The organism is Actinophytocola oryzae, assembly GCF_004364325.1.
GTDB lineage: Bacteria > Actinomycetota > Actinomycetes > Mycobacteriales > Pseudonocardiaceae > Actinophytocola > Actinophytocola oryzae.
Window position 1 is genome coordinate 1 of sequence record NZ_SOCP01000021.1, and the last position, 210,024, is coordinate 210,024.

General features: G+C 71.0%; 183 protein-coding genes. 102 read left to right on the forward strand and 81 right to left on the reverse strand.

Going from position 1 to position 210,024, the window contains the following annotated elements; genetic code table 11:
- Positions 1–111: 111 nt before the first annotated feature.
- The 3 genes from CLV71_RS38595 to ligD are packed head-to-tail and all read left to right on the forward strand — an operon-like array spanning position 112 to position 2,677.
- The gene (locus CLV71_RS38595) at positions 112–1,149 is read left to right on the forward strand and encodes a 5-methyltetrahydropteroyltriglutamate--homocysteine methyltransferase (protein ID WP_133907885.1); all 1,038 of its coding nucleotides are present in this window, start codon (positions 112–114) and stop codon (positions 1,147–1,149) included.
- Positions 1,150–1,202: 53 nt separating this feature from the next.
- Entirely contained in the window at positions 1,203–1,640 is a 438-nt protein-coding gene (locus tag CLV71_RS38600) for a carbohydrate-binding protein (RefSeq protein WP_166664429.1), read from the forward strand.
- Positions 1,641–1,684: 44 nt separating this feature from the next.
- Entirely contained in the window at positions 1,685–2,677 is a 993-nt protein-coding gene (ligD, locus tag CLV71_RS38605) for a non-homologous end-joining DNA ligase (RefSeq protein ID WP_133907887.1), read from the forward strand.
- A gap of 37 nt (positions 2,678–2,714) precedes the next feature.
- On the opposite strand, the gene CLV71_RS38610 is transcribed toward ligD, so the two are convergent.
- Positions 2,715–3,293 carry a dihydrofolate reductase family protein gene (locus CLV71_RS38610; protein WP_133907888.1) on the reverse strand — a complete coding sequence of 193 codons (579 nt, stop codon included), beginning with the start codon at positions 3,291–3,293 and terminating at the stop codon, positions 2,715–2,717.
- 242 nt (positions 3,294–3,535) lie between these two features.
- Here CLV71_RS38610 and CLV71_RS38615 point away from each other — a divergent pair, with 242 nt between their 5' ends.
- Positions 3,536–3,748 carry a hypothetical protein gene (locus CLV71_RS38615; protein ID WP_133907889.1) on the forward strand — a complete coding sequence of 71 codons (213 nt, stop codon included), beginning with the start codon at positions 3,536–3,538 and terminating at the stop codon, positions 3,746–3,748.
- A gap of 57 nt (positions 3,749–3,805) precedes the next feature.
- Here CLV71_RS38615 and CLV71_RS38620 read toward each other — a convergent pair whose 3' ends face one another.
- Positions 3,806–4,669 (reverse strand): glycoside hydrolase family 16 protein, encoded by an 864-nt coding sequence (locus tag CLV71_RS38620; protein WP_133907890.1) that lies wholly within the window; start codon positions 4,667–4,669, stop codon positions 3,806–3,808.
- Positions 4,670–4,906: 237 nt separating this feature from the next.
- Here CLV71_RS38620 and CLV71_RS38625 point away from each other — a divergent pair, with 237 nt between their 5' ends.
- Positions 4,907–5,884: a DUF4436 family protein gene (locus CLV71_RS38625; RefSeq protein WP_166664430.1), complete on the forward strand. Its 978-nt coding sequence runs from the start codon at positions 4,907–4,909 to the stop codon at positions 5,882–5,884.
- Positions 5,885–5,896: 12 nt separating this feature from the next.
- Here the strand turns inward: CLV71_RS38625 and CLV71_RS38630 are convergent, their stop codons facing one another.
- The gene (locus CLV71_RS38630) at positions 5,897–7,252 is read right to left on the reverse strand and encodes a serine/threonine-protein kinase (protein ID WP_133907892.1); all 1,356 of its coding nucleotides are present in this window, start codon (positions 7,250–7,252) and stop codon (positions 5,897–5,899) included.
- 97 nt (positions 7,253–7,349) lie between these two features.
- Here CLV71_RS38630 and CLV71_RS38635 point away from each other — a divergent pair, with 97 nt between their 5' ends.
- Positions 7,350–7,841, forward strand: coding sequence for an SRPBCC family protein (locus CLV71_RS38635; RefSeq protein ID WP_166664431.1), 492 nt, complete (start codon positions 7,350–7,352; stop codon positions 7,839–7,841).
- A 49-nt stretch (positions 7,842–7,890) separates the two neighbouring features.
- Here the strand turns inward: CLV71_RS38635 and CLV71_RS38640 are convergent, their stop codons facing one another.
- The 3 genes from CLV71_RS38640 to CLV71_RS38650 all read right to left on the reverse strand — a co-directional run bounded on the left by CLV71_RS38640 (position 7,891) and on the right by CLV71_RS38650 (position 11,460).
- The gene (locus tag CLV71_RS38640; RefSeq protein WP_133907893.1) at positions 7,891–8,439 is read right to left on the reverse strand and encodes a carboxymuconolactone decarboxylase family protein; all 549 of its coding nucleotides are present in this window, start codon (positions 8,437–8,439) and stop codon (positions 7,891–7,893) included.
- Between the two features lie 74 nt (positions 8,440–8,513).
- Complete coding sequence (gene ligA / locus CLV71_RS38645; protein ID WP_133907894.1) at positions 8,514–10,505, reverse strand: NAD-dependent DNA ligase LigA; 1,992 nt, start codon at positions 10,503–10,505, stop codon at positions 8,514–8,516.
- Between the two features lie 55 nt (positions 10,506–10,560).
- Entirely contained in the window at positions 10,561–11,460 is a 900-nt protein-coding gene (locus CLV71_RS38650) for a proteasome assembly chaperone family protein (protein ID WP_133907895.1), read from the reverse strand.
- A 151-nt stretch (positions 11,461–11,611) separates the two neighbouring features.
- On the opposite strand from CLV71_RS38650, the gene CLV71_RS38655 reads away from it, so the two are divergent.
- Positions 11,612–12,838, forward strand: coding sequence for a cytochrome P450 family protein (locus CLV71_RS38655; RefSeq protein ID WP_133907896.1), 1,227 nt, complete (start codon positions 11,612–11,614; stop codon positions 12,836–12,838).
- Here CLV71_RS38655 and CLV71_RS38660 read toward each other — a convergent pair.
- A complete protein-coding gene (locus CLV71_RS38660; RefSeq protein ID WP_133907897.1) occupies positions 12,746–13,405 on the reverse strand; it encodes a rhomboid family intramembrane serine protease in 660 nt (219 codons plus the stop codon). The two genes, CLV71_RS38655 and CLV71_RS38660, sit on opposite strands and share 93 nt — an antisense overlap.
- On the reverse strand, positions 13,402–13,755 hold the full coding sequence (locus CLV71_RS38665; RefSeq protein WP_133907898.1) for a DUF4406 domain-containing protein: 354 nt from the start codon (positions 13,753–13,755) through the stop codon (positions 13,402–13,404). Before CLV71_RS38665 ends, CLV71_RS38660 begins: the two co-directional genes overlap by 4 nt.
- Before the next feature lie 48 nt (positions 13,756–13,803).
- On the opposite strand from CLV71_RS38665, the gene CLV71_RS38670 reads away from it, so the two are divergent.
- The gene (locus tag CLV71_RS38670; RefSeq protein WP_133907899.1) at positions 13,804–14,553 is read left to right on the forward strand and encodes a DeoR/GlpR family DNA-binding transcription regulator; all 750 of its coding nucleotides are present in this window, start codon (positions 13,804–13,806) and stop codon (positions 14,551–14,553) included.
- Between the two features lie 8 nt (positions 14,554–14,561).
- Entirely contained in the window at positions 14,562–15,050 is a 489-nt protein-coding gene (locus tag CLV71_RS38675) for a cupin domain-containing protein (RefSeq protein ID WP_133907900.1), read from the forward strand.
- Here the strand turns inward: CLV71_RS38675 and CLV71_RS38680 are convergent.
- A complete protein-coding gene (locus CLV71_RS38680; RefSeq protein ID WP_133907901.1) occupies positions 15,037–16,044 on the reverse strand; it encodes an acetamidase/formamidase family protein in 1,008 nt (335 codons plus the stop codon). The two genes, CLV71_RS38675 and CLV71_RS38680, sit on opposite strands and share 14 nt — an antisense overlap.
- Entirely contained in the window at positions 16,041–17,438 is a 1,398-nt protein-coding gene (locus CLV71_RS38685; RefSeq protein WP_133907902.1) for an APC family permease, read from the reverse strand. Before CLV71_RS38685 ends, CLV71_RS38680 begins: the two co-directional genes overlap by 4 nt.
- Before the next feature lie 255 nt (positions 17,439–17,693).
- On the opposite strand from CLV71_RS38685, the gene CLV71_RS38690 reads away from it, so the two are divergent.
- From CLV71_RS38690 to CLV71_RS38725, 8 genes are all read left to right on the forward strand, one after another.
- A complete protein-coding gene (locus CLV71_RS38690) occupies positions 17,694–17,969 on the forward strand; it encodes a hypothetical protein (protein WP_133907903.1) in 276 nt (91 codons plus the stop codon).
- A gap of 367 nt (positions 17,970–18,336) precedes the next feature.
- Positions 18,337–19,608 carry an ATP-grasp domain-containing protein gene (locus CLV71_RS38695; RefSeq protein WP_133907904.1) on the forward strand — a complete coding sequence of 424 codons (1,272 nt, stop codon included), beginning with the start codon at positions 18,337–18,339 and terminating at the stop codon, positions 19,606–19,608.
- Positions 19,609–19,654: 46 nt separating this feature from the next.
- Entirely contained in the window at positions 19,655–20,893 is a 1,239-nt protein-coding gene (locus tag CLV71_RS38700) for an MFS transporter (protein ID WP_133907905.1), read from the forward strand.
- 52 nt (positions 20,894–20,945) lie between these two features.
- Positions 20,946–22,202, forward strand: a complete 1,257-nt coding sequence (locus CLV71_RS38705) for an ATP-grasp domain-containing protein (RefSeq protein ID WP_133907906.1) — start codon at positions 20,946–20,948, stop codon at positions 22,200–22,202.
- On the forward strand, positions 22,199–23,362 hold the full coding sequence (locus tag CLV71_RS38710; protein WP_133907907.1) for an MFS transporter: 1,164 nt from the start codon (positions 22,199–22,201) through the stop codon (positions 23,360–23,362). Before CLV71_RS38705 ends, CLV71_RS38710 begins: the two co-directional genes overlap by 4 nt.
- A gap of 167 nt (positions 23,363–23,529) precedes the next feature.
- The gene (locus tag CLV71_RS38715; protein WP_133907908.1) at positions 23,530–24,357 is read left to right on the forward strand and encodes a transketolase; all 828 of its coding nucleotides are present in this window, start codon (positions 23,530–23,532) and stop codon (positions 24,355–24,357) included.
- On the forward strand, positions 24,357–25,352 hold the full coding sequence (locus CLV71_RS38720) for a transketolase family protein (protein ID WP_133907909.1): 996 nt from the start codon (positions 24,357–24,359) through the stop codon (positions 25,350–25,352). The genes CLV71_RS38715 and CLV71_RS38720 overlap by 1 nt, the downstream gene beginning before the upstream one ends.
- A 36-nt stretch (positions 25,353–25,388) precedes the next feature.
- Complete coding sequence (locus CLV71_RS38725) at positions 25,389–26,705, forward strand: aspartate kinase (RefSeq protein ID WP_208297963.1); 1,317 nt, start codon at positions 25,389–25,391, stop codon at positions 26,703–26,705.
- Between the two features lie 34 nt (positions 26,706–26,739).
- On the opposite strand, the gene CLV71_RS38730 is transcribed toward CLV71_RS38725, so the two are convergent.
- Positions 26,740–27,510 carry an NAD(P)-binding domain-containing protein gene (locus tag CLV71_RS38730; RefSeq protein WP_133907910.1) on the reverse strand — a complete coding sequence of 257 codons (771 nt, stop codon included), beginning with the start codon at positions 27,508–27,510 and terminating at the stop codon, positions 26,740–26,742.
- A 181-nt stretch (positions 27,511–27,691) separates the two neighbouring features.
- On the opposite strand from CLV71_RS38730, the gene CLV71_RS38735 reads away from it, so the two are divergent.
- Genes CLV71_RS38735 through CLV71_RS38745 form a run of 3 tightly spaced genes read left to right on the forward strand, consistent with a single transcriptional unit; the run spans position 27,692 to position 29,279 of the window.
- Entirely contained in the window at positions 27,692–28,432 is a 741-nt protein-coding gene (locus tag CLV71_RS38735; RefSeq protein ID WP_133907911.1) for a dienelactone hydrolase family protein, read from the forward strand.
- Between the two features lie 9 nt (positions 28,433–28,441).
- Entirely contained in the window at positions 28,442–28,714 is a 273-nt protein-coding gene (locus CLV71_RS38740) for a DUF6295 family protein (protein ID WP_133907912.1), read from the forward strand.
- A gap of 7 nt (positions 28,715–28,721) precedes the next feature.
- Positions 28,722–29,279 (forward strand): DUF6817 domain-containing protein, encoded by a 558-nt coding sequence (locus CLV71_RS38745; protein WP_133907913.1) that lies wholly within the window; start codon positions 28,722–28,724, stop codon positions 29,277–29,279.
- 433 nt (positions 29,280–29,712) lie between these two features.
- Here CLV71_RS38745 and CLV71_RS38750 read toward each other — a convergent pair whose 3' ends face one another.
- A complete protein-coding gene (locus CLV71_RS38750) occupies positions 29,713–31,101 on the reverse strand; it encodes an alpha/beta hydrolase (RefSeq protein ID WP_133907914.1) in 1,389 nt (462 codons plus the stop codon).
- 177 nt (positions 31,102–31,278) lie between these two features.
- On the opposite strand from CLV71_RS38750, the gene CLV71_RS38755 reads away from it, so the two are divergent.
- From CLV71_RS38755 to CLV71_RS38810, 13 genes are all read left to right on the forward strand, one after another.
- A complete protein-coding gene (locus tag CLV71_RS38755) occupies positions 31,279–34,029 on the forward strand; it encodes an ATP-binding protein (RefSeq protein WP_166664433.1) in 2,751 nt (916 codons plus the stop codon).
- Positions 34,030–34,138: 109 nt separating this feature from the next.
- Positions 34,139–34,300 (forward strand): hypothetical protein, encoded by a 162-nt coding sequence (locus CLV71_RS48150; protein ID WP_166664434.1) that lies wholly within the window; start codon positions 34,139–34,141, stop codon positions 34,298–34,300.
- A 111-nt stretch (positions 34,301–34,411) separates the two neighbouring features.
- Entirely contained in the window at positions 34,412–37,648 is a 3,237-nt protein-coding gene (locus tag CLV71_RS38760; protein ID WP_133907916.1) for a CHAT domain-containing protein, read from the forward strand.
- A gap of 1 nt (position 37,649) precedes the next feature.
- Positions 37,650–38,876: an alpha/beta hydrolase gene (locus tag CLV71_RS38765; RefSeq protein WP_133907917.1), complete on the forward strand. Its 1,227-nt coding sequence runs from the start codon at positions 37,650–37,652 to the stop codon at positions 38,874–38,876.
- Positions 38,873–39,499 (forward strand): 4Fe-4S single cluster domain-containing protein, encoded by a 627-nt coding sequence (locus CLV71_RS38770; RefSeq protein ID WP_133907918.1) that lies wholly within the window; start codon positions 38,873–38,875, stop codon positions 39,497–39,499. Before CLV71_RS38765 ends, CLV71_RS38770 begins: the two co-directional genes overlap by 4 nt.
- Entirely contained in the window at positions 39,496–40,647 is a 1,152-nt protein-coding gene (locus CLV71_RS38775; protein ID WP_133907919.1) for a hypothetical protein, read from the forward strand. Before CLV71_RS38770 ends, CLV71_RS38775 begins: the two co-directional genes overlap by 4 nt.
- Entirely contained in the window at positions 40,644–42,338 is a 1,695-nt protein-coding gene (locus CLV71_RS38780) for an AAA family ATPase (RefSeq protein WP_133907920.1), read from the forward strand. The genes CLV71_RS38775 and CLV71_RS38780 overlap by 4 nt, the downstream gene beginning before the upstream one ends.
- Positions 42,328–44,157 (forward strand): hypothetical protein, encoded by a 1,830-nt coding sequence (locus tag CLV71_RS38785; protein ID WP_133907921.1) that lies wholly within the window; start codon positions 42,328–42,330, stop codon positions 44,155–44,157. The genes CLV71_RS38780 and CLV71_RS38785 overlap by 11 nt, the downstream gene beginning before the upstream one ends.
- Complete coding sequence (locus tag CLV71_RS38790; protein ID WP_133907922.1) at positions 44,154–45,122, forward strand: TRAFAC clade GTPase domain-containing protein; 969 nt, start codon at positions 44,154–44,156, stop codon at positions 45,120–45,122. Before CLV71_RS38785 ends, CLV71_RS38790 begins: the two co-directional genes overlap by 4 nt.
- Positions 45,115–47,280, forward strand: coding sequence for a hypothetical protein (locus CLV71_RS38795; protein ID WP_133907923.1), 2,166 nt, complete (start codon positions 45,115–45,117; stop codon positions 47,278–47,280). The genes CLV71_RS38790 and CLV71_RS38795 overlap by 8 nt, the downstream gene beginning before the upstream one ends.
- Positions 47,273–48,601 carry a hypothetical protein gene (locus CLV71_RS38800; protein ID WP_133907924.1) on the forward strand — a complete coding sequence of 443 codons (1,329 nt, stop codon included), beginning with the start codon at positions 47,273–47,275 and terminating at the stop codon, positions 48,599–48,601. Before CLV71_RS38795 ends, CLV71_RS38800 begins: the two co-directional genes overlap by 8 nt.
- Position 48,602: 1 nt before the next feature.
- Complete coding sequence (locus CLV71_RS38805; RefSeq protein ID WP_133907925.1) at positions 48,603–49,592, forward strand: hypothetical protein; 990 nt, start codon at positions 48,603–48,605, stop codon at positions 49,590–49,592.
- A 112-nt stretch (positions 49,593–49,704) separates the two neighbouring features.
- On the forward strand, positions 49,705–51,195 hold the full coding sequence (locus tag CLV71_RS38810) for a VWA domain-containing protein (protein WP_133907926.1): 1,491 nt from the start codon (positions 49,705–49,707) through the stop codon (positions 51,193–51,195).
- A gap of 254 nt (positions 51,196–51,449) precedes the next feature.
- Here CLV71_RS38810 and CLV71_RS38815 read toward each other — a convergent pair whose 3' ends face one another.
- Positions 51,450–52,493: a Kelch repeat-containing protein gene (locus CLV71_RS38815; RefSeq protein ID WP_166664435.1), complete on the reverse strand. Its 1,044-nt coding sequence runs from the start codon at positions 52,491–52,493 to the stop codon at positions 51,450–51,452.
- Positions 52,494–52,610: 117 nt separating this feature from the next.
- Between CLV71_RS38815 and CLV71_RS38820 the strand changes: the two genes are divergently transcribed.
- On the forward strand, positions 52,611–55,355 hold the full coding sequence (locus tag CLV71_RS38820; RefSeq protein WP_243867186.1) for an AfsR/SARP family transcriptional regulator: 2,745 nt from the start codon (positions 52,611–52,613) through the stop codon (positions 55,353–55,355).
- 63 nt (positions 55,356–55,418) lie between these two features.
- Here the strand turns inward: CLV71_RS38820 and CLV71_RS38825 are convergent, their stop codons facing one another.
- The 4 genes from CLV71_RS38825 to CLV71_RS38840 are packed head-to-tail and all read right to left on the reverse strand — an operon-like array spanning position 55,419 to position 62,432.
- Entirely contained in the window at positions 55,419–56,390 is a 972-nt protein-coding gene (locus CLV71_RS38825) for a Gfo/Idh/MocA family protein (protein ID WP_208297964.1), read from the reverse strand.
- 18 nt (positions 56,391–56,408) lie between these two features.
- Positions 56,409–57,767 carry a hypothetical protein gene (locus CLV71_RS38830; protein ID WP_133907929.1) on the reverse strand — a complete coding sequence of 453 codons (1,359 nt, stop codon included), beginning with the start codon at positions 57,765–57,767 and terminating at the stop codon, positions 56,409–56,411.
- Complete coding sequence (locus CLV71_RS38835; protein ID WP_133907930.1) at positions 57,767–58,309, reverse strand: hypothetical protein; 543 nt, start codon at positions 58,307–58,309, stop codon at positions 57,767–57,769. Before CLV71_RS38835 ends, CLV71_RS38830 begins: the two co-directional genes overlap by 1 nt.
- Before the next feature lie 4 nt (positions 58,310–58,313).
- A complete protein-coding gene (locus CLV71_RS38840) occupies positions 58,314–62,432 on the reverse strand; it encodes a CHAT domain-containing protein (RefSeq protein WP_133907931.1) in 4,119 nt (1,372 codons plus the stop codon).
- A 376-nt stretch (positions 62,433–62,808) separates the two neighbouring features.
- Between CLV71_RS38840 and CLV71_RS38845 the strand changes: the two genes are divergently transcribed.
- Together CLV71_RS38845 and CLV71_RS49815 are read left to right on the forward strand one after the other, a co-directional pair.
- Entirely contained in the window at positions 62,809–64,149 is a 1,341-nt protein-coding gene (locus tag CLV71_RS38845; protein ID WP_133907932.1) for a beta-1,3-glucanase family protein, read from the forward strand.
- Between the two features lie 23 nt (positions 64,150–64,172).
- Complete coding sequence (locus CLV71_RS49815; protein ID WP_166664436.1) at positions 64,173–67,622, forward strand: discoidin domain-containing protein; 3,450 nt, start codon at positions 64,173–64,175, stop codon at positions 67,620–67,622.
- Here the strand turns inward: CLV71_RS49815 and CLV71_RS38860 are convergent.
- Both CLV71_RS38860 and CLV71_RS38865 read right to left on the reverse strand, forming a co-directional pair.
- On the reverse strand, positions 67,595–68,269 hold the full coding sequence (locus CLV71_RS38860) for a permease prefix domain 1-containing protein (RefSeq protein ID WP_133907933.1): 675 nt from the start codon (positions 68,267–68,269) through the stop codon (positions 67,595–67,597). The genes CLV71_RS49815 and CLV71_RS38860 overlap by 28 nt on opposite strands.
- Positions 68,269–68,601: a PadR family transcriptional regulator gene (locus CLV71_RS38865; protein ID WP_133907934.1), complete on the reverse strand. Its 333-nt coding sequence runs from the start codon at positions 68,599–68,601 to the stop codon at positions 68,269–68,271. Before CLV71_RS38865 ends, CLV71_RS38860 begins: the two co-directional genes overlap by 1 nt.
- A gap of 88 nt (positions 68,602–68,689) precedes the next feature.
- Between CLV71_RS38865 and CLV71_RS38870 the strand changes: the two genes are divergently transcribed.
- Both CLV71_RS38870 and CLV71_RS38875 read left to right on the forward strand, forming a co-directional pair.
- Complete coding sequence (locus CLV71_RS38870) at positions 68,690–69,121, forward strand: hypothetical protein (protein WP_133907935.1); 432 nt, start codon at positions 68,690–68,692, stop codon at positions 69,119–69,121.
- Positions 69,118–70,623 carry a multicopper oxidase family protein gene (locus CLV71_RS38875; RefSeq protein ID WP_133907936.1) on the forward strand — a complete coding sequence of 502 codons (1,506 nt, stop codon included), beginning with the start codon at positions 69,118–69,120 and terminating at the stop codon, positions 70,621–70,623. The genes CLV71_RS38870 and CLV71_RS38875 overlap by 4 nt, the downstream gene beginning before the upstream one ends.
- A 190-nt stretch (positions 70,624–70,813) precedes the next feature.
- Here the strand turns inward: CLV71_RS38875 and CLV71_RS38880 are convergent, their stop codons facing one another.
- The 5 genes from CLV71_RS38880 to CLV71_RS38900 form a co-directional block, all read right to left on the reverse strand.
- Positions 70,814–71,188, reverse strand: a complete 375-nt coding sequence (locus CLV71_RS38880; RefSeq protein ID WP_133907937.1) for a hypothetical protein — start codon at positions 71,186–71,188, stop codon at positions 70,814–70,816.
- A complete protein-coding gene (locus tag CLV71_RS38885) occupies positions 71,181–71,366 on the reverse strand; it encodes a hypothetical protein (RefSeq protein ID WP_133907938.1) in 186 nt (61 codons plus the stop codon). Before CLV71_RS38885 ends, CLV71_RS38880 begins: the two co-directional genes overlap by 8 nt.
- A 141-nt stretch (positions 71,367–71,507) precedes the next feature.
- Entirely contained in the window at positions 71,508–73,097 is a 1,590-nt protein-coding gene (locus CLV71_RS38890; protein ID WP_133907939.1) for a flavin-containing monooxygenase, read from the reverse strand.
- 2 nt (positions 73,098–73,099) lie between these two features.
- Positions 73,100–73,564 (reverse strand): cupin domain-containing protein, encoded by a 465-nt coding sequence (locus tag CLV71_RS38895; RefSeq protein ID WP_133907940.1) that lies wholly within the window; start codon positions 73,562–73,564, stop codon positions 73,100–73,102.
- Positions 73,565–73,683: 119 nt separating this feature from the next.
- Complete coding sequence (locus CLV71_RS38900; protein ID WP_133907941.1) at positions 73,684–74,442, reverse strand: IclR family transcriptional regulator; 759 nt, start codon at positions 74,440–74,442, stop codon at positions 73,684–73,686.
- A 37-nt stretch (positions 74,443–74,479) separates the two neighbouring features.
- Here CLV71_RS38900 and CLV71_RS38905 point away from each other — a divergent pair, with 37 nt between their 5' ends.
- Genes CLV71_RS38905 through CLV71_RS38920 form a run of 4 tightly spaced genes read left to right on the forward strand, consistent with a single transcriptional unit; the run spans position 74,480 to position 77,541 of the window.
- Positions 74,480–75,208 carry an SDR family oxidoreductase gene (locus tag CLV71_RS38905; RefSeq protein ID WP_133907942.1) on the forward strand — a complete coding sequence of 243 codons (729 nt, stop codon included), beginning with the start codon at positions 74,480–74,482 and terminating at the stop codon, positions 75,206–75,208.
- Positions 75,208–75,711, forward strand: a complete 504-nt coding sequence (locus CLV71_RS38910; protein WP_133907943.1) for a cupin domain-containing protein — start codon at positions 75,208–75,210, stop codon at positions 75,709–75,711. The genes CLV71_RS38905 and CLV71_RS38910 overlap by 1 nt, the downstream gene beginning before the upstream one ends.
- On the forward strand, positions 75,708–76,559 hold the full coding sequence (locus tag CLV71_RS38915; protein WP_133907944.1) for an alpha/beta fold hydrolase: 852 nt from the start codon (positions 75,708–75,710) through the stop codon (positions 76,557–76,559). The genes CLV71_RS38910 and CLV71_RS38915 overlap by 4 nt, the downstream gene beginning before the upstream one ends.
- A gap of 49 nt (positions 76,560–76,608) precedes the next feature.
- Positions 76,609–77,541: a DODA-type extradiol aromatic ring-opening family dioxygenase gene (locus tag CLV71_RS38920; protein WP_133907945.1), complete on the forward strand. Its 933-nt coding sequence runs from the start codon at positions 76,609–76,611 to the stop codon at positions 77,539–77,541.
- Between the two features lie 4 nt (positions 77,542–77,545).
- On the opposite strand, the gene CLV71_RS38925 is transcribed toward CLV71_RS38920, so the two are convergent.
- Genes CLV71_RS38925 through CLV71_RS38935 form a run of 3 tightly spaced genes read right to left on the reverse strand, consistent with a single transcriptional unit; the run spans position 77,546 to position 80,465 of the window.
- Positions 77,546–78,706, reverse strand: coding sequence for a sugar ABC transporter permease (locus tag CLV71_RS38925; protein WP_133907946.1), 1,161 nt, complete (start codon positions 78,704–78,706; stop codon positions 77,546–77,548).
- Entirely contained in the window at positions 78,703–79,425 is a 723-nt protein-coding gene (locus tag CLV71_RS38930) for an ATP-binding cassette domain-containing protein (protein ID WP_133907947.1), read from the reverse strand. The genes CLV71_RS38925 and CLV71_RS38930 overlap by 4 nt, the downstream gene beginning before the upstream one ends.
- Positions 79,422–80,465 carry a sugar ABC transporter substrate-binding protein gene (locus tag CLV71_RS38935; RefSeq protein WP_133907948.1) on the reverse strand — a complete coding sequence of 348 codons (1,044 nt, stop codon included), beginning with the start codon at positions 80,463–80,465 and terminating at the stop codon, positions 79,422–79,424. The genes CLV71_RS38930 and CLV71_RS38935 overlap by 4 nt, the downstream gene beginning before the upstream one ends.
- 98 nt (positions 80,466–80,563) lie before the next feature.
- On the opposite strand from CLV71_RS38935, the gene CLV71_RS38940 reads away from it, so the two are divergent.
- On the forward strand, positions 80,564–81,736 hold the full coding sequence (locus tag CLV71_RS38940) for an ROK family transcriptional regulator (protein WP_133907949.1): 1,173 nt from the start codon (positions 80,564–80,566) through the stop codon (positions 81,734–81,736).
- 45 nt (positions 81,737–81,781) lie between these two features.
- Here CLV71_RS38940 and CLV71_RS38945 read toward each other — a convergent pair whose 3' ends face one another.
- On the reverse strand, positions 81,782–82,330 hold the full coding sequence (locus CLV71_RS38945) for an AMIN-like domain-containing (lipo)protein (RefSeq protein ID WP_166664437.1): 549 nt from the start codon (positions 82,328–82,330) through the stop codon (positions 81,782–81,784).
- 133 nt (positions 82,331–82,463) lie between these two features.
- On the opposite strand from CLV71_RS38945, the gene CLV71_RS38950 reads away from it, so the two are divergent.
- Complete coding sequence (locus tag CLV71_RS38950) at positions 82,464–84,689, forward strand: DUF6351 family protein (RefSeq protein WP_133907950.1); 2,226 nt, start codon at positions 82,464–82,466, stop codon at positions 84,687–84,689.
- A gap of 193 nt (positions 84,690–84,882) precedes the next feature.
- Here CLV71_RS38950 and CLV71_RS38955 read toward each other — a convergent pair whose 3' ends face one another.
- Positions 84,883–85,779: a TIGR03619 family F420-dependent LLM class oxidoreductase gene (locus CLV71_RS38955; RefSeq protein WP_133907951.1), complete on the reverse strand. Its 897-nt coding sequence runs from the start codon at positions 85,777–85,779 to the stop codon at positions 84,883–84,885.
- An 81-nt stretch (positions 85,780–85,860) separates the two neighbouring features.
- On the opposite strand from CLV71_RS38955, the gene CLV71_RS38960 reads away from it, so the two are divergent.
- The gene (locus CLV71_RS38960) at positions 85,861–86,184 is read left to right on the forward strand and encodes a winged helix-turn-helix transcriptional regulator (RefSeq protein WP_133907952.1); all 324 of its coding nucleotides are present in this window, start codon (positions 85,861–85,863) and stop codon (positions 86,182–86,184) included.
- Here CLV71_RS38960 and CLV71_RS38965 read toward each other — a convergent pair.
- The 6 genes from CLV71_RS38965 to CLV71_RS38990 form a co-directional block, all read right to left on the reverse strand.
- Positions 86,173–87,027, reverse strand: coding sequence for an EamA family transporter (locus CLV71_RS38965; protein ID WP_243867188.1), 855 nt, complete (start codon positions 87,025–87,027; stop codon positions 86,173–86,175). The genes CLV71_RS38960 and CLV71_RS38965 overlap by 12 nt on opposite strands.
- A gap of 203 nt (positions 87,028–87,230) precedes the next feature.
- The gene (locus tag CLV71_RS38970; RefSeq protein ID WP_133907954.1) at positions 87,231–88,733 is read right to left on the reverse strand and encodes a flavin-containing monooxygenase; all 1,503 of its coding nucleotides are present in this window, start codon (positions 88,731–88,733) and stop codon (positions 87,231–87,233) included.
- An 80-nt stretch (positions 88,734–88,813) separates the two neighbouring features.
- Entirely contained in the window at positions 88,814–89,782 is a 969-nt protein-coding gene (locus tag CLV71_RS38975; protein WP_133907955.1) for a glycine betaine ABC transporter substrate-binding protein, read from the reverse strand.
- Positions 89,779–90,555 (reverse strand): ABC transporter permease, encoded by a 777-nt coding sequence (locus tag CLV71_RS38980; protein ID WP_133907956.1) that lies wholly within the window; start codon positions 90,553–90,555, stop codon positions 89,779–89,781. The genes CLV71_RS38975 and CLV71_RS38980 overlap by 4 nt, the downstream gene beginning before the upstream one ends.
- Positions 90,552–91,682, reverse strand: coding sequence for an ABC transporter ATP-binding protein (locus CLV71_RS38985; RefSeq protein WP_243867190.1), 1,131 nt, complete (start codon positions 91,680–91,682; stop codon positions 90,552–90,554). The genes CLV71_RS38980 and CLV71_RS38985 overlap by 4 nt, the downstream gene beginning before the upstream one ends.
- Positions 91,675–92,322 carry an ABC transporter permease gene (locus tag CLV71_RS38990; RefSeq protein WP_133907957.1) on the reverse strand — a complete coding sequence of 216 codons (648 nt, stop codon included), beginning with the start codon at positions 92,320–92,322 and terminating at the stop codon, positions 91,675–91,677. The genes CLV71_RS38985 and CLV71_RS38990 overlap by 8 nt, the downstream gene beginning before the upstream one ends.
- Before the next feature lie 226 nt (positions 92,323–92,548).
- Between CLV71_RS38990 and CLV71_RS38995 the strand changes: the two genes are divergently transcribed.
- The 3 genes from CLV71_RS38995 to CLV71_RS39005 all read left to right on the forward strand — a co-directional run bounded on the left by CLV71_RS38995 (position 92,549) and on the right by CLV71_RS39005 (position 96,126).
- A complete protein-coding gene (locus CLV71_RS38995; RefSeq protein ID WP_133907958.1) occupies positions 92,549–93,736 on the forward strand; it encodes an acyl-CoA dehydrogenase family protein in 1,188 nt (395 codons plus the stop codon).
- 51 nt (positions 93,737–93,787) lie between these two features.
- Positions 93,788–95,095, forward strand: a complete 1,308-nt coding sequence (locus CLV71_RS39000) for an NAD(P)/FAD-dependent oxidoreductase (RefSeq protein ID WP_133907959.1) — start codon at positions 93,788–93,790, stop codon at positions 95,093–95,095.
- A 119-nt stretch (positions 95,096–95,214) separates the two neighbouring features.
- Positions 95,215–96,126, forward strand: a complete 912-nt coding sequence (locus CLV71_RS39005) for a hypothetical protein (RefSeq protein ID WP_243867192.1) — start codon at positions 95,215–95,217, stop codon at positions 96,124–96,126.
- 1 nt (position 96,127) lies between these two features.
- On the opposite strand, the gene CLV71_RS39010 is transcribed toward CLV71_RS39005, so the two are convergent.
- From CLV71_RS39010 to CLV71_RS39025, 4 genes are read right to left on the reverse strand one after another with little or no spacing between them, the layout of a single operon-like run.
- Complete coding sequence (locus CLV71_RS39010; protein WP_133907960.1) at positions 96,128–96,739, reverse strand: LysE family translocator; 612 nt, start codon at positions 96,737–96,739, stop codon at positions 96,128–96,130.
- Between the two features lie 3 nt (positions 96,740–96,742).
- Complete coding sequence (locus CLV71_RS39015; RefSeq protein WP_133907961.1) at positions 96,743–97,501, reverse strand: thioesterase II family protein; 759 nt, start codon at positions 97,499–97,501, stop codon at positions 96,743–96,745.
- Positions 97,498–97,743, reverse strand: coding sequence for an acyl carrier protein (locus CLV71_RS39020; protein WP_133907962.1), 246 nt, complete (start codon positions 97,741–97,743; stop codon positions 97,498–97,500). The genes CLV71_RS39015 and CLV71_RS39020 overlap by 4 nt, the downstream gene beginning before the upstream one ends.
- Complete coding sequence (locus CLV71_RS39025; RefSeq protein WP_133907963.1) at positions 97,740–102,083, reverse strand: non-ribosomal peptide synthetase; 4,344 nt, start codon at positions 102,081–102,083, stop codon at positions 97,740–97,742. The genes CLV71_RS39020 and CLV71_RS39025 overlap by 4 nt, the downstream gene beginning before the upstream one ends.
- A 183-nt stretch (positions 102,084–102,266) precedes the next feature.
- Between CLV71_RS39025 and CLV71_RS39030 the strand changes: the two genes are divergently transcribed.
- From CLV71_RS39030 to CLV71_RS39045, 4 genes are read left to right on the forward strand one after another with little or no spacing between them, the layout of a single operon-like run.
- Positions 102,267–103,475, forward strand: coding sequence for a MalY/PatB family protein (locus tag CLV71_RS39030; RefSeq protein WP_133907964.1), 1,209 nt, complete (start codon positions 102,267–102,269; stop codon positions 103,473–103,475).
- Between the two features lie 4 nt (positions 103,476–103,479).
- Positions 103,480–104,151 carry a winged helix-turn-helix transcriptional regulator gene (locus CLV71_RS39035; RefSeq protein WP_133907965.1) on the forward strand — a complete coding sequence of 224 codons (672 nt, stop codon included), beginning with the start codon at positions 103,480–103,482 and terminating at the stop codon, positions 104,149–104,151.
- A complete protein-coding gene (locus tag CLV71_RS39040) occupies positions 104,148–105,137 on the forward strand; it encodes a pyridoxal-phosphate dependent enzyme (RefSeq protein WP_133907966.1) in 990 nt (329 codons plus the stop codon). The genes CLV71_RS39035 and CLV71_RS39040 overlap by 4 nt, the downstream gene beginning before the upstream one ends.
- A gap of 23 nt (positions 105,138–105,160) precedes the next feature.
- Positions 105,161–106,264, forward strand: a complete 1,104-nt coding sequence (locus tag CLV71_RS39045) for an acyl-CoA dehydrogenase family protein (RefSeq protein ID WP_166664438.1) — start codon at positions 105,161–105,163, stop codon at positions 106,262–106,264.
- A 50-nt stretch (positions 106,265–106,314) separates the two neighbouring features.
- On the opposite strand, the gene CLV71_RS39050 is transcribed toward CLV71_RS39045, so the two are convergent.
- Both CLV71_RS39050 and CLV71_RS39055 read right to left on the reverse strand, forming a co-directional pair.
- Positions 106,315–106,782 (reverse strand): acyl-CoA thioesterase, encoded by a 468-nt coding sequence (locus tag CLV71_RS39050; RefSeq protein WP_133907968.1) that lies wholly within the window; start codon positions 106,780–106,782, stop codon positions 106,315–106,317.
- A complete protein-coding gene (locus CLV71_RS39055; RefSeq protein ID WP_133907969.1) occupies positions 106,779–112,622 on the reverse strand; it encodes a type I polyketide synthase in 5,844 nt (1,947 codons plus the stop codon). The genes CLV71_RS39050 and CLV71_RS39055 overlap by 4 nt, the downstream gene beginning before the upstream one ends.
- A gap of 289 nt (positions 112,623–112,911) precedes the next feature.
- Here CLV71_RS39055 and CLV71_RS39060 point away from each other — a divergent pair, with 289 nt between their 5' ends.
- The 8 genes from CLV71_RS39060 (at position 112,912) to CLV71_RS39095 (ending at position 122,946) form a co-directional block, all read left to right on the forward strand.
- Positions 112,912–113,922: a DUF1702 family protein gene (locus tag CLV71_RS39060; RefSeq protein WP_133907970.1), complete on the forward strand. Its 1,011-nt coding sequence runs from the start codon at positions 112,912–112,914 to the stop codon at positions 113,920–113,922.
- Between the two features lie 103 nt (positions 113,923–114,025).
- Positions 114,026–115,012, forward strand: coding sequence for a DUF1702 family protein (locus CLV71_RS39065; protein ID WP_133907971.1), 987 nt, complete (start codon positions 114,026–114,028; stop codon positions 115,010–115,012).
- Positions 115,009–116,979 (forward strand): CRTAC1 family protein, encoded by a 1,971-nt coding sequence (locus CLV71_RS39070; protein WP_166664439.1) that lies wholly within the window; start codon positions 115,009–115,011, stop codon positions 116,977–116,979. The genes CLV71_RS39065 and CLV71_RS39070 overlap by 4 nt, the downstream gene beginning before the upstream one ends.
- A gap of 8 nt (positions 116,980–116,987) precedes the next feature.
- Entirely contained in the window at positions 116,988–118,004 is a 1,017-nt protein-coding gene (locus tag CLV71_RS39075) for an enediyne biosynthesis protein (RefSeq protein WP_133907972.1), read from the forward strand.
- Positions 118,001–119,383 carry a cytochrome P450 gene (locus tag CLV71_RS39080; RefSeq protein WP_133907973.1) on the forward strand — a complete coding sequence of 461 codons (1,383 nt, stop codon included), beginning with the start codon at positions 118,001–118,003 and terminating at the stop codon, positions 119,381–119,383. The genes CLV71_RS39075 and CLV71_RS39080 overlap by 4 nt, the downstream gene beginning before the upstream one ends.
- A gap of 16 nt (positions 119,384–119,399) precedes the next feature.
- Positions 119,400–120,581 carry a class I SAM-dependent methyltransferase gene (locus CLV71_RS39085; protein ID WP_133907974.1) on the forward strand — a complete coding sequence of 394 codons (1,182 nt, stop codon included), beginning with the start codon at positions 119,400–119,402 and terminating at the stop codon, positions 120,579–120,581.
- Positions 120,582–120,594: 13 nt separating this feature from the next.
- Positions 120,595–121,617 (forward strand): carboxymuconolactone decarboxylase family protein, encoded by a 1,023-nt coding sequence (locus CLV71_RS39090; RefSeq protein ID WP_133907975.1) that lies wholly within the window; start codon positions 120,595–120,597, stop codon positions 121,615–121,617.
- 117 nt (positions 121,618–121,734) lie between these two features.
- Positions 121,735–122,946, forward strand: coding sequence for an FAD-dependent monooxygenase (locus CLV71_RS39095; RefSeq protein ID WP_208297971.1), 1,212 nt, complete (start codon positions 121,735–121,737; stop codon positions 122,944–122,946).
- Positions 122,947–123,094: 148 nt separating this feature from the next.
- Here the strand turns inward: CLV71_RS39095 and aroF are convergent, their stop codons facing one another.
- The 6 genes from aroF to CLV71_RS39125 all read right to left on the reverse strand — a co-directional run bounded on the left by aroF (position 123,095) and on the right by CLV71_RS39125 (position 130,489).
- Positions 123,095–124,135: a 3-deoxy-7-phosphoheptulonate synthase gene (gene aroF, locus CLV71_RS39100; RefSeq protein WP_133907976.1), complete on the reverse strand. Its 1,041-nt coding sequence runs from the start codon at positions 124,133–124,135 to the stop codon at positions 123,095–123,097.
- 16 nt (positions 124,136–124,151) lie between these two features.
- Positions 124,152–124,499: a chorismate mutase gene (gene aroH / locus CLV71_RS39105; RefSeq protein WP_243867194.1), complete on the reverse strand. Its 348-nt coding sequence runs from the start codon at positions 124,497–124,499 to the stop codon at positions 124,152–124,154.
- Positions 124,500–124,525: 26 nt separating this feature from the next.
- The gene (locus tag CLV71_RS39110) at positions 124,526–125,317 is read right to left on the reverse strand and encodes a TIGR03084 family metal-binding protein (RefSeq protein ID WP_133907978.1); all 792 of its coding nucleotides are present in this window, start codon (positions 125,315–125,317) and stop codon (positions 124,526–124,528) included.
- Positions 125,318–125,473: 156 nt separating this feature from the next.
- Entirely contained in the window at positions 125,474–125,662 is a 189-nt protein-coding gene (locus CLV71_RS39115; RefSeq protein ID WP_133907979.1) for a DUF6222 family protein, read from the reverse strand.
- A 60-nt stretch (positions 125,663–125,722) separates the two neighbouring features.
- The gene (gene cmdF, locus CLV71_RS39120; RefSeq protein WP_133907980.1) at positions 125,723–127,327 is read right to left on the reverse strand and encodes a tyrosine 2,3-aminomutase; all 1,605 of its coding nucleotides are present in this window, start codon (positions 127,325–127,327) and stop codon (positions 125,723–125,725) included.
- A gap of 6 nt (positions 127,328–127,333) precedes the next feature.
- Positions 127,334–130,489, reverse strand: a complete 3,156-nt coding sequence (locus CLV71_RS39125; RefSeq protein ID WP_208297965.1) for a non-ribosomal peptide synthetase — start codon at positions 130,487–130,489, stop codon at positions 127,334–127,336.
- A 312-nt stretch (positions 130,490–130,801) separates the two neighbouring features.
- On the opposite strand from CLV71_RS39125, the gene CLV71_RS39130 reads away from it, so the two are divergent.
- Entirely contained in the window at positions 130,802–132,175 is a 1,374-nt protein-coding gene (locus tag CLV71_RS39130) for an extracellular solute-binding protein (protein ID WP_166664440.1), read from the forward strand.
- A 62-nt stretch (positions 132,176–132,237) separates the two neighbouring features.
- On the opposite strand, the gene CLV71_RS39135 is transcribed toward CLV71_RS39130, so the two are convergent.
- Positions 132,238–132,951, reverse strand: a complete 714-nt coding sequence (locus CLV71_RS39135; RefSeq protein WP_133907983.1) for a DUF2306 domain-containing protein — start codon at positions 132,949–132,951, stop codon at positions 132,238–132,240.
- A gap of 261 nt (positions 132,952–133,212) precedes the next feature.
- Between CLV71_RS39135 and CLV71_RS39140 the strand changes: the two genes are divergently transcribed.
- Positions 133,213–134,436, forward strand: a complete 1,224-nt coding sequence (locus tag CLV71_RS39140) for a multicopper oxidase family protein (protein WP_166664441.1) — start codon at positions 133,213–133,215, stop codon at positions 134,434–134,436.
- Here the strand turns inward: CLV71_RS39140 and CLV71_RS39145 are convergent.
- The 8 genes from CLV71_RS39145 to CLV71_RS39180 form a co-directional block, all read right to left on the reverse strand.
- Complete coding sequence (locus tag CLV71_RS39145; RefSeq protein WP_133907985.1) at positions 134,433–135,125, reverse strand: hypothetical protein; 693 nt, start codon at positions 135,123–135,125, stop codon at positions 134,433–134,435. The genes CLV71_RS39140 and CLV71_RS39145 overlap by 4 nt on opposite strands.
- Positions 135,126–135,305: 180 nt before the next feature.
- Positions 135,306–136,136 (reverse strand): methyltransferase domain-containing protein, encoded by an 831-nt coding sequence (locus CLV71_RS39150; protein ID WP_133907986.1) that lies wholly within the window; start codon positions 136,134–136,136, stop codon positions 135,306–135,308.
- A 10-nt stretch (positions 136,137–136,146) separates the two neighbouring features.
- The gene (locus tag CLV71_RS39155; protein ID WP_133907987.1) at positions 136,147–137,478 is read right to left on the reverse strand and encodes a condensation domain-containing protein; all 1,332 of its coding nucleotides are present in this window, start codon (positions 137,476–137,478) and stop codon (positions 136,147–136,149) included.
- A 34-nt stretch (positions 137,479–137,512) separates the two neighbouring features.
- Positions 137,513–139,687 carry a molybdopterin-dependent oxidoreductase gene (locus CLV71_RS39160; RefSeq protein ID WP_133907988.1) on the reverse strand — a complete coding sequence of 725 codons (2,175 nt, stop codon included), beginning with the start codon at positions 139,685–139,687 and terminating at the stop codon, positions 137,513–137,515.
- Between the two features lie 92 nt (positions 139,688–139,779).
- The gene (locus CLV71_RS39165) at positions 139,780–140,616 is read right to left on the reverse strand and encodes an SAM-dependent methyltransferase (RefSeq protein WP_133907989.1); all 837 of its coding nucleotides are present in this window, start codon (positions 140,614–140,616) and stop codon (positions 139,780–139,782) included.
- A gap of 41 nt (positions 140,617–140,657) precedes the next feature.
- A complete protein-coding gene (locus tag CLV71_RS39170) occupies positions 140,658–142,085 on the reverse strand; it encodes an NAD(P)/FAD-dependent oxidoreductase (protein ID WP_166664442.1) in 1,428 nt (475 codons plus the stop codon).
- A 47-nt stretch (positions 142,086–142,132) separates the two neighbouring features.
- Positions 142,133–142,885 carry an SDR family NAD(P)-dependent oxidoreductase gene (locus tag CLV71_RS39175; protein ID WP_133907991.1) on the reverse strand — a complete coding sequence of 251 codons (753 nt, stop codon included), beginning with the start codon at positions 142,883–142,885 and terminating at the stop codon, positions 142,133–142,135.
- Positions 142,886–143,243: 358 nt separating this feature from the next.
- Positions 143,244–143,825, reverse strand: a complete 582-nt coding sequence (locus tag CLV71_RS39180) for a dihydrofolate reductase family protein (RefSeq protein WP_133907992.1) — start codon at positions 143,823–143,825, stop codon at positions 143,244–143,246.
- Between the two features lie 214 nt (positions 143,826–144,039).
- On the opposite strand from CLV71_RS39180, the gene CLV71_RS39185 reads away from it, so the two are divergent.
- The 3 genes from CLV71_RS39185 to CLV71_RS39195 all read left to right on the forward strand — a co-directional run bounded on the left by CLV71_RS39185 (position 144,040) and on the right by CLV71_RS39195 (position 148,635).
- Positions 144,040–145,617 (forward strand): 4-hydroxyphenylacetate 3-hydroxylase family protein, encoded by a 1,578-nt coding sequence (locus CLV71_RS39185; RefSeq protein ID WP_133907993.1) that lies wholly within the window; start codon positions 144,040–144,042, stop codon positions 145,615–145,617.
- A gap of 153 nt (positions 145,618–145,770) precedes the next feature.
- Positions 145,771–147,003, forward strand: coding sequence for an acyltransferase family protein (locus CLV71_RS39190; RefSeq protein WP_133907994.1), 1,233 nt, complete (start codon positions 145,771–145,773; stop codon positions 147,001–147,003).
- 147 nt (positions 147,004–147,150) lie between these two features.
- A complete protein-coding gene (locus CLV71_RS39195; RefSeq protein ID WP_133907995.1) occupies positions 147,151–148,635 on the forward strand; it encodes a multicopper oxidase family protein in 1,485 nt (494 codons plus the stop codon).
- A 116-nt stretch (positions 148,636–148,751) separates the two neighbouring features.
- Here CLV71_RS39195 and CLV71_RS39200 read toward each other — a convergent pair whose 3' ends face one another.
- A complete protein-coding gene (locus CLV71_RS39200; RefSeq protein ID WP_133907996.1) occupies positions 148,752–150,296 on the reverse strand; it encodes an MFS transporter in 1,545 nt (514 codons plus the stop codon).
- A 346-nt stretch (positions 150,297–150,642) separates the two neighbouring features.
- Here CLV71_RS39200 and CLV71_RS39205 point away from each other — a divergent pair, with 346 nt between their 5' ends.
- Positions 150,643–153,213 carry a class I SAM-dependent methyltransferase gene (locus CLV71_RS39205; RefSeq protein ID WP_133907997.1) on the forward strand — a complete coding sequence of 857 codons (2,571 nt, stop codon included), beginning with the start codon at positions 150,643–150,645 and terminating at the stop codon, positions 153,211–153,213.
- Positions 153,214–153,308: 95 nt separating this feature from the next.
- On the opposite strand, the gene CLV71_RS39210 is transcribed toward CLV71_RS39205, so the two are convergent.
- Both CLV71_RS39210 and CLV71_RS39215 read right to left on the reverse strand, forming a co-directional pair.
- Complete coding sequence (locus CLV71_RS39210; RefSeq protein WP_133907998.1) at positions 153,309–154,172, reverse strand: phytanoyl-CoA dioxygenase family protein; 864 nt, start codon at positions 154,170–154,172, stop codon at positions 153,309–153,311.
- Between the two features lie 20 nt (positions 154,173–154,192).
- Positions 154,193–154,441 (reverse strand): phosphopantetheine-binding protein, encoded by a 249-nt coding sequence (locus tag CLV71_RS39215; RefSeq protein ID WP_133907999.1) that lies wholly within the window; start codon positions 154,439–154,441, stop codon positions 154,193–154,195.
- A 148-nt stretch (positions 154,442–154,589) separates the two neighbouring features.
- Here CLV71_RS39215 and CLV71_RS39220 point away from each other — a divergent pair, with 148 nt between their 5' ends.
- The 11 genes from CLV71_RS39220 to CLV71_RS39270 all read left to right on the forward strand — a co-directional run bounded on the left by CLV71_RS39220 (position 154,590) and on the right by CLV71_RS39270 (position 165,504).
- Positions 154,590–155,354, forward strand: a complete 765-nt coding sequence (locus CLV71_RS39220) for a TylF/MycF family methyltransferase (protein ID WP_133908000.1) — start codon at positions 154,590–154,592, stop codon at positions 155,352–155,354.
- 184 nt (positions 155,355–155,538) lie between these two features.
- On the forward strand, positions 155,539–157,023 hold the full coding sequence (locus CLV71_RS39225) for an MFS transporter (RefSeq protein ID WP_133908001.1): 1,485 nt from the start codon (positions 155,539–155,541) through the stop codon (positions 157,021–157,023).
- 97 nt (positions 157,024–157,120) lie between these two features.
- Positions 157,121–158,362: a cytochrome P450 family protein gene (locus CLV71_RS39230; protein ID WP_133908002.1), complete on the forward strand. Its 1,242-nt coding sequence runs from the start codon at positions 157,121–157,123 to the stop codon at positions 158,360–158,362.
- A gap of 23 nt (positions 158,363–158,385) precedes the next feature.
- A complete protein-coding gene (locus tag CLV71_RS39235) occupies positions 158,386–159,450 on the forward strand; it encodes a DUF2855 family protein (RefSeq protein WP_133908003.1) in 1,065 nt (354 codons plus the stop codon).
- Between the two features lie 170 nt (positions 159,451–159,620).
- A complete protein-coding gene (locus tag CLV71_RS39240; protein ID WP_133908004.1) occupies positions 159,621–160,868 on the forward strand; it encodes an acyl-CoA dehydrogenase family protein in 1,248 nt (415 codons plus the stop codon).
- Between the two features lie 35 nt (positions 160,869–160,903).
- Positions 160,904–162,082, forward strand: a complete 1,179-nt coding sequence (locus tag CLV71_RS39245) for an acyl-CoA dehydrogenase family protein (RefSeq protein ID WP_424923945.1) — start codon at positions 160,904–160,906, stop codon at positions 162,080–162,082.
- A gap of 31 nt (positions 162,083–162,113) precedes the next feature.
- Positions 162,114–162,545, forward strand: coding sequence for an SgcJ/EcaC family oxidoreductase (locus tag CLV71_RS39250; protein ID WP_133908006.1), 432 nt, complete (start codon positions 162,114–162,116; stop codon positions 162,543–162,545).
- Positions 162,546–162,782: 237 nt separating this feature from the next.
- Entirely contained in the window at positions 162,783–163,250 is a 468-nt protein-coding gene (locus CLV71_RS39255) for an acyl-CoA thioesterase (protein ID WP_133908007.1), read from the forward strand.
- Between the two features lie 58 nt (positions 163,251–163,308).
- On the forward strand, positions 163,309–163,776 hold the full coding sequence (locus CLV71_RS39260; RefSeq protein ID WP_133908054.1) for a flavin reductase family protein: 468 nt from the start codon (positions 163,309–163,311) through the stop codon (positions 163,774–163,776).
- A gap of 13 nt (positions 163,777–163,789) precedes the next feature.
- Positions 163,790–164,815, forward strand: a complete 1,026-nt coding sequence (locus CLV71_RS39265; RefSeq protein WP_133908008.1) for an NAD-dependent epimerase/dehydratase family protein — start codon at positions 163,790–163,792, stop codon at positions 164,813–164,815.
- Positions 164,816–164,832: 17 nt separating this feature from the next.
- Complete coding sequence (locus tag CLV71_RS39270) at positions 164,833–165,504, forward strand: maleylpyruvate isomerase family mycothiol-dependent enzyme (RefSeq protein WP_133908009.1); 672 nt, start codon at positions 164,833–164,835, stop codon at positions 165,502–165,504.
- A 99-nt stretch (positions 165,505–165,603) separates the two neighbouring features.
- On the opposite strand, the gene CLV71_RS39275 is transcribed toward CLV71_RS39270, so the two are convergent.
- Entirely contained in the window at positions 165,604–165,915 is a 312-nt protein-coding gene (locus CLV71_RS39275; RefSeq protein ID WP_133908010.1) for a DUF6235 family protein, read from the reverse strand.
- Positions 165,916–166,013: 98 nt separating this feature from the next.
- On the opposite strand from CLV71_RS39275, the gene CLV71_RS39280 reads away from it, so the two are divergent.
- Positions 166,014–166,667: a TetR/AcrR family transcriptional regulator gene (locus tag CLV71_RS39280; protein ID WP_243867195.1), complete on the forward strand. Its 654-nt coding sequence runs from the start codon at positions 166,014–166,016 to the stop codon at positions 166,665–166,667.
- A gap of 12 nt (positions 166,668–166,679) precedes the next feature.
- On the opposite strand, the gene CLV71_RS39285 is transcribed toward CLV71_RS39280, so the two are convergent.
- The 3 genes from CLV71_RS39285 to CLV71_RS39295 all read right to left on the reverse strand — a co-directional run bounded on the left by CLV71_RS39285 (position 166,680) and on the right by CLV71_RS39295 (position 168,932).
- Positions 166,680–167,510 carry an AfsR/SARP family transcriptional regulator gene (locus CLV71_RS39285; RefSeq protein ID WP_133908011.1) on the reverse strand — a complete coding sequence of 277 codons (831 nt, stop codon included), beginning with the start codon at positions 167,508–167,510 and terminating at the stop codon, positions 166,680–166,682.
- A 126-nt stretch (positions 167,511–167,636) separates the two neighbouring features.
- Complete coding sequence (locus tag CLV71_RS39290; protein WP_133908012.1) at positions 167,637–167,963, reverse strand: DUF6235 family protein; 327 nt, start codon at positions 167,961–167,963, stop codon at positions 167,637–167,639.
- A 177-nt stretch (positions 167,964–168,140) separates the two neighbouring features.
- Positions 168,141–168,932, reverse strand: coding sequence for a helix-turn-helix domain-containing protein (locus CLV71_RS39295; RefSeq protein ID WP_133908013.1), 792 nt, complete (start codon positions 168,930–168,932; stop codon positions 168,141–168,143).
- 328 nt (positions 168,933–169,260) lie between these two features.
- Here CLV71_RS39295 and CLV71_RS39300 point away from each other — a divergent pair, with 328 nt between their 5' ends.
- The 6 genes from CLV71_RS39300 (at position 169,261) to CLV71_RS39325 (ending at position 174,327) form a co-directional block, all read left to right on the forward strand.
- On the forward strand, positions 169,261–169,791 hold the full coding sequence (locus CLV71_RS39300) for a DUF5987 family protein (protein WP_133908055.1): 531 nt from the start codon (positions 169,261–169,263) through the stop codon (positions 169,789–169,791).
- Entirely contained in the window at positions 169,788–171,419 is a 1,632-nt protein-coding gene (locus CLV71_RS39305; protein WP_133908014.1) for an FAD-dependent oxidoreductase, read from the forward strand. Before CLV71_RS39300 ends, CLV71_RS39305 begins: the two co-directional genes overlap by 4 nt.
- Positions 171,420–171,497: 78 nt before the next feature.
- A complete protein-coding gene (locus tag CLV71_RS39310) occupies positions 171,498–172,046 on the forward strand; it encodes a DUF6423 family protein (protein WP_243867197.1) in 549 nt (182 codons plus the stop codon).
- On the forward strand, positions 172,043–173,341 hold the full coding sequence (locus CLV71_RS39315; protein ID WP_133908015.1) for an FAD-dependent oxidoreductase: 1,299 nt from the start codon (positions 172,043–172,045) through the stop codon (positions 173,339–173,341). Before CLV71_RS39310 ends, CLV71_RS39315 begins: the two co-directional genes overlap by 4 nt.
- On the forward strand, positions 173,334–173,807 hold the full coding sequence (locus tag CLV71_RS39320; protein WP_133908016.1) for a DUF6187 family protein: 474 nt from the start codon (positions 173,334–173,336) through the stop codon (positions 173,805–173,807). The genes CLV71_RS39315 and CLV71_RS39320 overlap by 8 nt, the downstream gene beginning before the upstream one ends.
- Entirely contained in the window at positions 173,782–174,327 is a 546-nt protein-coding gene (locus CLV71_RS39325) for a carboxymuconolactone decarboxylase family protein (RefSeq protein ID WP_133908017.1), read from the forward strand. The genes CLV71_RS39320 and CLV71_RS39325 overlap by 26 nt, the downstream gene beginning before the upstream one ends.
- Before the next feature lie 26 nt (positions 174,328–174,353).
- Here the strand turns inward: CLV71_RS39325 and CLV71_RS39330 are convergent, their stop codons facing one another.
- The 4 genes from CLV71_RS39330 to CLV71_RS39345 form a co-directional block, all read right to left on the reverse strand.
- Entirely contained in the window at positions 174,354–175,160 is an 807-nt protein-coding gene (locus CLV71_RS39330) for an AfsR/SARP family transcriptional regulator (RefSeq protein ID WP_133908018.1), read from the reverse strand.
- Between the two features lie 268 nt (positions 175,161–175,428).
- On the reverse strand, positions 175,429–175,626 hold the full coding sequence (locus CLV71_RS39335; RefSeq protein WP_133908019.1) for a transcriptional regulator: 198 nt from the start codon (positions 175,624–175,626) through the stop codon (positions 175,429–175,431).
- Entirely contained in the window at positions 175,623–176,405 is a 783-nt protein-coding gene (locus CLV71_RS39340) for a hypothetical protein (RefSeq protein WP_133908020.1), read from the reverse strand. The genes CLV71_RS39335 and CLV71_RS39340 overlap by 4 nt, the downstream gene beginning before the upstream one ends.
- Positions 176,406–176,421: 16 nt before the next feature.
- The gene (locus CLV71_RS39345) at positions 176,422–177,318 is read right to left on the reverse strand and encodes a Rossmann-fold NAD(P)-binding domain-containing protein (protein ID WP_133908021.1); all 897 of its coding nucleotides are present in this window, start codon (positions 177,316–177,318) and stop codon (positions 176,422–176,424) included.
- A 202-nt stretch (positions 177,319–177,520) separates the two neighbouring features.
- Between CLV71_RS39345 and CLV71_RS48155 the strand changes: the two genes are divergently transcribed.
- The gene (locus tag CLV71_RS48155; protein WP_166664443.1) at positions 177,521–177,667 is read left to right on the forward strand and encodes a hypothetical protein; all 147 of its coding nucleotides are present in this window, start codon (positions 177,521–177,523) and stop codon (positions 177,665–177,667) included.
- 74 nt (positions 177,668–177,741) lie between these two features.
- On the opposite strand, the gene CLV71_RS39350 is transcribed toward CLV71_RS48155, so the two are convergent.
- A complete protein-coding gene (locus CLV71_RS39350) occupies positions 177,742–180,786 on the reverse strand; it encodes an AfsR/SARP family transcriptional regulator (protein WP_166664444.1) in 3,045 nt (1,014 codons plus the stop codon).
- A gap of 361 nt (positions 180,787–181,147) precedes the next feature.
- On the opposite strand from CLV71_RS39350, the gene CLV71_RS39355 reads away from it, so the two are divergent.
- Genes CLV71_RS39355 through CLV71_RS39365 form a run of 3 tightly spaced genes read left to right on the forward strand, consistent with a single transcriptional unit; the run spans position 181,148 to position 183,228 of the window.
- The gene (locus CLV71_RS39355) at positions 181,148–181,921 is read left to right on the forward strand and encodes a winged helix-turn-helix transcriptional regulator (RefSeq protein ID WP_279588791.1); all 774 of its coding nucleotides are present in this window, start codon (positions 181,148–181,150) and stop codon (positions 181,919–181,921) included.
- A 49-nt stretch (positions 181,922–181,970) separates the two neighbouring features.
- On the forward strand, positions 181,971–182,558 hold the full coding sequence (locus tag CLV71_RS39360; RefSeq protein WP_133908024.1) for a hypothetical protein: 588 nt from the start codon (positions 181,971–181,973) through the stop codon (positions 182,556–182,558).
- Between the two features lies 1 nt (position 182,559).
- On the forward strand, positions 182,560–183,228 hold the full coding sequence (locus CLV71_RS39365; protein ID WP_133908025.1) for a DUF6239 family natural product biosynthesis protein: 669 nt from the start codon (positions 182,560–182,562) through the stop codon (positions 183,226–183,228).
- Here CLV71_RS39365 and CLV71_RS39370 read toward each other — a convergent pair.
- The 3 genes from CLV71_RS39370 to CLV71_RS39380 form a co-directional block, all read right to left on the reverse strand.
- The gene (locus CLV71_RS39370) at positions 183,215–183,991 is read right to left on the reverse strand and encodes a PIG-L deacetylase family protein (protein WP_133908026.1); all 777 of its coding nucleotides are present in this window, start codon (positions 183,989–183,991) and stop codon (positions 183,215–183,217) included. The two genes, CLV71_RS39365 and CLV71_RS39370, sit on opposite strands and share 14 nt — an antisense overlap.
- Complete coding sequence (locus CLV71_RS39375; RefSeq protein WP_166664446.1) at positions 183,988–185,253, reverse strand: glycosyltransferase; 1,266 nt, start codon at positions 185,251–185,253, stop codon at positions 183,988–183,990. The genes CLV71_RS39370 and CLV71_RS39375 overlap by 4 nt, the downstream gene beginning before the upstream one ends.
- 136 nt (positions 185,254–185,389) lie before the next feature.
- Entirely contained in the window at positions 185,390–186,703 is a 1,314-nt protein-coding gene (locus tag CLV71_RS39380) for an MFS transporter (protein ID WP_133908028.1), read from the reverse strand.
- A gap of 186 nt (positions 186,704–186,889) precedes the next feature.
- Here CLV71_RS39380 and CLV71_RS39385 point away from each other — a divergent pair, with 186 nt between their 5' ends.
- From CLV71_RS39385 to CLV71_RS39410, 6 genes are all read left to right on the forward strand, one after another.
- Entirely contained in the window at positions 186,890–187,558 is a 669-nt protein-coding gene (locus tag CLV71_RS39385; protein ID WP_166664447.1) for an SRPBCC family protein, read from the forward strand.
- Positions 187,558–188,373 (forward strand): FAD binding domain-containing protein, encoded by an 816-nt coding sequence (locus CLV71_RS39390; protein ID WP_243867199.1) that lies wholly within the window; start codon positions 187,558–187,560, stop codon positions 188,371–188,373. The genes CLV71_RS39385 and CLV71_RS39390 overlap by 1 nt, the downstream gene beginning before the upstream one ends.
- Positions 188,366–190,660: a xanthine dehydrogenase family protein molybdopterin-binding subunit gene (locus CLV71_RS39395; protein WP_133908030.1), complete on the forward strand. Its 2,295-nt coding sequence runs from the start codon at positions 188,366–188,368 to the stop codon at positions 190,658–190,660. Before CLV71_RS39390 ends, CLV71_RS39395 begins: the two co-directional genes overlap by 8 nt.
- Complete coding sequence (locus CLV71_RS39400; RefSeq protein ID WP_133908031.1) at positions 190,657–191,118, forward strand: (2Fe-2S)-binding protein; 462 nt, start codon at positions 190,657–190,659, stop codon at positions 191,116–191,118. Before CLV71_RS39395 ends, CLV71_RS39400 begins: the two co-directional genes overlap by 4 nt.
- On the forward strand, positions 191,115–191,825 hold the full coding sequence (locus CLV71_RS39405) for an alpha/beta fold hydrolase (protein WP_243867201.1): 711 nt from the start codon (positions 191,115–191,117) through the stop codon (positions 191,823–191,825). Before CLV71_RS39400 ends, CLV71_RS39405 begins: the two co-directional genes overlap by 4 nt.
- A 134-nt stretch (positions 191,826–191,959) precedes the next feature.
- Positions 191,960–192,733 carry an IclR family transcriptional regulator gene (locus CLV71_RS39410; RefSeq protein ID WP_133908032.1) on the forward strand — a complete coding sequence of 258 codons (774 nt, stop codon included), beginning with the start codon at positions 191,960–191,962 and terminating at the stop codon, positions 192,731–192,733.
- Positions 192,734–192,739: 6 nt separating this feature from the next.
- Here the strand turns inward: CLV71_RS39410 and CLV71_RS39415 are convergent, their stop codons facing one another.
- Genes CLV71_RS39415 through CLV71_RS39435 form a run of 5 tightly spaced genes read right to left on the reverse strand, consistent with a single transcriptional unit; the run spans position 192,740 to position 197,098 of the window.
- Entirely contained in the window at positions 192,740–193,417 is a 678-nt protein-coding gene (locus CLV71_RS39415; protein WP_208297967.1) for a tryptophan 2,3-dioxygenase family protein, read from the reverse strand.
- A gap of 8 nt (positions 193,418–193,425) precedes the next feature.
- Entirely contained in the window at positions 193,426–194,334 is a 909-nt protein-coding gene (locus tag CLV71_RS39420; protein WP_243867203.1) for a diiron oxygenase, read from the reverse strand.
- On the reverse strand, positions 194,331–195,512 hold the full coding sequence (locus CLV71_RS39425; protein ID WP_133908034.1) for an aminotransferase class I/II-fold pyridoxal phosphate-dependent enzyme: 1,182 nt from the start codon (positions 195,510–195,512) through the stop codon (positions 194,331–194,333). The genes CLV71_RS39420 and CLV71_RS39425 overlap by 4 nt, the downstream gene beginning before the upstream one ends.
- Positions 195,509–196,282: an SDR family NAD(P)-dependent oxidoreductase gene (locus CLV71_RS39430; protein ID WP_133908035.1), complete on the reverse strand. Its 774-nt coding sequence runs from the start codon at positions 196,280–196,282 to the stop codon at positions 195,509–195,511. The genes CLV71_RS39425 and CLV71_RS39430 overlap by 4 nt, the downstream gene beginning before the upstream one ends.
- Positions 196,283–196,291: 9 nt before the next feature.
- Positions 196,292–197,098 (reverse strand): alpha/beta hydrolase, encoded by an 807-nt coding sequence (locus CLV71_RS39435; RefSeq protein ID WP_133908036.1) that lies wholly within the window; start codon positions 197,096–197,098, stop codon positions 196,292–196,294.
- A gap of 123 nt (positions 197,099–197,221) precedes the next feature.
- Here CLV71_RS39435 and CLV71_RS48160 point away from each other — a divergent pair, with 123 nt between their 5' ends.
- Positions 197,222–197,383, forward strand: a complete 162-nt coding sequence (locus CLV71_RS48160) for a hypothetical protein (protein ID WP_166664448.1) — start codon at positions 197,222–197,224, stop codon at positions 197,381–197,383.
- A gap of 84 nt (positions 197,384–197,467) precedes the next feature.
- A complete protein-coding gene (locus tag CLV71_RS39440; RefSeq protein WP_166664449.1) occupies positions 197,468–198,370 on the forward strand; it encodes a GDSL-type esterase/lipase family protein in 903 nt (300 codons plus the stop codon).
- A gap of 70 nt (positions 198,371–198,440) precedes the next feature.
- Here CLV71_RS39440 and CLV71_RS39445 read toward each other — a convergent pair whose 3' ends face one another.
- Positions 198,441–199,349 carry a DUF1996 domain-containing protein gene (locus CLV71_RS39445; protein ID WP_133908038.1) on the reverse strand — a complete coding sequence of 303 codons (909 nt, stop codon included), beginning with the start codon at positions 199,347–199,349 and terminating at the stop codon, positions 198,441–198,443.
- Positions 199,350–199,512: 163 nt separating this feature from the next.
- On the opposite strand from CLV71_RS39445, the gene CLV71_RS39450 reads away from it, so the two are divergent.
- From CLV71_RS39450 to CLV71_RS50290, 4 genes are read left to right on the forward strand one after another with little or no spacing between them, the layout of a single operon-like run.
- Positions 199,513–201,219, forward strand: a complete 1,707-nt coding sequence (locus CLV71_RS39450; protein ID WP_133908039.1) for a discoidin domain-containing protein — start codon at positions 199,513–199,515, stop codon at positions 201,217–201,219.
- Between the two features lie 35 nt (positions 201,220–201,254).
- The gene (locus CLV71_RS39455; protein ID WP_133908040.1) at positions 201,255–202,253 is read left to right on the forward strand and encodes a LacI family DNA-binding transcriptional regulator; all 999 of its coding nucleotides are present in this window, start codon (positions 201,255–201,257) and stop codon (positions 202,251–202,253) included.
- Positions 202,254–202,286: 33 nt separating this feature from the next.
- On the forward strand, positions 202,287–202,556 hold the full coding sequence (locus CLV71_RS39460; protein ID WP_133908041.1) for a hypothetical protein: 270 nt from the start codon (positions 202,287–202,289) through the stop codon (positions 202,554–202,556).
- Positions 202,541–202,672, forward strand: coding sequence for a hypothetical protein (locus CLV71_RS50290; protein WP_279588789.1), 132 nt, complete (start codon positions 202,541–202,543; stop codon positions 202,670–202,672). Before CLV71_RS39460 ends, CLV71_RS50290 begins: the two co-directional genes overlap by 16 nt.
- On the opposite strand, the gene CLV71_RS39465 is transcribed toward CLV71_RS50290, so the two are convergent.
- The 3 genes from CLV71_RS39465 to CLV71_RS39475 are packed head-to-tail and all read right to left on the reverse strand — an operon-like array spanning position 202,636 to position 207,317.
- The gene (locus CLV71_RS39465; protein WP_243867205.1) at positions 202,636–204,261 is read right to left on the reverse strand and encodes an eCIS core domain-containing protein; all 1,626 of its coding nucleotides are present in this window, start codon (positions 204,259–204,261) and stop codon (positions 202,636–202,638) included. The two genes, CLV71_RS50290 and CLV71_RS39465, sit on opposite strands and share 37 nt — an antisense overlap.
- A 47-nt stretch (positions 204,262–204,308) precedes the next feature.
- Positions 204,309–206,708, reverse strand: a complete 2,400-nt coding sequence (locus CLV71_RS39470) for a glycoside hydrolase family 32 protein (RefSeq protein ID WP_133908043.1) — start codon at positions 206,706–206,708, stop codon at positions 204,309–204,311.
- 42 nt (positions 206,709–206,750) lie between these two features.
- Positions 206,751–207,317 carry a TetR/AcrR family transcriptional regulator gene (locus CLV71_RS39475; protein WP_133908044.1) on the reverse strand — a complete coding sequence of 189 codons (567 nt, stop codon included), beginning with the start codon at positions 207,315–207,317 and terminating at the stop codon, positions 206,751–206,753.
- Between the two features lie 89 nt (positions 207,318–207,406).
- Between CLV71_RS39475 and CLV71_RS39480 the strand changes: the two genes are divergently transcribed.
- The gene (locus CLV71_RS39480) at positions 207,407–208,273 is read left to right on the forward strand and encodes an aldo/keto reductase (protein ID WP_279588790.1); all 867 of its coding nucleotides are present in this window, start codon (positions 207,407–207,409) and stop codon (positions 208,271–208,273) included.
- A gap of 49 nt (positions 208,274–208,322) precedes the next feature.
- Here the strand turns inward: CLV71_RS39480 and CLV71_RS39485 are convergent, their stop codons facing one another.
- On the reverse strand, positions 208,323–208,958 hold the full coding sequence (locus CLV71_RS39485; protein ID WP_133908045.1) for a TetR/AcrR family transcriptional regulator: 636 nt from the start codon (positions 208,956–208,958) through the stop codon (positions 208,323–208,325).
- Between the two features lie 95 nt (positions 208,959–209,053).
- Here CLV71_RS39485 and groEL point away from each other — a divergent pair.
- On the forward strand, positions 209,054–210,024 hold a 971-nt coding region (gene groEL / locus CLV71_RS39490), incomplete at its 3' end, for a chaperonin GroEL (RefSeq protein WP_133908046.1).

Below are 210,024 nucleotides of genomic sequence, written 5' to 3' on the forward strand. Positions count from 1 at the left end.
CAGCCGCCCATCCCAGACAGCAGTCACGATCACGCCACCGTCCAGGCCCACACGCCGCAAGCGATCAGCCAAGACGATCTAAATCAGTGGCATTGGGCCTAGGCTGCGGTGGTGACCTCCTTGCCACTGCTGCCCACATCGCTGGTGGGCTCGTACGCGCAGCCGGAATGGCTGATTGACCGGGCGAAACTGGCGGGCAGGTTCCCGCCGAGGGTGCGGGCGAAGGAACTGTGGCGGGTCGCGCCGGAGCTTCTCGCGCAGGCCCAGGACGACGCCACGCTGCTCGCCATCCGTGCGCAGGAGCAGGCCGGGCTGGATATCATCACGGACGGTGAGATCCGCAGGGAGAGTTACTCCAACCATTTCGCGACCGCGCTCGAGGGTGTCGACCTCGACAACCCCGGCTCCGCGCTGGACCGCAGCGGCCACCCCAACCCGGTTCCGCGTATCACCGGCGCCATCCGCCGCCCGGCCGCGGTCGAGGTCGAGGACCTGAAGTTCCTGAAGGCGAACACCGACCACACGGTGAAGATGACCGTGCCGGGGCCATTCACGATGAGCCAGCAGGCCCAGATCGAGCACTACGAGGACCCCGAGGCAGCCGCGATGGACTACGCGGTGGCCGTCAACGCCGAGATCAGGGACCTGCACGCGGCGGGTGCCGACATCGTCCAGATCGACGAGCCGTACATGCAGGCCAGGCCCGACGCCGCCCGCGCGTACGGGCTGGCCGCGCTGAACGCCGCGCTGGACGGCGTCACCGGCACCACGGCCGTGCACATCTGCTTCGGCTACGCGGCGATCATCCACGAGCGCCCGTCCGGCTACTCGTTCCTGCCCGAGCTGGCCGACTGCTCGACCGACCAGATCTCCATCGAGACCGCGCAGTCCGGCCTCGACCTCGGCGTGCTCGCGGACCTGGCGGACAAGACCATCCTGCTCGGCGTGATCAACCTGTCCGACACCTCGGTCGAGCCGGCGGACATCGTGGCCGACCGCGTGCGCCGCGCGTTCCCCTTCAAGGGCCCCGAGTCCCTGGTGATCGCGACCGACTGCGGCATGAAGTACCTGCCCCGCGAGTCCGCCGAGGGCAAGATGCGTGCGATGGCCGAGGCCGCCGCACTCCTGCGCGCGGAGCTGAACGGCTAAGCCCTGTCAGAGGTCGGATCTAAATACCGGAATTCCTACCATCTGTCGTTATCTTGCTGGGCCGGGGCACCGGCTGTGGCTTCACGTTCAACACCGGCGAGATCCACTCGGGACTGGACGCGCGGCAGTTCTACGTCGTCCGCGCGACCTACACCGACCGGGGCGCGACGGGTTCGGTGCCGCTGACGGGGGAGACGTCGCTGACGCTGTGGCCGAAACACTGGCAGGCCGAACACTTCGACCAGCTGAGCGGGCCCCAGGTGATCACCGCGGCAGGTGCCGAGGGCGGCAAACGACTGGGTGGCATCCAGACCGGTGAGTGGGTACGCCACCACGCGGTGTCACTGCAGGGAGTGACCGGTGTGCCGGTCACGGGCGCGGTGGCGACGGCGAGGCCGCTGTACATCGTGTTCACCGGGGCCGCGGGCCAGGCCATCCTGGACCTCGACAGCTACACCTTCACCGGTCCAGGGGTGAACCCGACGGGCTGACCTGCGTTCTCGGAGCTACGCTGCGGTGGAGAGGGGAGTCCACTGTGGATGGTGTGCCCGCGCCGGTGACGCCGATGCTCGCGGTCGAGGGACCGCTGCCGGTCGGCGCCGGGTGGGCCTACGAGACGAAGTGGGACGGCTTCCGCTGCTGCGTGCGGGTCGGCCCGGACGGCACGACGAAGCTGACGAGCAGGTTGGGCAACGAGATCACGGCGTTGTACCCGGACATGCTCGGCACCTTCGGCGACGCGCTGTCGGGCCGCTCCGCGGTGCTCGACGGTGAGCTGGTGGTGCTCGGCCCGTCGGGCAGGCCGGACTTCCACCTCATGCAGTACCGCCACCAGCGTGGCCCGACCGCGGAGCTGCTGCGTACGGCGCCCGTCACGTTCATCGCGTTCGACCTGCTGGCGCTGGGGGAGCGGACCCTGGTGGCCGAGCCCTACACGCGGCGGCGGGACCTGTTGGCCGCGCTGCCGGTCACGAGCCCGCACGTCGCCGTGCCCCGGCATTTCACCGCGGCGGACATCGACCCCGACGAGCTGCTGGGGATCGTGGCGGAGCAGGAGCTGGAGGGGTTGGTGGCCAAGCGGCTCGAGTCGCAGTACCGGCCGGGCCAGCGCAGTCGTGACTGGATCAAGCGCCCGCTGATCAAGACCCAGGACGTGCTGGTGGGTGGCTGGCGGCCCGGCAAGCGTGGTCGCGCCGGTCGGATCGGCGGGTTGCTGCTGGGCGCGCACGACGCGTTGGGCAGGCTGCGTTACATCGGTGACGTGGGTACGGGCTTCACCGAGCGGGTGCTGACGCACCTGATGGAGCTGCTCACCCCGCTGGAACGCCGGGACAGCCCCTTCGACGACGAGGTCCCCACCGACCGGCGCCGCGACGTCCACTGGGTGGAGCCACGGTTGGTGGGGCAGGTCGTGTACCGCCAGTTCACCTCCGACCACCGCCTGCGGCACACGGCGTGGCGCGGCCTCCGCGACGACGTGCCGACCGCCGAGGTAAGAATGCCCACGTCGCGTTCGAAGGAGCCCTGAGGCGAGGCTGCGTGGTCCGGTCCTGGGGCACAGTCGGTCAGCGGCGCACCCGATAGCGCAGGTGAAGCACGCGGTCGCCCTGGACCACGTCGGGATCCTCCAACAGGTGCTGCGCGTCGACCGACCCGAAGAAGCGCTTGCCGGCCCCGAACACCACGGGCACGACGTCCATGCGCACCTCGTCGACCAGGCCCGCGGCGAGCACCTGGCCGCCGACGTCGCCCGCGGCGACCTCGACGACGCGGTCACCCGCGAGCTCCCGCGCCTTGGCCACGGCCGCCTCGACGCCGTCGACGAAGTGGAACGGCGCCTCGGGGTCCCAGCCCTCCGGCCGCGGCCGGTGCGTCACCACGACCACGTGGTCGATCCCGCCAGGGGGCTTCCCGTCCCAGCCGTCGGTCATGTCGAAGACGTGGCGGCCGACGACCGTCGCCCCGATCTGGTCCCAGTACGCCCTGGTGTGGTCGTAGGAGGTCTGCGACACCGTCACCGCGCCGCTCTCGTCCAACGGGACCTCGCCATTGGACAACCAGTCGAACAGCGGTCCCGGCCGGTCGTTCTCGTCCGCGACGAAGCCGTCCACCGACACCGAGCTGTACATGACCACCTTGCCCACGTGACTCTCCTCTGCTTCGGGATGCCCGCAAACTAGCGTGTCGTGAGCGGTCGGTCTTGTCAGGAATCAGTCGGCAGGCAGCGGCCGACGTCCCGCAGGCTTCGCGCGCCGGGATGGTCCGGCCGTCCTGTCGCCCCCGACGCGGTGGTCACGATGGGCGCTGTGGCGTTGCGCCGCCTGGCGGTGCCGCTTTCCCGTGGTGGCAACGACACTGGCACCGAGTTCGTCGAAGGAGGCGCGGTATGCCCACCGCCGTCGAATACGCCGTGGTCAACCACCTGCCTGCCCAGAACGGCGTGGGTGGCGGCCCTCCCGCTCAGCATTCGCTTGTGGCACAACCAGAAGCGCCACCTGCGTTGCCGTCGGGTGACCTCGCCACCCTCGCCTCGCCGCTGCTCGTCGTGGCGGTCCTGGTCGTCGTCGGCCGCCGCGCCCGGCGCCGTCGCTTGACCTGACGACCGTGGCCGACGAGTGTCACCTGCTCGTCGGCCGGGCCTGATGTCGTTGGCGCGTCAGTGTTCCGGGGTGTCCGTCACACGGACGTAGTCGACGACCAGCGTGTTGGGGAACGGGGTGCCGCCGTCCGGGTCGCCCGGCCAGTAGCCGCCGACCGCGAGGTTCAGGATCAGGAAGAACGGCTTGTCGAACACCCACTGGTTGCCGTTCAGGTCGGCCGGGGTGCGGGTCTGGTAGACGTTCCCGTCGACCGACCACACGATCCTGTCGGGGGACCAGTCGACCGCGAACGTGTGGAAGTCGTCGGCGAACGCGCCGCCCACCGAGTAGCCCGCGCCGATACCGCCGCTGCCCGAGTAGCCCGGGCCGTGGATCGTGCCGTGCACCTGCGACGGCTCGAAGCCCACGTTCTCCATGATGTCGATCTCGCCGCACTGCGGCCAGCCCGCGCTGCCGATGTCGTTGCCCAGCATCCAGAACGCCGGCCACATGCCCTGGCCGCGCGACATCCTGAGCCGCGCCTCGTAGTGCCCGTACGTCTGGGTGAACCTGCCGGACGTGTTCAGCCGCGCCGAGGTGTACTCGCAGGTGCCGTACCAGCACTGGTAGTTCGCCGGGTTCTCCCTGCGCGCGGTGATCACCAGGTTGCCCCGGCCGTCGAGCGCCGCGTTGCTCGTCGAGTTCGTGTAGTACTGCCGTTCGTGGTTGGAGACGTTGTCGCCGGTCTCCGTCACCCACTTCGCGCCGTCCACCGCGGCACCAGCCGGGCCGTCGAAGTTGTCCTCGAAGGTCGTGGCCGCCCGCGCGTCGTCCGCCGCGTTCGCTGTCGTGGTCACCGCCAGCGCGGTGAGCACCGTGGCCGACACCGTGCCGAGCACCGCGACGAGGCGGAGCCTTCTCGGGAGTGTGGCCTTGGACATCGTCGTCACCGCCAACCGTGTCGTTCCGGAACCGGTTCCGGAAGGTGTCCACAGTGTGCCGCCGCCGACCGGGTCGCGGAACCATACGAAAGTCGGTCACTCGACGTGACGGACGCGCGGGACAGTTCACGATTCCGGGGTTCGATGTCGGCGCCAACGGCTGATTCCACTGTGGAGCGATGGTCACCGCCGTCCCGGCACGTGATCATGTCAGCCAACACGGACACAGGGAGAAGGATGAACGAGGAGACGTCTGAGGCGACGCCGCCGGTGACCGCGTCGGCGCCCAGGACCGCCACCGGCGCCGTCCCGGCGCAGCGGAGCGCACCGCCGGGCAGTCACGACACGAAGTCGACGAGGAAGGGCACCAGAATCGGGCTGGTTCTCACCCTCCTGATCGCCTTCACCGCCGCGTACCTGGTGGTGCTGTTCACCTTCCTCAGTGGCGACTCCGACCGCAGCCAGCACTTCACCTCCGACGGCGGCACCGACCCCGACCGGGTCACGATCGACGTCACCCTGCTCACCATCAACGCGGACGACAACGCCTACCAGGTCCGGGTCGACGCCCAACCCCAGGGCCGTTACCGCGCCGCCGACGGTGCGTTGACCGCACCCCTGCGCATGACCCTCGACGAGATCGACGGCGACCACACCACCGAACTCGCCGCCGGACAGTGGATGCCGCTGCGCGAGGCCACCCTCACCGCGGACGGCGACACGTCTCTCTACCCCTTCGACGAACACCACATCCCGCTCGAGATCGCGATGAGCGACGCCCGTGGCGAGCCCGTCCCGATCACCCTGGATCTCAACACCGGGCTCCACGACTGGGAAGCCGACGCCGTGATGCGTCCCGACTCCCACACCGGCGACATCCGCCTCGAGATGACCGCGAGCCGCTCGGCCCCGGTCGTCACCTTCGCACTCGGCCTGATGGTCGTGCTCGTGCTGCTCGTCGTGGTCACCGTCGGCATGGTCACCCGCGCGATCAGCACCGGCAAGATCGGGTTCCCCACCCTCGCCTCGCTCGCCGCGCTGCTCTTCGCCATCCCCGGCATCCGCAACTCCATGCCGGACACCCCGCCCGTCGGCACCCTCAGCGACTTCGTGGTGTTCTTCTGGGCCCTCTCGACGGTCGCGATCTGCATGACCATCGCGTCCCTCGCGTGGCTACGCCACGCCCGCCGCACAGCCGACGACCCGGCCGACTGACGTCCCGGGGCGTCATCCGCAGCTGACGCCCTCGCCGGGGGCGGAGGTGTCGTCGAGGCGCCGGAGGTAGGCGTCCTCGCCCATGGCCCCGCGTCTCGCACACGCCTGCGCCCGGTCGGTGAACGGTCCGAAGTAGACGGAGTAGATGTCCACCCCGTCGCGTCGGGCGCGGAGCGACTGGCAGCCGGTCGTCGGCGCGTGGAGGTAGGAGGAGCCGGGGTTCGCGTCGAGGAACGCCTGGACGTCCTGCCCGTACCGGCTCGGGTCGACCGCGGAGCCGACGATGACGATGTACCCGCCGTCACAGGCGGGCGTGGTGAGCGGCACCGACAGCGCCAGGTCCGGGCTTGGCGCGGGTGCCGGGGTGGTCACCGCGGTGGTCGTGGTCGTCTGGCCTGCCGAGGTGTCCTGGCCGTCCTTGTCGCGCAGGGCCGAGAGCCAGATCAGCACCGCCGCCCCGGCCACGGCGACGAACACCAGCGTGGTGACGCCCGCGACCCACCAGCGGTTCGTCGTGCGGGGACGGCCGAGGCGCGGCGCGGGCACGGTCGGCGGCCGGTGGGTCAGGGCGTCGCGGGCGGCGGCGGCCAGCGCGCCCGCGGTGGGGAAGCGGCGCGCGGGGTCCTTGGCCATGCCGGTGGCGACGACGACGTCGAACGCGGGCGGCAGGTCGGGCCGCGACGCCGTCACGCGGGGCGGGTCCTGGTTGACGTGGGCGTGCATGAGGGCGAGCGCGTTGCCGCCCGCGAAGGGGGCGGTGCCGGTCAGGCACTCGAACAGCAGGCAGGCGAGCGAGTAGACGTCCACCCGGTGGTCGGTCGGCTCGGACGTGAAGCGCTCGGGCGCCATGTAGGCGACGGTGCCCACCGGCATGCCGGTGCCGGTGATGTCGGCGTTCGCGGCCGGCGTCCTCGCGATCCCGAAGTCGATGAGGTAGGCGAACCCGCCCGCGTCGAGCAGCACGTTGGACGGCTTGACGTCGCGGTGCACCAGGCCTTCCGCGTGCGCGGCGTCGAGCGCCCCGGCGACCTGGCCGATGATGTCGACGGCGGCGGCCGGGCGTGGGGGACCGCTCCCGGCCAGCCTGTTGCTCAGGTCCTCGCCGTCGACGAGCCGCATGTCGAGGTACAGGTGCCCGTCGATCTCCCCGTACGCGTGGATCGGGATGACGTGCGGCTCCCGCAGCCGTGCAGCGGCGCGTGCCTCCCGCGTGAACCGCCGCCGGAAGTCGTCGTCCTGCGCGAAGTGGTCGGCGAGCAGCTTGACCGCCACGACCCGGTCGTGCTCCTTGTCGTAGGCGCGGTAGACCTCACCCATGCCGCCACGGGCGATCAGCTCGTCAATCCGGTAACGCCCGAACTCCCACATCGCGCGCATCCTAGTCGGCCCGTGCGGCGTTCTCCCGCCGTGCGGGGCTGCGCCACGGGCGTTGTGGGTGCGCATCCGGGGCGGTTACCGTGAGTCGGTGCAGCCGTCGATCTCCCGCAGCGTGCGGATCGCGGCCGATCTCCGGGTGGTGTGGGCGATGGTCACGGACCTGCCGGGGATGGGGTCGCTGAGCCCGGAGAACGTCGGGGGGCGGTGGCTCGACGGGGCCACCGGGCCTGCCGTCGGCGCCCGTTTCCGCGGTGTCAACCGCAACGGCGGTCGTGAGTGGTGGACGAGGGTCCGCGTCGTCGAGTACGAGCCCGACCGCCTGTTCACCTTCGACGTCCGGTCGCCGTTCGGGGTGCGGGTGTCGCGCTGGTCGTACGAGATCACGCGGTCGAGCGACGGCTGCGTCCTGACCGAGCACTGGTTCCGCGTGGGCGGCTACTTCGTGCGCCGCTTCCTCGGGCCGATCGTCACGGGCCGCGCCGACCGCCCCGGCTTCAACGAGACGTCGATCGAGCACACGCTCGCCGCGGTCAAGACCCGCGCCGAGGCCGATGACGGAGCCGGCACCGCCGCGGCATGAGTCGGCCCCGCTGCCGTTCGGGTAGCGGGGCCGGCGTTTCTCGGTGCCGTCAGGGCAGGCTGTAACCCTGTGCCACGATTCGCCTGGCCGAGGCCGTGTAGCTCTCCTGGTCGCTCGGCGCGAAGGTGGCCAGGCCGTCGACGTAGCGGTTGTACATGCAGAACGCCGCGGCGATCAGCACGGTGTCGTGGATCTCCAGGTCGGAGGCACCTTCCTCGCGGGCAGCGGCGATCAGGTCGGGCGTGACCTTGCGGCCCGACTCCTGAACGGCTCCCGCGATGTGCAGCAACGCACGCAGTTTCGGCGTGACCGGCGCGCCGTCGACGTCGCCTCGGACCTGGTCCACCAGCTCCATGCCGGTCGGGAGCTGGGCCGCGGCGAACGCCGAGTGCGACGAGCAGCAGAAGGTGCACTCGTTGAGGCCCGACACGTACGCCGCGATCAGCTCCCGCTCACCCGGGGTCAGCGGGTGCGGTTGCCCACGCAGCAGGACTTCCGCCAGCTCGTTGAGCGGCTTGCCCGTCTCCGGCCGGTACACCATGGGTCCGGTGATGCCGGGGAACTGAGTCTCGTCGACGCCGAGATCGATGTGTGCCATGTCCTCGAACCTAGACGTGCCAACGGTTCCACGACAGCGCGGACCAGCGGGACTCAGCAGCGGGTCAAGGACGCTCAGGCCACGCCCGCCGCGATCAGCTGTCGCCAGATCTCGCCCTGGTCGACCACCTCGACGCCGAGCTTCTCCGCCTTGGTCAGCTTGCTCGCGCCGACCTCCGCGCCCGTGACGAGCATGTCGGTGTTGGCCGAGACCGAGGAAGCCGTTGTGGCGCCTGCCTTCTCGCACAGTCGCTGGAAGGTGGGGCGCGGGACCTTCTCGCCGGAACGCGGGTCGCTGATGGCGCCGGTCACCACGACCGTCTTGCCCGCCAGCGGCGCGTCCGACACGACCTGCGGCGGCAGGTCCTCCTCGCGGACGTCGAGTGAGACCCCGCGTTCCCGCAGGCGCGTCAGCTCGGGGCGCAGGCGGGTCAGGTGCTCGGTCAGGGACGCGGCCACCTTCGGGCCGATGTCCTCGACCGCGACCAGCTTCTCCTCACCGGCGTCCGCGACCTCCTCCAGCGAGCCGAAACCCGCCCGGCACAGCCGGGTCGCGGTCCCCTCGGAGGCCAGCGGGATCGCCAGACCGATCAGGGCCCGGCGCAGGCCCACCTGACGGCTCGAGTCGATCGACTCGATCATGCGGGCGGCCGAGACCTCGCCGATGCGCTCGAACTCCAGCAACTGCTCCTTCGTCAGCGTGTAGAAGTCCGACGGGTGCTCCAGGATGCCCGCCTCCGCGAGCCGCTCGATCCACACGCCGCCGACGGCCTCGATGTCCGCCGCCGCCCGCGACGCCCAGTGGATCAGCCTGCGCACGGTCTGCGCGGGGCAGGCCACGTTGGTGCAGAACAGCTCCCGGCTGTTGCCCTGCTCGGTCAGGTGGTGCGCGCACGACGGGCACGTGCTGGGCGGCACGATCTCGCGCTCCGCGCCCGTGCGCTTGGACTCGTCGAGCACCCCGGCCACGAACGGGATCACGTCACCCGCACGGCGCACCAGTACCGTGTCGCCGATCCTGATGCCCCTGGCGCGGATGACCTCCTGGTTGGCGAGCGTCGCCCTGGTGACGGTCGTGCCGCCGACGAACACCGGCTCCAGGTGCGCGACCGGGGCGATCTTGCCCGTCTTGCCCACGTCCCACACGACGTCCGCGAGCACGGTCGTCTTCTCCTCGGCGGCGAACTTGTACGCGAGCGCACCACGCGGCGACGAGGACCGCGTGCCCGCCGCGGCGTACGCGTCCCGGTTGGCCAGCCGCAGTACCGCGCCGTCGAGGTCGTAGTCGAGGTCGTGGCGTTGTTCCTCGACGGCCGTGATCACGGCCTGTGCGGCGTCGGCGTCGGCGCAGTGCCGCATGTCGGCGACGGTGAAGCCGAGGGTCCGCAGGCCCTCCTCGAGGTCGGTCTCGGCGCCGCCGCTGGAGGTGTCCAGGTCGAACGCGAAGAACCGCAGACGCCGCTCGGCGACCGTGGCCGGGTCCTTCGCCCGCAGGGTGCCCGCCGCGGCGCCACGCGGGTTGATCAGCGGTTTGTCCGGGTGCGCGGCGTTGTAGGCGGCGAACGTCGAGCGCAGCATGACGGCCTCGCCACGCACCTCGACCCGGCCTGGCGCGTCGACCCGCCCCGGTATGCCGTCGGTCAGGGCGCGGACCAGCACGGTCACGTCCTCGCCCGTGGTGCCGTCGCCACGCGTGACCGCACGCGCGAGCCTGCCGTCCTCGTAGACCAGCGCGAGCGAGAGCCCGTCCAGCTTGGGCATGACGACCACGGGCTGGCCGGGGAAACGGCCGAAGAACGCCACGACCTGCTCCGGCCGGTTCGCCTTCTCCAGCGACAGCATCGGCCGCGAGTGCCGCACCGGCGCGTGCAGGACGGCGGGCGCACCCACCTGGTCGAGCGGGTTGGGGTCCGGCGCGAGGTCGGGGTGCTCGGCGACCAGGCCGCGCAGCTCGTCCTCGACGGCGTCGTACTCGGCGTCGGCCACCAGGGGATCACCCCGGTAGTAGGCGTCGCGCAACGCCACGATCCGGTCGGCGAGTTCCTGGATCCGCTCCCGTGTGTTCACAGACACAAAATACCGGTGACCACCGACAGAAACCGTCGAGATCGTGCTGATCAGGTCAGTGGTCGCGCTGCTGTTCGGCGAGGAAACGCTCCAGCTCGGCGCCCAGCTCCTCGGCGCTCGGCACCTCTTCGCCCTCGGAAACCAGCAGGTTCTCCTCGGCGCTGGTGAACGAGTCGTACTGGCGCTCCAGCGCCTCGACGACCTCGGCCACCTCCGCGGACTCCGAGACCTGGCGGCTGATCTCCTCGTTGACCCGCTCGGCCGACCTGCGCAGCTCGGAGGCGTTGACCGCGAGGCCCGTCGACTGCATCAGCGCGTCGAGCAGGTTGAGCGCCGCGGCCGGGTAGGTGCCCTGCGCGAGGTAGTGCGGGACGTAGGCGGCGAAGCCCATGGCGTCCTGGCCTGCCTCACCGAGGCGCAGCTCCAGCAGGGAGGAGAGGTTGCCGGGCACCTGCACGCGGCTGAACGGCGACTTCTCGGTGACCAGTTCTGGCCGGGTGGCGTGGGAGATCACCGACAGCTTGCGGGTGTGGGGGACACCCATCGGGATGCCGTGCAGACCGACGGTGAGCCGGACGCCCCAGCGGTCGATCAGCGACCGCACGGCGGCGACCACGGCCTCCCACCTCCGGTCCGGCTCCGGGCCGGTCAGCAGCAGGAACGGGGTGCCGATCGCGTCGTGCAGCAGGCGCACCACGAGCTCGGGAGCGTCGTAGTTCTCCCACTTGTCCGTGGCGTAGGTCATCATGGGGCGTCGCGCCCGGTAGTCGAGCAGGTCGTCGATGTCGAACCGCGCGACCACCCGGTGTTCGTGCGTCTCCAGCAGGTGCGCCACCAGCGTCGAGCCCGCCGCACCCGCGTCCATGAAGCCCTCGAAGTAGTGCAGCAGCACCGCTCCGCCCAGCTCCGGGACGTCGGAGTCGACCTCGAACAACTCCTCCGGGTCCAACGCCACCTCGTGCCTCCCAAGTGATCACGTGCACTTCTCTGACTCGAACGTTCGACGACCGCCGTGCATTCCCGCCCCGGGAAGGGCCTCGGCTCGTGCGGGACGCGGCACGTGCCAGAGTAAGGGGAGAGTACGCCCCAGGAGAGGGAGACATCCGATGACGAGCACGCACACGCCGATGGTGCTCGACGACGACTTCGTGCAGGATCCGTTCACAGTCTACCGTCTGCTGCGGATCGAGGCCCCGGTGCGCGAGGTGGTCATGCCACGCGGGTTGAAGGTCTGGCTGGTCACCCGCTACGCCGACGCCCGCGACGCGCTGTCCCACCCGGCGGTGCGCAAGGACCTCAGGCCCGTGCGGCACCTGTTCGACAAGCACCACACCGGGACGAGCACGGGCGGCTTCGGCGCGGACCTGAGCGCGCACATGCTCAACAGCGACCCGCCGGACCACACGCGGCTGCGCAGGCTCGTGGCCAGGGCGTTCACCATGCGCCGGGTGGAGCTGCTGCGGCCGCGCGTCGAGGAGATCACCGAGAACCTGCTCGACGGGCTGTCCGGTGAGGTCGACCTCACCGACGCGTTCGCGTTCCCGCTGCCGGTCACGGTGATCTGCGAGCTGCTCGGCGTCCCGCAGGCCGACCAGGACGACTTCCGCGGGTGGACGACGAAGCTCGTGACCGCGCGGTCCGCGCAGTCCGTCGGCGAGGCCGGCCAGGCGATGTCGGTCTACCTGCACGGCCTGATCGACACCAAGCGCGCGAACCCGGCCGACGACCTGCTGAGCGCACTGGTCCAGGCCGAGGAGGACGGCGAGAAGCTCAACGCGGTCGAGCTGGTGTCGATGGCGTTCCTGCTGCTGGTCGCCGGGCACGAGACGACGGTGAACCTCATCTCCAACGGCGTGCTGGCCCTGCTGCGTGCGCCCGACCAGCTCGCCGCACTGCGTGCCGACCCGGCGCTGCTTCCCGGCGCGGTCGAGGAGCTGCTGCGGTTCGGGAGCCCGGTCAACCACACGACCATGCGCTACACGGCGGAGCCGGTCGAGATCGGCGGCACCACCATCCCCGAGGACGAGTTCGTCGTGGTGGCACTGGGCTCCGCCAACCGCGACGACGACCGCTTCGGCGACCCCGACACCCTGGACGTCACCCGCTCGGCGGCAGGCCACCTGTCGTTCGGGCACGGCATCCACTTCTGCCTCGGCGCGCCGCTCGCCAGGCTCGAGGGGCAGATCGCGATCGGGCGGCTGGTCGAGCGGTTCCCCGACCTGGCGCTCGCGTCGGACGACCTACGCTGGCGGAACAGCACTCTGTTGCGGGGCCTGGAAGAGCTGCCGGTACGCCTGGAGGGCCATACCGGACAGCAGGGACACACCGTGTAGGTCGGCCGCGACGGCCAGCGCCAGCGCGCAGCCAACCGCGCAGGCGAGAGCTGCCCGGCGGGCGAACGGCACGACCAGGGCGGCGGCGACGACCGCCACGGCCGCGACCCGGACCCCGCCGAGTCCCCAACCCGTCAGGGCGGCGACGTAACACACGACGACGCCGGTGGCCCACACGTCGGCCGCTGTGTCCGCGCGCTCGGCCAGCAGCCAGACCACCAGTCCGCCCGCGAGCCCGCAGATGGCGATCGAGTCGCCGCCGCCGGGTTCGCGCATGGCGAACGCGGCGAGCTGGCCGCCGACCGTGCCCGCCGCGAACAGGACGGCCCAGCGCACGCCGCCGAGAAGTCGTTCGGTGACGGCGCCGACCAGTGCCAGGGTGACCAGGTTCGTCGCGACCTGGTACCAGCCGAGGGTCTGCACGAACAGCGGCGTGACGAGGCGCCACCACTCGCCGGTCGTGGTGGGATCGCGTTGGAGGGCGGGGATCGCGGCAGGGACGGTGTACTGCACGACCGCGGCGGCGGTGGCGACGGCGACCGCTGTCGCGGTGGTTCGCGTGGTCACCGGGCGGGGATGTCCTCGACGCGGTGGTAGACGGGCAGGCCGCGCTCGCGGGCGATGCGGACGTCCTGGTCGGCGCCGGTGGAGTCGCCCGGCAGGCGCAGGACGGCGTCGCAGTGCTCGAGGAGACGCTCGGCGGTGGGGTACATGATCTGCTCGGCGACCGGGTCGGTCGGGCCGGTGCCGCCCGCGCCGCGCAGGACCGGGAGGGCGACCCACTCGCCGATCATCGGCACGTGCCCGCGCTGGAAGATCGGCCACGCGGCCTCCTCCAGGCGGGCGAGGTTGCCCGCCATCAGCTCCGGGTCGTCGTCGGTGCCCGACCGGTACGGACCGGCGATCAGAATCAGCATGCGCCGACCATACTGTGCAATAATCGGCAAAAACAAGGAGAATCGTGCATGTTAGCTGCGCAACGTCGTGACCTGCTGCTGGAGCGGCTGCGGGTGAGCGGGCGGATCGTCGCGAAGGACCTGGCCGCCGAGCTGGGCATCTCGGAGGACAGCATCCGTCGCGACCTGCGTGATCTCGCGGCGGCGGGGTTGTGCCAGCGCGTGTACGGCGGCGCGCTGCCGGTCTCGCCCGCCGTGGCGGACTACGCGACCAGGCAGGGGGTCGCGCCGGACAGCAAGCAGCGGGTGGCGGCCGCCGCGGTGGCGCTGGTCGAGCCGGACAGCACGGTGATCCTGGACGGCGGCACGACGGCGCTGGCGGTCGTACGGGCGCTGCCGCTCGACCTGCGCGCGACGGTGGTGACCCACAGCCCGACGGTGGCGAGCGCGCTGGTCGACCACGCCGGGGTGGAGGTGTACCTGATCGGCGGAAGGCTGTTCCGCCACTCGATGGTGGCCTGCGGCGCCGCGGCGGTGGAGGCGGTGCGCGGCCTGCACGCGGACGTGTTCCTGCTCGGCGTGACGGGCGTACACCCCGAGGCAGGCCTGACCACCGGCGACGCGGACGAGGCCGCGATGAAGCGCGCCCTCGCCCACCAGGCGGCGGACACCTACGTGCTGGCCAGCGCGGAGAAGATCGGCGCGGCGTCGAGGTTCTCGGTACTGCCCCTGCCCGAGGTGGCCGCGGTGATCACCGACGCACCCGCCGACAACCCGACCGTGCTGGCGCTGGACACCCCCGTGGTCCATGCCCGATGATGTCGATCATGCGCCCGACCGCCGAGGAACTGCGCCAGCTGTGGGGGCTCACGAAGCTGCCGCAGGAGGACGTCCTGTTCACCCAGACCTACGAGTCGGCCGGTCGGAGTCCGGACGGGAAACCGTTGTGCAACGCGATGGTCGCGATGTTCACCGACGAGCCGGGCTCGTTCTCGGACATGCACCGGCTGCCCACCGACGAGCTGTGGCACTTCTACCTCGGCGACCCGATCGAGCTGCTCCTCCTCCACCCCGACGGCAGCGACGAGCTGGTCATCCTCGGCACCGACGTGCTCAACGGCCAGCGCGTCCAGGCCGTCGTCCCGAGTGGCACGTGGATGGGTGCCCGCCTGCGCCCCGGCGGCGAGTACGGCGTCTACGGCAACTCGATGGCGCCCGGTTTCGTCCCCGACGACTTCGAGCCGGCCGACCACGCCCACCTCGTGACCCGCTGGCCGCACCGCCGCGACCTGGTCACCGCCCTCACGCGGACCTGAGCACGGCCGCCTGCTCGCTCAGCTCCGCGTGCTTGCCCCGGTACGCCGGACCGGCAGGCAGGAGCGACTTCGGGATCTTGCTCGTCACCGTGTAGATCGGGTTGCACACCTGGGCAACCGGCGCCAGCGCGGCCTGCGCGACCAGCTGGTACGCGTCCATGCGGTCGATCCCGCACAGCTCCGACAGCCACCCCGTCATGTCCACCTGCGCCACCCGGTAGGCGTTCTCCAACGGGCTCGCCGCGCCGATCGACATCAGGTACGCGTCCGACTCCAGCCGTGGCCACGGGGTCGGCACGCCCTTCACCAGGTCCACGATCAGCACCGTGTTCATCGCCACCTCGACGCCCGTCCCGCACGCCTCGCCCTCGCCCTGGCGGGCATGGCCGTCACCGAGGGAGAACAACGCACCTGCCACGTTGACGCCGAAGTACGCCGTGACGCCCGCGCGCATCTCCGGCGTGTCCAGGTTGCCGCCGTGCGAGTCCGGTACCAGCGACGAACGGGCCTCCAGCGCGGCAGGCGCCACGCCGACCGTGCCGTGCATGGGATCCATCGGCAGCTCGATGGCCAGCTCGGCGCTCTTCGCGCGGTAGGTGACCGTCCGCCTCGCGTTGTCCAGCTCGTACAGCCACACCAGCTCCGGCAACGCCTCCTGCAGCGTCGCCGTGTGGGCGTCGGAGGTCAGCGCGCCGAAGAACGGGACCGTCGTGGCCGCGCCGATGTCGGTGGCCGGCTCGATCGACACGAAGTGCAGGGCCAGCGTGTCGCCCGGCTCCGCACCCTCCACATGGAACGGACCGGTCTGCGGGTTCAGGAAGGGGAACTCGCACACCTGGGAGACGAGGTCCCGCTCCGAGCGGACCTTCCCGGCGAAGCAGTCCTCCGTCCACACCGACAGCGCCTCGCCCGGCCTGACCCTGCGGACGGGGGCGGCACCGCCGAACGTCCACGCGAACTCGTCCGGGGTCGGCCGGTACTCGATGACCTTCACGCGTCCTCCCTCGTCGGCTGCGACAGCCTCGGCGCTCGGCCGGTCAGCAGCAACACTGCCATCACCACCAGCCCGATGCCGAGCCAGACCAGCCCGACCGTCTGCGCGGCCACCTTCGCCTTCACCACCACGTACCCGAGGATCGCTATGCCGCACAACGGGAACACGAGATGCCGCAGGTAGTCGCGGCTGCGCTGCCGGACCAGGTAGTGCACGATCACCGAAACGTGCAACAACAGGAACGCGGTCAGCGCGCCGAAGTTCACCAGCGTCGTGAGCAGTGAGACGCCGTTGTCGTCGCGCAGCGTCAACCCCACGCCGACCGCGACGGAGATGGCCGCGACCAGGAACGTCGCGTTCTCCGGCACCCGGTGGCCGGGGTGGACCTTCGCCAGAACCCGGGGGAGCTGCCGGTCCCGCGCCATCGAGTACAGCAGCCGGGACGTCGCCGCCTGCGCGACGAGCGCGTCCGCGAACCCCCACGCCACGGCCGTGGTCACCGCGGTGACCACGTACAGCCAGTGCCCGCCCGCGTACTCGGCCGCGTCGTAGAACGCGGTGCCCGCCGTGTCGCCCTCGGTCAGGAGCCGCTCCCGGTCCGGGACGAGCAGCGCCGCGACCCACGTCTGCACGATGAACAGCACGGCCACGAGCAGCAGCGACAGCACGGTCGCCCGCGCGATCTGCCCGCCCGCCTCCCGGTTCTCCTCCGACAGCGTGGAGATGGCGTCGAACCCGAGGAAGCTCAACGCCGCCAGCGACACCGCGCTGAAGATGAGCCCCACCGAGAACGTGTCGCCGTCGTACAGCGGGGAAAGCGCGTCGCCGGTCGCCTTCCCGCCTGCGAGCGCCACGATCCCGACCACCAGGAACACCGCCAGCACGACCAGTTCGACGACGAGCATCACGCGGTTCGTGTGTGCGGTCAGCTCGATGCCGAAGTAGTTGACGACCGTGTTCAGGACGATGAACCCGACGACCCACACCACGACGGGAACGCCCGGTACGAACGCGTTCATCGCGATGCCCGAGATGATGTAGAGCAGGGCCGGGACGAGGATGTAGTCCAGCAGGATCTGCCATCCCGCGATGAACCCGAACGGCGGCGCGATCCCGCGCCCCGCGTAGGCGTACACCGAACCGGCCAGCGGGAACGCCTTCGACATCTGCGCGTAGGACAGGGCGGTGAACACCATGCCGACGGCGCCGACCGCGTAGGCGAGCGCCACCATCCCGCCGGAACCGCCGAACACGCTCCCGAAGATGCCGAACGGGGCGATCGGGACCATGAAGATGAGCCCGTAGATCAACAGGTCCCAGAACGACAGCGACCGCTTGAGCTCCTGCTGGTAACCGAACCGCTCGACGTCACGGGAACCGCTCTGCTCGGCCATGATCCGAATTACAGCACTCGGACCGCCGCTGGGAAACCCCTCGACGCCTGCCCGAAACGGGCACTACGGACGCATCATGCTCGCACAAGGCACACCCCACGGACAGTCCAACGCCACGCTAGGACAGCTGTCTGGGAGATGCGGGCGGAGGTGGCGCCGAACAAGAATCGTTCATCGCCTGGGGGTGTGCGTGCCGCACCGCCGACGACGGCGTCGCGCCGGACGCCGGGAGATCGGTCCGAAGGGAGTCGCGCGGTGTGCACGTGCGAGGAGGCCGCGGGGGCCACGGCAGCCGGCTCGGTGATCGAGTCGGCGGGACCCGGTCGGCCATCCGCCGATCGTGACGGCCGGACCGGCCGAGGACCGCTCCCCGGGAAGGCGGAACAGCCACTGTCGGCGCCGCTCGACGAGAGCCGGACGGTCGCGTCCCCGCCGGACGCCCCGGGCCTCGACCGCGAGTGCGCCGGGCACGTCCTCGGCATCGCCGAGCCGGACCACGAACCGCCACCCGTCCTGGTGTGGACGGCGTAGTCGGCGGCCCAGGAACCAGGCGTGGCAACGGATCCCGCTCGCACGCGCGGGCCTAGCGTAGGAGAGACCCCGGTCATGCAGACCCGCACACCACGGCCGCCGCAGGCGGTGCCCAGGTGACCATGTCGACCGATCGCGTGCGGTCCTCCGTGGAACCGTTGCCGGGCCTCCGTTTCGACCATGACCGGCCTCGGTGTCGTCCCCTGTTGCGTCGTCGAACGCGACACCGGTGCCGGCCGGTACTCCGAGCTACGGCAGCAGTGTGCCGCAGGCGCCTATCGCGACGCTATCGCCTCGGTATCGGGGTCGTCGCAGGTGTTGTCCAAACGGGTCGCAGCAGCAGAGAAGCAGGGATTGTGAGGCCTCGATGAGTGATGTGGTGAAGAACGGCGGGCGTCCGGTCGGCGTCCTGGTCGACGCGTACGGAACCGGTAACTACCTGCCACCCGCGTTCGGCCGGCTGGGGATCGACGTGGTCCACGTGCAGAGCTCGGCGGAGCCGATCACGCGCATGCAGCCGTGGGACCGGGCGAGCTACGTCGACGCGCTGGTGTACGACCCGCACGGCGACACCGAGCGGGTCCTCAAGGAGATGGAGCCGCTGTTCGTCATCCCCGGCCAGGAACCGGGCGTGCTGCTCGCGGACAAACTGAGCGAGGCACTCGGCGTGCGCAGCAACGGCACCACGTTCTCCGAGTCGCGCCGCGACAAGTTCCGGATGATCGAGACCGTGTCGGCGGCCGGGCTGCGCACGGCGGCCCAGTTGGTCACGGCCGACGCCGAGGAGGCCCTCGCGTGGGTGCGGGAGGGCGGGTTCTGGCCGTGTGTGGCCAAACCGCTGTCGTCGGCCTCCACCGACGGGGTCTTCGTCTGCCGTGACGCGGAGTCGCTGCGGGCGGCGTTCCCGGCCATCCTCGCGACCGACACGGTCTTCAACGGCGCCAACACCGAGGTGCTGGTACAGAGCTTCCTCGAGGGCACCGAGTACATCGTGGACACCGTCAGCGTGGACGGGCACGTCCACGTGTGCGGGGTGTGGGAGTACGAGAAGTCGCTGCTGGACAACGGCAAGCCCATCTACAACCGGGACATCCTGCTGTCGCCGACCGATCCGGCGGTGGTGTCGCTCATCGACTACACGCGGGACGTGCTCGCCGCACTGCGCATCCACAACGGGCCTGCGCACTCCGAGGTGATCATCACGCCGGAGGGGCCCGCGCTCGTCGAGGTCGGCGCGAGGCTCAACGGCAACATGCACCCCGCGTTCCACGACGCGTGCCTGGGCGCGAACATGGCCGACCTGACCGCGCGCGCCTACACGCGGCCGGAGCGGTTCGTGGCCGAGTACGGCGACACCGTGTACGAGAGGCGGCAGCCCGCGGTCGTGTACAACACGCCGACCACGCTGTCCGGGCGGATCACCGCGGTGAACGAGGCGCTGGTCGAGGAGATCCGCAGCAGGCCCTCGGTCGTGGACATCACGGTCAAGCGCAGGGCGGGCGACGTCATCGTGCCGACCCACGACCTGCTCACCAGCCCGCTGCGGGTCTTCCTGACCGCGCCGGACCAGTCCACAGTGGACGAGGACTACGTGTTCGTCGACGGCGTCCGCGAGTCGGTCTACGAGGTGGAGTCATGAGGAGAGCGTGCGGCGTGAGTCGTCGATATCCGGGCGAGGGGGCGGCATGAAGGCGGGACTACGCGAGAACATCGCGGGGTTGAGGCCGATCCGCGGTTTGCTGACGGCGGTGACCGTGTCGCGCAGCGCCGTCATGCTGTTCCCGTTCTACGGCGTGTACCTCGCAACCGACCGGCACGAGCTGACCGTCGGCACGATCGGCCTGATCGTCGGCATGTTCGGCATCGGCTCCCTGGTCGGGGACTTCGCCAGCGGCGCGCTCGCGGCGCGGATGCCGGAGAAGCGGGTCGCGATCGTGGGTTTCCTCGGGGTGGCGGCCACCGTGCTCGCCATCTCGGTGTCCACCGAGCTGTGGACACTCGTCGCGCTGACCGCGATCTGGGGCTTCTGCTACGAACTGGTCAACCCGATCGCGTACACGATGGTCTCCAGGGCGATGCCGGAAGAACACCGGCGGTTCGCGTTCGCCGCGGTGCGCCTCGCCATCAACGCGGGCATGGGCATCGGGCCGCTGATCGCCGGGATCCTGTTCAAGGTCAACCCCGAGCTGCTGCCGTGGGGTACCGCGATCGGCTACCTGGCCTCGGCGTTCATCCTGGCACGCGCCAGGATCGTGTCGATCTCCCAGCCCGACGACGAGGACACCTCGGCCACCGTCGGCGACGACGGCGCACCGGCGAGGCACGGCCTGCGCTTCTGGACCTTCGCCGCCGCCACGACGCCGATCCACTTCGCCTACGCCCTGCCGACCACCGTGGGCAGCGTGTACGTGATCCACACCCTCGACCAGCCGGCGGGCTGGGTGAGCGCGATCTTCGCCGTCAACTCGTTCATGGTGATCACCGTCGAGATCGCGCTCAACCACGCGATGCTGGGGCTGTCCCGGCGGTCGACACTGCTCATCGGCTACGCCTGCGCCACGGCGGGTTTCGTGTTCATGGGCTTCGCGCCCGCCGCGACCTGGCTGCTGCTCGCCGCGACCGCGGTGTGGACGCTCGGCGAGATGATCATCTACCCGGTGATGCCGGACCACATCAGCGCCATCAGCCCCAACCGGCTCAAGGCCCGCAACATGGGCTTCTACACCGCGCACTACAACCTCGGCGTGGTGTTCGCACCACTGGTCTTCCTGCCACTGCTGGACGAGCTGGGTGCGGTCGCGTCGTGGTCGCTCGTCGGCGGGCTGCTGCTGGCCGGTCTCCTCACGACCGCCGTGATCAGCAACTCGACCAGGACCTGGGGAGTGGACAGGCCCCGGCAGGTCCCCGCGTTGGTCGAGGCGTAGGACCGCGGCGGACTCCGTTGGAAAACAGGCGAACCCATCGACGAGGCGGGCCATGAAGAAGATCATCATCATCGGTGTCAACGCGGTCGGCGCGAGATACCTGCCGAGGTCGCTCCGGGCGCTCGGGTACGAGCCGGTCTTCGTCCTCGACCCGGGACGCTTCGCCGGTGCGGCGCGGGAGGAGCTGCTCGGCTGCGCCTGCTACCCGGCCGACATCAGGAACTGGCCGGAGGTGCTGGCGATGTTCGCCGCGCGTCCCGAGATCACCGAGGGCGTCGAGGCGATCTCCAGCCTCTACGACGAGCAGTTCCCGCTCACCGAGACCATCGCGCGGACCTACGGCCTCCTGCACCCGGAGCCTGCGTTCGCGAGGCTGGCCGAGAAGGCGGAGATCGTCCGGCTGATCCCGGAGTACTGCCCGCCGACACAGCTGTTCGCGGCGGCGGACTGGGCCGGCGCCGACCCCGCGGGCGTGGGGGCCGGGGCCGACGGGGTGATCCTCAAGCCCTCGGTGCAGGCAGGCGCGATGGGGCTGACCAGCCTCACCGCGCACCACACGCCGGCGGACGTGCGCGACGCCATCGCCGCGAGCGGCCTGTGGGACGCGCACGAGCAGACCTGGCTGCTGCAGGCCAGGATCGCGGGCCGGCTGATCAGCCTCGAGGGCTACGCCCGCGACGGCAAGGTCTTCTTCGTCGGCTTCTCGATCCGCGGCCGGATCGGGTCGACCGAGGTGAGCAACCTCTTCCCCGGCGACGGACGGCTCTCCGAGCTGGTCAGGGCGCGCTGCGCCGAGGCGGTGACCGCACTGGTCGACACCTCCGGGATGCGTGACGGCTACTTCCACTGCGAGTTCATCGAGACCGGCGACAGCGCCCACCTCATCGACGGCAACGTCGGCAGGTTCGCGGGTGGCGCGGTGGTCGAGCAGATCGCCCTGGCCCACGGGGTGACGCCGTACGACATCCTCGGCCACGTCATCACGCTGGGCCTCGGCCCGGAGCACGCCGCGCCGGACCCGGCCTACCGCGCGCCGGAGCGCGCCACACCGACCATGAGCTTCTTCTACGGCCTGCGGGGTGGCGGCCTGGTCGAGTCGATCAGCCTGCCGCCCGACACCAACTGCACGCACACGCAGGTCGCGGCGGACGGCACCGAGGTGGTGCCGGTCGGCGTGGACGACCGCGCGTGGGTCGGCATGTTCACCGGCTACCTCGACGAGGCGGTCCGGGACATCGACCGCGTCACCATCCATACCCCGGACGGGCCACGCAAGCCCGCCTACGTCGTGGCCGGTTCGACGGCATGATCTACGTCATCCGGTTCATCAGCTACACGGTGTGGGGCGTGGTGTACCCCTTCCTCGCCGTGTGGCTGATCGGTCTGCGCGTCTTCGACGACGGCGCCGTCGGGCTGGTGGTCGGCGTCGCCGTGATCACCAACCGGGTCGGCTCGCTCGCGTTCGTCCACGTGGTGGAGCGCTACGACAAGCGGCTCGCCATCATCGCCTCACAGGTGATGGCGGTCGTCGCGTCGGTCGCGTTGCACCTGCTCAGTGTCGGGCCGACCGGCTCGGTGCTCGCGTGGGCGTTCGTCGGCGGGCTGTTCGGGCTGGCGAACTCGCTGGCGACGCTGGCACAGGTCACGTTCATCGCGCAGCAGTTCCCGCACGAGGAGCGCAAGCGGGCGTTCGCCTACGAGAACATCTCGCTGAACATCGCGGGTGGCGTCGCACCGCTGCTGTCGTCGTTCGTGATCGTCAGCCTGACCGGCTCCTACGCGCTGGTGCCGATCGCGTTCGCGGTCACCACGACCGTGCTGGCCGTCCGGCTGCCACGCGACGCGCCGGTCGAGGCGCCGGTGGCGGAACCGTCCGGAGTGGACGGATTTCGCGGCGGCGACCGGCTGGCCGTGCTCGGCTTCATCTTCCTGACCATGGTGGCGTACGGGCAGTTCTACGGCGTGTTCCCGGTCTACGCGGTGGCCGACCTCGGCGAGGGCACGGTCGGGCTCCTGTTCGCGGCGAGCAGCGTCATGATCGTCGTGCTGCAGGCGGTCGTGCTCCGGTTGTCCACCAGGTTCGACGACGTGCGGCTGATCGTGGTCGCGAACGTGTTCATGGCGGCAGGCAGCCTGCTGCTGATCTTCACCTCGGGTGGCGTGCGGGTCGTGCTCGTCGCGGTCCTGTGCGTCGCGCTCGCCGAGATGGTGTCCGGGCCGCTGTACCAAACCCTTGCGGTGCAGGCGTTCCACGGCAGGGCGACCCGCGCGATGGGTGCCGTCACGTTCGTCTGGGGCGTCGGCGAGGCCGGCACGATCGTGGTGGGGCTCGCGCTCGTCGACGCGGGACTCGGCGCGGTGTCGTTCCTGGTCGGGGCCGCGGCGGCCCTGGCGGTCGCCGTGCTGGCGACGGCGTTGCGTCGGCGACTCCTCCGACTGGGGCGCGTCGCGGTGCCGAGTGCCGGATAACGGTTCCCGGAGACCGGTGTCCGGGCCGCGTCGTCATTTCACGGTCGATTACAGGTCTACGGGTTCACCAGAAGTGAGCTGGAAACAGTTGAGTGAACCGCTGCCCATGCTTGACAAAGGTCACGCTTGGCTCGTTAATTCGCCTAGCGGTTTCGGAAGGACCAAGAATGCTCAAACAGGCGTCACCGCAGAATGCGACCGGAAAGCTCGCCGTGGAAATTCGGCGGCTGGTCATCGAGATGAGCGGTTCCCCGAACGGGGTGCACATCGGTGGCAGTGTGTCGATCGCGGACCTGCTCGCCGTGCTCTACGGCGAGGTACTTCGGCAGCCGGCCGGTGGGGGAGCACCGGAGGGTCGTGACTACCTGGTGCTCAGCAAGGGACAGGCGTCCGCGGGCCTCTACGCGGCACTCGCGGCGACCGGCGTGATCCCGGAGGAGGAGTGCGCGACCTACGCCGAGGAGGGCAGCAGGCTCGCCGGCCACCCCATGAAGACGTTGCCGGGCGTGGACTTCTCGACTGGCTCGCTGGGCCACGGGCTCGCACTGGGGCTGGGGGTCGCCCTGGCCGGGCGGCGTTTCGGCCACGACAACCGGGCGTTCGTGATCCTCGGCGACGGCGAGCTGGCGGAGGGCTCGAACTGGGAGGCGATGATGGCCGCCGCCCACCACGAGGTCGACAACCTGATCGCGATCGTGGACCGCAACGGCTGGCAGATCAGCGGCAGGACCGAGGACATCATGTCGCTGGAGCCGCTGGCCGACAAGTGGGCCGCGTTCGGCTGGCGCGTGCTCAGGATCGACGGGCACGACCACGACCAGATCAGGGAGGCGCTCGACGGGCCGGTCGAGCCGGACCGGCCGACGGTCGTGCTCGCCAGGACCATCAAGGCACGCAACGTCCCCGGCCTGCACGACACCAAGAAGAGCCACTCGGCGACGCTGTCGGCCGACGCGCGGCGGCTGGCGCTCGAGGCACTGGACGGTGAGGTCTGATGGGCGCCACCGACATCGCGACCGACCGTTCCGTCGCGGACGTCCTCGACCACGTCTGGGAGAACCGCTCGACCATCCAGAGCCGCGACGCCTACGCCATGGTGCTGCTCGCGCTCGGCAGGGAGAACCCGCTTCTGGCGTGCCTGTCCAACGACATGGACTTCGAGGACCACTTCGCCGCCGTGCTGCCGCGCCAGTACGTGGAGCTGGGCATCGCGGAGCAGAACATGATGACCGTCGCCGCGGGCATGACCGTGGCGGCACGGCCGGTGTTCGCCAACGGCATGAGCCCGTTCGCCATCGCCAGGGCGTTCGAGCAGATCAAGATCGACATCGCGGGCGCGAACCTGCCGGTCAAGATCGTCGCCACGCACGGCGGGCTCGCGTCGGGGCACTACGGCCCGACCCACCACTCGCTGGAGGACGTCGGCGCGACCAGGATGCTGCCGAACATGACGGTGGTCGTGCCCGGCGACGCCTTCGAGACCGTCCAGGCCACGGTGGCGCTGGCGGCGACACCCGGTCCCGCGTACCTGCGGCTGGGGCGCCTGGCCACCGACACCCTGTACGAGGAGCGGGCCGAGTTCGTCCTCGGCAGGGCGCGGGTGCTGCGCGAGCCGGGGCGCGTGCTCTACATCGCCACCGGCCCGTACCCGAACCTGGTCGCGGCCGGGGCGGCCAGGGAGCTGGCCGCGCGGGGGATCTCCGCCGGACACCTGAACCTGCACACGGTCAAGCCGCTCGACCGCGAGACCGTCCTCGACGCGATCACCTCCGCCGAGGTGGTGGTGACCATCGAGGACCACCGCGCCCTCGGCGGCATGGGCGGCGCCGTGTGCGAGGTGGTGGCCGAGGTCGGAGGTCCGCCGGTGCGGCGGATCGGGGTGCCCGACGTCCACTACGACCTCGTCGGCGGCGAGGGCTACCTGCTCGACCGTGCCGGGATCAACGTGCCCAACGCGATCGCGCGAGCGCTCGACGTCGTGGCGCGATGACCACCGAACACACCAGCCAGAAGGAGAACCCGCTCGATGATTGTCCCCCTAGGACCCGGCCGCGAGACCGCGGCGGGGATCCGCGTGCTCAAGTTCGGCGGCACGTCGGTCGGCACCACGCCCGCGCGGCTGCGCGAGGTGGCCATGCGGATCGCCGACGCCCACCACGCGGGCTACCCGGTCGTCGTGGTGGTGTCCGCGCGCGGTGCCACGACTGACGACCTCGTGACGGACGCGAACTCGGTGGCGAAGGCACCGGCCGCACGCGAGATGGACCAGCTCCTCGCCACCGGCGAGATCGCCGCGGCGGCGCTGCTGGCGATCACGCTCAACGACGCGCGGACCCCCGCGGTCTCGCTGACCGGCGCGCAGGCGGGCATCGCCGCCTACGGCCACCACGGTGACGGCCGCATCGCCGACATCGACGGCACCCGGCTGCGTGAGGTTCTCGACAGCGGCATGGTCGCGGTCGTCGCGGGCTTCCAGGGCGTCGACGCCGTCGGCGACGTGCTGACCCTGGGGCGCGGCGGCTCCGACACGACGGCCGTCGCGCTCGCCGCCTCGCTCGGCGCGACCACGTGCGAGATCTACACCGATGTGGACGGCGTCTACAGCGCCGATCCCAGGATCGCGGTGGACGCCCAGGTGCTGACCACGATCGGCAGCGGCGTGATGTCCGAGATGGCCTACGCGGGCGCGCGGGTGCTGCACGCGCGGTCGGTCGACCTCGCGGGCCGCTCCGGTGTCAGCATCCACGTCCGCTCCGCGTTCACCAACAAACCAGGCACGACGGTCGTCTCCGATCAGACTGGACATGAGATGCTCGAGAACTCCCAGCCCGTGACGGGAATCGCCCACGACACGGACGTCGCACGCGTCGTGGTCCACCCGGGCGGCCCCGCGGGCCGGGGCGCCGAGGTGTTCGCCGCGCTGGCCGAGGCGGCGGTCGCGATCGACCTGGTGGCGCGCGTCGGTGACCAGGACCTCGGCTACGGCTGGGACTTCACCATCGCGCGCTCGCAGGCGGAGACGGTGAGCAGGGTGCTCAACCGATTCGGCTGCGAGGCCGACATCCACGAGTCGATGGCCAAGGTGTCCCTCGTCGGCACCGGGCTGCTCAGCCACCCTGGCACGACGGGCCGGATGCTCGCCACCCTGGCGACGGCGGGCATCGAGACCTACTCGGTGGCCACGTCACAGGTCCGCGCGTCGGTCACGATGTCCAGGGCGGACTGTGTGCGTGCCGTCGACCTGCTGCACCGCGAGTTCGGGCTCGACCGGCCCGCGGTGACGGGCGACAACGTGATCCCCCTGTCGCGTGACCGCGACCGGGGCCTCGGGCAGGCCGCGTAGACCCCGGCACGGACAGCCGCTCAGCGTCGAGCGGCTATCCACGCAGGCGTGCCAGCACCCGGTCGAGTGCGCCGCGCACGGTGTCGGGCACACCTGCGCCCCGCAGGTCGCCCAGCAGCTGCTCGTTGATCCCGCCGGGGGTCATGTACCTGCCGGTCAGCTCGGCGAGGTCGCCGGTGTGCGTCAGCAGGGACTCGCCGAGCTGGCCGAAGATGTGCGCGGTGTAGGCGGAGGCGGTGTCGCGGTCGACGCCGTGGTCGGCGAGCCAGCCCGCGATGGTCGTGAGGTAGTCGAGGTGCGCGGCGAACGTGGCGGTCGCCGCGCTGAACGAGTCGAGGGCCGCCTCCTCGGCAGGCACGACGACCCCGCCCACCCGCTCGAACAGCTCCCTGGCGACGGCGTGGTCCGGGTACAGGGCGGTGAGGCTCTGCCTGCGCACCGCCTGCGGCAGCGGGATCGACCGGACGACGTGGCCTGCGGGCGCCGTCCACTCACGCAGCCGCGCCAGGTGCACACCGGCGAGCGCGCTCACCACGACGTGCTCCGGGCGGAACGTCAGCTCCGCCAGCACCTCCGCAGCGACCGGCGGCCGCACGGCCAGCACCACGGTGGTCGTGGCGTCGAGCACCTCCTGGTTGCTCCCGCGGACCCGCACGTTCGGGAACCGGTCCGCCAGCTCACGCCCCACCGCGCGGCCTCGCGGCGAGAGGAACACCTCCGGCGGTGCCGCGGCGTCCGCGTTGAGCCCCGTCACCACGGCGGCCGTCAGCTCGCCTGCTCCCACGAACCCGTACGACTGCCGCATGTCCCGCCCTCCGGTCACCCGACCATCTAACCGTCCCGGCCGGTGGCACGACTTCCGGTGGCGTGCTCTCCACCGAGGTGTGATCCATCCCGGGGTGACGGGTGGCGTCGCCCGCCGCCGCCTAGGGTGAGGGCAACCGGCGATCACCAGCCGGAAACCCTCATGGGAGGCGACCTTCGGGATGAGTGACGCGATCAGGGCGGAAACGGTCACGATGACCGGACATGGCGGGGACGAGATCGAGGCCTACCTGGCCCAGCCACTCGACGGCGGCGCGCACGCCGGCGTCGTGGTCATCCACCACATGCCCGGCTACGACGCGGCGACCAAGGAGATGGTCAGGACGTTCGCGGTCAACGGGTACGCCGCGCTCTGCCCGAACCTGTACGCCCGCGAGGCACCCGGCGCGAGCCCGGACGACGCGTCGGCCTTCGTGCGTGCCAACGGCGGCGTGCCGGACGAGCGGCTGGTCGGCGACGTCGACGGCGCCGCGAACCACCTGCGTGCGCTGGACGGCGCGACCGGGAAGATCGGCGTGATCGGCCACTGCTCGGGCGGGCGCCACGCGTACCTCTCGGCGTGCTCCCTGCAGCTGGACGCCGCGGTGGACTGCTACGGGGCGTTCATCGTCGAGGACGCGCCGGAGGGCCTGCCCAAGGCGCTCAAGCCGATCCTGCACCTCGCGCCGCAGCTGTCGTGCCCGCTGCTCGGCCTGTTCGGCAAGGACGACAAGTTCCCCGGCCCCGAGCAGGTCGCGAAGCTGGACGAGGAGCTGACCCGGCTCGGCAAGGCGCACGAGTTCCACAGCTACGACGGCGCGGGCCACGCGTTCTTCGCCGTCGACCGGCCCAGCTACCGGCCGGAGGCCGCGGTCGACGGCTGGGGCAAGATCTGGGACTTCTTCGGCCGCACCCTGAACTGAGGTGGAGACATGTGCACATACCAGACAGAGCGGATCGAGATCGACGGCAGCGGCAAGGGCGCGAACGGGTGGTTCGGCCTCAGTAGTGCCCAGGTGTACGTCGACCACCCGGTGCACGCGCAGTACGCGCACACCCTGAACATCGACTTCACCGACATCGCGGCAGGTCCGGCCGCCCGGGTGGCGGTGGAGCTGACCGAGGAGGCCGCCCGCGCGCTGGCGGCCGCCATCAACGCGGCCCTGGCCTCCGCGCCGGCCGGTCTCGCGTCAGCGAACCAGTAGGCCGGTCGTGGACACCGCGACACGTGCGGCGGTCACACTGCTGAGGCAACGGGGTGCGGCCGAGCTGCCGCACCCCGGTGGGACGCTGCTCGCCCACCTCGAACGGGTGTACGAGACGCTGCGGTCGTGGCAGGTGCCCGACCCGGTGGCGCTGGCCGGCCTCACCCACGCCGCCTACGGCACGGACGGGTTCCCGGAACCGCTGCTCGCGGTGACGGAACGACCGGTCCTGCGCGCGGCGATCGGCGAGGACGCGGAACGCATCGTGTACGCCTACGGCGGTTGCGACCGGGGGACCGTCTACCCGCGACTGTCCGAACAGGACCCGGTGTTCCACGACCGGTTCACCGGCCTCGACCACCGGCTGACCGCCGGGGACCTGCGTGCCTTCGCCGACATCACCGCCGCGAACGAGATCGACGTGGTGACCCACAACCCCGACGTCATGCGCGAGGCGGGCGACGCACTGTGGCGCCTGTTCAACCGCATGCGCGACCACCTCGGCGAACCGGCCTGGCAGGCGTGCGTGACCACCTTCGCCCCGCAGCCCGACCCCCCGCACTGAAGGACGCCTTCGTAACGCTGGGGGTACTGAAGGGAGCCTTCATTGCGTTGGGCCTGGATCCACCGGTTGGCCTGCGGCTGGGTTGGGCGTTGCGGCGGGTGAGGGCCTGGTGGGGGCCGGGCGCTGTGCGTCCGGCGCCACGTGGCAGGCGCTGACCTGCCGGAACATGGTGACGTTGAGGCCGGTCTGCTGTGTCCGGGTGGAGCCGGGCCGGCGTACTGAAGGGGCCCTTCATAACGCTGGGCGTATCGAAGGGAGCCTTCGTAACGCGGCTGTCCCCGCGCACTTCTTCTCCGGTCTGCGGAGGGCCTCGCCTGCCTGTCTACCGGGCACTACCTGCCGGTCCCGCGCCACCACCGACTCACCCTTCGTGGACCCAGCCCGGGCGTACTGAAGGACGCCTTCATAACGTCCGGCGTTACGAAGGCGTCCTTCAGTGCGGTTGGTCGGGGCAGGTGGTGTCGCGGGCCTTCAGGGTGAGCAGGTAGGCGTCGGTCGCGGCGCGGGCGCAGGTGCTGTTGTCGTAGACGCCGTGGCCCGCGCCCTCATAGGTGAGCAGGGCCGTGTTCGGGGCCTGCGCGTGGATGCGGCGGGCCCACGCGTACGGGGTCGACGGGTCGTCCAGGGAGTTGAGCAGCAGGATCTTCGGGGCGTTGTCGACGTCGAGGCGGTGCGGCGGGTTCGCGGGCGGGCCCGTGACGCCCATGCACGCGACGGCCTCGTCGTGGGACAGCGAGGTGCCGCCCATGAGCGGGGCTTTGCGCAGCTCGATGGCACGCAGCCGGGAGTACTGGGCGAAGTCACTGATCCGCAGGGAGAAGTCCTGGCAGACGACGGCGAGGCGGAGCGACGCGTAGTTGTAGTCCAACTGCGTGGTCATCGTCGGCAGACCGGCCGCCGTGGCGGCGATGATCCGGCCGATGTCGTCGTAGTCCGGGCCGCGCAGGTCGGCCAACACCCACTCCCGCAACCAGTTGGGGCCCAGCGGCTGCTGGTCGGCCTTCCGCAGCGCGGTCTGCCACGTCGCGAGGACGTCCTGGCCGTGCAGCGCACAGGTCTCCGTCGTGTCACACCAGTGCACGAACCGCAGGAACGAGTCCTCGACGGAGGTCGCACGGTCGCCGAGGAAGTGGTCGATGTCCACGCTGTGGTCGATGTTGCTGTCCAGCACCATCGCGCGGATGTGGCTGCCGAAACTCTCGGCGTACTGCTGGCCGAGCAGTGTGCCGTAGGAGATCCCGTGGTAGCTGATCTTCCGCTCGCCGAGCGCGCGGCGGACGGCGTCCATGTCCTGCGCGGCCGACGCCGTGTCGGCGTGGTCGAACACCGGGAGGTTCGCCGCGCGGCAGTCCGCGACCGCCTTCCGGTTGTAGCTCAGCAACGCGTTGAACTCGGCCTCGGTGGCCGGGTAGGTGCTCGGCGCGTCGACCTGTTCCGGGCACTTGATGATCTGGCTGCTCTGGGTCCCCCGCTCGTCGAAGCCGACGATGTCGAACCTGGCGAGGATCTCCTGGCTGAAGTAGCCGGAGAACAGCGCGAACTCGGCGGCTGACGTGCCAGGGCCGCCGGGGTTGACCATCAGTACCCCGAGGCGCCGCGCGGGGTCGGTGGCCCGGTGCCGTGCCACCGCGAGGTCCATCGTCGCGCCCGACGGACGGTGCCAGTCCAGTGGCACCGTCACGGTGCCGCACTCGCCGTCCGGGAAGTCCTCCCCGCACGATCCCCACTCGACGGGCGACGGCGACCACGTCGGTGCCGGTGCGGCGGTCGCCGTTCCGCTCAGCAGCAGCACGCTCGTCAGGACAGCAGCGAAGATCCGCACGAGATCCCTCCAGCGACGTCGACGGCGTCCCAGACTAGCGCTCCGGCGAAATCGGCACGAGGCGGCGAAATCTGAAAACCGAAATTGTCCGTCATTCCCGGGCTGAAACGCCGTTGTTCGGTCGGACGAACATGAGGGCGTGCGCTATCGGACGGGATGGGGCTTGTGAAGGACGAAGTGGGCTCCATCTTTGTCGGCCGCGACGGTGAGCTCGCCACGCTTCGCGGGGCGTGGGAGACCGTGCGGGGCGGGGTGGCCCGGGTCGTCGGGATCACGGGCGATCCCGGTATCGGCAAGGCGGCGCTGGTCAGCCGGTTCCTCGCGGACGTCGACGCGACGGTGATCCACGTGACCGCGAGCGACATCGACGCGGCGACGCCCTGGCACGTGTTCCGAGCGGTGGTCGCGCAGACGCCGGGACGCCGCCTCGCCGAGCGGGCGGCCACCATGAGCGCCGACGCCGAACCCGGCCTGATCGGCATCGAGCTGTTGAAGGACCTGCGTTCCACCAAGGGAATGGTGCTCGTCCTCGAGGAAGCGCAGTGGGCCGACGGGCCCTCGCTCATGGCACTGCACTACGCGAGCAGGCGCCTGGGCTACGACCAGGTCATGGTGATCCTCTCCCACAGCCCCCAGGACCCACAGTCCACGGTGCCCTACTTCGGCCGGAGCTGGGCGCTTCTCGAGGGCTGGCAACAACTGTTCGACGGCGAGCACGGCATCCACCTGCCCCTCGACGGCCTCACGCCCGCCGACCTCATCCGCCTCGCCGCACGCAGCGGGCACGCCGAGCTGTCCCCGGACGGCGCCGCCCGACTGCACGAGGCGACCGGCGGCAATCCGTTGTACGTCACGGACGTCCTGCGCCGCACGCCCATCGAGTCGATCATGTCCGGGCAGGGGCCCCTCAAGATCCCCAAGGAGATCGCGCCCGCCATCGCCGCCGGGCTCGCGTCCTGCGAGTGGGACACCAGGGAGCTGGTGGCCGCGGGAGCCGTGCTGGGACAGCGGTTCAGCGTCGCCCAGGTGCGGTTCGTGTCCGGGCTCGAGTCGGTCGCGAAGCCGATCGAGCAGGCGATCGAGGCCGGGCTCCTCGTCGAGGTGCCCGGCACGGACGGCCGTCAGCTGACCTTCGCCAAGAAGCTCGTGCGCGACATCGTCTACCACGACCTCGCGCGGCGGCTGCGTGCCGAGCTGCACCGCCGGTGCGCGGTGACCACCAGCGGCGCGGCGAGCCTCGGGCACCGCGTCGCCGCGATCGAGGGCGGCGTCGACGAGATCCTCGCCGGCGAGCTGGCCACCGCGGCGAAGGAACGCCTCGCCGTCTCCGACGTCGCAGGCGCGGCCTTCTACCTGCGTGGCGCGATGGACTGCACGGCACCGGGACCGGAGCGGCTCGGGCTCGTGCTCACCGCGGTCGAGACCCTCCTGGTGGCCGGGGAGCTGACCGCCGCCCAGGAGTACGAGGGCGAGCTGGAACGGGCACCCGCCGGGCCGTGGCGCGACTACGCCCTCGGCTACCTCAAGCTGCTCTCCGGCCGGGTCGCCGCCGCCAAGGAACTGCAGCACGGCGCCCTGGCGGCACTCGCCCGCGACGGCGCCGAGCTCGCCGACGCACCCGCCGACCTCCGCGCCAGGATCGCCGCACAGCTCGCGATCATCGGCGTGGTCTTCCTCGCCTACGACGAGATGGTCGAGTTCGGCACGGTCGCCGTCGCCGCGGGCTCCCCGGACCCGACGGTCGACGGGTTCGCCTGGTTCGCGAGGACACTCGGCATGGCGTTGAGCGGCCAGTCGAACGAGGCGCTGGAACTCCTTGCCTGGGCAGGGGAACCGGGCGACCGCGCGGCGATGGAGCGGCTCGTGGCGCGCGGCATGATCCGGCTCTGGATCGACGACCTCGACGGCGCGGCCGACGACCTGCACGAGGTGGTCCGCCGCGCCACCGCGGGCGACGCGCTGCGGGTGAGCCAGGGACTGGGTTTCCTCGGCGAGGTCGAGTACCGGCGCGGACGGCTCGGCGAGGCACGCGTGTTCACCCGCCTCGCGGTCGGCAACGCCGTGTTCCACAGCAGGGTGTGGGACTTCCCGATCCTGCACGCGCTCGCGGTCTACCCGCGTGCCGCCGCGGGCGACTGGGAGGCCGCCGAGCGGCACGCCGCCGAGTCCGCACGCATCGCCGACTTCATCGGCACGCACACCGCGCACGCCTACGCCGCGGGCGCGCGGTGCGCGATCGCGCAGGCACGCGGGGACCGCGAGCGCCTGCTGTCGGCAGCGGAGCGGCTCGAGGCGCACTACGACTCGCAGGAGCCCGGCACCCACCTGTTCGGGCCGATCCGTGCGGACGCGTTGTCCCAGCTCGGCAGGCTCGACGAGGCCGAGACCGCGTTGGCGGCCTTCCGCGAGGGGCCCGCGTCCGGCGGTCGCCGCTCGGCGCAGCTGTCCGTGGCACGCGTGTCCGCCCAGATCGCGTTGGGGCGCAAGAAACACGACGTCGCACTGCGGGAGTGCGCGTCGGCGGCCGAGCTTGCCGCCGACCTCGGCCTGCCGCTCGAGGAGGCCCGCATCGGCCTGCTGGTGGCCCGCTGCCACCACGAACAGGGCCACCGCACCGCGGCGGGACGCGCACTGCACACGGCCAGGGCGCAGTTCATCAGGATCGGCGCGGACGCCTACCGGATACTCGTCGAGCGCGAGGCCGAGCGGCTCGGCATCGTCATCGCGACCTCCAGTCCGCTCGAGGCGCTGACCCTGAAGGAACGCGAGGTGGCCAGGCTGATCGCGGAGGGCATGTCCTACCGCGAGGTCGCCGCCCGCCTGCACCGCAGCATCAAGACCGTCGAGACCCACATGTCGAACATCCTGCGCAAGCTCGAGGTCGCCGACCGGCACGAGCTGAGGAAGTTCTTCGACGGCGACGCCTGAGCTTTCGCTGTCATCGGGGTGCCACCCCGAGTTCTCGGGGTGGCGGGGGTCGAAACCCGGGGTCGCGCCCCCGCTGCGCCGTGCCGGTGCCTGCCCCTAACGTCGGCGCATGGTTCTCACTCTTGACCTGGAACAAGACGCGCAGGGGCGGATGCTTGGCACGGTCCGCCAGGAGGAGCGCGGCATAGTGCGAACCTTCGACGGCATCATCGAGCTGGTGGCGATCCTCGAGAGCTGCCTCGCCCACGAGTCCCCGGAAAAGGATTCCTAGGGGTCCGCCCCGAAAGATTCGGGGTCGCGGCACTGAAGTTTCGAACCCCGCCCCGCAACCACACTTGTCCCGGCCGTTCTCGGCATTTCCGCGAACCGAACGGGGGACATCGTGTCAGGCACCGCGAGCAGGGTGATCCGGCGGGAGCTCACGCGCATTCCCGGCATGCGGCAGGTGTCCACGGTCGTGACGCTGCGGCGGCTGTCCCGCACCGAGCTGGACGACCCGGCGGCCAACCTGTGCCGCCTCGAGGCCATCTCAGGGCTGACCGCCGAGGACTACGACGTGCGGCCGCGGCTCGCGGAGAAGCTGCGGTGGACCATGGGCCGGGGCGTTCTCGGCGCGTCGTACGTGATCGCGCTCGCGGGCACCCTGGGCATGCTCCGCAGGAACCTGGCGGCGTTGCGTGTCGTCGAGGTGTTCCTCGGCGTCACCGAGGCCGACTACCGCGACCTGCTCGGCCTCGCGATCAAGCTCCGCATGCGGCTCTCGGCCACCGCCGACACCATCGGCACGACGCTGCTGTTCGCGCTCGTCGGCGCGCTGTCCAACGTCGGCCGCGGCTGGGAGGCCACCTGCCTGCTGCGTGCCGACCTCGGGCTCGCCGCCCCCGACCCGCACACCCCGCCGGAGCGCCGCGCGGCCGAGTTCCGCAGGGCACTGGACGCGCGGCTCACCACGATGGTGCCGGACGCGGGCGTCCTGTACCTGAACGCGGTCATCCTGAGCCTCGACGAACTGGGCGTCGGCACCGAGGGCCTGCCCGCGGTGGCGCGCTGGGTCGGTCTCCAGGACGTGGACCACGGCTCCCGCGGCGCACTCGACGCGGCCCTCGTCCCGTGGCTGTCGCGGTTGTCCAGCCCGGTCACGGGCCTGATGGCGCTCGCGTCCTACGCCGCGGTGCTCGACTCGGCGGGCCACGGCGGCGAGTGTCTCGCCGTCGTCGAGTGGCTCGTCTCGGTCGACGAGGACGGCTACCGGGACGTCGACGCGCTGGCCGAGCGGTGGCACGCGGTCCGCACCGGCCCGGTGCCCGACATCGGCATGACGCTGTGGCGGGTCTGGGCCGACGTCCTCGTCAGCGAGGGCCGCCACGCCGACGCGCTCGCGGTCATCCAGGCGGACAGCGGCCTGCGTGACGGGGACCTCGACGACCCGGCCCGCTTCGGCCCGATCCTGCGCCGCAGGCTCGCCGGTGCCCAGGTGGACACCTCGGCCGCGTACGTCTTCTCGCTGGTGAGCGACCTGGCCGACCTCGGCATGCCCGACCCGGGCGCGCGGGTCGCCGAGTGGTTCCTTCGGTCCCACACCAACCTGTGGTCGGTCCCGGCCGGCGGCGACCCGGCCGTCCGGCACGTCGTCCCGTTGCTGACCCACTGGCTCGACTTCCGTGGCGACGAGTGGGGCGAGCTGGCCTGGCAGCTGTCCGAGCAGGTCGTCGGCTACCTGCGCGTGAGCATGCTCTTCCCGGACACGACCATCGACGACCGCCAGGAGTTCATCGGCTACGTCGAGGGCCTGCGCGTCCACGTCCGCCGCCTCGGGGTCGGCGGCATCGCCGCGGGCCCGCTCACCGGGGCACAGGAACAGCGGGTCCTGCTGGCGCAGCTGTGGGACGCGGAGCTGGGCCAGCGACTGCTGTTCGAGCGGTTCGTGCTGACCAGCGTGCGGCCGGTCGCGCCTGCCGCGCCCGCCGCCGACCGCTGGCCGCTGCGCGTGCCGGAGCCCGTCGGGTTCTTCGGACACCTGCCCGATCCGGAGGCCTGCCGGGACGAGGACATGCTGCGCCTGCTCGGTGCCCGCCACCGCGCCCGCGTCCCCGCCGCGCCGGTCGCCGAGGCGGAACCCTTGCGGGACAGGTGGTTGGCCGAGATCGAGACGGTGTTGCGGGCAGGGGTGACCCCGCACCTGCTCGGCAGCGCGGTGGGGGAGCGGGGCGTGCTGGTGCGTGCCGGGTTCCGGCCGGACGGCGCGTTGTTCTGGGCCGCGGTCCGCGCCGACGGCGGCGAGCTGCGCCTCGTCGCGGCACGCGCGGGTGCGGCGGGGGACCGGCTGCGGCTGCGCTGGGCGTCCTTCCGCCACGACGTCGGGCTGCTGCTCGCCTCGGGAGAGGCGTTGCTCGCGGGCCGCAGCGCCGAGGCCGACCCGGCGATCCGCACGCCTGCCGGGATGTTCGCCGACTCGCTCGGCGGCTGCGTCGACACGCTGCTGGCGATGCTCGACCGGCGCGTGGACGACACCCCGTTGGCCTGGTCCACCGCCGTGGCCCCGGCCGTCGCGGCACTCGCCACCTCCACGGTCGCGGTGGACGAGGCGGTGCCGGAGCGGCTCGACGCCCTGTGCGCGGAGACCGCCGCGACACCGGGGTGGGAGGCGACGCTGCGGACCGAGCTGCGGGCCGTCGCCGAACTCGTGGCGAGCCACCGGAACCCCGGCGGAAGGCCGGTCATGGACCGGATCGACGACGTCACGCGCGCCTATCTCCGTGACGTCGCGGGCATCTGGTCGCTGTCCCCGCTGCTGGGCGGGCTCTGCCGCGACGACGACGTGCTGTTCCAGCTGGAGGACGTGCTGCAGTCCGTGCCGGTCGCGCACCTGCCGGACGAGAACGGCACCCCGCTCTACCGGAGGGTCCGGTCGGCACGGGTGTCGCTGTCGCTGCTGCTGACGATCCTGCAGACCCGCATGGAGGCCGAGTTCGCCACCGACGCGCCCCGGCTGCTCGCCCTGTCCCACTTCGGCGAGGACGGCGACGGCGCGGCGGCAGGCGCGTACGCGACCTGGCTGCACCACGGGCAGCGCTGGCTCGCCGAGCACGGCCCGCTGCCGGGCGCCACCTGCCTCAACGCCGCGGACGACCCGCGTGGCGCGGCGGGCGCGTTGCGTGCCGCGCTGGAGGAGCACGGCGAGTTCCAGACCGTGACCGTGTGCGGGCACGGCAGCGCGGGTGACGCGGGGATGATCCTGTCCGACGGGCTGTGGCGCGGCGACGGCTGCGACTGGCGGTCGGTGAACCTGCTGATCCTGGCCAGCTGCTCGGTCGGCAGGCTGGAGCAGGTCGCCGACCGCGACGTCGAGGGCCTCTGCGTGCGGCTCGCACTCCACCGTGCGCGGTCGGTCCTCGCCTGCCGGTGGCCGGTGATCGCACCACAGGCGATCGCCTTCTCCAACGAGGTCGTCGCCTGCTACCTGCGGCTGCGCGCCGAGCACGGTGGCAACGGGGCAGGGTTGCGGGCCAGGGCGGTCAACGAGGCACGCCACCGGTTCCTCGACGGCGACCGGCCCGTGCCGGGCGGGATCGTGCGGCTCAACACCGTCGCCGCCTTCGACCTGTACGGGCTGGGCTGACATGGCGACCCCACTGACGATGGTGACGTTCGACCGGGACGGCAGGCCGGTCGACGACGCGCCCGACCGGCTCGCCGAGGCCATGGCCGACACCCGAACCCCGGTCACCGACGTGTTCCTGCTCAGCCACGGCTGGCTCAACACCCACACGCGGGCGCTCACGGCCTACGAGGAGTGGGTCCGCGCCATGACCGACTACTTCGCGCTGCGGTACTTCGAGACCGAGGAGCGGCGCCCCGGCTTCCGGTCCCTCGTCGTCGGGGTGCACTGGCCGAGCGCGCCGTGGCAGCCGGCGAGCGCGTCGCGGTCGGTCGAGGCGGAGATAGCCGCCTACGCCGACGTGCTCGGCGAGGACACCGTCGAGGACCTCGCGCCGCTGGTGCGCCGCGCAAGGGAGGGCGCCGACCCCGAACGGCTCACGCCCGCAGACGAGGACCGGTTCGTGCGGCTCGACGAGCGGGCCGGGCTCGACCTCCAGCAGGTGGGCGCGCGCCCCGGCAACGACCGCCTCGACTTCGAGCCCGGCGCCATCCACGCCGACTACCGCGCCACCCGGCCGGGTCCGTGGGCCGCGCTGCTCGCCCCGCTCAAGGTGACGAGCTTCTGGGCGATGAAGCGCCGCGCGCTCCACATCGGCGCGACCGGTGTGCGGACGCTGCTGGAGACACTGCGACAGGCCGACGTCAGTGGCAACGTCCGCTTCCACCTCGTCGGCCACAGCTTCGGCGCGATCGTGTGCTGTGCCGCGCTGCAGAGCGCCGCGCGGCCCGTGCACTCGCTGACCCTGCTGCAGGGCGCGTTGTCGCTGTGGTCGTGTGCCGCCGTCATCCCCGACACGCGGGTCGACGGCTACTTCCGGCCGCTGGTCGACCTGGGGCTGGTGACCGGGTCGGTCGTGACCACCACCTCGGACAAGGACCGGGCGCTGCGCTGGTTCTACCGGATGGCGGCGACGACCTCCCGGGACTACCGGCTGGCGCGGCCGAAACGGCTGCCGCGCTACGGGGCCGTCGGCACGTACGGGCTCGCGGGCCTCGACGCGGGCGTCGCCCGTCACCTCACCGTCGAGCGCGGCCGTCTGCGGTACGGCGTCGAGGGGGGCCGGGTGTACCGGGCCGACGCGAGCGCGGTCGTGACCGGTGGCGGGTTCTCCGTGCAGGGCGGCCATTCCGACCTCGTGCACCCCGAGCTGGCAGGCCTGGTGTGGGAGGCGGCGATGGTGCCGTGACGACACCGGTGCGGGTGGCCGCGACCTGGCCTGCCACCGAGGCGCTCGGCCCGGGGCTGCGTGCCGCGGTGTGGGTGCAGGGCTGTCCGTTCCGCTGCCGGGGCTGTGTGGCGCCGGAGTGGATCCCGAAGCGGGGCGGCAGGCTGGTCGACCCGGAGGAGCTGGCCGAGGAGTTGCTGACGGATCCGGCGGTCACGGGGCTCACGCTGTCCGGCGGCGAGCCCATGGCACAGGCGACCGGGCTCGCGGCCACCGTGCGTGCCGCCCGTGCGCGGCGAGAACTGGACGTCATCTGCTTCACGGGTTTCACCCTCGACCGGCTCCGCGCCGACCCGGCGGCCCACGAACTGCTGGCCGAGCTGGACGTGCTCATCGACGGGCAGTACGTCCGCGACCGCGACGACGGGCTCGGCCTGCGCGGCAGCGACAACCAGGTGGTGCACCACCTCACCGGCCGGCTGGCGGACACCGGCTTCGACTTCGAGACCGGCCCTCGCACGGCCGACCTCGTACTCACCGACCAGCGCCTCACGCTCATCGGCGTCCCGCCGACCGGCGTACTCGACATGGCGCGCGACTTCGTCACGGCACACCGGGACCGCGGCGGGAAGGACGAAATATGAGCAGGCTCGGGGACAAGCGCATCCGGTTGACCTACGACGACTGGTGGGCGAACCAGCGGGAGATCGCCGCGGTGCGTGCCGCGGCGGAGGAGAACGCGCGGCGCATCAAGGAGGTCCGTCGCGAGTTCAAGCGCGAGATCACCGCGGTGCGCGACGAGTTCGCGGCCGAGATCGCCGGGATCCACCGCGAGTACGGGACCCGCGTCGGCGCCCTGGAACAGGCGCGCGACGCGTCGCTGTCGCTGGCACGCAGGTGGGGGAACACCGCGGCCGAGCTGCACGACGAGATCGCCGAGGACGGGCGCCACGAGCGGTTCGCGCCCGGCGAGCTGGCCGCCGTCGGGCGCAGGCTCGTCGAGTTCCGCGACGACGCGGGCGGCAACGCGCCCGACGCGCGTTTCATGATCGCCTGGACCGCCACCAGGGACCTGACCGAGCTGCGGAGCAAGGTCGCCGAGCGGGCGCAGGAGTGGGAGACACTGCGCTCCGCGTGCGTCTCGGGGCTGACCGTCCTGCGGGAGCGGTGGCAGGAGCTGGCCACGTGGGAGCTGGCGCAGGGCGACGAGGTCGCGAAGGTGGACGTCGCCCACTGGTCCGGTGGCGCCCACGCCGAGCTGGGCGCGGAGCTGACCTCGGCGCTGCGTGCGGTGGCCGACCCGAAGACCGCCCCGGACACCGCGAGCCTGACCACGCTGCTCGGCAGCGAGCTGGACCGGCTCGCGGGGCGGCTGGAGCGCGTGTTCCAGAACGCGCTCGCCACCTGCCGCCACGCGCAGCTGCGGGCCGAGGTGTTCACCGACGTCGCGGGGCGGATGGCCGACCGGGGCTGGCACATCGTCGATCGGCAGATGGGCTTCGAGGGCGACGACACCCGCGCCGACCTCGTCGGTGTCATCAGGAACTTCTCCGGCGCGCAGCTGCGGATCCGGCTGCCCGCCCCCGGCGACGACCGCCAGGAGCTGCCGGTCCGGTTCGAACGCATCGCCCGCGAGGACCTGCCGGACAACGTCGTCGACAAGCTCGGCGAGCTGATGCAGGCCGTCGTCGACGACGCCGCGCAGGGCTGGGCCAGGACCGACCGCGTCGAGGAGCTGCCGTCACGCGACGAGGACACCGACGACGTCGAGGCGGAGCGGGAGCACTTGTGACCGCTGTCACCACCTCGCCGGGCAGGATCGCCGACGCACTCGTCCTCGGCGACGACGAGTCGTTGTTCGTGCTGTGCGGGCCGGGGGTGCTCGACCGCTTCGCCGACCCGGCGGGTGTCGTCCGCAACCTCGAGTCGGTGGTGGACCACGCGTTGCGCGGCCACGGGTTCGAGCGGGTGCTGTTCAGCAGGCCGGGGGACCAGATCTACTCCCTGCGCGACGACCTGCTGACCGGCAGCGGCCCGAACGGCGAGCGGGAGCGCAGGCCACTGCTGGTGTCCGGCCCGCTCAGCGACGTCGGCCACAGGCGCGGGCCCGCACCCGCGAGCCTGCCCCGGCACATCCACGACCTCGAGATGGGTGTGGTCATGTCCGGCGCGCTCGGCGACCAGGTGCGGACCGCGCTCGTGGTGCTGATGGCCGAGGACGTGCTGCGCTCCCTGAGCGGCCTGGCCCACGACCACGTGAACGCGCTGATCACGCAGGCGGCGCGGGGCGAGCTGCGGCAGGGCAACCTGATCCTGCTGGTGTTCACCTCGGCGAGCCTCACGGGCGTGCGGGACGCGGTGCGCGAGATGCACCGCTACGCCGGGCTCGAGGCGTTCCTCGAACGGCAGCTGCGGCGCTCGCCCCGGCGCAGTGCCGCGGTGATCGGCATGGCCGGGCGCACCGAGCTGGAGCACCTCGTCGCGGCGTTCGAGCTGGTCCCACCCGGTGTCGCGGCACTCGCGGTCGCCGAGCGGGACCGGGACGCCGCGCTCGGCGCCATGGTCGCCCAACCCGGCCAGACCATCCTCAACTGGAGCGCGGGACTGGGTGCGCTGGCCAGGTCCGGGGCGCCGCTCAGCGAGGCGACACTGCGCGAGGCCGGGCTGGTGGACGGGCCCGCGGGTGGCGAGGACGCGCTGACCACGCTCGCCGCGCGGCACGGCACCAGCGCGCTCGTGGACCGCATCACCGACATCGGCGACCTGCTGGTCGTCGGCAGGGGCCGCAACGTCGAGCCGCCCAGCCTGCACCTGGTGTTCAACGGCAGCCCGGGCACCGGCAAGACGACGGCGGCACACCTGGTCGGACACGCCTACCGGACGATCGGGGCCCTGCGCAGGGGACACACGCACGCGGTCAGCGGTTCGCAGGTCATCGGCCAGTTCGTCGGGCAGACCACCCACCTCGTCGACCAGGCGGTCGGCGCCGCGCTCGACGGCGTGCTGTTCATCGACGAGGCCTACCAGCTCAGCGACGACGAGCGCTTCGGCCGCGAGGCGATCACCACGCTGGTGCGGAACATGGACGAGCTGCGGGACCGGCTCGTGGTCATCGTCGCCGGCTACCAGGAGAACATGGAGCAGCTCCTGGCCAGCAACGCCGGGCTCGCCAGCCGGTTCGGCGACCCGATCGACTTCCCGGACTTCTCCGACGACGAGCTGGCCGACATCCTCGCCGGCTTCCTCGCGGGGTACGGCATCGAGATCGACGACACGACCCGCGCGCTGCTGCTGCGTGTGGTCGCGGGCGTGCCGAGGCCGAAGACGTTCGGCAACGCCCGCACGATGCGCCAGCTCTCCGAACAGCTCGCGGTGCGGTGGATGCGCACCAGGGAGTCCGCACCCGGGCCGTTCCGCGAGGCCCACCTGACACCGGCGGCCCGCCGCTACCTGGACGCGCCGGGGGGTGGCCGTGTCGGCTGAGGTGGCCCGCTGTCCGGTGTGCGCGCTGGTCGCGGTGCGCGACGGCGGGGTGGAGCAGTCCTGCGGTGAGTGCGGGTGGCTCCTGTGGGGCGGCATCGTCGCGGGTGTCCCGGACGCGGACGACGAGGCCGACTTCGCCGCCGCGCTCGACGAGGCGTGCTGGCGACGTGACCAGCTCGCGGTCGAGCACGTCGCCTTCGCCGACGACCGCGTGGGCCCCACCGACCGCGACCGGCTCGACGGGCTGATCCGCGGCCGGGTGCGTGGCGAGGCCGAGCGGGACGCGGTCGTGCGGGAGGCGGGAGAGCAGCGCGCGGCGGCCGGGAGGCCGGTGCCGTGGGTGGTGCTGGGGGAGGCGGTCGCGCGGCTGGTCCGCGGCGAGCTGGCGGCGGTGGGACTGGTGGAGCTGGACGTCGCGGGGGTGCGGACGGTCCGGCTCGACACCGATGACGAGGGGCTCGTGCTGGTCGGCGAGGCGGACGTGCGGGCGTGGCCGCACGTCGTGGCCGGCCTGCCGGGTGGGGCGGAGGCCGGGTTCGTGCTGGCGGGGGGCGTCGGCACGAACCCGGCGTCCGGGTTCGACCCGGACACGGTGCACCACGCGCTCGACGAGCTGCCCGGCTGGCTGTGGGCGCCCGGGGTCCGGGTCGTCACCCTGCGGCGGGTCGCGGGCTGGCGGCTGGTCGACCGTGTGGCGAGGACGGCCGTGGCCCGTGCGGACGGCGGGACGGACGTGTCGCTCGTGGGGTCGGCCGAGGACGTGCCGGCCGTCGCCGCCCGGCTCGCGCGACGGGCGCCGAGCAGGGACGCCTACCACCTGGCGGTCGTCGCGGCCGGTCCGTCGGGTTCGGTCGAGTCGGCGGGGGTGGAGCTGTTCCCGGCCGGGACGGTGGCGGGCGCGGACGTGCGGCGGGTGCTGCGGATCCATCCGCCGCCCTATCCGGTGTCCGAGCTGCTGCTCCCGGTCGTGCGGGAAGACGGGACGCCGGTGATCACCCATGCCGTCCCGGTGCCTGCGGCGTCGGGGGTCGAGGTGACGTTCGAGCTGGCAGCCCCTGGCCGGCCCCGGCTCGTGGACGTGCCTCCGGTCGACGTGGCGTGGTCGTTCCCGGCGGTGTGTGGCGGCGGGCACCTCGACCTGGTGTGCGTCGTCGAGCTGGGTGGCCCCGCCGAGCGGGTGGCGGCACGGCTGGCGAGGACCCGGCGACTCGTCGAGACAGTCGAGCAGGCACACCCGGTGCCCGGCGCGCTGCGGATCGGGCTGGTCGGGTACGCCGACCACGACCCGGCCTGGCGTGCGTTCGACGGGCCGGAGCCGATCGTCACCCACCTGCACCCGCTCGGCCCCGCCGGTGAGGCGTCCGTCGCACTCGCCACCTGGGGTTCGGACGGCGGGTGGGAGGACCCGAGGGTCGCGGCGGTCGAGGACGCGCTGCACGCCGTGGCCGAGGCGGACCTGGGTTGGCGCGCACATGCCCGCCGGGTCGCCGTGGTCACCGCGTGGCGGCCCCCGCACGCCGCACCCGCCGACACCGACGACTCGCTGCCACGCTGCCCGGCCGGGCACGAGTGGCCGCAGGCGGTGGCGGCACTCGCCAAACAGGAGGTCGCCGTGCTCACGCTGCTCGAACCACTCGCCCGCACCGACGCCGCCACAGGCACGCACGCGACCGTGACCTGGCAGTCGATCACGGCCGCCCGCGCCCCGGCAGAGGGCGCCGACCTCGGCGAGGCACCGCTGCGGCTGTTGCACGAGCACGGCCTGGTACTCGGCGTGGGTGAGGGGTATCCGCCGTTGGCCACGGTGAGCCCGAGATGAGCGAGGAGACGCTGCGGCCCCCGCAAGCCCCGCCCACCGACCCGACACTGCCGCCCCTCGTGACGCACGCGTTGTTCGGCGCACCGCAGAGCGGCAAGACCACCCTGCTCGCGGCGCTGGAGACCGCCGCGACCAACAACGGCAGGTCCTTCACCCCGGAACCCGGCCCCAGCACGGACTTCTTCACCAAGCTCCGCACCGCGATGGCCCCGCCGAAGCGGTTCCTGCCCGACCGCACCGAGCTGCCGGACACCCTGCACATCACCTTCGGCCCGCGCAGGGCCGCGCGGCCGAGGCCCGTCGACCTGGCCTTCCGGTTGCGGATCATGGACGTCGCAGGCCGGGTCACCCGTGACGAGGAGGCAGGCGAGGCGCCGTCGGCGGAACGCGAGGCGTTCATCGAGTTCCTGGCCGCCTGCGACGGCATCCTGTTCCTCGTCGACCCCCGCAGGGAGTCCGAGCGCGAACAGCGCGACACCAACCGGCACTTCCGCTCGGCACTCACCAGGCTGGCACAGCGGACGGGCCTGCACGGCATGCCACGCCACGTCGCCCTGTGCGTGACGATGCTCGACCACGACCCCCTGCTTCGGCGGGCGGCCGAGGCGGGCTTCGTGACACAGGACCCCCACCCCCCACACCTGCCCAGGGTCCGCGACCGGCACGCACGGGACTTCTTCGAATGGCTCAGCCACTGGCCGGAGCAGGGCGGCGCCCGTGAGATGCACGAGGCCCTCCTCGCCGCCTTCGGCGAGGACGCGATCTCCTACTTCGTCTGCTCGTCGGTCGGCTTCCGCCTCCACGACGGCCGCGCCGTGGCCATGGACCGGGGCCGCGAGAACTGGCAGAACATCAGCCCGTCCGGCGACCGCCACAAGCTGCTCGGCCCGATGAACCCGGTCAACGTCCTCGAGCCGGTCGAGACGCTCGTCGCGAGAGTGCTGGAGGAACGCGACCATGCCTGAGCTGTTCTGGGCGCACTACAGCAAACACCACCTGGACGCCGGGGACACCCGCGTGCTGGCGACCTCGCCGACACCCGGCCCCGGCGACGCGCTCGGCGACCTGGTGCGGTCCATGTACTCGATGAACCCGCCGACCCGGCGCCCGGTGCCCGCGCCGCTGCCGATCGCCTCGTTCGGGCCGCCCGCGCCGGTGGACGGCCGGCCGTGGCTCGCGATGTGCCTGGTCGAGCCCGCCGAGGGCCAGTACGACGCGTCGAAGCGGCTCTTCCACCGCGCGTCCTTCTACGCGCTCACCCATGAGACGGCCGCCCGGCGCGGCGTCACCTACGCCGGCCTGCTGTCGGTCGCGCTGGACCACCCGCTGCCCGCCCCGACACCGGTGCCCCTGCCCGGCGGGAGCGGCGGCCGGGTGGCGCGGTCCGTCGTCGACCTCGGTGCCGCCTGGTGCCTCGCGACCGCCGCCGCGCTGCTCGACGGGCCGGTCACCGTCCGCCCGCCGGAGTCTTCGGGAGCACTGGCACGGGCCGAGGTGCTCGACGCGGTCATGGCGTTCCTCCCCTACGGCTACCGCACGTCGGTCCTGGCCGCCACACACGCCGAGCCGGGCCCCTACCGGACCCGCCTCTCCTTCGCCGCCGACGGGCTCGACGCGCCCGCACCCCGCTCACCCGAGGCGCTGGCCTACCACGCGGTCCTCGAGAAGCTCGTGCTCGAGCACACCGCGCCGACCGTCGTCGAGTTCCTCGCGGCCGACCCGCGCCCGAGGGACATCGACGACCCGGCGGCGACGGCCGGGCTGGCGGACGAGGTCGCGGCGCTGGGAGCGTCGTGGGCAGAAGCGCAGGCCGGGCGGCTCGCGCCGGAGCAGGCCCGCGCCTGGCTGACCAGCGGCCCTGACCTCCCGGACGGCATCGCGGGCCTGCTGCTCACCGCCGCCCTGCACCCGTGGGACGACGCGGCACGCGCCTGGCTCGCGACGGCGTGGGGCGGGCCGGTGCTCGCGGCCGTCGCGAGTGCGTTGCCGGGGTGGCCGCCGGACCAGGCCGCCGCCGCGGTCGGGCTGGCGCGCGACCGCGGCCGGCTCGGTGACCTGGCCGACGAGCTGGTCAGCTCCGGCACCGCGTTCGGCCTGCTCTACGACACGCCGGACACGCTCGCCTGGTACGAGGTGCTCGCCGCGGGCTCGGACCTGCCGGGCTTCGCCGACGCCTTGCGGCGGGTCCTCGACGCGTCCGACGAGGTCACCGCAGGGTCGCTGAAGCGGGTGAGCAGGCCGGGCGGGGACGGCGGGCAGGACCCCGAGGCGCTGGCCAGGATCCTCGCGGTCGCGGCGGCCAGGGGGCGGCTCGACTCGGTGTCCCAGCGCGGCTGGGAGGTGCTTGCCGTGGTCGCCGGCCACATCGCCGCGCTGGGCAGGCTGGCCGCGGAGGTGGACGGCGGCTGCCCACTCGCCGACGTCCTCAGGTCCGTCGCCCACGAACGCGTCCTGCTCGCGGACGGGCTCACGGCAGGCGCGGCGGGGCGGTACCTGGCGGAGTTCCTCGCCGCGTGCCGCACGCTCGCCGACGCGGGCTGGCCGTCGCCGACCGTTGCCGACGTCGCCGAGGCGGCGGTCGTGCGGTGGCGGGACCGGCCGGACGCGGCGGCCTGGGCGTTGCTGCTCGCCGCCGGTGACCACGACCGCGACACGGTCGCCGCCTGCGTCGTCGAGGCCGTGCGTGACCGCCCCGAGCTGCTGGACGGTGCCGGGCCGTGGGACCAGGTCGAGGACCTCGCGCCCGCCCTGCGCGCACTGCGTGCCGCGAGGGTGCTGGCCGAGATGCTCAGCGTGCCGGACATGCCGCCCGCCCAGGTCGGGGACGCCTGCCGGGCCGCGGTCACCGCCGGGATGCCGGCGACCGACGTCCTGGCCGAGGTGCGCTCGTGGCCGGCCGCCGCCGACCCGCCGAACCTCGACGCCGTGCTGTGGGGCATGGCGTCCGACCTCGCCGACTACTTCGTGTTCGCCCACGCGGTGTGGTCGGCGGCCGGGTGGCCCGCCGGTGCGCGGCACCGGGCCTGGTCGTGTGCCGTCGCGGACCGGCGGCTGGCGGAGGCGGCGACGCACATCGAGTTCGCCAGAGGGGTGCACGGCTGGGAGCGCAGGGACGATGGCTGAGCTGGATCTCGGCGTCGACCTGGGGATGGCGTGCGCCAGGCTCGCGGTGCTGGACCGGAGGGGCGTGCCGGTGGCGCCGCTGCGGGACACGGCCGTGCCCGACGAGGACCTCGGTGTCGTCGACGACAGGGTGTGCCGGTTCGTGTCGGCCGTGCTCCGCGCACCCGCCGACGACCGCGACGGCCGGGCCGGGGTGCCCCGCCGCTCGGTGGTGGCCGTGCCGCACTCCTGGCTGGGCGGCGACCCGTCGCCCGCCGCGTTGCTGGAGGGCAGGCTGTGCGGCGCCGACGACACCGACGGCCGGGTGGTCAGCCAACCGGTCGCGGCGGCGGCCCACCTGTGCCGCCGCGACCCTCGTCTCGTGGACGTTCCGCTGGTGCTGTGCGACCTCGGCGCCACGGCCCTGCGCATCGCCGTCTGCCGGGTCACCTCCACGCGGGTCGCGCTGCTGTCGCACACCGAGGTGACCCGGTCGTTCGACGTGGACACGGCACTCGCCGAGTACGCGATCCGCCGGGGCAGCCGCGTGGCGCCGGCCAGGGTGGACGCGCGGCTGCTGCGTCGCACGATCGCGGCCGCTCGCGCGGGGCTGGTGCCCGAGGAGGAGGCCGAGCTGTGGGCGGGCCGCCGTGAGCTGTTCGGCCGCGAGCCGTACGTGACCGCGGGGGCGTACACGCTGACCTACGACGACGCGGCCGCCGCGACCGAGGCCCTGACCACCGCCGCGGGCGCGCTGGCGCGCGAGGTGCGTGCGACACGGGCGGAGCTGACCGACGGCGGCCCGTGGCGGCTGGCGCTGCTGGGCGGGGGCGCGTTGTTCGTGCCGCTGCGCCGGGCCGTGCTCGCGGGCATGGGCGCCGAGACCGGCGGGCGGGTGCTCGACCTGGACCGGGACACGGTCCTGCGTGCGGCGGCGTGCGGTGCGGCGCTGGTGGCCGGTGGGCTGCTCGACCCCGGTGACCGCTACCCGCACGAGGTGTCGCTCGCCGCTCGCCAGGTGAGCGGGGGCGTGCTGAGGCCGGTCGAGGTGCTGCTGGCCAGGCCGGGTGAGCTGCACGCGGGCGGTCGGAGCCTGCCCGGCCGGGGCGTGCCCGCACCGGTGCACTTCGACGGCCGCGACGTCGAGCTGGTCGTGCGTGACCGGGGCGGCGTGTCACACCGGGTGCGGCGGCCGGTGCCGGAAGAACTGAAGGGCGGCACGTTCGCCGTCGCGTTGCGCCAGCTGGCGACGGGGGAGTGCGTGCTCGTGTGCCGGTCCGGCGACCGGCCGCGACGGGAGTGGGACCTCGGCGTGCTGCCGGTGTCCGGGACGGGAGGGTGACATGCTCCAGGACCGACTCGCGCGGCTGGCGGGCGAGAGCGGCGCGACCGTCGCGCTCGAGGCGGTGGAGACCGCGGCGAACTGGGCCGCTGCCGAGCTGGCGGTGGTGCCCGGCGGCCCGAGGCCCGTGGCGATCGGGGCCGTGAGCGCGCTGGACCGCGCGTTGCGCGCGGTGGCCGGGCTGAGGGACCGGGTCGGCCCACTGGTGACCGCGGCGGGACTGCGGGACGAGCTGCGCGGTGAGCTGGAGGCGGCGGTGCTGGAGGGCGACGCGCTCGGTGCCGAGGTGTCGCGGCTGGCCACCGAGCAGCGGCAGCTCCAGGGCGCGAGGCAGGCGAACGAACGCCGCCGGGCCGAGGCGGTGGAGCTGGCGGAGGCGGTGGCCGAGCTGCGCCGGGTCCGCAGGGCGGCGGAGGGGCTACCGGAGCTGCGGCGGCTGCGGGACGAGCTGGCCGTGCTGACCCGTCCGGTCGCCGGTGACGTCAGCCAGGTCGAGGAGGGGATCGCCATGCGGGCCGCCGCGGTCGTCGAGACAGCGGGGGAGGTGCTGGCGAGCCTGCCGGTCCCGCTGGCGGCCGCGGTGGAGGACGTGCGTGTGCGGACGAAGCAGGTGGATGAGGCCCGTGCCCGGCTCGCGGAACAGCGGGCGAAGGCGGCGCGGCTGGGCGAGGAGGTTGCGGCGGTGCAACGGGAGATCGCGGTGGAGGACGACCGGATCCTGGCCCAGGCCAGGCGGCTCGAGGAGCTGCGGACGGGCCTGTCGCGCAAGGCCCGCCGAGCGGGTGAGGTGGCCGGCGCGCACGAGCCGGAACTGGCCGAACGCGCGAACCGCCTGGAGGTGGAACTGGGTGAACTGGCCGCCCATCTGACCAAACTGGAGACCGAGGCAGGCACACTGCGCGACGCGGCCCAACGCCGATCCGACGGCCTGACCCCGATCCGCCTTGGCGACGCCCTACGCCCGAACCCACCGGCGGGTGGTGCGCCGTGAGACACGTCGCGATCCCGCTGCCTGGGTGTGCTTCCGCCGATCGCGGGGCGGTTGCGGAGGTGCTGGTCGGCGGCGAGGCCCTTCGCCCGGTTCCGTCGGCAGGTGGTGTGTTGTGAGACGTCTCGCCGTTCTCCTGGTGGCGCTGTTGTCGGCGGCTTTCCCTTCGGCTTCCGCCGATCCCGGGGTGACCGCCGACGAACTGCTCGACCTCGTCGGCGGTCAGGTGTCCACGCACGTCGTGATCCTGGTCGACACCTCCGCGTCGATGGCGACCGGCGGGCGGTACGGGTACGTCACCGCCGCGGTCGAGGGGTTCGTCGCCGCGCTTGGACCCGCTGACACTGCGTCGGTCATCCCCTTCGACGAGGCTGCCGGCACGACCTGTCACGCGAGTCCCGGCGACCCGACGCTGGCCGGCTGTGTGCCTCACGGGCCCCCGACCGGCTCCTACACCGACATCGGCCGCGCCATCGCCGCCGCCCTGTCCGACGCCGAGGCACACCCCGGCTCGATCGTCGTCCTCGTGAGCGACGGTGACCACGAACCGACGGACAGCAGCGAGTACCCGGCCCCGCCCTCGGCCACCGCACCCGGCTGGCAGGGCCTCCGCGCCAGAGCCGCGGCCCTGTCCGACGTCACCGCCTACGCGCTCCCCCTCGCCGGCAGCAGCGGTGTCAACGCACTCGACGTCGTCTTCCCCGGCGCACGCACCCTCACCGCCAGCTCACCCGCCGACCTCCAGACCGAGCTGGCGACGGTCACCGAACCCCGCCGCAGAGCCGTGACACAGCAGCGGCTGGCCGCCGACGCACACCCGACGGTGACGGCCACCTGGGTCGGCGCCCCCGTGAACGGCGAGTCCGGTCACGGCACGGCCACCCTCCGCCTGCGCTCCGGCGCGACCCACGTTCCCCTGACCGTGACCCTCACACGCCTCCGCGCGGCGGGCCACCCGATACAGGCCGACCTCCCCGCCCCGGTGACCCTCGCCCCGGGCGCCGCCGCCGACGTGGCGATCCCCCTGACCTGGCGCCCGCCAGCCGAGGAAGGTCTCTGGCGCCGCACGGCAGGCATGTCCTCGACCCTGACCCTGTCGGCGACGGTCGGCACCCCGTGGGCCGGCGCACTGCGTGACCTGCGCATCGACGTCCGCCCCGGCCTCGCCCCACCGGAACCGCTGCGGCTCACGTGGAACCGCGACCTCGGCTGGACCGGCACCGCCCGCACGGTCGGCGTCCTGCTCGCCATCGTGCTGGTGGCCGCTTCGACAACGGCCGGCAGACGATCCTGGCGTCGCCGGTACCCCGCGCCGACCGGGAAGGTGCGGGCACGCCCGCTGTTCGGCACGGAATGGTCCGACCCGCTGCCCGTCGGCAGGCTCGCCGCCATCCGGCGCCGATCGGCCGCCGGCTTCCCCGGCACGGTGGTCATCCGCTACCGAGGCGTCCGTGACACGCCCGGCGGCACCAGGGAACCCGTCTACGTCATCCACTACACGCCCCCACCCACGCGCGACCGGCGGCCTGCCCAGGACTGGAGCCACTGCCGCCCAGGCGCCTCCATCCTGGTCAACGGCACGCTCTTCACCCACGAGAACCCGTGAAGCCGGGTCGTCGGCGGCGACTCACCTGGGCAATGCCGCCGACGACCAGGACGACCCCCGTGCACGGACCGGCCCGCCGTGGGCCGTGGTGCGCGTCGGTCGTGGCGGGGGCTCGTGCCACGTACCGGCTCCGGGGTCGAACCGCTCCGCCGACCGTCGCGCGGTCGTCGTCTCGCGGAGCGGACCACGCGGCCGCCGGTCACGAGGACCGATCCGTCCTGCGGCCGTGTGGCGCTGAGGGTTTCCTTGGTGGGTCACGGGATCAGCACCTCACCGACAGTGGCGGTGCCCCCGGCGACGAGGACGCGGTCGTCCGGCAGCTCGATCATGGCGTGGGCACCGCGACCCTCGACCAGGCGGCCGAGCGTGAACCAGGTGCCCGCGACGAACGCCAGAGCCGTGTGGTGTCGCGGGGTGCCGGTGCCGCCGGTGACCACCACGACGCCCGACCGGAGGGTGATGGCCCGGTGGCCGCCTCGCCCGCCGCCCGGCATTGGCGGCGCGGGTCGCCACGTCCCGATCCACGGGTGGAACAGCTCCGCGGTGGCGAGACCGTGCGGGTCGAACGAGCCGTCCGGTGCGAGGACCGGGTCGCCGCCGGTGACCAGCACGCGGTGGTCGAACAGCAGCACGGCCTGGTGTCCGGCGCGGGGTTGGCGCAGGTCACCCGTCGCGGTCCACGCACCGGTCGCCGGGTCGTAGAGCTCGCAGCCGGTCAGCGCGGCGGCGCTGTCGTCGGTGGGGAGCAGACCGCCGACGACGAGCACCCTGCCGTCGTCGAGCAGTACGGCCCGGTGGTCGGTGCGGGCGTCGGTCATCGAGCCGGTCGCGGTCCATCCCCCGGTGTGCGGGTCGTACAGCTCCGCGGACGTCAGTGCGCCACGACCGCCCGCGACGAGCACCCGCCCGTCACGCAGCCGGGTCGCGGTGTGGCCGTTGCGGACGGTGGTCATGGGCGAGGTGGGTGTCCACCGGCGGGCCACGGGGTCGAACACCTCGGCGGACGCCGTGTCCGCACCGCCCGCGACGAGGACGTGGCCGTGCCACAGGGCGGTGGTCGTGTGGTGCTGCCGGGCCACCCCCAGCTCCGGCCCGGCAGCCCACGAGTCGCCGGTGGGGTCGAACACCGCGGTAGCGGCGCTCGCCGCACCCCCTGTGCCGGTACCGCCGGCGAGCAGTACGGCGCCGCCCGGCAGCGGCACCAGGTCCACAGCGGACACCCGGACGGGCGGAGCGCCCGCGGGCAGCCACGTGCCGGGCACCCGGGTGGACTCCTTCGTCGTCGCTCGGTTGGGCACGGCTGCTCCCATCAGTGATCGCCTGCCGGGTCACCGTTCCACCGGGAGTTTGCGATCCGTCTACAATTCGTCGACATCGCCGGTATCTGGAGCACGTCAACGGGTTCCTCTATTGGCGTGGACGCGTTGGTCCGGGTACTGGGACCGCTCGAGGTGCGGACCGGCGACGACGTGCTCGACCTCGGGGGCACCCGGATCCGCACACTGCTCGCGGTGCTCGTCGCGAACGCGGGCCGGGTCACGACCGTCGCCACGCTCGTCGGCGCGCTGTGGGGCGAGGACGACGCACCACCCGGCGCCCACCGGTCGGTGCGCACCTACGTCTCCCGGCTGCGCCAGGCGCTGTCCGGTCTCCCGGCCGACGAGCTGTCGCTGGTCACGCACCCCGCCGGCTACGTGTTGCGTGCCGGGCCGGACGTCGTGGACGCCGTGCGCTTCGAGCGGCTGGTCGCCTCGGTCAGGACGGCCGAGCCCGCGCAGGCGGTCGAGCGGCTGACGGTCGCACTGGGACTGTGGCGGGGGGACGCCTACGGCGAGTTCGCCGACGTGGCGCCACTGCGGGCGGAGGCGGCGCGGCTGCACGGGATGCGCCTGCGTGCGGTCGAGGACCGGGTCGAGGCGGAGCTCGCGACCGGGGAGGGCGCGGCGCTGGTCGAGGAGCTGAGCGCGCTGACGGAGCGGCACCCCGGCCACGACCGGCTGTGGGGCCACCTGATGGTCGCGCTGTACCGGGCGGGACGGCAGGCCGACGCGCTAGAGGTGTTCGTGCGGGCCAGGGGCGTGCTGGCCGAGCGGTTCGGGCTCGACCCGTCACCCCGGCTCGTCGAGGTGCACCGGCAGGTCCTCGCGAACGACCCGGCGCTCGCGTCGCCCGTCCGGCCGGTTTCCGTGGTGCGCAACGACCTGCCGCGCGACATCGCCGACTTCGCAGGCCGGGGTGCGGACCTCGCGCGGCTGGTGTCGGCCGACGAGCCGCTCGGCACGGCCATGGTCATCGAGGCGCTGGACGGGATGGCGGGGGTCGGCAAGACGACGCTGGCCGTGCACGCCGCGCACCGGCTCGTCGACCGCTACCCGGACGCGCAGCTGTTCGTCGACCTGCACGGCCACACCCCCAGCGCGGCGCCGGTCGCGCCGCTCGCCGCACTGGACATGCTGTTGCGGGCACTGGGGGTGCCCGGCGAGGAGATCCCGAACGACCTCGACGCGCGTGCCGCGCGGTGGCGGGCGGAGCTGGCCGCCCGCCGCGTGCTCGTCCTGCTGGACAACGCCGCCGACGCCGCGCAGGTCCGGCCGCTGCTGCCGGGCACGGCCCGGAGCCTGACGCTGATCACGAGCCGCCGCAGGCTCGTCGACCTGGAGACCGCGCGGACGATCTCGCTGGACGTGCTGCCGGTGGCGGACGCGGTCGCGCTGTTCACGCTGGTGGTCGGCGCGGACCGGGCGGCCCGCGAGCCCGAGGCGGTGCTGGAGGTCGTCGAGCGGTGCGGGTACCTGCCACTGGCGATCCGCATCGCGGGCGCCCGGCTGCGGTCCCGGCCCGCGTGGACCATGCGGCACCTGGCGGACCGGCTGCGGCAGGCCTCGCCGCTCGCGGAGCTGTCGGCGGGGGACCGGAGTGTCGCGGCGGCGTTCGCCCTGTCCTACCAGCACCTCGACGAGGCGAGGCGGCGCATGTTCCGGCTCCTCGGGGTGCATCCCGGGCCGGATGTCGACGCCCCGGCGGCCGCCGCGCTCGCCGACGTCGACGTCGCGGAGGCCGAGCGGCTGCTGGAGCACCTCGTCGACGACCACCTCGTGCAGCAGCGGACGGCGGGCCGGTACCGGCTGCACGACCTCGTCCGCCTGCACGCCCGCGCGGTGGCGGGCGAGGAGGAGGTGTCCGCCGCGCTGCGCCGCGCGGTCGACTTCTACCTGCACACCGCGTACCGGGGCAGCAGGCTGCTCGACCAGCAGCACCCGCCGGTGGACCTCGGCACGCCGAGCTGCGTGCCACTGGCCCTGCCCGACGACGCCGCGGCGATGGCGTGGTTCGACGCCAACCACCCGAACGTGTTGGCCGCCAGGGTGGCGGCGGAGGAGGCGGGCTGGGACGTCGCGGTGTGGCAGCTCGCGTGGACGCTGGACAACTTCCACTACCGGCGCGGGCACATCCACGCCAACATCGCGTCGTGGTCGGCTGGCCTCGCCGCGGCCGAGCGCCTCGGCGACGTCGCCGCGCAGGCCCGCGCCCACCGGCGGCTCGGCCTGGTCTACGCGCCGCTCGGCGAGGCGGAGCAGGAGACGGCACTGCACCACCTCGGCTGGTCGCTGACCCTGTCGGAGAAGATCGGCGACGCCCTCGGGCAGGCGGGCGTCCACTTCGTCCTGGCCCTGGCCATGACCCACCGCGACGACTACCGGCAGGCACTGACCCACATGACCAGTGCCAGGAACCTGTACCGCGACCTCGGCGACTCGAAGTGGGAGGTACGCGCGCTGAGCATGATCGGCGCCTGCCACACCCGTCTCGGCGACCACGAACAGGCCCGCGACTACTGCGAGTCGGCGCTGGAGCTGTGCCGTCGGCAGGAGGACGTCTACGGCCAGGCGGACTCCCTCGACAACCTGGGCGGCATCGCGGCGGCCACCGGACGGCACGCCGACGCGCTGGACCTCTACGACCAGGCGCTGGCCCTGTGGTGCGACCTGGACAACACCTACCGCAGGGCAGGCACGCTGGCGTCGGTCGGCGACGTCCACCGCGACCTCGGCAACCACGACGAGGCCCGGCACGCGTGGCAGCAGGCCGTCGACCTCTACCGGGAGCAGAACCTGGAGACCGCCGCGTCCCGGGTAGCGGACCGCCTCGTGCCGCACTGAAGGACGCCTTTGTAACGCCCAGCGTTACGAAGGCGTCCTTCAGTGCGTGGGGGCCGGCGGTGGCTACGGTCTGAGGGGGAGGCCCGCGGCGGTGTAGATGTCGTCGATCAGGGACATCGTGGCGACAGAGTCGGCCGGTGGGGTGAGGTTCGTGTCCGCGCCGCCGACCGCCGCGGCGAAGGCACGCAGCTGGCGCGTGTAGGTGCCCTCCCCGGCGACCCTCTCGCGGCGCCGGTGGCCGTCCACGGTGACCACGAGACGGCCGAACACCTGTGGTGCCGCGAAGTTCGTGACCGTCATCGTGCCGCGCTCGCCGAGGACCCGGGCCCTGATGCGGAACACGGTTGTCGACCACATCGACGCCCGGACCTGTCCGGTGGCGCCGCCCGGCAGGTCGAACTCGGCCGTCATCGCGCGGTCGACGCGCCGGTCACGCGACAGGGTCCGGGCCGTCGCCGACCTGACGGCCGGTTCGCCGGGGGAGAGCAGGCGCAGGCAGTGCACGGCGTAGCAGCCCGCGTCCATGAGCGAACCGCCCGCGAGGCCGAAGTCGTAGCGGATGTCGGAGAACAGGGGCAGCGGGAAGCACATCGCGGTCTCGACGCGCCTGATCTCGCCCAGCTCTCCACTGTGGACGATCTCGGCCATGCGCGCGGCGACCGGGTGGTACCGGTAGTGGAACGCCTCCATCACGACCCGGTCCCCCGCGGCGGCCGCGACCTCCCGGGCCTGCGCGGCGTTGGCGGTGAAGGGCTTCTCGCACAACACGTGCCTGCCCGCCTCGAGCGCGGCGAGCGTCCACTCCGCGTGCTTCCCGTTGGGCAGCGGGACGTAGACGGCGTCCAGCGACGGGTCGGCCACCAGCTCGGCGTACGACCCGTGCACGGTCGCCACCCCGTGCTTCGCGGCGAACGCCTCCGCCCGCCCGCGGTCCCGCGCCGCGACGGCCGCGACCTCGACCCCGTCGACCACCCTGGCAGGCCGCACCAACGCCGTCGGCGCGATGCGAGCCGCCCCCAGCACACCGATCCGCACCGCAGGACACCTTCCGTCTCAGTCGGGCACCCGCACGGGGTGGTCGTAGTGGAGCCGGTCCGGGGCCACCGTACCGCCGCGGTAGAGGAACTGGGTCACGCTCTGCCACGTCCCGCGTTCCTCCTCCAGCGTCTTCGGGAGGTCGATCCGCAGCTCCTCCAGCACCTTCCAGCGGTACAGGTCGAACGCCGTGCGCAGGCGTTCGGTGTAGGCGAGCATCGCGTGGGTCGCGTTGCGGTACAGGCCGTAGGACACGACCAGCAGACCGAGCGGCCACAGCACGCAGATCGACAGCCGTAACGCCGGTGACCACAGCGACAGCAGCACCACCGCCACCGCCGAGCCCGCCACGATCAGCCGGTCGCGGGTGCGGCGGAACTCACCGCACAGGACCAGGCCGCACAACACGACCGCCAGGTACGTGAGCCACGCCGCCGGGGTGCCCGTCACCGAGGGCAGGTGGAACGCGAGCCACCACGACAGCGGCGCCCCGAACAGCGGCAGGAACACCGCCACCGTCAACAGCAGGTCCACCGACACCCTCGCGTCCTTCAACGCCTCCGCGAAGTCGTTCGGCAGCAGCGGCCGCAGCCGCGTCCACATCACCACCGCGTCCAGGCGGTAGCGCACGGCCGAGTGCTGTTCCGCGGCCAGCACGACGTTGCCCATCGTCGTCGGGGACACCCCGCGTGGCGGCTGCGGGTACAGCACGAACAGCCTGCGCTGCACCGAGGCACGTTCCTCGCGGACCTGCTGCTCGGCCGCCGCCAGCCGGGTGTCGAGGGCGAACCACAGCGTCGTGAACCGTTCGGCGCGGCCGGTTTCCTCGCCGTGCAACGCCTTCGCCAGCTCGGTGAGCCGCACGGACGTGCCTGCCGTCCACTCCGGATCGTCGGTCAGTCCCTCCAGCGCGGCCAGCTCCGCGTCGATCTCGTTGCTCGGCAGGGCATGCGGGGTCACCTCCGCCGGGCGGGGGAACGCGTCCCGCTCGCCCGCCAGCCGCTCCTCGCGGCGGCGCAGCACCTCGTCCTGCTCCACCAGCGTCTGCCGCGCACGCTCCTGGCGGCGCAGCAGCGGCACGCGCACCCGGTCCGCCCACGACGGCCAGTAGCCCTGGCACACGCGGTCCTGCCACTCCCGCAGGTTGCCGACCAGGAACGTCAGGAACGCCGCCAGCACGAGGAACCCCGCGATCAGCACGGTCTGCGCCATGCCGGGCAGCCTGCCCCACCGCGCGACCGCGCCGGACACGCCGGCGACCGTCATCGAGACCACGAGCACCGTGCCGCCCATGAACGCCAGCACGGGGAAGAACGTCGAGACCAGCATCCGCCGGTCGAGGTAGCCGGTGACCTCACGCAGCACCGAGGCGAACATCAGGCGTCGGGCTCCATCTCGCCGTGGAACGCGATCCGCCCGCACGTCGGCGGGCGGCCGTCGGGCGTCGGTGTGCTCAGCCGGAGGTGGTAGGGCGGCGTGCACCTCGTGCAGACGTACCCCAGCGCGGGCACGTCGGGGTCGCCCGACCGCACGTCGGCAGCGAGCAGGTCGAGTGGCAGCGCCGTCGCGATCGTCGCCCTGGAGACCACGCCCGCCGGCCGGCCCTCGTTCACCAGGAGCACGTGGTGGGCGTCGATCCGGCCCACCAGTTCGGCGAGGTCGACCAGCTCGTCGCCGGACAGCTCGTCGGGGTGGTCGGCGAGCACGAGCAGCGGCGGGAACCGTTGCGCCAGCGCGGCGAGCGCGGTGTCCCGCGCGTCGAACGCGGTCAGCTCCGCCTCGTCCAGCACCCCGAGCGTGCTGCCGTCCGCGGTCGTCACGACCACGTGCTCCGCCTGCTCCAGCTTGGCCAGAGCCTCCCTCGGGTCGACGTCGTCACCCACCTCGACCCAGCTCCCGACCAACTCCGTCAGGCGCAAACCCTCACCGCCAATCGCCGACCAGCACGAACGCCGCCCAGTGGTGGGGATGGGCGTACGGCCGCGCCTCGTAGTCCACGACCGTCTCCACCTCCTCCTTGAGCGACAACAGAATTAGCAGGCGCTCGACCCGGGCCCGCAACCGGTCGGCGACGACTCCGCGTGCCCGGTCGAGTGCGATCTGTCGGCATGTCGCGATCGCCTCGGTGACGTCACCCGCGACGGCCTGTGCGCCGGCCCTGGCCAGCAGGACCGCCGCGGTGGTCACGGCGTCGGGGGACCGTTCCAGCGCCGCGTCGCAGTGCGCCACGACGTCCCCCGCGGTCGTGTCGGCGAGCCCGAGCTGGGCCTGCCGCAACGCCTCCGCCGGTGCCACGCCGTCGCGGAGCTGCCGGTAGAAGGCCGTCATCAGCAGCTCGGTGGACAGGTCGTCGACCTCCCACAGGCTCACCACGAGAGCGGGCGCCCCGGCGTGGAGCGCGGCGCGGGTCAGCCCGATCAGCTCGTCGCCCGGCCGGTTCGCGCTCACCCCGCTCTCGCAGGCGCTCAGCGTCACCAGGTTCACGCGCAGATCCAGCCCGAACACGTCCGCGGCGCTCAGCTCGGCGTCCGGGCGCGTGTCCGCGGGCGCCAGCAGCACCGCGGAGTCGGTCGGCCGCCTGCCGTCGAACCGCCCGTGGCACGCCAGGTGCACCACGTCCGGCCGCGCCGCGAGCCCGTCGGCCAGCCGCGCTCGCGACGCGTCGTCGCCGAGGGCCGCCTCCGCGCCGAACACCCCGGCGATGGCCTCCGCCTCGCTCCGCGCGTGCACGAGGTCGCCCCGGGAGTCGCCGAACACCACTGCCGTGCGCCAGCCCCGGTCCTCGGTGTCCTTGCGGCGGTAGCGCAGCAGCGAGGCACTGGGCAGATGGCACACCGGATTGCGGTCCAGGAGCAACGAGTGCAGCGGCACGTGGTGCAGCAACCCGTGTGGCACCAGCACCACCGTGTCGCCACGCGCGCAGCGGTCCGTGATCGGCGCGACGAACGGGTGGAAGTCGTCCTCGAAGGCGTCGCGGTCCATCGCGCGGGCCGTGCCGAGGTGCCTGTCGACGAACTCGGCGATGTCGCGTGCGCCGTGGGGGATCCCGTGCACGACCGGGATCGGGTCGGCGGGCGTCATGAGGAACAGCACCGTCTCGTCCACGCCGACGAAGTACTCGGCCAGCACGGCCCGCTCGTCGAGCTGTGCGTAGATCTCCACCGTGGACAGCGTGGCCGCCGCGACGGAGCTCTTGCCCTTCAACGGTTCCAGCGCGAGCGCGGTCGACAGCCGGTCGACGGCGGCCCGTTCCCGCGCCAGCTCGCCGTCCAGGTCAGCCACGTCCACCGAGCCGACCGGCCGCAGCTCGTTCACCCGGTGGACCAGGTCGACCTCGGCCGAGGGGTCCGGCGCGGCGGCGATCTCGTGCAGCAGCGCGAGCCGCCGCCTGGCGTCCTCGAGGGACTTCCGCGTCTTCTGGAGCCGTTCGCTGGGCTCGGCTGGCCCCAGACCGAGCTGGTCGACGAACGCCCGCGCCTTCGACCGCTCCACGAGGTCCAGCGCGGTCGCGGGCCTGCCGACGGCCAGCGCGGCGGAGACGGCCTCCTCGTACACGTGGACGTGCGTGCCCTGCCAGGTCATCCTGGCCTGCTCGTCGTGCAGCGTGCCGCGCATCCTGTCGATCAGCTCGATCGCGTCGAGGAAGGTCCGCAGCTCCTCGTCGTGGCGCCCGAGCATCCCGAGCGCCCGCGCGACGGTCACCAGGCGCGCGTAGCCGAACCGGGGCGGGACGTCGTCCGGCACGGGATGCTCCCGGTCCAGGTCCAGCACGTCCTCGGCCCGCTCCAGCCCGAGGTAGGCGCCGAGCAGGTTGCTCACGAGCCCCGCCGCGACGGCCGGGTCGTGCTCACGTGCCGCCAGCTCGGTCTCGAGCACCTCGGCGGCCCTGGTGAACTCGTCGCGCCCGATGTGCAGGCTCGCCTCGATGTTCGCGACCTTGACCAGGTCCTCGGGCTCGGCGAGGTCCCTCAGCTCCTTCAACAGGTCCATGGCCTCGTCGACGCGGCCCGCGTCGCGCAGCGCCATCATGCGGAAGTGCGTGATCTCGAACTGGTTGCCGGGGGCGTCGTCCGGCAGCAGCCGCAGTGCCGCCTCCGCGTCGCCGAGGCGGTGGGCCGCCTGCGCGCGGAGCACGTCGAGCCCGGCCAGGAACGTGGCGAGCACCGCGCTGCTCAGCTCGAGGTGGTCGATGTCCTGCAGCGCCGCCCGGCCGCCCGCGTCCCTGGTGCGGGCCAGCATCGCGTCGACGTGCTCCCTGGTCATCCCGGGCAGCATCCCGATCTCGGCGGTCGCGCCCTCCGCCGACGCGATGTGGTCGAACACACGCTGCATGTCGTAGAGCCGCAGGTAGTTGTCGGCCAGCCGGACGTCCAGCAGCGCGGTGAGCACGGCGAGACCGGCCTCCGCCGCGGTCGCCCGTGCTGCGGTCAGCGCGGCCACGGCGTCGCTGAAGCGGCGTGCCGCCTCCGCGCGCGCCGCCTCACGCCAGTTCCCGAACACCCCCGCCAGCTCGGGCAGGACGTCGGTCACCCCGAGGTCGGCGCCGGTCGTGAGCGTGTGGGCGACCGGCTGGAGCACGAGGGCACGCTCGACGAGCCAGCGCAGCCGGGTCCTCGGGTAGTCCTGCGCGGGCGCCAGCCTGGCCGCCGCGACGAGGTGCCCGACGGCGTCGACGACCCGGTCGTGGTCGAACTTCTCGTTCCACTCGGTCTCGGTGCGGCTGGAGGTCACCATGGCCATGCCGAGCCAGGCACGCACCTGCCAGTCCTCGGTGTCCTCGTGCGCCAGCACCTCGACCGCGCGGCCCGGCAGGAAGTCCTCGAGCAGGGCGCGGCCGAGCGCCTTGCGCGCAGGGGGGTGGCGCTCGGCCAGCGGGGTCAGCGCGGTGGCGGCGGCCTCGGCGTCGTGGTGGTCGCCCTGCCCGACCAGCGCGTTTAGGTCGGCGACGGCCTCGTCGAGCCTGCCGAGCGCCACCCGCGACTCGGCCCGCCGCAGCCGTGCGTCGACGGGGTTCATGGCCAGCAGGTCGAGGTGCGCGCCGAAGTGGGTGACGGCCTCCTCGTGGTGGCCGGTCTCCTGGAGGATCTCGCCGAGCAGGAGGTGACCCGCCGCCCGCGTCGCCAGGTCACCGGTGCGTGCCATGTGCCAGGCGTCGTCGGTCGCCTCGGTGAAGCGGCCGTGCTCGCGGAGGATCTGGACGCGGGTGACCCTGGCGTAGTCGGCCAGGTCGTCCGGCTCGGCGGCCTCGGCCACGACGTGGGTGAGGTCGGCGAGCGCCGCCTCGGTGTCGCCTGCCGCCTGGTGGATCTGGGCGCGGATGAACCGGTACTGGACGTCGTCGGGCTTGAGGTCGATCGCCCCGCTGGCGGCGACGGCGGCCTCGTCGGTCCGGCCGAGCGCCGCGAGTGCCCTGCTGGCCGCGATGAGTGGTCCCGGCTGGTCGGGGGCCAGGTCGTTGAGGCGTCCGAAGGCGTCGACCGCCTCCTGGTACCGGTCGAGCCGGTTGAGGGAGTGCGCGAGGTAGAACCAGGGGAGCGGGAGGTCCGGCACCCGTTCGGCGACCTTGGCCGCGACCGTGGCGACGGCCTCGAAGTTCCGGTGGCGGTAGTACAGCCTGTCGAGGACGTCCATGACCGTCGCGTCGGCCGTGCTCAGCTCGGCCCGGTCGAACAGCGGGTCGGCGGGGGCCTTCTCCGCGAGGTCGAGCACGGTCTCGATGTGCCGGGCGGCGAGGTCGTCGTCACTCTCGGCGAGGTACTTCCTGGCCAGCTCGAGGCAGGCGAGGACCTCCATGGCAGGGGACTCGAGGCGTCGTGCGGCCTGTCGGAGGTCCTCCCAGGGCCTGCGCCGCTCGCCTGCGTCGAGCACCTCGGCGCCCAGGCTGTCGGCCAACCCGTCCAGCTCCCTGGCGAGGACGACCATCGAGGGAAGGTCGTCCTCCCGCGCGGCCCGCACGAGCCCGGACCGCGCGACGAGGATCGCGGCGTCGACGTCTCCCGCCTCACGGGCACGCCGCACTCGCGCGGGGCGGTCGTCAACCATCAGTACTCCCGAGATCGGTACGCATCCCAGTTCGCCAGGAGACCATATGCCGTTACCTCCTGGCCAGAACCCGGGCCGGGAGGATCTGCCTGGTGAGACGGCCGTCCGGGCCATCACCACTCGGCCGTCCGGCCACTGTGGAGGAAGTCGATCAACCCCCGAAGCCGGTTTGGGTCGTTTCTTCCGTTGTCGGTACCGGCGCCCGGTTCGGCGGCCGGGTGTCCGTTACCGAACCCACGAGTGGTGGTGGCGTCCGGCTACTGAACCGTTCGAGATGGAGGGTTGACAGACGCGGTGCGGGAGACCAGGCTCACTGGAGAGCGCTCTCCCGGTCCCTGCCCTGTCCGGGAGGCGTTGCTGTCAAAGGAGATGGCCCATGAGCTTCCGCACTCCTGCACGCCTGCGCCGGTTCGGTCTGGCCGCGCTGGGGATCGTCCTGGTCCTCGGTGGTGCGTCGGTCACCACAGCGCCCCACGCCGCCGCGGCATGTGATGGTGGCAACCTCGCCCTGAACCACCCCGCCACCGCGTCCTCCACCGAGAGCGGCGCCTACTCCGCGAGCGCGGCCGTGGACGGCAACACCGGCACCCGCTGGTCCAGCGCCTTCAGCGACCCGCAGTGGCTACGCGTCGACCTCGGTGCCTCCGCTTCCGTCTGCCGGGTCGTCCTCAGCTGGGAGGCGGCCTACGCGACCGCGTTCCAGGTGCAGATCTCCGGGGACGGCAACAGCTGGTCGAACCTCTACACCACCACGTCCGGCACCGGCGGCACCCAGACCCTCGACGTCACCGGGACCGGCCGGTACGTCCGCGTCAACGGCACCGCCCGCGCCACGCCCTACGGCTACTCGCTGTGGGAGCTGGGGGTCTACGGCTCCGGCGGCGGCACCGGCAACCCGCCCGACGACCAGTTCTGGGGCGACACCTCGACGATCCCGCCCGCGCAGAACGTCGTCATGGTCAAGGTGCTCAACCGCACCAACGGGCGCTATCCGGACAGCCAGGTGTACTGGAGCTTCAACGGCCAGACGCACTCCATCGCCGAGCAGCCCTACCTCGACATGCCCGCCAACTCCGCGGGCCGCATGTACTTCTACCTCGGCTCACCCAACAGCCAGTACTTCGACTTCATCGAGTTCACCGTCGGCCCGGACGTGTTCAACGGCAACACCACCCGCGTCGACGCGTTCGGGCTCAAGCTCGCCATGCGGCTGCGTGCCCACGACGGCTACGACGTGCAGGTCGGTGAGGACCGGACCACCTTCGCCGAGGACCGGACCGCCACCTACCAGAAGTTCCGCGACGCGGTGCCCGCCCAGTTCGACGTATTGGCGGACGACCCGACCCGCATCATCGCCCCGGGCAGCCACCCGTCGTTCCGGTCGGGCGGCGTCAACGCCGGCTACTTCACCGCCTACGCGAACTCGGTCGGCGTCGACGAGCCCACCTCGAACATCTTCGGCTGCGCGGGCAGCCTGGCGGGCAACCCGAACATGTGCGCCGCGCTCAACCGGCACACCGCGCACCTGCCGCAGTCGCAGTGGCAGGACCCGGCGCGGTACTACTCGGCGGCACCGGCCAACTACTACGCCAAGTTCTGGCACGACCACGCCATCGACAAGCTCGCGTACGGCTTCCCGTACGACGACGTCGCGGGCCAGTCGTCCTTCGTGTCACACGGCGACCCGCAGTTCCTGCTCGTCGCCGTCGGTTGGTGAGCTGACAAAAGGGAGTTCCACCCATGAGGACACGTCCTCGCGGGCTGCTGCTCGCCGCCGTGCTGGCGCTCAGCACCTGCTTCTCCGTCTCCGCGCCACAGGCCGGCGCGGCACCGACGTTGCTGTCACAGGGGAGGACCGCGACCGCGTCGTCGGCCGAGAACGCCGGCACGCCCGCGTCGGCCGCCGTCGACGGCAACACGGCCACGCGGTGGTCCAGCGTCACCGGGGCCGATCCACAGTGGATCCAGGTCGACCTCGGCGCCACCGCGGCGGTCAGCCAGGTCGTGCTCTCGTGGGAGGCCGCCTACGCGACGGCCTACCAGGTCCAGCTCTCCGCCAACGGGTCGGCGTGGAACACCGCGTACTCGACCACGACCGGTGCCGGTGGCACGCAGACGATCAACCTGACCGGCAGCGCCAGGTACGTCCGCGTCACCGGCACGGCCCGCGCGACCGGCTACGGCTACTCCCTCTGGGAGTTCCAGGTGTTCGGCTCGTTCGACACCGCGGCGGCGTGCGGCACGGCCAACGCGGCGCTCAACCGCCCGGCGACGGCGTCCTCCACCGAGAACGCGGGCACCCCGGCGTCCGCGGCGGTCGACGGCAACGCGGGCACGCGCTGGTCGAGTGCCGCCGCCGATCCACAGTGGATCCGGGTCGACCTCGGCGCGTCGACGTCGGTCTGCCAGGTCGTGCTCACGTGGGAGGCCGCCTACGCGACGGCGTTCCAGGTCCAGGTCTCCGCCGACGGCGGCAGCTGGACGAACGTCTACACGACCACGACGGGAACGGGCGGCACGCAGACGCTCGACGTCACCGGCACCGGCCGGTACGTCCGCGTCAACGGCACCGCCCGCGCGACCCCCTACGGCTACTCGCTGTGGGAGCTGGCCGTCCACACCGGGACGACCGGCGGGGGCGGCGGTGACGCGGTGATCTCGCGGTTCAAGAAGGTGTCGGCGTCCTCGTACGAGGGCGGCAACGCACCGGCCGCCGCGCTCGACGGCCGGACCACCACCCGGTGGAGCAGCCTCGCGAGCGACCCGCAGTGGCTCCAGGTCGACCTCGGCGGCCAGGCCGCGATCACCGGCGTCACCCTCAACTGGGAGGCGGCCTACGGGACCGGCTACCGCATCGAGGTGTCGAACGACGCGTCGACGTGGAACGCCGTCTACACCACCACGACCGGCCGGGGCGGCGTCGAGAACCTGACGGTCAACGGCAGCGGCCGTTACGTCAGGATCTACGGCACCGCACGCGCCACCGGCTACGGCTACTCGCTGTGGGAGTTCGAGGTCCGCGGCACGGTCGACACCTCGTCGACCACGCCGCCCCTGCTGTCCGGGCCGACCCGCGCGCCGGGCACCATCGGCCAGTTCGCGCTGAGTGCCCCGGCGGACAACGCGATGGTCACCACCACCCGCAGGCCAGCGCTGTCGTGGGCGGCCGTGTCGGGTGCGTCCCGCTACCAGGTGTGGATCAACGTCAGCCGCACGGACTACGACTTCACGCAGCCCGGAAACCTGCTCGACCTCTACACGAAGGTGGCCGAGCCGACCGGCACCAGCTACACCCCGACCTGGGACCTGCCGGACCGCTGGACCTACAGGTGGTACGTGACCGCGGTCGGGCCGAACACGACGTCGAACATCCGCACCTTCAGCGTCTACGTGCCGACGCTGGAGAACGTGGCCGACGGCGTGAACGTCGTGAACGGCAGCCGGGACCTGAACAAGAACGGCGTGATCGAGCCGTACGAGGACTGGCGCCAGCCGGTCGAGACCCGCGTGAACGACCTCCTGGGGCGGATGACCGCGCAGGAGAAGGCGTACCAGATGTTCTACAACGCCCAACAGTTCCCGCAGTCCGGCTGGCACTTCGGCCCGTCACAGGCGCCGGACCTGCACGCCACGCTGCTCGCCTCGTCTGGCACGCGCCTGGGCATCCCGTTCGTGTCCGCGGGCGACACCATCCACGGCTACCAGACCACCTACCCGACGCAGAGCGCGCTCGCGGCGGGCCGGGACTACGCGCTGGACTACCAGCTCGGCGACATGCAGCGTCGTGAGCAGCTGGAGGTCGGCACCCGGGGGGTGCTCGGGCCGCTCGCCGAGGTCGGCACGAAGGTTCTCTACCCCCGCATCCAGGAGGGCAACGGCGAGAACGCCGATGTGGCCGCCGCGCAGGTCAGGGCACTCGTGTCCGGGCTGCAGGGCGGCCCGGAGCTGAACCCGGGCTCGGTGCTCGCCACGGTCAAGCACTGGCCTGGTGAGGGCGCCGGCGGCGAGGCCCTGATCACCTACGACGCCGTGACGATCAAGTACCACATGATCCCGTTCCGTGCCGCGATGGAGGCGGGCGCGGTCAACATCATGCCGGGCTACGCGGGCAGCTCGCTGCTCGACCCGGGCGGCCCCGGCGCGGGTGACAGCGCGCCGATCCTCGCCTACCTGCGCCAGAACCTGGGCTTCACCGGCCTGATCACGACGGACTGGCTGCCGTCGGGCTCGTGGATCGGCGCGGCCAAAGCGGGCTCGGACGTGATGGGTGGCGCCGACCCCGGTGCCGCGGGCTTCACGATCGCCGACTTCGTCGCGAACGTGCCCGCCGCGCGGATCGACGACGCGGTCAAGCGGGTGCTGCGGCTGAAGTTCAAGCTGGGCGTGTTCGAGAACCCGTACGGCGACCCGGTGAACGGCCCGTACCGGATGCACCAGCCCGCGTACGCGCAGCTGGCCAACCAGGCGAGCCGCGAGTCGCTGACCGTGCTCAAGAACGACGGCGTGCTCCCGATGCGGCTCAACCGGGGCGACAACATCGTCGTGGCCGGGCCGCGCGCGGCCGACGGCCTCGCGTGCTGCATCTGGACGAGCTACTTCCACCAGGAGTACGGCTCGCAGACGATCCTGGACGCGATCCGCTCCAGGGCGGCGACGGCCGGCGTGAACGTCTACCAGGACACCGGTCCGGCGCCGAAGCTGGCGGTGGTCGCGGTCGGCGAGCCCTCCTACACCCACGCGACGAGCTGGGTGAAGGAACAGCCGTACCTGCCCGCCGACCAGCTCGCGGTGATCCAGAACTTCCGCAACCAGGGCATCCCGGTGGTGGTCCTGCTGGTGCTGCCGCGCCCGTACGTGATCACCGAGTGGAACGGCCTCGCGAACGCGATCGTGGTCACCTACCGGGGTGGCGAGGAGATGGGTCCGGCCGCCGCGGGCCTGCTGTTCGGCGACTACCAGCCGCGCGGCAAGCTCCCGTGGCAGCTGCCGAGGTCGCTGGACCAGGTGCTGCGGCCCGGTGGCACGGACGTGCCCGCGGACCAGGTCGAGCAGTGGGACCTGCCCTACGACCTGGGTGCCACGGCGGCCGAACGCGCCGACATCCGCGCCAGGATCAACGCGGGGCAGAGCCCGCCGACCACCTACGGCAACCCGCTCTACCCCTACGGCGCCGGGTTGACGTCGTGGTGACGCGCGACGCGGAGGGTGCGCAGTGACTGCCAGATGATCAGGACCATCACGACGGCGCTGCCCACGTAGGCGCCGATGCCAGCCGGGTCCGCGGTCGCGTGGTGGACCGCGACCCGGCTGCCCGCCACGTTCATGGCGAGTGCCAGGCCCGCGCACAACACCGCACCGGCCACCCCGGTGAGGCCGACCGCGCGGGTGAGGCGCCGCACGGACACGGCCCGGCGGAAGCTCGCGACCAGCAGTGCCAGCGCGACGGCCCCGACGACCAGCGTCGCGGCGTCCTCGATCCGCGACAGGGCGCTGACCAGCGGGGCAGGCGGGCCGGTGACGGTCCGGGAGTCGGTGACCCACAGGAAGAGGTCCCAGGCGAGCATCATCGCCGGGAACGCGAGCGCGAACAGCAGAGCCGACAGTCGGCCCTGGCGGGCGGTCAGCTCGTCCTGGAAGTCGGGGGCGATCTCGCGGACGTCGCCGAAGTCCCGCACCGCCAGCACCGCCGCCTGCGTGGGGGAGTAGCCGCCCGCGCGGTAGGCGGCGGCGGCGTCACGCAGGCCGTCCCGGGCCTCGGAGACCATGTCCCTGCGGGTGCGGCGGGGACCCCGCAACGAACGCTCCAGCGCGGTCACGTGCGCGGTGATCACGTCCATCAGACCTCACCGCCCGCGGGAAGGAGCACCGAGCCGACCACCGTTGCGAACTCCGTCCACTCGGCACGCTGGCCCGCGAGTGCGTGACGGCCGGCGCGGGTGATCGTGTACGTGCGGCGGTCACGGCCGCCGACGCTGCTCCACGTGCCCGACAGCAGCGCCGCGCGCTCCAGGCGCCGCAGCGCCGGGTACACGGTGCCGGTCGGCAGGTCCAGGGCGCCGCCGCTGCGTGCCAGCAGGGCCTCGATCACGGCGTAACCGTGCAGTGGACCGTCCTCGAGGACGGCGAGGATCAGGGCGTCGAGGTGGCCGCGAACGGCTGCGGGTCGCACAGGTAGGGATTCTACGCAACGACCCCAGGGTGCGAATCAGGGAAAACCCGGATACATGTGTAGGCAGACTACGTATAGTCTCGGGTTCGTGAACACTCTCGTCCAGACAACGGAGACGCCCGCGAAGGTCAGACAGCCCCGGGTCTCGTTGTGGTCGCTGCGGATCGTGGCGACCGTGAACCTCGTGTTGGTGCTGCTCCAGCCCGTGTTCGCGGGGCTCTTCCTGACCGGGGACGTCGACGCGATCGACCTCCACTCCACCACCGCGACCGTGGTGGTGTTCGTCGAGCTGGCGCTCGTCGGCGTCGCCGTGGGCTACCTGGTCGCCCGAGGGCGCCGGTGGGTGCTGCCCGCGACGGTCGTGCTGCTCGCCGCCGCTGTCCTCCAGGCGTTCCTCGGGTACACCCGCACGCTGGCGTTCCACGTGCCACTCGGCGTCGCGATCGTGACCGCGTCGGTGTTCCTCGGCATCTGGGTGTGGATGCCCGCCGCGGCCCGGCCCCGTGACGGTGCGCGGTGAACCGGCGGTCGTTCCTGGGGGTGCTCGGCGGTGCCGCGGCAGGCCTCGCGCTGTCGGGCTGCGGGCTCGACCAGACCGGGGAACAGCTGGTCAGCAAGGCACGCGTGCCGACGCGGTTCCGGGTGCCGCTGCCGGTCCCGCCGGTCGCCCGCGAGGCGTCCCCCGGCGTCTACCAGCTGACCCAGCGCGAGGTTCGCGCCGAGATCCTGCCCGGCCTGCACACGCCGATCCTCGGCTACGACGGGATCTTCCCCGGCCCGACGATCGAGAGCCGCCGCGGCACCCCCGTCACCGTGCGGATCCGCAACGAGCTGTCGGTGCCGACCGTCACGCACCTGCACGGCGGGCACACCCCGCACGAGCACGACGGCTGGCCGCTGGACCTGGTCCTGCCGGTGGGTGACGACCGCGTCTGGACGTCACACCACGGTGTCACGGGCAACACGGCGAAGGGGGAGCGTGACTACCGGTACCCGATGGACCAGCGCGCGGCCACCCTCTGGTACCACGACCACCGCATGGACTTCACCGGCCCTGCGGTCTACCGGGGACTGGCCGGCTTCCACATCGTCCGGGACGACGTCGAGGACGCGCTGCCGCTGCCGCGTGGCGACCGCGAGCTGCCGCTGATGATCTGCGACCGGTCGTTCGACGTGGACGGCGCGTTCGCCTACCCGGCGCTGGACCAGGCGATGCGGTCGGTGCCGGGTGTGCGGGACGAGTGGATGGAGGGCGTGCTCGGCGACGTGGTGCTGGTCAACGGCGCGCCGTGGCCGGTGCACGAGGTCGACGCGGCGAGGTACCGGTTGCGGCTGCTGAACGCGTCGAACGCACGGCGCTACCGCGTGTCGTTGAGCCCGGCCCTGCCGCTGGTGCAGATCGGCTCGGACGGCGGCCTGCTGGCCGCGCCCCTGACCCACGACGAGATCGACATCGCGCCGGGCGAGCGGTTCGACGTGGTGGTGGACTTCTCGCAGGTGCCGGTGGGCACCGAGGTGACGATGGTCAACGGCCTGGGTGCCGGCGGCACGGCGGACATCATGCGGTTCCGCGTGGTCCGCCGCGCGAGCGACGACAGCCGGATCCCCGCGCGACTGGCGGACGTGGAGCCGTTGGTCCCGGCCGAGGGGGCGCGGATGCGGACGTTCCAGTTCCACCGGGGCGACGTGGGCGACCACAAGGGCTGGACGATCAACGACAGGCAGTTCGCGCCTGCGGACGTCCAGGCCGACAGTCCGCTGGGGGAGGTGGAGATCTGGCGTCTGGTCACCGATGTCCACCATCCCGTGCACATCCACCTCGACCAGTTCCAGGTCCTGCGCCGCGACGGCAAGGAGTCGGGTCCGTACGACCAGGGGTGGAAGGACACGGTGGACGTTCGCCCGGCCGAGGTGGTCGATCTCGCGGTGCGCTTCACCGACTACCGGGGCAGCTACGTCATGCACTGCCACAACCTGGAACACGAGGACATGGCGATGATGGCCACGGTCCGGACGGTGTGACCCCTTCGGCAGTGGCTGTGGGCAGCGCCGGTGGGTCAGCGGCGGTGGGCGGGTCGCTTTGGGCGAGCGGCTTCGGGTCAGCGGCGGCGGAAGGTGCCGCGCGGGGCGAAGAGGTCGAAGTGGAACGTGAGGTTGCCCGTGAGTTCCGCGCCGAGCTGGGGGCCGGTGGCGTCGTTGGTGCCGGAGAGGGTCATCGCGCCCTCGATCGAGAAGGAGAAGGTGGGCACCGGACGTTGCGGATCTCCAGCTCGGAGCTGAGGTCGAAGCCACGGTCCTCACCCCAGCGGGCCATGGCGCCGATGCCGGCCTCGGTGACCCAGGGGCCGATGTGCGGCAGCTCGAACTTCACGAGCTGGAGCCCGAGACCACCCTGAAGCCGGCTGACGTTCTGGCCGAACTCGAACCGCAGCTGGGGTAGGTTGCCGAACTCGAGGTCGCCGCTCAGGGTGCGTTCGAGGTCGTCCCAGGACTGGTACTCCAGCTCACCCGTCAGGCGGAAGGGCGTGGTCAGCTGGAACTCGCGGACGAGCCAATGGGGCGTCGTCGGGGCAGTCGGGTCAGACATTGGCCTGCTCCTGACCCTCGAAGTCGGCGATGCCGTAGTCGATCCCGCTGACGTTCTCCGGTATGTCGGCCTCGGCGAGATAGGCCACCCAGTCGGCGCCCAGCTCCAGACACTGCGAACCGCTACCGGCGTCGAGGTCGCGGCACTGGACTTCCTGGTCCTCTTCGTCCTCAGTCATACCCGTCAGGTTCTCCCCGCCACGTCGGCCTGCCAACGCGCGCGGCGACGGCGAGTGGGGCAGTCCACCCCGCCCTTCGGGGAAGCCGCCCACACCGGAGGACGCCACGTCCGCCGGAGCGGGGCGAACCGGACGGCCGGTTCAGGCGGGTACCTCCGCCGAGTCCTCGGCCGAACCGGGGGCCGCGAGTGGAGCCGAACCCGCCTCGGCTGCCGAACCCGCATGGGCTGCCGGACCCGCCTCGGCGACCGGAGCCGGCGCGGAAGCCGCGACCGTGGGCAGCCGCCGCAGAACCGTCGGGGTGATCCTGCGGTACGCCCTGGGGTTCACCGGGTTCAGCCAGTGGGCGGCGCGGGTCCGTGCCGGGATGTTGACCTCGAGGTCACCCAGCACCTCGTCCACGTTGTGCATCGAGAACGGGATGATCTTCGTGTTGTGGCAGTGGTGCCGGTCAGTCGCGGTGTCCATGAACGCCAGCTGCTCCGCGACCGCCGCGCGCATGGCCTCGTCATCCGGCAGCGGAAGCGCCCCCACGACATCCGCCGCGATCCACACGGCCGCCATCTCCGCGTTCAGCGGGCTGAAGAACGACGAGTTGTACCCGTTGAAGTACAACCCCGGCACCCCGACCGGCCGGATCTGCCGGTACAGCAGGAAGTTCCCCCGCTCGTCCAGCAACCGCGACCGCACCTCGGCAGGCAGGAACGGCACCCCCTGCGTGAAACCCGTCGCGCACACCACCAGATCCGCGGGCAACCGCGTCCCGTCCGACAGCTCCGCGTACGTGCGGTCCTCGGCCACCAGCCGGGTGATCGTGCGGTCCCGGTGCACTGTGATGGCCCCCGCGGTCACGCCCTCGAAGAACCCTTCCGTGGCAAGGCCGATCGCGCCGCGGACGATGTCCTCCATGTTCCCCGAGGGCACCAGCTCCAGCGAACGCAACCCGAACTGCCGCACCGACACCGACCCGATCGAGTTGATCATGTTGCGGCGCAACCGGTTCCCCGGTCCGTGCAGGAACTTCTCGAAGCCGCGCAACCGGACGTAGCGGAACAACGCCTCGCCCATCCTGGTCAACAGCAGCATCTTGAAGTTCAGCACCCCGCCGACCTTGCGCGGCACCTTCCACAGCGCCTGCCGCGCGATCACCGACGTGCTCGCCGCCACCCTGCTCACCGGCACCGTCACGTCACACGCCGACTTGCCGTACCCGACCACCAGCACGTGCTTGCCCCGCGCCTCCTCGGCGTCGTGGAACTCCGTGCCCGCGCACAGCCGCCCGCCCGCCGCCGTGAACTCCGCAAGCCCCGGGTACGACGGCACCGCGGGCTCGCAGAACACCCCGTTGGCCACCACCAGCCGGTCGTACAGCTCGGTCGACCCGCCGGACGCGACCGCCCAGAAGCCCTCGGGCGTCCGGTGCGCCGCCGTCACCTCGGTGCCCAGCCGCAGCACGCGGTCCACGCCGAAGGCCGCCGCGTAACCGACCAGGTACTCCTGGACCTGCGCACCCGTCGGCCACTCCGGGAAGTCCTTCGGCATCGGGTGGTCCGACAGCGAGTACTGCGCCTTCGGGCTCTGCGTGGTCAGCCCCGGATAACGCCGCGTCCCGCTCCACACGCCCCCGACGTCCGGCGACTTGTCGTACACCACGACGTCGTGGCCCGCCTGTAACAGCACCTTCGCGGTGGCGAGGCCCGCGACACCCGCTCCGATGATCGCGATCCGCATGGCTACGAGACCTCCGGCGGCAGTCGCAGCTCGATGCCGAAGTCCGCCATGATCGCCTTCATGACGTTGATGTCCTTCGGGCCGGGCGGCATGTCCGCGAGCGCCTGGTAGTAGCCCTCCAGACCCGCAGGCGAGACCACCGAGATGACCCGCGACTCCTCCTTGTAGGAGTTGCGGAACGTGTGCACGATGTCGCGCGGCAGGAACAGGTAGTCGCCGGGCTCCAGCACGAAGTCCTCGCCGCCGAGGTGCACGTCCAGCCGCCCGGCCAGGCAGATGAACGACTCGTCCTCCCGCGTGTGCACGTGTGGGGGCGGGCCGCTGGTCTCCGCCGGGATCGCGTACTCGAACAGCGAGTACGCGTCCTGCGTCGACTTGCCGTCGGTCTTGAGCGTGATGCCAAGCCCGATCGCGGCGATCTGACGACCTTCGCGTGAAGGGAGGAAATAGCCGCCGCCGAGAGTCATCGTCGTCTCCGTTTCGCCACGACACCGGGTCGGTCACAGCGTGGAGCCGGCTCGGATGACCCGCAATTCCGAGTCCCACTGAACGGGACTCAGCTGCCCGGGACTCAGTGGCGCCGAACTCAGCGGCGCTGCGAGTACGCCCTCGACGCCGCGGCTGCCGCGAGCCGCACGGCCGGGCCGATCCGGTCACCCCGCACGATCGCGGACGGGCCGGTCACCGACACGGCCGCGGCGACGTCGCCGAGCGGGCCGAACACGGGCGCGGCCACGCAGCTCACCCCGATGTTGCCCTCCTCGCGCTCTAGTGCGAAGCCCCGGTCCGGGATGGCGGCAAGCTCGCGGCGCACGGCGACCGGGCTGGTCAGCGTGCGTGGCGTGCGCCTGGGCATGTCGGCGTCGAGTACCCGGGTCACGGCCGCGACGTCGGAGAACGCGAGGATCGCCCGGCCGAGCGCCGAGCAGTACGCCGGGATCGTCCCGCCGACCTGCGACAGCATCGGCATCGGCCGGTGCCCGGTGATCTTCTCCACGACCAGGACCTGCGTGCCGTCCAGCACGCCGAGTTGCACGGTCGTCTTGGCCGCGTGGTGCAGGTCCTGCATGAACGGCAGCACCGCCTCACGCAGCTCGTGCCGGATCGGCGCCAGGCCGGACAGCTCGAACAGGCGGTTGCCGATCCGGTACCGGTCCTTCGGCTTGTCCAGCCAGCCGAGACGGATCATCTTGTCGGCCGTGCGGTGGGTGGTCGACCTCGGCAGCCCGCACCTGCTCACCAGGCCGGAAAGCGTCAGCTCACGGTGGGTGGCGTCGAAGGCGCTGAGGATCGCGGACGCGCGGTCGAGCCCGCCAGTCGCCGAGTCCCGATCAGTGGGACTCATCGTTGGTTCCCCGTCTCATGCGAGCCAGGCTAACCCCATGGGCAGCAGGACCGCACTGGTCGGTGGTGGCGCGACGGGCATCGGCCACGCGACGGCCCGCGCGCTGGCGCTGGCAGGCCACCGCGTCGTGATCACCGGGCGCAGGGCCGACGTGCTCGACGCCGCGGCGGCGACACTGCGGGAGGACACCGGCGCGGACGTCACCGCCCTGGTGGGGGACCTGTCCGAACCGGACCTCGGCTCGGTGCCCGACGCCGACGTCCTCGTGCTCAACGCGGGCGGACCGCCGCCGGGCCGGATCCTGGACGTGCCGGACGACGCGTGGCGGGCCGCGGCCGACCTGCTCCTCTTCGGACCGCTGCGGCTGGCCGGGCACGCGCTGCCCAGGATGGCCGAGCAGTGCTTCGGGCGGGTCGTGTTCGTGACGTCCACGGCCGTGCGGCAGCCCCAGCCCGACCTCGCCACGTCCGTCGTGCTGCGCTCGGCCGTCCACGCGGCGGCGAAGCTGCTGTCACTGGAGCACGCCGACCGCGGTGTGACGGTCAACTGTGTCGCGCCTGGCGCCACCGACACCGAGCGCAGGCGCGAGATCCTCGCCCGGCGTGCCGGTGACGCCGAGCAGCGCGACCTCGAAGCGATCCCCGGAGGGCGAGCAGGGCGCCCGGAGGAGATCGGCGCGGCCGTGGCCTTTCTGGCCTCGGCCGCTGCAAGCTATGTGAACGGGACCGTGCTCACGGTCGACGGCGGCAGGACGGAGACGATCTGATGGCACTGTCCGGACCGGACTTCAGCATGGCCGAGTTCCTCGGCGCGATCTCGGACACGGTGCGGCCGAGCACCGCGCGGCCGGTCGTGGTGCGGGCCGCCGACCTGGAGACCCTGCCGGCCGACCAGGTGCACAACCCGACCACGCTGTCCATCGCGGGCAGACTGCCCACGGCGACGTTCGAGATCTTCCGGCAGACGATCCCACCCGGCCAGAGCTCCGACATGCAGCGCCACCACCACGAGACCGTGCACTACGTGATCTCGGGCGATGGCCACAGCGAAGTCGAGGACGAGACCGAGTCGTGGGCGACGGGTGACTTCGTCTACACACCGCCGTGGACGTGGCACCGCCACTACAACGACTCCACCGAGCACCCGGTCGAGTTCCTGACCATCGAGAACTCCCGCCTCCTCGGCGCGCTGGGCGTCGGACGGCGGCAGAGCGCAGGCCTGGTGACGGTCGAGGAGGCGCGGGCGCGCTTCAAGGAGGAGACAGCGTGAGTCACATCAGTATCTGGGGCGAGTTGTCCGATGTGGACCACGAACTGTCCCATGTGGACGTGTCGGGGGTGCGGACCAGGGTGTTGTGGGCTGGCGCGGGACCGGACCTGGTGCTGCTGCACGGCACCGGCGGCCACCTCGAGGCCTACGCCCGCGACATCGCCGGTCTGGCGAGGGACTTCCGCGTGACGGTCTACGACATGGTCGGCCACGGCTGGTCCGACCTGCCCGACAAGCCGTACACCACCGACGTGCTGTCCGACCACCTGATCGGCGTGATGGACGCACTGGGGGTCGAGCACGCGCACCTGTCCGGCGAGTCGCTCGGCGGCTGGGTGGCCGCCTGGACCGCCGCGCACCACCCGGACCGCGTCGACCGGCTCGTGCTGAACACCCCGGGCAACATCGCGAACAAGCCCGAGGTGATGGCGAAGGTGCGGGACAGCACCCTGGCCGCGGTGCTCGACCCGAGCGACGAAAAAGTGCGGCCCCGGGTGGAGTTCCTGTTCCACCACAAGGAGATGGTGACCGACGAGCTGGTGGCCCTGCGCCGCGCGGTGTACTCGCGCCCGGGTTTCGAGCAGGCCATCAGGAACACGCTCGTGCTGCAGGACCCCGAGGTGCGCAAGGACTTCGCGTGGGACCCGTCGTGGGTCGGCAAGATCACCGCGCCGACCCTGTTGCTGTGGACCGAACACGACCCGACCGGCGGCCTCGACGAGGCCGACCTGCTGCTGGAGTGGCTGCCGGACGCGCGTCTGCACGTGATCGCCGACGCCGGTCACTGGCCGCAGTGGGAGAAGGTCGACGAGTTCCTGGCCGCGCACCGGGAGTTCCTGCTGTCATGAGCCGAGCTTGCGGAGCGTTCCGGTGCCGCGGAGCGAACGAGGGGGCGGCATGAGCGAGATCATCGGGTTGGTGGCGATGTCGCACTCGCCGTTCGCGACGCTGTTACCGCCGGACGACGAGTCCGGGCCCGGCGGCCGGTTCCTCGCCGACGCCGACCGGGTGGCCAAGGCCGTGGCCCGGCTGGCGCCGGACGCCGCGGTCGTGATCGGCCCCGACCACTTCCACGCCAACTTCTACGACGTGATGCCGCCGTTCGTGCTCGGGGTCGAGGAGGCCGTCGGCTTCGGTGACTTCGGCAGCCGCGAGGGTCCGCTGCCGGTGGCGACCGACCTCGCGTGGTCCGTCCGGGACGGCCTCGCGGACGCGGGGTTCGACCTGTCGCTGTCGTACTCGCTGACCGTCGACCACGGCGTGGTGCAGAGCTACGAGATGGCCTGCGGCGGGGCCGTGCCGCTCGTGCCGCTGGTCGTCAACACCGCGGCGCCACCCCTGCCCGGCATGGCCCGCTGTGTCCAGCTGGGACAGGCACTCGGCGCGGCGATCAGGGCGGCGAGCTTCCCCGGTCGGGTTCTCGTGGTGGCGAGCGGCGGCCTGTCGCACTGGCTGCCGTCCAACGACCCGCGTGACCCGTCGGTGGTGGGGGAGCGGCGGACGGCGATGATCCACGGCCGCAGGAACGCGAGGGAGTTCGCCGCGGCCAGGGAGCCGAAGGTCCGCGCCATGGCAGGCAACCCGGACGCCCCGGTCAGTACCGAATGGGACGCGTGGTTCCTCCGGCAACTGTCCACACCGGACCTGTCGGCGGTCGTCGCGCTCGGCGACGACGGCCTCGAGGCCAGGGCGGGCAGCGGCGGCCAGGAGATCCGCACGTGGCTGATCGGCCACGCCGCCACCGCCACCCCGCTCCTGTGGACGAGCTACGAACCGGTCCCCGAGTGGATCACCGGCATGGGCATCGGCACGAGCTTCCCGGTCGACTGAGGGGTCAGACCGCGTTCCTCCGCGCGAGCGAGTCGATCGCGACCGACACCGCCAGCACCGCGGCCGTGACCATGAAACGGACCGACGAGTTCACGTTCAGCAGCAGCATCCCGTTGGTGATCGACTGGATCACCAGGATGCCGAGCAGGGCGGCGTGTGCCCGGCCACGACCACCGAACAGGCTGGTGCCGCCGATCACCGCGGCGGCGATGGCCATCAGCAGGATGTCGCTGCCGCCGGAACTCTGGTTCACCGCGGCCAGCCGGGACGCGGCCAGGATTCCCCCGACCCCCGCGAGCACGGACGCGGCCACGAACGCCAGCACCCGCACCGACACCACGTTGATCCCGGCCCGCCGCGCCGCCTCCGCGTTGCCGCCGACCGCGAACATCCGGCGCCCGAACACCGTCCTGCGCAGCACGAGGTCCACGACGATCACCAGGCCGCCGAAGATGACGAGCGTCAGCGGCACGCCCCGGTCGGAGTTCAGCACCGTCACCGCGACCGCCAGCACCACCGCGAGGCCGAGTGAACGCACGACCGTCCACCACAGCGCCGGCGCGGGCAGCTCCACGCCGATCCGCCTGGCACGCACCACGACCCCGGCCGCCAGGTGACCGCCCGCGAGCAACACGACCACCAGCCAGCCGAGCCACGGCGGCAGCCACGTGTCGGACAGCGTCGCGATGCCGTGGTCGAACGGCAGGTTGATCGTGCCCGCCGACCCCAGCAGGTACAGCAGAAGCCCCTGCCAGCCGATGAGCCCGGCGAGGGTCACCACGAACGAGGGCATCGCGAGCGCGGTCCGCATCACGCCGTGCAGTGTGCCGACGAGCGCGGCGGCGACGAGTGCGGCCAGGACCGCGAGCCACGCCGGCCACGACGACCGCACGTACAGCAACGTCATCACGACCGCGGCGAGGCCGCTGACCGAGCCCGCGGACAGGTCGATCTCACCCAGCAGCAGCACCATGATGATGCCGAGCGAGATCGTGCCCGTGGCCGCCAGCTGCAGCGCCAGGTTGGTCAGGTTCTCCGCGGACAGGAAGTGCGAGTTCAGCGACGAGAACACGGTCGCGATCAGCACGAGCCCGACCGCGACCGGCACCGACCCGAGGTCGCCTCGGCGTGCCCGGTCGCGGGCGACCGAGACCAGCTGGTTCATGGCACGGCTCCCGTGATGGCGGCGACGATCTGCTCCTGCGACGCGGTCGCCGTCTCCAGGTCGGCCACGTTCCTCCCCAGCCGCAGCACCACGATCCGGTCGCTCACGGCACGCACGTCGACGAGGTTGTGCGAGATCAGCAGCACCGCGAGCCCGCGTTCACGCAGCCTGCGGACCAGGTCGAGCACCTGCGCGGTCTGCTCGACGCCGAGTGCCGCCGTCGGCTCGTCGAGGATCACCATCTTCGGCTCGCCGAGCAGCGCCCGCGCGATGGCGACCGACTGCCGCTGCCCGCCGGAGAGCATCGCGACCGGCGCGCGCACGTCCGGGATCCGGACGTCCAGCGACGCGAGCAGGTCACGCGCCGTCCGCTCCATCGCCAGCTCGCCCAGCACGCTGAACGACCGCCGCTCGACGCCGAGGAACAGGTTCGCGACGACGTCGAGGTTCTCGCACAGCGCGAGGTCCTGGAACACAGTGGTGATGCCGAGCGCCTGCGCGTCGGACGGCCGGTGCACGCGGACCGGCCGCTCGAGGAAGGTGAGCGTGCCGCCGTCGGGCTGGACGGCGCCGGAGACCACCTTGACCAGCGTGGACTTGCCTGCCCCGTTGTCGCCGACGAGCGCGACCACCTCGCCTGCCGCGACGGTCAGGCTCGCACCGTCCAGTGCCCGCACCGCGCCGTAGGTCTTGGTGATGTCGAAGGCTTCGAGGGTCACTTCAGCCCGGCCTCCGCGCAGGCGGCGGCGACCTCGGCCGTGCAGATCTCGTCGACCGTGTAGAAGCCGTCCTTCACGATCGTGTCCTTGATGGTGTCCCTCCCGACCGCGATCGGGTCGAGCAGGAACGTGGGGACGTCACCGACCTTCGTCGGTGCCTTCGGCTCCTCGCCCCTGGACAGCGCGACCGCCAGCTCGGCCGACTTCTCCGCCTGCGCGCGGATGTCCAGGTAGACGGTCATGGTCTGCTCGCCGGTCAGGATCCGCTGCACGGCGGCGAGTTCGGCGTCCTGGCCGGTGATCGGCGGCAGCACGGGGTAGCCCGCCCGCTTCATCGCCGCGATGGCACCGGAGGCCATGCCGTCGTTCGCCGAGTAGACGCCGACGATCGCGTCCCGGCCGAGCGCGGTGACGGCCTGCTCCATCTCCTGCTGCGCCTTGTCCGGGCTCCAGTCCGGCGTGTCGAACTCGCGCCCGACCTCGATCTTGCCGTCCAGGGCCTGGTGTGCGCCCTTCTTGTAGTCCGCGGAGCTGGGGTCGGTGGGCGAGCCGTTGATCATGACGACCTTGCCCGGCGTGCCCCGCCTGGTCACCTCGTCGAGCAGCGCCTGGCCCTGCACCTCGCCGACCCGCACGTTGTCGAAGGACACGTAGTACTCGTAGGAGATGCCGGAGATCAGCCGATCGTAGGCGATCACCGGCACGTTGCGCTGTTTGGCCTGGTTGACCAGCGGCGCGGCTGCCGCGGCGTCGACCGCGTCGAGCACCAGGACGTCGGCGCCCCGGGTGAGCGCGGACTCGACCTGGCTCTGCTGCTTGGCGGCGTCCTGGTCGGCGTTGGCGTAGAGGACCTCGCAGTTCGAGCAGAGGGCCTTGACCTTCGCCTCGAACAGCGGCCGGTCGAACGCCTCGTACCTCGTGGTCTTGGACTCCGGCAGGAACAACGCGATGGTGGTCTTGTCGTCACCCGCGTCGCCGTTCCCGCATGCCGTCACCGCCAGCAGTAACAGCGCGGCGAAGATGGCCCGTAGTCGAAGCATTCGCGTCACCCCGGTGGCGTCGACGGGTCGCTAAGCAATGATAAGAAAGGTAGTTTACTACCAACGGCATGTCCATAGCCGACGGACGGAGAGCGCGGATGCGGGGCCAGACGGGCACGCCGAGGCTGCTGCGGACCATGAACGAGCGGCTGCTGCTCGACCGTCTGCGTGAGCACGGCCCGGCCTCACGCGGCGACCTCGCCAAGGAGACGGGCCTGTCGAAGCCGACGGTGTCCTCGGCGCTGGCGAGCCTCGAGGAGGCCGGTCTCGTGCTGATGGTCGGCGCGATGGGTGGCCGCCCCGGCCCCACGACCGCGATCTACGACATGAACGCGCAGGCCGGACACGTGGCCGGCGTGGACATCGGCCGCGACTGGATCCGGGTGGCCGTCGCCGACCTGCGTGGTGAGCTGATCGCGCGGCAGGACGCCCGCAACACGGCCCGCTCGGCGGCCGACCTGGTCCGTCGGGTGCGCAGGCTGGCCGACAGGGCGGCGGCCGAGGCGGGCCTGGCGTGGTCGGCGGTGACGTACGCGGTGGTGGGCAGTCCTGGCGTGCTGAACGCGGCCACCGGCAGCCTGGACTTCGCACAGAACCTGCCGGGCTGGGGTCGTCCCGGGCTCGTCGACCGTCTGCGTGCGGCGCTGGAGATCGACCTGGCCATCGAGAACGACGTCAACCTGGCCGCGGTGGGAGAGTTCGCCATGGGCGCGGGCCGGGGGCGCAGGGACTTCGTGTTCGTGTCGGTCGGCACCGGTGTCGGCATGGGCATCGTGTTGGACGGCAAGCTGTACGTGGGTGCCAGGGGTGCGGCGGGCGAGGTGTCGTTCGTGCCGACGCCGGACAGTGTGGTGTCCACTCAGGACAGTCGAGAACGCGGCATGACGGAGGCGGTGACGGGTGCCGCGGGTGTGGCGGCCGCGGCTCGCGAGGCCGGCATGACGGTCGGCTCGGCCAGGGAGGTCTTCGAGGCCGCGGCAGAGGGCGACCCGACGGCGTCGGCGATCGTCGCGGCCGAGGGGCGTCGGATCGGCTCACTGGTCACGGCGGTCACGGCGATCCTCGACCCGGAGGTGGTGGTGCTGGGCGGTGGCGTCGGCCGGAACCTGGACATGCTCGGCGTCGCGATCTCGGGCCGTGTCAAGGAGTTGGGTCCGCTTCGCCCGGAGGTGGTGGCGAGCACCCTCGGTGACAGCGGCGTCCTCCAGGGCGCGATCACCCGCGCCCTGGAGGTGGCCAGGGACCGCCTGTTCAGCCTCCGGACCGGCTGACCGGCCATGAAGGCGTCCTTCATGGCCCCCACGGCTGTGAAGGCGTCACCAGAAGTGCGCGACGTCCACGACGACGCGGTCGCCGAGGGTGAACACGCGGAACGGCAGCCGGGCCCGAACGCCGATACCTACGCTCGTCGTGCCCTCCCACGAACCGGCCCACACGACCTGGCGGAACGTCTGGTATCCGGTCACGTCCACCAGCTCGGCGCGGTTGCCGTAGAAATAGGTCTGTTCACCGGTTTGCTGGTCGTACGCGGAAGCGCCGACGACGACCTGCAGCTTCGCGCCACCCCGCACGGGGATGACGTTCCCGGTCGCGTCCTCGGTCACCTCGTCCACATAGGACATCCAGAAGCCGCTGGCCGGCGCGGGGACGCGGAGGTCGAACACCAGCCGGTCGTAACAGTCGTGCTGCCCCGAACGGATGTCGACGAGCGTCGCGCCGGTCGACATCGGCGCCGACTTCTCGTTCGAGCCCCACGTGATGCCGCAGTACGGCTCGGCCGGTGCCGCGCTCGCCGGCGCGGCGGCGAGCGTCACCGTGGCCACGGCGGCCAGCGCGGCCACCACGGACATCGTCCTACGAAACATGATCGAACCCCCAGGTCGACTTCGGTTGCTGTCCGGTACACGCGTGGCGTACCCCCGGGCGTTGCCCGGTATTGACGATTCGTCCGGCGCCCGCCTAGCGTGACGGGTCGCGCGCGAGAGCCGGGAGGACGCGATGAGGCGTCGTTTTGCCGTTGTGGTGGCGTTACTGGTCTGCCTCGGCGGCACGGAGGCGGCGGCGTCTCCGCCCGACCGGCATGGCGGCCGTGACGGACTGCGGCTGGCGGTGCTCTCCGGTCCCGCCGAGTACGTCAGCGGCGGCGCCGCGCGGATCCGGGTGGACGTGCCGCGGTCGGTGGCGTCCGATCGGGTGAAGGTCACGGTCGACGAGACGGACGTGACCCGCGACCTCGTGCGAGGCCGGCACGCGCTCGAAGGGGTGCTCCACGACCTGCCGCTCGGCGCGAGCACCGTCACCGCGTCGGTGTCACGGCACGGGAAGGTGTCGCAGCGGCTGGTGAACCACCCCGTCACCGGGCCGATGTTCTCCGGACCCCAGCAGCCCGACTTCTTCTGCTCGACGCCGGAACACCTCGCCGGGTTCGACCTTACGGGCCCGTTCCTCGACGCCGACTGCTCGCTCCCGACCAGGGTCGACCACTACTACCTGTCGACGGGCAACGCGTGGCGGCCGTACGACAGGACCGCGCCGCGCCCGGCGGACATGAGCACCACCCCCTCCGGCGTCGACTTCGTGATCCGCTGGGAACGCGGCACCATCAACCGCTTCGTCTACTCGATCGCGGTGCTCGACCCGGAGGCGACCGGGCCGGGAACGCTGCCGCACTGGAACCGCAGGCTGATCTACTACTTCGGCGGCGGCGTGGCGATCGGCCACTACCAGGGCTCGAACAACCAGAGCGAGTCGCGGTACACCTACGGGCTCGGCCAGGGTTACGCGGTCGCGTGGTCGACCGGCACGAAGACCAACACGCACTACAACCTGGTGCTGGGTGGGGAAACCGCGATCATGGTGAAGTCGCGGTTCGTCACCGAGTACGGCGAGCCGGCGTACACGGTGGGGCTCGGCGGTTCGGGTGGCGGCATCCAGCAGTACGTATACGGCCAGAACCACGAGGGCCTGCTCGACGGCGCGATCCCGCAGTACTCGTACCCGGACATGGTCACGCAGACCATCCACGTCGGCGACTGCGAGCTGCTGGAGCGGTGGATGGACCTGCAGGTGCGGCAGGACCCGTCGTCGAAGTGGCGGCAGTGGTCCAACCGCACGCTGCTGGAGGGGCTCGCGTCCTCGGACACCGTGGCCAACCCGTACCAGCCGCTGACGCCGTGGCTCGCGGCGCCGGGCTCGACGGAGTGCGTCGAGGGCTGGCGCGGACTGTCGCCGCTGGCGTTGAACCCGGAGTTCGGCACGGCGCCGGGCATCACGCCGGAGCAGCAGGCCTCGGTCGAGTGGACACACTGGAACGACGCGGTGAACGTCTACGGCCGCGATCCCGCCACCGGCTACGCACGGTCCACCTGGGACAACGTCGGCGTGCAGTACGGCCTGAAGGCGTTGACGGACGGGAACATCACGCCCGTGGAGTTCCTGGACCTGAACGCGTCGGTAGGCGGGTGGAAGCAGTCGCAGGACGCGGTGCAGGAGGGCTGTCCGTTCGTCGCGGCGCTGTGTCCGTCCGATGTGGACGTGTGGAGCGCTCGGAACGTCAACCCGCCGGACGCGAACGGCGTGCGGCCGAGGACCGAGGGCAGCGTCGACGCGATGCGTGCCGCGTACCGCTCGGGCATGGTGTTCGACGGCCGGATCGACATCCCGGTCATCGACTGGCGGCACTACCTGGACGAGGAGCTGGACATGCACAACGCACGCCAGTCCTTCGCGTCCCGCCAGCGGATGCTCGACGGCCAGGGCAGTGCGGCGAACCAGGTGGTGTGGTTCACCGACGCACGGCCGGCCCGCGCGTTCGACCAGACGCCGATGGCGTTGGCGGTCATGGACGAGTGGTTGGGCAACATCGGCGCGCACCCGTCGCGGGGGGTGGTGGGCAACAAGCCGCGGGAGGCGGTGGACAGCTGCTTCGCCACGGACGGCACGCTGTTGTACCGGGGGAGGGACGCGTGGCGCGGCATCCTCGACCGCGGCCCGGCCGGCCCGTGCACCCAGCGGTTCCCGGTCCACGGCACGTCCCGCACGGTCGCGGGCGGTCCGTTCGACGAGCAGCTGTTCAAGTGCGCCCGCCAACCGGTCCGCACGGCGATCGCCAGAGGCGTGTACGGCTCGTGGCGCCCCACGGCCGAGGACGTCACCCGGCTGGAGCAGATCTTCGCGACGGGCGTGTGCGACTTCCGCATGCCGGACGTGGGCAGACCCCACTGACCGCACCCCAACGCGCCGAAAGGCTCCATCAGCACGGCCGCCGCGTTACGAAGGCTCCCTTCGGTACGGCCAGCGTTATGAAGGCGTCCTTCGGTACGGCCAGCGTTGCGAAGGCTCCCTTCGGTGCGGTCGGCGTTACGAAGGCGTCCTTCGTAACGCCCAGGGTTACGAAGGCGTCCTTCAGTGCGTCGGGTCAGCGGGCCTTGGCCAGAGTTGCCTCGATTAGCTTCAGTAGCGTGTCCACGTCGTCCGCCTGGTACATGAGGTCGACCAGCACGTGCCGGACCTCGGTCTCCGCCTCGACCCGTGCGATCATCGCCGCCACGTCGTCGACGACCGTGTCGGTGCGGACGGTCGGGTAGATCCGCAGGATCATGTCCAGCGCCGCCGGGTCGCGGCCGGCCTCCGTCGCCATCGCGCGGATCGCCGCCAGCGGCTGGTTCACGGCCGCGTCCAGGTCCGTGAACTGCGGCAACGCCACCGCCGGCAGCCAGCCGTCGGCGCGGCGAGCCACGCGGCGCATGGCCGCCGGGGCGAAACCGGCCAGGTAGACCGGCGGGCGGCGGGTCGGCTTCAGCGTGGCCCGGGTGGCGGGCAGCCGCCAGTGCCTGCCCTCGTACTCGGCGGGATCCGCCGTCCACAGCTGCTCGAGCACGTCGAGGGTCTCGTCGAGGCGGGCGCCCCGCTCGTTCAGCGGGACGTTCACGGCCTCGAACTCCTCGGGGGACCAGCCCGCGCCCAGACCGGGCACCAGACGGCCGCCGCTCAGGACGTCGAGTGTCGTCAGCGCCCTGGCCAGGACGGCAGGCGGGTACCACGGGGTGTTCAGGATGTTACTGCCGATCGTCACCCGCTCCGTCGCGCTCGCCGCCACGCCCAGCAGCACGAACGGGTCCAGCAGCGCGCTGAACTCCTCCGGGAACGTGTCCCCGCCGTTGTAGCCGACCTTCGGGTCGACGGGGGAGAGCAGCCGGTCGATCACCCACAGGCTGTCCGCCCCGAGCTGCTCGACCTCGCGCGCGTACCGCGCGACCTGCGGCGCCTGCCACGCGACCGCCCCGGTCTGCGGCAGCGTGAATCCGATCTTCATGGAAGCTCCTCCAGTAGATGTGACTAGCTCGATCATAGTCGCTTCGAAAAGAGAAGTAGCTCCGCGAGGTAACATCACCCCATGACCGAGGACGAGTGCGTGCGGGGTGACGCTGCCCTGACGCGTGCCTTCGCCATCCTCGGCACTCGCTGGACCGGCCTCCTGCTCGGTCAGCTCGGCCACGGCCCCGCCGGCTACCGCGAGCTGTCCCGCGCCGTCGGCAGGGTCAGCGACTCCGTCCTCTCCGAGCGGCTCACCACCCTCTGCGAGGCGGGCCTCGTCCGCAGGACGGTCATCGAGGGCCCGCCGGTCGCCGTGTCCTACGAGTTGACCCCGGCAGGCTGCGCACTCATCCCCGTGCTCGGCCAGATCTCCGCCTGGGCGGACGAGCACCTACCCGCCTGAGCCTGCCTTGCCCGGGCGGTGCGCCGCGACCCCGGCGACGACCAGCACCACCCCGACGACCTCCTTCGGCGACGGGATCTGCGTCAGCACCACGATCCCGATCACCGTCGCCGTGGCGGGCAGCAGCGCGACCATCAGCGCGTAGGTCGCCCTCGGCAGCCTGGCCATCGCGAGCTGGTCGGCGACGTACGGGATGACCGACGAGCAGATGCCCACGCCGACCGCCGCGGCCAGCGTGACCAGGCTCGTGAACGCGGGCACCGCCTCCGCGATGCCGATGGGCAGCGCGATCGCGGCGGCCAGCAGCATCGACAGCGCGAGCCCGTCGATCCCCGGCACCGCCGCTCCGCGGGACACCCGGTGGCCCAGCACGATGTAGCCGGCGAACAGCACCGCGTTGACCGCCGCGAACGCGATGCCGAGCGGGTCGGCGACCAGTCGCACGTCGGTCAGCAGGTAGACGCCGGCCACCGCGGCCACGAGCGCCAGGAGGTTGCGTCCTGTGCGGGCGGCAAGCGCGGCCAGGACGATCACCGGCAGGAACTCGATCGCGGCGACGGTGCCCAGTGGCAGCCGTTCGAGCGCGAGGTAGAAGGCGCTGTTCATGACCGCGAGCACCGCCGCCCAGCCGACCAGGAGCAGCCGCATGGGCCGGTCGAGGCACCGCCACTGTCGCCACGGGCGTCGCCACGACGCGAACACCACCGCGGCGGACGCGATGCGCAGCCACGCGACGCCGAGTGCCTCGACGCGGGCGAACAGCAGTACGGCGAACGCGGGCCCGAGGTAGTGGAACACCGCGCTGACCACGAAGTACATGTGCGGCGGCAGTGATCGTGGCATACGCATATCCTGGAAAGCGAACCCGCTTGAGGCCAGACGTGATCGAAGGAGAAGAGTGATCCGCGGCTACCGCGTCGACATCGACCCAACCGCACCTCAGGGGAACGTGACGCAACCCGGCCACGAGCGCGTGACCAGACAGAACCTTCTGTTCCCGGCGTGACCAACACCTTTGATCGCGGGGAGGCGGGTTGGTCAGACGATCAGCTCGATCGTCGTGTCAACCCCGGTGCCGCCCCGTAACCCCGGGCCAGGCGACGGAGCACGGTCGGCGTGATCTCGCGGTAGGCCCTCGGGTCGACGGGGATCAGCCAGTGCGCGGCGCGGGTCCGCGCGGGGATGTTGACGTTCAGGTCGCCGAGCACCTGGTCCACGTTGTGCAGCGACAACGGGATGATCTTCGTGCCCCGGCAGTGCGCGTCACCGGTCGTGTGGTCGAGGAACGACACCTGGTCGATGACGGCCCTGCGCATGGCGGCAGGCTCGGGAAGCCGGAGCGCACCAGCGAGGTCCGCGGCGATCCACACCGCCGCCATCTCGGTGTTGAGCGTGCAGAAGAACGACGACGCGTACCCGTTGAAGTACAGGCCGGGCACGTCCACCGGCCGGATCTGCCGGTACAGCAGGAAGTTCCCGCGCTCGTCGAACAGCTCGGCCCGCACCTTCTCCGGCAGGAACGGCACGTCCTGCGTGTACCCGGTCGCACACACGACGAGATCCGCGGGCAGCACCGTCCCGTCGCTCAGCTCGGCCGACGGCACACTGTCCCGCGCGAGCAGCCGCACGACCGTGCGGTCGCGGTGGACCCTGATCGTGCCAGCGGCCACGCCCTCGAAGAAGCCCTCCGTGGCCAGGCCGCTCGCGCCGCGGACGATGTCCTCCATCTGACCCGGCGGCACGAGCCCGAGCGTGTCGAGCCCGAACTGCCGCACCGACACGTCGCCGATGCCGTTGATCATCCTGCGGCGCAGGCGGTTGGCCGGCCCGTGCAGGAACTTCTCCAGACCGCGCGGGTGCGGCGAGCGGAACAGCGCCTCGCCGAGACGGGTCAGCAGCAGCATCTTGTAGTTGACGAGCCCGCCGACCCAGCGCGGCATCTTCCACACCAGGGTCCGCGCGACCACGCTGGTGCTCGCGGCGACCTCGCTGATCGGCACGGTGATGTCGCAGGCCGACTTGCCGTAGCCGACGACCAGCACGTGCCTGCCGCGTGCTTCCTCGGTGTCGTGGAAGTCGGGGCCCGCGCACAGCCGCCCGCCCGCCGCCTCGAACTCGGCGCGTCCCGGGTAGGCGGGCACGTCCGGCTGCGAGAACACCCCGTTGCAGACCACGAGCTGGTCGAACGACTCGGGCCGGTCCGTCTCGACGGTCCACCCGCCCCCGCTGGGGTAGGCGGCCGTGACCTCGGTGCCGAGCCGCAGCGGGATGCGGAAGGCCTGCGCGTAGGCGGTGAGGTAGGCCTGCACCTGCTCGCCGGACGGCCACTCGGGGAAGTCCTTCGGCATGGGGAAGTCCGAGAAGGCGTACTGGTCACGCGGGTTCTGCGTGACGAGCCCCGGGTAGCGCCGCGTCCTGCTCCACACGCCGCCGATGTCCGGTGCCTTGTCGAACACGACGACCTCGTACCCGGCCTGGCCGAGCACCTTGGCGGTGGCGAGCCCGGCGATCCCGGCTCCGATGATCCCGACCCGGTCCCCAGCTGTCACCGCTACCTCCGTTCACGCCGTCCCTTAGACCTACCGCACATCCATGGCGGCGGGAAAGGCCCCGGTAGGGCGGGAGGCCGCTACTTCCGCGTGACGAAGCCCTCCTTGACCAGCCAGTCCCTGGCGACGACCGCCGGGTCGTCACCGTCGCCGTCGATCTTCACCGACAGGTCCAGGATCGTGTCGTTGTCGAGCTTCGCGGCGACCGGGTTCAGCACGTCCGCGAGTTCGGGGTACTGGTCGAGGAACTCCGTGCGCACGGTCACGGCCGCGTTGTACTGGGGGAACGTCTTCTTGTCGTCCTCGAGCACGGCCAGGTCCAGGGTCAGGATGCGGCCGTCGGTGGTGAAGACCTCGCCGAAGTTGCACGTGCGTCCGCCGGCCAGCGTGGCGTAGATGGCGCCGACGCCGAACGTCTTGAGGCCGGAGCCGGGCAGGTCGAAGCCGTACTTCTTCTGCGCGCCCGCCAGGCCGTCCTGGCGGCTGATGAACTCCGACTCGAGGCAGAAGGTGCCGAGCGAGGGATCCTGTTGGAGTAATGCCACCATGTCCGACATCGTGCGCAGCTTGTGCTGGTCCGCGAACTCCCTGGTCGTGGCGATCGCGTACTTGTCGTTGACGGGGGAGTAGTCCAGCCAGGCGATGCCGAACCGCTCCTCGTCGGCCTTCTTCACCGCGTCGTACTGGGCCTGCTCGTCGGGGATCGGCACGGTCTCCTGCTGGAAGTTGATCCAGCTGGTGCCGGTGTACTCCCAGTACAGGTCAACGTCGCCGACCTCGAGGGCCTGGCGGACGCTGGGGGAGCCCTGGATGTTCGTCAGGTCCTCGACGTCCGCGCCCGCGGCGGCCAGCGCCACCTCGGCGATGTAGCCGAGCAGGATCTGCTCGGTGAAGTTCTTGGAGGCGACCTTGATGGTCACACCCTGCAGCTCGGGCACCGGCCTGATGGAACCGGGGCCGACCTCGAACGGCAGCTTGTAGCCCGCGTCGAGCCCGCAGCCCGCCACGAGCGCCAGGGTGGCCACGAGACCGAACAGGCGGCGCCTCATCGCAGCCCCTTCGGGCCGAGGTAGCGTTCGGCCAGCGCGCCGAGCCAGTCGACGAGCAGCGCCAGCCCCACCGCCAGCGTCGCGCCGGTGAGCAGGACGGTCGTGCGGGCCACCTTGTAGCCGGTGTCGATGACGAAGCCGAGGCCGCCGCCGTTGACGAACAACGCCAGCGTCGCGGTGCCGACGGCCAGCACGAGCGAGGTACGCAGGCCGGCGAGGATGAGCGGCACGGCGAGCGGCAGCTCGACCCGTCGCATGACGGTGAACGACGACATGCCGATCCCGCGTCCCGCGTCCACAAGGGACGGATCAACCTGCTGGATGCCCACCATCGTGTTGCGCAGCACGGGAAGCAGCGACACGAACGCCAGCGGTACCGCCGCCGCCCAGACGCCTTCCTGTTCGGTCCACAGGAAGTACAGGACCACGACGCCGATCGCGGGCGCCGCCTGGCCGACGGTCGCGATGCCGAGGAAGACCGGCACGATCGGTCTCGCCCAGCGGCGGGTGAGCACGATGCCGAGCGGGATCGCCACGACGACCACGAGACAGGTCACGGCGACGGTGATCAGCACGTGTTCCCACGTGGCCCGGAGCAGGGTCGTCGAATTGAGCGTGACCACCTCGATGGCGTCGAGGTCGCTGGAGAACGCCCACACCAGCACCGCGCCGACCAGCACCACCGCGACGATCGGCTGCAGGAGCAGGCGGGCGATCTCCGCCCTCCGGGAACCGGAGCCGGTGGTGAGAACGGGGTCGGTGACGGCGGTCATGAGCTGTGCTCCTCACGCAGCTCGCGGATCTTCGCCACGACCGTGTCCAGCTGCACCAGGCCGACGTACTCGCCGCGCGACCCGGTGACCACCGCGTCGCCGCCCTCGGTGAGGATCGCCTCCAGCGCGTCCTGCAGTGTCGACTGGACACTCACGTGGTCGCCGACCGGGTTTCCCGTCGCCGCCAGCGAACTCGCACCCAGCTGTCGCAGGTGCACCCAGCGGCTTGGCCTGCGCTGACCGTCCAGCACCAGTGCGAACTTCCTGCCGTCGGCCTCGAGCCGTTGGCGCAGCGTCGAAGGCGACTCGTCCTCGGTGGCCGTCACGGCCTGGGCCATCTCGATGTCCCGCACCCGCAACAACGTCAGCTGCTTGAGTGACGCGCCCGCCCCGACGAAGCCGGCGACGGTGTCGTCGGCCGGGTTCGCCAGGATCGCCTCCGGCGTGTCGTACTGCAGGATCCGCGACTGGTCGCCCAGCACCGCGATGCGGTCGCCGAGCTTGACCGCCTCGTCGAAGTCGTGTGTCACGAACACGATCGTCTTGCGCAGCTCCGACTGCAGGCGCATCAGCTCGTCCTGCAGGTTCCCGCGCGTGATCGGGTCGACCGCGCCGAACGGCTCGTCCATCAGCAGTACCGGCGGGTCCGCGGCGAGGGCCCGTGCCACGCCGACGCGCTGCTGCTGGCCGCCGGAGAGCCGACGCGGGAAGCGGTCCCGGAACTGCGCGGGGTCCAGGCCGACGAGGTCGAGCATCTCGTCCACCCGCGCGGCGATCTTCGGCTTGGCCCAGCCGAGCAGGCCCGGCACCACGCCGACGTTCTGCGCGACGGTCAGGTGCGGGAACAGGCCCGCCTGCTGGATCGCGTAGCCGATCCGTCTGCGCAGCGAGTCCGGGTCGATGGACAGCGCGTCCTCGCCGCCGATGGTGATCCGGCCGCTGGTCGGCTCGATCAGGCGGTTGATCATGCGCATCGTGGTCGTCTTGCCGCAGCCGGACGGACCGACGAAGATCGTCGTCTCGCCCGGGTTGATGGTCATGGTGAAGCCGTCCACCGCGGCGTCCCGCTGTCCCGGGTAGCGCTTGGTGACGTCCTCCAGCTCGATGCCGACCGACTGTTCAGCCACGGATCCCCCTCGACGTGGTGAGACGAGCGACGACGAGGTAGACCCCGTCGATGACCAGGGCGATGACCACGATCCCGAGCGTGCCGGCCAGGGCCTGGTTGGTCGCGTTGGCGGCGCCCGCGCGGTTGAGGCCGGAGAAGATCTCGGTGCCGAGGCCGGGTCCCTTGGCGTACGCGGCGATCGCGGCGATGCCCATCAGCATCTGCGTGCTGACGCGCATGCCGGTGAGGATCGCGGGCCACGCGAGCCGAAGCTCCACTGTGGTCAGTACCGACACTCTGCTCATGCCGATGCCCCGCGCCGCGTCGGTGACCGCCGCGTCGACGCCCGCGAGCCCGACGATCGTGTTGCGCACGATCGGCAGCAGCGCGTACAGCACGAGCGCGGTCACCGTCGGCGCGACACCGAGGCCGACGAACGGGATCAGCAACCCGAGCAACGCGAACGACGGGATCGTGAGCACCGCGCTGGCGAGCCCCGTCGCGACGACCGACCCGATCGGGCTGCGGTACACGGCGACGCCGACGAGCACGCCGATCACCGCGGCGACCACCGTGCACTGGATCACCACGCTGACGTGCTGGTATGCCTCGACGGCCAGCCTCGACCACCGGTCCCCGACGAACTCCCAGAGAGTCATCCCTGACCACCTTTTGCCCCGACGACGACCGCTCCGCTGCCGGTGAACGGTCGCCTCTGCCGGTCCACCGTTCCGCACAGTTGACCTTGCTGGCAAGTCGTGCGGTGTCCACTCGGTGGAATTCAACCATCGTGACCAGCGGGAACACCGGAACAAACCCGAGCCGGTGGCCGTCGGTGGCATGGCGAACTAGGCTGGGTCGTGCCTGACACATCTGGGGGAACTGATGAGTCTGTTGCACGTCAGCCAGGAGTTCGACGAACTCACCCGCCGGATCGACGACATCGCGCCCGTTCTCCGTGCCGAGGCCGAGAAGAGCGAGGCGCTGCGCAGGCCGACCGACGAGGTGGTGCGTGCGCTGAAGACGACCGGCGTGCTCAGGATCGGGATCCCCGAGGAGCTCGGCGGGTACGAGTTCTCGCCGACGCAGGTGGTCCGGGCCATCGAGAGGCTGTCCTACCACGACGCGTCCGTCGGGTGGGCGGTGATGGCACTGCAGATGGTCACCGGCTGCACCGCGTCCTACCTCGGCGCCGAGGCCGTCGCCGACCTGTACGAGGACGTGCCCGCCGGGCGGCACGCCGTGCTCGCGGGCCAGGGCACGCGTCTCGGCACGGCGGAACGGGTCGACGGCGGCTACCGGATCAACGGGCACTGGGGCTTCGCGTCGGGAATCCCGCTGGCCACGCACATCCACACCGCCGCGTTCTGCGCCGAGACCGGGCAGGCGCTCGTCTTCAGCTTTCCCAAGGAGAAGGCGCGGCTGATCGACAACTGGGACGTGCTCGGCCTGCGTGCCACCCACAGCATCGACTACGCGTGCGAGGACGTGTACGTCCCGGCGACACACGTCTTCGAGGCCACCACCACGGACAACAGGCACGGCGGCGCGATCTACCGCATGGGCCTGGTGAACCTCGCGGTGATCTGCCACACCGGCTGGGCACTCGGTGTCGGCAGGCGCATGCTCGACGAGCTGAGATCGTTGGTGGCCGGGAAGACCGGCACCCACAACGCGTCGGTGGACACCGGGTACTTCCACGCCGCCTACGCCGAGGCGGAGGCCCGGTACCGGGCGGCACGCGCGTGGGCCATGGAACTGTGGGCGGACAACGAGAAAACGCTCGACAGCGGCGATCTCCTGTCCACGGGACAGGAGACGCTCACCAGGCTGATGCTCAACAACACCACGTGGTCGGTGCAGTCGGTGGGCCAGACGGTGTACCAGTGGGCGGCCACCACGGCGCTGCGCCGGGGCGACCTTCAGCGTTACTACCGCGACCTCAACTCCGGCACCCAGCACATCACCTCCGGCCCCGTTCTCCTGCAGAACTGCGGGAAGGCGCTGGCCGGTCTCGCGCCGGACGCGCACTGGGAGTTCCTGGACCTGGTGTCCCCCAAGGAGAACGCCTGACAGCGCACGCTGGGAGACGTCGGCCCCGCCCCGGGTTGTCAGGCTGTGGGGATGAGCGGACGCGGTCAGGCAGTGGTGCTCGGCGGGAGCATGGCGGGCATACTCGCCGCGCGGGTGCTCGCCGAGACCTACGAGCGGGTGACGGTCGTCGAGCGTGACCGGTTCCACGCGGACGCCGACCACCGGCGTGGCGTGCCGCAGGGACACCACTTCCACACGCTTCTGTTGCGTGGCACCAGGCTCCTCGACACGTTGTTCCCCGGCCTGTCCGACGAGCTGGTCGAGGCCGGTGCCGTGCGGACGAACCTGCTGGGCCAGGCGCGCGTGGTCCTCGCGGGCCACGAGCTGTGCCGGGTGACCACCGGACACACCATCCAGCTGACACGTCCACTGCTGGACCGGCACGTGCGGGCACGGCTCGCCGCCGTCCCGAACGTCAAGCTGCTCGACGGCTGCGAGGTCGGCGGCCTGCGCACCACCGGCGACCGGGTCACCGGCGTGCGGGTCGCGCACCGCACCGGGCGGGTCGTCGCGGAGACGATCACGGCGGATCTGGTCGTCGACGCGATGGGCCGGGCGGGGCGGACCGCGTCCTGGTTACCCGGACTGGGTTTCGACGCGCCGCCGCAGGAACGGATCAAGGCCGACATCGCCTACGTCAGCAGGCTCGTGCGGTTCCCCGAACACGCCCGGCCCGCCGACCAGCTGGTGCTGGTCGGTGCGGTGCCGGGACGGCCACGCGGGTTCATCCTCGGCAGGCAGGAGGACGACCGGTGGATGCTCACGGTCGTGGGCATGGCGGGGGACCACCCGCCGACCGACGACGCGGGCCTGCTCGACTTCGTCGCGACGGCGGCGCCGGCGGACGTCATGGCGTCGATCAGGGCCGCCGAGCCGGTCGAGGAGCCGAGCACACACCGGTTCCCGGCGAGCGTGTGGCGCCACTACGAGCGGCTGCGCCGGTTCCCGGCCGGGTTGCTGGCCTTCGGTGACTCGATCTGCAGCTTCAACCCCGTCTACGGCCAGGGCATGACGGTCGCGGCACTCGAGGCGGACGCGTTGCGCCGGTGCCTCGCCGACGGCGAACAGGACCTGGCCCGCCGCTTCCACCGCGCCGCGGCACGGATCGTCGCGCCCGCGTGGCAGCTGAACGCGGGCGGGGACCTCGCACTGCCCGAGATCGAGGGCCACCGCCCGCTGTCGGTACGCCTGGTCAACCGGTACGTCGCGCGCCTGCAGCGCATCGCCGAGCACGATCCCGTTGTGGCGGCCACATTCCTCCGGGTGGCCGGGCTGCTCGCCCCACCGTCGTCGATGATGGCGCCCCGCATCCTCGCGAGGGCGCTCACCCGCCGTTGACACAGTCCACCGTGGACGACGAGTCGATGCGACTGTTCGGGCCATTGTGACCGAAGGCCCGTGGACCTATGAATGAGAAGACGGGTTTCGTTGCGACTGGGGTGGTGACTCTCCGCGTGGTGGACACATCGACCGACGTGACCGGGACAAGAACGAACAGCACCGGCGTGGCCGTGCTGATCAGCGTGGCGGCCGGCGTACTGCTCGCGATCCTGTGGTCCTTCGAGTTCGTCGACAGCGTGATCGGCGACAACGTGGCCAACACCCTGCTGGGCCGCGCGGCGAAGACCACCCCCATCGACGGCAGCGTCGCGGGGCTGCTGTTCGCGTTCGTCTCCGGGTTCGCGGGCACCTTCACCGCCTGCAACATCGCGATGGCCGCGTCGATCGGGCCGATGAGCGCGGCGGGTGCCGGCGAACGCACGGGCCTGCTGCGTGCGTTGCTCCGCCCGCTCGGCGCGTTCGCCGCCGGCATGGTGACGGTGTCCGCGGTGTACGGCTTCGTCGGCGTGCTGCTCGGCGAGCGCCTTCCCCAGCTGTCGACGGACGTGGTCGGCTCGATGCCGGTGCGACTGCTCCAGTCGTCCGTCGTATTCGGGCTCGTCGGTCTCGCCATGGTGTACCTGGGGTTGGCGTCGCTCGGCGTGGTGCGTGACGTGTTCGCCGGCCGGCCGACGGCACGGGTCGTGGCGCTCGGCGCGCTGGTCGGCGCGTTCCTGATCGGGCGGCCGTATCCCATGTTCGTGAAGCTGTTCCACTGGGCCGCGGACACGGGCAACCCGCTCTACGGCGCCGCGACGTTCGCGCTGCAGTCGCTCGGCAACATCCTGCTGGTGTCGGTGCTGTTCGCGCTCCTGGTCCTCGGCTCGCGCGGCCGGTTCCTCCGCTGGCTGGCCGGGAACCCCCGCAGGACCGCCGTGATCACCGGAACCCTGTTGCTGGGCCTCGGGGTGTTCACGGTCGTCTACTGGGACCTGCGGGTGCCGTCGCTGTTCGGCTTCGGCTGGTTCCCGGCCATGCCCTACAACTGAGTCACACCCCCTGCATCGCGAGGCCCGCGCCGAAACCGAGCAGCAGCACGCCGGTCACGTACTCGATGCCGGCGCGGACCTTGCGACGACGCAGCACCGAACCGAACTTGTCGATGGTGAACACGTAGAGGCTGAACCACGCGATGTACAGCAACGCGAACACTCCGCAGTAGGTCAGCGCCTGCGTCAGCACCGGACCGGACGACGGCAGGAACTGGGGCAGGAACGTCACGAAGAACACGGCCAGCTTCGGGTTCAGCGCGTTGGTCAGGAAACCCTTGCGAATACACCGAAGCGGCCTGCGTTCGGACGGCTCGCCGGTCGGCAGGTCCGCGACGGCACGGCTCGCCATGCGGATGGTCTGCACCCCGATCCACACCAGGTACACGGCCCCGACGATCTTCAGGATGTTGAAGGCGACCGGCGAGGCCACCAACAACGCGCTGAGCCCGAACGCCGCGAGCGACGCGTGGATGGTCAGGCCCATGGCGCCGCCCATGGTCGAGGCGAAGCCGGACATCTTGCCGCGCACCAACGCCTGTCTGGTCATGAGCGCCTGGTCGGGTCCGGGAATGATGATGATGACGAGTGCCGCTCCGATGAACACCAACATGTCTCAGGCCACCGCGTCCCTTCGGGTTCGTGTCGCCGCGCCTGCCAGCGCACGCAGCACGCCGGTCTGCTGCCGGCGGAAGTAGAAGTGCCCACCGGCGAACAGGCGCAGCGTGATCTCCTCGGTGGTGTGCCGCTGCCACGCCTGGAGCGCGTCGGTGGTGATCGAGTCGTCCCGCCCGCCGAACACGGTCAGCGGCACGGGCAACGGGTCGCGCCCGCGCCACTCGTAGGTCTCCAGGATCGCGTAGTCGGCCCGCAGGTACCTCGCCACCAGCCTCCGCAGCTCGGCGTCCGCGAGAAGCTCCTCCGGCAGGCCGCCGTGCCGCCGGCCCACCTCGTCGATCAGCTCCTCGTCCGGCAGCGTGTGCAGTGGCGGCTCGGTGCGTGTCGTCGACGGCGCGGGGAAGCCGGACACCACGAGGTTGTCCGGCAGCCTGCGGCCCGCGCGGTGTAGTGCCGCCGTCACCTCGTAGCCGACGAGCGCGCCGAGGCTGTGCCCGAACACCGAGTACGGCGCGGTCGTCGGGATGACCGCCGTGACCGCCTCGACCAGGTCGTCCATCCGGTCGAGGACCGGCTCGGACAGCCGGGTCCCGCGACCGGGCAGCTGCACGGCGCGGACCTCGACCTCGGGCAGGTGACGGGCCCAGCGGACGAACTCGGCCGCGGACCCACCGCCGTGCGGGAAGCAGAACAACCGCCGCCGGTCGGGGCGTGCGACGCCCTGGACGAACCAACGGCCAACGGTCTGTGCGGTCATGCCGGCACCTCACACGTGCCGAGGTGCTCGACCAGCGTGTCGATCGTCGGGTTCTCGAGCACCTCGATCGGCCGCACCTCGCGGCCGAGCACGGCGGAGAGGTCCGCGACGAGTACCAGCGTGGTCGCCGAGTCGACGCCGAGCGACTCCCACGACGCGGTCGGGTCGACCTCCTCCCGCGCGACGTCGAGGACGCCCGCGACGAACGCCACCAGCCACTCCCGGGTTGCCAACTCACTCATTTCGTCGCCTCCAACGCGTCCGGCAGCAGCTCCGACGGGCCGAGAATCCGTTCCAGGTAGCCGTCGAGCAGCTCGACGGTCGGGTACTCCAGCACGGTCGCGACCGCCACCGTGATGCCGAACGCGGAGGAGATGTTCGCGACCAGCCGGGCCGCGAGCAGTGAGTCGCCGCCCGCCTCGAGGAAGTCGTCGCCGAGGTCGGCCTGGCTCAGGCCGAGCACCGTGCACCAGATCTCGACGAGCTTGCGCTGCCGGTCGGTGCGTGGCGGCTTGGCCGCACGGCCCTTCACGCCGGTCCTGCCGCGTGCCTTGGCGAGCGTGCCGCGGTCGACCTTGCCGGTGCTGGTGAGCGGCAGCTCGTCGATGGCGTGGACCGTGCTGGGCACCATGTGCCTCGGCAGCTGCTGGCCGAGGTGGGTGCGCAGCCGTTCGCCGTCGAACCTGCGGCTCTCGTCCGGGCCGCGTGCCACGATCACGTCGAACCCGACCGAGGCCATGCCGCTGCCCGGCGGGGTCAGCACCGCCGTGTCGGCGAAACCGGCCTGTGCCAGCTCGTCACGCCAGGCGCCCGGGTCGAGCAGCGGGTGTGCCGAGCGCAGGTCGGTGTCCTCGTAGCCGTCGAAACCCTGCTGCAGCCCCATGGTCAGGTCGAACCAGTCGTGGAACGCCGTCTGCTCGACGAGGAGCAGCGTCCCACCGGGCGCGAGGACCGACCGCAGGTTGCGGATCGACCGCCGCAGCTGCTTCGCGTCGTGCAGCATGCTCCCCGCGATGACGATGTCGAACGCCTTGCCGTCGAAGCCCTGGAGGTCGGCGGGCCGGTCGATGTCGAACAGGTCGTAGGACACGAACGGGTAGTCGGCGTACTGCTCGCGGGCCCGCTCGGTGAAGTACGTGGAGATGTCGGTGAAGGTGTACTCCGTCCGCTCGGGCAGCAGCGGCAGGACGTGCCTGGTGAGCGTGCCGTAGCCTGCGCCGACCTCCAGGATCCGCAGCGGCTCGTCGACTGGCCACGCCGCCGCGAGCCGCTGCACCGCCCGCGCCGCGACCCGGTGGACCGGCCCGAACAGGTGCTCGTACACCGCGGGCGTGCGGTCGTTCGCGTACAGCTCGGCCGAGTGCAGGTCCTGGGTGAGGATTCCGGTGAGGTTGGCGGCGATCGTCAGCAGCCAGTCGGTCAGGTCCGCGGGCACGCCGAGCGACTCACCGAGGACCTGGTGCGTGCCGGCCGCCACCGCGGTGGGAATGGTCGCGGGCAGGTCGGTCAGCTCGCCGCGCCTGCGCAGGGCGGCCACGGCACGGTTCAGCCACCGCTCGTACCGCCTTGCCACACCGGAGGACCGCAGGATCGTGGGGACGTCGGTCGCGCCGAACGTGTGCAGGGCGACCGCGACCGCCGAGGCGTACACGTCGTCGAGCTGCCGCCACGCCTGCGCGAGGGTCTCGGCCGACGGTCCCGGTGCGGGCTCCCGGTCGTCACACAGCGCCTCCCACCGCCGGACCGACTCCGCCGGGTCGGCGACGTCCTTCTGGTACAGCGAGTCGGTGTCGTCCTTCGCCGGGACGACGAAGCCGAGCAGTCGGGCGCCGCCACCGTCCTCATCGGACTTGACGGCGACCGCGCGGTCCACCCCGGGGTGCTGGGTCAGCACGGACTCGATCTCGCCAAGCTCGATGCGGTGCCCCCGGATCTTGACCTGACCGTCGCGCCGCCCGAGGAACTGGATGATCCCGCCGGGCAGGTAGCGGCCGTAGTCGCCGGTGCGGTAGAGCCGCACGCCGGTCACCGGGTGCTGCACGAAGCTCGCCGCGGTCTTCGCGGGGTCGCGCCAGTACCCGCGGGCCAGGCCGGAGCCCTCGATGTACAGCTCGCCGGGCACCCAGTCGGGACAGGGACGCATGCTCGCGTCGAGCACCTGGAACCGCTGGTTCCGCAGCGGCACACCGTAGGGGATGCTCGGCGTGCCCGGCGGCACCTCGTCGACGCGGTGGTAGTTCGACCAGATCGACGCCTCGGTCGCGCCACCCATGCTGATCACCACCGCGTCCGGCCACAGCGCGTGGATCCGGTCGGGCAGGTCCACGGGCACCCAGTCGCCGCTCATCATGACCAGCCGCAGCCCGTCCGGGATGTCGCCGACGGCCTCGACGTGGTCGACCAGCATCTGCATCTGGGCAGGCACGGAGTTCCACACGGTCACGCCGTGGCGACGCATCATGTCGGCCCAGTGCGCGGGCTCACCCGCCTGGTCCGGATCGGGCAGCACGATCGCCGCACCGGCCCCGAGCGCGCCGAACAGGTCGTACACCGACAGGTCGAAGCTCAGCTCGGCCAGCCCGAGCACGCGATCGTCACGGGTCACGCCGAACCGCTCGGTGATGTCGTGCACGGTGTTGAGGGCCGACCGGTGCTCGATCATGACGCCCTTGGGCCGCCCGGTCGAGCCGGACGTGAACAGCACGTAGGCCAGGTCGGACGGCTCGGCGGGCACGGCGGCGGGTGCGGCGGCGAGATCGTCGAGCCGGTCGACGGGCACGGGCGTCATGCCCTCCGGCCAGTCGAAGTCCTCGGCCATGGCGGCGGTGGTGACGACGGTGGCCGCCTCGCCGTCGGTCAGGATCGCCGTCCGCCGCGGCCCCGGCAGCCGCGCACCGGCGGGCAGGTAGGCGCCCCCGGCCAGCAGCACCCCGTACGCGGCGGCCACCTGGTCGGCGCTCTTGTCCAGCGTGACGCCGACCAGCCCGTCACGCAGGGGACTCCCGTCGCCCGCCCGCAGGATCGCGTCGGCCACGGCGTTCGCCCGCCCGGCCAGCTCGCCGTAGGTCAGGGTCTCGGCGGGGGTGATGACCGCGGGCCGGTCCGGCTGCTCGGCCACCCGCGCGAGGAACGGCTCGTGGAGCAGGCCGTCCGGCAGGGGACCGGCGGTCCGGTTCACCACGTCGCGCTCGGTCAGCTGGTACGGAGGCGGTGTCACGCGCAGCTCGCCGTCCCACACGGCGCCGTCGGCCGCCAGCTGCTCGACGAGGCCGGTGTACGTGGCGAACATGTCGTCGAGCAGGTTCTCCGGGAACAGCTCCTCGACGACGTCCCACGTCAGGTCGAGCGACCCGGTGATGTCCACGACCTGGTGGTCCAGCCACACCTGGGGCGTCTGGCTGACGCGGTAGGTGATGTCGCCGAAGTAGTCACGCGGCCCGGTGACGTCGGCGACCGTGCCCAGCCCGCTCGTGAACACGACCGGCATCGTGCCGAAGGCGTTGTCCAGCCCGAGCCTGCGCCGCTCCCGCAGCGTGTGCAGCGCGCTGACATACCGGTGCCGGAGGTCCTGCTGGAGCTGGCGCTGGGTGCGCCGCACCCGCTCGTCGAACGTGCCCTCCTCGGTGTCGACCTCCAGCAGGCAGATCGAGGTGAAGTCGCCGACCACGCGCCGCAGGTGCGGGTGCAGGCCCCGGTGGCCGTCGCCGTCCGCGTCGAGCAGCAACGGGAGCCGGTTGAACAGGGTGAGGTTGAGCGTGAACCGCAGCGTGCCGCTCCACGCGGCGAGCACCTCGGAGAACGCGGTGGCGAGCACGGTGGTCGGCGTCAGCCCGCGTTCCTCCGACCGGTCACGCAGGCGCTTCCACGCATCCGGGTCGAGCTGGAACTCGCGGTGGGTGAACCTCGGCCGGTGCACGGCGACCGGCGAGCGGTCCAGCGGCAGGTCCGGCGGCGGCGCCAGCGTGGCGGCGCGGGAGGTCCAGTAGTCGAGGGCCCGCCGCGTGCGCTCGGAGTCGGCGTTGCGTTCGAGGGCGAGCACGTAGTCGCGGAAGGTCACGTCGACGGGCGGCAGCTCGTGCGCGGGGTTCTGGCACAGGGTCTGCCACTCGCTGAACAACACGGCGACACTCGCCAGGTCCACCATCAGCAGGTCGAGGCTGATGTGCAGGCGGTCCCACTCGGCCAGGCGCGTGATGCGGATGTCGAACAGCGGCCACTGCGCGGCGTCGTAGACCCGGTGGGACATCCCGTCCCGGATCTCCCGCAGCCGGCCCGACACCTCGTCGGCAGGCGTGTCGGACAGGTCCGTGACCTCGATGTCGAACCGGGGAACCTCGGGTAACACCCGCTGGTTCCCGTCGGCGCCGACGACGGCGCGGAGCATGCCGTGCCGCGCGATGATCCGGTTCCAGGCCTCGGTGAGCACGTGCTCGTCCAACCGCCGCCCTTCCAGTTCGAAGTAGGCGTGCGGGGCCACGTTCCCGAGCACGAAGTTCGGACCACGGCCGACCCAGTACGCGTACTGGATCTCCGTGAGCGGGAATGTGTCGTCGTCACCAGGTTCGTTCGCGCTATAGATCATTTGGACCGGCCCTCCGCAACTCTGTGCTAGCGATCTCACCTGGTGGCCAGCATGGTGTTCTGGACCACATGGGACACCTTCGAAACTGCTCTCACGGGTGACCACCGCACGACAGGAGAAGACGAACGACGCCTTCTCCTGTTCGGTATGCCGTATGTGCAATTCGTCCGCAGGGGAGGGCTGATGACCGCACAGGTGAGAAACGGCGTCGAACGGCCGAGGTACGTGGTCTTCGACCAGCTCGACGAGCGCGTGCTGCGGTTCCGCCCCGGCGGTAAGTGGGGCTCGTCGGGCCCCGGGGTGCTGCCCGCGTCGATCGCCGACATGGACTATCCCGTGGCGGAGCCCGTGATCGCGTCGCTGCGCAGGTACATCGAACTCGGTGACTTCGGCTACCCCGACTGGTCGGGCGGGAGCCCGCTGCGTGCGGCGTTCGCCTACCGCATGCGACAGCGCCACGGCTGGTGGGCCGACCCCGAGTTCGTCCGCGAGTTCACCGACACCACCAACGCCATGCGTCTCGTGCTGGAGATGTGCACGGACCCCGGGGACGGCGTCGCGATCCACACACCGGTGTTCGGCCCGATCGGACAGCTGATCCAGCTGCTCGGCCGCAGGCTGATCCCGTTACCGCTCAACGACACCGAGCAGGGCTGGGTGTTCGACGCGGACGACTGCGCGCGCCGGATCGCCGAGAGCGGCGCCAGGGCACTGCTGTTGGTCAACCCGCACAACCCGACCGGTCGGGCGTTCACCCGGGGCGAGCTGCGCACGCTCGCCGAGGCCGCCGACCGCCACGACCTCGTGGTGATCTCCGACGAGGTGCACGCCGACCTCACCTACGCGCCCCACCGCCACCTGCCGTTCGCCTCGCTCGACCCGGAGCTGGAGGCGCGCACGGTGACGATGTACGGGGCCAGCAAAGCCTTCAGCCTCGCCGGTCTGCGGTGCTCGGTCGCCCACATCGGCATCCGGTCGCTGCGTGAGCGGCTCGCCGCGCTGCCGCCCGGGCCGAGCGTCAACGTGCTCGGCATGCGTGCGAGCCTCGCCGCGTGGACCGAGGGGGAGAGCTGGCTCGCCACGGTCCTCGACTACCTCGACGGCAACCGGCGCCTGGTCGCACGGGTCGTCGCCGACGAGCTTCCCGAGGTGCGCCACCACATGCCGGACGCCACCTATCTGTCCTGGTTGGACTGTCGGGGGCTCGGTGTCGAGGACCCAGCGGCGTTGTTCCGCGAGCACGGCAGGGTCGAGCTGTCCCCGGGCCACCTCTACAACCCCGGCGGCGACGGCTTCGTGCGGCTCAACTTCGCCACGGCGACGCCGGTGCTGCGCAAGATCCTGGACCGCATGGTCGACTCGGCGCGGGCCGCGACGAAACGGGTGGGGTGAGGACATGGCCGGTCCGTCCTACGGGAACTTCTGCGGCATCGCGCGGGCGTTCGAGATCCTCGGCGCCCGGTGGTCCGCACTCGTCGTCCGTGACCTGTTGCTCGGCCCGAAACCCTTCGCCGAGCTGGCCGAGCTGTTGCCACGCCTGCCGGCAGGCGAGCTGGCGGCCCGGCTCGGCGAGCTGGCGGACGCGGGCGTCGTGCGGCAGAGGGACGACGTCTACGAGCTGACCTCCTACGGCCAGGACCTCGAGCCGGTCCTGCTCGACCTCGGCCGGTGGGGCGCGCGGTCACTCGGCGACCCCAGCCCGGGCGACATGTTCACCGTGGACATGGCGATCCTGGCCATGCGTGCCACGTTCCGCCCCGAGCACGCACGTGGTGTCCACGCGAGCTTCGAGGTCCGCTTCGGCCCGATCGCGATCGGTGTCCGCGTCGACGACGGGCACCTCGCGGTCACCGAGGGCGAGCTGCCGGGCGCCGACCTGATCATCTCCTCGCCGGTGCTCAAGCACCTGATGGCCGGCGAGCTGAGCCCGACCGACGCGCTGTGGCTCGGCCTCGCCGACACCGAGGGCGACCCGGTCATGCTCACCACGTTCGTCACGATCTTCCACATCCCGCCGCCGCCGGAGCTACCGATGTTCGACACCGCCGAGGAGAGAACCGTGTCATGATCCAGAACTGGGACCGGAACGAGCACCCGCTGCACGCCGCCCGCACGATGCTCGCCGACTTCGCCGACCTGCCGGTGCTCGACTGCGGCCCGCTCGCCCACGGGCGGGGCCGCCTGCGTGCGATCTTCGGCATGACGACGACGGAGTCGAGCTTCAAGTCGATCCTCGGCTTCGGGATCCTGTTGCTCGCCTACGAGAAGGGCCTGCTGCGGCGCGGCCAGACGGTGATCGAGTCGACGTCGGGCTCGCTCGGCGTGAGCCTGGCGCTGGCGGGCAGGATCCTCGGCAACCCCGTCGAGCTGGTCACCGACGGGAACATCCCGGCCATCACCCGGCGCAAGATCGAGCTGCTCGGTGCGCGGCTGCACTTCGTGGCGGGCCCGCACCCCACCGGCGGTACCCAGCAGGCCCGCGTGGAGCTGCTGGAGGAGCTGCTGGCCGCGCGGCCGGACCTGCACTGGACCAACCAGAACGACTCCGAGCTGAACCCCGCGACCTACCGCCGTTGGATGGTGCCGAGGGTCGCGCCGAAGCTCGACCTGAGCTGGATCGACGCCGCGATCTTCGTGGTGGGCACCGGTGGTCACTTCGTGGCGCTGTCGGAACTGTTGCGGGCCAACGGGATCCCGTGCTACGTGGCCGACCGGGTCGGCTCGGCCACCTTCGGCGGGAAGCCGGGCCCGAGCGTGCTTCGCGGCATCGGCAACCAGAACACGGTGCCCGCCGTGATCGGCTCGGCCATGCACCTGGTCGAGGACGTCTACTACTCGAACGACGACGAGGCCGCGCAGGGCGTGCGGGAGCTGGCCGCCCGGGGCATCTACGTCGGCGGCACCTCCGGCATCGCCTTCCGGGGTGCGACCACACTCGTCGAGGAGACCACGGCACGCAACGTACTCACGTTCTTCCCCGACCGGGGCGACCTCTACGGGGACCAGTTCCTCGGTGCTTCCCCGGCCGAGGAGGCGGTGCGCCTCGCCGTGTGAGCCGCGCACGCAGGGAGATGTGCGTGTGGCGCCCGGATGCCACGATCGGGCCGAACGGTCGGGGATTCGAGCCCGCGGGGGAGGTCGTCGTGCCGGATGCGGACGGGTCGGCACTGGTCGGTCGCGCCGCCGAGCTGGTCCCGGTGCTGCGCGTCCGGCCGGAGCACACCGTGGAGCTGCTGGCGGAGGCCGGCCTGTTCCGGTTGCGGGTGCCCCGCCGCTACGGCGGTTACGACTGCGACACGAGGACTCTGGTCGGGGTCGCGGCCGAGCTGGGCCGGGCGGGTGGTGCCGCCGCGTGGATGGCATCGGGTTACTGGGGCCCCACCTGGCTCGCGACGATGTTCGGGGCCAGGGCACGTGACGAGGTCTTCGGCACCCCCGGTGTGCTCGTGTGCGGCACCCCGTCGGTCGCGTCGACGGCCGTGTGGGTCGACGGCGGCATCGTGGTGGACGGGCGGTGGGAGTTCGTCGCCGGTGCCGTGCACGCCGAGTGGCAGGTGGCCGTGTCGGTCGTGGTGCCACCCGCGGGTGGTGAGCCGTTCCCTGTCGTCGCCCTGGTTTCCGTGGCGGACCTGACGGTCGAGACGCGGGACCCCGGGACCGTGGCCGAGACGGACGGCGCCACGACGGTAGCGAAGGAGCTTTTCGTGCCCGCGCACCAGGTCGTCGCGCTGTCCGCGGTGGCCGACTGGCGTTCGGTGCCGGTGTCGGCCGTGTGGGCGGCGTCCTCGGTGGGTGCCCTGCTCGGTGCCGCGTTCGACGCCCGCGACTGGTACTTCGAGGACCTGACGACTGATGGCGGCTCCTCACGCGCGATGTCACACGTGCAGACCATGGACGCCCTGACCATGATCACCGACGCCGAGCGCGTCGCGTACCGCCTCGCGACCCTGGTCGACACGGGTGCGGGTGCCTGGTGGTCCGGCGACGACTCGGTCCGCGCACGGGCCGACCTCGTCGAGGTGTGCCGCCTGACCCGGGACGCCGCGTACCTGCTTGCCGCCGTGCACGGCTCGCCGCAGTTGCGCGAGGTGACTCGCGCACTGGAGACCGGTTCCCACCGCACCCTCACCGACTTCGACGCGGGCGCGGCCCTGACAGGCTGGTACCGCGGCCCCAGGTGACACACGGGAAAGGCGCGGCCAGGACTCCTGGCCGCGCCTTTCCCTTTGTCTCAGTTGGCCGTGTGACTGGTCGGCACGGTGACCTGACCCGCGGCGAACGGGGCGAGCGCGGCCAGCAACGACGCAGGCACCCGGGTGGGCACCGTGTCGTTGTTGGGCCCACGCATGCACGCGATGCGTTGCTTGCCGCGTGCTATCAGGCTTTCCCTGCCGTCCGTCAGCTGCACGTAGTCGAAGCTGAACAGCAGCTGGGTCTGCGTCAGCTCGTCCAGCCGCATCCGCACGACCAGCTCGTCGAACGCCGTGATCTCCGAGAAGAACTCGCACTCGGCCTTCAGCGTGAACAGCTTCAGGTCGTCGTGCATGATCTCCGCCAGCACCGCCGGTGCCATCTCCTGCAGGAACTGCTCGCGGCAGTGACCTTGCCAGCGCAGGTAGTTGACGTAGTACACGTTGCCGACGAAGTTCGTCTCCTCGAACCCGACCCGGTGGTGGATCTCGTAGTAACCGGTGGTCATGGCCGGTCACCCTCAGCCGAGCCTGGTGAGAGAACGGCGAACACGACCGGTTCGGCCACCTCGTTCACCGTGGTCACCCACGTGGCGACCTTGGTGTCACCCGCGGAGAGCACGACCCAGCCGTCCTGGTCGACGCGGTCGACCGTGAGAGCCCTGGTCGACGACCCGGTCTTGCGCAGGCACTCCAGCGCCGACCAGATTCGCGTACCTGCCACGTCCGTGTCGTCACCCGCCTCCGCCGCCACGAGGTCGCGGACCGCGATCAGCCCCGCGCCGAGCAGGCCCGTCCAGTCGTCCTCGGTGCGCTGTGCCACCGGCTCGACGTCGCAGCCGATCGGCCCGGACCCGGTCACCACCAGCGACAACCCCGCGCCGTGCGAGGCGGAGATCGAGGCCCCGTCCAGCTCCGGCTTGCCGTCCGGGCGGTACCGCACGGTCACCGGAGCGCCGACGGAACGGCCCGCGGCCAGCTCGGTCTGCGTCCTGCGGTCCGCGGTGCCGTCACCGACCGGGTCCGGCTCGACCACGACCGACCGGCTGCCACCGAGCACCCGCTCCAGCGATCGCTCCACATAGGACCCGAGCACCGCCGGCACCCACGGGCCGGAGCTGTCCTTGTGCCGCACGGCCCGCAACGTCAGGCCCTGCCAGCGTTCGACCACGCGGCCGGACGGCTCCAGCACGTCGATGTCGTAGGTGTAGCTGTCCCCGTCCTGCGAGCGCTCCCGCGCGTCCATGATCACGAACTCGGACGTCTGGTCGGCCCGTGTGGACAGGTACAGCTTCTCGATCCCTTGCGGCAGCAGCGTCGCGTTCGGCACACAGCACTGGATCGAGTGCATCACCGCGTCCCGGGTACCGGGGTCGGCGAGCACCAGGTCCTGCGGCAGGTACGGCGCGAACCACGCCGAGGGCGTCGTGGTCGACAGCTCCGCCACCGCGTGCCGGGCACTGGCCCGGCGGTAGGTGAGCAGCCGCTGGAACCGCTTGCCCTGGAAGAGAACCCCGCCGTACAGGTCGACGATCGGGTCGACCGGTACCGAGGGCAGCTGCGTGGCCTCCCGAGACGGACCCTGATCCGGCAGCACGGGCTGCGGCAGTCGCAGCGTGGCCCGGAAGTGGTCCGCGCCGAACGCCGTGTCCTCCGCCCGGATGGCCACCGACACCCGCTCGTCGTCACGGACGAGTGCCGCGAGCCGCAGCGTCGTCGTGCTGCCCGGACGGACCACGATCGGCCGCAGGAACTCGACCTCCTCGAGCAGCGGCGAGCCCTCGCGGTCGAGCACGGCCGCCGCGACCTGGGTCATCGCCTCCATGCCGATGACCGCCGGGAACAGCAGGTCGCCGTCCAGCAGGTGGTCGGACAGGTAGGGGTCGCTGCCCGCGGACAGCTCGACCTCGGTGATCAGCTCGACGTTCGGGTAGTGCACGACCACGCGGTCGACGAACCGGGTGAGCGGCAGCTCCTGGTCGGTGTCCATCGGCAGCGTCGGCAGGCCGCCCATGCGCCCGCCGATCGTCAGGATCGGGCCTGCGTCCGGGTCGGCGAGCATCTGGCGCAGCACCGAGAGCCCGTCGTCCAGCGTGACCGGCGTGATGCCGTCCCGCATCAGGGCCTCGACCACACCGAGCTTCTCTCCCATGCCGGCACCCGACCAGACCGACCACTCCATCGCCAGCGCCCTGGCCTGCGGGTGCGCCTTCTGGAAGTCGACGGTCAGCTCGGTCATCCAGTCGTTGGCGGTCGAGTAGTGCGCCTCGCCCTTCAGACCGGCCCGGCCGATGATGCTGCCGAACGTGACGAGCAGCTTGATCCCGTCCTGGTCCACGGCGTCCAGCACCGTGCGCAGGCCGGCGACCTTGGGGGCGAGCGTCTGCCGGAACTCGTCCTCGGTCAGGTTGGCCAGCGCGCCGGGCACGTTGCGCCCCGCGCCGTGCATGATCGCGGTGACCGGACCGAGGTTCGCCTCGAACCTGGCCACGGCCGCCCGCACCTGTGCGGCGTCGGTGACGTCGGCCCGCTCGTACTGGTGGACGATGCCCGCCGCCGCGAAGCGGGCCAGGTTCTCCACCAGCTCCTCGTCACCGTCTGCCTCGTCACGGCCGACCAGCGCGAGCTTCGCACCGGAGTCCTTGGCCATGACCAGCGCGCACTCGGCCGTGATGCCCTTGCCGCCACCGGTGACCAGCAGGACGTCGTTGCCGTCGAGCGGCGTGGCCACCCGCGGCTCCGCCGGTGCCTGCAGCACCCGCAGCAGCGGCGCCGTGCGCACGCCGTCCGCCTGGTAGCGGACCTCGCTGAACGTCGTGGTCGCGGCCGCCTCGGTGATCACGCGGCGCACGGCCTCGTCCACGTCGGCCGCGGTGGTCGGCGCGAGGTCGGGCAGCGTCACGAGCGTGGTCGCCACGCCCGCGGACTCCAGGAACGCGGTCCTGGTGAGACCGGAAGCGCCGTACTTGCCCTGCACCACCACGAACCGGCTGCCGGTCTCCGCGGCGACGGCGACCTTGCCCGCCTCCAGGAACAGGCCGACGTGGTCCTCGCCGTGGTCCGGCAGGCACAGCAGCACACCGTCGCCGATGCCCGCCTCGGACAACGCGATCCGCAGCCGCTCCGCGAGCGGGTGGCCGGCGGGCGCGAAGACCTGCCAGGTGCCCGCCTCACGGGTGCCGACCGTCACCACCGGCGCGGGGGCCGGCAGGTAGTCGACGGAGAACGGCCGCACCCACGGCGCGACCCCGTCCACCTCGGTCTTGCCGCCGAGGCCACCGCCGTTGCCGCCACCGGACTCCGCCAGCTCGTCGATCAGGTCGGCGAGCTCGCCGAGGGTGACCGTGGCGAAGTTGGTCGTCATCTCCAGCGTCGGCAGGCCGAGCTGGCGGGTGACGTCGTTGACGATCTGGCCGACCGTGATCGAGCTGAGGTGCAGGTCGTCCAGCGGGTGGGTCGCCGCCGTGACGGTGTCCAGCGGCAGCTCGACACGCTCGGCGGCCAGGCGCCGCAGCAGGTCGAGCGTCGACGGTCCGTCCTCGGTGGACTCGGCCTCGTCGGCCGTGCCCCCGGCCAGCACGTCGATCGCCACGATCTCGCCGGGCTGGGGCAGCCCGACCGCGAGGTCGGGTGCCGCCTCACACGGGCTGGACAGGAACTCGAACGACCCGTCGAGCGGCAGCGGCCGAAGCACCCGCTCGGCGAACAACGCGTCGGTGTCCACCGAGGCGCCGAGCGCGAACGCCGCGCCGACGACCGACAGCAGCGCGTTCAGCGACTTGCTCTCGGTGTCGATGGCCAGCACCCGGGTGCCCGGCGCGATGTCGGCCACCAGACCCGACAGGACCCGCCCCGGCCCGACCTCGACGGCCAGGTCAGCGCCCTCGACCGCCTTCGCCGCCGCCTCGTGGAAGCGGACCGGCAGCAGCACCTGGTCACGCAGCAGCGTCCGCAGGTCGGTGTCCGGGTCGAGCCAGTCACCGGTCACCGTGGACGCGACCGGGCGGACCGGCCGGGTGAGGGCGAACTCGGTCAGGCGCTCGGTCATGGCTTCGGCGGCCGGTTCGACGGCGGGGGAGTGGAACGCGTGCGAGACGTTGATCCTCGTCGCCGTGATGCCCGCGGCCCGCGCCCGGTCACACACCCGGTCCACGGCCGCCGCGTCACCCGCGATGACCGTCTGCACCGGCCCGTTGTACCCGGCGATCACCACCGCGTCGTCACCGAACAGCACCTCGACGTCGGCGGGCGTCGCGGACAGCCCGGCCATCGCGCCGCCGCCCTGGCTGGCGTTCGCCATGACCTGGCCGCGTGCCTTGGCCAGGCGCAGCACCTCCTTGCCGCCCAGCGCACCGGCCCAGGCCAGCGCCGTCAGCTCGCCGAGGCTGTGCCCGACCGCGGTGTCGGCGTCGATGCCCAGCGTGTGCAGTACCCGCAGTGCGGCGACGGAACCGGCGACGATGCGTGGCTGCGCCACCTCGGTCGCCGTCTGGTCGCCGCCGGTGGGCACCGCGGCCTCCGCGTACACCGCGTCCGCGGCGGCGAAGCGGCGCCGCAGCGCACCCGTGCCGCCCCGGCCCGACCCCTGACCGGGGAACAGGTAGGCGATCCTCGGCGCGTTCTGGCGGCGGTCGAGGTACACCCCGTCCGCGGTGAACAGGCTCTCACCCGCGTCCAGCGCCGCGAGCAGCCGGTTGAGCTTGCCGGTCGCGTCGTCGGGGCTCGTGGTGACGACCGAGGCACGCACCCGGCCGCCCGTGAGCTGCCCGGCCAGCGTGCCGGCCAGGTCGCCGATCTCGGCGAAGGACAGCTTCGGGGTCAGCTCGGCCACCTGCTCGATCCGCTCACGCAGCGCGGCGTCGTCCGCGCCGTCGAGCAGGAGCAGCTCGGTGTCCTGCCGGCCGCCGACCAGCGTCGTGGCCTTCCTCGGCACCTCGGTGCGGCGGGTGGCCCCCGGCGCGCCCTCGATGGCGATGTGGGTGTTGATGCCGCCGAAGCCCATCGCCGACACCCCGGCGCGGATCGGCTGGTCACTCGGCCACAGCTCGGCCTCGCTCGGCACGTAGAGCGCGGCGGCGTCGGCCGTGAGCTTCTCGTGCGGCGCGTAGTGGCCGGTCGCCGGCGGGATGACCTGGTTGTACACCGACAGCGTCGCCTTGATGAGCCCGGCGACACCCGCGGCGGCCTTGGTGTGGCCGAAGTTGCCCTTCACCGAGCTGAGCGCGGCGGGCTGGGCCAGCGGGTCGGCCTTACGGCGCGCCTTGGACAACGCCTCGATCTCGGTCGCGTCGCCGACCGCCGTGCCGGTGCCGTGGCCCTCGAAGTAGGACACGGTCTCCACGCCGTACCCGGCGCGGTCGTAGGCGCGGTTGATCGCCAGCACGTGCCCGTCGGCCTCGGGCCGGGTGATCCCGCCCTTGCCGTCCGAGGAGATGCCCCACCCGGTGATCGAGGCGTAGATCCGCAGGCCGCGCGCGATGGCGTCCTCCTCGCGCATCAGCACCACGACGCCGGAGCCCTCACCGGGCCAGAACCCGTTGGCGTCCTTGTCGTAGATCTTCATCTCGTCGGTGGCCAGCGCGCCGGTCTTGGCGAAGCCGATCACCTCGAAGGGGTCGATCGACAGGTCGACGCCACCTGCCAGTGCCACGTCCAGGTCCCCGGCCGTCAACGCCTTCGACGCCGTCGCGATCGCGAGCAGCGAGGACGAACAGGCGCCGTCGACGGTGAACCCGCCGCCGCCGAGGTCGAAGTGGTTGCAGATGCGGCCCGCGATGGTGTTCGCGAGACCGCCCGCCAGGGTGTCCTCGTCGATGGCCGGGAACGGCGCCTTGTAGACCGGCTCCAGGTCCCGCAGGAAGGCGCTGGTCTCGTCGTCGTCCCAGCCCTTCGCGGCCAGTGCCGCCGCGAGGGTGCGGCGCACGTAGGGCCAGCGCAGCCGCATGAGGTTCGCCCTGGCGAACTCACCGGTCAGGCTGTTGCCCACGACCACGCCCGTGGCGCGCTTGGGCAGTCCCTCCGCCTCCGGGAAGCCGGCGTCGGCCAACGCGGTGGCGGCGACGTCCAGCGCCAGCCAGTGCGTGAGGTCCGTCGACCGGTAGGTGCTCCCGGCGACCTTGTACTTGATGCGGTCGAACTCGAAGTCACGCAGCACAGCTGCCTTGCTGGAGTAGAACCTGTCCGGTGCGTCCGGGTCGGGCGAGTAGTAGTCCGCCTGGTTCATGCGCTGGTCGGGCAGCCTGCGGAACGCGCGGCGCCCGGCCAGGATGTTCTCCCAGAGGTCATCTGTGCTGGCGGCGTCGGGATAACGAAGTCCGATACCGACGATCGCGATCCGCTCGGTGCTCAATCTGTACCGCCTATTCTCGGTGTCCGCCCGACCCGAAATCAACGCGCGATCGCGTCGACCGCAAAACGCGGAAACAGCCGAGCCGGCGAGTCCTCGACACACGCTTCTAGCTGCCATCGACCAGGGTGCACCATTGTGGTAAGGAATTCCTTCTCCTCGGGTGCGCTCCGGTGAATACAGAAATCTTCGAGCGATCGCGAGATCGACATGAACCGGCAGCGCACTCGCGGAGATGCGTCGTGTCATTGGCCGCCTGACGCTGACAACGCGTCCATTGCTGGAGGAATCGATGCCATCGTTTCTCGGCTCACTGCGCCAGTTCGTACTGGCGCCGAAGCTGTCCGCGGTCACCTTCGCCGAGCGGGGCTTCCCGGGAGCGGCCTCGCCCGCGACCGAACGTCTCGAGGCCATCCCGCAGGCCGTCGTGTGCGGGTTCGAGTGGGGGATCGCCGCACGCGACCTCTGGGAGCTGGAGCGGCGCCTGGAGCTGGTGGAGGTGGAGCAGCGCGGGTTCGCCTACGAGGGCGCCGCGATGGCCTTCACCGTCCGCGACGCGATGGCGGGCGGCAAGGGCACACGCACGCGTGAGCTGCTGCTCGGGCCGGGCGCGCCGCACCTGCTCCTCACCTACATCGGCATCGGCTTCGCCATGGCGCGCCTGCCCAGGCCGCTGTGGCGCACCATCATGCCGGACCTGACCGGCTCCCCGTACTACCCGACGATGACCTGGCTCGCCGTCGACGGCTACGGCTTCGACCTGGCCTACTTCCACACCCGCCGGTATGTCGACGAGCAGAAGGTGCCCGCGCCCTACCCGTGGGAGGGCTCGCCGGAGTACTTCCCGCGCGCGGTCGACCAGGGCATCGGCCGGGCGCTGTGGTTCATGAACGGCGCCGTCCCCGCCGACGTGGCCGCCGCCGTCGAGCGGTTCCCGCAGGAGCGGCACGCGGACCTGTGGAGCGGTGTCGGCCTGGCCGCGACGTTCGCGGGCGGCGCGTCGGCCGAGGGTCTTGCCGAGCTGCGTGCGGCGTCGGGCGAGCACTGGTCGCAGCTCGGGCTCGGCGTGGTCTTCGCGATCAAGGGCCGGGAGTTCGCCGGGCACGTGCCCGAGCACTCCGCGCTGGGTTGCGAGGTGCTGGCCGGCCTGTCGGTGGCCGAGGCGGTGGCGATCGCCGACCGCACGGAGGCCGAGCCCGCCGGTCCGGTGGCGCAGAGTCTGCCGCTCTACGAACTGTGGCGCAACCGAATTCGTGCGCAGCTCACGGAGAACACTGAAAGCAATTCACGAAAGGCGAGTTGATCCCGAACCGGCACGCGTGAAGTCGTGAATTCCTGGCACCGCGTGTGACGATTGTCGGAGAACCGAACGACGCCGTTTCCTCAACAAGGAGTAGGGGACTTAGTTGACCAGTTCATGGCGCGCACTCCGACGCCGTCTCCTGACACCCGACGTCGCCGAGACGAGCCTCGACAAGCGCGGCTTTCACAAGAAGTCCCCAGCTGCTCAGGAAAGACTGGAGACCGTCGGTAAGACCTTTCTCACCGGCTACGCGCACGCGGTGGAGGCTCGCACGCCCGCCGACGCGGAGGGGCCGATCGAGGAGCAGGTGACCGACTGGCTGCGCGGGTTCGCCTACGAGGGCGCGGGCATGGGACTGGCCATGCTCGACGGCCTGCCGTTCGGCCGCACCGACAACGTGCGCACGTTCGTCGAACTGCCGGTCGGCAGGCGCTACCAGTACCTCGTCTACGTGGGGATCGGCTGGGCGATGGCCAGGCTGCCCCGCTTCCGCTGGCCCGGGGCCGCGGACCTCGACCCGGTGCTGGCGCCCCTGGTGCTCGACGGCTACGGCTTCCACCAGGCCTACTTCCGCACCGCCCGCTACGTCGACGGCCACTACCAGAACCCGAACTTCCCCTGGCCTGGCGGCAGGCACGGCTGGTACGCCAACCGCGCCATCGACCAGGGCATCGGCCGCGCGCTGTGGTTCATCGGCGGCACCGACCCGGACCTGGTCGGCGACCTCGTCGAGGGGTACGCGCCGGAGCGCCGAGGCGACCTCTACGCAGGCGTCGGGCTCGCGGCCACCTACGCGGGCGGCGTCGAGGAACACGAGCTGCGGGCGGTCGCGCGCCGCGCGGGTGAGCACCTCGGCAGCCTGGCGCAGGGTGCCGCGTTCGCGGCCAACGCCAGGATCAACTCCGGCATCGTGCCCCCGCACGCGGACCTGGCCACCGGGGTGTTCTGCGGTACCACGGCCGAGGAAGCGGCCAGGACCACGATCGAACTGCGGCCGACCGAACCCGGTGACGGGGACGTGCCGGCGTACGAGGTGTGGCGGCAGCGGCTCGCCAACGAATTCATTTCCCTTGGAGGTGTCAACACGTGAACGCGATTTCAGGCATGCTGCGGAGGCAGCTGACCGGTGTCATCGCGCTCGTGGTCGTCGTCGGCTTCTTCTTCGCGGTGAGCCTGCCGTCCACCTCGGCCGAGGAAAGGAACGACCTGGCGAGCGGCTACGCGTTCGAGGGCCGCAGCATCGCGCTGCCGTCCTCGGACAAGCAGCAGGCGATCCGCCAGGTCAACCAGGCGTACAAGCACATCGACGCCTGGATGTCCTCGGTCGGCGCGGCCGTCGCGATGAACGACCTCGACGGCGACGGGCTGCCGAACGACCTGTGCCTCGTCGACCCGCGCACGGACCAGGTGATCATCACGCCGACACCCGGCGAGCGGGGTGACCGCTACGCGCCCTTCGAGCTGGACCCGGCGCCGCTGCCGGTCAACGACATCATGGCGCCGATGGGCTGCGTGCCCGCCGACCTCAACGAGGACGGCCGGATGGATTTGCTCATCTACATGTGGGGCCGCACCCCGGTGCTGCACCTGCAGAAGGCCGACTACGAGACCTTCGGCGCGGACGCGTTCGTCGCGGCCGAGGCGGTGCCCGGCGACAACACGGGCCCGGACGGCGAGTACGACGGTCCACAGTGGAACTCGAACGCGGCGACGGTGTCCGACATCGACGGTGACGGCCACGACGACATCTTCGTCGGGAACTACTTCCCCGACAGCCCCATCCTCGACCCCACCAAGAACGGTGGCGTCACGATGAACCACTCGCTGTCGCATGCCCAGAACGGCGGCGGCAAGCACATCCTGCTGTGTGCGGGCGCGACCGCGGGCGACAAGCCGACCGTGACGTTCAAGCAGGTGCCCGAGGACGTGCTGCCCGAGGAGGCCAGGCACGGCTGGACACTGGCCTCGAGCGCGGTCGACCTGGACGGCGACCAGCTCCCCGAGCTGTACCTCGCCAACGACTTCGGCCAGGACCGGTTGCTGTACAACCAGTCCACGCCGGGGAACGTGAAGTTCAGTCTGGTGGACACGACCAGGACGCCCGGCACCCCGAAGTCCAAGCGCATCGGGGAGGACTCGTTCAAGGGCATGGGCGTCGACTTCGGTGACTTCGACCACGACGGCCTGTTCGACGCGTTCGTGTCCAACCTGACCGTGGGCTGGGGCATCGTGGAGTCGAACTTCCAGTACGTCAACACGGCCAAGGACAAGGCCGACCTGCGTGCGCAGCTCAGGGACGGCGACGCGCCGTTCCGGGACGAGAGCGGAGAGGTCGGCACCGCGTGGTCGGGATGGAGCTGGGACAACAAGCTCGCCGACTTCAGCAACTCCGGCGAGCTGGACATCGCGATCTCCAACGGTTTCGTCAAGGGGCACACCAACCGCTGGCCGCAGCTGCAGGAACTGGCCATGGCCAACGACTCCCTCGTGGCCGACCCGTTCTTCTGGCCCAACGCCAACCTCGGTGACGACATCGCGGGCGGCGACACGCTGCACTTCTACGTGAAGGGCGACGACGGCCGCTACGTCGACCTGGCCCCGGAACTGGGCCTGGCCGTGCCGATCCCGACCCGGGGCATCGCCACCGGTGACGCCGACGGCGACGGCAGGCTCGACTTCGCGGTGGCCAGGCAGTACGGCGACCCGATCTTCTACCACAACGAGGCCCCGTCGGCAGGCGGCTACCTCGACCTCAAGCTGACCCACGAGCAGGAGGAGGTCGTGGGCGACGCCCCGACCTCCGGCTCGCCGGCCACCGGTGCCGAGGTCATGGTGAAGACCGCGGACGGCAGGAAGTTCGTCTCGCGCGTCGACGGCGGCAGCGGACATGCCGGCAAGCGCAGCAGCGAGGTCCACATCGGACTCGGTGACACCAAGGGCCAGGTCGAGGTGATGATCTGCTGGCGGGACCGCCAGGGCGAGACGCACGAGCAGATGTTGAAGCTCGACCAGGGTTCGCACTCGTTCGTGCTCGGCGACACGGCCGAGGAGAGGTGACGAGGGAAATGGCTGTCCAGGAAGTGAAGCCCGGCGGGAACCCGCCGGCGGGTCCCCCGAAGCGGCACGACCCCAAGGTGACCATCGCACTGCGCAGGTTCGCCATCTCGATCTCGGCGTTCAACATCGCCGGTTACCTCTTCCTCGGCTTCGAGCAGCCGTGGATCTGGCCGTTCGTCGCGCTGGCCACCGGCTACACGGTCGAGCTGGCACTGGAGCGGATCGGCTCCCGCGTCGAGGGCAGGGCACCGCGTTACGCGGGCCGAGGGTTCAAGGGGCTGATGGAGTTCCTGTTCCCGGCGCACATCACGAGCCTCGCGCTGAACATGCTGATCTACGTCAACGACCGGATCTGGGTGATGATGTTCGCGGTCACCCTCGCGGTCGCGGCGAAGTGGGTTCTGCGTGCCCCGGTGCGCGGCAACCTGCGCCACTACATGAACCCGTCGAACTTCGGGATCCTCATGGTGCTGATCCTGTTTCCCTGGGGCAGCATCGCACCGCCGTACCACTTCACCGAGGGCCTGAACGACTGGGGCAGCTGGATCCTGCCGGGGATCATCATCATCACCGGCACCATGCTGAACGCGAAGCTGACCGGCCGCATGTGGCTGATCTTCGGCTGGCTCTCCGTCTTCGCACTGCAGGCGATCGTGCGTGGCATCCTGTTCGACACCGCGATAGCGGGCGCGCTGGCGGTCATGACCGGCGTCGCGTTCATCCTGTACACCAACTACATGGTGACCGACCCGGGCACCACGCCGTCGAAACCGCTGGCGCAGTTCGCGTTCGGTGGCGGCGTGGCCCTGGTGTACGGGATCTTCATGGTCGCGCACATCGCGTACGGGCTGTTCTTCGCCACCGCCATCGTGTGCCTGATCCGCGGCATGTTCCTGTGGGGAGTGCACTTCGTGAACAAGTCGCGGCTCGCGTTCGAGGCGGAGCAGAAGGCCAAGGCGGAGGCGCCGACCATCGCGGCCGTGCCGGACGACGGCGGGCCGGCCGCCCGCCCGGCAGCCGCGTGACCGGCTCCGGCCGTCTGGTCCCCCCGGGGCCGCCCCGCCGGGCGGCCCCGGGGATCCTCCGCCAGCTCCGCGCGGACCGGATCGGCCTGATGAGCGAGGCGGTCCGCGAGTACGGCGACGCGGTCCGGGTGGCGATCGGCCCGAAGAAGCTCTACATCTTCAACCACCCGGAACACGCGAAGCACGTGCTGGCGGACAACGCGGCCAACTACCACAAGGGCATTGGCTACACCGAGGCGAAGCGCGCGCTGGGCGACGGTCTGCTCACGAGCGAGGGCGCGCTGTGGAAGGAACAGCGGCGCACGATCCAGCCGGTGTTCCAGCACAAGCGGATCGCCGGCCGCGCCGACGTGATCATCGACGAGGCACTGGAACTGGTCGCACGGCTGAGTCGGCACCGGGACTCCGGCTCGCCTGTGGACGTGCTGGACGAGGTCACCGCGCTGACCCTGGGCGTGCTCGGCAGCACGCTGCTGGACACCGATCTCGGTGCGTACGAGTCGATCGGGCACTCCTTCGAGGCCGTGCAGGACCAGGCCATGTTCGAGATGGAGACGCTCGGGCTGGTGCCGAGGTGGCTGCCGCTGAAGGGACAGCGCGAGTTCCGCACGGCCCGCGCCGACCTGGAGCGGATCGTGGGGCTCCTGGTCGCGCAACGGGCGGCGAACCCGATCGAGTCGGGCGACGACGTGCTGACCCGGCTCATCGCGTCGACGGGCAAGGAAGCCGACCCGAGGGTCGCCGAGCGGCGCATGCGTGACGAGCTGGTGACGCTGCTGCTGGCCGGGCACGAGACGACGGCGAGCACGGTCGGCTGGACGCTGAACCTGGTGAGCCGGCACCCGGACGTGCGCCGTCGCCTGCACGAGGAGGCCCTGGCGGTCTTCGGCGACGGCCGACCGGCGTACCTGGACCTGCAGAAGCTGCGGTACACCAACATGGTGCTGCAGGAGGCGATGCGCCTGTACCCGCCGGTGTGGATCCTGCCCCGCCGGGCGTTGGCCGACGACGAGGTCGGCGGCTACCACGTGCCCGCGGGCGCGGACGTGCTGATCTCCCCGTACACCCTGCACCGGCACCCGAGGTACTGGCCGGAGCCGGACCGGTTCGACCCGGAGCGTTTCGACCCGGACGTGCAGACCGATCGCCCCCGCTACGCGCACCTCCCGTTCGGCGCGGGACCACGGTTCTGTGTGGGCAACCACCTGGGGATGATGGAGGCCACCTTCATCATCGCGACGCTGATGCGCGACCTGCGGTTGGACCACGTCCCCGGACACCGGGTGATACCGGAGCCGATGATGTCGCTTCGCCTCGGCGGCGGGCTGCCACTGACCGTCCACAGCTGGACGGCGAATACCCGCACCGCTGCGGCCTGAGCGAAAGGAGCGCACCATGGACGACCTGCGTCCCGAGAACCACCCCAAGCTCGAGGAGTTCACGACGCTCCGGGCAGCCATAGCGGACGATCGGGTGCGGGAGCTGTTCCCGTACCGGTTCCTGGCGGCCAACGAGACGTTCGGCCGGCTCGTCGACGCGACCGCGTACCAGATCCTGACGTCGATCGGCGCGCTGCCGCCGCCGACCGGCATCTCGGTGCAGCTGGCGAAGAAGAACCTCTCGATCCCCTGGCGCCGCACGGTTCCGCTGAAGTTCCTGTACGAGAAGCTGTCGGACAGCGGCATCCTGACGCGAGGCGACGGCAGGTACTTCGCGGGCGGCGGCGAGGTGGGCGAGTTCGAGGAGATCGGCGCCGAGTTGGCCGCGCGGGAGCCGGGCGCCGCGGTGGCGGTGGACATCCTGCGAACGCTGGTGGACGAGGCGAAACGGTTCTTCGCAGGCGAGGCCACGGGCGACGAGATCCTGTTCGCACCGCAGAAGCTCCCGTTGTGGCTGAAGTACTTCTCGAACGACAACCTGCTGTACGCCATCAACAACACGATCGGCGCGGAGGCGTTGTCCCGCCTGGTACCCGAAGCCGGCGGCCGGTTCGAGATCCTCGAGATCGGCGGCGGTTGCGGGAGCGCGGCGGACCAGGCACTGCGGAAGCTCGGCGCGGGGATCACCCGGTACCGGTTCACGGAAGTGGCGGAAACCTTCGCCCGACACGGCGAACGAGCGGCGAACGCGGCGGCGTCACCGACGACGACCGTGGAGTCGGCACGCGTGGACATGACGCAGCCGTGGGAGGCGCAGGGCATCGAGCCGGGCACCTTCGACGCGGTGTACTCGGTGAACTGCTTCCATGTGGCGCCGGACCTGGACTTCGTGGTGAAGGAGGCGGCGAAGGCGTTGCGGCCGGGCGGGGCGGTGGTGGTGTCGGAGTGCGTGCGGCCGACGAAGCTGGCGCGCCCGATCCACGCGGAGATCATCTTCGACTTCCTCGACAGCTTCACCGACGTGATGACCGACCCGGTGAAACGGCCGACACACGGCTTCCTGACGCCGGGCGCGTGGCGTGCCACGTTCGAGGCGGCGGGCCTGGCGGACGTGACCATCCTCCCGGACGTGGACGAGATCGCCGAGGAGTACCCGGACTTCGTGGTGGGTGCCGTGATCGCCCGCGCGGCGAGCTGAGAGGACGAACCGAATGGTCGCCGGTCTGGTGAGATTCGCGGTACGCAGGTCGCTGAACGACACCCGCCACATCGGGGTCGTGAAGCGACGGCACGCGACGGGGCTGGTCGCGGACGTGTACCGCCAGGTGGAGCGCGAGTTCGGCATGCTGGCGCCGCCGACGGCGATGCACTCGGCGTCGCCGGAGGCACTGGCGGCCTCGTGGATGATCCTTCGGGAAACCCTGCTGGCACAGGGGGCCGCGGACCGTGCGAGCAAGGAGGCGGTGGCCACCGGCGTGTCGGAGGCCAACAGCTGCCCGTACTGCGTCGACGTGCACGGCATGACACTGGCGTCGATCGACGACGCGCCCGACCCCGTGCCGCTCACGAGGTGGGCGCGGAACGGGGCCATGGCGCGGGGTGCCGTCGCACCGCCGTGCCTGCCGGGGCAGGCGCCGGAGCTGATCGGTGTGGCGGTGGCGTTCCACTACTACAACCGCGTGGTGAACGTGTTCCTGAGGGACTCGCCGTTCCCGTCACACGTGCCGGAGTCGGCGAAGCCGAAGGCCCGGCAGGTGCTCGGTGGTGTCCTGCGCCCGGCGCCGACGGGTCCGCGACCTGGTGAGTCGCTGGGCTTCCTGCCCGCGGCACCCCTGCCGGACGACCTGTGGTGGGCCGCGTCGAACCGTTTCGTGGCGGACGCGTTCGCCCGGGCCTACGCGGCGGTGGACGTCGTCGGTGCCCGCTCGGTGCCGGCCGGGGTGCGGGCACTGGTGCGCGGGCGACTGTCCGTGTGGGACGGTCGCCCGCCGGGCCTGTCCCGGTCCTGGGCGAACGCCCCGGTCGCGACCCTGCCCGCGGCCGAACAGCCCGCGGGCCGCCTGGCGCTGACGATCGCGATGGCCTCGTACCAGGTGGACGAGGACATGGTGGCGGCCTTCCGCGAGACCGCACCGGAGGACAGCACGCTGTTGGAGCTGGCGTCGTGGGCGAGCATGTCGGCGGCCCGCCGGGTCAGCACGTGGCTCGCCGAGGCGGGCCCGGTGGCCGCGTAGGAGCGCACCCCGCGTCCCACAGGGTGGACGGCGTGCCGGAACCGCAGGATCACCCGCCAGGTCCGTGGGCCACTGTACGGTGAGGACAGTGTCCCGGACGGTTGAGCAGGGGGCGTGGTGAGCGGTATCAGGGTGTTGGTGGCGGGGGCGAGTATCGCGGGTCCGGCGTTGGCCCACTGGCTGCGCAGGCGCGGGGCCGACGTGACCGTGGTGGAGCGGGCTCCCGAGCTGCGCCCCGGTGGGCAGGCGGTGGACGCCCGCGGCGTGGCCAAGGAGGCCATCCGGCGGATGGGCCTGGACGCGACCGTGCGCGCGGCCCGCACCGACACCGAGGGCGCCTACGACGTGGACGCGGACGGCGAGGTGCTGGAGACCTACCGCGCGGAGGACGACGGCGGCGACGGGTACATCTCGGAGATCGAGATCCTGCGCGGCGACCTGTCCCGCGTCCTGTACGACGACACCCGGGACGGTGTCGAGTACGTCTTCGGTGACCGGATCGCCGAGCTCACCCAGGACGCGGACGGGGTCGACGTGACCTTCGCGGGCGGCGCCCGGCGGCGCTTCGACCTGGTGGTCGGGGCCGACGGCCTGCACTCGGCGCTGCGCGGGATGGTCTTCGGGCCGAGGGAGCGGTTCGTCCGCCACCTCGGGCTCGTGCTGGCCTTCTACACGGTGCCCAACGAGTTTGGCGTGGACCGCTGGCTGATCGACTACCGGCACCGGGAGTCCGGACGTTCGGCAGGCCTGCGGCCCATCCGGGACGCCACCCGGGCGATGGCAATGCTCTCCTTCCCCTCGGCCGACTTCGAGGTCGACTACCGCGACGTCGCCGCCCAGAAGGCCCTGCTGCGCGAGCGGATGGCCGGTATGGGCTGGTTGACCCCGCGCATCCTCGCGCACCTGGACGACACGCCGGACTTCTACCTCGACCAGGTCGCGCAGGTGGTGATGGACCGCTGGTCGAGCGGACGGGTCGGCCTGATCGGGGACGCGGCGTTCAGCTCGTCGCCGATGTCCGGCGGGGGCACCGGCCTGGCCCTGGTCGGCGCCTACCTGCTGGCCGGGGAGCTGGCCACCGCCGACTGGGACCCCGAGGCGGGGTTCGCGCGCTACGAGAAGCGGATGCGCTCGTTCGTCGAGGCCAACCAGGAGATCGGCCGGATGCACGTGGAAAGCCTCAGCGCTTCCGGCCCGGACGCCGACCCGGGTCCGGAGCCCGACATGGAGGCGCTCACCGAGCTGGTCGAACGCGCGATCAACGGCGTGGAGCTGCCCGACTACGCGGGGGCACCGGACTCCGTGGTCGGACCGCGGAACACCCCGTAGGGAACCAACCGGACACGGCGCTGATGCCACGGATCGCCGGGAACCGTGGACCACGGTGCCGGCACCGGCGGGTCCGGTTCGACCTGCTCTGCGTCGCCGCAGCGCCGGGCATGGCGATCTTTCAGGGTCGGCCGCGAGACCAGTACGCTCAGCTCGCGGCCGAGTAGCGGCGCCTGCCGGGCCGCCGCCGCGTGTACGCCGTCAGCTCGGCCACCGCCAGCGCCAGCTCGTCGAGGTCCTCGTGCACGAGCGCCTGCGCGCCGTCGCACAGGGCGGTGTCCGGCTCCGGGTGCACGTCCACGATGATGCCGTCCGCGCCAACGACGATCGCCGCCTTGCTCAGTGGCAGCACCAGCTCCCGCTTGCCGCCCGAGTGCGACGGGTCGATGATCACCGGCAGGTGCGAGAGGCGCTGCACGACCGGCACCGCCGAGATGTCGAGGGTGTTGCGGGTCGCGGTCTCGAACGTGCGGATCCCGCGCTCGCACAGCACGATCTCGAGGTTGCCGCGCTGCGCGATGTACTCCGCGGCCATCAGCCATTCCTTGATGGTGCTGCTCATCCCACGCTTCAGCATCACCGGCACCCGAGCCTCGCCGACCGCCTGCAGCAGTGCGAAGTTCTGCATGTTCCTGGTGCCGATCTGCAGCATGTCCGCATAGCTCGCGGCCATCGGCACGTCGCTCGCGGTCACGACCTCCGTGACGACGGGCAGCCCGGTCTCCTGCCGCACCTCGGCGAGGATCTTCAGGCCCTTCTCGCCGAGCCCCTGGAACTGGTACGGCGACGTCCTCGGCTTGTACGCGCCGCCACGCAGCAGCGTCGCGCCGGCCTCCTGTGCCATCCGTGCCGCGGCGAGCGTCTGGTCCGGTGTCTCCACCGCGCACGGGCCCGCGATCAGCGTCACCGTGTCCGGGCCGATCGGCACGCCCCGGACGTACACCGACGAGCGGTCCGGGTGCTGCTCGCGGCTCACCAGCTTGTACTCGGTGGACACCCTCGTGACCTGGCCGACCCCCGGCATTCTGCCGAGGTTCATCGTCGAGAACTCCTCGACATCGCCGACCAGGCCGATGATCACCCGGTTCATGCCCCGGCTGACGAACGCCTGCCCGCCCGCGGCCTCGACCCGCGCCACGACGGCGTCCACGTGCTCGGGCTCCGCGTCCGGAAGCATGACGATGACCACGGGAGTTCCTTCCAGCTCATGCCGCGAGGTCCGGCCGCAGCCGGGCAGCCCCACGCAGGTAGATGTGACGGACGGCCGAGCGCGGCCGGTCGCTCTCGACGTGTGCGAGCAGCCGGACCACGTGCGGCAGCGCGCCCGCGACGTCGACCTCGGTCGCGCACAGCAGCGGCACGTCGACGAACCCGAGGTCGCGCGCCGCCACGGCGGGAAAGCAGCTCTTCAGGTCCGGCGTCAGGGTGAAGACGATGCTGATCAGGTCGGCCGGGGTGATCTCGTTGCCGCGCACGACCTCGGTGAGCAGCTCGCGAGTGGCACCGAGGATCTCGGCCGGGTCGTCCCGGTCGACCTGGATCGCACCACGCACGGCCCGTACCACCATCGTCGCGCCCGTCAGGCCGTGAACTGGCCGGGACGCCTGCCGTCGCCCGCGGCGCCGCGGTAGGCCTGCGCGATGTCCAGCCACTGGTCGGCCTCCGCGCCGACGGCCGTGACCGCGAGGTCGTCGCGGTGGCGGCGCCGCGTGGCCAGCAGGCAGAAGTCCTCGGCGGGGCCGGTGATCCGCTGCCCGGCGTCCTCCGGGCCGAACGTCCACAGTGCACCGGAGGGCGCGGTCAGCTCGTAGCGGAACTGGACGTCCGGTGTGGACAGTCCGCGTGCCTGGTAGCCGAAGTCCCACACGAGCGTGACGAACCACGCGACGAACCACAGCCGGTCGGTGCGGGTGCGGGTGACGCCGAGCGCGTCGGCGATGTCCTGACCGTGCGCGAAAAGCTCCATCATGCCAGCACAGCACAGCACTGCCGGTGGCAGCGGCCGGACCAGCCACGGCACCACCTGGTCGGCGGGCACGGCGGCCAGCGCCTTGATGGCGGTGTCGCGTTCGTCGCGCCAGCGGTTCAGCAACACCTCCGGCGGGTCGCCGAGGTAGGACTCGAGGCTGGCGTTGACCGCGGCGTCGAAGTCGCCCGACGCCCGCTCCACCATCGCCTTGAAGACCTGCGGCTCGGCGGCCGCCGCACCCGCGAGGCGGAAGATGAAGGCAAGGTGGCCGACCTGGTGGGCGACCGACCAGCCGGGCGCCGGGGTCGGCAGCGCCCAGGCCGCCTCGTCGATCCCGGCGACCAGCCCCTCGAAGTCGGCCGCCTCCGCGGTGATGTCCGCGATCACGTCTCGCTGCGTCACGTGCTTGTCCTCTCGCCCTTGCTACGGCGTCGTTTCTCAGCATGACCGCGGCCCGCGCCGCTGTCTTATCCGCGGGTGCCGTCCCCACCTCCCAGCGCACTGAAGGCGTCCTTCGTAACGCTGGGGGTACTGAAGGCGTCCTTCAGTGCACGGGGGTCAGGCCGCTTCGGGCAGCTGGCGCTGCTGTTGGCGCGCCGCCTCGTCCGCGGCGATGGCGGCCAGGATGTCGGCCCAGACGATGCCCCTGGCCAGGTTCGGCTGCTGGCGTGTGTGCCGCAGCTCGTCGACCAGGTCGGTCGGGGCCTCCGGGTCGGTCCGCCGTGCCGGCGTGTCGAAAGGTGACATGGTCTTCTCCGTTTCTCCGCGGCGGGCCTGCCACGACGGCGACAGGCCCACCGCGTGTTCTCAGCGCAGGGTGACCCCGCCGGTCGTGAGGGCGTCGAGGAACTCGCCGCCCCGCAGCGCCTCGGCGATCTTCTCGATCTCGTCGGCCATGTAGCGGTCGTCCTGCAGCGTCGGCACCATCGACCGGATCTTGTCGTAGGTCAGCTTCGCGGCCGGGCTCAGCCGGTCGTAACGCCCGGACACGTCGACGGCCTGCGCGGCGGCCAGATACTCCACCGCGAGGATGTAGTTGTTGTTCCCCAGCACCCTGCGGGCGTTGCGGCCCGCGATCAGACCCATGCTCACGACGTCCTGGTTGTCGCCGTTGGACGGCACGCTCTGGGTGCTGGCCGGGCCGATCGTCCGGTTCTCGGCCACCAGCGCCGTCGCCGGGTACTGCGCACCCGCGAACCCGCAGTTGAGGCCGGGGTCGCCCGCGACCAGGAACTCGGGCAGGCCCGACAGGTACCGGTTGAGCAGCCGGTTGGTGCGCCGCTCGGAGAACACGCCGAGCTGGGTCAGCGCGATCGTGGTGAAGTCCAGCACGAACGCGACCGGCTGGCCGTGGAAGTTCGCGCCGTGGAAGACGTCCTTGCCCTCGAAGAACAACGGGTTGTCGTTCGAGGAGTTCAGCTCGGTCTCGATCGTCTCCACCGCGTGGTACAACGTGTTCCGCACGGCGCCGACGACCTGCGGGATGGCCCGCAGCGTGTACGCCTTCTGCAGGTACACGTCGGTGCGCGAGACGTCGCCGCCGGTCTGCTGCTCCTGCGCCTGACGCGTCAGGTCGGCGTGGTCGACGGCGAGCCCGCTGCCACGCAGCAGCTCGCGCATGTTGGCCGCGGTGTCGATCTGCCCGCGGTGCGGCCGCGCGATGTCGTGCCCGTCGGCCTGGAACGGGCTCGTCGAGCCCTCCAGCGTCTCGACCACCAGCGCGGTGACGATCTCCGCCTGCCGCACCTGGTCGAGCGCCCTGCCGACGACGAGCGCGCCGAGCCCCGTCATGGCCGACGTGCCGTTGATCAGCGCCAGGCCTTCCTTGAACTTCAGGTCCAGCGGCGTGATGCCGTGCTCGGCGAGCACCGGGCCGGTGGTGGTGCGGGCGCCGTCCCGCAGGACGTAGCCCTCGCCGATGACCGTGCTCGCGATGTGGGCCAGCGGGCCGAGGTCACCGCTCGCGCCGAGCGAGCCGATCTCCGGGATGGCCGGGATGATGCCCTGGTTCAGGTACAGCGCCAGCCGGTTCAGCAGCTCGGGGCGCACCGCGGAGTAGCCCTTGGCGAGCGCGTTGAGCCGGGCGGCGAGGATCGCGCGTGCCTCGTCCTCCGCGAAGACCGGGCCGACACCGGCGCTGTGGCTGCGGACCAGGTTGGTCTGCAGCTCGGTCTCCTTGGACACGTCGACCAGCATGTAGATCATCTCGCCGTAGCCGGTCGTGACCCCGTACACGGGCACGCCGTCCCGCACCAGGCCCTCGAACAGGTGCCTGCTGCGCTCGGCCCGCTCCAGCGTCGTGAGCGGCACCCGCACCTGCGCACGGCCCTCGGCGACACGCCGGACGCCCGCGATGTCGAGCTTCTCGCCGTCGAACTCCAGCGCCGGCGTCGTGCTGTCAACAATGGCCACGGTTTCTCACCCAATCCTGGTTTCGGGATCTGCTTGTCCTGCGGCCGCTCCCGGCCTGCCCGCGCGCTCCGACAGGCCCGCGATCGTCGGGTCGGCGAGGAAGTCCCGCACGGGGACCACCACCCCGGCTCGTTCGCGGACCCGCCCGAGCAGCACGGGTACCCGCAGCGAGTGACCGCCCGCCGCGAAGAACGACTCGTCGGCGCCCGACGGCGCGGCGCCGAGCACCTCCGCCCACACCGCGGCGATCACACCGTCCACACCGGACGATCCGGTCGGTGCCGAGGCGGGCCCTGGCACCGGAAGCCTGCGCCGGTCCACCTTCCCGCCGAGGTTGCGGGGCAGGCCGAGCACGGTGTTGAACAACACGGGGTACTTCGACCGGCCGAACCGCGCGTGCAGTGCGGCCCGCCAGTCCACTGTGGAACCCAGAGCCTCGCCGGTCGCGTCACGCAGTGGCACCACGTGGGCGATCAGCCGGTTCACCAGGCCCTCGGCGTTGGCGACCGCGACCACCGCGCACTCGGCGACCGACTCGTGCTCGGCGATGGCCGCCTCGATGTCGGTCAGCTCGACCCGGTTGCCCTGGAACTTCACCTGCAGGTCGCGGCGGCCCCGGAACTCGAGCGCCCCGTCCCACCTGCGGCGACCGAAGTCGCCGGTCCGATAGCACCGCGTGGTCGCGGTGCCCGGCGCGGCGGGGGAGCGCAGCGGCGCGAAGGCCGCGCGCTCACCTGCCGCCGCGCCGGTGTACCCGGGGGTGACGTGCGGGCTGAGGACCACGAGGTGTCCGGTGACGCCGGTGGGGCACGGGCGGTCCTCGTCGTCGAGCACGAGCACCTGGCGGCCGGGCAGCGACTGTCCGATCGGGACTGGTCCGGCCGGCGCGTCGCCGACCTCGTGCCAGGTGGCGAGGATCGTCTCCGTCGGCCCGTACAGGTTGATCACCCGCACGGAGGGAAGCGTGGTGCGCAGGGCGTTCGCCAGCTCACCCCGCAGCGCCTCGCCCGCGAGCAGCACGTGGTCCAGTGCGACGAGCGAGGACGCGGCGTCCGCGGCGACGGTCGCCCGGAGGATCTCCCGCGCGAAGCTCGGCACGGTCTGGAACAGCGTGATCCGCTGGTCGGCGAGCCAGCCGACCATCTTCTCCGGGTTGGGCCGGATCCGGTCGGGCACCGGGCACAGCGTCGCACCCGCGGCGAGCGTCGCGAACGTCTCGACGAGGCTCGCGTCGTAACCCGGTGCGGCCCACTGCGCGACCCTGGAGCCGGGGCCCACGCCGAACTCGTCGGCGAACCACCCCGTGAACTGCGCGAAACTGGCGTGCGTCGTCGGGATGCCCTTGGGGCGCCCGGTCGAGCCGGAGGTGTAGGCGACGTAGGCACGCGCCTCGAGGTCGGCCGGCGTGGGCGCGGACCGGCCCGCGCCGGTGTCGATGGTGGCGTGGTCGACGAGCCGACCCCCCAACTCGTCGCGGAACCAGACCGCCAGCTCGTCCTCGGCCGCCTTGCCCTCCGCCAGCAGGACGACCGGCCGCAGGTCTGCGAGGACGGCACGGCCGCGTTCGCCGGTGTCGCCGGTGCCCAGGCACACCAGGTGCGCGCCGGCGTCGAGCACACCGAGCAGGGCGGCGAGCTGGCCGGGGCCTTGCGGCAGCCGTACCGCCACCGCCGCGCCGTCGACGGAACCGGTGCGCCGCAACGCCTCGGTGACCGCGCCCGCCGCGCCGACCAGTTCGTCGTAGCTCACCGTGGTGCCGTCCCAGACCACCGCCGGGGCGTCCGGGTGGGCTCGCGCGAACGCGTGCACCCGTTCCTGCACGGTGGTGCCGTCCCCGACAGCGCCGGTCAGGTCCGCCGCGCGGGTGGTGGCGCCGACCCGGGCGGGCACCTCGAGTGGCAGCTCGCCGACCGCGCGGTCCGGCCGGTCGAGCGCCGCCGCGAGCAGCGTGTGCAGCTGACCGAGCAACCGGTGTGCGGACTCGGCGTCGAACAGGCTCGCGCGGTAGGCGAGCGTGCCCGCGACGGTGCCCTCACCGGTCCCGCGGACCGACAGCGTGAGGTCGGTGGTGACCGTGGTGTGCTTGAGGACCTCCTCGCGCACCGCGGTGCCCACGAGGCGCAGCTCGGGTGGGTTCCCCCGCACCAGCAACGCGTCGACGAGCGGCAGCCTGCGTGGGTCGCGGTCGACACGCAGTGCCCGCACCACGCGGTCGAACGGGATGTCCGCGTACGTGCGCGCGGTCCGTGCCCTGGCGGCGACGCGGCGCAGGTGCTCGGCGAACGTCGGCCCGTCGGTGAGGTCGGCGGCGTGCACGACGAGGTTCTCGTACGCGCCGACCAGACCGGTGTCCTGCGGGCGGCGGATGCTGACCGGCGTGCCGACGGTGACCCCGTCCGAGCCGGAGAGCCGGTGCAGCAGCACCTGGAACGCCGCGAGGAGCACGACGTCCGGCGTGGTGCCGGCAGCCTGCGCGCGGACCGCGAGCGCGGCGCCGTCCGGCCACTCGAACGCCAGCACACCGCCGGGGCTCGACGGGCCGTCGGTCCTCGGCCGGTCGGTGGGCAGGTCGAGCGGCGGGGCCTCGGGGGTCAGCGCGGAGAGCCACCAGCCGAGGCCGCGCCACGCCTCCGGGCTGTCGGCGTGGGCCCGGTGCCAGGCGGCGAAACCGGCGTACCGCTCGTCGGGCAGCGGCGCCAGCGCGGGCGTCCGGCCCGCCACGAGCGCCGCGTAGCACTGGGACAGCTCGGCCAGCAGGATCGCCGCCGACTCGTCGTCGGCGACCGCGGGGTGGCGGCCCAGGACGAGCACGTGGTCGTCGGGCGCGACGCGGACGGCGGTGAGGCGGACGAGCGGGCCGTCGTCGAGCGCCACGACTCCCGCGGTCGCCCTGCGGAGGTCGGTGTCGACCAGCAGTTCTGCCGCCGCGCCGATCCGCCGCTCCGGCACACCGTCGCGTGCGGACAGCGTGGTGCGCAGTGCCTCGTGGCGGCGCGTCAGCACCTGCCACGCGTGTCGCAGGACGGCGAGGTCGAGGGGGCCGCTGACCCGGTACGCGAGACAGGCGACCGGGCTCGGACCGTCCACCTGGGACAGGAACCACAGGCCGTCCTGGACGGGTGAGGTCACGGTGTCGCGAGCACCGGGCTGGACGTCGGTCACCCCTGGCCTCCGCGGCGGAGGTGGTCCCGAGAAATCGCGTTGTCGGGCGCATTCGAGGCGACTGGCATTTCCGCGCACGTCCTTTGTCTCGAACGGATGGCTTGGTGAGGCCCCGGCAATCAGCGTCACATTGGAATTCAGGCGACGCATCTCCACAGTTGCGCAGCGGTTGAGCAAGCGTTGAGATGCGGCTCATTCCGTCAGGTTCGACTATGAGGCGTTACCTGCTGACAGGCTTTTCACTCGAGTGGAGGTATCATGCGCCGAAGTCGGTTACTGCCCACGGCATCTCTCGCCGCTGTGATATTGCTCTTGCTGGTCGCGTGCAGCGGCGCCGTCGGCGCGCCGGGCGGCGGTCACAGCAAGAAGTACGTCATCAACGTGATGTTCTCGAATTATGATTTCCCGGGCATCGTCGAGACGCTGACCAAGCGTGCCCGTGAATTCGAGAAAAAGCATCCGGAATACAAGCTCAATGTGGAGTTCCCCTACTACCAGCGGTTGCCCGAGGACGTGGAGAAGGCGGCGCTGAACGGCGAGGCACCCACGATCGCCTCCTACAACACCTCCGCCACCCAGTTCGCGTGGGACACGATGGACGCGAACGGCAAACCGGTCTTCACCCCGATCGGCAAGGCGATCGCGGGCCGCACGCAGATCCTCGGCGAGAAGGTCGTGGTCGACGACCTCGTGCCCGCGGGCCGCAACTACTACAGCGTCGCCGGCGAGCTGGCCGCCATGCCACTGAGCCTGTCGACACTGCACCTGTTCGCCAACATGACCATGCTGAAGGCGGCGGGTGTGCAGTCGGTGCCGCGCACGTGGGACGAGATCACCGCGGCGTGCGACGCGCTGGCGAAGGTCGCCACCAGCCCGGAGCACTGCATCGCGTTCGCCAACGAGGGCAAGCTGTTCCAGCAGGCGCTGGCCCAGGCGGGCGTGCCGCTGACGGACAACGACAACGGCCGGTCGGGCCGGGCGACGACCGTCGACCTGAACTCCCCGGAGCTGGTCGGGTTCGCCACCTGGTGGCAGAGGCTCTACCAGTCCGGCTACTTCCTCTACACCAACAAGATGGAGGACTGGGGCGGCACGTTCGACGCCTTCGCCAAGCAGCAGGTGGCCTTCGGCGTCACGTCGTCGTTCGCGATCAACTGGAAGGTCGACGCGGCCAAGCAGGGCAACTTCGAGCTGGGTGTCGGCCCGACGCCGAGCAGCAGGGCGCCGTACTCGGGCGCGTGGCTCGGCGGTGAGGGCATGTACCTCGCGGCGGGGCTGGACAAGAAGACCCAGGACGGCGCGCTGGCCTTCATGAACTACCTCAACAGCCCCAAGAACGGCGCCGAGTGGCACACGGCCTACGGCTCGTCGCCGGTCACGGGCGGCGTCTACAAGGAGCTGCAGCGCCAGGGCTACTACAAGGACCACCCGGACCACCTGGTGACCGTGGAGCAGCTCAACGCGGCCCCGACGACCTCGGGCGGCTCGTCCGCGCTGGTCGGCGCGTTCGCGGGCATCCAGTCCTCCCTGATGCGGGCGATCGACGACATCATGGAGAAGGGCGCCGACCCCCTGGCCCGGCTGACCAGGGCCGACGACATCTCCCAGGAGCTGCTGACCGACTACAACGACCACTGCCTCGTCGTGGGCCTGCGGCCGACGACCTGCTACACGGTCGACAGCTAGGTAACACGCAAACAGGGCCGGCCGAGGAGATCCTCGGCCGGCCCTGTCGTCTCGTGTTCCCGTCAGGCCTCGCCGGCTCGCGCGACGGACGCCGGGACCGGCGCCGGACGGCGGGCGGTGCGGTAGAGCCACCACTGCACCAGCATCAGGTTGCCGACCCACGGGATCCACCGGCCGCCCTCACCGAAGTAGATCGGGTCGATCATGATCCCCATCTCGGAGGTGGCGACGTAGAAGAAGAACGCCCACGGGTTGTTGGCCGCGACGGCGAAGCTGTACAGCATGTGCCTGCGGTGCTTGGCCCACTGGCCGCGGCGGGCGTACCGGTAGGCGGCGACCGTCGTGCCGAGCCAGAACAGCAGCATGCACAGGCTGCCGACCTTGCCGGGCATCGGCGCCCAGAAGACGATCCCGAGGCCCGAGAGCCCACCGATGACCGCGCCGATCACGTAGATCCTGCCGCTGACCCGGTGCACCTTCGGGAACTGCAGGCGCATCCTCGGCCACACCTGGAGGACCATCGTGATCATCGCCAGCGTGGCCGCCGACATGTGGATGACGAGCAGCGGGTAGTACAGCGGGTAGTCGTCGTGCGGCGGCAGGAAGAGCTGCTCCTCGGGGACCCCGGCGACCGGCTCGATCTGCATGTAGAGGTAGACGGCGACCACGGCGGCCAGCGGCAGGATCCAGGGCCGCCGCCAGAACGGCTTGGACGGCCGCGAAGGCGGCGGCGGTTCCGGTGCCGTCCTTTCGTCGACGTTCTCGATCAGGGTCACGGCTGCTCCTATCGTTGTTCGGGAAGCGGGCGTCACTCACGGCGAGGTTTGCTCAGTCGGGGAATTCGAGAACAAAGCTCAGGTGCCGATCGTCACATTGGTGTTTCTCCGGGTCATCTCGTTCCGTGCGAAAAACGCACAAAGCGGGAAATCGGCGATTCCGAATCAATGGCCGGATCGCGCACTCTCGGAGAAGCCACGCGGGCGCGCGCGGTGCGAGGCTCGCATGAGCCGTTGTCGCGTCGATCGGGGGAGTCGGTGGTGAACAGGAGGAAGCTGCTGGCCTGCGGAGGCATCGCCGCGGGCGGTGCGCTCGCCGGGCTGCCGCTGCTGGCCGTGGGCAGGCCGGTCGCCGCCGCCGCGCCACGGGGACCGGTCTTCAGCCCGTACTCCGAGGAGATGCCGGTACCGCCGGTCCTGGTGCCGGAGATCACGGACGCGGCCGACGTCTACCGGCTCACCGTCCGGGAGGCGACCGCCACGATCGTGCCGGGGCTGCGAACACCGGTGCTCACCTACGGGGGCGCGTTCCCCGGCCCGACCATCCGCGCCAGGCAGGGCCGACCCGTCCAGGTCGTCGTCACCAACGAGCTGGACAGGGCGGTCGACACCTACCTGCACGGCGGCCTCGCCGAGCCGGACCCGCGTTCGACCCTGGACCCCGGTCGGGCGCGGACCTACGAGTACGGCAACGCCCGGGCGGGCGCGAGCCTCTGGTACCACGACCACACGGGTGCGGAGCCCGTGTACCGCGGCCTGCAGGGTTGGTACCTCCTCGAGGGCGCCGACGAGGCGGCCCTGAACCTGCCGTCCGGCGACCACGACATCCCGATCGTCCTGGGCGACGCCTCGTTCGACGAGCGGGGTGCACTCGTGTGGGGTGCGGGCGGCCGAGGCACGCTGCTGGCGAACGGCAAGGCGCGTCCGTACTTCCTCGTGGCGGCGCGGAAGTACCGGTTCCGGCTGCTGAACGGTTCGGTGGGGCGCGTGTTCCGGCTGGACCTGTCCGGCACCCGGATGACGCAGATCGCGACGGACGGCGGCCTGCTGCCCGCACCGGTGCCACTCACGGAGCTGGTGCTGGGGCCGGGGGAGCGGGCGGAGGTGGTGGTGGACTTCCGCGACCTGCCGCTGGGTGCCCCGGTGATCCTCAACGACGCCTCCGGCGAGGTGCTGCGTTTCGACGTGGTCCGGGAGGCGGCGGACACCAGCCAGGTCCCGGCGACGCTGCGTCCCCTGCCGACACCGTCGGCGACGCGGACCTGGACGGTCACCAACGAGGGCGCCGAAGCACACACGTTCCACCCGCACCAGGCGCAGTTCCTCGTCCTGGACCGCGCGGGCCGCCCGCCGGGGCCCGGAGAGGCCGGGTGGAAGGACACGGTCCTGATCCGCCCGGCCGAGACGGTCCGCCTCGCGGTGACCGGCACCTCCGGCGCCACCTACGACTGGCCGGGCCGCACCAGGCCGCGGATAGCCGACTAGTTCGCCTGTTCGCCTTTTGTGCGTGCCAGGAAGACCTGGCGGGCCTCCTCGACCCTGGTCCGCAGTGCCCAGCCGTGGGCCAGGTCCAGTGGGACGTCGTTGGTGGACAGGTGTTCCTCCGGGTTCGCCGACTCCGTGTAGGCACGGAAGGTCTCGACCGCGCCCTCGCGGAAGAAAACGCAGTGGCCGCCGTAGTTGACGCCCTGGACACCGGGGTAGGCGTAGACGCCTGCCGCGGCGTTGGGGTCGTCCCTGCCCGCCGGTTCGGAGGCGTCGATGTGGTCGACGAGCAGCCTGCCGACGTTGCGGCTGAGCGTGCCGTGGACGAGCCACGCGTACGACGACTCCATCATCTCGACCAGTTCCCCCACGGTGAGCTGGGGTCTGCCCGGCTTCTCCTCGTCGCCCCCCGGTGGCTCGGTGGTGACCGCGGGCGGCGGGGCGGGCGGGTTGAGCACCGACCACACGTACTGGTCCAACCAGGCCGTCACGAGCATGGGCACGAGCCGGTCGGGCAGGTCCACCCGCAACCAGTCGCTCCACTCCTGCCGGGCGTCGGGCGGCGGCAGCTGCCAGGCGGGCTGGGGCGCCGGCAACGGCCGGACCCGTAGCTGCCGGGTCACCGAATGGCGCACCGACCGGGTCACCAGCACCCGGAACAGCTCGCGGACGTACAACGCGTTCGCCATCAGGACTCCGCCTCGCCACCCGACGGCACCGACCCGGACTTGCCGGTCGTCACCGGTTTCCTCGGCGTGGCGGCGATGACTTCCGTGACCCTCTTCTCCTCCATGCGAACCAGGCCGGCCAGGGTGACGCGACGGGCGCCCGCCCCGAAGGGCAGTCCTTCGGGGTGGGCGCGTATCTCCTCAGCGGTACGGTTTTCGTGCCGAGAGGATCACGTAACCCACCTGGTTCCTGCGTGGCGCGAAGAACCCGTGGTGCTGTTCGGCGAACTCGTTCAACGCCGCCTCGCCGAACTTGTCCGCGATCTCCTGGCGCCGCACCAGCGCCGCCTCGATGTACTTCGCCTTGCGGCCCAGTACCCGAGGCCCGCACTGGGTGTACTCCTCGACGTCGAAGCCCGCCGCCCGCAGGTGGCCGATCCACTCCGTCAGGCTCGGCAACCGGCTCAGCCGCAGCGTCTCCATGAAGCGGGCCAACCGCTCCGGCGGCCCGGCCTGCTCCAGGCTGAAGTCCGACATCGAGATCCGCCCACCGGGCCGCAGCACGCGGTACAGCTCCGCCAGCACCTGCGTCAGGTCCGGCGCGTTCTGCAACGACTCCAGCGCCAGTACGGCGTCGAACGAGCCGTCCGGGTACTCGAGGTCCATGAAGTCGCCGTACTCGAAGTCGACCAGGTCGCCCACCGTGCTGGCGCCCGCACGCGCGATGGCGCGCTCCACCTCGAAACGGCTGACGGTGATCCCCGTGACCCTGGCGCCGAACCGCTCGGCCATGCTGATCGCCGTGGTGCCCGGTCCGCAGCCCGCGTCGAGGACCGACTCCTCGGGACGCAGGCCGAGCGTGTCCGTCACCTTCCTGGTGATGCGTGCGACCGCGTTCGCCAGCGACACCCTGTCCTCGCGGTCGTACCAGTACCACATGTGCAGCTGGCCGTCGCGGAACTCGTCGCCGATGGGGGAGCGCTCGTCGTAGTGCTTGCCTATCTGGGCCGCCTCGGCGGCGTCGTCGCCCATGCCGTCTCTCTCAGTCCGGTGTGGACACCGTCTGCTTGAGCACCTGCTGGAACCTGGCCACCAGGTCCCGGACGGTGCTCGCGTCGGTGCGGTTGCTGTTGAACTGCAGCTGGCCGATCATCTCCCCGCCCGCCGGGTCGATGTCGATCGTCCACAGTGCACCGTCGGGGATGTCGGTGCTGACCGTCGCGGGCAGCAGCCTGCGGCGGATCTCGGAGTACTCCACCTCGCCGACCCGCTGCGCGGCCATGACGAACGGGAACTGGAACACCTGGAACGCGAACACCTGCGACTCCTCGGCGCCGAACGCGCCGGCCAGCTCGGGGGAGTCCGCCATGACCCGCGCGAACGGGATGGCGTTGGAGAACGCGCCAAGACAGGTCCTCCTCGTGCGCCCCACCACTTCCCGGAACGACGTGGTGCCGTCGAGGTCGGTCCGCAGCAACGCGAAGTTGAAGAACGAGCCGATGGTGCCCTCGAACCGCGACGGGCCCCGGCCGGACATCACGGTCGTCACGGTGATGTCGGTCTGTCCGGTCAGCTCACGCAGCAGCACGTTGTACGCGGAGAGCAGCACCATGAACGCCGAGCTGCGCGTGGCCCGCGCCAGCTCCAGCGTCGCGACCGTCACGTCCGGGCTGACCAGGAACCGTTCCACCGACGTGTTCTTCGGCCGGTCGGCCGAGCGGGCGAAGTCCGTGCGCACCGCGGTGATCCGCGCGCCGGCGAGCTTGTCCCGCCAGTACGACCGCGACCGGTTCAGCGCCTGCTCGGACGTGCTCGTCCGCTCCCACTCCACGAACTCCTGGTACTGCCGCACGTCCGGCAGCTCGGGGGGCCGCCGTTCACGCCGCGCGGCGTAGCATTCCGCGACCTCCTTGATGATGAGCTGCATCGACCACCCGTCGACCGCCGTGTGGTGGACGATGAGCGCGAGCACCGCGTGGTCGTCGCCAAACCGGCCGAGCACCGCGCGGATGAGTGGCACCCGCATGTCGAACTCGCCGGACTCGGCCTCGATCAGCAGCTCCTCGGCCCGCGTCTCGCGGTCCTCCGGCGCCGTGCCGGACAGGTCGTGCACGGCCAGCTCCGGTGTGGACGGTGGGTGCACCACCTGGTAGCGGTCCTCGCCGTCACGCACGATCAGCGTGCGCAGCGCCTCGTGCCTGGTGACCACGTCGGTGAACGCGGCCCGCAGCACCTCGACGTCGACCGGCCCGCGTAATCGCCAGCCGTAGACGACGTTGTAACGCGGGCCGAACGGGCCCTTGTCGTCGCCCTCGTCGAACGTGCACATGTGTTCCTGGTTGAAGGACAGCGGAATGCGGTCCGCGGCGCTCATCGACTCACCGTCCCGGGTCTCGCTTCGAAGGTGCTCACGCCGGGTACGGGCCCACCGTGACCGGCACGCCGTTGAAGACCGCGTTGCCGGACGGCACGTCCACTGTGGACTCACTGGTCAGCGTGTTGGCGTTCACGCCGGAGTCCTCGATCGCGACCCGCAGCGGGGTGCCGGCGTGGCCCCACCCGTGCGGCAGGCTGACCACACCGGGCATGATCGCCTCGTGCGGCTCGACGTCGACGACCAGCTCGCCGGTGGCCGACCGCACGACGGCCCGCTCGCCGAGCCCGTAACGCGCGACGTCGGCCGGGTTGATGTGCAGCGTGCACCGGTTGCTGCCGCCGCGGAGCTGCTCGACGTTGTGCAGCCAGCTGTTGGCCGACCGCAGCTGCCGCCGTCCGATCAGCAGCACCTCCGGTGTGGGCGCGGTCACCCGCTCCCGCAGCCGCGCGAGGTCGCCGGTCAGCGCGGGCGGGGCCAGCTCGACCTTGCCGGACGGCGTGACCAGCAGCTCCTTCAGCCTCGGCTCCAGGTGCCCGAGGTCGATGCCGTGCGGGTTCGCCTTGAGGTCGGGGAGGCTCAGGCCGTACGGGCCGAGCCGCAGGAACAGGTCCACGATCCGCTCGAGGTCGCTGTCACCCGCCAGCGACGCCCGCACCTCGGCGACCTCCCGGCCCTCGACCGGCGAGCCGGGGATCTGGGTGAACGCGCCGAGGATGTCACCCATCATGCCCTCGGCCAGCATCGACGGGTCGGCGCTCGCCCCTGCGCCCGCCACGATCAGCGTCAGCTTCGCGAGGATGTCGCCCTCGGACAGCTGGTCGGAGCCCAGCGGCAGGACCGGTGGGGAGAACCTCGTGTAGTTCCGGACCGTGACCGTCTGCAGCAGCATGTCGAAGTGCGGCATCTGCAGGATGCGCGGCGGCGGCAGGATCACGTTCGCGTGCCGGGTGGTCTCGTTCAGGTACGGGTCGACGCAGACCATGAAGTCCAGTGTGGACAGCGCGCGGTCGAGGCGCGGGCCGTTGGGTGCCGCGAGCACCATGTTGGCGGCGTTGACGATCAGTGCGCGGACCTGGCCCTCGCCGGGCGTCTCGATCTCGTCGACCAGGGTCGCGGCGGGCAGCTCGCCGAGCACCTCGGGCAGGCCGCGGACCCTGCTGTGCCAGTTCCCGCCGACGTACTGCTGTCCGGTGCGGAACAGCTCGACCGCGGCGGGCCGGGTGAACATGGTGCCGCCGGCCCGGTCGAGGTTGCCGGTGAGGATGTTGAGCACCTCGACCAGCCACTGGGCGAGCGTACCGAACTCCACTGTGGACGCGCCGATGCGGGAGTACACGGCGGCGGTCGGCGCGGCGGCCAGCTCGCGGGCCAGCCTGCGCACGTCGTCGGCCGGCACCCCGCACACGCGTTCGGCCAGCTCCGGGGTGAACTCCTCGGCCAACGCACGCAGGTCGTCAAGGCCGTTGACCTCGAGCGTGACCGAGGTCAGGTTCTCGGCCAGCAGCGTGTGGACGATCCCGAGCAGCAAAACGGGATCGGTGCCGGGCCGGACGAACAGGTGCTCGTCGGCCAGCTCGGCGGTCCTCGTGCGGCGCGGGTCGACCACGACCATCCTGCCGCCGCGCTTGCGCAACGCCCTGAGACGCCCGGGGAAGTCGGGTGCCGCCATCAGGGAACCGTTGGTGACCATGGGGTTCGCGCCGACGACCAGCAGGAGGTCGGTGCGGTCGAGGTCGGGCACCGCGATGGCGAACGCGTCGCCGTAGAGGTGACCCGCCGCGACGTGGCGTGGCATGTGGTCGAGCGTGCCGGACGAGTAGATGTTCTTGCTGCCCAACGACTGCGTCAACGGCGTGCGGTACAGGATCCCGGCCAGCGTGTGGTAGGTCGGGTTGCCGAAGAACAGGGCCACGGCGTCGCGGCCGTGTGCCTCGATGACCCCGTTCAGGCCCTTCTCCACCGCCTGGAACGCCTCGTTCCAGCCGACCTGGCGCCACTGTTCGCCGTGGCGGACCATCGGCGTCCGCAACCGGTCCGGGTCCTCGTCGACGCGGCCGAGGCTCGCGCCCTTGGGACAGATGAAACCCTTGGTGAACGGGTCGTCCCGGTCACCCTGCACTCTGGCGACGCGGTTGTCGTCGTCGAGTGTCAGGCGCAGGCCGCAGACGGACTGGCATAACGGGCAGGTGCGAAGCGCGCTGGTCATCCGACTCGTCCTCGTGCGTGCGTGGCCACGGGCGGCCCCGGCTGGCTTGGGCCCAGCGGGACCGCCCGTGGTCTCTGTGGACATGTGGCGGGTCAGTCGGCCTTGCGTGCGACCGCGAGCAGGTAGCCGATCACAGGGTTGCGACCGGCCGGCGCGCGGACGACCTCCAGCATCGGGACGATGCCCTCGCCGTAGGTCTCGACGATCCGGTCGTAGTTGTCGTTGACCGCCTCGAGCATCCGCACCCCGGTGCGGTAGGTCTCGGCGCTGATGTCCTTCAGCTCCTCCAGCACCAGCCCGGACCCGGCGACCACCTCGCGGTACTCGTGGTCCTGCAGCATGGGGCTCGCCGCGGTCGTGGCCTCGTGCTCACGCACGTCCGCGAGGTCCTGCTCGGTGGGCTCGGCGTTGAGGTACATGTCCGCGATGACGACCCGCCCACCCGGCCTGAGCACCCGGTTGGCCTCACGCAGCGCGGCCAGCCGGTCCAGGTGCGGCAGCGTCTCGAACAGCCACACGATGTCGAACGAGTCGGCCGCGAACGGCAGCTCCAGCGCGTCGCCGTACTGGAAGGTGACCCGGTCGGACAGCCCGCGCTCGGCGCAGCGCCGGTTGGCGTCGTCGACCTGGGGCTGGCTGTTGGACACGCCGACGATCGTCACCGAGTCCGACTTGCCCGCCAGCCGGAAGGCGGACAGCCCGAAGCCGTGGCCGATGTCGAGCAGCCGGGCGCCGGAGGTGTCGCCGGACCGCTCGATCACCTGGTCGGTCAGCTTCTCGCAGGCCTCCCGGTTGCTGCTCTGGTCCTCCTCGGAGTCCCAGTAGCCGTGGTGGAAGTTCTCGTCCCACAGTCCCGTGAAGACCTCGTTGACGACGTCGTAGTACTGGGCGGTCTCGTCGGCGTCGGGGATGCCCTCGTCGTTGCTCATCTGCGCTCCGTTACTGGGTTGCTTGCCACGTCCGCGACGGTTCACGCCGCCTTGGGGAGATCGGTGTCCTGGACGACCGGCTCGATCCCGGCCGGCGCCTCCCACGTGAAGGGCTGCCTGCTCTCCTTCGACGGCCCACGCGCCGACTTCCACAGCACCCGCAGGATCATGGCCGGGTTCATCAGCACCTCGGGCCCGGCGACCATCGTGGCGGCCTTCATGTACGCCAGGGTGACCTTGGCGTCGTGGGTCGCGGCGATCTGCACGCGCTTGAGGAACGCGTTCTGCATGCGCACCCGGAAGGTCCGGTTGCCGGGCACCTTCGGGTAGGCGAGGTCCATCACGTTCGTCATGTCCCAGGCGGCGTCGACACCGTTCTTCGCCAGGTCGCGGAAGTAGTCGAGCGGGTCGGGTGCCGCACCGCTGTGCAGGTGCTGGCGGATGGTCTGCGCACACACGCCCGCGATGGTCATGCCCTGCGCGTACACCGGGTTGAAGCAGGTGATCGCGTCGCCGGTGACCAGCAGGTTGTCGGGGAAGCGGGTCAGCTTGTGGTAGTTGCGGCGCAGCGTGGTGGGGAACTTGAACTTGACCGGCTCGTCGACCGGGTCGGCCCAGCGCAGCACGTCGTAGACGTCGCGGGCGGGCAGGGACTTCAGCCACTCGTAGAGCCCGGCCTGGTCGGTGGGCGGGTGGTCGCCGAGGATGCCGTAGGTGGTCACCTCGAGGCGGCCGCCGTCGACCCGGAAGAAGACGGCGCCGCGGGGGAGACCCGCGTGCCCGACGGGGTTGATGGCGTGGTCGCCCTGCATCGCGTTGACGCCGGGGCGCAGCTTGAAGTGCTGCGTCACGTACGCGAGGTCGATCTTCTTGCGCTCCTCCTCGGGCTTGGCGTACCCGAGCTGCTCGAGCCACACGGGGGTGCGGGAGCCGCGGCCGGTGGCGTCGACCACGAGGTCGGCATCGAGGACCGTTTCTTCCTTCTTGCCGCGGGCCTGTATCCGCGCGCCGGTGATCCGGCTCCTGTCCGCCGACGCCGTGATGCCGAGGATGTCGTACTCCTCGAAGAACTTCACGTTGGGCAGCAGCTGGACCCGCTCGCGGATGTAGTACTCCAGGAGCGGCCGGACGATGCCGAAGCTGAACAGGTCACCGTGGACCTGCTTGAGCCGGTTGCCCTGGAAGTACCAGCGGACCTCGCCGGAGACGTCGCCGGTGGGGATGTCGTCGTCGAGCAGCTGCTGCTTGATCCCGGGGAAGAGCTCCTCCATGATCTGCACGCCGCGGGTGAGCAGGCCGTTCGCCTGGTAGGTCTGCGGGCAGTGCTTGCGGGGACCCTTGAGCCCGACGATCTTGTCGCGGTCCACGATGTGGACCTCGTCGTAGGCGTCCGCGAGCACCTTCGCCGCGAACAACCCGGCAATGCTGCCGCCGAGCACCACCGCGCGGGTCGGCACGTCCTGGCCCATCGCGGTCACCTCCTTGTTTTCGTTGTCATACCTGGGGAACTCCGTGGTCATACGGGATCGGAGTGCGTGAGCCCGCCGTCGACACCGAGGTCCTGGCCGGTGATGTAGGCCGCGCGCGGGGACAGCAGGAAGGTCACGGCGTCGGCGACGTCCTCGGGCCGCCCGAGTCGACCGAGCGGGACACCGGACCGGATGGCCTCGTGGGCCTCGGTGGGCACGACCGTGTCGAGCAGGTCGGTGGGCACGAAGCCGGGGCTCACCGCGTTGACGCGGATGTTCCGGCCCGCGAGGTCGGAGGCGAGCGTGCGGGTCAGGTTGGTCACGGCGGCCTTCGTGGCGGCGTAGACCGAGGCGAACCCGTTGCCGCGGTGGGTGAGGCAGGTGCCGTTGATCACGACGGACCCGCCGGTGTCGAACAGCGGGACCGCTTTCTGGATGGTGAAGAAAGTGCCCTTGAAATTGACGCCGACAATCCGGTCGAAATCGTTTTCGGTCACCGTTTCGATCCGGGAGGAGAACGCGACCCCGGCATTGGCGAAAACCCCGTCGAGCCGCCCGAAGCTGATCCGGATCCGGTCGACCAGCTCGTCCAGCTCGGCCACGACGGACACGTCGGTGGCGACGGCGAGAACGCGGTCACCACTGGGATCCAGCTCCTTGGCCGCGGCGTCGATCGTGTCGGTACGCCGGGCGGCGAGCACGACGTTGGCGCCCGCGTCGACGAGCCGCCGCGCGGTGGCAAGACCTATTCCGGTGCCACCGCCGGTGATGAGAATGGTCCTGCCGTCGAATTCAGGCATGCGGTCAGCCTCACACCCGCCGCCTTACCACTGCATCTCCAACGTTGCGACGTTGGGGTGGCGACGGATGACGAGCCCGACGACCACCCGCGATCTTCGAGCCGATTCCGACGCTCGACACGTGAACCCCGCCCGGCAGCCCGACCCACAAAGCAGCTCCCCGCCGTAACGAAGGACGCCTTCCTGACGCTGGGCGTTACGAAGGCGTCCTTCAGTACGGGCCGGGCCCGCGGAGGGCGTCGGGCGCGCAGTGCTCGGCGCTCGCGTCGCGGGTGTCGCCAGTCGAAGACGCTGTGGCGTTGCGACCCTGTGGCGCCACCCTTCGCGCCCTTCGCGGACCCATGCCCAGCGTGGTGCGCTAGCGCACCGTGCGGTAGGTGAGGTGCGTGAGCGCGGGAGACGAGACCACGGCGGTCTGCTCCAGCACCACGTCCGGGCCCAGGTTGTCGAACAGCCGCTGCCCGCCGCCGAGGAACGCGGGCACCAGGTGGATGGTCACCTCGTCGACGAGCCCGGCCGCCAGGAACTGCTGCGGCACGCTCGCACCACCCATCACCCGGACGTCCCTCTCACCGGCGGCCTTGACGGCCTGCTCGTAGGCGGTCTGGATGTCACCCACCCACGTGAACGGCGTGTGGTCGCCGACACCGTCCTCGTCGACACCGTGGGAGACCACGAAAACGGGGACGTCCCCGTGCGGTCCCTTCCCGACACCCCAGTACGGCTTGCTGTTGTCATAGGTACGCCGGCCGCAGACCAGCGCGCCGACGGCGGCGAGCGACTCGGTCATCAACGTCGAGTCGCTCTCGGCGATCTCGCCGTTCCAGACCCAGTTGTGGAGCCGGTCGCCGCCGTCGCCGAGGCCCTCGTCCGGTCGGTCGTTCGGACCGGAGATGTACCCGTCCAACGACACCGAGATATCGATGACTACCTTTCCCACGCCTTCTCCTGTTCGTTGCCGGTAATTGCCCCGGTCACATTACCCACCGTGCCGATCCGTAACCGTGAACGCGCCGGTAATCCCCCGTACGGGAACGCGCCGCGTTCGAACAGAGCAATGTGGGAGAAGCGCAGGGCATCCGTGAAGAACGGGCCGGGCAGGAACTGCTGACAGGATTGGTCGCGCGGGCGAAGTCTCACCGAGAGGATGTCCGATGGCCGAACCGGAGCACGGCAGTACCGGCCCATCCAGTGCCGGGTCACGTCCGTTGACCGGCGCCGAGTACCTGGAGAGCCTGCGCGACGACCGCGAGGTCTACCTCTACGGCGAACGCGTCAAGGACGTCTCCGCCCACCCCGCGTTCCACAACCCGGCCAGGATGGTGGCCAGGCTGTACGACGCGCTGCACGACCCGGAGAAGAAGGACGTCCTCACCTGTCCGACGGACACCGGCAGCGGTGGCTACACCCACCGCTTCTTCACCACGCCGCACAGCGCGGAGGACCTCGTCGCCGACCAGCGGGCGATCGCCGAGTGGTCACGCCTGTCCTACGGCTGGATGGGACGCAGTCCCGACTACAAGGCCGCCTTCCTCGGCACGCTCGGCGCCAACGCCGACTTCTACGCGCCGTACCAGGACAACGCCCGCCGCTGGTACAAGGAGTCGCAGGAGAAGGTCCTCTACTGGAACCACGCGATCGTGCACCCGCCGGTCGACCGGGACCGCCCGGCCGACGAGGTCGCGGACGTGTTCGTCCACGTGGAGAAGGAGACCGACAGCGGCCTGGTCGTCAGCGGCGCCAAGGTCGTCGCCACCGGCTCGGCCCTGACGCACTACAACTTCATCGCCCACTACGGACTGCCCATCAAGGACCGCAAGTTCGCGCTCGTGGCCACGATCCCGATGGGCGCGTCGGGCATGAAGCTGATCTGCCGCCCGTCCTACACCGCCACCGCCGCGGTGATGGGCAGCCCGTTCGACTACCCGCTGTCGTCCAGACTGGACGAGAACGACACGATCCTGGTGCTGGACAAGGTTCTCATCCCCTGGGAGAACGTGTTCATCTACGGGCACCTCGGCAAGGTCCAGCTGTTCACCGGCCGGTCCGGGTTCCCGGAGCGGTTCACCTTCCACGGCGCCACCCGCCTCGCGGTGAAACTCGAGTTCATCGCGGGCCTGCTCGCCAAGGCGCTGGAGATCACCGGGGTCAAGGACTTCCGAGGCGTGCAGAGCCGGCTCGGTGAGGTTCTGGCCTGGCGCAACCTGTTCTGGGCACTGTCCGACGCGGCGGCACGCAACCCCGTGCCGTGGACCAACGGCGCCGTGCTGCCCAACCCCGCCTACGGCCAGGCCTACCGCTGGTTCATGCAGATCGGCTACCCGAGGGTCAAGGAGATCGTCCAGCAGGACATCGCCAGCGGCCTGATCTACCTCAACTCCAGCGCCGAGGACTTCAAGAACCCGGAGATCCGGCCGTACCTGGACAAGTACGTCCGCGGCTCCGGCGGCGTGGACGCCGTGCAGCGGGTCAAGGTGATGAAGCTGCTGTGGGACGCGGTCGGCACGGAGTTCGGCGGCAGGCACGAGCTGTACGAGCGCAACTACGCGGGCAGCCACGAGAACACCCGCGTGGAACTGCTCAACGCCCAGATCGCGGGCGGTCAGATGGACGGCTACAAGGCGTTCGTCGAGCAGTGCCTCGACGAGTACGACCTGGACGGGTGGACCGTGCCGGACCTCTCGTCGTTCTCGCAGATGCGGGACATCCGCAACAACCTGATGAACGGCTGAGGTATCCGCGCGGGCCGTTCGCGAGACACGTGCCGGCAAGCTCGGAGATGCCGGTCGCGGAATGCACTAATCATAATCATGTACCGCCGGCCCGCGTGATCACCGCATGATCAGCGCCTGAGTCGACCCAGAATCACGGAAGGTGCGTCGTCCATGGCCGAGTTATCCACCAAGGTCGGGGAGCCGCAGGAAAAACTGCCGTCGCGGCTGCCGACCCTGACCGGTTCCCGGGTTATCCCCGCATTGTTCGTCTTCCTCTTCCACGCCAACGGCGAGGCCTTCTTCGCGTCGCAGGACTTCACGGCCAAGTACACGTCGGTCGTGTACCAGGGCGGCTGGGCGGCGCTCACGTTCTTCTTCGTCCTGTCCGGGTTCGTGCTGACCTGGGGCGTGCGTCCCGCGGACGGCGCGACCGGGTTCTGGCGGCGCCGCATCTGCAAGATCTACCCCAACCACCTGTTCACCGGGGTCGCGGGTGTGCTGCTGGTGCTGTTGCTGACGGCCAACACCTCCGTCTTCGGTGGTCAGGAGCCGACCGGCGGCACGATCATCCGCCACCTGCTGCTGATCCAGTCCTGGTCGCCGGACTGGATGGTGCGCACCGCCATCAACCCGCCCGCGTGGTCGCTGTCCTGTGAGGTGCTGTTCTACCTGCTGTTCCCGTTGTTCTACGCGGGAATCAGGCGGATCCGCCCGGAGCGGCTGTGGGCGTGGTTCGCCGGGGTCGCGTCGCTCGCCTGCGTGGTCGTGCCGGTCGTCGCGGCCACGGTCATCCCGCACAAGGACCCCATCCCCGGCATGGGCTTCTCGCTCGAGCAGTTCTGGTTCATGGTGCAGTTCCCGCCGACGCGTGGCATCGAGTTCGTGCTCGGCATGCTGCTGGCGCGCATCGTGATCACCCGGCGCAGGCTGCCGATCAGCATCGGCGGCGCGGTCGCGCTGCTCGTCGGCGCGTACGCCGCGGCGCCGCTGTTCCCGGTGGTCGTGTCCAACAACGCGATCCTGCTGATCCCCATGTGCCTGCTCATCGCCAGGATGGCCGTGCACGACTGGGAGGGCAGGACGACCTGGTTCTCCGGCAAGCTGATGGTGCGCCTCGGCGAGATCACCTTCGCGTTCTACCTGTGGCACCAGATCGTCCTGATGTACGGCGACTACCTGCTGGGCAACAAGTCCTACAGCACGCCGGTCGGGATCCTCGTGGTGCTGCTGCTGTTCGGCGTCTCGCTCGCGCTCGGCACCCTCCTGTACACGTACTGGGAGATGCCGATCATGCGGAAGTTCGGCACCCCGCGCCGCTGGAGGAAGCAGCAGGCGCTGGAGCCGGTGGTCACCGTGCCGCCGGCAGGCAAGGACGGACCCACGGAGCTGAAACGGGCGTCCTGAGCCGATGCGGACGAGAGGTGGGTCCCGTTCCGGGGCCCACCTTTCCCGCTCCGGCCAACCGAGCACTTTGGAACAAGACGGCGTGCCTGTCTCGGTGGGATCTTGGTGCCGAGTCCGACCACCGTCGTGATAACCCATGGGGATGACATGCTCAACAGGAGAAGACTGCTCGCCATCGGGGGTGCCGCCGTCGGCGGCGCTCTGATCCTGCCGGAGGGCCTGCCCGCCGCGTCGACCACGGCGGAGGTACCACGCTCGTTCTTACCCGGCGGCGGACACCTGTCCGGCCACGCCGTGTCGGCGAACTCGGTACGTCCCGCCGCGGCCGTGCCCGCGTTCAGCGTCGAGATGCCGATACCGCCCGTGCTGCAACCGTTCAAGGCCGACCCGGACGTCGACTTCTACCGCCTGCCGATCCAGCCCGCCAACGTGAACGTCCTGCCGGGCCTGCAGACGCCGGCGCTCACGTTCAACGGCGGCTTCGTCGGCCCCACGATCCGCGCCAGGACCGGGCGCCCCGTGTCGCTCACGGTCGGCAACCAGCTCGGCGAGGCAGCGAACGTCCACCTGCACGGCGGCCACGTCGCGGCGATCCACGACGGCCACCCGATGGACGTCATCGCACCGGGCGGGTCGCGCAACTACCTGTACCCGAACACCCAGCAGGGCGCCACGCTGTGGTACCACGACCACAGCCATCACACCGAGGCCGAGCACGTCTACTACGGCATGCAGGGCTTCTACATCATCGACGACCCGGCGGAGAGCGGCCTCAACCTGCCGAGCGGTCAGTACGACGTCCCGATCATGCTGCGCGACGGCCTGTTCGGCGAGGACGGCAGCCTCCTGATCGGCGGCGACGAGCCACGCAACACCATCCTGGCGAACGGCAAGCCACAGCCGTACTTCCCCGTCGCGGCACGCAAGTACCGCCTCCGGCTGCTGAACGGCGCGCTGCACCGGGAGTTCTTCCTGAACCTCGGCGGCGCGACCATGTACCAGATCGCGTCCGACGGCGGCCTGCTGCCGGCGCCGGTGGGGCGTACGGAGATCCGCCTGAGCCCGGCCGAGCGCACCGAGATCGTCGTGGACTTCTCCCGGTACCCGGTCGGCTCATCGGTCGTCCTCGGCGACTCCGGCTCCGGCCCGGTCATCCGCTTCGACATCACGCGCACGGCGTCGGACTCCAGCCGCATCCCCAGCACGCTGCGCGCGCTGCCGGCCCTGCCCACGCCCACCGCGGTGCGTGACGTGCGGCTGTTGTTCGACGTGTCCGACCCGAACAACCCGCTCGGCACCGTCAACGGGAACCCGTTCGACCCGAACCGCGCGGACGTGCGGATCAAGCGGGGTACCACGGAGATCTGGAACGTCACCAACGCCGACCCGGCGGACTTCGAGGTGCCGCACAACTTTCACATGCACCTGGTCCAGTTCCGGGTCCTCTCCCGCGACGGCCACGCTCCCGACCAGGACGACCTGGGCCGCAAGGACACGGTGCTCATCCCACCGACGAAGTCGATTCAGGTACAGGCCACCTTCGGCGACCACCTCGGCCGCTACGTGTACCACTGCCACTACCTCGAGCACTCCCAGATGGGCATGATGGCCCAGATGGAGATCTACTCGTAGCTCCGAACAGCAGGGGCCTCCGACCCGGCCGGGTCGGAGGCCCTTCGCGTGACGGGTACAGCAGAAAGCCGAGTGGGGAGCCTGTCTCCACTCGGCTTTCCTTGTCGGCAGTCCCGTCAGGCTTCTGCGGGTGCTGCCTGCTGCCCGAACGGCGGCACGTGACGCAGGCGGGTGGCCACCAGTGCCGACATGCCCAGGAAGACGATCGTGCCGATGGCCGCGATCACGTGGAACGCCGACGCGAACGCCTCCTGCGCCGGGCCCAGCACCGCCTCGGCGGCGCTGGGGGACAGGTCGGACGCCGCCGCGGTGGCGCCTGCCAGGCTGTCCTCCGCGGCCGCTGCCACTCCCGGCGACGTGTCACCCGGCAGGTCGAGCGTGCCCCGGTAGACGGCAGCGGCGATCGTGCCGTAGATCGCGAAGCCCAGCGTGTTGCCGAACTCGTTGCCCATCTGCGCCAGCGAACCCGCCGAGCCGGCCTGCTCCGGCGGTGCCGAGGCGAGGACGAGGTTGGTGCCCAGCCCCGGCATCGGCGCCCCACAGAACGAGGTAATCACGAAGCCGACGATCAGCGGGGTCGCACCGGCGCTCGTGTCGAACTGCGTCATCAGGAACATGCCTGCCGCGGCACCGACCAATCCGATCGCGATCACGTACGCGGGCCGGAAACGCGCGGCCAGCTTCGGCCCGACCTGGAACCCGAGTGCGCCGGCCACCATGCCCGGCACCATCGCGAGACCCGCCTGTGCCGTGGACATGCCCACGACGAGCTGGAAGTACAGCAGCATCGTCAGCATGAACCCGCCACCCAGCATGCTGTTGAACAGCAGGCCGGTCAGCGACGTCCCGATCGTGCGGTCGCGCAGCAGACGCAGGTCCACCAGCGGGTCGGACAGCCGCTTCTGCCTGCGGAAGAACACGACACCGAAACCGAGACCCACCACCAGGGACAGCAGCGGCACCGGCGCCCAGCCGTACCTGGCCAGCTCCTTGATGCCGTAGACGGCGGGCAGGAGCGCCACCAGCGACAGCACCACGCTCGTCGGGTCGAGCTTGCCCGCCCTCGGGTTCTGTGACTCCGGCAGCAGCTTCGGGCCGAGCACCAGCAGCAGCACCATGATCGGCACGCCGAGCAGGAACACCGAGCCCCACCAGAAGTGGTCGAGCATGAACCCGCCGATCACCGGTCCGAAGATCGCGCCGAGGGAGAACGTGGCCGACCAGACGCCGAACGCGGTCGCCATCTGCTTCGGGTCCCGGAACAGCGCCGAGATCAACGCCATCGAGGACGGCATCAGCGTGGCCCCGGCGACGCCGAGCAGTGCCCTGGCCGCGATCAGCATCTCCGCGCTGGTCGAGTAGGCACACAGGACCGAGCCGACGAGGAACGCGGCCGAACCCATCATCAGCAGCTTGCGGTGCCCGATCCGGTCGCCGAGCGTGCCCATGGTGACCAGGAAGCCGGCGAGCACGAACCCGTAGATGTCGGTGACCCACAGCTGTTCGTTGTTGCTCGCGTGCAGGTCGGTGGCGAGGTTCGGCAATGCCAGCAGCAGCACGAAGAGGTCGATGGCGACGATGAAGGTCGGTAAGGCAAGCGCTGCCAGCCCGATCCACTCCCGCCTTCCGGCCGTCGTCGGTGCGTCATCAACAGCAGTCACAAGCCGATTCCCTTCACAGACGGCGGGGCCCGGTCACCGTGTGCTCCGGGCCCGCCGCGCTACTTACAGATACGGCCCCAGGCTCCCGCAACAGGGCGTTCCCGGACATCTTTCAACGTGCTCGATCCGGCGCGGGCCCGGAATACTTCCACGCCCGGATATCCGGGTGAGAAATTCACTCGAAATCCGCTGGCCTTTTGTTCGAGGATGCGGTAATCACCGGACCAACCCCAGGTCCGGGTTACCGAGCAGCCAGGAAGAACGGGTTCCGGTGCACCATTGTCCATATCCGCCGTTGGCGATCAAATGCGCTGTGCGCCCCAACGGTCGGCAATGGAGGTTGATTATGGGGCTGGAGCCCATTCGTACACCCACGACCGCGCCGAGGGTGGCACCGGAAGCCGGCCCGGCCCCGGGTCGGGACGAGCTGCGGCGCATGGCGTTCCTGTACCAGGACGGCGCCATGCTGGCCGCCACGGTGCGTGCGCTGCACGCCATCGGGCGGCTCGACCACGAGCTGCCGAGGCGCCCCGACGACAACGGCTACCTGCGGGTGGCCTGGCGCTGCCTCGCGGCGACCGGCTGGCTCACCGAGGAGGTCCAGGGCATGTGGACCCTCGCGGGCCGCTCGGCGCTGCGCCGCAACCGCGACCGCTACGTCGCCGCGGGCGAGTTCCTCGCGAGGTTCGACAGCAACGACCCGGAGTGCTGGACCGTCCCGTGGGACGCCGACACCCGTGCCGAGTTCGCCGACCTGGTCGACGGGCACGTCGCGTGGCGGGCAGGCGCCGACCCCGACGACCTGGTCACCCTGCACCTGGACGGGGCGCTCGCCGTGCCAGCGATGCTGTCGCTGCGTGGTCTCGGGACGCTCGACAGCCCGGAAGGCGACATCGCCCGGCTGCTGACGCTTCTGGGGTGGCTGGACGGTGAGGGGGAGTGGACCCCGCTGGGCACCGCGAGCCTCGCGTTCGTCGACCACTTCGGACTGGTCGGCTCCTACCTGCCGATGCTGTCCCGGCTGCCGGAGCTGTACCGGGGCGACGTCGTCGTCACCCCGGGCGACGGCGAGTGGCACTGCGAGCGGCGGCTCAACGTCCAGGCGAGTGCCGCGGCCCACCGGCGGTACTTCCTCGACGCCGACCCGGTGTTCCGCGACATCCTGAGCGCGCGGTCGCGGCCGGCGTTCATCGCCGACATGGGCTGCGGCGACGGCAGCTGGCTCGCGCACCTGTACGGCATGTTCGGCGACGAGATCCGCTACGTCGGCATCGACGTCAGCCCGGTCGCCCTGGACACCGCCCGCGAGGTGCTCGAGGCGGCGGGCGTGTCGGACCCGATCCTGCTGATCGGCGAGATCGGCGACCCGGACAAGCTCGCCGTGAGCCTGGAGGAGCACGGCCTGTCGATGGAGGACGGGCTGCACATCCGCTCGTTCATCGACCACGACCGCCTCTACCAGGGCGACGGGCCGCGTGAGCCGGTGCCCGGCTGGGCGACCGGCGCGTACGTCGCCCCGGACGGGTCACCGCTGACCGCGGCCGAGGTGGAGACCGACCTGGTCGCGCACCTGCGCCGCTGGGCACCGCACACGAGGCGGCACGGCATGGTGGTGCTGGAGGCGCACTGCGTGGCACCGCAGGTCGCGCGGCGCCACCTCGGTGCGCTCCACTCGGTCGCGTTCGACGCCTACCACGGCCTGTCGCACCAGTACCCGATGGAGTACCCGGCGTTCCTGCGCTGCTGCCGACTCGCCGGGTTCGAGCCGACGGACCACCTGGAGCGCAGGTACCCGACCTCGCGGCCGTTCGTGGCGGTGTCGCTCAACCGGCTGGCACCGGTGCGGCCTGCGCCGTCGTTCGAGCCCGCCGAGCGCCACGGGGACACGTGGCAGCCCGAGCAGGACACCGACCTCACCGACGGCGCCCGACTGCACGAGCTGCTCTACGTCGACGGCGACCTGACCTGGCCGCGCCGCTGGTCGGCCGGTGCGACGGGCGTGGTCGTGCACGACACGCTGGCCAACGTCGAGAACCTCGTCGACCACGCGCTGCCCGGCCAGGTGGTCAGGGTGCTCGACTACGGCGCGGGCACCGGGTTGGCCTCGCTGGAGCTGGTGCGCGCCTTCGTGGAGCACCGCGTGGTGGAGCGGCTCGCGGAGCGGGAGGCGTCGCTGGAGCTGCACGTCGTGGACATCCCCACGCCGTGGTTCGCCCAGGGCTACGCGCTGCTGCGGGACGTGCCGTTCACCCGCTTCCACTCCCTGCGCGACGACGAGGGCCGGTTCCGCCCGCTGCTGGAGGTCACGGGCGGGCGCGAGGTCGACGTGGTGGTGGCCAACATGGTCTTCCACCTGCTCAACGACGACGCCATGCGTGTCGCGTCCGCCTCGATGGCGGGAGTGCTGCGCCCCGGCGGTCTGCTCGTGTACAGCTCACCGGACCTGGCGCCGGCGACGTCGAACTCGCTGCTGTTCCACGACGCCAACCGCCTGCTGCGCAAGTACTGGCTGGCGGCACTGGACAGTGTGGAGGGTGGCCCGGTGCCGCCGCAGCTGCGTGCGGCCGTGGCGGCGGCGCACTCGGTGTCTCGTGAGGACGCCCAGCGGCGGGCCGACCGGCGCATCCTGCCGAGCCCGCGTGACGTGTCGTCGGTGGAGTCGGCGCTGGCGCCGCACTTCGACGGCAGGACCACGCGGCGCACGGACGAGATGCTCGCCGAGGAGATCCTGATGACCACGTTCGTGCCGGCGAACCAGGCCGAGTACCTGGCCGAGATCCCGGACGCGGACCTGCGCGGCGAGCTGATCCGCCACCTGATGGTCGAACGGGTCCTCCCGGAGCTGATGGGCGGCTCGGCGGGCACGGCGAACGGCCTGAACATCGCCTGGGCGACGGGCAGGTACCACCGCCGCTGACGGGAAGGCGGCGCCACTCCGGTGGCGTCGCCCTTCTTCTGTTCTCGCACACGAGAAACGCCCGGCCGAAGCCGGGCGTCTTTCGGATGTCCTCGTCAGGAGGCCAGGCGCTCTCCCACGTCGTCGCCCGGGTCCGCCAGCAGCTTGTACGGGTCGTCCATCTCGACCCAGCCGAGGCCGGGCGGGCAGCGGTCGTAGCCGAGGAGCCGCCGGACCTCCTCCGGGTACTTCAGGACGGCCTCACGCGACAGTGCCAGGTACTGGTTCTCCTCCTGGCGCAGGTTGCCGAGGTCCAGCGCTATGGTCAGCCCGGTCCTCGGCTTGTCGCTCGTGTTCTTGCCGCCGCTGTGGTACACGCCGCCGAGCCAGATCAACCCGGAGCCCGCGGGCATCGACGTCGGGAACGCCTCGTCCGTGGACGGTGCGCGCTCGTCGTCCCAGTGGTGGCTGCCCGGGATCACCAGCGTGCCACCGTTCGCCGCGGTGAACTCGCTCATCGCGAGCATCAGCTGCACCCGGCTCGTCGGCCCGGGGTGGGTGCGCAGGTGGAGCGCGTCGTCCCGGTGCAGCGGCTGCTTTCCCTGGCCTGGGTGGATCTGGATCAGCTGCGTGCCGCTGATCTGGATCGTCGGCGTCATCTCCACGCGGTTCTTGCCGATGTACATGGGAATCGGCTTCTGCATGATCGCGCGGGCCGCTCCGAGGTAGTGCGGCTGCGTGACCACCGGCGTCAGCTTGTCGGTACGGCCGAAGACCGACGACACCCGGCGGGTCTTCGTGCCGTTGTACCAGTCCTCGCCGTAGCCCTGGGCGTCCAGTGCCGGGCCGAGGTCGGTCCACAGCGCGTCGAGGGTGCCCGCGTCGACGAAGTCCTCGACGATCACGCCACCGTCCCGCTCGAGGATCTCGACGACCTCGTCCACACTGGCCTCGGGCGTCACCCGTTCCAGACCGGCCATCGTTCACGCACCTTCCTGTCTCAGGCCGCCGAAGCCTCTTCGGCCTTGGTGACCACGGTCGCGACGAGCGTCGCCAGGTTCGGGTCGTCCTCGAAGATGTCGCCGACGTCGAGCCAGACGTCCAGCTCCTCCTCGATGCGCGACACGAGCCGCACGGCCGAGATGGACTCGCCACCCAGCTCGAAGAACGTGGCGCCCTCCTGCCCGTCGGGCACGGTGAGCACGTCCCGCCAGATCGTCTCGACCTGCTGCGCGATGTTGCTGCTCATAGACTTTCCTCCCACTGCGGTCCAGACGTCGGACGCGAAGGACTCACCGCTACATCCTGGTTTCGGGGCGGGTCGACCGCATCTTGTGATGTGCTCCGTCGTGGCACGGCCGTTCCTTTCCGCATTCCCCGTCCATAACATCGAAGCCATGCCTGACATCACGGCCGCGAGCCGGGACCGCTACATCGACCTGCTGAAGCGGGTCATCACCAACGTGATCTACGAGGATCCGGCGATACCGAACCCGGTGTTCGACCGCCAGGAGTTCAGCTCGTGGGCACGGAAGACGGGAAGCGACTGGCCGACCGTCGCGCACACGATGGTCGGCATGACGAGACTCGACAACGTCCAGGAATGCCTGGAAAAGGTCATCGCCGAGGACGTGCCGGGGGACTTCATCGAGACGGGCGTGTGGCGTGGCGGCGTGTGCATCCTGGCGCGCGGCATCTTCGAGGCGTACGGCATCACCGACCGGGAGGTCTGGGTGGCGGACTCGTTCGAGGGCGTGCCGACGGCGACCGACCTCAGCCACTCGATCGACCGGCAGCTGAACATGCACGAGCACAACGAGGTCCTCGGCGTCGACGAGAACGCCGTGCGACGCAACTTCGAGCGCTACGGACTGCTCGACGACCAGGTGCAGTTCCTGCCCGGGTGGTTCAACAAGACGCTGGCGGCGGCGCCGATCGAGCGGCTGGCGGTGCTGCGCCTGGACGGCGACCTGTACGAGTCCACACTGGACGCGTTGAACCCGCTCTACCCCAAGCTGTCCGTCGGCGGCTACGTCATCATCGACGACTACCTCGTGCCCGGCTGCAAGGTCGCCGTCGACGAGTTCCGCGCCGAACACGGGATCGACGACCCCCTGCACCGGATCGACCGCTGGAGTGTCTACTGGCGACGGACGAGGTAGTGAGGAGCGCCCAGCCAATGCCGGCTGAATGCACTGAAGGACGCCTTCGTAACGCTCAGCGTTACGAAGGCGTCCTTCAGTACATCCGGTGCTGGATCAGCAGTCTGCGAGAAGTGTCCGGTCCCGTCCCGGTGCGACGATTCTCCCTGTCTCACAGGGGGCTTTGGACTTGGGTCAGGTGCTCATGAACGATGACGGCGGCCGGGCTAACTTAGCGGCCATCCCAGGACACACACGGCCGGACCCGCGTCGGTGGGCGGCACTGGTCGTGCTGTGCACGGCCACTTTCATCATCATCCTCGACGGTTCCATCGTGTTCGTCGCGGTCCCGTCGATGTCCATGGACCTGGCGCTGACGCCCAGCGCCGTCCAGTGGGTGGTGAGCAGCTACCTCCTCAGCTTCGGCGGACTGCTGCTCCTCGGCGGGCGCATCGCGGACCTGCTCGGCAGGCGCCGGATGTTCATGCTCGGCTCCGGCCTCCTCGCGGTGTCCGCGCTGCTGTGCGGGCTCGCCTGGTCGGTGGAGATCCTCATCGCCGCCCGGGTACTCCAGGGCTTCTCCGCGGCGATCATGACGCCGACGGCACTCTCGATCCTGGTGAACATGTTCGCCGAGGGTCGGGAACGCAACAAGGCACTCGGTGTCTGGAGTTCGGCGGGCGGTGTCGGCGGCACGGTCGGCGCGTTGCTCGGCGGCCCGCTCACCAGCGGCCCCGGCTGGAGTTGGATATTCTACGTCAACATCCCGTTCGCCGTGCTCATGGTCGTCCTGAGCCCGCTGCTGCTCAAGGAGAGCTTCGACCGGACCCGAGCCAGGACCTTCGACGTGGCAGGCGCCCTCACCAGCACGGCCGCGCTCGTGCTGCTGGTGTTCGCCATCGTCGACGCACCCACCGCGGGCTGGGGGAGCGGGCAGACGATCGGCCTGTTCGTCGCCGTGCTCGTGCTCCTGGTCGCGTTCGTCGCGGTCGAACGCCGCTCCGCCTCGCCACTGCTGCCGCTGCACTACTTCCGCGGCAGGGGCTTCGTCGGCGGCAACCTGGTGATCGTCGCGGTCGGCATGGTGGTGCACGGCGGCATGGGTTTCATCATGACCCAGTACGCGCAGATCTACCTCGGCTACTCGCCCGTCCAGTATGGACTGATGTTCGCCGTGATGACCGTGCTGACCATCGTCGGCTCGGCACTCGCCGGCGGCCCGCTGGTGCTGCGGTTCGGTCCCCGGCCGGTCGCCGTGGCCGGCCTGCTGCTGATCGGTGCCAGCGCACTGAGCCTGTCGGCGATCTCCGTGCCCGGCAGCTTCGTCGACGACATGCTGCTGGGGATGCTGCTGTTCGGCCCCGGTCTCGGCCTCGCGTTCGTGGCCGGCTCGGTCGCCGGGCTGGCCGGTGTGCCCGCGCGTGATTCCGGGGTCGCCTCCGGGGTCAACAACGCCTCGTTCCACATCGGCGGCGCACTGGGCATCGCCATCATGTCCACGGTCGCCCTCACCGCGGCGAGCGGGCCCAACCCGGCGGCCGCCACGGTCGCGGGCTTCGGGGTCGCGTTCGTCGTCGCCATCGGGTTCGCGGTGCTCGGCATCCTCGCCGCGCTGGTCCTCCTGCGCCGCCCGTCCCACACCGCGACCACCACGGTCATCACACCCGACCGCGGCCGCAGGGCCGCCTAGATGACCAGCACACAGGACCGCACAGCGAGAGATGCGGCCCTGTCGACCCGGAACAAGACTGACCGCAGGAACGAACCTGACGCAGGAGAGAACAGCCATGGGTGAATGCCCCGCACTCGACACCGCAGGTCGCGACATTCACGGGCAGGCGGCGGCGCTGCGCGCCATCGGCCCCGCAGTCAAGGTGGAGCTGCCCGGCGGCGTGCACGTGTGGTCGATCAACAGTGCCTCCGTGATCAAGCAGTGCCTGATGGACCCGAGGGTCACCAAGAGCGCGCGCAACCACTGGCCCGACTTCATCGAGGGTCGCATCCCCCGGGACTGGGAGCTGATCAGCTGGATCGCCATGGACAACATGGTGACCGCGTACGGCCAGGACCTGCGCCGGCTGCGCAGGCTGATCGGCCCGGCCTTCCTCCCCAAGCGAGTCGAGTCGATCCGCCCCAAGGTCGTCGAGTTCACCGAGATGCTGCTCGGCGGGCTCGCCGCAGCGGAGCCTGGCGGGGTCGTCGACCTGCGGGCGGCGTTCTGCTACCCGCTGCCGCTGCTGGTCGTCGCCGAGCTGATCGGCATGGACCAGGCCGCGATCGACAAGACCACCTCGGTCATGATGATGATGGTCGACACGACCGTCACCCCCGAGCAGGCGCAGGCCGTGCTCGCGGGCTGGCGCGGCGCGATGATCGACTTCATCGCGTCCAAGCGGGAGAACCCCGGTGAGGACATCACGAGCGACCTGATCGCCGCCCGTGACGACGAGACCGGCTCCAAGCTCTCCGAGGACGAGCTGATCGACACGATCTTCGCGATCCTCGGCGCCGGCTCCGAGACCACGATCAACTTCTTCGACAACGCGATCACCCAGCTGCTGACCCACCGCGACCAGCTCGACCTCGTGCTGTCGGGGAAGTCGTCGTGGGAGGACGTGATCGAGGAGACCCTGCGGGTGCAGGCGCCGCTCGCCAACCTCCCGCTGCGGTACGCGGCGGAGGACCTCGAGGTCGAGGGCGGTATCACGATCCCCAAGGGCGATCCGATCCTGGTGAACTTCGCCGCCTACGGTCGGGACCCGCAGCTGCACCCGGACAACCCCGAGGGCTTCGACATCACCCGTGAGGACAAGTCGCACCTGACGTTCGGCCGTGGCGCGCACTACTGCCTCGGCGCGGGCATCGCCCGCAGCGTCGCCGCGATCGGATTGTCCACCCTGTTCGACCGGTTCCCGAAGCTCGACCTCGCGGTCACGGTGGACGAGCTGGTGCCGCTGACGTCGTTCATCATGAACGGCCATCAGTCACTGCCGGTGCGGCTGACCGAGGCCGCGTCCGCGGCCGCGTGACCGGGACAGCGAGGAGAGAAGAGATGTCCGAACGGTGGGAGCTGCTGGTCAGGCGCGACGACCTCGCGGTGACGGAGGTGCGCGAGGCCGAGGTGCCGGAGCTTTCCGACGGCGAGGTCGAGCTGGCCGTCGAGCGGTTGGCGCTGACCATGAACAACGTCACCTACGCGCGGTGGGGCGAGGTCCCGCCGCTGAACTTCTGGAACGCCTTCCCCGCGACGGATCCCGCGTGGGGCAGGCTGCCGGTGTGGGGTTTCCTGCGGGTGTCGCGGTCGCGGCACGCCGACTTCGCACCGGGTGACCGCTACTTCGGTTACGTGCCGTCGTCGAGCCACCACGTCGTCACGCCCGGCCCGGCGTCACGCGGGTTCGTCGACACCACGCCGGACCGGTACTTCGCACACCCGTGGTACCAGACGTTCCAGCCGGCGCCCGAGGCGGACGGCCGCGACGACCGCAGGACGCTGCTGCGGCCGATCTACCCCGCGTCGTTCCTCGTCGCGGACTTCGTGGCGGGCAAGGGCGGGGACGACGGGCTCACCGTGCTCGTCACGTCCGCGTCGAGCAAGGTCGCGATCGGGATCGCGCACCGGTTGCGTGGCAACGAGAACGTGCGGGTGGTCGGGCTGACCTCCGAGTCCAACGCGGAGTTCGTGGCGAGTCTGGAGCTGTACGACTCGGTGGCCGCGTACGACGATCTGGCGCCGGTGTCGGCCGACGGCCCGGTCGCGGTGGTCGACCTCGCCGGTGACAACGAGGTGCTGACCGCGGTGCACCGCACGTTCCAGAGCGACCTGGTGCACGTGGCGCTGCTCGGCTGGACCCACGGCGCGCAGCCGCCACCGCCACTGACCGACCCGACGCCGGAGCTGTTCTTCACCCCCGCGGTGGAGGGTGTCCTGATCGAGGCGGAGGGCGAGGACGCGTTCTTCGCCCGCTACGAGGCCGCGGAGAGCGCCTTCATCGACGTGACCGAGTCGTGGCTGAAGATCGCCGAGGCCAGTGGCCCCGAGGCGGTCGCGACGGTGTACCGGAGCCTGCTCGACGGGACACACCCCGTGGACGGCTTCACCATTATCACGCCCTGACGAGAGAACGACCGACGGCGGGCCGCCAGCTCTGGCGGTCCGCCGTCGTCGTGTGTCGTGAGGACGGGGAGAACATTGCTCGCAAGCGGAAAGATGCGCCGTTGCCCCGGGGAATGTGATTCTTGACCGGAGTCGGTGTGAGTATTGGCCTCCGAGAAAAGGATCGCGCAGTGACAGTAACGGCGATAGTTCCGCCCAACGGATTTCCGCTGCCGCCGGAACCCGAGCTGACGCCCGAGGAGGTGGTGGCCCGCGCCGTGGCGATCGCCAGGACGCTGGTCGCCCGGCAGTCCGAGGCCGAGGAACGCACATACTACGCGGCCGACGTCCACGAGGCCTTCTCCAGGGCCGGTTTCTACCGGATCCTCGTGCCGAGGCGCTACGGCGGCTACGAGTTCGGTGTGGACACCTTCATGCGGGTCGTGCGCGCACTGGCCCGCGGCTGCCCGTCCACCGGCTGGATGTACTGCCTCGGCGCCGTGCACGCCGTGTTCGCGGGCACCGTGTTCGAGGAGCGTGCGCAGGAGGAGATCTTCTCCGTCGGCGACTTCATCGCCCCGGCGACGGTCATGCCGGGCGGCACCGCGGAACGCCACCCCGACGGCGGCTGGATCATCAACGGCCGCTTCGGTTACTGCTCCGGCGCGCCCTACGCGACCCACTTCATCGGCCACGCGCTCGTCACCCACGAGGAGGGCGAGGAGCCCGCGCCGATGCTGTTCGTCGCGCCACGCGACCAGTTCCGGCGCCTCGACGACTGGGGCCAGCAGCTCGGGCTCAAGGGCAGCGGCTCGCACACCATCGTGATGGAGAACGCACACGTCCCCGACTACTGCGTCCTGCACACCCACATGAGCTTCTACCAGGTGAGCGAGGACACCCCGGGCCGGCGGCTGCACATCAACCCGCAGTACGGCGGCGGCCCGCTGAGCTTCATGATGCTCGAGTCCGCGTGCCTCGCGGTCGGCATCGCCTACGGCGCGCTCGACGAGTACGAGGAGCTGATGCGGACGCGGAACACGCTGTTCCCGCCCGTGATGTCCCGCGCGGAGGACCCGGACTACCAGCGGTGGTACGGCGAGGCCACGGGCAAGCTGGCGACCGCCGAGGGCGCCATCGAGAACACCATCACGCAGTGGCAGGACCTCTGCGTCGAAGGCCCGCAGGCGTTCACCCCCGAGGTGGAGTTCCGGCTCGCCACGATGTGCCGCGAGGTCATCCGGCTGAGCTGGACGGCGGTCGAGCAGTTTCTGTTCCCCACCGCGGGATCCAGCTCCGTGAGCCGGGGCCAGCGCATCGAGCGCGTGTGGCGCGACCTCTCCATGCTGCAGAGCCACGCGGGCATCTCCGTCGCGATGAACACGATGGTGAACCGTGAGCTGTCCAAGGCGCGGTTCGGCATTCAGGACCAGCACTGACTGCTGAACAGCATGTCAGGAGATAGGAGGACATCTTGGCCACCACGATCCCGACGCGCGATGAGCTCGTGCGCAAGGCGTCGGAGCTGATCCCGCTCCTGCGCAGGCACGCGTCCTGGACCGAGGAGAACCGGCGGCTGCACGACGAGACCGTCGAGGCGCTGGCCGACGCGGGGGTGTTCAGGCTCCGGCGCCCCAAGCACTTCGGCGGGTACGAAGTGGACAGTCAGACGCTGGTCGACATCGGCACCGCACTGGGGCAGGGCTGCGGCTCCACCTCGTGGGTCGCGTCGGTCTACTGGATCCCGACCTGGATGGCCAGCCAGTTCCCGGACGAGGTGCAGGACGAGGTCTTCGCCACCCCCGACGTCCGGATCTGCGGCACGCTGAGCCCGTCCGGCATGGCCGCCCCGGTCGACGGCGGTGTCGTCGTGAACGGCAAGTGGGGCTTCATCAGCGGTGCCCACCACGCGCAGTGGCAGGAGATCATCGCGATCCTGATCCCGCCGGACGGCCAGCCGTACCCGATCATGGCCCTGGTGCCCATGTCGGACCTGCTCGTCGTCGACGACTGGGACACCTCAGGCCTGCGTGGCACCGGCAGCGTCAGCACCGTCGCCAAGGACCTGTTCGTCCCGGCCGAGCGCATCCTGCCGCTGCCGGTCGTGCTGCAGGGCCAGACCGCCTCGAAGCGCAACGCGAACTCGACCGTCTACCGCGCGCCGCTGCTGCCGGTCGCCGCCGCCTCCTCGGTCGGCACGATCGTCGGCATGGCGAAGGGCGCGCGGGACGTGTTCCTGAAGCGGCTGCCGGAGCGCAAGATCACCTACACCGGCTACGAGAGCCAGCGCGAGGCGCCGATCACGCACTTCCAGGTGGCCGAGGCGACGATGCGGATCGACGAGGCCGAGTTCCACGCGCAGCGCACGGCGAAGCTGGTCGACGCCAAGGGCGCCGAGGGCACCGAGTGGAAGCTCGAGGAGCGGGCCAGGACGCGGGCGGACATCGGCGCGGTGGTGCGGCTGGCCAAGGACGCGATCGACATCCTCGCCACGGCGAGCGGCGGATCCTCCATCTACAGCGGCATCCCGATCCAGCGGATCAACCGCGACATCCAGGCGGTCAACCTGCACGCGCTCATGCACCCCAACACGAACACCGAGCTGTACGGCCGGGTGCTGTGCGGCCTGGAGCCAAACACGCTCTACATCTAGTCCGTCGATCCCCAGAAAGGTAAGGGAGAGCATGACCACCGACGCGGACAAGGCCGCGATCGCCGCCCTGACACAGAGGATGGTGACGGGCTGGGCCTACGGGGACGCGGACGCCATCGCGAACCTGTTCCCCGAGGACGGCACGCTGATCCTCTCCGGTGTGTACTGCGACAACCGCGAGGCGATCCGGGAGTACTTCGCCAAGGCGTTCGACAGCCACTACAAGAACACCCAGGTGACCGGCAAGCCGATCCAGATCCGGGCGATCACCCCGGACGCGGCGATCCTCTACAGCCACGGCGGCGTGCTCGCGGCCGGTGAGACCGAGGTCGTGGAGGGCAGTGCGATCCGTGCCTCCTGGCTGTGCGTGAAGCGGGACGGCCAGTGGCTGCTGGCGGCCTACCAGAACACGCCGCGTTTCGACGAGAGCATCCCCGGCGGGGGCGCGGCCGAGGCTGCCTGACGCCAGGGGCCAGGAGTGTGGGTCGTTGTCCGGTGTGGACGGACAACGGCTCACACTTTTGTTGTTTCACAGGGTTTATCCAGGATTGCGGTAACGCGAATACCGGCCGGCCGCAGCATGGTCGGAGTGTCGGGTGGGTACGACTGTGACGCATGCTTGACGGGCAAGTGTGGGTGCGGTCGACCGACTACATGGTGTCGGATCGCTTCTGTACGAGCAGAGGAGTGGCTGAGGGGTATGACGGGTTACTACGAGATCCGGCACCGGGTGGGGTTCGAGGAGACGAACTTCGTCGGCAACGTGTACTACGTGAACTACCTGCGCTGGCAGGGTCACTGCCGGGAACGCTTCCTGGTGGAGATGGCGCCCGCGGTGCTGGCGGAGATCATGCACGACGACCTGAAACTGTTCACGCTGAAGGCCGAGTGCGAGTTCTTCGCCGAGATAACGGCCTTCGACGAGCTCTCCGTGCGGATGCGTCTCGAGGAGCTGACCCAGACCCAGATCCTGTTCAGCTTCGACTACGTGCACCTGCGCCAGGACGGCCAGGAGAGCCTCATCGCGCGGGGCAAGCAGCGGATCGCGTGTATGCGCGGTCCCAACAACAACACGGTGCCGAGCAGGGTGCCCGCGTCGCTGCTGAAGGCGCTGGCACCGTTCACGACGGCAGGCGCACCGAACGGACAAGCGGCCGCGGGAGCATGATGTGAAGAGCGAACGCCACCTGGCCCCGGTGCACTCCGCCGCGGCGTTGCGGGACGTGATGTCCAACTTCGCCACGGGGATCACCGTTCTCACCGCGGGCGGGGACCACTGCCACGGGATGACCGCGAACGCGTTCAGCTCCGTGTCACTGGAACCGCCGATGGTGTTGTGCTGCATCGCCCGCACGGCGCAGATGCACGAGGCCATCCTGCGCACCCGCCACTTCGGGGTCAGCGTGCTCAGCGCGGACCAGGAGGACGTGGCCCGCTACTTCGCGAGCCGTGGCCGGGCCATGGGCCTCGCCCAGTTCGACGAGGTCGACTGGTTCCCCGGCCCGCGCAGTGGCGCCCCGCTGCTCGTCGGCTCGCTCGCCTGGCTCGACTGCGAGCTGGCCGAGGTCTACCACGGCGGCGACCACTCGATCTTCGTCGGCACCGTGCTCGACGCGGCACGGCGGTCGGGCGAGGCGCTGCTGTTCTTCGGCGGGGGCTTCCACCAGGGCATGCCCTCGCCGCGCAGCGCCTGACCTGGAGGATCCCATGTTGGTGAGCGTGACCGGCGGCACCGGCTTCGTCGGTGCCCACACGGTCGCCGCGCTCCGCGGCGCGGGCCACCAGGTCCGGCTGCTCGTCCGCGACCACGCCACTGCGGACAGAGCGCTGGCGCCACTGGGAGTCACCTCGGGCGAGGTGGGCGTCGTCGTCGGGGACGTGCTCGACGCGGACAGCGTACGCAGGCTGGTGAAGGGCGCGGACGTGGTGCTGCACGCGGCGTCCGTGTACTCGTTCGACAGCAGGTGGCACCGGGCCATGCGGGCCACCAACGTGGTGGGCACCGAGCTGGTGCTGGCCGCCGCGCTCGGGGCAGGCGCTCGGGTCGTGTACGTCTCCAGCTTCGGTGCGCTGCTCCCCGCCACGGACGAGGTCGGGCCGGACAGCCCGGTCGGCCGCCCCCGTGAGGCGTACCTGGCGAGCAAGGCCGCGGCCGAGACGGTCGCCCGCCGCCACCAGGACACCGGCGCCCCTGTCGTCATCACCTACCCACCCGCCCTGCTCGGCCCGCACGACCCGAAGCCGGGTGACCAGAACAACCGGTTGCGCAACACCCTGCGCGGCCTGGTGCCGGTGTGGCCGTCGGGCGGGCTGCCGGTCGGCGACGTCCGCGACACGGCCGCACTGCACGCGGCGCTGGCCGACGCGGCCGAACCGGACGGGAACCGCTTCTTCGGGCCGGGTCACCACCTGACCACGCGGGAGTACGTGCGAACGCTGCGCGAGGTCACCGGACGGGCGTTGCCCACAGTCCACCTGCCGGCCCGCGCCATGTTGCCGTTCGGCCTGCTCACCAGCCTCGCGCAGCGGTTCTGGCCGTGGCACATCCCCGCGGAGTACGGCGCGATCTACACGTGCGCGTGCGCCGCACGGGTGGGGGAGCGGGCCCCGACGTTCGGCGTCGCCGCGCGGCCGGCCACCGAGACCTTCACCGACACCGTGCGCTGGCTGCACCGCGCCGGGCTCCTGTCCGCACGCGCGGCGGGAGCGGCAGCCGCGGTGCCCACATCGTGATGGAGAGGGAGTCCCCGATGCCCAACCACGTGGCCTACCGGGAAACCATCGAGAGCGTGACGGCCCTCGTGGCCGACCACGGCCTGTCCGAGGACCTGCTGGTGCCCTCGTGCCCCGGCTGGACGGTCCGCGACCTCGTGGGGCACCTGGTGGGCATCTGCTCGTTCGCGGTCGGCATGCGCTCGGCGTGGGCCGAGGCGGAGCAGTCCTCCGCGGACATGGACCTCGCGGGCCTGCTCGCGGAGTGGACCAGGATGGGGGAGCAGGCGGCGCGTGTCCTGGAGGCAGGCGGTGACCGGCGCGGCAGCCTGATGGTGATGGACGCCTTCACCCACGAGCTGGACCTGCGTTACGCCGCCGGTGCCCCGCTGCCGAGCGACCACCCGGCGTTCACGCGGGCGTTCGAGGTGGTGCTGAACGGGTTCTCCGCCGAGGTCGTCGCGCACGGCCTGCCCGCCGTGCTCGTCGAGGTCGACGGCAGGGAGTGGCAGGCGGGCGACGGTGAGCCGGTGGCGACGCTGTCGGGGGACCGGTACGACATCTACCGCTCGCTCGCGGGCAGGCGCACCCACGAACAGATCACGAGACTGGGCTGGAGCCGGGATTCACACCGCTGGCTGCCGGCATTCACGTGGGGCCCGTTCAGCCCGCCCGTGCACGCCGTGGAAAACGTGGTGGCGGTCTCCTGAACGCCCCGGGTCGGCGCCGGCAAATGCACTGAAGGCGTCCTTCGTAACGCCCAGCGCAACGAAGGCGTCCTTCAGTACAGGTGGCGGGGCGGCGGCGGGTCAGAAGCGGCCGGGTGCGTTCTTCCGGGGGCCGATGTACACGATGCCGTACGAGTCGAAACTGTGCACCCGCATCTTGATGGCCATGCCGTTCTCGAGCACGACTAGGAACTCACTCAATTCCTGCTCGTCCTCGATGACGTGATGGGTGTGCAGCAGCGACCGCTCGGCCATCGCGAAGAGGGCCGCGTACACCGCGTCCTTCTCCCGCCGCGAGGCGTCCGCCGACCAGCTCGCCAGCACGTCATGCCCGGTGTCCAGGCGAACGCGAGGGTGGTTGAGCCGGCCTGCCGGCTCGAGGGGGCGGTTCATGTCGCCTCCGTCCCGCGCAACCTGGGAGCCCTGGTGGGGCCGTTGCATAACACCGTTGCGCTACCTTAAAGCTAGCGCCGTTATGTAACAATGTCAAGGTGCCGAGAAAAGCAGATCCGAACGTTCGGACCACACTCATCGACATCGCCGCGCGGCTGCTTGCCGAGGAAGGCCCGAAAGCGATGTCGACGCGCCGGATAGCGGCCGAGGCGGAGACCTCGACAATGGCGGTGTACACCCATTTCGGGAGCATGAGCGGGTTGGTCCGCGAAATCGTCTACGAGGGCTTCTCGCGCCTGCAGAACAATTTCAGCATGGTGAAGGAGACCGACGACCCGGTGGCGGACCTGTGCGTGCACGGACGGGCCTACCGGGGCAACGCGCTCGCGAACTCGTACCTGTACTCGGCGATGTTCGGCGGCGAGGCGCTGGCGGGGTTCGAGCTGACCGAGGAGGACCGCCAGCACGGCAGGTACGTCCTCGCCAGCATCGTCAACTGCGTGAACCGGTGTGTGGACACCGGCCGGTTCCGCCAGGCGGACGTCGGCATGGTCGCGCACCACATGTGGTTCGCGATGCACGGCCTGGTCAACCTCGAGCTGGGTCGCTACCTCATCGAGCCGTGGGGCGCGAAGGAGTGTTTCGAGACGCAGCTCGTCACGCTGGTGGTCGGCGCGGGGGACGACCTCGAGACCGCCACCGAGTCGGTGGCGGTCTCCGGCGAGCGGTACGCCGTCGAGCTGGAGGCGTGACCGCGCCCCGGGTCAGCTGGCGATGGCGTTGCCGCGCTGCCAGGCGTTGACCATGAACCTCGGGTCGTCGACCATCGCGTCGCCCGCCAGGATCGCCCGGTGCAGCTCGCGCAGCCGCGGCGACGGGTCGACGCCGAGGTGGTCGCGGATGGTCGCCCACATCTCGTGGTAGACCTCCAGCGCCTGGCCCGGCCTGCCCGACCGGTACAGCGCGAGCATGAACTGCGCGCGGAAGTTCTCCATGTACGGGTGCTGCGCGCACAGCGCGGCCAGGTCGCCGAGCACCTGGTGGTGCCGCCCGAGGTAGAGGTCCATGTCGATGCGCAGCGTGAGATCCGCGAGCCGGCACTCGGCCAGCCGCATCGACTCGATCTCCAGCTGCGGTCCGACGGACACGTCGTCGAGCACCGGCCCGCGCCACAGTGCGAGGGCCTCGGTCAGCAGCTGCCCGGCCCGTTCGTGGTCGCCCGCGCCGCTCGCGGCCCGGCCCGCGGCGGCGAGCCGCGTGTAGCGGATCACGTCGACGGAGTCGGGGTCCAGCCGCAGCACGTAACCGGCGTTCCTGGTGACCAGGATGTCGCGGACCAGGTCGTCCTCACTGGAGGGCAGCGCTTCCCTGATGTGGTTGCGCAGGCTCAGCACATGGGTCTGCAGTGTGCTGGTCGCACTGCGCGGCGCGTGGTTGCCCCACAGCTCCTCCTTGAGCGACGAACTCGTCACGAGCTTGCCGACGTTCATGGCGAGCACGGCCAGCAGATGTCGGGGCTTGCTCGCGTTCGGTACGACGGAGGTACCGTCTATCGACACCTCCAGCGCACCGAGCACATTTATTTCAGCTCGCATTTGGTCAGCTCATTTCGCCGGACCCACACATATGTCTCTGTACGAAGAGTACGGGTGTGAGCCGTGTACGAAATCTCCTGGAATGCGGCTGGTCGGTGAAAGCAACCGGGAAGTAGCTGTAGTAGGCTACGTGGCCTGCCACCGGCCCGTGTGCAGATCGGTCATGTGGCCGCAGGGGCCGATCGCGACGATGTCGAACGCGTCGACGCACTTGACGCGGATCTTCATCACGAGGTCGTCCTTGACGATGACGAACACCTCGTTGGCGCGCTGGAAGTCGTCGATGACGCGGTAGGTCCGGAACATCGAACCGTCCTGCATCGCGAAGAGCGCCTTGTAGACGGCATTGCGCTTCGACTGGCTCGCGGTCGGCGACCAGTCCTCGAGTACGTCGAAGCCGGACTCCATGCGGTAGCGGGGAGTGGTGTTGTCGACACGCGATTCGTTCGTCATGACCGGACCAATCTCATCAGTACATAACGCTGTTGTGCTACAAAACATATCGCCGTTATAAATCGAAGTCAAGGCGATGCGGGGGCGCCGGCGCGGGTAGAGCACGTTGGAAGAAGTGGCGGGCAAAAGAGAACGGCCCCGTCCGGTGTGGACGGGGCCGCGGGCGCGGGTTGTTGGTCAGGCTCCCGACAGGGTGGATTCGTCAACCCTGCCGGGAACCCATGTCCGTGTCGCGGCTGCGGCGAGTACGCGCTCGTCCAGCTGGGCGAGCAGTGCGGGCGGGTCGAAGATGCGCGGCGACCGCAGCCACATGTCGAAACCGCGACCCGCCGCGCCGTTCGGTGCGATCTCGACCGGGCCGAACGCGGCGACGCACATCGGGCCGGCCTCGTCGTCGTGGCCCGTCTCCACCGCGTGCGCGAGCACGTGCCAGCTGCCCGTCGGGACGTCGCCGATCTCGAACGGCCCGATGCCCTCCCTCGTGACGTGGCCGACCGGCGCACCCTGCGCGATCCGGCCGGGGAACAGGCCGATGACGACCCGCCCCGGCTGGTGGCCAGGGGTCGACCAGACGTGGCCGCTCACCACGCCGGGGCGCTCGACGGCGTCCGGCACCGGCGTGGTGAGCGGGGGAACGAGACCGTCGTACTGGCGGTACTCGCTCGGGGAGACCCCGACGCTGAAACGGAACCTCGAGCTGAACGTGCCGATGCTGTTGTAGCCGACGACGTGGCTGATGTCGGCGACGGGCATCGAGGTGGTCAGCAGCAACCGCTTGGCCTCCTGGAGGCGCAGTGCGGACAGGAAGCGACCGGGCGAGATGCCGGTCACCCGAAGGAAGATCCGCGAGAAGTGGAACTTGCTGAACATGGCCGCACGCGCCATGTCGTCCATCGTGATCTGTTCGCCGAGATTCTCGCGCATCGCGCGAATGACGCGTTCGACCGCTGCCTCGATAGCATCGTCCATTGTGTGGCACCACTTACGTAAGGGATTGGCAAAAGTGCGGGTCGAGATAAAGGTAGGTTTCCGGTTAATCCTTGACAACGGTGCTCCGTGCGTGCTCGATTTCCTCACCACCTGTGCGGCAGCTACGGGTCAGTAGCGGTCCAGGTCGAATCAATTAGGCGTCGTTCGTGCAGGTGGACGGCACTGCGGAAAGAAAGCAACGCAGAAGATGCCGAGCCTGTCCGATTCTGTGAACAATTGGCTGTCGAAACATTCGACCGGCCACATTGGCGATGTGCTTGGAGGTCCCGTGGCGGCGACCCCGGATTTGTTGGACGACGTCCAGACGATGACGCTCGAGGCGTACGCGGACACGATCGTCCCCGGTGTGAAACGATTCCCGGACGATCACGCGATCGCGGGCGTGTGTGACGACCCCGGCTCGGTCGAGGCAGGCGTCCTGGAGCTGCTGGCCGACCCGGCGACCGGTGTCACCGCGGGGCTCGTGCCGCTGTCCGGGATGCTGAACCAGCACGCGGCCGCCTACGCGGAGCGCGTCGGACTGTCACTGGACGCCGGGCTGCCCGCGTTCGTCGCCCTCGACTACACCCACCGCACCGCGCTGGTCGCCGAGCTGGTCGCGTGGGGCAACCCGGAACGGGACGGCTGGGTGCTGCTCGCGCAGTTCTCCAACATGGCCTTCGACATCGCGCCGCACCGGCACACGGTGGAGGCGCTCGAGGAAGGTCACCCCGGGCTGGTCGCACTCGGCATGACGAAGCCGGACGACGACGGGCTCTGGCGTTACCCCGACTTCGGCTACGGCCGGGAACTGGCCAAGCGTCACCCGAACACGACTGAATCCGGGAGCCCCGAGTGACCGCGACGGAGAAGACCGACGTCCTCGTCGTCGGCAGCGGGTTCGGCGGCTCCATCGCCGCATACCACCTCGCGGCGGGTGGCGCGAAGGTCACGGTCCTCGAGCGCGGACCCTGGTTGTCCGGCAACGACTTCCAACACGACTACCTCCTGGGTTCCTCGTACACGAGGGTTTTCGACTTCGTCGCGGGCGACGGCATGAGCGTGCTCGGCGGGAACTGCGTCGGCGGCGGCTCGGTGGTCTACTTCGCCGCGCTGCCCCGCGCGCCCCGGTACGTCTTCGAGCGGCGCGGTTCGATCGGCCGCCGGATGTGGCCCGCCGCACTGTCCAGGCAGACCCTCGACCCGTGGTACGACCGGGTTTCCGAGGCGATCCCGGTCACCCAGCAGGACTGGTCGGATGTCACCTACGCGGGCGGCCTGTGGGGCGCCATCTGCGACCACAGTGGACACACCGCGAACCCGGTGCCGGTCGGTGTGGACAACAAACGCTGCGTCAACTGCAACTGGATGATGGCCGGCTGCCGCTTCGACGCGAAGAAGTCACTGCTGACCAACTACCTGCCGGCAGCCCTGGCGCACGACGTCGAGATCCGCGACCTGCACGAGGTGCAGAAGCTGTCCCGCACCGACGACGGCGGCTACCGCGTGCACTACAACAACATCGACGAGGTCGACTACCGGGTCACCACCGGCTCCGGCGTCATCGACGCCAAGATCGTCATCCTCGCCGCGGGCGCCGGTGCGACACCGCCGATCCTGCAGCGGTCCGAGGAGTCCCTCGGCGCCATGCCGCACGCGGTCGGCCGGTACTTCTCCGGCAACGGCGAGCGGCTCAACAACGCGGTCATCAACGAGGAGCGCGTCGCCGAGGTGCTCGGTCTTCGTCGCCCCAACGGGAAGGTCTACGAGGCCAACGCGATCGGCAAGGGGCCGGTCGTCGCGTGCTGGGACTACGTCGACGCCGCACTGCCCGAGTACTCCCGCTTCTCCATGGAGCAGCTGTACTTCCCGCCCGGTCTCGGCACGATCCTCGCGCAGGCGCCGGAGTCGGCCGGCCCGCGCTGGTTCGGCAGGGAGAAGAAGGAGATCCTCAAGCAGTGGAAGTCGTGGCTCACGATCTTCCTGATGACCGAGGACGACAACGAGGGCGTGTTCGGCCCGCCGCCGCCCACCGGCAACTCCTACCGCATCTCCCAGCAGATGCTGGCCAAGGGCCCGCTCCGCTACGACCCGACACCCAACACGCTGCGTGGCTGGGCCGAGGCGGACGCGCGCACCAAGGAGATCCTGGAGAAGGACGGCCTGGCAACGGTCATGCCGTGGACCAACGACGTCGTCGGCGCCTACACTGTCCACCCCCTCTCCTCGTGCCGGATCGGTGACGACCCGGCGACCTCCGCCCTGGACGACCGCCACGAACTGCGCGGGCACCCGGGAATCTTCGTGACCGACGGTTCGGCCGTCCCCTGTGGGCTCACCGTCAACCCCGCGCTCACCATCGCCGCGCTCGCCGAACGGGCGATCCCCGGCATCGTCGCCGCGGCACGGGAACGCGGAGTCGAGGTCACCTACGGGGCGCCACTGCCGACACCGGTGACGGCGAGTGTCGCGAAACCCGCCGCCTGATGGGGCATTGACACCTGTCCTGAGTGTGCGACTCTGGATCGGACTTGGTCATTTGCCGAATGTGCCGGAGGACTGGGGATGTCTTCACTGGAAATGCCGGGGTTGGATGTCGCGGGACGTGTGCGTGCCAGGGATATCCAGATGGCCGGGGTCGCCGACGTGCGGCGCCGGGTGCTGATGATCTCCGGTGCTGTCGACGTGACCGAGTACGACGTCTCGGTGGCGATCAACCTGCCGGAACCGGGCCGGTGGCAGATCATCAAGTCCGAGACCAACCTGACCGACCAGATCTGGGTGGCCATGCAGGTCACCACCGACGAGGACACGCACTTCGTCGACGGCGGCGAGGCGATGGTCATGTCCCGCCAGTTCAGCAGGACGTTCCTGACCCCGGACCAGCGCAGGCTCACCTTCTTCGACGGTGAGGTGCGCCCCGGCGAGGCGGTGCTGAAGGTCTTCGAGATCGAGACCGAGAGCAGGCGGCCCGCGTACGCGCATGCCAGGTACAGCCCGGTCTCCTCCGAAAGCGCCGAGCAGTCCGAGGACGCGTTGCAGCGGCTGGTCACCGACGGCATGCCGCAGCGGCCTGCCATCGAGGTGATCGTGCCGGTCACGGTCATCGGGTGACCCGGTTCGTCCCACATCCCCGCCTCCTCGCCTCTCCCCGCCACCGGGATTGGCCCGCCTGTCCGCAGCCGGACGTCCCGGCGCGCCCCGTCGTGCCGCCCGCGAGTGCCGACGTCGTGATCGTCGGCGCGGGGCCCGCGGGGCTCGCGGTGGCGGCGGCGCTGTGGCACCTGGGGGTCCACGACGTCGTGGTGCTGGACCGGACCGGTGCGCCGGTCGGCCGTTTCCTCGACCGAGTGGACCGGTTGGACCAGCGGGTGTTGCGCTCGCCGTACGAGCACCACCCCGGCGTGGAGGGCTACCGCGACTGCGAGCTGCGGGACTTCGCACGGCTGCACTGGTCGCTGCTCACCCCCGTGGAGCGCCGCGAGATCAGGATGTCCCAGGCGGGGCACCGGTCCGTGGTGCCGGTCGACGTCTTCGCGGCCTACTGCCTGCACACCGCGGTGATCCACCGGGTCACCGAACGGCTCTGGCCGGGCGAGGTCACGTCGGTCGAGCCGGCGGGCGACCGGGTCACGGTGGCGGGCAACGGTTTCCGCGTCGACGCCGGCCAGGTCGTGCTGTGCCTCGGTGAGGAACGCCGGGACGCGCCGCCTGCCTGGCTCGCGGGCGACCGGCCCGCCGAGGTCGGCTACTGGGACGAGCCGGTACCGGAGGACACCGGGCGCCAGGTGGTCGTCGGCGCCGGGCTGACCGCCGCGCACCTCGTCCACGGCGCACTCGACCGGGGTGCCCGGGTGGACTGGGTGCTGCGGGCCGACAGCGAGCGGTACCAGTGCTCGGACGTCAACGCGTCGTTCTTCCGCGCGGAGGGCCGGTCCCGGTTCGACAGCAGGCGGGCGCCCGTGCCGTGGGCCGATCGGCTCGCGTTGATGTCCCGCGAGCGCAGGGCTTCGGTGATGTTCGAGTTCCAGCCGCTGTTCCGGGCGACCGAGGCGGACGGCAGGCTGACCGTGCACCGCGCGAGCGAGGTCCGGGCGGTGCACGACAAGGGGGTCGAGCTGGCCGACGGCATGCTCGTGACGGGCGACCACACCGTGTTCGCGCTCGGCACGGTGCCCCAGATCGGCACCGGGCTGCTGCCCGACGACGTGGTCGGCGCCCGTGACGGCTGGCCGGACCTCGACGAGCGCACCCTCGCCTACCGCCGCGCGCCCCGGGTGTTCGCCGCGGGCGCGGCCGCGTGCATGGTGCTCGGCCCCGCGGCACGCAACATCGACGGGCACCGGGTGGCCACCGCGCGGATCGCCGCGACCATCGCGGCCACCGTGGGGGCGGCCGGTCATGACTGAGCAGTACGACACGATCTTCGGCCTCCCCTCGGTCGACGACGAACCCGACACGGAGGTCGGGGTGCTGCTGATGGGCCTCGGGCCGGAGCGGCTCCTGGCCGGGCTCGGCGTGGCGTGCCGCGACCCGGTCGCCGACCCGGCGGCGGTGACGTTGGTCGTCGACCAGCTGCGACACGGTGCGCGGCAGGCGGGCGAGTACGAGCGCGTGATCGCCGACGGCGTCACGCGGTGGCGGGCGGCGAGCGCGGGGATCGCCCGCGCGGGCCTGCACCCTGGGCCCCGGTCGGCGGCACTGCGCAGGCTGTGGACGAACGCCGCCTCGGCACTGGCCGACGCGGACGGAGTGGACGGCCTGCGCACGGCGGGCGCGGGGGAGCGGGTCTACCTGACCGCGTGCTGGCTGCGGCCGGAGGAGATCAACCGGATGACGGAGGAAAACGGTGGCACATCTGCCCTCCCTGCCTGACAACGCGGTGCTGATGGACGTCTTCAGGCGCTACCCGGAGACGTCGCGCCCGCTGCTGGACTACCACGAGGTCGTCATGCGCGGCCCGTCGCCGTTCTCGGTCGCCGAGCGCGAGCTGATCGCGGCGTACGTGTCCGGGCTCAACGCGTGCGGCTACTGCCACGGCGTGCACACGGTGACGGCCGAGGCCTGTGGTATCGAGGCGGGCGCCGTGCCTGCCGCACTCGCCGACCTCGACACCGCGCCCGTGCCGGAGAAGCTGCGTCCCGTGCTGCGTTACGCCGCCAAGCTGACCCGTGCCCCGGCGTCGGTCTCCCGCGCCGACGCCGACGAGGTGCTCGCCGCAGGCTGGGACGAGGATGCCCTGCACTCCGCGGTCATGGTGTGCGCGTTGTTCAACTTCATGAACCGGATGGTCGAGGGGCACGGGATCAAGGGCGACCCCGACTACTTCGCGACCTCCGGTCATCGGCTCAGGGAGGTGGGCTACGCCGGCCTCAACCGCTTGCTGGAAGCGTGACCGGCGGCCCCCCAGTCGTCACGTGCTCAACGGTTGAACACGAAGTTCGGGTCGTCTATCACGGCCTGACCGGTCAGGATCCCGTGGTGTAGCTGACGAACCCGTGGTGACGGCTCGACCCCCAGCTGGTCGACCATGCTCGACCGCAGCCGCCGGAACGCCTCGAGCGCCTGGCTCTGTCGGCCCGAGCGGTACAGCGCCACCATGTGCTGCGCGCAGAAGTTCTCCAGCAGCGGATGTCGTGCGCACAGGGTCGCGAGCTCCCCGAGCAGCTGGTGATGTCGGCCGAGGCGCAGGTCCGCCTCGATCCGCAGGTGGAGGTCCCCGAGGCGGTTCTCCTCGAGCCGCATGGCCTCGATGGTCAGCTGCGGGCCGGTCGGCACGTCGGAGAGCGCCGGTCCGCGCCACAACCGCAGCGCCTCGCCCAGCGTGCGGGACGCGCGTTCGTGGTCGCCCTCGTTGACCGCCCGGCGGCCGGCCGTGGACAGCCGGTCGTAGCGGACCGCGTCGACGTCGCTGGGCTCCAGGTTGAGCAGGTAGCCCGCACGCCGCGTGATGAGGACGTCCTTCGAGGTGACGTTGCCCTCGACGGTACTCAGCGCGTCCTGGAGCTTTCTGCGTAACTTCAGGATGTAGGTGTGTAAGGTCGGCACTCCGCTGCGCGGTGGCCGGTAGTCCCAGATCTCGTCGGTCAGCGCCGCGAGGGTGACGACGTGGCCGGCGTTGAGGGCGAGCATGGCCAGGAGCTGGCTGGGCTTGCTCGCGGTGGGCACGATCGAGACACCGTCTACGGATACCTCCAGTGGACCGAGAACTTTGATCTCAACTCGCATCACGAAACCTTTTCTTAGTGGTTCGTTGCATGACAGACGCCCATCCACTGTCGAATGGATGGGCTTTCGGGTGTGAAGAGGGCGGCGCCTCGGACATTTTCAGGGCGCGCGAATCCCAAGAAAAGCGTGACAGGTCTACGAGTGAGTGTCAAGGAGTATTAGAGTACACATTGCGTCTGCCTCCACGAATGCTGAGGAATTGTTTTGGGCATGCCGAACGGCCGCTGCACTGGCGGCGGCCCGGAAATGGCAATGTCGGTGATATTACTTACCTCGGGTCAGGTATCCTCGTCTCGACGACGAGGGCGTAGAGCTCCTCGATGTCGTACTCGGCGCGGCCGGGGCGGCCGTAGCGGGTGAGCTTGCCCCGGCTCGCCCACTTGCGGACGGTGGCCTCGGTGACCCCGGCCAGCATCGCGGCCAGCTGCGTCGGTACCGTCCTGCGGCCACGCTGCGTCTGGCTCATTCGTCTTCCTTGTCCTCCGGTGACGGCGCTCCCGTGCCGTTCGCGTGCCCGTTCGTGTGCCCGTTGACCTTGCCGTTGCGGTGCCCGTTCTGGCGGCCGTTGACGTGCCCGTTCGTGGCCACCGGCCCGCCGTTGCGCTTGCCGCGCAGCGCCAGCCAGTGCTCGGGTGCCCACACGTGGCCCGCCTCGCAGCTGACCTCGTACGGCTCGCCGCCCTCCCAGTGGGCCTCGGCGTAGACGGTCCGGTCGCAGTCGGGGCGCAGGCACGTGCCGACTGCCACGCGGAAGCCCGTGTCCGGCCGCATGGCCTCGTTGGCCGCGTCGGTCAGGTCGGTGAGCTCGTCGACGAAGTCCGGCGCCGCCGGGTGCTGGTAGATCCAGTGCAGGTGGATGGCGAGGAAGCCGACGAGCTTGCGGATGTCCATGCCGTCGGGGGCGAGCACGCCCCGCTCGGCGGTGACCAGGCCGCACCACGCGGTCAGCACGCCGAGGATCTCCGAGCGCACCGAGACCACCGCGTCACGCAGCACGATGCCGCGCGGCCGGTGCCCGCTCACCCGTTCCCTCGGCTCGTTCGGCCGCAGGTCGAGGGCGTGCGCGCACAGCTCGAACAGCGCGGGCAGCTCGATCAGCGTCTCCTCCGCGAGGTCGCGGCAGGCCGGGCAGACACGCAGGCCGGGGGATAAGAGAGGGGCCTCGCCGGGCTTGTGCCTGCGGCTGAGACAGGTCGGCTGGTCGCCGTACCCGCCCTCGTCCGGCCGGATCGGTTGGCTCACCATGACATCGCTCCCCATCTCAGTTGGCGATCCGCACACCCAGTCCGCTGTGGGTGGCGACTTCGTAGATCCGGAACGCGAGGTCCGCGTTGAGCTCGGGCACGCCGAGCAGCTCGACCAGCACGATGTCGCCGGAGCGCCGGCGGCAGGCGTGCTGACCGGTCAGGAGCTGCGCGAGGTCGCCGGCGATCCGGGGCTCGGTCAGGTGGGCGCCGACCACGGTGCGGTCGGGATAGTGCTCGAGGAGGCCGAGGTCGTCGACGTAGATCTCGTCGACCTGGTCCACGATCTCGGCAGGCGTGTCCTCGCCGGTGGCGTTGACCAGCAGGGTGCCGCGCGCGAGCTGGCCGATCCGGACCTCGGCGAGGTCCCGTGCGGCCGAGGGGTGGTTGGGGGCGATGACGAGGTTGGCGCCGAACACCACTTCGGCGACCGTGGGCTTGAGGGAGAGCTGGATGCCGGAGAGCTGGAGGTGGTCGACGACCCTGGGGTCGAGCTCGTCGACGGTCTTGACGCCGCACAGCGCGACGTGGCTGATGTCGGGCACGTGCCTGGCGATCACCTCGAGCTGGGGCTGGAGGTCGCCACCCGGACCGAGCAGGGCCGTCGTGACGCCGCCCGACACCAGCATCTCGCGGGCCGCGACCGCGGTCAGCGCCGCGACCTGCGCACTGCGCAGGCTCTGTGCCGGCAGTACACAGGGTCCGCTGGCGTCCGGGTGGTCGAGCAGGACCAGCTCGGTGCCGTTGCGGCCCGCGCCGCGCCAGGAGATGAGGCGGCCGGGCGAGTCCTGACGGTGTCCCGCGCGGCCGACGGTGCGCCCGATGAGGTACTCCGCGACCGTCGCGACCGGGTCGACCACCTCGAGCGCCCGCCACACCTCGTGCGAGCGCAGCTGCAGGACGGTCCCACTCATCGGAGGTCCCTCTGTTGTGCACGTGCCATGTGCGTAATCTCAAGGATTGCTCTACCGCCTGCTTATTTGATCGCTATCGCCGGACGATAGCGGTTCCTAAAGCTGCGGAATAGTCGACAGAAGGCAGGCGGCTGTTGAGTTGTTCTCGAGCGGGGTTCCCGCCGAAAAAGAAGTCAGACTCTTCAGCCTCGGAGGCATTTAAATGTCCGCAGTTCGCAAGGTCGTGCTGTCCGTGTCCGCGCTCTTTCTCGGCCTGTCGGCCCTGTTCCTGGTGACCGGCACCGCCACCGCCCAGAATGCGCCGTACACGCTCCAGTGCGATGAGGACTGGCACACCCCGTGCCCCTGATCTCCGCATTTCGCGGAAATGCAATGGCGGCAGGCGGCTACTCGGGGGAGTTGTCCTGCCGCCGGTCGGGCGAATCAGCGAAAGAGGGCATTCCCTCTGTTGCGCTCCAGTTCCTGACGTAGCCGGACGGCTTCCACGGAGTCGACCGTGCCGAGCAGTTCGATGGCCTGGTCCAGGTCGCCGGCGGCGAGGGTCTCCTCGCCCCGGCCCTGGTGGACGTCGGACCGCAGGATCAGTGCCTTGGCCCGCCAGATGGTGGAGCCGAGCTCGGTGAACAGGGACAGGGCCGCCTCGACGTGGTCGGCGCCCGCGGCACCCTGGCCGCGGGCCAGTGCTATCTCCCCGAGCGCGTGGTGCGCGCTCCCCGCGACCATCCGCTCGCCGACCTGCTGGGCGAGCGACAGCGCGTGCTGCAGCGTGGTCTCGGCGTTGTCCAGCCGCCCGGAGCGCTGGCGGACGACCCCCAGCCGGAACAACGCGTGCGCCTCGCCGATGCGGTCGCCGATGTCCCGCACGATCAGCAGCACCCGGTTCAGTGCCCGGTGCGCCTGGTCCACCTGGTTGAGGAACAGGTACAGCTCGGCGAAGCGGTTGAGCACCTGGGCCTCCAGCCGCAGGTAGTTGACCCGCCGACAGCACCCGAGAGCGGCCTCCAGCAGCTCCTGCGCGCGGGCGGTGTTCCCCTCGTCGATGTTGACCTTGGCCATGTGCTGCAGGATGTGGGCCTCGCTGACCAGGTCGCCGACGGTCCGCATCTTCTCCAGCGCCGTCTCGTACCTGCGCATGGTGTCCGTGCCCTGCCCACGCAGCCGGTCGAGGGTCGCGGAGTTGCGCAGTGCGAGCCCGTAGCCGTGGTCGTCACCCACCTGCTCGAAGATCTCCAGCGCGGCGGCGTAGCAGCGTTCGGCGTCGGCGATCCTGGTCTGCTGCGAGTGCATCCCGCCGAGGGAGTACAGCATCGCGGCGCGACCGCGCCGGTTGCCGTCGGCCTCGGCGGTGGCGAGCGCACGCTCGGAGGTCTCGCGCCAGTCGTCGAAGTGGCCCTTCACCTGGAACAACGTCACCGAGGTCAGCGCGAGGTCCCAGCACGCCTCGGACATGCCGTAGTCGGCAGCCAGGTCGACGGCGGCCACGAGCGAGCGGCGTTCGCTCTCCAGCCACTCCATCTGGTCACCCATCAGGTCGATCTCCTCGAGCTGACGTGCGCCGGTCCAGCGGGGCGCGGTGCCGTGGATGATCGTGTAGTCGCCGCCGTACTCCTTGCGGTGCGCGTGTTCGGCACGGGAGAGCCAGGCACCGACGAGCCGCTCGACGGTCTCGGCGCGCTCCTCCTCCGACTCCTCCTCGTGCAGCCGCTCGATGGCGTACACCCGGATCAGGTCGTGCATCCGGTAGCGCAACCCCTCACCCGGGTACTGCACCGTGTCCAACAGCTGTGCCTCGACGAGGCTCTCCACGATCTCGATGGCGTCGTAGGGGTCGAGGTCGAGCAGCGCGGCGGCCGCCCAGCCGGGGAAGTCGGGCGAGGTGACCAGCGCGAACCTGCGGAACAGGCGTCGGGCGATGCCGTTGAGGGTCCGGTAGCTCAGGCCGATGTTCGAGCGCAGCACCAGGCCGCGGTAGGACAGCTCGTCGAGCCTGCGGACCGTGTTGCGCAGCCGCGCGGCCAGCACGTCGATGCGCCAGTGCGGGCGTGAGGCGAGCCGCGCGCCCGCGATCCTGATGGCCAGCGGGAGCCCGCCGCAGAGGTTGACGAGCTCGTGCGCCGCGTCCGGCTCGGCCTGCAGGCGGGAGGCGCCGACGATCGTGTTGAGCATCTCCATGGACCGGCTCTCGTCGAACACGTCGATGCCGATCTGGTGGGCGCCGGGCAACCCCGACAGCGGCGCCCTGCTGGTCACGATCATCGCGCAGCCCGGTCCCGCCGGCATCAGCGGGATGACCTGGTCCTCGTCGGTGGCGCCGTCCAGCACGACGAGCACCTTCTTGTTGGCGACCCTGCTGCGGTAGAGCTCGCCGCGTTCCTCGTCGTCGTCCGGCACCGTGTTGCCCGCGATGCCCAGCGCGTGCAGGAACCTGGCCAGCACGCCGCGCACCCGGTCCTCGCCGTTGGGCGACTCGAGGTCGCCGTAGAGGTGTCCGTCGGGGTAGTCGTCACGCAGCTCGTGCGCCGCGCGCAGGGCGAGGGTCGACTTGCCGACGCCACCCTTGCCGGAGATGGAGACGATGCGCACGCCGTAGTTGACCGTGTCGCCCGCGGTGTCGTTGCCCAGCGCGCGTTTGATCTCGTCCAGCTGGGACTGTCTGCCGGTGAAGTCGGCGATGCTGGCCGGGAGCCTGCGTGGCACGACGGACTGCTGCTCGGCGGCCGGGTTCGTCGGCGGCGTGCTGACACCGCTGGAGGCGAGGTCCAGCTCGGGGTCACGGTTGAGGATCGCGTTTTCCAGCCGTCGTACGCTCTGCCCCAGCTCGATGCCGAGCTCGTCCATCAGCGTGGCGCGTGCCCGCCTGCACGCCTCCAGCGCCTCGGCCTGGCGGCCGGAGCGGTACAGCGCGAGCATCAGGTACTCGTAGAGCCGTTCCCGCAGCGGGTGTTCCTTCACCAGTGCGAACAACTCGCCGACGACCTCCTCGTGGCGGCCGAGCGCGAGGTCGAGGCGGATCCGCTCCATGACCGCGGCCACCCTGGCGTCGTTGAGCTGGGCGGCGCCCCTGCCGAGCAGCTCCGAGTTCATGCCGGCCAGTGCCGGACCGCGCCACAGCGACAGCGCGCTTCGCAGTGTGGCGACCGCTTCGGAGATCCGACCCGCCTCGACGTGCGCCCGCGCGGAGGACACGAGGCTGGTGAACTGCGCGATGTCCAGGTTGGTCTCGGGGACGTCGAGCAGGTAGCCGGGCGCGCGGGTGCGGATCTGCACCGTGTCACCGGTTCCGTTGAGCACCCTGCGCAGTCCCGAGACGCAGATCTGGATCTGGGCGCGGGCCGTCGTCGGCGGGGACTCGTCCCAGACGGCGTCTATCAGGTGTTCGATCGAGACGACCCGGTTGGCGTTGAGTGCCAACATCGCGAGCACCACGCGCTGCCGTGCGCCGCCCAGGTCCCGCTCTTCACCGTCCACCGTGAGAGTGAGGGGGCCGAGCAGTCGTAGCGCAAGCACGTATCCGCCCCCACTCATCACCAATACCCTGCCACACCGGCTCGGACGGTTCGAACGCGCGCGGAACCACCTGCCCCCTGACCAGCCGTCTTGCGAGTCTCTCACACATTTTGACCGCACTGGTACGAATGATTCCCCCATGCGGTTCTGCCCTGGTATAGCGCAAACATGAAGATGCGTCTCGAACCGCTGGAGCCGGATCATGGAGACCCGGAGGCCCGACCTCCGACCCGTGGCGCGGGGCTGCTGCCAGGTCAAACGCCTCGGGAAGGGCTGAGGAGATTGGAAGCTGACAATGACCGACTCCGCCTGGAAAGTGGTCATGGACGGGGATGGCCTCACGATCACCGGTGACGGTTTTTCACTCACCACAAACAGTTCCGATCAGGGCAGCCTTGACACCGTCGTCACCGAGTTGCAGGGCATCGTGCGTGGCACTTATGGACAGTACTGCGGCCTTTCCCGAGCCATCGAGGTCGTCGGTGAACGGTGGGGGATGCTGGTCGTTCGTGATCTTCTCACGAACCCCAAATCAGCCCTCGAGTTGCACCAGGGACTGCCCGGTGTGCCGCTGAACCTGCTCACCATGCGGATCAGGGAAATGGCGTTCTGCGGCGTCCTCGAGAAGTCGGGGACGATCGACGAGGACGGCCACGAGCAGTACCAGCTCACGCGTTACGGGCGTCGGCTGGAGGACGTGCTGCTCGCGTTCGGCCGCTGGGGTTCCGCCATGCTCGCCGAGCCGAGGCCCGAGGACATCGTCACCGAGGACTCCCTGATGGTGGCCATGCGGGCGACGTTCCTGCGTGACGCGGCGATCGGCCGGTCGGCCCGCTACGAGCTGCGTTTCGACGAGATCGTGATCCACGTGGTGGTCGAGGACGGCCACCTCGAGGTCGGTCGCGGACCGCTGGCCGGTGCGCCGGTCATCGAGCCGGGGCACACGATGAAGGACCTGCTCGCGCGGGTCATGACGGTCGACGAGGCGATGGCCTCCGGCCAGGTGCACGTGACCGGCGGAGCCGACACGCTGGCGTCGTTCCTGACGATGTTCGCCCTTCCGTACCAACCGGTTCCGCAGCGCTCCCTCGTCTGACCCCCCTTCTGCCATAGTTAGTGGATTTCGTCGACAGCAGGGAGGTTGGATGACCGCGACGGTGCCGACGGAGATCGAGGGCAAGCACCTACTGGGGCCGGGGGGATCGCTCAACACGAGATACCACAAGGCCGCGCTGTACCTGTTCGGGTTCGTCGTGATCGCGCACTGGGTCGAGCACATCGCGCAGGCGTACCAGATCTACGTCCTGGACTGGGCCCGCCCGAAGGCGGGCGGTGCGCTCGGCCTCGCGTTCCCGTGGCTGGTGAAGTCCGAGTGGCTGCACTACGGGTTCGCCGTCTTCATGCTGGTGGGATTCGTGTTGCTGCGGCACGGGTTCACGGGCCGCGCACGCTCGTGGTGGAACGCCGCGATGTGGATCCAGGTGTGGCACCACTTCGAGCACCTGCTCCTGCTGCTGCAGGCGCTGACCGGGTCGTACCTGATGGGCAGGCCGGTGCCGACCAGCATCGCCCAGCTCGTCTTCCCGCGTGTCGAGCTGCACCTGTTCTACAACGCGATCGTGTTCGTCCCGATGGTCGTCGCGATGGTGAGGCACCTACGGCCGACACCGCAGGAGCGTGCGCGGATGAAGTGTTCGTGCGCGGGGCACGCGCTGACCGGCGCCGCGGCCTGACATGTCGGTTCTGCTGCTGGCGACGGGCGAGCACGGCCACCTGGAGCTGGGGGTCACCATCGGCCCCATGGCTCTGCGGGTGGTCGTGCTCGCCGCCGTGCCGGTGGTCGCCGCGTTCGCCGTGCTGCGCGGGTTCCTCGGCGAACCGAGCCGCCGCACGACGATCGTCGTGGCGCTCGCGGCGGCCACGGCCGCGACGATGGAGTTGTTGCTGTCCGGTCGGGTGAACCTGCCGGAGCAGGTGATCCCGTTGCTGCTCGCGGCACTCGCGTTGCCGATCTACCTCGTCAGGTCTACCGACGAGCGGTTCGCGCGGGCCGTCGGCCTCGGTAGACGGTTCGCGCCGCTCGTGTACGCGGTGGTGGCCGCACTCGCGGTGGCGCAGTTCGGCCTGGCGTGGTTCGCCGACGCCGGCCGGGACCGCACGACCACCCTCCTGCACACCGGCGTGCTGCTCGGGCTCGTCGCGCTCGTGTGGTTCGCGATCGCCAGGCCACGCGGCCGCGGCGTCAACGTCGGCATGCTGGTCAGCGCCGCGGCACTGGGCGTCGGACTGCTGGCCGGTACGGCGCAGGCGATCACCATGCGCCCGCCGGACCCGGTGCCCGACGCGACCGGGACCGGGACCGTGTCCTCGGCGGGCTTTCCGATGCTGTCTACTGTGGACTGATCCCGGCCAGCAGGTCGTCCTCGGGCAGCGAGGTCGGCACGTGACAGCGCGCCAGCTCGAAGTCCTCGGTCGGCCACACCGCCTGGCGGACGTGCACCGGCACCGCCAAGCGGTGTCGCACGGCCGGTGCCAGGAATCCGGCGTAGGCACGCAGCACCCGGTCGCGCACCGGGAAGAACTCGCCGCACGGCACCCGCGTGGTGATCCACCGCGTGCCGGGGGACGGTGCCGCGAGCCAGTCGCGGTAGGGCGACTCGAGGTCGCGCGCCAGCAGCGCCTCGTGCAGCGCACGCATCCGCGCCTCGCTCCATTCGTGCACGGTGTACAGCTTTCCCGGCTGCCACGCCTCGCCCGCGCCGGGGAACCGGGCCGCGTCGCCCGCCGCGTCGAACGCGGCGACCGACACCTCGCGGCAGCGCACCCGGTCCGGTCCGGGATCGGCGGTGTCGTCGTGCGCGACCACGACGTGCGGGCGGAACTCACGCAGCACCCGCACGAGCCGCTCGGTCGGCTCCGCGACCGGCACCGAGGCGAACGAGGTCCCACCCGGGCGCCCGAAGGCCGCGTAGCCGAGCCGGTGGTGCCCGGCTCCGAGCACCTCGCTCACGCCGTCGCCGCCGGTCGCGTCGCCGGTGCAGGTCACCACCATCACCTCGTGCCCCGCTGCGGCGTAGCGTGCCAGCGTCGCGGCGCCCTCGCCGGGCTCGTCGTCCCGGCGGGTGAGCACGGAGACCAGGCGCAGCGGCTCCCTCCTCGCCGTCATGCGACCTCTGGTGCCCGCACGAGCAGGCTGGCCGCGACGAACCGCTCGTAGTCGGCGACCATCCTGGGCAGCAGGTACCGGCGCCGTGCGGACTCCTCGGCGCGCCGTCCGAGCCTGGCGCGCAGCAGCTCGTCGCCGAGCATCGTGCGCAGCGCGTACACCACGGCCTCGTTGTCACGCGGGTCGACCAGGAGCCCGTTGTGCCACGGGGAGACCTGCTCACGCAACCCGCCGACGTCCGCGGCCACCACGGCGCGGCCCTTGACCATCGCCTCGGTCACGCTCAGGCCGAAACCCTCGCCGAGGCTCTTCTGCAGCACCACGTCCGCCCGCCGCTGCAACGCGTTCACCACCAGCGCCGCGCGTTCGGTGTCGTCGTCGTCCGGCAGGACCAGGTGCACCCGCGCGCGTTCGGCGGGGGAGAGCGCGGCCCGCAGCGAGCGGATCTCCTCCAGCACGGCCCAGCCCTCCAGCGCGTCCTGCGTCTGGCCGTCGCAGGCCAGCACGACGTGCACCTCCGGGGGCAGCTGGTGCACGAGCCGCAGCACCCCGGGCATCTCGGTGAGCGGGTCCCAGCGCGACACCTGCAGCACGAGCGGCGCGCCCGCGGGCAGCGGCCCGTCCTCGTCCACCTGCCCGAGGTTGCCCAGCAGGTCGGCGAACTCCAGCCGCGACAGCACGCGGTTCTTCGCCGAGTTCGGGTCGACGGCGGGTGCGACCACCCGCTTGCGGACCGGCGGCACCAGGGGCGGCGCGAACTCGGTCAGCGGCGTCATCACGATGTCCACATCGGACAGTTCGCCCGCGAACGCATACCAGACGGCCGACGGGCCGGTCGCGCGCCCGTCGGTGGTGCCGACGTGGCAGTGCCACACCACGGCCATGCCCGCCGCCGCCAGCCGGGGTGCCATGCCGAGGGTGGCCGGGTCGTGCAGGACCACCACGTCGCCGGGTGTGAGCCGCTCGACGAGCCGGTTCGCCTGCGACGCGAGCACGGTCCGGTAGCTGGGCAGCGACACCGCGAGCCGGTCGGTGGTCAGCGCGTCGGCCCTGCCGTGCAGCAGCTGGTGCAGGTACCTGGTGACGGCGAAGAACGCCGCGTCGCCCTCGACCACCGCCCACCCGACGGACAGGCCGGTCGCCACCTGGGCGGGCACGAGGCTCGAGAGCAGCTCGGCGACCCGGCCCCCGCGCGCGGTCGAGCTCACGTGTACCAGTCGCGGCCCGGCGCCCGGCGGGAGCGCCCAGGTCGGCGTCACCATCTGTGGCCTTCCCGTCCTCCGGACGGTGCGGGCGCACCGCCTCGCCCCACGCGAACCGTGGTCATAGTTCTATTTTTTCGAGCCGCACCGGGCCGGGGCCACTTTCAGGTTGCGCTTGTGTAGAGCAATCCACCCTCTACTCCGGCAGTGCCCGTCCCCGGGTCTCCGGACAGAACGGGACGACGACCATGCCGACGACGTAGATGAGGCCGAGCACGGTCGCCGCGGTGCCGTAGCTGCCCAGTGCCGCGATGATCGTGCCCGCCAGCAGCGGACCGAGGAACGCGATGAACCTGGCCGCGTTGAACACGAAGGCGGCGCCGGTCGCACGCAGGTGCGTCGGGTAGAACTCCGGCAGCCACACCGGCATCCACGTGTACTGGCCGAGGGTGAAGAAGCCGTTGACCGCGCACAGCACCAGCACCAGCGCGAGATCGTGGGTCCACAGGAACAGGACCGGCGTCATCACCAGTGACAGCGCGAAGTAGGTGAACACCGTCGGCCTGCGGCCGAAGCGGTCGGCGGCGAAGCCGAGTGAGATGTAGCCCGCGATGGCGCCGACGTTGTAGATCATGCCCGCGGTCGACGCGTAGCTCTCCGGCGAGTGGCCGTCCTTCGCGGCCAGACTGCCGACGTACGCGGGCACCCACGTCGAGATGCCCCACCACGCGAGCGTGGTCACCGTCGACATGATCGAGCCGAGGATCGTCAGGCGTCGCAGCTTCGGGTCGGCCATGATCTGGCGCAGCGTGAAGCGGGTGTAGGTCCGTTCCTCCTCGGACAGGTCGGACTGGGCACGCAGGGAGTCCCTGCGCCTGGCCACCTTCGTCCACTTCTCCGACTCGGGCACGCTGCGGCGCAGCCACAGCGCGAACAGCGCGGGCAGGACCCCGATCAGGAACATGTACCGCCACGAGCCCGCGCCGAGCGGCGCGATGAAGTGCCACGCGGCGGACGCGACGAAGAACCCGAGTCCCAGCCCGCACTGCATCAGCCCCGCGGCCTTGGCCCTGGCGTGCGCCGGCCACATCTCCGCGACCAGGGACGTGCCGGTGCCCCACTCCGAGCCGAGGGTCACGCCCGTCAGCAGCCGCAGGAACAGGAACGACTCCCAGTTCCACGCGAGCGCCGAGAGACCGGTGAACACGGAGTACAGGGCGATCGAGATCAGCAGGACCTTCCTGCGGCCGAGGTAGTCGGCCACGATCCCGCCGAGGATGCCGCCTGCTCCCCAGCCGAGCAGGGTCATCGCGATCGTCAGTCCGATGTAGAAGGCCGGGTTGCCGGTCGGGTGCAGCTGTTTGAGCGCCACGCCCGCGGTGAGGATCAGCGCGTAGGTCTCGAACCCGTCGAACAGCCAGCCGAGGTTGGCCGCGATCAGGGCCCGCCAGCGGGTGCGGTCGAGCGAGCGGTACCAGGGCGTTGTCGACGTCTCTCGCACTTCGGTCATGGAGCGACTCCTATGTCGTGCACCTGCGTCGACAGGGTAGTCCTGTATACGACACTCGTTGTCCTGTGGAGCGGATGGTATGAGCGCTCCACGAGACCGTCAAGACGCAGTCGACGAACTTGACACTTGGTCAAGACCCTCTTACGGTCCTAGTGACAGGACAAGCAGTCTCGTATGGCGGTCTACATGAAACTTGCGTCCGAGTTCTCGGTCCCGGCGGCACCTGCCACGGTGTTCCCCCTGTTCTTCGATCCAGAGGTGATGCGTGGCCTCATCCCGGGATGTGAGGAGCTGGTCCGCGTCGACGACCGGACCTACCGGGGTCGCCTGGTCAACGAGGTCGCGCACGTGCGTTTCGCCGCGGGCTTCTCGGCGGCCGTCCAGTCGGTGACCGACGAGGAGACCAAGGAGGTCACCGCCGTCCTCAAGGGCGAGGACCGCAGGCTGGGCAGTTCGATCAAGATCGACGCGCGCCTGTCCGTACGCCCCGACGGCGACGCCTCGGTGATCGGCTACGAGATGGACATGGCGCTGTGGGGCAAGCTCGGCCGCCTCGGCGAGCCGATCATCCGCCGCCGCAGCCGCGAGGTGGAGCTGGAGTTCGCCCGCTCGCTTGCCGCCGCCTGCGGCGCACCCGCGGAGGACCCGCCAGCGAGACAGGAGGGTCCCGCCCGCACCCCGGTGGCCGCCTCCAGGCCGGCCGTGAACGGTCGGACCACGCGGGTGCCCGCCGCCTCCGACGATCCGGATCCGTCGCTGCGGCTCGCGGTCGCCGCGACCCAGAAGCTCGCCATGGTCGCCGTGGCCACCTCCCTGACGGCCGTGCTGGTCGCCGTGTTCAGGCGGGGTCGCTGATGCCCCGCCTGCACCGCCCCACCTCCCTCGACGAGGCCGTCGAGCTGCTGTCCACGCTGGACAACCCGATGGTCTACGGCGGCGGCACCGCCATCCAGATCCTCCTCAAGCAGGGCATCCTCTTCGCCGACAACTTCGTCGACCTCGCACTCGTGCCCGGTCTGCGTGACGTCACCGAGGACGACGACGGCGTCACCGCGGGCCCCATGGTGACGATCCGCCGCATGGAGACCGCCGCCCCACCGCTTGCCGCCGACGCGTACCGGCACGTAGCCAACCCACGGGTCCGGAACACCGCCAGCGTCGGCGGCAACCTCGCACACGGCGACTACCGCCTCGACCCGCCGACCGCGCTGCTCGTGCTGGACGCGGTCGTGCTGGCCACGTCGGTCCACGGCACCCGAGAGATCGGGATCCGCGAGTTCTTCACCGACTTCCAGCAGACCGCGCTGGAGCCGGGTGAGCTGGTGTCCGGCGTGTTCATCCCGCACCAGGACCCGGCCGCGGGCCACCACTTCGAGAAGAACACCTCGCTGTCCGAGAACGACTGGCCGTGCGCGTCCGCCGCCGTGCTGCTCACGGACCACACCGTCCACCTCGGCCTCGGCGCCGTCGCACCGACCCCCTGCCACGTCACCGCCGACATCACCGGCCTGGACGACCAGGGTGCGGTCGAGGCGGCGCTGGCCGCGGTCGAGCCGGTGCTCGACCCGATCCCGGACGTCCGGGGCAGCGTCGAGTACAAGCGGCGGCTCGCGCGGGTGACCGTCGAGGACGCCGTCCGTCGCGCGTGGAAGGACCGCCGACATGGGTGACGAGGTCGGCCGCTCCAGGGCCCGTTTCGACATGCCCGGCCGCGTGCGGGGGCTGGTCTCCCACGTCGGCGACCAGCCGGTCGGCACGGCGGCGCACGTCGCGCTGCACCGGTCGACCGCGCCGCACGCCGCGATCGCCGCCGTGCACACCGACGACGCGCTCGCCATCCCGGGCGTCCACGCCGTCGTCACCGGCGCCGACCTGTACAAACACCTCGGCGACCGCCTCCACACCGGTCCCGCGTTCGCCGACCAGCCCGGCCTCGCCTACGAGAAGGTCCGCTACGTCGGCGAGCCGGTCGCCGCGGTCCTCGCCGTCGACCTCAGGACGGCCCGGGAGGCCGCCGACGCCGTCTGGGTCGACTACGACGAGCTGCCACCCGTCCACGACCTGGCCGCCGCGCTGGAGGGCACGTCGTTCGTGCACGACGAGCTGCGCCCGTCGTCGGTGTTCGGCGACCTGCGCCACCTGCGTGGCGTGCGGGACACCAACGTGAACTACGAGTACAACCTGCGGACCGGCGACGCCGAGGCGGCCCGCGACGCCGGTGCCACGACCGTCGCCTGCGAGTTCTGGGCGCCGCCGACCCACCACGTGCCGATCGAGCTGCCGTGCACGATCGCGTGGGTCGACGCCGACCGCCTCGAGATGCTGTCCACCACGCAGACCCCGTCCTATGTGCGCCAGACCGTCGCCGACCTGCTCGACCTGCCGCTGTCCCGGGTCCGGATCACGACCAGGCCCCTCGGCGGCAGCTTCGGGGCCAAGATGTACGACCGGCTCGAGCCGCTGGCCGCCGCGCTCGCCTGGACCACCGGGCGCAAGGTCCGGGTGGTCGCGTCGCGTGAGGAGTCGTTCCTGCTCACCACCCGCCACGGCGCGGCCGTCACCTCCAGCCTCACCGCCGATGCCGAGGGCAACCTGGTCAGCGCGATCTCCGACGTCCGGTACGACACCGGCGCCTACGCCGACGTCGGCCCGCGCATCACCGCCAAGTCCGGCATGATGTCGCCCGGCCCGTACCGGATCGCGAACGCACGTGTGCGGTCCCGCTGCGTGTACACGAACAAGCCGTCCGCCGGACCCTTCCGCGGGTTCGGCGTGCCGCAGGTGACCTGGTCGCACGAGTCGCTGATCGACGAGCTGGCCCACCGGCTTGGCGAGGACCCCGTCGAGTTCCGCCGCCGCCACCTCCTGCGTGAGGGCGACGAGGCTCCCATGGGCACCCGCATGCACAGCGCGGACTTCGTCGGCTGCCTCGACGCGGTGGCCGACGCGATCGGCTGGCGTGACCCGGTCGACCGCGGCGACGGCAGGGTCCGCCGCGGGCGCGGGGTCGGGGTCGGTGTGAAGGCCGTGCTGACCCCGACCATCGCCAACGCCGTGCTGCACCTCAACCAGGACGCGTCGGCCACGCTGCTGATCAGCACGGTCGACATGGGACAGGGCAGCGACACGATCATGGCGCAGATCGCCGCGGACGTGCTGTGCATGGACTCGGCACGCGTCCACGTGGTGCGTGCGGACACCGACGCCACCCCGTACGACACGATCACCGCGGGCAGCCGGTCCACCTACCACACCGGCAACGCGGTGCGCCGCGTCGCGGAGGCCATGCGTGCCAAGCTGGTCGGCCTCGCGGCGACGCGGTTCTCCTGCCAGGACGCCGACGTGACGCTCGCGGCGGACGGCCTGCGGGCGGGTGAGCGGCACGTGACCGTCCCGGACCTGGTCCACGGCCACTTCGGCGCACGCGGCGCGACCCTGACCACCGAGGCGAACTACACGTCCGACTGGGTGCCCTACGACAAGGAGACGGGCCGGTCGGCGAAGGTCACCGAACACTGGTTCGCCGGCGCGGTCGGCGTCCAGCTCACCGTCGACACCGCGACCGGCCGCGTCCACCTCGAGCACCTGGCCGTCGCCGGGGACGTCGGCAGGGCGATCAACCCGAAGCTCGTCGAACAGCAGCTGACCGGCGCGGCGATCATGGGCATCGGGCACGCGTTGTTCGACCAGCTCGTGCTCGACCAGGGCCAGGTGATCAACGGGACGCTGCTCGACTACCAGCTGCCCTCGATCAGGGACCTGCCGGACCGGCTCACGCCGATCATCGTCGAGAGCCCGCACGACACCGGCCCGTTCGGCGCGAAGGGCGTCGGGGAGACGGGGATCCTCGGGGTCGCGCCGGCCATCGCGAACGCGGTGCGTGACGCGCTCGGCGTCCGCATCACCACGCTGCCGTTGACGCCGGAGTCGATCGTCGCGGCACTGGAGGGGAAATGAGCCGGATCACCCTGGTCGTCAACGGCGTCAGGCACCTCGTGGACGTCGAGGACGACGCGTTGCTGCTCGACGTGCTGCGGGAGAAGGTCGGCGCCACGAGCGTCCGAGAGGGCTGCGGGGTCGGCGCGTGCGGGGCGTGCACGGTGCTCTCCGGCGGGATGAGCGTGTCCAGCTGCCTGGCCCTCGCCATCCGCCACGACGGCGCCGAGCTGACCACGGCCGACGGCCTCGACGAGCGGGACGAGGTCGTGTCGTCCTTCGTGGCGTGCGGCGCGGCCCAGTGCGGGTACTGCATCCCCGGCTTCGTGCTGATGTCGAAGGAACTGCTCGCGGAGAACCCGGCACCGTCCGAACAGGACATCACGGCCCACCTCGAGGGCAACATCTGCCGCTGCGGCACCTACCCGGAGATCAGGAAGGCCGTGGCGGCCGCGGCCGGGCGGAGGGCGACGCGGTGATCGTGCTCCTGCACTCGCTGGCCATGTCCGGTGAGCTGTGGCGCCCGCTCGCCGACCGTCTCGACGGGCCCGTCGTGGCGATGGACGCCCGCGGTCACGGCCGGTCCGCCTGGGACGGTTCGGCGTTCACGGTCGAGGACCTCGCCGCCGACGTCGCCGCGCTGATCGAGGCGCGGGCCGACGGGCCGGTCGCGGTCGGCGGCATGTCGATGGGCGGTTGCGTGGCCATCGCGCTGGCGGGCACCCGCCCCGAGCTGGTCAGCAGGCTGTTCCTGGCCGACACGACGGCGAACTACGGCCCCGGCCGGGTGACGACGTGGGCGGAGCGCGCGGGCAAGGCCATCCGCGAGCCACGCGACAGGCAGCTGGCCTTCCAGCTCGACCGGTGGTTCTCCCCGGAGTTCGTCGAGCGGGAGCCGGCGGAGGTCAAGCGCGTGTCCGCGTTGTTCCTGGCCACGAACGCGCGTGCCCACGCGCAGGCGTGCCTGGCGCTCGGCGCGTTCGACGGCACCGGCCTGCTGCCGAGGATCACCGCGCCCACGCTGGTCGTGGTGGGGGAGCACGACTACGCGACCCCGGTCGCGATGGCGCGGACGCTCGCCGACGGGATCCCGAACGCCACGCTGACGGTCCTCGGGAACGCACGGCACTTCAGCGTGTTCGAGGCGCCGGGTGCGCTCGACCAGGCGGCCGGGTTCCTGTCGTGAGCCGCCGCGGCACCGTGCGGACGGTGTCCACGCCGGACCCGGCGTACCTTGGGTCGGTGCCGGCGCGGTGGCCGGACGTGCTGGACTGATCGTCGACAGGGTTCACGAGCAGGTATCGGACAGGGGGAGGGCGGGTGGCGAGTGACGTCCCGGCGGTCTCGTCGGCGGTGCGCATCCTGGAGCGGCTGTCGGTGTCGTGGCCTGCGGCCGTGGCGCCGAAGGACCTCGTCAACGAGCTGGGGTTGAACAGGAGCACGTGCTACAACATCCTCGCCACGCTGCAGCGCCTCGGCTGGGTGACGTCGACGGGGGAGCGGTCGGGCTGGATGCTGGGCCCGAAGCTGCTGACGCTGACCGGTGTCCCCGACGACATGACCGCGGCGATAGCCCAGCAGGAGATCGACGAGCTGGCGCGCCGCCTCGGCTTCGTGGTGTTCGTGGCGGAGGCCGACGGCGCGGGTGGTTACGTGGTGACGGTGAAGGCCGAACGCCAGATGGGTGTCCGGGTGACCGTCAGCGTCGGCGAGGGCTTCCCGTTCTCCGCGCCCGCGCTGATGCAGGCCCACCTGGCGTGGCAGGCGCCGTCGACGGTGGACGAGCTGGTGGACCGCCACGGCCTCAAACAGTTCACCCAGCACACGGTGACCGACCGCGAGGAGCTGCACCAGGTCCTCGCCGCGATCCGCACCCGCGGCTACTCGACGAGCATCCAGCAGTACGACATGGCCCAGAGCGGCGTGGCGGCCCCCATCTTCGACCGCAGGGGCCGACCGACCCGTGTGGTCTGCTCGTTGGCGTTCTTCACCGAGCTGCACGCGGACAACGTGGCCCGCATCGGCGCCCTGGTCGGCGACTGCGCCGACCGGATAACGGCCCGCACCGGCGGCAGGCGGCCCACCACCGGGTGACGCCGGTCAGAGGCTCGCGCGCAGCTCCCACAGCTCCGGGTAGAAGTGGCCGCGACCGGTCAGGCTCACCGCGCCCGCCGTACCGCCGGTGCCCGGTCGGCTGCCGATCTGCCGTTCGACGGTGTGGACGTGCCGCTGGCGGAACATCGACCACGCCTGGTCGTGGTCGACCAGCGCCTCGGCCAGCTCCCACAGCGCCTGGTGCTCGCGGCGGTTCATGGCGATCTCCCCGTACGCCGCCGACCGCTCCGCGCGGGTGGCCACGGAGAAGCCCGCCTTGCCCAGCACGGTCAGGAAACCGTCCCACAGCGTGGGTTCACGGCCGCCCCGGGCCGACAGCAGCTCGATCTGCCTGAACTGCGCCGACTGCAGGCCGCTCGCCGTGCCGAGCGCGTCGCGGAAGCGCAGGAAGTCCTGCGGTGCCATGGTGTCCAGCACGTCGAAGTGCGTGGCGAGCATCCGCGCGATCGTGTGGCACCTGCGCAGCCGCGACCTCGGCGGGTAGGTCTCGCCCGCGAGCAGGTCGTCACGGGCCGCGGTCAGCTCGGTGAGCATCTGGCGGAACCACAGCTCGCACGTCTGGTGCACGGTGATGAACAGCAGCTCGTCGTGTTCGGTGGATCTGGGGTGGCGCTGGCCGAGCAGCTCCGGCAGCCGGAGGTACTCGCTGTAGGTCGGGAGCACGTGGTTCCTCACAGGAGCTGGTGGGCCGCGAAGGCTTCCTCGGCGCCGGGCACGTCGAGGACCCCCGCGGACCGGAACGTGCGCACGGTCGCGCGGCAGATGTCGGCGTTGCTGCCGGACCGCTCGTAGGTGTCGGCCACGACGGCCGCCGCGGTCCCACCGTCCACACCGGACATCAGCAGCGACGCGCGGATCGGCTCGGTGTCCCACGTCAGGCACGCCTGGACCATCGCGGGCAGGGTGTGTGCCACGGGCTCATGCAGCCGGGGCTCCAGGTTCACCCACAGGTCGTGGAAGAACCCGGCGAAGAAGCGGTGGTGGTGGCCCTCGTCCTTGGCGTGGTCGCGCGTGAGGTCCCGCACCACGGTCATGACCGTCCGGTCGTTCGGGATCTCGTTGAGCACCGCGGTGATCAGCGTCTCGAACACCACGGTCTGCAGCAGCGGCACCAGGGACGGCTCGTCGGGCATCAGCCGCGCGCCGACCTCCTCCAGCCGGTCGACGAACCCGCCGAAGTCCCACGGCGGGATGGCGACGCCCGTGTCCGCCGCGATCTGGTCGGCGAGGTCGAGGCTGTAGAGGGCGTGGTAGCCCTCGTCGCAGTAGACCTTGAACGCGTCCATCCTGGCCTGGTTCGGCAGGTCGAACCCGGCGCGGTTGTTGGCGATCCGCTCCGCCGTGGTGTTCACGACCCTCGTCTCCAGGTGGGTCGTCGACAGCAGGAACTGGTACAGGTGCCGGATCGTGAGCACCCGGCGCTGCTCGTCGGTGAGGCAGCCGAGTGCCTCGTGCGCGAGGTAGGGCACCTGGTCCTGCGGGTAGAACACCTTGCCCTGGTCGGTCTCGTCGGCGAACATCCTGCGCGTGCCAGCCCGCACGCCCGCGGTGTCGTACCAGCGGTCGAACGCCCCGCTCACGACAGAACCCCGGCGAGACGGTCGATCCCGGTCGCGACGGTGTCCGCGCCGGTCGCGTGGCAGAGCCGGAACCAGCCGGGCTCCGGGGCGGCGAAGACGCTGCCCGGCAGGATGTTCACCCGACCCTCACGCAGGATCCGTTGCCATAACGTGTGTTCGTCGGTGCCGCCCAGGTGCGGGCGCAGGTCCGTCCACAGCGAGAACCCGCCGTCCGCGCGGACGTACCCGATGCCCGCGTCGTCCAGCAGCGCCATCGTCGCCGTCGCCGAGGCGTGCAGCCGCCTGCGGCTCTCGGTGAGGAACCCCTCGACCCAGTCGCCGTCGCTCAGCAGGTGCGTGACGAGCGCCTGCGTGTGGGTCGACACCGGCGCGAAGTAGGCGAGCGCGCGGGCCGCGGCCAGCACCTCCGGATCGCGGGTGTGCAGCACGCCGACCTTGAGCCCGGACAGGCCGAAGTCCTTGGCCAGACCCCAGATCGCGTGCACGTTCCGCTCGCCGACCATGCTGGTGAACTCGGCGCCGAAGGTGGAGTTGGCGTAGATCTCGTCGGCGATCACGTCCACCGAGTGCGCCGTCGCCACCCTCACGACGTCCCGCAGCACGGTGGGGGAGTGCACGTGGCCGATCGGGTTCGACGGCGAGGTGACCGCGATCGCCCGCACGGGGACGCCTTCGCGTCTCGCCTCGGTGAGCGCGCGGTCGATCGCGACCGGGTCGAGTGCGAACCCGTCGTCGGGGCTCAGGTACACGGGCAGCAGCCGGGCGCCGGAGCGGGCGGTGAGATCGGTGTCGAACGCCGCGTAGTACGGCGCGGGCACGAGGATCACGTCGCCGGGGTCGCACAACGTGGTGGCGACGATGTCCAGGGCCGCGGTGGCGCCGCTGACGACGACCAGGTCCTCCGCGTCGACACCGGGCCACACGGGCGCCAGCAGCGTGGCGACGGCCGAGCGCAGCTCCGGTGTGCCGTAGAGCAGTCCGTAGTGGACGTCGGCCTGGCGTGGCGGCACCGACAGGCGAGGCGCCAGCAGGTCCCAGACGAGCCGGTTGTCCGCGGTGCCGAGGTTGACGTAACCGCCGGGGTTGCCAGGACCGTACGGGTCGGCCTCGGCCTCGAAGTGCGCGGCCGCGATGGCAGGCACGTCGGCGGCGAGGAGCTTCGCCGCGCGGGAGGTCATCCGACCCCCTGCGTGAGCAGTCCAGGGTGGACGCCGAGGCCCATCGACGCGTCGATCACCGCGCCGTGCAGGGCCGAGGCGTGCTCGCCGGTCAGCCACCACACCACCGAGGCGATCTCCTCGGGCCGGAGTAATCGGCCACCGGGCAGCCTCGCCTCGAGCGCGGCACGCTGCTCCGGGGTCAGGGCGGCGAGCGTGCTCGCCTCCAGCATGGGTGTCTCCACCGCGCCGGGGCTGACCGCGAACATGCCCACCGGCGAGTGCACGAGCTCCGCGGCGAGGTGGCGGGTGAGGTAGGCGAGTGCGGCCTTGCTCATCCCGTCCGCCACGTGGAAGCCCGGGAAGACGGAGACCCCACCGCCTACGCTCGCGATGTTGACGACCTTCCCGTAGCCGCGTTCGAGCATGCCGGGCAGCAGCCGCTGGATCAGCCACAGCGGACCGACGCTGTTGATGCGCAGGAACGCGGCGGACCGCTCGTGCTCGGGGCCCTCGACGTGGTCGACGACCGTCGCCGAGCCGACCGCGGCGTTGTTGACCAGCACGTCGACCGGCCCCGGCAGCGCCTCGAGCAGCCGCTCGTGGCTCTCCCAGTCACCCTGGTCCAGCTCGAAGGCCGCGCACTCGGCGCCGGTCTCGGCGACCAGCGTCTCCGCGCGGTCCTTGCCGAACCGGTAGGTGAACCACACTCGGTCGCCCGCCTCGGCGAACCGCCGCACACAGGCGCGGCCGATCCCACCGGAGCCTCCGGTGATCAGTACGTTGCGCATTCCGCCCCTTCAGAGGAGAACGTCGAGGACACGCCGCCCGAGCGGGTCGTCCGGGTCGGCCAGTCCCAGCGGGAGGTCGAAGTGGTGACGCCCGGGCACCGTGAACGCGTCGACGGACACCCCGGCCCCGGCCGCCGCGGCCACGAGCATGTCCTGCTGTGCCGGGAAGCCCGCCGTCTCGTCCGCGCCGTGGGCGGCGAGCAGCAGCGGCGGCGCGGCCTCGCGCAGCACGTGGACCGGGCTGTTGCGCCGCGCCTCGTCCGAGGACAGCCGGATCGCGGGGCCGATCGAGGTGTGCAGCAGCGGCTCCAGGTCGTAGAGGCCGCTGAGCAGCACCGCGGCACGCAGTGGCACGTCGCCGAGGCACATTCCTGCCAACTGGGCGCCCGCGGAATGCCCGACGAGTACGATCCGGTGTTCGTCAATCCCCAGTTTGGCCGCATTCCGGTACAACCAGCGAACGCCGCGACGAACCATTGCGGAGATCTCGTCCAACCGATATAAGGGCGCGAGCCCGTAACCGAGCGCGGCGAAGGCGGCGCCCTGTTTCACGGCGTCGACGGCCGCGAACGACGATTCCGCCTCGGTCAGTTCCTGCCAGTACCCGCCGTGCACGAACACCAGCAGCGGCGCGCCGGACTCGGTGGCGGGGAAGAAGTGCAGGCGCTCGGACTCCCCTGGCGCATAACGGACATCCAGCCAGGACAGTGTCCGGCGGGCCGAGGCGGAACGCTCCGCGTACTCGGCGAGGAACGGATCGGGGGCCACGGATATCCCGGGTAGATAGGCCTCGTCGAGTGATGGCGGCGCGTGCACGCGGTCACCTTATCGGGGGACCCTCGAGGAACTTACGGGCGTCCACCATTCCCGTTTTCCCGACTATTCGGTATTTGGTATGCGCCCGCGTCGCCTGAAACGGTCGAACAGGCCGGTGTCCGCGTGCTCGGCGTGGTGACCGGGCTGTGGCTCGCGGTGTACACGTTCTTCGGCACCGTGCTCCCGGTCGTGCTGCTCGGCCGCCCGGGGGTCATGGTGATCATCTGGCTCGGCCTGCTGGCACGGCACCGCGAGAGCGTGCTGATTCCGGCCGAGGTGGCGTAGGACAGTCCCTCCCGAGCCTGCCCGGGCAGGTCACACCGGCTGCGTACCATCTGGGGAGTCGGCAGGCGGGGGAGAGGAGCAGGCGTGCGGCGATCCGCGCTGTTCGTGGTGCTGCTGGTGCTCCTGGGTGCGTGCACCACGGAGGACCCGGGCGAACCGGCCCCCACGCGCACGTCCACGACGAGCAGTGCCGCGCCGGTCAGGCGGGTGTACGTGTCACTGGGCGACTCCTACGCCACCGGCTACCGCCCGGCCGACGGCGGCGACCCCGCGGGCGCCACGAAGGACGGCTTCGCCTACCTGGTGGCTGCTCGGCGGGACCTGGAGCTGGTCAACGTCGCGTGCAGCGGGGCAACGTCCGGGCAGCTCGACACCAGCACCGACTGCGCACCGCCGAACCGTGCCCCCGACGCGCCGGACCCCGAGGGCCGCACGCAGCTGGACGCGGCCGTCCGGACGCTTCGCGACCACGCGGGCGAGGTGGGACTGGTGACGGTGATCATCGGCGGCAACGACCTGGCGCCGTGCGCGCAGGCCTCGGACCCGCTGACCTGCGCGACCCAGGCCGTGACCGAGATCAGGGCCAACCTGGCCACAGTCCTGCCCACCCTGCGCGAGGCCGCGGGCGACGCCCCGATCCTGGGACTCACCTATCCGGACGTGTTCCTCGGCGCGTGGGTGTCACCCGCCTTCCCGGACGGCGAGCGGCTCGCCCGCCTGTCGGTCCCGCTGTTCCAGAACTACTTCAACGACACCCTCAGGACCGAGTACGAGAAGATCGGCGCGAGGTTCGTCGACATCACCGAGTCGACCGGCGGCTACGGCCCCCTGACGGAGCTGACCCAGGACCCCACGTACGGCCCGATCCCGGCCCCGGTCGCGAAGGTCTGCACCCTGACCTACTTCTGCACCCTGACGGACGTACACCCCACCAAACCCGGCCACGAGACGATCGCGACGGCCGTCCTCGACGCGCTGGGCGAGTAAGCCGAACGCACTGAAGGACGCCTTCCTGACGCTGGGGGTAAGGAAGGCGTCCTTCAGTGCGTTTCCGGACCTACGGGCGGCCGGGCAGGCGGTAGTTCGTGCCCAGCACGGTGCCGCGGCTCGGCTTGTACTGGTCGAAACCACGTGGGTCGCACTGCAGGCCACCGTTGATGCAGTGGCTCACCAGTGCCGCCAGGGTCGGCTCGTCCCACGCGTTGAAGAAGTCGTAGTGCCACGTGTACCCGCGACCGCTCGCGAGCCGGACCTGCGACGTGTTCCCGTCGACGGGGAACGCGATCTTGAACTCGAGCATCGGCACCGGCCTCGGGTGCGATGACGGGCACACGCCGTTGACCGGGTAGGCCATGTGCGACTTGTGGTCCGCCGAGTCGAGGTGCGTGCCGTCCCAGCAGCTGGGGGCCTGGAACCGCACGTTCATCTGCGTGCCGATCGGACAGTTCGTCGGGAAGTCCCAGTTGAACGTGCTGTTGCCGCACTCCCAGCCCTCGACGTGCCCGGGATGGTTCCGGAACTCGTCGAGCGTCGAGCTGGGACTGCCCACCACGTACCGCAGGCCCGGCGGGAACGGCCGCACGTCCTGGTACCGGATGATGCCGGACTTGTAGTAGATGACCTGCTTGAAGTTCGGGATCACGGGCGTGTTCCCGTTGAACATCGTCGGGAACCAGTACGCCGACAGGTCGTCCGGCGCGAGGCACGACGTGGCACCGACGCCCGCACGCTGCAGCGAGGCGAGTGTCGTGGCCGCGTTCGTCGTCGTGTTGCCGGTGAAGCTGTGCTCGTGCGACGCACCGGGCAGGTTCGGCAGCACGATCGGGTCGTCGGACAGCCGGTGGGTGACCCCGCAGTTCACCTGGAACTCGTGATGGGTCACGTCGTCGGCTGGGTCGGCGCTCGCCGGGCCGCTGGTCACCAGCGCGGCCACGGCTAGCACCGTGAGTACGAGTTGTCTACGCATCGACTCCTCCTCGGCAGGGTACAGAGGGAGAGCGCTCTCCCACTTACCGTAGCCGTCCGTGTCAAGTCCCGCCCTTGACACGCTCGCAACCTGCCCGCAACACTCTGGACCGAGTGGGAGAGCGCTCTCCGAACCCACTCCCCAACCCTGCTGAGGAGACGCGATGAAGCGTGCTCTCGTGCTGGTGCTCGCACTCGTGGCCAGCTTCGTGGCGGCGCAGCCCGCCGCGGCGGCGCCGTCCGTAGTGCGTGTGACCGGCTCGCAAGGCAACTGGCGGCTCACCGTCGACGGTGCCCCGTTCCAGGTCAAGGGCCTCACCTGGGGTCCACCCGTTTCCGAGGCGGCCGCCAGGTTGCCCGACCTGCACGCCATCGGTGTCAACACGGTCCGCACCTGGGGCACCGACGGCACCACCCAGCCACTGCTCGACGCCGCGGCCGCCAACGGCATCAAGGTGATCAACGGCTTCTGGCTGCAACCGGGCGGCGGCCCCGGCAGCGGCGGCTGCGTCAACTACGTCACCGACACCAACTACAAGAACAACTCGCTCACCGAGTTCCTGCGCTGGGTGAACGTCTACAAGACACACCCCGGCGTGCTGATGTGGAACGTGGGCAACGAGTCCGTGCTCGGCATGCAGAACTGCTTCTCCGGCACGGAGTTGGAGAACCAGCGCGTCGCCTACGTCCGGTTCGTCAACGACGTCACCCGCGCCATCCACGCCGCCGACCCGAACCACCCGGTCACGTCCACCGACGCGTGGACCGGTGCGTGGCCCTACTTCAAGGCCTACGCACCCGACCTCGACCTGTATGCGGTGAACTCCTACAACGCCGTGTGCCAGGTGAAGAACGACTGGAACGCGGGCGGCTACACCAAGCCCTACATCCTCACCGAGGGCGGCCCCGCGGGGGAGTGGGAGGTGCCGAACGACGTCAACGGCGTGCCGACGGAACCCTCCGACGTGGCCAAACGCGACGGTTACCGCAACGCGTGGAACTGCCTGACCTCGCACACCGGCGTGGCGCTCGGCGGCACGCTGTTCCACTACGGCACCGAACAGGACTTCGGCGGCGTGTGGTTCAACCTGGTGCCCGGCAACGAGAAGCGGCTGTCGTACTACTCCGTCGCGGCGGCGTTCGGCGGCAACCCCGGGTCGAACTCGCCGCCGGTGATCTCGCGGATGAACCTGAGCCGGGTCACCGACGTACCTGCCGGCGGGACGTTCACCGTCGACGTCGGCGCGTCCGATCCCAACGGGGACGCGATCTCCTACGAGCTGAAGATCAACAGCAAGTACATCGACAACTCCGGTGCGCTGGTGACGGCGTCCTACACGGGGTCGGGGCCGTTCACCGTGCGCGCGCCGGACCGGCTGGGCGTGTGGAAGCTGTACGTGTACGCCCGCGACGGGCACGGCAACGTCGGCATCGAGAGCCGGTCCTTCCGGGTGGTCGCGCCGACGCCGCAGGGCGAGAACGTGGCGCGCGGCAGGGCCACGACCGCCTCGTCGTACCAGACGCAGGGCGACGGGGCGCCGTTCCCGCCGTCGAACACGGTGGACGGCTCGCTGACCACGCGCTGGGCGTCGGACTGGAGCGACCCGCAGTGGCTCCGGGTCGACCTCGGTGCGACTACCACCTTCCAACAGGTGCAGTTGGTGTGGGAAGGTGCGTACGGTCGGTCTTACCAGCTACAGGTGTCGGACAACGACCGCGACTGGCGGACGGTGTACTCGACCACCTCCGGTGACGGCGGCGTCGACTCGATCGACGTCACCGCGACCGGCCGGTACGTTCGGATGTACGGCACGGCCCGGGGCACCGGCTGGGGCTACTCGCTGTACGAGCTGGGCGTCTACCGGCGCTGAGACCGTTGGAGAGCGCTCTCCCGTACCATCGGCGCATGGCTGGACGCACAACGGGCCGCACGCCGACGCTCGAGGACGTGGCGAGGGTCGCGGGGGTCTCCCGCGCGACCGTGAGCCGCGTGGTCAACGGAATCCGCAACGTCGACCAGGACATACAGGAGGCCGTGCGGCGGGCCATCGAGAAGACCGGGTACGCCCCCAACAGGGCCGCCCGTTCGCTCGTGACCCGCCGCGCGGGTGCGGTAGCGCTGGTCGTGTCCGGCGCGGGCGGCCACGTGTTCGGCGACCCGTTCTTCGGCAGGGTCGCCGACGGCGTGGTGGACTTCCTGCGTGGCCACGGCGTGCACCCGCTCCTGATGCTGGCCGACACGGACGCCGCCCGCGACGACATACTGGCCCACCTCCGCGAGGGCGGCACGGACGGCGCGCTGCTCGTGTCGACCCACCCCGACGACCTCCTGACGTCGATGGTCGCGGTGGCCGGCCTGCCCGCGGTGGTGTTCGCGAGGACGCTCCAGCGGCTGTCGTACGTGGACGTCGAGAACGAGGTGGGTGGGGCACTGGCCGCGCGGCACCTGCTGTCCAGGGGATGCCGCAACCTGGCCACGATCAGCGGCCCGCTGGACGTCCGGACCAGCAACGAGCGCCTGGCGGGCTTCCGTGTCGAGGCGGGGGAGACCCCGACCGTGGCGGGCAACTTCACGGTGGCGAGCGGCGAGGAGGCGATGACGACGTTGCTGGCCGGACACCCGAACGTGGACGGCGTCTTCGCGGCGAACGACCTGATGGCCCAGGGCGCCCTGGCGGTCCTGCAGTCGACGGGCCGCTCCGTGCCGACGGACGTGGCCGTGGTCGGCTTCGACGACAGCAGCGCGGCACTGGCGTGCCGCCCGAAGCTCACGACCGTCCGCCAGCCGGTGGAGGACATGGGCGCGGCGATGGCGGAGCTGCTGCTGGCCCGCATCCAGGACCCGTCCCTACCCCCGGCAAGCCGCATCTTCGAACCACAGCTGGTGATCCGCGACTCGGCCTGAAGGTGTCGGCGCACGCATGAGAGCCTTCGGACCATGGTGACGACACGGTTGGCGACCGTCCCTGACGAGGTCCGCGCCGCGATCGTCGAGCAGGTCGGCCCGGTCCTCGACATGGACACCGTGCACGGCGGATGGAACAGCGAGATCGCCACCCGCGTACGGACAGCGAACGAGACGATGTTCGTCAAAGGACTGCGCGCCGACCACCGTCGTGTGTGGACACAACAGCGGGACCTGACACTCCGCGTGGCCGAGCAACGCTGGTCCGCTATGGAGGCGACCAGGCGATGCGCGACCAGCTGAGCGGCGACACGCTGTTGCACACCGACTTCAACAACCAGAACGTCCTGATCGCCGACGGCAAGGCACGGCCCGCCCGATGTCATGGCGGGTTCAGCATGCCCTTCAGCTGGTCGTAGCGGTTCCTGCCCACCGCCATCCAACGGTCGACTCCGGTCTCGTTCGTGTCCTGGTCGCGGAACAGCGGCCGTGCCCACCAGTTCATCCGCAGGAGCGGGAAGTACTCGCCCGGGGTGGCGTGGGGATTCGTGCTCCCCGGGGGTCGGATGGGGAACGACTCGCTCTCGAACCCGCCGGGATCCCGCTGACGCCTGACCCCCAGGGGATCCTCCGCCTGCGTGTACCGCCCGCTTTCGTGCAGGAACAACGCGTCCGCGTTCCAGCCGAACCTGCCCGCGGCGGCTGACCGGATCCGGGCATCGTCGTCGGCCATGTCGAGGAGATCGCGTATGACGGCTTTGACCTCGCGCGGAGGACGACGGAACGAGACGTCCAGGGACGCGGAATGCGCGAGGCTCTCCAACAACTCGATCCCCATCGGGCCGCCTGGATCGTCGCGCCGTAGCACCAGGAGGAAGCCGTGACCCGCGAACTCCACCCGGAACACCGTCTCCACGCCCTTGCTGTTCGCGACGTAGATGCTCCGGGTCAGCCCGCCGACCACCTCACGGAACCTCCCGGCCTGCCCGGCCATGTCCGCGACGACGTCCTCGGGTTCGAACGTGAACGAACCCAGCTCGGCCTTCTGCTGACCGTCCGTCAGCACCGGGAAGAGGTTCTCGGCGGTGGGGTAGCAGGAAGCGTAGTGCTGACGAAGGATCTGCTCGGCGTAGTAGGCACCGCCGAAGCTCTCGTCGAGGACGAGCGCGACATCGAACGCGGCATCGACGACGTTCCACCGCAGTTCCGTCAGGATCCTCTCGAAGTCCTGTTTCTCGGCCTGTGCCGCACCGAAGTTCGGTGCGTGACCTGCGAAGTAACGCGTCAGCAGATCGTGCAACTCGTCCACCGAGAGTGCGCCGTTCCACCTCCGGTCGACGTACCGGCGCCGGGTGATCGCCTGCCTGATCGCGTACTTCTGATCGTCTTCCGACGTCAACGCCCACACCCGGGCCAGAACGAGGTGGAGCTCCTCGGCGGTCTCCGCCTTGGAGACCACACTCCTCTCCAGCGACCCGCCGATGGACCGCCGCTGCACCGTGACGCCGGTGGCCTGTGCGGGGCCAGTCGACCGTGCCGGGCCGGCCGGCTGCCCGCTGGCACTGCTCTCGGCTTCACGTTCGAACCGGTCCGTCGGGGTCGACACACGCAGGCCGCCGCCGGCGTCGACACCGTCCACGGTGCCCGCGCGTTGCTGGACCACGTGGGTCAGCTCATGGGTGAGCGTGGCCCGGTCGGCCGTGGCACCGCCGAGCACGATGTGCTCACCGGCGGTGTACGCCAGGGCGCCTGCCGCCCGCGCCGAGCGCCGTGCCGCGGTGTCCGTGTGCACGCGGACACCGGAGAAGTCGGCGCCGAACCGGTTTTCCATGTCGGTGCGCAGTGCCGGGTCCAGCGGCGTGCCGGGGGAGTTGATCACGCCGGTGACCGAGGCCAGGGAGAAGTCGACGCCCGGGGCGACCGCCGGTGCGCGCGAGGACACGGCCTCGGCCGTCGCACGCGGACGTGCCCTCGCAAGGGGAAGATCGTCGTGGGTTCTTTCGGACACGTGCTTCATTGAGCCACGGCGGGGTCACCGTCGCGTCACACCGGCGGTCAGCGCAGCTGGAGGTTGCGGAACAGGGCCGTGCCGTGGAAGCCGTTCACGCCCAGCCGGCCCGACGAGTAGGTGCTGTCCGTCGCGGCGATGACCTGTGTGCCGTCGAGGGACACGCGCAGGTCCGCGCCCCGGGCCGTGACGCCCAGGTGGTAGGTCCGGCCCGGCTCGATGGTCGTCCGGTAGGTCGCGATGTCCAGGCCGGGACGCCACAGCTTCACCACACCGCCGACGTCGATGTTCGCCGTGTAGTGCTGCGTGCCGTCCGCGTTGGCGCGGAAGACGAGGCCGGCCGCCACCCCGCTCAGCGGTGTCAGGTCGCCCTCGTAGGTGAAGTCCGTGGGCGTCGACGAGCTGAGGTAGAACGTGTCGCCGCCGCCACGCGACTGCAACCCGCTGCCCGGGTACGTCCACGTCCCGTTGACGGGCCGCCACGGGCCCGCGAGGTTGGTGGCGAGACCGGTGGCGTTCACCTGCAGGTTGTTGAACGTCGCCTGGCCGTTGAACAGGTTCACGCCCAGCCGCCCGGACGGGTAGGCCGTGTCGGTCGCGTCGATCACCGGCAGCGCCGAGCGGTCCAGGAACACCTGGAACCGCGACCCGGCCGCCACGACCTTCAGGTGATAGGTCCGCCCCGCCGAGACCGGCGTCGCGTACGAGGCGATGTCCCGGCCTGGACGCCATAGCTTCACCACACCGGTCGTGTCCACGTTCACCGTGTACTGACCGCTCGGCCCCGCGCGGAAGGACAGCGCCGCCGCGACCCCGTTGTCCACCCGGACGTCGCCCTCGTAGGAGAAGTCCGCCGCGCTCGACGAGCTGAGGTAGAACGCGTCACCGGCCGCGGTGCCCTGCTTGCCTGCCGCCGTGTCGGTCCACGTGCCGTTCGACGCGGTCCACGGTCCGGCCAGGTTCCCGTCCAGTGTGGACTGCCCGGTGCCCCACGCCTTATCGAGGCGGTTGAACCCCAGCGACACCAGCCGGACGTCGCCGCCCTCGGTGAACAGGGAGATGCCCTGGCTCGCCGAGTCGAAGTACACGTTGTCGCTGAAGGAGAAACGGCCGTCACCGGCGAAGATCTCCAGCTGTCCCCTGTCGACGAGGACACGCATCCGCACCCGGCCGTTCACCGGCGCGAGCGGTGCCCCGTACAACGTCCCGGCCGCGCGGTCGTAGGCGACCTCACGGTCGTAGCCGCCGTTGGCCCGCGTGTGCAGCCGGAAGCCGAACTTCGCCGCGGTGGCCCCGTTGACGTCGAACTCCGCGGTCAGCTCGTAGGTGTCGGCACGCAGCCCCGACAACGGGTTCGTGCCCGGTCGCAACGTCTGCGCACCCAGCGAGAACGGGTCGCGCCGCAGCGACGCCAGCTCGCCGACCGGCTCGCGGGTCAACCGGACCCCGTCCGGGAACGTCCGCAGACCCAGCTGTGCCGGGAAGGTCAGGTTCCCGGTCCACGTGCCGCCCCGGTTGCCGCCCTGCCACGCGGTCTGCACGACCCGGCCGGCGGGATCGCCGGTGAACGTCTGCGACGCGTAGAACGGCGACTCCGCGTACCCGCCGCCGAAGTCCTCGCGTCCGACGGGCGAGGTCGGCGTGAACGTCGTACCGTCGAAGTCGCCGAGCACGTAGCTGTTGTCCCTCGCCGCGGACAGGACCCAGCGCGTGTTCGCCGGGTTCCCGTCGACGGGCAGCTGGTACATGTCCGGGCACTCGAACATCCAGTCCGCGACGAACCGGCTGCGGAACTCCCAGTGCAGCAGGTCGGTCGAGGTGTAGAAGTTCGCGCCGTCCCGGCCGTCCTTCACGTACAGCACCATCACGTAGCGCCGCGACGGCGCGTGCCAGAAGACCTTCGGGTCGCGGCTCTCGACGCCCGGGGTGTCCACGACCTCGCGGCCACCGCCGTAGGTCTGGAACGTGCGGGCGCCGTCGAGGCTGTAGTGGACGGTGACGCCGCCGGTGCCGGAGAACAGCAGGATCGGGTCGTCGGTCCCGGACTTCAGGCCCGTGACGTTGTTCGTGTCCACGATCCCGTTGCCGGACCACAGGTCTCCGGCGTGCACGCCCGGCTCCAGCGCGATCGGCTTCTGCGTCCAGTGCACGAGGTCCGTGCTGACGGCGTGGCCCCAGTGCATGGTCGCCCACGCCAGCCCGTGCGGGTTGTGCTGGTAGAACAGGTGATACCGGCCTCGGTAGTAGAAGGACCCGTTGGGGTCGTTCATCCACCCGGCACGCGGGCTGAAGTGGAACTGCCCGCGAAACGGCTCGTCGTAGTTCGTTGGCGGGTAAGGGAACTCGGGATAGTCGGTGAGGTCGCCCGCGAGAGCCGGTGGCGCGGCCGACGCGAACATGCCCGCTGCCAGAAGGACTACCGCCACAGCTGAACGCAGGATCTTCATCGATCTCCCTCGCCGCGCCGACCACGCTCAGCATACGGATCGCTACCGCTCGGGTACACCCCGCAGTCCGGCCATGATGAGGTCGAGCATCCGCCCGGCCTGCTCGCGCTGGTCCGGCCCGCCGCACGCGAGGAACACCCCGACGATGCTCGCGACCACGTCCTCGGCGACCACGTCCGCGCGCAGTGTCCCGGCCGCAGCCCCCGCCTCCAGCAGGGTCCGGACCGCGCCCGACAACCGCTCGCGGGACTGGGACGAGGTGACGGCGCCGGAGGCGATGACCGCGCGCAGGGTGTCGGCCATGTCCCGTTTCGTGGCCACGTAGTCGGCGAAACGGTCCATCCACGCACGCAGCGCCTCCTCGGGTGCCAGGTCCGCGAGCAGTTTCCCCGCGCTGTCGCACAGGCGGTCCTGCTCGGCCCGGAACACCGCCTCCACCAGCGTTTCCCTGGTGGGGAAGTGGCGGTAGAGCGTGCCGATGCCGACGCCTGCCGCGCGGGCGACGGATTCGAGGGTGACCTTGTCGCCGGAGGTCGTGAACGCCTCGCGGGCGGCCTCGACCAGCCGGGCTCTGTTGCGCTGGGCGTCCGCCCGCTTCTCGGTGACCATGACTACCGGAGGAGCCTCCGTTTCTGCTAGCCTCGAAAACCGGAAGCGGAGGAACCTCCGCTTTGTGGCAAGCCTACAGGAGCACCGTCGTGACGACTGTCCACCACACACCCGGCGGCACCACGCTGCTCGCCGGTCGCCGCGTCGCCAGGGTCGGCTTCGGCGCCATGCAGCTGGAAGGCGGCACCGACCGGGCCGCGGCGGTCGCGGTGCTGCGTGCCGCCGCCGATCTCGGCGTCAACCACATCGACACGGCCGAGTTCTACGGCGCGGCGAACGCGTTGATACGCGAGGCGCTGCACCCGTACCCCGAGAACCTGGCGCTGGTGAGCAAGGTCGGCGCCGAGCGTGAGGGCGCCGGGCTGGTGCTCGCGCAGCGGCCGGAGCAGCTCCGCGCGAGCGTGGAGGCCAACCTCACGAGCCTGCGGGTCGACTCGCTGGCCGTCGTGAACCTCCGCCGGGGCGACGCGCCTCCCGGCATCATCGCGGAGGGGGACCAGGTCGTCGACCTCGACAGCCAGCTCGCCGAGCTGGTGGCCCTGCGCGACGAGGGCAAGATCGGCGGCATCGGGCTGAGCAACGTCAGTGTCGACCAGCTGGGCCAGGCCCTGCCCGCCGGGATCGTGTGCGTGCAGAACGCCCACAGTGTTCTCGACCGTACCGCCGAGCCGGTGCTGGACGTGTGCCGCGAGCACGACATCGCGTGGGTGCCGTTCTTCCCGCTCGGGTCGGCGTTTCCCGGGATCCGCAAGACGACCGAGCACCCGGCCGTGATCGCGGCCGCGGCGCGGGTGGGCGCGACCCCGGCGCAGGTCAGCCTCGCCTGGCTGCTCACGCACTACACCCGGACGCTGCTCATTCCCGGCACGGGCGACCCGGACCACCTGGCCGAGAACGTCGCGGCAGGCGCCGTCCACCTCGACCCGGACGCGATGGCCGCCCTCAGCTCGCTCTGAACACACGTGACGCGACGAGGTCGCCGCCGACCGGATGGCCACGCTCGGTTCACGCCGACTCGGCGGCCGTCAGTGCCGGTGCCACGTGGGAAAGGGCCTCCCGCAACAGGTCCGGTAGTGGTGTCGCCGTCGTGACGACCATGAGGCCGCCGCCTGCCGGGCGGATCCACCGTTCCAGCGCGACCCGTGCGGCGGCCGACACGGCGGCGGCGAGCACGGCGGGCACGAGCGGGCCGTCCGCGTCGTCAGAGGCATCGGCATCGCCCAGCCGCTCCGCGATCGCCTCGGCCAGGGGGTGGCGCATGCTCGCCGCCGCGGCGACGTACTCCTCGCGTAGCCGGGGGGTCGACGTGATCAGTGTCAGCGCGTCACCCTCCGGCTCGGTCGTGTACTGCTCGATCACCGCTGCCACCACGGCCTCGGCGAGCGGTTCGTCCGCCGGCCTGGCCCGCAGCGCCGCCGCCACCCGCGCGGCCCGTTCCGCCGTGACCGCCGCGACTATCGCCTGTTCGCGGCTCGCGAAGTAGTTGTTGTACGTCCGAGGTGACACACCCGCCGCCGCCGCGATGTCGTCGACCCGGACGTTGTCCGCGCCGTTCTCCACCGCCAGGCGCAATGCCGCCGCGCTGATCGCCTCGCGGGTCGCGACCTTCTTGCGCTCACGCAGCCCACCGTTCTCGTTCATGCCGGCAGCCTATCCGTCAAACATGCGTATACGCAATTTTGCGTATACGCAACTTTGTGTACTCTCGGCGTCAACGCCAACCGAGAGGACCAACCATGGCCAAGTTGATCGCGTTCGACGAGGACGCGCGCCGCGGTCTCGAACGCGGCATGAACACGCTCGCCGACGCCGTCCGGGTGACGCTCGGCCCGCGTGGCCGCAACGTCGTGCTGGAGAAGAAGTGGGGCGCGCCGACCGTCACCAACGACGGCGTCTCGATCGCCAAGGAGATCGAGCCGGCGGACCCGTGGGAGAAGATCGGCGCGGAGCTGGTCAAGGAGGTCGCCAAGAAGACCGACGACGTCGCTGGTGACGGCACCACCACCGCGACGGTGCTCGCCCAGGCGCTGGTCCGCGAAGGGCTGCGCAACGTCGCCGCCGGCGCCAACCCCATCGCGCTCAAGCGCGGCATCGAGCGCGCGGTCGAGGCCGTCACCGAGCAGCTGCACAGGGCGTCGCGTGAGGTCGAGACCAAGGAGCAGATCGCGGCCACCGCCTCGATCTCGGCCGCTGACACCACCATCGGCGAGCTCATCGCCGAGGCCATGGACCGGGTCGGCCGCGAGGGGGTGATCACGGTCGAGGAGTCCAACGCGATGGGACTCGAGCTGGAGCTGACCGAGGGCATGCGGTTCGACAAGGGTTACGTGGCACCGCACTTCATCACCGACACCGACCGGATGGAGGCCGTGCTGGACGATCCCCACCTGCTCTTCGCCACCACGAGGATCGCGGCGGCCAAGGAGCTGCTGCCCGTGCTGGAGAAGGTGATCGAGACGGGCAAACCGCTCGCGGTGATCGCCGAGGACGTCGAGGGCGAGGCGCTCGCGACGCTGATCGTCAACAAGCTGAAGGGCACGTTCAAGTCGGTGGCCGTCAAGGCGCCGGGCTTCGGTGACCGTCGCAAGGCGATCCTGCAGGACATCGCGATCCTCACCGGTGGCACTGTCATCTCCGAGGACGTGGGTCTGAAGCTGGACAACGCCGACATCTCGCTGCTGGGTCGTGCTCGCAAGGTCGTGGTGAC

What these genes read in the sequence shown, in the direction of transcription:
- CLV71_RS39115 (WP_133907979.1), bottom strand. Translation starts at nt 125,662, where the DNA reads ATGTCACCTTTCGACACGCCGGCACGGCGGACCGACCCGGAGGCCCCG.
- CLV71_RS38775 (WP_133907919.1), top strand. Translation starts at nt 39,496, where the DNA reads ATGAGCAGGCTCGGGGACAAGCGCATCCGGTTGACCTACGACGACTGG.
- CLV71_RS39275 (WP_133908010.1), bottom strand. Translation starts at nt 165,915, where the DNA reads ATGAACCGCCCCCTCGAGCCGGCAGGCCGGCTCAACCACCCTCGCGTT.
- CLV71_RS39295 (WP_133908013.1), bottom strand. Translation starts at nt 168,932, where the DNA reads ATGGACGATGCTATCGAGGCAGCGGTCGAACGCGTCATTCGCGCGATG.
- CLV71_RS38765 (WP_133907917.1), top strand. Translation starts at nt 37,650, where the DNA reads ATGGCGACCCCACTGACGATGGTGACGTTCGACCGGGACGGCAGGCCG.
- CLV71_RS39000 (WP_133907959.1), top strand. Translation starts at nt 93,788, where the DNA reads ATGAGCGGACGCGGTCAGGCAGTGGTGCTCGGCGGGAGCATGGCGGGC.
- CLV71_RS38975 (WP_133907955.1), bottom strand. Translation starts at nt 89,782, where the DNA reads ATGAGGCGCCGCCTGTTCGGTCTCGTGGCCACCCTGGCGCTCGTGGCG.
- CLV71_RS39375 (WP_166664446.1), bottom strand. Translation starts at nt 185,253, where the DNA reads ATGGTGACGCCGACCTGGGCGCTCCCGCCGGGCGCCGGGCCGCGACTG.
- CLV71_RS39165 (WP_133907989.1), bottom strand. Translation starts at nt 140,616, where the DNA reads ATGAGCAACGACGAGGGCATCCCCGACGCCGACGAGACCGCCCAGTAC.
- CLV71_RS39370 (WP_133908026.1), bottom strand. Translation starts at nt 183,991, where the DNA reads ATGACGGCGAGGAGGGAGCCGCTGCGCCTGGTCTCCGTGCTCACCCGC.
- CLV71_RS39170 (WP_166664442.1), bottom strand. Translation starts at nt 142,085, where the DNA reads ATGGGCCAGGACGTGCCGACCCGCGCGGTGGTGCTCGGCGGCAGCATT.
- CLV71_RS38685 (WP_133907902.1), bottom strand. Translation starts at nt 17,438, where the DNA reads ATGGCCGAGCAGAGCGGTTCCCGTGACGTCGAGCGGTTCGGTTACCAG.
- CLV71_RS39460 (WP_133908041.1), top strand. Translation starts at nt 202,287, where the DNA reads ATGGTGACGACACGGTTGGCGACCGTCCCTGACGAGGTCCGCGCCGCG.
- CLV71_RS39485 (WP_133908045.1), bottom strand. Translation starts at nt 208,958, where the DNA reads ATGAACGAGAACGGTGGGCTGCGTGAGCGCAAGAAGGTCGCGACCCGC.
- CLV71_RS39230 (WP_133908002.1), top strand. Translation starts at nt 157,121, where the DNA reads ATGGGTGAATGCCCCGCACTCGACACCGCAGGTCGCGACATTCACGGG.
- CLV71_RS38735 (WP_133907911.1), top strand. Translation starts at nt 27,692, where the DNA reads ATGAGTGACGCGATCAGGGCGGAAACGGTCACGATGACCGGACATGGC.
- CLV71_RS39450 (WP_133908039.1), top strand. Translation starts at nt 199,513, where the DNA reads ATGAAGCGTGCTCTCGTGCTGGTGCTCGCACTCGTGGCCAGCTTCGTG.
- CLV71_RS39355 (WP_279588791.1), top strand. Translation starts at nt 181,148, where the DNA reads ATGGACGGGGATGGCCTCACGATCACCGGTGACGGTTTTTCACTCACC.
- CLV71_RS38710 (WP_133907907.1), top strand. Translation starts at nt 22,199, where the DNA reads ATGATCTACGTCATCCGGTTCATCAGCTACACGGTGTGGGGCGTGGTG.
- CLV71_RS39050 (WP_133907968.1), bottom strand. Translation starts at nt 106,782, where the DNA reads ATGACCACCGGTTACTACGAGATCCACCACCGGGTCGGGTTCGAGGAG.
- CLV71_RS38705 (WP_133907906.1), top strand. Translation starts at nt 20,946, where the DNA reads ATGAAGAAGATCATCATCATCGGTGTCAACGCGGTCGGCGCGAGATAC.
- CLV71_RS49815 (WP_166664436.1), top strand. Translation starts at nt 64,173, where the DNA reads ATGAGGACACGTCCTCGCGGGCTGCTGCTCGCCGCCGTGCTGGCGCTC.
- CLV71_RS39400 (WP_133908031.1), top strand. Translation starts at nt 190,657, where the DNA reads ATGAGCCGGATCACCCTGGTCGTCAACGGCGTCAGGCACCTCGTGGAC.
- CLV71_RS39025 (WP_133907963.1), bottom strand. Translation starts at nt 102,083, where the DNA reads ATGATCTATAGCGCGAACGAACCTGGTGACGACGACACATTCCCGCTC.
- CLV71_RS39030 (WP_133907964.1), top strand. Translation starts at nt 102,267, where the DNA reads ATGACCGCACAGGTGAGAAACGGCGTCGAACGGCCGAGGTACGTGGTC.
- CLV71_RS38960 (WP_133907952.1), top strand. Translation starts at nt 85,861, where the DNA reads ATGACCGAGGACGAGTGCGTGCGGGGTGACGCTGCCCTGACGCGTGCC.
- CLV71_RS39260 (WP_133908054.1), top strand. Translation starts at nt 163,309, where the DNA reads ATGTCCAACTTCGCCACGGGGATCACCGTTCTCACCGCGGGCGGGGAC.
- CLV71_RS38675 (WP_133907900.1), top strand. Translation starts at nt 14,562, where the DNA reads ATGCGCCCGACCGCCGAGGAACTGCGCCAGCTGTGGGGGCTCACGAAG.
- CLV71_RS38895 (WP_133907940.1), bottom strand. Translation starts at nt 73,564, where the DNA reads ATGACTCTCGGCGGCGGCTATTTCCTCCCTTCACGCGAAGGTCGTCAG.
- CLV71_RS39010 (WP_133907960.1), bottom strand. Translation starts at nt 96,739, where the DNA reads ATGTTGGTGTTCATCGGAGCGGCACTCGTCATCATCATCATTCCCGGA.
- CLV71_RS38625 (WP_166664430.1), top strand. Translation starts at nt 4,907, where the DNA reads ATGAACGAGGAGACGTCTGAGGCGACGCCGCCGGTGACCGCGTCGGCG.
- CLV71_RS38965 (WP_243867188.1), bottom strand. Translation starts at nt 87,027, where the DNA reads ATGCCACGATCACTGCCGCCGCACATGTACTTCGTGGTCAGCGCGGTG.
- CLV71_RS38730 (WP_133907910.1), bottom strand. Translation starts at nt 27,510, where the DNA reads ATGCGGCAGTCGTACGGGTTCGTGGGAGCAGGCGAGCTGACGGCCGCC.
- CLV71_RS38725 (WP_208297963.1), top strand. Translation starts at nt 25,389, where the DNA reads ATGATTGTCCCCCTAGGACCCGGCCGCGAGACCGCGGCGGGGATCCGC.
- CLV71_RS38860 (WP_133907933.1), bottom strand. Translation starts at nt 68,269, where the DNA reads ATGGACGTGATCACCGCGCACGTGACCGCGCTGGAGCGTTCGTTGCGG.
- CLV71_RS39015 (WP_133907961.1), bottom strand. Translation starts at nt 97,501, where the DNA reads ATGACCGCACAGACCGTTGGCCGTTGGTTCGTCCAGGGCGTCGCACGC.
- CLV71_RS38640 (WP_133907893.1), bottom strand. Translation starts at nt 8,439, where the DNA reads ATGGCACACATCGATCTCGGCGTCGACGAGACTCAGTTCCCCGGCATC.
- CLV71_RS39330 (WP_133908018.1), bottom strand. Translation starts at nt 175,160, where the DNA reads ATGCGAGTTGAGATCAAAGTTCTCGGTCCACTGGAGGTATCCGTAGAC.
- CLV71_RS38945 (WP_166664437.1), bottom strand. Translation starts at nt 82,330, where the DNA reads ATGTTTCGTAGGACGATGTCCGTGGTGGCCGCGCTGGCCGCCGTGGCC.
- CLV71_RS38840 (WP_133907931.1), bottom strand. Translation starts at nt 62,432, where the DNA reads ATGGTTGACGACCGCCCCGCGCGAGTGCGGCGTGCCCGTGAGGCGGGA.
- CLV71_RS39470 (WP_133908043.1), bottom strand. Translation starts at nt 206,708, where the DNA reads ATGAAGATCCTGCGTTCAGCTGTGGCGGTAGTCCTTCTGGCAGCGGGC.
- CLV71_RS38940 (WP_133907949.1), top strand. Translation starts at nt 80,564, where the DNA reads ATGCGGGGCCAGACGGGCACGCCGAGGCTGCTGCGGACCATGAACGAG.
- CLV71_RS39145 (WP_133907985.1), bottom strand. Translation starts at nt 135,125, where the DNA reads ATGGCGAACGCGTTGTACGTCCGCGAGCTGTTCCGGGTGCTGGTGACC.
- CLV71_RS39150 (WP_133907986.1), bottom strand. Translation starts at nt 136,136, where the DNA reads ATGGGCGACGACGCCGCCGAGGCGGCCCAGATAGGCAAGCACTACGAC.
- CLV71_RS39075 (WP_133907972.1), top strand. Translation starts at nt 116,988, where the DNA reads ATGGCTGTCCAGGAAGTGAAGCCCGGCGGGAACCCGCCGGCGGGTCCC.
- CLV71_RS38890 (WP_133907939.1), bottom strand. Translation starts at nt 73,097, where the DNA reads ATGCGGATCGCGATCATCGGAGCGGGTGTCGCGGGCCTCGCCACCGCG.
- CLV71_RS38630 (WP_133907892.1), bottom strand. Translation starts at nt 7,252, where the DNA reads ATGTGGGAGTTCGGGCGTTACCGGATTGACGAGCTGATCGCCCGTGGC.
- CLV71_RS38950 (WP_133907950.1), top strand. Translation starts at nt 82,464, where the DNA reads ATGAGGCGTCGTTTTGCCGTTGTGGTGGCGTTACTGGTCTGCCTCGGC.
- CLV71_RS38665 (WP_133907898.1), bottom strand. Translation starts at nt 13,755, where the DNA reads ATGCTGATTCTGATCGCCGGTCCGTACCGGTCGGGCACCGACGACGAC.
- CLV71_RS38920 (WP_133907945.1), top strand. Translation starts at nt 76,609, where the DNA reads ATGAGCGAGATCATCGGGTTGGTGGCGATGTCGCACTCGCCGTTCGCG.
- CLV71_RS39345 (WP_133908021.1), bottom strand. Translation starts at nt 177,318, where the DNA reads ATGAGTGGGACCGTCCTGCAGCTGCGCTCGCACGAGGTGTGGCGGGCG.
- CLV71_RS38845 (WP_133907932.1), top strand. Translation starts at nt 62,809, where the DNA reads ATGAGCTTCCGCACTCCTGCACGCCTGCGCCGGTTCGGTCTGGCCGCG.
- CLV71_RS38790 (WP_133907922.1), top strand. Translation starts at nt 44,154, where the DNA reads ATGAGCGAGGAGACGCTGCGGCCCCCGCAAGCCCCGCCCACCGACCCG.
- CLV71_RS39300 (WP_133908055.1), top strand. Translation starts at nt 169,261, where the DNA reads ATGACGCTCGAGGCGTACGCGGACACGATCGTCCCCGGTGTGAAACGA.
- CLV71_RS39205 (WP_133907997.1), top strand. Translation starts at nt 150,643, where the DNA reads ATGGGGCTGGAGCCCATTCGTACACCCACGACCGCGCCGAGGGTGGCA.
- CLV71_RS39390 (WP_243867199.1), top strand. Translation starts at nt 187,558, where the DNA reads ATGCCCCGCCTGCACCGCCCCACCTCCCTCGACGAGGCCGTCGAGCTG.
- CLV71_RS39225 (WP_133908001.1), top strand. Translation starts at nt 155,539, where the DNA reads ATGAACGATGACGGCGGCCGGGCTAACTTAGCGGCCATCCCAGGACAC.
- CLV71_RS39455 (WP_133908040.1), top strand. Translation starts at nt 201,255, where the DNA reads ATGGCTGGACGCACAACGGGCCGCACGCCGACGCTCGAGGACGTGGCG.
- CLV71_RS39425 (WP_133908034.1), bottom strand. Translation starts at nt 195,512, where the DNA reads ATGACCTCCCGCGCGGCGAAGCTCCTCGCCGCCGACGTGCCTGCCATC.
- CLV71_RS39020 (WP_133907962.1), bottom strand. Translation starts at nt 97,743, where the DNA reads ATGAGTGAGTTGGCAACCCGGGAGTGGCTGGTGGCGTTCGTCGCGGGC.
- CLV71_RS38805 (WP_133907925.1), top strand. Translation starts at nt 48,603, where the DNA reads ATGCTCCAGGACCGACTCGCGCGGCTGGCGGGCGAGAGCGGCGCGACC.
- CLV71_RS38935 (WP_133907948.1), bottom strand. Translation starts at nt 80,465, where the DNA reads ATGCTTCGACTACGGGCCATCTTCGCCGCGCTGTTACTGCTGGCGGTG.
- CLV71_RS39060 (WP_133907970.1), top strand. Translation starts at nt 112,912, where the DNA reads ATGCCATCGTTTCTCGGCTCACTGCGCCAGTTCGTACTGGCGCCGAAG.
- CLV71_RS39185 (WP_133907993.1), top strand. Translation starts at nt 144,040, where the DNA reads ATGGCCGAACCGGAGCACGGCAGTACCGGCCCATCCAGTGCCGGGTCA.
- CLV71_RS38900 (WP_133907941.1), bottom strand. Translation starts at nt 74,442, where the DNA reads ATGAGTCCCACTGATCGGGACTCGGCGACTGGCGGGCTCGACCGCGCG.
- CLV71_RS38925 (WP_133907946.1), bottom strand. Translation starts at nt 78,706, where the DNA reads ATGAACCAGCTGGTCTCGGTCGCCCGCGACCGGGCACGCCGAGGCGAC.
- CLV71_RS38720 (WP_133907909.1), top strand. Translation starts at nt 24,357, where the DNA reads ATGGGCGCCACCGACATCGCGACCGACCGTTCCGTCGCGGACGTCCTC.
- CLV71_RS38795 (WP_133907923.1), top strand. Translation starts at nt 45,115, where the DNA reads ATGCCTGAGCTGTTCTGGGCGCACTACAGCAAACACCACCTGGACGCC.
- CLV71_RS39220 (WP_133908000.1), top strand. Translation starts at nt 154,590, where the DNA reads ATGCCTGACATCACGGCCGCGAGCCGGGACCGCTACATCGACCTGCTG.
- CLV71_RS39195 (WP_133907995.1), top strand. Translation starts at nt 147,151, where the DNA reads ATGCTCAACAGGAGAAGACTGCTCGCCATCGGGGGTGCCGCCGTCGGC.
- CLV71_RS38620 (WP_133907890.1), bottom strand. Translation starts at nt 4,669, where the DNA reads ATGTCCAAGGCCACACTCCCGAGAAGGCTCCGCCTCGTCGCGGTGCTC.
- CLV71_RS38910 (WP_133907943.1), top strand. Translation starts at nt 75,208, where the DNA reads ATGGCACTGTCCGGACCGGACTTCAGCATGGCCGAGTTCCTCGGCGCG.
- CLV71_RS39255 (WP_133908007.1), top strand. Translation starts at nt 162,783, where the DNA reads ATGACGGGTTACTACGAGATCCGGCACCGGGTGGGGTTCGAGGAGACG.
- CLV71_RS38740 (WP_133907912.1), top strand. Translation starts at nt 28,442, where the DNA reads ATGTGCACATACCAGACAGAGCGGATCGAGATCGACGGCAGCGGCAAG.
- CLV71_RS39430 (WP_133908035.1), bottom strand. Translation starts at nt 196,282, where the DNA reads ATGCGCAACGTACTGATCACCGGAGGCTCCGGTGGGATCGGCCGCGCC.
- CLV71_RS38885 (WP_133907938.1), bottom strand. Translation starts at nt 71,366, where the DNA reads ATGACTGAGGACGAAGAGGACCAGGAAGTCCAGTGCCGCGACCTCGAC.
- CLV71_RS39310 (WP_243867197.1), top strand. Translation starts at nt 171,498, where the DNA reads ATGTCTTCACTGGAAATGCCGGGGTTGGATGTCGCGGGACGTGTGCGT.
- CLV71_RS39265 (WP_133908008.1), top strand. Translation starts at nt 163,790, where the DNA reads ATGTTGGTGAGCGTGACCGGCGGCACCGGCTTCGTCGGTGCCCACACG.
- CLV71_RS38880 (WP_133907937.1), bottom strand. Translation starts at nt 71,188, where the DNA reads ATGTCTGACCCGACTGCCCCGACGACGCCCCATTGGCTCGTCCGCGAG.
- CLV71_RS38995 (WP_133907958.1), top strand. Translation starts at nt 92,549, where the DNA reads ATGAGTCTGTTGCACGTCAGCCAGGAGTTCGACGAACTCACCCGCCGG.
- CLV71_RS39035 (WP_133907965.1), top strand. Translation starts at nt 103,480, where the DNA reads ATGGCCGGTCCGTCCTACGGGAACTTCTGCGGCATCGCGCGGGCGTTC.
- CLV71_RS39335 (WP_133908019.1), bottom strand. Translation starts at nt 175,626, where the DNA reads ATGAGCCAGACGCAGCGTGGCCGCAGGACGGTACCGACGCAGCTGGCC.
- CLV71_RS38615 (WP_133907889.1), top strand. Translation starts at nt 3,536, where the DNA reads ATGCCCACCGCCGTCGAATACGCCGTGGTCAACCACCTGCCTGCCCAG.
- CLV71_RS38990 (WP_133907957.1), bottom strand. Translation starts at nt 92,322, where the DNA reads ATGACTCTCTGGGAGTTCGTCGGGGACCGGTGGTCGAGGCTGGCCGTC.
- CLV71_RS39340 (WP_133908020.1), bottom strand. Translation starts at nt 176,405, where the DNA reads ATGGTGAGCCAACCGATCCGGCCGGACGAGGGCGGGTACGGCGACCAG.
- CLV71_RS39250 (WP_133908006.1), top strand. Translation starts at nt 162,114, where the DNA reads ATGACCACCGACGCGGACAAGGCCGCGATCGCCGCCCTGACACAGAGG.
- CLV71_RS38980 (WP_133907956.1), bottom strand. Translation starts at nt 90,555, where the DNA reads ATGACCGCCGTCACCGACCCCGTTCTCACCACCGGCTCCGGTTCCCGG.
- CLV71_RS39360 (WP_133908024.1), top strand. Translation starts at nt 181,971, where the DNA reads ATGACCGCGACGGTGCCGACGGAGATCGAGGGCAAGCACCTACTGGGG.
- CLV71_RS39175 (WP_133907991.1), bottom strand. Translation starts at nt 142,885, where the DNA reads ATGCCTGAATTCGACGGCAGGACCATTCTCATCACCGGCGGTGGCACC.
- CLV71_RS39085 (WP_133907974.1), top strand. Translation starts at nt 119,400, where the DNA reads ATGGACGACCTGCGTCCCGAGAACCACCCCAAGCTCGAGGAGTTCACG.
- CLV71_RS48150 (WP_166664434.1), top strand. Translation starts at nt 34,139, where the DNA reads ATGGTTCTCACTCTTGACCTGGAACAAGACGCGCAGGGGCGGATGCTT.
- CLV71_RS50290 (WP_279588789.1), top strand. Translation starts at nt 202,541, where the DNA reads ATGCGCGACCAGCTGAGCGGCGACACGCTGTTGCACACCGACTTCAAC.
- CLV71_RS38830 (WP_133907929.1), bottom strand. Translation starts at nt 57,767, where the DNA reads ATGTTCGCCTCGGTGCTGCGTGAGGTCACCGGCTACCTCGACCGGCGG.
- CLV71_RS39190 (WP_133907994.1), top strand. Translation starts at nt 145,771, where the DNA reads ATGGCCGAGTTATCCACCAAGGTCGGGGAGCCGCAGGAAAAACTGCCG.
- CLV71_RS39270 (WP_133908009.1), top strand. Translation starts at nt 164,833, where the DNA reads ATGCCCAACCACGTGGCCTACCGGGAAACCATCGAGAGCGTGACGGCC.
- CLV71_RS39385 (WP_166664447.1), top strand. Translation starts at nt 186,890, where the DNA reads ATGAAACTTGCGTCCGAGTTCTCGGTCCCGGCGGCACCTGCCACGGTG.
- CLV71_RS39285 (WP_133908011.1), bottom strand. Translation starts at nt 167,510, where the DNA reads ATGCGAGCTGAAATAAATGTGCTCGGTGCGCTGGAGGTGTCGATAGAC.
- CLV71_RS39235 (WP_133908003.1), top strand. Translation starts at nt 158,386, where the DNA reads ATGTCCGAACGGTGGGAGCTGCTGGTCAGGCGCGACGACCTCGCGGTG.
- CLV71_RS39040 (WP_133907966.1), top strand. Translation starts at nt 104,148, where the DNA reads ATGATCCAGAACTGGGACCGGAACGAGCACCCGCTGCACGCCGCCCGC.
- CLV71_RS38695 (WP_133907904.1), top strand. Translation starts at nt 18,337, where the DNA reads ATGAGTGATGTGGTGAAGAACGGCGGGCGTCCGGTCGGCGTCCTGGTC.
- CLV71_RS38715 (WP_133907908.1), top strand. Translation starts at nt 23,530, where the DNA reads ATGCTCAAACAGGCGTCACCGCAGAATGCGACCGGAAAGCTCGCCGTG.
- CLV71_RS39475 (WP_133908044.1), bottom strand. Translation starts at nt 207,317, where the DNA reads ATGGTCACCGAGAAGCGGGCGGACGCCCAGCGCAACAGAGCCCGGCTG.
- CLV71_RS38800 (WP_133907924.1), top strand. Translation starts at nt 47,273, where the DNA reads ATGGCTGAGCTGGATCTCGGCGTCGACCTGGGGATGGCGTGCGCCAGG.
- CLV71_RS39215 (WP_133907999.1), bottom strand. Translation starts at nt 154,441, where the DNA reads ATGAGCAGCAACATCGCGCAGCAGGTCGAGACGATCTGGCGGGACGTG.
- CLV71_RS38955 (WP_133907951.1), bottom strand. Translation starts at nt 85,779, where the DNA reads ATGAAGATCGGATTCACGCTGCCGCAGACCGGGGCGGTCGCGTGGCAG.
- CLV71_RS39445 (WP_133908038.1), bottom strand. Translation starts at nt 199,349, where the DNA reads ATGCGTAGACAACTCGTACTCACGGTGCTAGCCGTGGCCGCGCTGGTG.
- CLV71_RS39320 (WP_133908016.1), top strand. Translation starts at nt 173,334, where the DNA reads ATGACTGAGCAGTACGACACGATCTTCGGCCTCCCCTCGGTCGACGAC.
- CLV71_RS48155 (WP_166664443.1), top strand. Translation starts at nt 177,521, where the DNA reads ATGTCCGCAGTTCGCAAGGTCGTGCTGTCCGTGTCCGCGCTCTTTCTC.
- CLV71_RS39090 (WP_133907975.1), top strand. Translation starts at nt 120,595, where the DNA reads ATGGTCGCCGGTCTGGTGAGATTCGCGGTACGCAGGTCGCTGAACGAC.
- CLV71_RS39380 (WP_133908028.1), bottom strand. Translation starts at nt 186,703, where the DNA reads ATGACCGAAGTGCGAGAGACGTCGACAACGCCCTGGTACCGCTCGCTC.
- CLV71_RS38905 (WP_133907942.1), top strand. Translation starts at nt 74,480, where the DNA reads ATGGGCAGCAGGACCGCACTGGTCGGTGGTGGCGCGACGGGCATCGGC.
- CLV71_RS39290 (WP_133908012.1), bottom strand. Translation starts at nt 167,963, where the DNA reads ATGACGAACGAATCGCGTGTCGACAACACCACTCCCCGCTACCGCATG.
- CLV71_RS39395 (WP_133908030.1), top strand. Translation starts at nt 188,366, where the DNA reads ATGGGTGACGAGGTCGGCCGCTCCAGGGCCCGTTTCGACATGCCCGGC.
- CLV71_RS39210 (WP_133907998.1), bottom strand. Translation starts at nt 154,172, where the DNA reads ATGGCCGGTCTGGAACGGGTGACGCCCGAGGCCAGTGTGGACGAGGTC.
- CLV71_RS39160 (WP_133907988.1), bottom strand. Translation starts at nt 139,687, where the DNA reads ATGACCAGCGCGCTTCGCACCTGCCCGTTATGCCAGTCCGTCTGCGGC.
- CLV71_RS39365 (WP_133908025.1), top strand. Translation starts at nt 182,560, where the DNA reads ATGTCGGTTCTGCTGCTGGCGACGGGCGAGCACGGCCACCTGGAGCTG.
- CLV71_RS38655 (WP_133907896.1), top strand. Translation starts at nt 11,612, where the DNA reads ATGACGAGCACGCACACGCCGATGGTGCTCGACGACGACTTCGTGCAG.
- CLV71_RS39155 (WP_133907987.1), bottom strand. Translation starts at nt 137,478, where the DNA reads ATGAGCGCCGCGGACCGCATTCCGCTGTCCTTCAACCAGGAACACATG.
- CLV71_RS38700 (WP_133907905.1), top strand. Translation starts at nt 19,655, where the DNA reads ATGAAGGCGGGACTACGCGAGAACATCGCGGGGTTGAGGCCGATCCGC.
- CLV71_RS38670 (WP_133907899.1), top strand. Translation starts at nt 13,804, where the DNA reads ATGTTAGCTGCGCAACGTCGTGACCTGCTGCTGGAGCGGCTGCGGGTG.